This is a genomic window from Pseudomonas sp. zfem004, assembly GCF_032621715.1.
In the GTDB taxonomy this organism is placed as follows: domain Bacteria; phylum Pseudomonadota; class Gammaproteobacteria; order Pseudomonadales; family Pseudomonadaceae; genus Aquipseudomonas; species Aquipseudomonas sichuanensis.
Genome location: NZ_JAVYJF010000010.1, coordinates 1 through 201,870, shown reverse-complemented (window position 1 = coordinate 201,870; position 201,870 = coordinate 1). Strand labels below are relative to the sequence as shown.

The following is a 201,870-nucleotide window of genomic DNA, read 5'->3' as shown; positions in this document are numbered from 1 at the left end:
GACGCCGGAGCGAAGGGACCCCGGAGCGCAGCGTAGGGGCCGTATGAATGGAGCGAGCGGCTTTGGTTACTTTGGCCAAGACCAAAGTAACCCGCCGTAAGGGCGGAAAGGTGACTACGCGTCGACATCACAAATGAATGCACATACAACTTTCAATACAAACACCAAAAACCAAAAACCAAAACGCCAGAAGTCCACATAAACTTCTGGCGCCTAAATCAAACAACCAAACAACCAAACAACCCATCAACCAAACGGCCGCAGCCCCTGCCTCATCCCAAACAGAAACAACAAAAAATCATGATCCGGCTTAACGGACACCTGCTCGACCTTCGCCTCCCGTGGCAGCGGGCACAAACCACCGACCTCGGCCTTGCTGAACACCGTCAGCCCCGGCTGCTCCCAGGCAGCCGCAGCCACCGTGGTCACCGCCAGTGCCCCAACAAGAAACAAAGCTCGAGCGATTTCTAGTTTCATTGCTCTAACCCTTTGACAGCGCTGCCAAACGCCATCTGGTAAAAATAGAGCAAGGTCTGCCATTCCGCGTCGGTGATCGACGAATGGCGCCGCAACTGACGCAAATCGTTGTACGCCGCCCGTTGGCAACTGATGCGCCGCCGGCACTTCTCCAAGTCGAGCAAGGCCACTTCAACCCGGGCCTGCTCACCCGTGCCGATCACCTTGACGAACACATGCTTGCCATAGAGGCAGCCATGCTGCCAGTGCCCCAGGTGCATGCGCGCCAGGTTGTCGGCAAGGTCCTTGAACATCCGCTCATGGACAGCCTGGGGATAACGTTCACGTGCGCCTTCGCCGTACCAGGTATCCAGGTCGACAAAACCGTCCAACGCTTCGCTGACCAGCAGCGCACGCCACTGGTGATCGGCATCGCGCTCGGCACCGGCAAACACGATACGTGGCACGCGCACACCCAACTGCTCGAAACTGTTCAAGGCATCGAGTTCGCGCAGCACCGTGGGCCGACCGAACGGGTGCAGCAGGCTCCGGTAGATATGGCCGACCTGGCGCTTGGCGTACAACAGCTGGCCGCTGGCATCGCACAGACGTTGCACGCCGCTTTCGCCACCACGCCGCTGGTTGGGTTCCTCGACCCATTCGCCCTGCTGCTGCCAGTAGAAATCAAACTGCCCGGACTCGTTCTGCACTGCCGCCATCTATCACTACCCCTTACGTAAAACGTATACGCGCCACATCGCGTAGAACGGCAGAAAGTCGAGCCGCTCCTGAATTCTGAAACCTGCAGCCGTAAATTCTTCTTCTACTGTAGCCGCCGGTAACACAAAGCGGTTCTGGTAGCTGTCCTGCTGGGCTCTGACACTGCGTCGAGCTTCAAGTTTCTTGCGTCGCCATGCTTTGAAGTTGCCATCCACCCACAGTGACAGGATGACACTGTCACGGCTAACCCTTTGAAATTCAGAGAGAATTGTTTTGCGGTGGGCCGGGTCACCAATATGGTGGAACAGCCGCATGCAGAAGATGCTGTCGACCGCGTTGTCTGGCAAGTCAATGGCAAAGGCGGAAGTCTGCAAAGGGCGTACCCGTGCCACCACCTCTGGCGGTTGTGCTGCACAGGCTGTCTCGATCATCGCCGCGGAATTGTCAGCACCAATGATCACCCGGTTGGGCTTTTCCGCTAACAGGGGCCAGAAACGCCCGGCACCGCATGGCAAGTCCAGAACCAGGCCTGGCTCGCCGGCCAAGGCCAAGGCATGTCGGGCCATCTGCTCATCGCGCTTGTGCGACAGCCGCCTGGCCAAGCCATCCTGATGCTTGAGGAAGTAGTCGCGGGCATGATCCCGATCATACTTTTCGGAAAATTCGAGTTTGATGGGGCTACGCATCGAGCATCTCCTGATTCCAATGCGTGCACGTTAGGCAGGTACGCGTAGGAATCAGGTCATGCCGATGTGAAAAATCTGTGATCAAACAGAACAGGTGTTACAAGACGTTAATTCGGATCCAGAACCTTACTGTCGCCCTGGCCCTCGTCGAGCACCTTGCTGCCTTGGCTCAGGTCTACCTGGAAGCGGCAACCGTGGGGCAGCGTGGTGCTCAGGGTGACCCTCCAGCCCTGGTCATCGCAGATCCGCTGCACCAACGACAGGCCCAGGCCCAAGCCCTCGCCACGGCGCTCGTCACCGCGCACAAACGGGCGGAACATCGCTTCGCGCTGCTCTTCCGGGATACCCACCCCACTGTCCTCGACACTGAACCCGTTGGGCTCCAGGCTCAGGCGGATATAGCCGCCATCGGTGTAATGGGCGGCGTTGCGCAGCAGGTTGCCCATGACCGATTGCAGGAAGGTGGCGTTGTACAGCGCCGGACCGGCACTCACCCGACCATCGTAGTAAAGGGCCAGTCCCTTCTGCTCAATGGTGTCACGCCATACGGCGGTCAGATCATCGGCCACTTCACGCAGGGTCGCCTGGGCGGCGATTGCGCCTTCATCACGTTGCGCGCGGGCCAGCATGAGGAAGGTCTTGACCAGCTCACGCATCTCCTCGGTGGCCCGTGCGATGCGCTCGACCTGGCTGCGCGCACGGCTGTCCAGGTTGGGGTTTTCAATCAGCAGCTCGCACGAGGTGGCCAGCACCATCAATGGCGTACGCAGTTCATGGCTGACGTCGCTGGTAAACAGCCGTTCACGGGTCAGCGCATCACGCAGCCGGCCCAGGGTATCGTCGAAGGCCACCGCCAGCTGACCTACCTCGTCCGCCGCGTAATCCGGCGCCAGCGGTGGCGCCAGGCCGAGCAACTGGTCGCGATGACGCACCTGGCGAGCCAGGCGGATCACCGGCGCCATCACCCGTCGCGCCAACACCCAACCGAGAATCACCGCCAGCGCCAGGCTGAGCACGAAGCCCACCACCACCACGGCGAACAGCACCCGCTCACGCTCCTCGAAATCGCTCTGGTCCTGCAGCAGCACATAGCGCCGGCCATCGACGATCTCGACCATCGCGTGATACGACAACTGGTCGCGGAACACCTCATGGAAGCCCGCTTCCAGATGCCGCAAGTCCTTGGGCAGCTCGAAGTCATCACGCCCGCCGCTGAAGTAGAACAGCTGGTCCGGGCGCGGCCGGTGGCTCCAGTCGCTGACACTGTCCATGCGCAACAGACGCTGCAAGTCGCCGCCGAGCACCGAGGAAATCAGGCGCTCCTCGACCAGGTGCACGGTGGCGACAATGCCGAAGGCAAAGGCCCCGGCCACCAGCGCGCTCATTAACGCAAAGGCGATGATGATGCGCTGGGCAAGGCTCTGCTTAAACTCCATCGCGGCCCTCGGCGAGGCGATAGCCGACGCCATGGACGGTATGCAGCAGGGGTTTGTCGAACGGTTTGTCGATCACCTGGCGCAGCTGATGGACGTGGCTGCGCAGGCTGTCGCTGTCGGGGCAATCATCGCCCCACAGGGCCTCTTCCAGCACTTCGCGGCGCAGCACGTGGGGGCTTTTCTGCATCAGCACGGCGAGCAGCTTAAGGCCCACCGGGTTGAGCTTGAGCAAGCGGCCCTCACGGGTCACTTCGAGCGTGTCGAGGTCATAGCTCAGGTCGGCCACCTGCAAGGTACGCCGACCGCCGCCCTGAGCCCGACGCAGCACCGCTTCAATGCGCGCTGCCAGTTCGGACAAGGCGAATGGCTTGAGCAGGTAATCATCGGCACCGGAGCGGAAGCCCTGCAGACGATCATCCAGCTGGTCGCGGGCGGTGAGCATGATCACCGGGGTATCGCGCCGGGCATCCTCGCGCAGGCGCTTGCACAGCGTGTAGCCGTCGATGCCGGGGAGCATGATGTCGAGCACGATCAGGTCGTAATGCTCGGTGGCGGCCAGGTGCAGCCCCGACAGACCATCCTGGGCGCAGTCCACCGTGTAGCCCTTCATGCCCAGGTAGTCGGCCAGGTTGGCCAGGATGTCGCGGTTGTCTTCAACCAAAAGAATACGCATCGGGGTCTCCTGTACCGCGCTTCGCTCGGCGGCAGCTTAAGGCCATCGCCCGCGCTGTGCCAGCCCTTGGCAAAATTCACCAGGCTTGACAGTTTTTTCACCGAACCTTCACGGACACAGGATAGCGGGCACCCGACAATGCCCGGTCTTTTTCCACCCCTGGAGCTGTCATGCAGGAAACCATTCGCCCACGCCCGATCAATCCGTGGCTCTACCTGGGCATCCCTTTCGTCACCATCGTCGCGTTGATCCTGCTGGAATGGACATCGGTAGACATGGACCTGGCCAACCTGTTCTTCGACCGGGCTGCCGGGGAGTTCATCGGTCGCCACAGCTACGTGCTGGAAACCATCCTGCACGACCGGGTCAAGCAGGTGGTCATCGCCTTGAGCCTGGTGGCCGTCGCAGCGTTCATCGCCAGCTTCTTCTGGCAACGCCTGCTCGGCTGGCGTCGTGAACTGGGCTGCCTGGTGCTGGCACTGAGCCTGTCCACGGCCTTCGTCACCCCGCTCAAGCAACTGACCCAGGTGCAGTGCCCGTGGAGCCTGAGCCAGTTCGGCGGTAGCGAAACCTACAGCAAGCTGCTCGAGCCACGCCCGGCGACCGACAAGGCTGGCCTGTGCTGGCCGGGTGGCCATGCGGCGACCGGTTTCTGCCTGTTCGCGCTGTTCTTCGTGCTGCGCGATCGTCGGCCGCGCCTGGCCAAGGCGGCGCTGGGGCTGGCGTTTGTGGCGGGGTCGGTGCTGTCGGTGGGCAGGATGATGCAGGGTGCGCACTTTCTCTCGCACAACATCTGGACCGCGGTGTTCTGCTGGCTCATCGGGCTGGGGTGTTACTACCTGGTGCTGTATCGCCGGGGGATGGCGCAGGCGCCCGTTGGCGAGCGCAGCGTTGCCTGATGCAGAGGCCGCTTCGCGCCCCATCGCCGGCAAGCCGGCTCCCACCGGTCAAGATCTGCGCGGTCCGTGTGGGAGCCGGCTTGCCGGCGATGGGCTGCGCAGCAGCCCCAAAGACAGCTTCAAACAAAAAGCCCCGCACTAGGCGGGGCTTTTCATTACAGCTGGGGGTAAGGCTGGCTTACATCATGCCGCCCATGCCACCCATGCCGCCCATGTCAGGCATGCCAGCAGCTGGCTTGTCTTCCGGCAGGTCGGCAACCATGGCTTCGGTGGTGATCATCAGACCGCCGATCGAAGCTGCGGCTTGCAGAGCCGAGCGGGTGACCTTGGCTGGGTCCAGGATGCCCATCTCGATCATGTCGCCGTATTCGCCGGTAGCGGCGTTGTAGCCGTAGTTGCCCGAACCTTGCTTGACCTTGTCGGCCACAACGCTTGGCTCGTCGCCGGCGTTGGCAGTGATCTGGCGCAGCGGGGCTTCGACAGCGCGACGCAGCAGGGCGATACCGACGTTCTGATCTTCGTTGTCGCCTTTGAGGTCAGCGATGGCCGACAGGGCACGCACCAGGGCAACACCGCCGCCAGGCACCACGCCTTCTTCGACGGCTGCACGGGTAGCGTGCAGGGCGTCTTCAACGCGGGCTTTCTTCTCTTTCATTTCAACTTCGGTGCCAGCACCGACCTTGATCACGGCAACACCGCCAGCCAGTTTGGCCAGACGCTCTTGCAGCTTCTCACGGTCGTAGTCCGAAGAGGTTTCTTCGATCTGGGCACGGATCTGTTTGACGCGGGCTTCGATCTCGGTGTCGGCGCCAGCACCATCGATGATGGTGGTGTTTTCCTTGGACAGGATGACGCGCTTGGCGTTACCCAGGTGCTCCAGGGTGGCGGTCTCCAGGGACAGGCCGATTTCTTCGGAGATGACCTGGCCGCCGGTCAGGACGGCGATGTCCTGCAGCATGGCCTTGCGGCGGTCGCCGAAGCCCGGTGCCTTGACCGCAGCAACCTTGACGATGCCGCGCATGTTGTTGACGACCAGGGTAGCCAGCGCTTCGCCTTCGACGTCTTCGGCAACGATCAGCAGCGGGCGGCCGGACTTGGCAACGGCTTCCAGTACTGGCAGCAGTTCGCGGATGTTGGAGATCTTCTTGTCGACCAGCAGCAGCAGCGGGCCTTCCAGCTCGGCAACCATGGTGTCCGGCTTGTTGATGAAGTACGGCGACAGGTAGCCGCGGTCGAACTGCATGCCTTCTACGACGGACAGTTCGTTTTCCAGGCCCGAGCCTTCTTCAACGGTGATCACGCCTTCTTTACCGACTTTTTCCATGGCTTCGGCGATGATTTCACCGATGGAGTTGTCGGAGTTGGCGGAGATGGTGCCGACCTGGGCAATGGCCTTGGAATCGGCGCACGGCTTGGACAGGTTCTTCAGCTCGGCGACGACGGCGGCGGTGGCCTTGTCGATGCCGCGCTTGAGGTCCATCGGGTTCATGCCGGCAGCGACGGCTTTCAGGCCTTCGTTGACGATGGCTTGAGCCAGGACGGTAGCGGTGGTGGTGCCGTCACCGGCAGCGTCGTTGGCCTTGGAAGCGACTTCCTTGACCAGCTGGGCGCCCATGTTCTCGAAGGCGTCTTTCAGTTCGATTTCTTTGGCGACGGAAACGCCGTCCTTGGTGATGGTCGGGGCGCCGAAGCTCTTGGCCAGGACCACGTTGCGGCCTTTCGGGCCCAGGGTCGCTTTTACCGCGTCAGCCAGAACGTTGACACCAACCAGCATTTTCTTACGGGCGGAATCGCCGAATTTTACGTCTTTAGCAGCCATGATCGTTTAATCCTTGGAATTCTTTGGAGTAACGGGAAGTCGGGGAAATCAGCCTTCGACAACGGCCAGGATTTCGTTTTCGGCCATGACCAGCAGGTCTTCGCCATCGACTTTCACGGTGTTGCTGCCCGAGTAAGGGCCGAAAACCACTTTGTCACCCACTTTCACGGCCAGCGCGCGAACTTCGCCGTTGTCCAGGATGCGACCGGTGCCGACAGCGACGACTTCGCCGCGGTTCGGTTTTTCAGCGGCCGAACCCGGCAGGACGATACCGCCAGCGGTTTTCGATTCTTCTTCGCTGCGACGGATGACGACGCGGTCATGCAGAGGACGAAGCTTCATTGTCGATCTCTCCCAAATAGTGGTTTTCATCGGCCGGTGTCAGCACCGGCGGGTTGATGCGGTCCGGCGTTGCCGGGGGTGGCCCGCGAAGGGCGAACCACCTGTGTCATGTCTGGTGTCACCACCAGAAACCTTGCGGTGACCACATACATGAGGCCGGCTTATTCGATTACAAGGCTTGCAACGCAAAATTTTTACCAAGGTTCGCAAAATCAATCGTGGGAGCGGGCTTGCCCCGCGATCAAGCCTGAAGTGGCCCCATCGCGGCAGCTGCCGAGCGTTGATTGGCTTACTTGTCGCGGCGCTCGTACTCGCCTTCGATCACATTGGGGCGGTGGCCGGGATCACGGGGCTGGGCCTGGAACGGGTCATCCTGGAACGCCCGCTGGCGCAGGGCCTGCTCTTCGGCACGGCGGCGCAGCTTGCCGGCCACCAGGCGGCGGGTGAACGGCAGCAGGCACAGCAGGCCCAGTACGTCACTGATGAAGCCCGGCAGCAGCAACAGGCCACCACCTACCGCCATCATCAGCCCCTGGAACATTTCTTCGGCGGGCAACTCGCCGCGCTGCAGGCTCTCACGGGCACGCAGGGCGGTCGCAAGGCCGGCGACGCGCATCACCAGCACACCCAGTGCGGAACCGGCGATGATCAGCAGCAGCGCCGGAAAGAAACCGATGGCGGCGCTGACCTTGACGAAGACGAACAGCTCCAGCACAGGGAAAAGGAGAAACAGCAGTAAAAAGGCACGCATCACGAATTCCTCGACGGAAGAACATCTTCCTGTAGGAGCATCAGATGGATGCGTGCAGGCGTTTTTTCAACCCTCGGCGCGCGCCAGCGTCGGCCACTGTTCGGCGCGAGCCAGCAGCACCAGGGCTTCACGGACTTGTGTCGGGGTATTACAAGTTGTTGGGAAGGCCAGCCAGTAAACCGCCTGGCCGATACGCAGGTGCATGCCTTCGCTGTCGATGCCGACCATTTCAGCCGCTGTCGTGCTCGGCAGGCCGCTCAGCGCGACGTAATGGGCGATCGCATTGGCATGGTCGCTGTTCATGTGCTCGATCATGCTCGCTTCAGCAGCGCCGGCGAAGGGGTTGGCCAAGGTGACCTGGTCAAGCCAGTGAATCGCGCCGAAACCGCCGATGTAGCGGTGGCGCACCGGTAGCAGGACCCAGAAGTCGAAATCGTGGGCCTTGTGGTAGTTCGCCGACTCCGGAAAGTAGCGGTAGTAGCGCGCGGCGGCTGCTTCGATGGCCGCCTCGTCGCTGAGCTTGTGCGCCTCGGCCATCACCGTCAGGCGCCCTACTGCCTGCACGTCCTCGGCCTCACGTTCGCCCACCAGCAGCGAACACTTCGGGTCCTTCTGCAGGTTGTGGGTGTGCTGGGCGATGCGGCTGATAAGAATGACGGGGTGCCCATCGGCGTCCAGGCAGTAGGGGACCACCGAACCGAACGGGAAGCCCGGCATCGACTTGGAATGGGTGGAGAGCACGCCACGGTACTCCTTGAGCAGCAGTTCCCGGGCTGGGCGAAGGGCGTTGGTACTCACGAAGGGGCTCCTGGCGATGGGCGGGGTGACAGACAAGATAAGCATTATCACCGCCAGGTGCCAGACAGGCCGGTCGCGTACCGGCCCGGGACCTACCAGGTCACGCCGAAACCGGCGGTGTAGCGGGTCTTGTCGAGATCACGATCATCGGTGCCCTTGATCAGGTCTTTTTCCGCCTTGAGGTTGAGCGAAGCCCATTCGGTGACCTTGTAGCGCAGCCCCATTTCCGCATCGAGGGCGTAGTCGGCGACGCCACCAAACGGCTTGCCGACCTCGCCATTGGTGAAGAACTGCACTTTCTTGCCGATCAGGTAGCGGGTGTAGTCCCACTTCACGGCTGCGGCGTAGAAGTTGTCCTTGCCGCCATCGCGATACTGGTAATCGGTGCGGTTGATCAGCGAGCCCAACGAGAACGCCCCCAGTTCGTCATCCCAGAACTGATAGCCCGGGCCGGTACCGACGGTGCGCTGGCGCGCCAGCTCTTCGATCTGGTCGCGCTTGTACTCCAGGCGCCCCTGCCAGAACCATTTATCGGTGATGAACCGGTCTAGGGCATATTCCGCGCTCCAGTTGTTGGCGGTGGTCACCTCGTCCTTGCTCTCGCGGTTGTATTCGCCTTCGGCGTTGTGCCGCCAGCGACCGTGGCGCGCGGTGGTCTTGAAGCTGACGTCGTAGTCATCGGTGTCGTTCTCGGCGCGCTTGTAGTCCAGCGCCACGTCGACATTGCCTTTCCACAGGAAGTCCTCGACCAGCGGGCGGGGCTTCATGATCTGCTCGATGCTGGCAAGCTCCACGGTCTTGGGTGCATCACCGTTGGCCAAGGTTACCTTGCCCGGTTCAGCAGCCTTGAGCGACTTGGCCTTCTCGCCGCTGTAGGCGTCCTGCTTGACCAGCAGTTCCTGGTCGCTCTCAAGGGTCTTCACCTGTTTCCAGTCCAGGGCGATCGAACCACCGTATGAGGTCTCCAGCAGCAACTTGCCGCCGTCGAAGACGGTGATCTTGCCACTGAGTCGATCGCCGTTCTTCATCCACACGGTATCGGCCAAGGCCGAGGTGCAAAGCGAAACAGCGAAGAAGCAGAGCAGAATTCTTGAGAACATAAGTGGACTACGGATTCGATTTGCCGAAAAAAGCCGGGCATTATCCAGATGCCCACGCCATGAGCAAGGACAGACCCAGACCATGCCGATGAGTTCCACTCTTGTTTGCCGTTGCCATCCGTCCGGTTTCATCTACAGGCCAGGGGGGCTCTGATGTCTGCCACCTCTGCTCCCCCACCGGAAGATGCCGAAGCCCGACGAATGGCTCTGTATTCGGTGCTCGGCCAGGTACCGCCGGGCAAGGTGGTCAGCTACGGCCAGCTCGCCGAGCTGGCGGGCCTCGGCCGCGCGGCACGCTGGGTTGGCCGCACCCTCGGGCAACTGCCCGCGGACACCCGCCTGCCGTGGCACCGGGTGCTCGGCGCGGGGGGGCGCCTGAGCCTGGCCCTGGGCACCCCATCCGGCGACGAACAGCGTGCCCGTCTGCGCGCAGAAGGCGTGAATGTAGCCAATAATCGTGTGGATATGGCGCGCCATGGCTGGCGCCCGATGGAGCACAGCGGTTAGAGTGCGCGCTTTGTTTTCGCAAACTTGAGGCAGATGTTGGCCCATGCCCCGTAAAACCTGGCGCGCTGCGCTCGCTGCCTATGCCAGCCCGTCAACCTTGGTACTTCTGCTGCTCGGATTCGCCGCCGGCCTGCCGTACATGCTGGTGTTCTCGACCCTGTCGGTCTGGTTGCGCGAGGCGGGTGTGGCGCGCGAAACCATCGGTTACGCCAGCCTGATCGGCCTGGCGTATGCCTTCAAGTGGGTGTGGTCGCCCCTGCTCGACCAATGGCGCCTGCCGCTGCTCGGCGGCATGGGCCGGCGCCGTTCGTGGTTGCTGCTGTCGCAGGTGCTGGTGGTGCTGGGCCTGGTCGGCATGGGCTTCTGCGACCCGCAGAAACACCTGTCGTGGCTGGTTGCGCTGGCCGTGCTGGTGGCTTTTGCCTCGGCTACCCAGGACATCGCCGTCGATGCCTATCGCCTGGAAATCGCCGACGACCAGCGCCAGGCTGCTTTGGCCGCCAGCTACATGGCCGGCTACCGGGTCGCCGCCCTGCTGGCCACGGCCGGCGCACTGTTCTTCGCCGAGTGGTTCGGCTCTACCGGTTTCAGCTACCTGCATCAAGCCTGGACCGGCACCTACGTGCTGTTCGGCGTGCTGATGCTGCCGGCGGTGTTTACCACGCTGATCATGCGTGAACCCCCAGTTCCGCTGCGCACCCAGCTGTCGGCGGCGCGCTACGGGCTGATGCACCAGTTGGCATCGGTGTTCGTACTGATCATCCTGCTGGTATCAGTACCCGCCAGCTTCACCCAGATGTTCAACACCGACTGGGCCAGCGTGCTGTTCGGCGACGCCACCCCGCTCGACCTGCTGCTCGAAGACCGCGCCTTCCTGCGCCTGCTGCTCTATGCACTGCTGAGCTGGGCGTGCCTGTCGTCCCTCGGTCGTCGCGGCCTGGCCCCGGTGCTCACCCCGGTCAACGACTTCATCAGCCGCTACCGCTGGCAGGCCCTGTTGCTGCTCGGGTTGATCGCCACCTACCGCATGTCCGACACGGTGATGGGAGTGATGGCCAACGTGTTCTATATCGACATGGGCTTCACCAAGGACCAGATCGCCAGCGTCAGCAAGATCTTCGGCCTGATCATGACTCTGGTCGGTGCCGGTGCCGGCGGCCTGCTGATCGTGCGCTTCGGCATCCTGCCGATCCTGTTCATCGGCGGCGCGGCGTCGGCGGCGACCAACATCCTGTTCCTGATGCTGGCCGACATGGGGCCGAACCTGGAAATGCTGGTGGTGACCATCTCGCTGGACAACTTCAGCTCGGGCCTGGCCACCTCGGCCTTCGTCGCCTACCTGTCGAGCCTGACCAACCTGAAGTTCTCGGCCACGCAATATGCCCTGCTCAGCTCGATCATGCTGCTGCTGCCGCGCCTGATCGGCGGCTATTCGGGGGTAATGGTGGAGAAGTTCGGCTACCACGACTTCTTCCTGATCACCGCCCTGCTGGGCGTGCCGACCTTGATCCTGATCGCCTTGCAGTGGCGGCAGGAAGCCGGTCGGGGAAAGCCGGTGCCGGTGGAGAGCCCGGCAGCTGAACAGAACTAAGCCTTCAAGGGCCTCATCGCGGGGCAAGCCCGCTCCCACGCCCTAAGCCAGTATGCGTGGGAGCGGGCTTGCCCCGCGATGTTTCTACCGCGCCACGGCCCCTTCCCCGGAGCGCCTGCCCACAACGAACCACAACGGCCACAGCGCCAGCGCCCCTGCAATGCCTGCCGCCACGGCGAAATGCATCAGACTGGCACCTGCTCCGAGCATCGCCAACACTGCGCCCCCCAGCCCCAGCAAGGCGATGGTGATCATCCCCAGCATCGCCGACACCAGCCCCTTGCTCTGCTCGCTGGCGAACAGCGTCATGCGGTACAGCACGGCGTTGGCCACACCCAGCCCCAGCGCGTACAGCGACATGCCAGCGACCACGCTGGTCACTGTCGGCCAGTACCAGGTCGCCGCGACCATCAACGACAGGCCCGCCAGGTAAGGCCAAAGGGCCCCGCGCACCAGTGCCGGCAGCGGGTAACGGTCTGCGATGCGGTTGATGATCAGGTTGCCGAGGATCAGCCCGGCGAACACCGGCAACTGCCACAGCGCGTATTCCATCGTGCTCAGGCCTTCGTCGTGGATCAGCAGCACCGGCGACAGGCCGATCCAGCCGATCAGGGGCAACCCGACCAGGCCCAGCGCCGCGCTGCCCGCGACAAACCGGCGGTTGGCCAGCAACTGGCCATAGCCGGCCAACAGCGGCAGCAGGTGGATCGGCGTGAACGGCAGGCGTGAGCCGTCGCGGCGTTCCACCCCCAGGGTTTCCGGCATCAAGCGGTACAGCAGCAGCCAGCACAGCACCGCGCCGACGGCGAACGCCACGAACAGCCAGCGCCAGTCCAGCCACTGCAACATCAAGGTGCCCACCAGCGGCCCGAGCAGCGGCGACAGCAGTGCAATGTTGGCCAGCAACGCCATCATGCGCACCGCGTCGGCCTCGCTGAACGCCTCGTTGAGGGCCGGGTAGCTGACCGTGACCACGAAGCCCAGGCCGATGCCTTGCAACAGGCGCAGCAGGTTGAACAGGCCGATGTCATGCACCCAGAACGTCGCCAGGCAGGCCACGCCGAAGAACAGGCAGCCCGTCAGCAGCAGCGGGCGCCGGCCGTAACGGTCGGCGAGCGGGCCGATCAGCCATTGCAGCACCACCCCGCCCAGCAGGTACAGGTTGAGGGCGTGGGGGATGAATTCCGGGCTGGCGTCCAGGTCGCCGACCACGACCGGCATGGCGGGCATGACGGCATCGCTGGCCAGGTAGGTCAGCAGCTCGAACAGCGCCAGGGTCAGGCCGAACAGCAAGGCTCGCAAGGGGGTGATGTACAGCAGTGGTTTCATGATCGGTATCAGGTGTGCACGGGTGGGGTCAGGCTATATGCCAGAAATGGCGGTGGATTGCTGTGAGCAAGTGTAAGGATCAGAAAAAGCCGGGGCCGCTTTGCGTCCCTTCGCGGGTAAACCCGCTCCCACAGGTCAAGCGTGAGCCCTGTGGGAGCGGGTTTACCCGCGAAGGGGCGCGCAGCGGCCCCGACTGTCAAAGCAGGCTTATTGCAGGGCAGTCTCCTGCACCACACGAATCACCCGCTGCGGAAAGGGAATGTCGATCCCTTCGGCCTTGAGCCGGTCACGGGCATGCTCGTTGAGCATGAACATCACGTCCCAGTAGTCGGCAGTCTTGGTCCAGATGCGCAGCGACACGGTGATCGAACTGTCACCCAGGGTCGACACCACCGCCTGCGGCGCCGGATCCTGCAGCACACGCGGGTCCTGGGCCAGCTCCAGCAGCACATTGCGGGCCTTCTGCAGGTCGGCGTCATAATCGACACCCACGTCGAACACCACCTTGCGGGTCGGCTGACGGTTGGTGTTGGTGATGATGCCGTTGGACAGGCTGCCGTTGGGCATGATCACCGTCTTGTTGTCACCGGTACGCAGCACGGTGTGGAAGATCTGGATGCTGTCCACGGTGCCGGCGACGCCCTGGGCTTCGATCCAGTCGCCGATGCGGAACGGGCGGAACATCAGGATCAGCACACCCCCGGCGAAGTTCGCCAGGCTGCCCTGCAAGGCCAGGCCGATGGCCAGGCCGGCGGCACCGATGGCGGCGACGAACGAGGTGGTCTCGATGCCGATCATCGACGCCACGCTGACCATCAACAGCACTTTCAGCACGATGTTGGCCAGGGTGCTGATAAAGCCCTGCAACGCCGCGTCGGCCTTCAGGCCAACCAGTTTGCCCAGCCGCTCGCTGACCCGGCTGATGATCCACCAGCCAATCGCCAGCGTCAGCAAGGCCAGCAGCAGGCGGCTGCCGTATTCCATGATCAGCGGTAGCCAAGTCTGTGACTGGCGAACCAGCTGGTCGACCTCTGCATTCAAATCCATCGTTATCCACTCCTGATGCCAAGCGGCAAAAAACATATTGAAACGGGCCGCACAGCATTCAGCGACCGCAGGAACCGATGGACATCATTGAGCCATCAAGGTTCCTGCCCTGTCCCGATCAGTCGCGGAAGTTGTTGAACTGCAGCGGCATGTCGAACTCCTTGGCGCGCAACGCAGCGATCGCCTCCTGCAGGTCGTCGCGCTTCTTGCCGGTGACGCGTACCTGCTCGCCCTGGATCGAAGCCTGGACCTTGAGCTTGGCGTCCTTGATGTGGGCAACGATCTTTTTCGCCAGGTCCTTGTCGATGCCTTCGCGGAACTTGGCTTCCTGCTTCATCTCCTTGCCGGACGGATAGGCGTCCTTCACTTCAAGGCACTTGACGTCGATCTTGCGCTTGACCAGGGCCAGACGCAGGATTTCGACCATCGCCTCGAGCTGGAACTCGGCTTCGGCGGTCAGCAGCACGGTCTGCTCCTTGTCCTTGAACTCGATGGTGCCCTTGCCCTTGAGGTCATAGCGGCGGTCCAGTTCCTTCACCGCGTTGTCCACCGCGTTGGTGACTTCGTGCTTGTCCAGTTCCGATACCACGTCGAACGAAGGCATGGGGGTTCTCCATAAAAAAACAGCGCGCTCAGCTTGAAGATGGAGCGCGTCGGGGTTAGGGGGTTAAAATGCGGGCTCATTATAACGGGTTGCGAAACGCAGATGAGCAGCACCTGGCATATTCTCGGCGCCGGTAGCCTCGGCAGCCTCTGGGCCTGCCGCCTGGCCCGCGCCGGCAAGGCGGTCCGCCTGATCCTGCGCGACCAGCAGCGCCTGGCGGCCTACCAGGCCGTCGGCGGGCTGACCCTGGTCGAACAGGACCGCAGCAGCCTCTACGCGATCCCCGGCGAAACCCACGATGCCCCCGGCCCAATCCACCGCTTGCTGGTGGCCTGCAAGGCCTATGACGCGGCCCCCGCCGTGGCACGCCTGGCCCCGCGGCTGGCCGAAGGTGCCGAGCTGGTGCTACTGCAGAACGGCCTGGGCAGCCAGGATGAAGTGGCCGACCAGGTGCCCCATGCCCGTTGCATCTTCGCCTCCAGCACCGAGGGCGCGTTCCGCGAAGCGGACTGGCAGGTGCGCTTCGCCGGCCATGGTTTCAACTGGCTGGGCAACCCGCTCAACCCCGCCGTGCCGGAGTGGTTCGACGACCTCCACGACGCCGGCATTCCTGCCCAGTGGAGCCTCGACATCCTCTCGCGGCTGTGGCGCAAACTGGCGCTCAACTGCGCCATCAACCCCTTGACGGTGCTGCACGACTGCCAGAACGGCGGGCTGCTCGGGCACCTGACCGAAGTCGACCAGCTGTGCGACGAGCTGGCCAACCTGCTGCTGCGCTGCGGCCAGCCCGAGGCCGCCAACGACCTGACGGAAGAAGTGCAACGGGTGATCCTCGCCACCGCCGCCAACTACTCTTCCATGTACCAGGACGTGCGTCATGGCCGGCGCACCGAGGTCCATTACCTGCTGGGCCACGCCTGTCGCGTCGCCGCCCGCCACGGGGCAAGCGTGCCGCAGCTGGAACACCTGCAACGGCGCCTGGTCGATAGCCTGAAGGCCCGCGGCCTGCCCAGCGACTGACTGGCCCATCCACCGGACATGGATACCCCCTGACTCATGAGCCTGCGCCAACGCCTGGAAAACCTCCCGGTCGGGCAGAAACTGCTGGCGGCCCTGCTGGTGCTGCTGGTCACCATATTGCTGGTCGCCAACCTGGCGTTCATCAGCGCCGCCTACTGGATCACCCAGGAAAGCATGGCGCCCCAGGCGCTGCAGACCATCGGCAAGCTGGTGTCCAACCCGCAGTTGTCCTCCCGGGCCGGCGACTCCCCGGAGACCGCCAGCGCCCTGCTCAAGGAGCTCGACAGCTACTCGCCGTTGCGCGCGGCGGCCATCTACGGTGGCGATGGGCAGATGCTCGCCCAGCTCCAGCACGGCGACGCCCTCACCCTGCCCAAGCGTTATCGCAACATCGACGGCTGGCGCCTGATGGAGTTTCGCAGTACCCAGCTGATCCGCCTGCCGCGCAACGCCAACCCGCCCGCGCACCTGCTGCTGGTGGCCAGCAGCGAGCTGCCGATGGCGTTCTACACCGGCACCCTCTCCGCCAGCCTGGCGATCCTGGTATTCAGCATCCTGCTATGGCTGGTCATCGCCCGGCAGATCAAGCGCTTGATCACCCTGCCGATCAACAACCTCGAAGAACTGTCGCGCCAGGTCACCCGGGAAGAGAGCTACGCCCTGCGGGCCCAGCGCGGCAACGATGACGAGATCGGCAGCCTGGCCGATGCCTTCAACACCATGCTGTCGCGCATCGAAGCCCGCGAGCAGCAGCTCAAGGGTGCCCGCGACGAATTCCAGCAGGCCTACGACCAGGCCCAGGGCCTGGCGGAAGAAACCCGCCACACCAACCGCAAGCTGGAGCTGGAAGTCCAGGTGCGCAGCAAGATCGAAAAGAAACTCACAGGCTTCCAGAACTACCTCAACAGCATCATCGACTCCATGCCCTCGGCGCTGATCGCCCTCGACGAGCAGCTCTACGTCACCCAGTGGAACCACGAAGCCACGGTGCTTTCCGGCACGCCGCTGGACGAAGCGCTGAACCAGCCGATCTTCCTTGCCTTCACGCCGCTCAAGCCGTTCTTGCCGCAGCTCAAGGAAAGCGTCGAGAAGCACCGGGTGGCGAAGATCGAGCGGGTCACCTGGCCCAAGGGCGATGACCTGCGCCACTACGCCCTGACCTTCTACCCACTGACCGGCGGCGGCGGCCGTGGCGTGGTGATCCGTATCGACGACATCACCCAGCGCCTGTCGCTGGAAGAAATGATGGTGCAGTCGGAGAAGATGCTCTCGGTCGGTGGCCTGGCGGCAGGCATGGCCCATGAGATCAACAACCCGCTGGGGGCGATCCTGCACAACGTGCAGAACATCCGCCGGCGCCTGTCGCCGGAGCTGCCGCGCAACCTGGAACAGGCCACCGAGCTGGGCCTGGACCTGCCGGCCGTCAACCGCTACCTGGACAGCCGCGAAGTGCCGCAACTGCTCGACGGCATTCAGCAGGCCGGTGCCCGGGCGGCGAAGATCGTCACCCACATGCTCAGTTTCAGCCGCCTCAGCAACCGTCAGCTGGCGCCTTGCGACCTGCCGGCGCTGATCGACCAGGCGGTGGAGATCGCCGGCAACGACTTCGACCTGGCCATCGGCTTCGACTTCAAGGGCCAGGCCATCGTCCGCCAGTTCGACCCGCAGCTCGGCGCTGTGCCCGGCACCGCCAACGAGCTGGAGCAGGTACTGCTCAACCTGCTGAAGAACGCCGCCCAAGCCATCCACCAGCGCCCGCAGCCCAGCGAGCCGGGGCGCATCACCCTGCGCACCCGGCTTAACCCGCCCTGGGCGGAAATCCAGGTGGAGGACAATGGCGTGGGCATGCCCGAGGCCGTGCGCAAGCGCACCTTCGAGCCGTTCTTCACCACCAAGGAGATCGGCCAGGGCACCGGCCTTGGGCTGTCGGTCTCGTACTTCATCATTACCAACAACCACAAAGGGCAGATGGAAGTGCACTCCACGCCCGGCCAGGGCACCTGCTTCACCCTGCGCCTGCCCCTCGGCCTGCCGGCCACCAGCAAAACGGAGACGTGATATGGGCTATCGCCTGTCGAAGATCTACACCCGCACCGGCGACAAGGGTGAAACCGGCCTGGGCGATGGCCGCCGGGTGCCCAAGGACCATCCGCGGATCGAGGCGATCGGCGAGGTGGACAGCCTCAACAGCCAGCTTGGGGTGTTGCTGGCAGGATTGGCGGAGGCCGGGCTGGATGAGCTGGTCGAGGTGCTGGCGCCGTGTCAGCACCGCTTGTTCGACCTGGGGGGCGAACTGGCCATGCCCAGTTATCAGGCATTGAACGCTGCCGAGGTCGAGCGCCTCGAAGCGGCCATCGATCACTGGAACGACGAAGTGGGGCCGTTGAAGAACTTCATCTTGCCGGGCGGTTCGACGCTGGTGGCCCAGGCGCATGTGTGCCGCAGCCAGGCGCGGGCGGCGGAGCGGCGGTGTCAGCAGTTGAATGCGGTGGAGCCGTTGGAGGGCGTGGGGTTGGCGTATATCAACCGGCTTTCCGATCTGCTGTTCGTCGCAGCGCGGATCATCGGGCGGCGGCAGGGTGTAGCCGAAGTGCTGTGGCAGGCAGCCACAAAGCCGGCCTGAAAAGCATCGCGGGGCAAGCCCGCTCCCACGCTAGAGTGTGTAACTAGCGTGGGAGCGGCGGTTCGGCGCCCCGACTTGCCCCGCGATTGCCAGCGCACTCAGATCTGAGGCCAGAACGCCCGAATCCCCGCTACGCCCTGAGCACCGGCATCCCATGCCTGCTCCCGCTCACCCGGCCCGACCCCACCCAACAGGAACACCGGGCGACTGACCGTGCCAATCAAGCGCTGCGCCTCATCCCAACCGAGCGGTGTGGCATCCGGATGGGTCTGGGTTGCCTGCACCGGCGACAGGGTGACGAAATCCACGCCCATCTGCTCGGCCAGCGCCAGCTCTTCGGCGCTGTGGCAGGACGCCGCCAGCCAGCGGTTCTCCGGGAACGGTCGGCCCTTGGCGGCGTACTTGCGCAGCTGCGCCGCAGTCAGATGCCAACCTGCCGCCGGGAAGTCGCCCAGCCACTCCAACGGCCCCTTGAGCATCAGCTGTGCCTTGCCGGCGCACAGGCCGACCGCATCCACGGCAACGTCACGGTACTTGGGGTCGTACATGTCCGGGGCACGCAGCTGGATCAGCTTGATCCCACTGGCCACGGCCTTCTGGATGCCCTTGAGCAGCTCCGGCACCTCCAGCTCGTCCGGCGTGATCAGGTACTGATCCGGCAGGCGCGCGGCGGCGACGATCGGCTTGTTGGCTTCCGGGAAGTCGTACTGGCCCAGGTCGCGTGGCGCCACCCAGGCCAACGGCTGGCCTTCCGCGCCATGGGGCTCGCCGGTGAAGGCATCCACCTCGCGCACGTCCAGCAGCACCTGCTTGTCCGGGTAGTCGTGGCTGACCTTGATCAGTGGCCGCGAACGGCTGACCTCGATACCCAGCTCTTCACGCAGCTCACGGGCCAGCGCCGCCTCGACGCCCTCGCCATCCTCCAGCTTGCCGCCGGGAAACTCCCACAGGCCGCCCTGGTGCTGGGTGTCGGCACGGCGGGCGATGAGAATGCGCCCGTCGGCGCCACGAATGACCGCTGCCACTACATGAATCCGTTTCACCCTTCACGCTCCGCCAGGCCAGCTTTCTGCCAGGCCTGGAAGGCTGGCCATTGGTAAATGGTCTCGATGTAGGCAGCCGCTTCGGCTGGCACTTCAACGCGGTAGGTGCGCAGGCGCACGGCCACCGGGGCGAAGAACGCATCGGCCAGGGTCGGGCGGCCAAACAGGAACGGACCATTGTCCTTGGCCACCACGCGGCATTCGCTCCACAAGGCGACCATGCGGTCGATATCGACCTGCACGTCCAGTGGCAGCTCATCCAGCGCCTGATCACGGGCCAGGTCGAACGGCATGGTACCGCGCAGGGCGAAGAAGCCGCTGTGCATCTGCGCGCAGGCCGAACGCGCCTGGGCACGGGCGGCAACGTCTTCGGGCCAGAGCCTGGCCTCGGGGTGCTGCTCGTTGAGGTACTCGGCGATGGCCAGGGAATCGGCGATCACGCCGTGCCCGGTCTTGAGCAGCGGCACCTTGCCGGTGGCCGAGAACGCGAGAATGCGCTGACGGGTATCGGGCTGATTGAGTTTGATCAGGGTTTCTTCGTAGGGGACGCCGGCCAGTTCGAGGGCCAGGGCGCCGCGCAGCGACCAGGAGGAATACAGCTTGTCGCCGATGATCAGGTGATAGCTCATGGGGCGGCTCCATGTTGCATGGCAGAGGGAGCATCGCGGGGCAAGCCCGCTCCCACGCTAGAGTGGGTAACTAGCGTGGGAGCGGGCTTGCCACTCGATGGGGCGGATCAGGTGCGGTATTCGGCGTTGATCTTCACGTATTCGTGGGACAGGTCGGTGGTCCAGATGGTTTCGCTGCACTGGCCACGGCCCAGCTCGATGCGGATGGTGATCTCTTCCTGGGCCATCACTGCCGAACCCTGCGCCTCGGTGTAGCTCGGGCTGCGACCGCCCTGGCTGGCGATGCACACGTTGTCGAGGTACACGTCGATCAGGCTGACATCCAGCTCTGGCACACCGGCACGACCTACGGCAGCAAGGATGCGGCCCCAGTTCGGGTCGGAGGCGAACAGCGCGGTCTTGATCAGCGGCGAGTGGGCCACAGCGTAGCCGACGTCCAGGCATTCCTGGTGGTTGCCGCCGCCATTGACTTGCACGGTGACGAACTTGGTGGCGCCTTCGCCGTCACGCACGATGGCCTGGGCCACGTCCATGCACACTTCGAACACGGCCTTTTTCAGCGCCTCGAACAGTTCGCCGCGGGCTTCGGTCACTTCCGGCACGTCGGCCTTGCCGGTGGCGATCAGCATGCAGCAGTCGTTGGTCGAGGTGTCGCCGTCGATGGTGATGCGGTTGAACGACTTGTTGGCACCGTCGAGCATCAGGTCCTTGAGTACCTGCGGTGCGACCTTGGCGTCGGTGGCGATGTAGCCGAGCATGGTGGCCATGTTCGGGCGGATCATGCCGGCGCCTTTGCTGATACCGGTGACGGTGATGGTCTTGCCGTCGAATTGGAACTGGCGGCTGGCCCCCTTGGGCAGGGTGTCGGTGGTCATGATGCCGGTAGCGGCTTCGGCCCAGTGGTTCTCGGACAGGTTGTCGAGGGCTGCCTGCAACGCGCCTTCGATCTTCTCGACCGGCAGCGGCTCACCGATCACGCCGGTGGAGAACGGCAGTACCGACTCGGCAGGCACGCCGGTCAGTTCGGCCAGTTTGGCGCAAGTGCGCTCGGCGGCCGCCAGGCCTGGGGCGCCGGTGCCGGCGTTGGCATTGCCGGTGTTGGTCAGCAGGTAGCGCACGGTGCCCTGCACGCGCTGCTTGGAGAGGATCACCGGTGCGGCGCAGAACGCGTTGAGGGTGAACACGCCAGCAACGCTGGAGCCTTCGGCACAGCGCATCACCACCACATCCTTGCGCCCAGGGCGCTTGATGCCCGCCGAGGCGATGCCGAGTTCGAAACCGGGAACCGGGTGCAGGGTGGGCAAAGGACCAAGACCAACAGCCATTAGAGCGCTCCTAGAAAATACGTGGGGAATTGGGGCCGTTGTGCGGCCCTTTCGCGGCACAAGGCCGCTCCTACAGGGTTGTTGCGATTCCTGTAGGAGCGGCCTTGTGTCGCGATGGGCTGCGACGCAGCCCCGGGATCTCAAGCCAATGGTGAGATCAGATCACTCGATCTGACCATGGCAGTGCTTGAATTTCTTGCCCGAACCACACCAGCACGGCTCGTTGCGGCCCAGCTTGAGGTCGTTGCGCACAGGCGCGGCGGCCACGGCGACTTCGGCGCCTTCTTCAGCATGTTGCTCGCTTTCCAGGCCAGGGGCGGCAGCGTGCTGGAACTGCATGCGGCTGGCCAGCTCCTCGGCTTCGCGGCGCAGGCGGGCTTCTTCTTCGACCGGGTCTTCGCGGCGTACCTGAACGTGCGACAGCACGCGGATAGTGTCGCGCTTGATCGAGTCGAGCAGTTCCTGGAACAGGGTGAACGACTCGCGCTTGTACTCCTGCTTCGGGTTCTTCTGCGCATAACCGCGCAGGTGAATGCCGTGACGCAGGTGGTCCATGGTCGACAGGTGGTCTTTCCACAGGTCGTCCAGGACACGCAACAGGATCTGCTTCTCGAAGGTACGCAGCGCGTCTTCGCCAGCCTGGTCCTCTTTCTCGTTGTAGGCGCTGGTGATCTCGGTGATCAACTTCTCGCGAAGGGTTTCCTCGTAGAGATGATCGTCCTCGTCCAGCCACTGCTGGATCGGCAGCTTGATCGCGAAATCGCTGGCCAGCGAAGCCTCGAGGCCGGCAACGTCCCACTGCTCAGGCAGCGACTGCGGCGGAATGTGCTGGCTGATGGTGGCATCGAGCACTTCCTGGCGGAATTCGGCGATGGTGTCGCCGATGTTTTCGGCGGCCAGCAGGCTGTTGCGCATGTGGTAGATCACCTTGCGCTGTTCGTTGGCCACGTCGTCGTATTCGAGCAGTTGCTTACGAATATCGAAGTTGCGGCCTTCGACCTTGCGCTGGGCCTTTTCGATGGCGTTGGTGACCATGCGGTGCTCGATGGCTTCACCGGACTGCATGCCCAAGGCCTTCATGAAGTTCTTCACCCGGTCGGAGGCGAAGATGCGCATCAGGCTGTCTTCGAGCGACAGGTAGAAGCGGCTGGAGCCGGCGTCGCCCTGACGGCCGGCACGGCCACGCAGCTGGTTGTCGATACGGCGCGATTCGTGGCGCTCGGAGGCGATCACGTGCAGGCCACCGGCTTCCAGGACCTGCTGGTGACGCTTCTGCCAGTCGGCCTTGATCTTGGCGATCTGCTCGGCGCTCGGGTTTTCCAGGGCGGCGACTTCGGCCTCCCAGTTACCGCCGAGCAGGATGTCGGTACCACGGCCGGCCATGTTGGTGGCGATGGTCAGCGCACCCGGGGCACCGGCTTGGGCGATGATCTCGGCTTCTTTTTCGTGGTACTTGGCGTTCAGGACCTTGTGATCGATACCTTCCTTCTTGAGCAGGTTGGACATGTGCTCGGAGGTTTCGATGGTCGCGGTACCGACCAGCACAGGGCGGCCCTGGGCCATGCTTTCCTTGATGTCGGCGATGATCGCGGCGTACTTCTCATCGGCGGTCAGGTACACCAGGTCGTTGAAGTCCTTACGGGCCAACGGCTTGTTCGGTGGGATGACCATCACGTTGAGGGCGTAGATCTGGGCGAACTCGAACGCTTCGGTGTCAGCGGTACCGGTCATGCCGGACAGCTTGGTGTAGAGGCGGAAGTAGTTCTGGAAGGTGGTCGAGGCCAGGGTCTGGCTTTCGGCCTGGATGTTCAGGTTTTCCTTCGCTTCGATGGCCTGGTGCAGGCCTTCGGACAGGCGACGGCCCGGCATGGTACGGCCGGTGTGCTCGTCGATCAGGAGGATCTGGCCTTCCTGGACGATGTACTCGACGTTGCGGTGGAACAGCTTGTGCGCGCGCAGGCCGGCGTAGACGTGGGTCAAGAGGCCCAGGTTATGCGCGGAGTACAGGCTCTCGCCCTCGGCCAGCAGGCCGGACTGGGTGAGCATGTCCTCGATGAACTGGTGGCCGGCCTCGTTGAGTTCAACCTGGCGGCTCTTCTCGTCGATGCTGTAGTGGCCCTCTTGGGTCACCTGGCCTTCGACTTCCTCGATGTGCTGGGTGAGGCGCGGGATCAGGCGGTTGATCTCGATGTACAGCTTGGAGCTGTCTTCGGCCTGACCGGAGATGATCAGCGGGGTACGCGCTTCGTCGATGAGGATGGAGTCGACTTCGTCGATCACGGCGAAGTTCAGCTCACGCTGGAACTTCTCGTCGACGCTGAACGCCATGTTGTCGCGCAGGTAGTCGAAGCCGAATTCGTTGTTGGTGCCGTAGGTGATATCGGCGGCGTAGGCGGCGCGTTTTTCTTCCGGCGGCTGGAATGCCGAAACGATACCCACGGTCAGGCCGAGGAATTCGTACAGCGGGCGCATCCAGTTGGCGTCGCGGCGGGCCAGGTAGTCGTTGACCGTGACCACGTGCACACCCTTGCCGGACAGCGCGTTGAGATAAACGGCCAGGGTACCGACCAAGGTCTTGCCTTCACCGGTACGCATTTCTGCGATCATGCCTTCGTGCAGGGTCATACCGCCGATCAGCTGAACGTCGAAGTGACGCATGCCCATCACGCGCTTGCCGGCCTCACGGGCCACGGCGAAGGCTTCAGGCAACAACTGGTCGAGGGTTTCGCCTTTGGCCAGGCGCTCTTTGAACTCTGCGGTCTTGCCCCGCAGCTGTTCGTCGGAGAGGGCCACCATCTTCTCTTCGAAGGCATTGACGGTGCTCACCGTCTTGAGCAGGCGTTTGATCTCGCGCTCGTTCTTGCTTCCAAAAAGTTTCTTTAACAAAGGCGCAAACATATCGGCAGGATCTTCCACACGTAGGGATGGAGGGCGGCCCCATGAGTCGCCCGTGCAGCCCAGAGGCCGCATGCGAACGAGCATTCTACCCGGAAACGATTGTGAGGAAAGTGGTGGATTTCCACGATACTGGCACAGCGTATGTATGGGGCCTGCCTAACATAAGGGCTTTTTTGCCAAGTTCAAGGTGGCGGAAGATGAAACGTATCGAGAATGACTTGCATCAATAATTGACTGCCACTGCCTGATCGAACGCTATCGCGGGGCAAGCCCGCTCCCACGGTGACGCGTGGGAGCGGGCTTGCCCCGCGATGAGGCCGCAACTGTTAGACTGCCGCTCTTGCAACCCTTCGCGTGCCCCCATGGCCTACAAACCCTCCCCCGCCCGCCCGCCCGCCGACCTGCTGCGCAAGGCCCGGCCACTGCGCCTGTTGCTCAACCAGGCCGAGCGCCTGGAACATCTGCAGCGTCTGCTGGAAAGCCAGTTGCAACCGGCCGCCCGCGAGCATTGCCATGTGGCGTCGTGGAAAGAGGGCACCTTGCTGCTGGTGGTCACCGACGGCCACTGGGCCACCCGCCTGCGCTACCAGCAGAAGCGCCTGCAGCGTCAATTGCTGGCGCTGGAAGCCTTTGCCAACCTGACGCGGATCCTGTTCAAGGTGCAGCCGCCGCTGGTGTCGGCCAAACGCAAGGGACAGGGACCGGAGCTGTCGGAGAATGCCGCCGAAAGTATCCGCTGCTCAGCCGAAGGCATCAGCGACCCGAGGCTCAAGGCCGCACTGGAACGACTGGCCGCGCACGCCCAGAACAAAGACTGAAAACGCCCGAGCTGACCGCGAGGCCTGCAGGAGCCGTGCAGCGACTGGAAGAAAAATAAAAAAGGCCACCCGAAGGTGGCCTTGATCAACAACTAGAGAGTGTTCGAACTTACACAGCCGCAACAGGGCGCATGTACGAGATCGGTGCCGTGCTGGCATCTTCGAAGAACACCACTTCCCAGGCGTCGGTTTCAGTAATCAGCTTGCGCAGCAGCTGGTTGTTCAACGAGTGACCGGACTTGTAGCCCTTGAACTCGCCGATCAGGCTGTTGCCCAGCAGATAAAGGTCGCCGATGGCATCGAGAATCTTGTGCTTGACGAATTCGTCTTCGGAGCGAAGGCCGTCTTCGTTGAGGACGCCGGTCTCATCGACCACGATGGCGTTCTCGACACTGCCGCCCAGCGCAAGGTTGTGCTTGCGCAGGTACTCGATGTCACGCATGAACCCGAAGGTCCGGGCGCGGCTGACTTCCTTCACGAACGAGGTGCTGGAGAAGTCTACAGACGCGCTCTGGGTCTGGCCCTTGAGGACCGGGTGATCGAAGTCGATCTCGAAGCTCACCTTGAACCCGTCGAACGGCAGGAAAGTGGCGCGCTTGTCGCCCTCTTCCACTGTCACTTCGCGCAGGATGCGAATGAACTTCTTCGGTGCGTCCTGTTCTTCCAGGCCGGCCGATTGGATCAGGAATACGAAAGGTCCGGCGCTGCCATCCATGATCGGCACTTCCGAGGCGGAGAGCTCGACGTAGGCGTTATCGATGCCCAGGCCCGCCATGGCGGAGAGCAGGTGCTCGACCGTATCGACTTTGACGTCACCGTTGACCAGCGTCGTAGACATGGTGGTCTCGCCGACGTTGGCCGCGCGCGCCGGGATTTCGACCACAGGGTCGAGGTCGGCGCGGCGGAAGACGATGCCGGTGTCGACAGGCGCAGGCTTGAGGGTCAGGTAGACCTTCTCCCCGGAGTGCAGGCCGACGCCCGTGGCACGGATGGTATTCTTCAGGGTGCGTTGTCTAATCATGGCATTGGCCGCTTCAGCGCAAATAATGCGAACAGGTATCAACAAAGGCTGGGGATGATAACAGACCCGGCCTTTGCTGAACACCAATCACCCTTATACCCCTGATAAATTCCATCAATCGGCCTGACGACGCAGGAACGCAGGGATATCCAGGTAGTCCAGATCGTCCTGTGGGTTGAGTTTAGCGGCCGCCGCGGCACCTGCATGGGCCTGGTTGCGCATCACGGTCGGACGCTCCAGGTCACGGTAGTTCACCGCTGGCTGCTCCTGGCGAACCGGGGCCGGGTTGGAGGACTCGTAAACCTGCTGAGCGGTCTGCAGGGTGTTGTCGACCACCTTGACCGGCTTCTCGATGCGCGCACCCAGGCCAGTGGCGACCACGGTCACGTGCAGTTCGTCGCGCATGTCCGGATCGATCACGGTACCCACCTTGACCATGGCGTGGTCGGAGGCGAAGGCTTCGATGATGCTACCCACGTCGGAGTACTCGCCCAGCGACAGGTCCGGGCCGGCGGTGATGTTCACCAGGATGCCGCGGGCGCCCTGCAGGTTGACGTCTTCGAGCAGCGGGTTGCGGATCGCCGCCTCGGTGGCTTCACGGGCGCGGTTCGGGCCGCTGGCGCAACCGGTACCCATCATGGCCATGCCCATTTCGCTCATCACGGTGCGCACGTCGGCAAAGTCGACGTTGATCATGCCAGGGCGCTTGATGATGTCGGAGATACCGCGCACGGCGCCGGCCAGCACGTCGTCGGCCTTGGCGAAGGCGGACAGCAGGCTGGCATCCTTGCCCAGGATGGTCAGCAGCTTCTCGTTGGGGATGGTGATCAGCGAGTCGACGCTGTCAGCCAGCATGCGGATGCCTTCGTCGGCGATCTGCATGCGCTTGCGGCCTTCGAACGGGAACGGACGGGTCACCACCGCAACGGTGAGGATGCCCATTTCCTTGGCCACTTCGGCGATGATCGGCGCAGCACCGGTACCGGTACCGCCACCCATGCCGGTGGTGATGAACACCATGTTGGTGCCCTGCAGCACTTCGGCGATGCGCTCACGGTCTTCCAGCGCGGCCTGACGGCCGACTTCCGGGTTGGCACCTGCACCCAGGCCCTTGGTCACGCCGGTACCCAGTTGCAGAATGGTGCGCGCGCCGATGTTTTTCAGCGCCTGGGCATCCGTGTTGGCGCAGATGAACTCGACGCCTTCAATGTTGCTTTTGACCATGTGGTTGACGGCGTTGCCGCCGCCACCGCCCACACCGATCACCTTGATGACCGGGCTTTGCGGGACGTTGTCTACGAGCTCGAACATTTTCCCTCTCCTTACAGTTCTCTAGTTGTTGCGCCTACCACTACTGCTTTGAAACTTAGAAGTTGCCCTGGACCCAACGCTTGAGTCGTTCAAGCACCGGAGCCTTCGGTTCATCGCCATAGCTGTTGTTGCTGCTGTTGCTGATACCGGTCAGGGACAGGTCCTCGGACTGCTTCTGCAGCCCGTAGGTGAGCAGGCCCACGCCGGTGGAATAGATCGGGTTGCGCACCACGTCGCTCAGCCCCCGAACGCTATGCGGCACGCCCAGGCGTACCGGCATGTGGAAGATTTCCTCGGCCAGTTCCACGGCGCCTTCCATCTTCGCGGTACCGCCGGTGAGGACGATGCCGGCCGGCACCAGGTCCTCGTAGCCGCTACGGCGCAGCTCGGCCTGGATCAGGGTGAAGAGCTCGTCGTAACGGGGCTCGACGACCTCGGCCAGGGCCTGGCGCGACAGCTCGCGCGGTGGACGGTCGCCCACGCTCGGCACCTTGATGGTCTCGCCGGCGCCAGCCAGTTTGGCCAGGGCGCAGGCATAGCGGATCTTGATTTCCTCGGCGTACTGCGTGGGGGTGCGCAGGGCCATGGCAATGTCGTTGGTGACCTGGTCGCCGGCGATCGGGATCACCGCGGTGTGGCGGATCGCGCCTTCGGTGAAGATGGCGATGTCGGTGGTGCCGCCACCGATGTCCACCAGGCACACGCCCAGCTCTTTCTCGTCGTCGGTCAGCACCGAGTACGCCGAGGCCAGCTGCTCGAGGATGATGTCGTCGATTTCCAGGCCGCAGCGGCGCACGCACTTCTCGATGTTCTGCGCGGCGTTGACCGCGCAGGTGACCACGTGGACCTTGGCCTCCAGACGCACGCCGGACATGCCCAGTGGCTCGCGCACGCCTTCCTGGTTGTCGATCACGTAGTCCTGCGGCAGGGTGTGCAGCACGCGCTGGTCGGCCGGAATCGCCACGGCCTGGGCCGCGTCGAGCACGCGCTCAAGGTCGGCGGTGCTGACTTCGCGATCGCGGATGGCGACGATGCCGTGGGAGTTCAGGCTGCGGATGTGGTTGCCGGCCACGCCGACGAACGCCGAGTGAATGCGGCAACCGGCCATCAGCTGGGCCTCTTCCACGGCGCGCTGGATCGACTGCACGGTGGACTCGATGTTCACCACCACGCCCTTCTTCAGGCCGCGGGACGGGTGAGTACCGATACCGACGATTTCCAGGGTGCCGTCTTCGCCGACTTCACCCACCAGCGCCACCACCTTGGAGGTGCCGATGTCCAGCCCGACGATCATTTTGCCGCTATGCGCGTTTGCCATGGTCCTGCCTCTCTCTAATTCTTCGCAACGGCGGGTTGGGCCGTCGTCGGTGCAATCGGTTCCCGCCAACCAACGGCCAGACCGTTGGCGTAACGCAGATCGATGCGGGCAATAGTGGTGATCTGGTCTTTAAGCGTTTTGTCGTAAATGGCAATGAAACGGCGCATTTTCTCCACCAGATGGTCGCGCCCCAACAGCAGTTCGATGCCTGGTCCGGCGCTGCCCGCGCCAGTGGTCAGGAACCAGCTGCCTCGCTCGCGCAGCTCCAGGCGAGCGATGGAAAAGCCCATGGGGCGCAGCATCTGGCTCAATACCTGATACTGCTGCATGACTTGTTGCTGAGCCCGCTGCGGCCCGAACAGCTGCGGCAGATGCTCGTAGTTGGCCAGCTCACGCGGGGTGAAGGCCTGGCCCTGGTTGTTGAGCAGGGCCTCGTCACCCCAGCGCGCCACCGGCAACTGTTCTTCCAGGCGGATCACCACTTCGTCCGGCCAGACCCTGCGCACTTCGGCGTGGGCGATCCACGGCATCTGTTCCAGCTCGACGCGCATGGCCGTCAGGTCGACGGTGAAGAAGCTCGCCGCCACGTAGGGCGCGATACGCTGCTGCACCGCCTGCTGGCTGATGTAGCTGAGGTCGCCCTGCACGGCGATCTTGGTGATCGGCCGGTCGGCATACGGCATCAGGCGGATGGCGCCTTCATAGGCGCCGAAGCCTGCAGCCACCAGCAGCACCGGCCACAACAGGCGCTTGAGGCCGCCGAAGTTGGGACGGGGCAGGCGCGCCGATACGGGCTCGTCGGCCACCAGTCGGCTGGCACCACGCGGCACCGGCTTGCTGCGGCCGGGGACGGGTTGCTGCTGACGTATCATCGCGCCTTGCATGGCTGTTAACCTCGCGTCGCTACGCTGTCGGCCAGGATCGCCAGCACCAGTTGCTGGAAGTCCAGGCCGGCCGCGCGGGCCGCCATGGGCACCAGGCTATGATCGGTCATGCCAGGTGCGGTGTTGACTTCGAGCAGCCAGAACCGGCCCTGCTCGTCCTGCATCACGTCCAGCCGGCCCCAGCCTTCGATGCCGATGGCATCGCAGGCACGTGCGGTCAGGTCGATCAGCTCTTGTTCCTTGACGCTGTCCAGGCCGCACGGGATGCGGTACTGGGTGTCATTGGCGATGTACTTGGCGTCGTAGTCGTAGAACACGTGCGGGGTGCCCAGCGCGATCGGCGGCAGCACCTGGCCACGCAGCACGGCGATGGTGAACTCCGGGCCGTGAATCCATTGCTCGACCAGGACTTGCGAATCGTATTTGGCGGCGTCTTGCCAGGCGGCGATCAGTTCCTGCTCGCTGTTCACCTTGGCCATGCCGATGCTCGAACCTTCATGGGCAGGTTTGACGATCAGCGGGAAGCCCAGTTCCGCACTGGCGGCAACACAATCCTGCTCACTGGCCAGCACGGCGTGGCGCGGGGTTGGAATGCCCAGGCTCTGCCACACCTGCTTGGTGCGCAGCTTGTCCATGGCCAGGGCCGAAGCGAGGATGCCGCTGCCGGTGTAGGGAATACCCAGGCACTCGAGCAGGCCTTGCATGCTGCCGTCTTCACCGCCACGACCGTGGAGGATGATGAAGGCACGGTCGATCTTCTCGTTCTGCAGGCGCGCCAGCAGGTCATCGCCCACGTCGATGCCGACCACGTCGACACCCGCGCTGGTCAGCGCTTCGATCACTGCGGCGCCGGACTTGAGCGACACCGCGCGCTCGGCGCTCTTGCCGCCGTACAGCACGGCGACGCGGCCGAAGGCTTTGACGTCGAGGGTGGAATGCAGCGTGTCGTAGGCGCTGGTCATTTCGACTTCTCCTGCTTGGCGCCAGCGAACAGCGGGCTTTTCATCAGTTGCGGGGCCAGCCCGCCGACGTCACCGGCACCCTGGCAGATCAGGATGTCGCCGGCGCGCAGCAGCGGCTGCACCAGCGGCGCCAGCTCGGCGCCACGTTCGATGTAGATCGGGTCGAGCTTGCCGCGCTGGCGGATGCTGTGGCACAGCTGGCGGCTGTCGGCGCCCGGGATCGGCTCTTCGCCGGCCGGGTAGACCTCCATCAGCAGCAGCACGTTGGCATCGCCCAGCACCTGCACGAAGTCGTCGTACAGGTCGCGGGTACGGCTGTAGCGGTGCGGCTGGTAGACAATCACCAGGCGGCGGCTTGGCCAGCCGCCGCGCACGGCCTTGATCACCGCGGCGACTTCGGTCGGATGGTGGCCGTAATCGTCGACCAGCATCACGCTGCCGCCTTCGACTGGCAGCTCGCCGTACACCTGGAAGCGTCGGCCGACGCCCTGGAAGCCGGACAGGCCCTGGACGATGGCCTCGTCGCTGATGCCTTCGTCAGTGGCGATGGCGATGGTGGCCAGGGCGTTGAGCACGTTGTGGTTGCCCGGCATGTTCACCGACACCTCGAGCGGCTCGCAGTCGCGGCGCAGCACGGTGAAGTGGGTCTGCATGCCCTGCTGGCGCACGTTGATGGCGCGGATGTCGGCCTCTTCGCTGAAGCCGTAGGTAACCGTCGGGCGCTTGACCTGCGGCAGGATCTCGCGCACCACCGGGTCGTCCAGGCACATCACGGCCAGGCCGTAGAACGGCAGGTTATGCAGGAACTCGACGAAGGTCTTCTTCAGCTTGTTGAAGTCGCCTTCGTAGGTCGCCATGTGGTCGGCGTCGATGTTGGTGACCACAGCGACCATCGGCTGCAGGTGCAGGAAGCTGGCATCGCTTTCGTCGGCTTCGGCGATCAGGTAGCGGCTGGTGCCCAGCTGCGCATTGGTGCCGGCGGCGGTCAGCCGGCCACCGATGACGAAGGTCGGGTCCAGGCCACCGGCGGCGAACACCGAGGCCAGCAGGCTGGTGGTGGTGGTCTTGCCGTGGGTGCCGGCCACGGCGATACCGTGGCGATAGCGCATCAGTTCGGCGAGCATTTCGGCACGCGGCACCACCGGGATGCGACGTTCGAGCGCCGTGGCGACTTCCGGGTTGGCCGGGTTGATCGCGCTGGACACCACCAGCACATCGGCGCTGGCGGCGTTCTCGGCGCGGTGGCCGACGAAGATCTCGGCGCCGAACGATTCCAGGCGCTCGGTGACCGGCGAGGTCTTGAGGTCGGAACCGGACACTTCATAGCCCAGGTTCAGCAGCACTTCGGCAATACCGCACATGCCCACGCCGCCGATACCGACGAAGTGGATACGGCGGATACGGCCCATCTTGGGCTGCGGCATGGCTTTCTGGCTTTCAACCATGGGCCACCTCCAGGCAGATATCGACCACGGTGCTGGTTGCGGCAGGTTTGGCCAGGCGACGCGCGGTGCCGGCCATGGTGTTGAGTTTCTCGGGTTGCATCAGCACCTCGTTCAGGCGTTCAGCGAGCTGCGCTGCGCCAGTTGTCGCTTGCGGCATCAGGAAGGCGGCGCCTTCACGAGCCAGATAGTGGGCGTTGTGGGTCTGGTGGTCGTCGATGGCGTGGGGCAAGGGCACCAGCATCGAAGGCAGGCCTGCCGCCGCGAGTTCGCTGACGGTCAGGGCACCGGCCCGGCAGACCACCATGTCGGCCCAGCCATAGGCGTGGGCCATGTCCTTGATGAACGGTTCTACCTGCGCTTCGACCCCCGCCTCCTGGTAACGCTCGGCAGTGATCGGCGCATGGTGCTTGCCGGCCTGGTGGAACACCTCGGGCCGCAGGTTCGCGGGCACCTCGGACAGGGCCTTAGGCAACAATTTGTTCAATGGTTCCGCACCCAGGCTGCCGCCCATGACCAACAGGCGCGCGCGGCGATCGGCCAAGGGTGCGCGCTGCGCATCCATGAACAGTTCGGCACGCACCGGATTGCCGGTGGTACGCAGCTTGTCGCTGGCGGCAAAGGTGCCCGGGAACGCCTCGCAGACCCGCGCCGACAGCGGCACGAGCAGACGATTGGCGGTACCGGCGCGGGCGTTCTGTTCGTGGATCACCAGGGGCACGCCGCACAGCCGCGCGGCCACACCGCCTGGGCCAGTCACGTAGCCGCCGAAGCCGATCACGCAGACCGGCTTGAGCTCACGGATAATGCGCCGTGCCTGCAGCACGGCCTTGACCAGGGTGAACGGCGCCTTGAGCAGCGACAGCTTGCCTTTGCCGCGCAGGCCGCTGACCTGGATCAGGTGCAACGCCAAGCCGGCCTGGGGCACCAGTTCGTTCTCGATGCCGCGCGGGGTGCCCAGCCAGTGCACGCTGTAGCCACGGGCCTGGAACTCGCGGGCACAGGCCAATGCCGGGAACACATGGCCGCCGGTACCGCCGGCCATGATCAATACGTTCTTGCCGTCAGCGGCCATGACTGGTCTCCTCGGCAAAGTCGTGTTCGTTGAACTCGTGTTCCTCGCTGCCCAGGTGGGTGCGGCTCTCCCACTCGATGCGTAATAACAAGCCTACGCAGGCGCAGCAGATCACCAGCGAACTGCCCCCGTAGCTGAGGAACGGCAGCGTCAGGCCCTTGGTCGGCAGCAGGCCGACGTTCACGCCGATGTTGATCAGGAACTGGCCGATCCACAGGAAGGCCAGGCCGAACGCCATGTAGGCGGCGAAGAACTGCTTGGCCTTCTCGGCCCACAGGCCGATGTACAGGGCGCGCACCGTGACGAACACGAACAGCGCGACGGTCAGCAGCGAGCCGACCACGCCCAGCTCTTCGGCCAGCACCGAGAACACGAAGTCGGTGTGCGCTTCGGGCAGGTAGAACTGCTTCTGCACGCTGTTGCCCAGGCCCACGCCCAGCCACTCGCCGCGGCCGAAGGCGATCAGCGCCTGGGTAAGCTGGTAGCCGGAGCCGAATTGGTCGGACCAGGGGTCGGTAAAGGTGATCAAGCGCGCCATCCGGTACGGCTGGGCCTGGACCAGGACCACCACCGACACCACCGCCAGCACCACCATCAGCGAGAAGCGGAACAACCCCACCCCGCCGAGGAACAACATGGCCGCAGCGGCGCCCATCATCACCACGGTGGCGCCGAAGTCCGGCTCCATCAGCAGCAGGACGGCCATCGGCAGCAGCACGATGAACGGCTTGAAGAAGCCCATCCAGGTTTCGCGCACTTCGGTCTGCCGGCGCACCAGGTAGCCGGCCAGGTAGATGACCACGAAGACTTTGGCGATCTCGGACGGCTGGACGTTGAAGAAGCTGAAGCCGATCCAGCGCATCGAACCGTTCACTTCGCGGCCGATACCGGGCACCAGCACCATCACCAGCAGGCCGAAGGCGCAGATCAGCATCATGAAGCCCATGCGCTGCCAGGTGGCGATCGGCACCATCATGGTCATCACCCCGGCACCCAGGCCGAGGACGACATACACCAGGTGGCGGAACATGTGATAGAGCGGGTTGCCCGACTGCACCGCGGCCACTTCCGAGGACGCCGAGGTGATCATCACCAGGCCCAGGCCGAGCAGCGCCAGGCAACCGGCCAGCAGCGGGAAGTCGAGGTCGATGCCACGGCCGCTGATCAGCGGCGACGGGTACGGCTTGAGGATGCCGAAGATCATGCCAGCCCCTCCGCCGCCTGGGCGAACAGGCGCCCGCGTTCTTCGAAGTTCTTGAACATGTCGAGGCTGGCGCAGGCCGGTGACAGCAGCACGGCATCGCCTGGCTGGGCCAGTTCGGCACAGCGCTGCACTGCTTCGTCGAGGGTTTTCACCCGCACCTGCGGCACGTCATCGCCCAGGGTTTGCGCCAGGCGCTCGGCATCGCGGCCCAGCAGCACCACCGCGCGGCAGTGTTGTGCCACCGGCGCGCGCAGGGCGGCGAAGTCGGCACCTTTGCCGTCACCGCCGGCAATCAGTACCAGCTTGCCTTCGATATCGGCGCCCAGGCCTTCGATGGCAGCCAGTGCGGCACCGACGTTGGTGGCCTTGGAATCGTCGTACCAGTTCACGCCGTTGCGCTCGCGGATCCACTGGCAGCGATGGGCCAGGCCCTTGAATTCGCGCAGGGCTTCGAGCATGGGCGCGAACGGCAGCCCGGCGGCATGGCCGAGGGCCAGGGCAGCCAGGGCGTTGCTCTGGTTGTGGGCACCGCGAATCTTCAGCTCGCGCACCGGCATGAGCGTCTGGAATTCGAAGGCCAGGTATTTTTCGCCGTCGACTTCGCGCAGGCCAAAGGCCTTGAAGTCCGGAGTATTGAGGCCGAAGGTCCAGCACGGCAGGCCTTCCACCGGCAATGGCCGGCTCAGCGCGTCCTGGCGGTTCACCACCACCTGGCGGGCGCCGCGGAAGATCCGGTGCTTGGCCAGGTGATAGGCCGGCAGGCCGCTATAGCGGTCCATGTGGTCTTCGCTGATGTTCAGTACCGTGGCCACTTCGGCATTGAGCTGGTCGGTGGTTTCCAGCTGGAAGCTCGACAGCTCGAGCACGTAGAGCTCCACGCTGTCATCGAGCAGGTCCAGCGCCGGCGTGCCGAGGTTGCCGCCGACCGCCACGCGTTTGCCTGCCTTGGCGGCCATTTCACCGACCAGGGTGGTGACCGTGCTCTTGGCGTTGGAGCCGCTGATGGCCACGATCGGCGCCTTGGCGTAACGGGCGAACAGCTCGATGTCACCGGACAGGGTCACGCCACGTGCCGCCGCCTGCTGCAGCGCCGGGGTGGCCAGGGCCAGGCCGGGGCTCACGTACAGCGTGCTGGCGCGGCACAGGAAGTCCACGTCCAGCTCGCCACAGCGCACTTCCACCTGCGGGTAATCACGGCGCAGGGTGTCCAGTTCCGGCGGTTGCTCGCGGGTGTCGGCGACCGCAAAGGCAATGCCCCGGCTCGCCAGGAAGCGAACCAGGGACATGCCGCTCTTGCCGAGGCCGACAACGATGCGGAATTGGTCGGAAGCGATCAGTGACACGCTCGTTTACCTCAGTTTCAGGGTGGCAAGGCCGATCAGCACCAGAATCACGGTGATGATCCAGAAGCGGACGATCACCCGTGGCTCGGGCCAGCCCTTGAGTTCAAAGTGGTGGTGGATCGGCGCCATGCGGAACACGCGCTTGCCGGTCAACTTGAAGGACGCGACCTGGATCACCACCGACAGGGTTTCCATCACGAACACACCGCCCATGATGAACAGCACGATTTCCTGGCGGACGATCACGGCGATGGTGCCCAGTGCGGCGCCCAGCGCCAGTGCGCCGACGTCGCCCATGAACACCTGGGCCGGGTAGGTGTTGAACCACAGGAAGCCCAGGCCGGCACCGATCAGCGCGCCGCAGAACACGATCAGCTCGCCCGAACCCGGGACGTAAGGGATCAGCAGGTATTCGGCGAACTTCACGTTGCCCGACAGGTAGCAGAAGATGCCCAGGGCGCCGCCGACCATCACCGTCGGCATGATCGCCAGGCCATCGAGGCCGTCGGTCAGGTTGACCGCGTTGCTCGAACCGACGATCACGAAGTAGGTGAGCACGATGAAGCCGGCACCCAGCGGGATGGTGAGGTCCTTGAGCATCGGGATGATCAGCGTGGTCTCGACGCTGGTCGGCGCGGTCTTGTAGAGGAAGATCGCCGCAGCCAGGCCGAATACCGACTGCCAGAAATACTTCCAGCGGCTTGGCAGGCCGCGCGAGTTCTTCTCGATCACCTTGCGGTAGTCGTCGACCCAACCGATGGCGCCGAACGCCAGGGTGACGATCAGTACCACCCAGACGTAGCGGTTGGTCAGGTCGGCCCACAGCAGGGTGCTGATGGCGATGGCGGAAAGAATCAGCGCACCGCCCATGGTCGGGGTGCCGGACTTGGACAGGTGCGATTGCGGGCCGTCGTTACGCACGGCCTGACCGATCTGGCGGATCTGCAAGGTACGGATCATCCACGGGCCCAGGCACAGGGCCAGGGTCAGCGCGGTCAGTACACCCAGGATCCCGCGCAGCGAGAGGTACTGGAAGACCGCGAAGCCCTTGTAGAACTGTTGCAGATACTCAGCCAACAGCAGCAGCATTAATGTTTCTCCCCGCCGGTTTCGCACAGTGCAGCCACGACGTTTTCCATCGCAGCGCTGCGCGAGCCCTTGATCAAGATAGTGGTGTCGCTGGCGGTCTCGACGCGGACGGCATCGATCAGCTCAGCTTGTGTAGCGAAATGGCGGCCATTGGCGCCGAAAGCCTTAACCGCATGGGCCATGTTGGTGCCCACTGCGTAAAGCGCATCGACCTTGCCGCGGGCGTAGTCACCTACCTGGCGATGGCCTTCCTCGGCCCATTGCCCCAGTTCGCCGATATCCCCGAGCACCAGAACGGTGCGCCCGGAAAAGCCGGCGAGTATATCAATGGCCGCACACATCGAGGTGGGATTTGCGTTGTAGCTGTCATCGATCACCCGCACACCGTTCGGCGCGATTTGCGCCACGGTGCGGCCCTTGACCGGTTGCACGGCCTCGAGGCCGGCTTTGATACCGCTCAGGCTCAGACCAACGGCATGGGCGGCGGCGGCGGCGGCCAGGGCATTGCTGACGTTGTGGGTGCCGAGCAGGTTCAACTGCACCGGCACGCTGCCATCAGGCCCATGCAGGGTGAACGACGGGCAGCCACGGGCATCACGGCCGATGCCGCTGGCGTAAAAGTCAGCCTGCGGGTTATCCAGGGCGAAGCTCAGGATGCGATGCGCGCCGGCACGCTTGCGCCAGATTTCGAAGGCTTTGTCGGCCAGGTTGAGAATGGCGGTACCGCCCTCGCCCAGGCCTTCGAGGATCTCGCCCTTGGCCTCGACGATTTTCTCCGGGCCGCCGAACTCGCCCACATGGGCAGTGCCGGCGTTGTTGATGATCACCACCTGCGGCTGGGTGAGGCCGACGGTGTAGCGGATCTCGCCAATGCGCGAAGCGCCCAGCTCGATCACGGCGGCGCTGTGCTCGGGGGCGATCTCCAGCAGCGTCAGCGGCGCGCCGAGGTCGTTGTTCAGGTTGCCACGGGTGGCATGGACCAGGCCCTGGGTACGCAGGATCGCGGCGAGCATTTCCTTGACGGTGGTCTTGCCACTCGAGCCGGTGATGGCGACCACGGGTTTGTCGTAGCCGGCACGGTTCAGCGCACCGAGCTGGCCGAGGGCCACACGGCAGTCGGCGACCAGCAACTGCGGCAGGTCGACATCGACGATTTCCCGCTCGACCAGGGCCGCGACCGCCCCCTTGGCCTTCACGTCAGCCAAGTAGTCGTGGCCATCGAAACGCGGCCCGGTGAGCGCGACGAACAGTTGACCGGCAGCCACGCTACGGCTGTCGATGCTGACGCCGGTGAAGCTGGCGTCGCTACCGACCACGCGCGCACTCAGTGCTGTGGTCAGCTGGCTGAGGGTCATGGGCTTAAGCATGTGGAGCCTCCCAGGCGGCCAGTGCCTTCTCGGCCTCGACCAGGTCGGAGAAATCATGGCGCTCGCCATTGATCTCCTGGTAATCCTCGTGCCCCTTGCCGGCCAGGACGATCACGTCGTTGGCGCTGGCGGTAGCGATCAGGTGGGCGATCGCCTCGCCGCGGCCGGCGACGAACTCGACACTGGCGGGCTGGGCGAAACCGGGGCGAATATCGTCGAAGATCCGCTGCGGATCTTCAGTGCGCGGGTTGTCGTCGGTAACCAGCACGCGGTCGGCCAGGCGCTCGGCCACTTCGGCCATCAGCGGGCGCTTGCCGCGATCGCGGTCGCCGCCACAGCCGAACAGGCACAGCAACTGGCCGTGGGCGTGCGGGCGCAAGGCTTCGAGGACTTTTTCCAGCGCATCTGGGGTGTGCGCGTAATCGACCACCACCAAGGGTTTGTCGCCGCCACCCAAGCGCTGCATGCGGCCCACCGGGCCCTGCAGTTGCGGGGTGACCTTGAGAATCTCGTCCAGCGAATAATCCAGCGCCAGCAGCGCTGCCACGGCGGCGAGCATGTTGCTCAGGTTGAAGCGACCCAGCAGTTGACTGCGCAGGGTGCGCTCGCCCTGGGCGGTGACCAGGGTGGCGCGCACGCCATCGTCATTGAAGCTGGCCTCACGGCAGAACAGCGAGGCGTCCGGGTTTTCCAGGCTATAGCTGAGCAGCCGGGTCTCGCTATGATCGCTGCTGGGGCGGCGGGCAAAGTCATCCGCCAGGCGGCGGCCAAACGCATCGTCCAGGTTGACCACCTGGCAACGCAGGCTCGGCCAGGCGAACAGCTTGGCCTTGGCGGCCTCGTAGGCCTCCATGCTGCCGTGGTAGTCGAGGTGGTCGCGAGACAGGTTGGTCATCACCGCGATGTCGAATTCCAGCGCAGCGACGCGCCCCTGCTCCAGGGCATGGGAGGACACTTCCATGGCCACGGCCTTGGCGCCGCCCTTCTTCAGGTCGTTGAGCGTCGCCTGCACGGCAATCGGATCCGGGGTGGTCAAACGACCACTCTGCAGCTCGCCATAGAAGCCGGTACCCAAGGTGCCGATCAGGCCGCAACGCTGGCCGAGGGCATCGAGGGCCTGGGCCAGCAGCTGGGTGACACTGGTCTTGCCATTGGTGCCGGTGACGCCCACCAGGTTCAGCTGGCGGCTCGGCTCGCCATAGAAGCGTCCGGCAATCTGCGACAGCTGGCCGATCAAACCCTTGACCGGGATCAGCGGCGCGTCGGTGATCGGCAGTACGCTGGCACCTTGCTCTTCGTAGGCCACCGCGGCGGCGCCACGGGCAAGGGCATCGGCGATATGGTCACGGCCATCGACCTTGGCGCCGGGCACAGCGAGGAACAGGTCGCCCGGGCGAACGGCACGGCTGTCCAGGGTCAGTTCCCGGATCAACGGGTCGCGGCTGGCGTTGGCGAATAGCTTGCTCAATGGCATCGTCATCATCCACGCCCTCCCTTGGCGGGTACTGCACTGACTTGCTGTTGTTCGGTGGCCGGCGGCAGGTTGTCCGGCGGCACGTTCATCAGGCGCAGGGTGCCGGACATGACCTTGCTGAATACCGGCGCCGATACCAGGCCACCGAAGTAGCCGCCTTTGCTCGGCTCGTCGATGACCACGACGATGGCGTAGCGCGGGTCGCTCATCGGGCCGAAACCGGCGAACAGCGAACGGTAGGCGTTCTCGGTGTAGCCCTTGGAGCCGACCGTGGCTTTACGGGCGGTACCCGACTTGCCACCCACGTGATAGAACGGCACCTGCGCACGGAACACCCCGCGCGGCGCTTCGATCACCTGCTGCAGCATGGCCTGCACGGTCTCGGCGGTTTCCTTGGGGATCGCCTGCACGGCTTCCGGCGCCTTGTCGACCTTGAGGATCGACAGCGGCACCATCTTGCCGTCGTTGGCCAGAGCCGCGTAGGCATGCACCAGCTGCAGCGCGGTCACCGATACACCGTAGCCATACGACAGGGTCGCGGTCTCGGCCTTGCGCCACTCGCGGTGGTTGGGCAGGTTGCCGACGCGTTCACCCGGGAAGCCCAGGCCGGTGTATTGACCAAGCCCCACCTGGGACATCACCCGGTAGATGGCCTCGCCGCCGATATCGAAGGCGATCTTGCTCATGCCCACGTTACTGGAGTTGATCAGGATGCCGGTGAGGTCGAGGATCGGGCCTTCGCTCTTGGACACGTCCTTGATGGTGTAGCGGCCGATCTGCAGGCTGCCCGGGTACACCTCGACCTTGTCGGTGGGCTTCCAGCGACCGCTCTGCAACGCGGCGCTCATCGAGATCGGCTTGACCGTCGAGCCCGGCTCGAACACGTCGATGATCGCCCGGTTGCGCATGGCCGCCGGGAACATGCTGCGGCGGTTGTTCGGGTTGTAGGTTGGCTGGTTGACCATGGCCAGCACTTCACCGGTCTTGACGTCCATGATCACCAGGCTGCCGGCCTTGGCTTCCTGCTCGGCGATGGCGTTGCGCAGCTCACGGGTGGCCAGGTACTGCAGGCGCAGGTCAATCGACAACGCCAAGGTCTTTCCGGCCTTGGCGTTCTTGGTTACCTGGATATCCTTGATCAGCCGGCCGCGTCGGTCCTTGATCACCTGCCGCTTGCCGGGCACCCCGGCGAGCCATTCGTCATAGGCCAGCTCCACCCCTTCGCGACCGTGGTCGTCGAGGTCGGTGAAGCCGACCATATGGGCGGTGACGTCGCCTGCCGGGTAGAAGCGGCGGAATTCTTCAAGGCCGTAGACACCAGGCACTTTCAGGTCGAGCACATGCTGACCCTGCTCCGGGGTCAGGCCGCGGACCAGGTAGATGAATTCCTTGCTGGCCTGCTGGGTGAGGCGCTCGGTCAATTGCTGGGGGTTCTGCCCAAGCGCTGCAGCCAGTTGCGGCCAACGGTCCTTGGCAACCTGCATTTCCTTGGGGTTGGCCCACAAGGTGGTGACCGGCGTACTGACCGCCAGGGGCTCGCCGTTACGGTCGGTGATCAGGCCGCGGTGCGCCGGGATAGGAATATGGCGCAGGCTGCGGGCATCGCCCTGGCCTTTGAGGAAGTCGCGGTCGACCACCTGCAGGTCGATGATGCGCCAGCAGATGGCACCGGCCATCAACGCCAACAGGCCGATGACCACACGGAAGCGCCAGGGATAGAGTGCACCTTCGAGCTTCATCATGGCGCCACCATCCGCACTTCGTCAGCGGCCGGCACACGCATCTTCAGTTGCTCGCTGGCGAGGTTCTCGATACGGCTGTGGGCGGTCCAGGTGCTCTGCTCCAGAATCAGGCGGCCCCATTCGGCCTGAGCCTTGTCGCGCTCGTTCAACTCGCCGTACAGGGTGTTGAGCAGTTGGCGGTTCCAGTGGGCGCTGTAAGACACGGCAATGGCCGAAACGAGCACAGCCACGAACAGCAGAAGCATCAGGAAGCTTCCGCCTGGTAAAGGTTTGGCAAACAGCCGGCTCACCGAAGCTTCTCCGCCACCCGCATCACGGCGCTGCGCGACCGCGGGTTGGCCTTGAGCTCTTCGGCGGAGGCGAACTGCGCCTTGCCGATGAGCTTGATCTTCGGTTCAAAGACTTTGTGCTGCACCGGCAGGTTGCGCGGCAGATTGTCGGCCTCGCCTTTGACCAGCTTGCGCATGAACAGCTTGACGATGCGGTCTTCCAACGAATGGAAGCTGATAACCACCAGGCGACCACCGATCTCCAGGGACTCCAGGGCGGCCTCGAGGCCAGCCTCCAGATCGCCCAGCTCATTGTTGACGTGGATACGCAACCCCTGGAACGCGCGGGTGGCCGGGTTCTTGCCCTTCTCCCAGGCGGGGTTGGCAACCTTGAGCACTTCGGCCAGGTCACCGGTTCGGGTGAACGGTTGCTTTTCGCGACGCTCGACCACCGCACGGGCCATGCGGCCGGCGAAACGCTCCTCACCGTATTCCTTGAATACCCGGGCGATTTCTTCCACTGAAGCGGTGGCGATGAATTCGGCGGCGCTCACACCCTTGTCAGGGTTCATGCGCATGTCCAGCGGGCCGTCGTTGAGGAAACTGAAGCCACGCTCGGGATCGTCCAGCTGCGGCGAGGACACGCCCAGGTCGAGCAATACGCCACTGACCTTGCCGTCCAGGCCACGCGCGCGCACCTCGTCGCCCAGCTCGGCAAAGCTGCGCTGCACAATGACAAAGCGGCCGTCTTCGGCCGCCAGCGCTTGCCCGGTGGCAATCGCTTGAGGATCCTTGTCGAACCCCAGCAACTGGCCCTGCGGCCCGAGCTTGCTGAGGATCAGGCGGCTGTGCCCGCCACGCCCGAAGGTGCCGTCCAGATAGCGACCGTCGGCGCGCAGGGCCAATGCCTCGACAGCTTCGTCGAGCAGGACGGTGATGTGGTTGAAGCCGCTATCTATGGTCACAGGATCAGGTCACGCAGTTCATCGGGCATGGCGCCCGGTTGTTGAATAGCTGCAAGGTCGGCTGCCGAAACCACGTTCCAGGCATCCTCATCCCACAACTGGAATTTGTTCAGTTGCCCCACCAGCATCGCCTTCTTGTCGAGCTTGGCGTATTCACGTAAACGGGGCGGTACCAGGAAACGCCCACTGCCATCGAGCTCCAGGTCAACCGCATTGCCGATCAGCAAACGCTGCAGGCGGCGGTTTTCCTCACGCAACGACGGCAAGGCACGCAACTTGGCTTCAATCTGTTCCCACTCATCGAGGGGATAAACACACAGGCAGGGATCCACCGCGTCGATGGTCACGATCAATTGACCATTGCAACGCGAATCGAGCTCGTCACGGTACCGGCTCGGCATGGCGAGACGGCCCTTTGCATCGAGGCTGACGGCGTTGGCTCCGCGGAACACGGCTGCGATTCCCCACAATGTTAGCGTTTTTGCGCCAGAAAACCCACTTCATCCCACTTTCTGCCACTTGCGCACACTATAGGAATCCGCCCGCCACACCGTCAAGGCACGTTCATAAGGAAAACCCTTACAGGACGTGGATTTAGCGCAACAAAGGGAAGAGAGAGGATTACTCGTGAAGAAAAATGACGGGAAAAATCAAGCGAACTCAGGTGGATAGAGTTCGAAGTTAAAGTGATTTATTAAGAGTAAGATTTTTTTGGTATTACCAGAGGCATCTGCTATCGAAACAAGCAGAGGAAGGAGGGGGTGGAGAGTCGATCTGTAAGCCGGGTTTTGTCGAGGACAGTCATTCCTCTACGACGGCCATCACTGGACGCCTCTAGCAACCTACCCGGTTCCGACGCGGGCCACGCCGTATGGAACCCTATTTGGTCTTGCTCCGAGTGGGGTTTACCTAGCCACGAACTGTTGCCAGCCGTGCGGTGCGCTCTTACCGCACCTTTTCACCCTTACCGGCACCGAAGTGCTTAGGCGGTTATTTTCTGTGGCACTTTCCGTAGGCTCGCGCCTCCCAGGCGTTACCTGGCACTCTGCCCTGCGGAGCCCGGACTTTCCTCCCCCGCCTTTTGCGGAACAAAAGACGGCAGCGACTGTCCGATCGACTCTCCGCCGACAAGGTTACCGGCAGCGGCGCTCAAGAACAAGCGAGACGACAAACAATATCAGTTTGCCATCATTCGCGTTGCTGTTTTTCCAGCGCCAGTTGATAGAGCAAGTTCTTGCGCACCCCGGTAATCTCCGCCGCCAACGCCGCCGCACGCTTGAGCGGCAATTCCGCCAGCAGCAGGTCGAGCACGCGCTGCGCTTCGACACTGATCGCCTGCTCATCATCGGGCGCGACCCAACCGGCCACCAGCACTACACACTCGCCACGCTGCTGATTGCTGTCGCCCTGCACGAATGCGCGCAGCTCGGCCAGCGGCAGGCCCTTGAGCGTTTCGAACGTCTTGGTGATCTCACGCGCCAGCAATGCCGGGCGCTCACCGCCGAACACCGCTTCCATGTCTTCCAGGCATTCCAGGATGCGATGTGGCGCCTCATAGAAGATCAAAGTGCGCGGCTCTTCCCTGACCTGCTCCAATCGCGCGCGCCGCCCTGCCGTCTTGGCTGGCAGGAAACCTTCGAAAATGAAGCGATCGGACGGTAAACCTGCGGCCGACAATGCCGCAATCAAGGCGCAGGCCCCCGGCACCGGCACCACCTGCACACCCGCCGCACGGGCCTGGCGCACCAAGTGATAGCCCGGATCGGAAATCAGCGGCGTACCGGCATCGGACACCAGCGCCACGTCGTCACCCGCCAGCAGCCGGGTGATGAAGCGCCCACCCTCGTCACGCTCGTTGTGCTCATGACAGGCCGCCAGCGGCGTATCGATGCCGAAATGCTGGAGCAGACGCACCGAATGGCGAGTGTCTTCGGCCGCGATAAGGCTCACGCTCGCGAGCACCTTAAGTGCCCGCGCACTCATGTCGTCAAGGTTGCCGATGGGTGTGGCAACCACATACAGCGTTCCCATCGTGGATTTCGAAGCCCCTGCAACATCAGTCACTGCGCACACCTGCATACCGGATCAAAGCCGCCATTGTAGCCCGAGCACCGGCAACAGGGCGCAAAGAACTTCGCCCCCCTCACGCCCGCAGCCACCTATAGTGAAGGATCATCATCGGCGATGATCGCGCCACGCCCGTTGCTTGGGTACAATTGCCGGCCAACTTGATCGAGTAACAGGACCTTTACATGATCGCTTGTCTGCGGCTGTTCACAGCCCTCTGCCTCGCTGCCCTGCTGGCAGCCTGCGCCAGCTCGCCCTCATCCAGCCTGGGCGAACTGCCACGCACCCCGGATGCCAGCATCGAACAGCTGCTCGACAAGGCAGCCACCAGCAAGTCTGCCGAGGATGCAGCCCTGCTGCGACTGAGCGCCGCCGACCTGGCCTACAAGCAGAAAGATTACCCACGCTCGGCGCGCATTCTCGAGCAGGTCCCGCTGGATGCGCTCAAGCCGGCCCAGCAGGTCTTCGCCAGCACGCTGACGGCAGAGCTGGCCATGACCCGCAACCAGCCCAAGGCAGCCCTGGCAGCACTTGCCCACCCAAGCCTGCAACGCGTCGACGAACTGCCGGAACAACAGCAGGCGCGCACCTACAGCGTTCACGCCGCCGCCCTCGAGGCCGACGGCCAGGCCCTGGCCGCCGCACAGCAGCGAGTGCTGCTGACACCACTGCTCAGCGGCCAGGCGGCAAGCGCCAACAATGACGCCATCTGGGCGCTGGTTGCCTCGCTGCCAGCCGAACAACTGCAACAACCGGCCAGCAACGAAACGCTCGCCGGCTGGACCAGCCTGGCCCTGGCCGTGAAGCGCGCAGGCACCCTGGAGCAGCAACAGGCCGCGATCGACACCTGGAAAGGCCAACACCCCGACCATCCGGCCGCCAAGCAACTGCCGGTCGCCCTGGTCAAGCTCAAGGAGCTGGCCAGCCAGCCACTGACCAAGATCGCCCTGCTGCTGCCCCAGGAAGGGCCACTGGCAGGCGTCGCCCGCGCCCTGCGCGACGGTTTCATGGCCGCACACTTCCAGGCCCAGCAAGGCGGCCAGCCAGCCCCTGCCGTGCAGGTGTTCGACAGCTCGCGCATCACCTCGCTCGATGACTTCTACCGCCAGGCCCAGGCCGCCGGCGTGCAACTGGTCGTAGGCCCGCTGGAAAAACCACTGGTGAAAAAGCTCGCGGCCTACCCGCAACTGCCCATCACCACCCTGGCCCTGAACTACGCCGATGCTGGCCAATCGGCCCCGCCTCAACTGTTCCAGTTCGGCCTTGCGGCCGAGGACGAGGCCCGTGAAGTCGCCCGCCGCGCCCGTGCCGACGGCAAGGTCCGTGCGGTAGCGCTGGTACCCCGCGGCGAATGGGGCGACCGCGTCCTGGCAGCCTTCCGCAAGGACTGGGAAAGCAATGGCGGCACCCTGCTGGCCGCCGAGCGCATCGCTCAGCCAGTAGCCCTCGCCCAACAGATCGCCGACCTGTTCCAGCTGCGCCAGAGCGAAGGCCGCGCCAAGAGCCTGCAAAGCACGGTCGGCAGCGACATCGCCGCCCAGCCGTCGCGCCGCCAGGACATCGACTTCATCTTCCTTGCCGCCACCCCGCAACAGGCCCAGCAGATCAAGCCGACGCTGAACTTCCAGTACGCCGGTGACGTGCCGGTGTACGCCACGTCCAACCTGTACAGCGCCAGCGGCGACATCAACCAGTACAACGACATGAACGGCATCCGCTTCTGCGAAACGCCGTGGCTGCTCGACACCACCAACAGCCTGCGCCAGCAGGTGGTGCAGCAGTGGCCGCAAGCGGCCGGCAGCCTCGGCCGCCTGTACGCCATGGGCGTCGACGCCTACAGCCTGGCGCCACGCCTGAGCCAGCTCAAGGCACTGCCGGACAACCGCGTCGAAGGCCTGTCTGGCAGCCTGAGCATGAACCCGGCTCAACGTATCGAACGTCAGCTGCCATGGGCCGAGTTCTCCGGCGGCCAGGTCAAACGCCTGCCGGACACGCCGCGCTGATGCCCGGCGCATCGCCCAGCCACGCAGGCCAGGCCGCCGAAGACCTTGCCCTCGACTACCTCCGAGGGCAAGGTCTGCAGCTACTGACGCGCAACTGGCGATGCAAGGGCGGTGAGCTCGATCTGGTCATGCTCGATGCCGATACAGTAGTATTCGTCGAAGTCCGCTACCGGCTACACGCGGACTTCGGCGGCGCGCTCGGCAGTATTGACGGGCGCAAGCAGAAGCGACTGGCGCTGGCCGCCAACTTATTCCTGCTCGATGAACCCCGCTGGGCCGCTCAACCCTGCCGCTTCGACGTTGTCGCCCTGCAGGGCCAAGGCCATGCCGGGGAACCGCTTCTTTGGCTGAAAAACGCCTTCGAGTGCTGAACCTGTACCGAATTTTTCGCTCTATGTTTCGCGGGCGGATCCCTGGCGCGCGCCGCGCCGGCCACCGCCCCATTTAAGGTCACCAGATGGACATGCAATCCCGAATTCGCCGGCTGTTCCAGGCCAGCATCGACACCAAGCAACAGGCAATGGACATCCTGGCACCTCACATCGAGCAGGCCAGCCTGGTCATGGTCAACGCCCTGCTCAGCGACGGCAAGATGCTCGCCTGCGGCAACGGCGGCTCGGCCGGCGACGCCCAGCATTTCTCGTCGGAGCTGCTCAACCGCTTCGAGCGCGAGCGCCCGAGCCTGCCGGCCATTGCCCTGACCACCGACAGCTCGACACTCACCTCGATTGCCAACGACTACAGCTACAACGAGGTGTTCTCCAAGCAGATTCGCGCCCTGGGCCAGCCCGGCGACGTCTTGCTGGCGATCTCCACCAGCGGCAACTCGGCCAACGTGATCCAGGCGATCCAGGCCGCACATGACCGCGAAATGATTGTCGTAGCCTTGACCGGTCGCGATGGCGGCGGCATGGCCTCGCTGCTGCTGCCCGAGGACGTGGAGATCCGCGTACCCTCGACCGTCACCGCACGCATCCAGGAAGTCCACCTGCTGGCGATCCACTGTCTGTGCGACCTGATCGACAGCCAACTGTTCGGGAGTGAAGAATGATCCCCAAGCACCTCGGCCTGATGGCCCTCACCCTGTGCCTGAGCATTACAGGCTGCAGCTCGGTACTGACCTCGGCGCGCAACTCGCCCATCGAGGATGACCGCGGCACCCGCACCATCGGCAGCAAGATCGATGACTCGCTGATCGAGACCAAGGTTTCGGTCAACATCGCCAAGGCCAATCCAGACCTGGACCAGGGCTCGCATATCGTCGTCAGCAGCTACAACGGCGTTGTCCTGCTGGCCGGCCAGACGCCGCGCGCCGACCTCAAGTCGCTGGCCGAGCAGACCGCCGGCCAGGTCCAGCGGGTCAAGAAGGTCCACAACGAACTGCAGGTGATCCAGCCTTCCTCGATCCTGGCGCGTAACAACGATGCCTGGCTCACCACCAAGATCAAGACCCAGATGCTGACGGACGCCAGCGTCCCCGGCTCGCGCATCAAGGTGATCACCGAGAACGGTATCGTCTATCTGCTCGGCCTGGTCACCCAGCAAGAGGCCAACGCTGCCACCAACGTGGTGCAGGGCGTCTCGGGCGTGCAGAAGATCGTCAAACTATTCGAATACATCGACTGATCCCCCCGCGAGGGCGAAACCCACGCCCTCGCCTTTCAACCCCGATCCAGGAAGTACCCCATGAAGAAGTACCTGCTGCCCGCCCTGCTGATTGGCACCTTCGCCACCCTGGCCGGCTGCTCCTCGCCGAGCGTGATCACCCTCAACGACGGCCGCGAACTGCAGACCCTCGACACCCCGCACTTCGATCGCGATTCCGGCTTCTACGAGTTCAAGCAACTCGACGGCAAGCAGAACCGCGTCAACAAGGACCAGGTGCAGAGCATCAAGGACCTGTAAGCGCAAGCGCCATATCTTGTCCTGAAATAGGTTTACACCCTATCCACGCCATCGCGGGGCAAGCCCGCTCCTACGCAATTTCTACTCGGCGTGGGAGCGGGCTTGCCCCGCGATCAGGGCCTGCAAGGGCAATTAGCGCCCAATAAAAAACCCGCCACAAGTGGCGGGTTTTTTATAGCTATCCGAATTACTCCGGACGCACCTGTGCAGCCTGCATGCCCTTCTGGCCGCGCTCGGCGACGAAGGAAACAGTCTGACCTTCTTTCAGGCTCTTGAAACCGTCGGTTTCGATGGCCTTGAAGTGTACGAACAGGTCGTCGCCGCCGCCTTGTGGGGTGATGAAGCCGAAGCCTTTTTCATCATTGAACCATTTGACGGTGCCGGTTTGGCGATTGGACATGGGATGAATCTCCAGAAACATGATTTTTTTTCGAGGTGCAATGCGGCCAAGGCTACAGGGGCACCGGCTACATCATAGTCTAATTCTGCGGATCAGGCGCCTATTACCTTCGCACTATGTCGATAAAGCGCAAACGAAGGGGGGCAAGGTCGCATGAAGCGCAGCTATTTCGGCTTGCAGGCGGCCTGCACGGCGGCCTGGGCACGGTGCATCAGCTTGGCGTCGACACCGTCCGAGCTGTCGAGGTCCTTGATCTCTTCGTCGGTAAAGTTCTTTTTGATGGCCTGGGCGCCGCAGGTGCAGTGCTTGGTTGCCGTCGCGGCGTCGACGCCTTGCGCCTTGGCCGTGTCCTGGCACTGGGCCATGTAGTTTTTCTCCTTGCCCGCCGGGAAGTCGCCCGCAGTGGCAGCCAAGGGCAGCAGCAGGGCGCTAACGGCGCAGGTGGCCAGAAGGGAGGGAAGTCGCATAACCGGATACTCCTTGGGTTAAGGTCTCATCAAGAGTAGGTTGCTTCAGAAGGTCTGATAGGAAATTTTCCGCACAAGTTCACCTGGCAGGCACGCTTGCCAAAATTTTCTGCCGACCCCTCTAGCCCCGTGCTAGCATGCCTCCCTTGCGGTATGCCGGTGGCAGCCGCATTTCTTTTTATACCTCCAGTCACTCTGGTTCGCCCCTGGCCGGCCGAAAGGTCTCTGCCACTGTGAGGCAGGCTTTCCCACGGGAAAGGCAGGGCGGATCTTGTACTGGCTCATCCCAACCCACGTGACCTTTGGTAGGGGTCACCACTAGGAGAGGAGGCGCCATGCCCGTTATTACTCTTCCCGATGGCAGTCAACGCACGTTCGACCAGCCGGTATCCGTAGCCGAAGTCGCCGCCTCGATCGGCGCCGGCCTGGCCAAGGCCACCCTGGCCGGCAAGGTCGACGGCAAGCTCGTCGATGCCTGCGACAAGATCGACCACGACGCCACCCTGCAGATCATCACCCCCAAAGATGCAGAGGGACTGGAGATCATCCGTCACTCGTGCGCCCACCTGATCGGCCACGCAGTGAAGCAGCTGTACCCGACCGCCAAGATGGTGATCGGCCCGGTGATCGACGAAGGCTTCTATTACGACATCGCCTACGAGCGTCCCTTCACTCCGGACGACCTCGCTGCGATCGAAAAGCGCATGCAGCAGCTGATCGACACCGATTACGACGTGGTCAAGAAGATGACCCCGCGCGCCGAAGTCATCGACGTGTTCACCAGCCGTGGCGAAGACTACAAACTGCGCCTGGTCGAAGACATGCCGGATGAACAGGCCATGGGCCTGTACTACCACGAAGAATACGTCGACATGTGCCGCGGCCCGCACGTGCCGAACACCCGCTTCCTCAAAGCCTTCAAGCTGACCAAGCTGAGCGGCGCCTACTGGCGTGGCGATGCCAAGAACGAGCAGCTGCAGCGCGTGTATGGCACCGCCTGGGCCGACAAGAAGCAGCTGGCGGCCTACATCCAGCGCATCGAAGAAGCCGAAAAACGCGACCACCGCAAGATCGGCAAGCAGCTCGACCTGTTCCACCTGCAGGAAGAAGCGCCGGGCATGGTGTTCTGGCACGCCAACGGCTGGACCATCTACCAGGTACTCGAGCAGTACATGCGTAAAGTCCAGCGCGAAAACGGCTACTCGGAAATCAAGACCCCGCAAGTCGTCGATCGCATCCTCTGGGAGCGTTCCGGCCACTGGACCAACTACGCCGAGAACATGTTCACCACGGCCTCCGAAAGCCGCGACTACGCGGTCAAGCCGATGAACTGCCCATGCCACGTGCAGGTGTTCAACCAGGGCCTGAAGTCTTACCGCGACCTGCCGCTGCGCCTGGCCGAGTTCGGCGCTTGCCACCGCAACGAGCCATCCGGCGCGCTGCACGGCATCATGCGCGTGCGTGGCTTCGTGCAGGACGACGCGCACATCTTCTGCACCGAAGAACAGGTGAAGAAAGAAGCCGCCGACTTCATCAAGCTGACCCTCGACGTGTACAAGGACTTCGGTTTCACCGACGTCGCCATGAAGCTCTCGACTCGCCCGGCCAAGCGCGTGGGTTCCGAAGAGCTGTGGGACCGCGCCGAAGGTGCCCTGGCCGAAGCCCTTAACGACTCGGGCCTTGAGTGGGAATACCAGCCGGGCGAGGGCGCGTTCTACGGCCCGAAGATCGAGTTCACCCTGCGCGACTGCCTGGGCCGTAACTGGCAGTGCGGCACCCTGCAGTACGACCCGAACCTGCCCGAGCGCCTCGACGCCAGCTACATCGCCGAAGACAACAGCCGCGTGCGCCCGGTGATGCTGCACCGCGCCATCCTCGGTTCGTTCGAGCGCTTCATCGGCATGCTCATCGAGCACTACGCGGGCGTGTTCCCGGCTTGGCTGGCGCCAACCCAGGCAGTGGTCATGAACATCACCGACAAGCAGGCCGATTTCGCCCTCGAGGTCGAGAAATCTCTGAACGGTAGCGGTTTCCGTGCCAAGTCGGACTTGAGAAATGAGAAGATCGGCTTTAAAATCCGCGAGCATACTTTGCTCAAGGTCCCGTACCTTTTGGTTATAGGGGATCGCGAAGTCGAAACGCAAACCGTCGCAGTGCGTACTCGCGAAGGAGCTGACCTGGGCTCCATGCCCGTCGCCCAGTTCGCTGAGCTGCTGAATCAGGCGGTTTCCCGGCGTGGTCGCCAAGAATCGGAGTAATGACTATTAAGCGTGAAATGAGAAACGATAAGCGTGCTGTACCGAAAGCCCCGATCAACGAGAATATCTCGGCCCGCGAGGTTCGGTTAATTGGCGCTGACGGCGAGCAGGTTGGCATCGTCTCGATTGATGAAGCGCTTCGTATCGCTGATGAAGCGAAGCTGGATCTGGTAGAGATTTCTGCAGACGCGGTACCGCCTGTCTGCAAGGTCATGGACTACGGCAAGCACCTCTTCGAAAAGAAGAAGCAGGCCAACGAAGCCAAGAAGAACCAGAAGCAGATTCAGATTAAAGAAATCAAGTTTCGTCCAGGGACGGAGGATGGGGATTACCAGGTAAAACTACGCAACCTGGTACGTTTCCTTACCGATGGGGACAAGGCCAAGATCTCTCTGAGATTCCGTGGCCGTGAGATGGCCCACCAGGAGCTGGGCATGGAGCTGTTGAAGCGGGTTGAAGCTGACCTCGCCGAATACGGCACCGTTGAGCAGCATCCGAAGATGGAAGGACGCCAGCTTATGATGGTCATCGCCCCCAAGAAAAAGAAGTAATCTCCCGGGCACGGCAGGCCTGATGATTATGTGTAATTTTATCGAATGCGGAGTTCCAACATGCCAAAAATGAAAACCAAGAGCGGTGCTGCGAAGCGTTTCCTGAAAACCGCTTCCGGCTTCAAGCACAAGCACGCTTTCAAAAGCCACATCCTGACCAAAATGTCGACCAAGCGTAAGCGTCAACTGCGCGGTGCCAGCTTGCTGCACCCGTCTGACGTTGCAAAAGTCGAGCGCATGCTGCGCGTACGTTAATTTCGGTCAAAGATAGAGGAAGTTACTCATGGCTCGTGTAAAGCGTGGCGTCATCGCTCGTAAGCGTCACAAGAAAATTCTGAAACTGGCTAAAGGCTACTACGGTGCACGTTCGCGCGTATTCCGTGTTGCCAAGCAGGCTGTCATCAAGGCTGGCCAATATGCCTACCGCGACCGTCGCCAGAAGAAGCGTCAGTTCCGCGCTCTGTGGATCGCTCGTATCAACGCCGGTGCACGCACCAACGGCCTGTCCTACAGCCGTCTGATTGCTGGCCTGAAAAAAGCGTCGATCGAAATCGACCGCAAGGTTCTGGCTGACCTGGCAGTGAACGAAAAAGCGGCGTTTGCTGCAATTGTCGAGAAAGCTAAAGCCGTTCTGGCCTAAGTACCCACGACAATCATCCGCCGGCGCCCTGCGCCGTCGGGTGTAAAACGTCATCGATAGGGGAAGAGCCTTCAAAAGCTCTTCCCCTATTTTCGTATCTGGAGTCTGTACATGGAAAACCTGGACGCGCTGGTTGCCCAAGCCCTTGAGGTCGTGGAACGCGCTGAAGACATCACAACCCTGGAACAGATCCGGGTCCAATTCCTCGGCAAGAAAGGCGAGCTGACCCAGGTGATGAAGACCCTGGGCAACCTGCCAGCCGAGGAGCGCCCCAAGGTTGGCGCGCTGATCAACGACGCCAAGGAACGCGTCACCGACGTGCTCAACGCACGCAAGGCCGCCTTTGAAGAGGCCGAGCTCAACGCTCGCCTGGCCGCCGAATGCATCGACGTCACCCTGCCAGGCCGTGGCCAGACCACCGGCGGGTTGCACCCGATCACCCGTACCCTCGAGCGCATCGAGCAGTTCTTCACCCACATCGGCTACGGCATCGCCGAAGGCCCCGAGGTCGAAGACGACTACCACAACTTCGAAGCGCTCAACATCCCCGGCCACCACCCGGCCCGGGCGATGCACGACACCTTCTATTTCAATGCCAACATGCTGCTGCGTACCCACACCTCGCCGGTGCAGGTGCGTACCATGGAATCGAGCCAACCGCCGATCCGCATTGTCTGCCCGGGCCGCGTCTACCGCTGCGACTCGGATATCACCCATTCGCCGATGTTCCACCAGGTCGAAGGCCTGCTAATCGACCGCGATATCAACTTTGCCGACCTCAAGGGCACCATCGAAGAGTTCCTGCGGGTGTTCTTCGAGAAAGAACTGGCCGTGCGCTTCCGCCCGTCGTTCTTCCCCTTCACCGAGCCGAGCGCCGAAGTGGATATCCAGTGCGTGATGTGCTCCGGCAAAGGCTGCCGCGTGTGCAAGCAGACCGGCTGGCTGGAAGTGATGGGCTGCGGCATGGTCCACCCGAGCGTGCTGCGCATGTCCGGCATCGACCCGGAAGAATTCCAGGGCTTCGCCTTCGGCATGGGCGCCGAGCGCCTGGCCATGCTGCGCTATGGCGTCAACGATTTGCGTCTGTTCTTCGACAACGACCTGCGGTTCCTGGCGCAATTCCGCTAGGCCCAATCGACGCAAATTCTAGGAGAACAGCATGAAATTCAGTGAACAGTGGCTGCGCGGTTGGGTAAACCCGCAAGTCTCCCGTGACGAACTGGTTGCCCGCCTGTCCATGGCCGGCCTCGAAGTCGACAGCGTGACCCCCGCTGCCGGCCAGTTCAGCGGCATCGTGGTGGGTGAGATCCTCGCCACCGAACAACACCCGGACGCCGACAAACTGCGCGTGTGCCAGGTAAGCAACGGCGCAGAAACCTTCCAGGTAGTCTGCGGCGCCCCCAACGCCCGCCCAGGCATCAAGATCCCGTTCGCCATGATCGGCGCCGAGCTGCCGGGCGACTTCAAGATCAAGAAAGCCAAGCTGCGCGGCGTCGAGTCCTTCGGCATGCTGTGCTCGGCTTCTGAGCTGCAGATCAGCGAAGAGAACGACGGCCTGCTGGAACTGGCCGCTGACGCCCCGGTTGGCCAGGACATTCGCCAGTACCTGAACCTCGACGACGCCAGCATCGAAATCGGCCTGACCCCGAACCGCGGCGACTGCCTGTCCCTGGCCGGCCTGGCCCGCGACGTCAGCGCCCTGTACGACGTGCCGGTCACCCGCCCGGTAGTACCGGCTGTCCCCGCTGCCCACGACGAAGTGCGCTCGGTGGAAGTCAGTGCCCCGGCGGCCTGCCCACGTTACCTGGGCCGCGTCATCCGCAACGTCGACCTGAGCAAGCCGACCCCGCTGTGGATGGTCGAACGCCTGCGCCGCAGCGACGTGCGCAGCATCGACGCCGCCGTCGACATCACCAACTACGTGATGCTCGAACTCGGCCAGCCGATGCACGCCTTCGACCTCGCCGAAATCAACGGCGGCATCCGCGTGCGCATGGCCGAGGAGGGCGAGAAGCTGGTCCTGCTGGACGGCCAGGAAGTTGCCCTGCGCGCCGACACCCTGGTGATCGCCGACCACACTCGCGCCCTGGCCATTGCCGGCGTGATGGGTGGCGAGCACAGCGGCGTCAACACCGAGAAGACCCGCGACCTGTTCCTCGAAAGCGCCTTCTTCGAGCCGATCTCCGTCGCCGGCAAGGCCCGTTCCTACGGCCTGCACACCGACGCCTCGCACCGCTACGAGCGCGGCGTCGATTCGCAACTGGCCCGCGAAGCCATGGAGCGCGCCACCGCGCTGCTGCTGGAGATCGTCGGCGGTGAAGCCGGCCCGATCGTCGAAGCCGTCAGCGAACAGCACCTGCCGAACATCGCGCCGATCACCCTGCGCGACGAGCGCATCACCCAGATGCTCGGCATGCAGATGGACGCCGCCCAGGTCGAGCAGCTGCTCAACGCCCTGGAGCTGAAAACCAGCGCCAATGGGGCAGGGCACTGGACCGTAACTGTCCCAAGCCACCGCTTCGACATCAGCCTGGAAGTCGACCTGATCGAAGAGCTGGCCCGCCTGTACGGCTACAACAACCTGCCGGTCCGCTACCCGCAGGCGCGCCTGGCGCCCAAGGGCAAGCCAGAGACCCGCGGCGAGCTGCCGAACCTGCGTCGCCTGCTGGTCGCCCGCGGCTACCAGGAAGCCATCACCTACAGCTTCATCGACCCGAAACTGTTCGAGCTGTTCACCCCTGGCGTCGAGCCACTGGTGCTGGCCAACCCGATCTCCAACGACATGGCCGCCATGCGCGCCTCGCTGTGGCCGGGCCTGGTCAAGGCGATGCAGCACAACCTCAACCGCCAGCAAGACCGCGTGCGCCTGTTCGAAAGCGGCCTGCGCTTCGTCGGCCAGCTCGGCGACCTCAAGCAGCAGCCGATGATCGCCGGCGTCGTCACCGGCAGCCGCCTGCCCGAAGGCTGGGCCAACGGCCGTGACGGCATCGACTTCTTCGACGTGAAAGCCGACGTGGAAGCCCTGCTGGGCTACTCGGGCGCCCTGAGCGACTTCAGCTTCGTCGCCGGCAAGCACCCAGCCCTGCACCCAGGCCAGACCGCCCGCATCGAACGCGACGGCAAGGAAGTCGGCTACCTCGGCGCCATCCACCCGGAACTGGCCAAGACCCTCGGCCTCGACCGCCCCGTCTACGTCTTTGAGCTGGTGCTCGGCGATGTAGTGGAAGGCCGCCTGCCGAAGTTCAGCGAACTGTCCAAGTTCCCGGAAACCCGCCGTGACCTGGCCCTGATCGCAGGCCGTGATGTAGCTTCCAGTTCGGTGCTTGAAGTAATTCGTGACAATGCCGGCGAATGGCTCACAGACCTCAGGCTGTTTGACGTCTACCAGGGTAAAGGCATTGATCCTGATAGAAAAAGCCTGGCCGTCGGCTTGACCTGGCAACATCCATCGCGCACTCTTAACGACGATGAGGTGAACGAAACCCTGCAAAATATCCTCACCTCGCTCGAACAAAGGTTGAACACCACGTTAAGGAAATAACGGCATGGGTGCTCTGACGAAAGCTGAGATGGCCGAAAGGCTGTACGAGGAGCTGGGGCTCAACAAGCGAGAGGCCAAGGAGCTGGTCGAGCTGTTTTTCGAAGAAATTCGGCACGCGCTTGAAGACAACGAGCAGGTCAAGTTGTCCGGTTTCGGCAACTTCGACCTTCGCGACAAACGCCAGCGGCCGGGCCGCAACCCCAAAACCGGGGAAGAGATCCCGATCACCGCGCGCCGCGTCGTCACCTTTCGTCCAGGGCAGAAGCTGAAAGCCCGGGTAGAGGCCTATGCTGGAACCAAGCCATAACGACGAGCTGCCCCCCATCCCGGGCAAACGCTACTTCACCATCGGTGAAGTCAGCGAGCTCTGTGCGGTAAAACCGCACGTGCTGCGCTACTGGGAGCAGGAATTCCCGCAGCTCAACCCGGTGAAGCGTCGTGGTAACCGGCGGTATTATCAGCGCCAAGACGTGCTGATGATCCGCCAGATCCGCGCTTTGCTGTATGACCAGGGCTTTACCATTGGCGGGGCGCGGTTGCGGCTCTCCAGTGATGAGGTCAAGGATGAATCCAGCCAGTACAAGCAGTTGATTCGGCAGATGATTGCCGAGTTGGAGGATGTGTTGGTGGTGTTGAAGAAGTGACCCGTTTGCCGATGAATGGAAATTTTTGAAAAAAAGCTTTCATTAATCAAAAGGTTAGGGTACATTTCTTCTCGTTCTCGGCAACATTGAGAATCGCCTTGTCGGGGCGTAGCGCAGCCCGGTAGCGCACTTGCATGGGGTGCAAGGGGTCGAGTGTTCGAATCACTCCGTCCCGACCATATTCAAAAAGCTCAGCCGTTACGCGGCTGAGCTTTTTTATTTTTTGCGGCTTAGGGCCGTGCGGATTCTCAAGGCAGATATGTGCGATGTGTGCTTGAGCGTCGTATAATTCAAGCGCTCATGTAGGGGGGGGTTCATGCCAACAGCGGTCTCATTATTCTCGGGATGTGGTGGGTCAGATGCCGGTGTGATAGCTGCCGGTTTTGATGTCATTATGGCAAACGACGTCCTGGCGTACGCCCATGATGTTTATTTAGCCAATTTCCCAGAGACCGACTACAGAGTTGGAGATGTCCAAACTATTGCCAATTTTCCAGCTGCTGAGTTACTAGTTGGATGCTACCCCTGCCAGGGGTTTAGTCAGGGTGGTGCGCGGATAGCAAATAGAAAAATTAATACGCTGTATTTAGAGTTTGCGCGTGCATTAAATTTGATTCAACCCAAAGCATTTATTGCAGAAAATGTATCTGGTCTGAGGAGAAGCACCTATAGGCATCTATTGGAGGACCAGTTAAAACAGTTCTCTGAAGCAGGGCGTCACGGTTATGACGTTCATTGGATGCAGCTCAATGCACATGAGTTCGGTGTGGCGCAAGAAAGAAAGCGCTTGGTTATAGTGGGTATTAGGAAAGATTTTAATATTCCATTTGTTTTTCCAGGGCCTACTCATGGCCCTCTTACCGATACACCATATTTCACCATCGCTAATGCTTTAGACGGTTTGCCAGACTGGCCAGAAGGAGAGTTCTGTGATGATCCATTCCATTGGTACTATCTTTCGAGAAATCGGCGAAGAGATTGGTCAGAGGTAAGTAAAACCATCGTCAGTCATATGCGACATATGCCTTTGCATCCGATTAGTCCATCACTCCTTCGAATAAATACTGATAAGTGGGTTTTCGAGAGTGAAGCCCCGGCTCGTAGGTTCTCCTATAGAGAAGCAGCGCGGTTGCAGGGTTTCATGCCTGCATATACTTCTCATGGCGGGGATATGATTTTTCCAGAATCTATTACAGGGGCAAAGGCAGACTTTTCTCACAATATGCTACGGCACAAATATCGAGTTATTGGTAATGCGGTGCCTCCACCGCTATTTCATGCCGTGGCAGGAGCTTTGCCAAATATCTGGGACTAATAAAAAGGCCAGCATTAAAGCTGGCCTTTTTTATACATACCGCTTTACTACGAGATTGATTGCGTCTGATATTTTGGAGTCAAATTTTTCTTTAAAATGCTCATGATTGTCTTCAGAGATTTTTGCGATTCTTAGACGATCAAAAGTGATCCCGGCGCGTCGACATACGTCGTTGAATATGGCGTGCCCAGGAATGTGATGTGGTACGGAGAAAGCTCGTAAAAATTTAGCGTAGGTGACAGGGTTGATCCATCTCTGGAGTCTCTCCTCCTGAAGGTCGGAAAACTTAGTGTCCCAGTCATCGCCACATGCACACTGACCTAAAATAAATAGTTGGCCGTTTCGGAAGTCACCAAACGGTTTCCAAACAATGAAGTCTAGCCCCTCGTCTTTTGGAGCGTTCGGAGACTCGCCGTCTTCTAGGTGAACTGTGGGCAGCCATTGAAACTCACCGAGAGTCAAATCATTAACTCTCTCAAAGAGCTTTTTGAAATTTTTAGGTCTTTCGATAGGATCGTGAGAAGGGGCTCCTGTTCTAATTCCTTCGGCTGATGCTCCCAAGTAGCATTTAGCAACTTCGGTAACCATAAGCTCGAATAATATGGGGAGCTGATTGTAGGGCGATGAACTTATGTCTTTCTGGATTGTAGTTACTAAACAGAACTCATAAGCTAAGGTTTTACTTTCATTATATGTTAATGCATTGCCGTTTCGAGTGAATGGATATGAGTTGCCACCAAGCTTAATGCGCCTGTCGATTTCCTGGATTACAGGGCCCGTGATCATATCTAAAGCAAACTCTTCGTCTCGCCATGTGTACCCATGGTCTGGTAAATCAGAGTGATGCTCGTCGGCAATTATATCATCAGCTACGCCAATATCTATTGGTGTGGTGCCGCGCTTGATTGCATTAAGTTCCGCCTCGTCAGCGTTGGTCGCGGGCTTGAATAAAATACCTCTTTGATCCCATCGATATGTATCTTGAAGATGCTTCATTTAGAGAAAATCCGGGCTGTCCATTTCGCGCAGAGATTTGAAAAGATTGGCACTAAGCTGAGCTACATCTCGAGTCTTGCCAATCATATGGATCGCATCGTTTTTGTCTAACTTCCCTTCGGACACGATTTTTAGAGCGCTTGCAATCGCATTTTCAGCCTCAATCATAGATGAAGCAAACTGATCGATGGGGGACTTTGAAAGAGCTTCGATTTGATCTACTGTTTTACCTGCGCGTAAGAGTTCGCGCTTATTCGGATCTGCAATTGCGCTAGCTAATGCTCCCAATTGTCTAGAGTCCGCGATCAAACCGTTCCGGGCTTTGCTACGATCGCCAAACATATAGCTGATAGCGGCCGCGGAGTCGGCCGTTTTGCCTTTAGGAATAGGTGTCCTATTCGTAGGGTCAAATTCACTTAGCCCCAAGTAACTTCTGACCTGGCTGTAGTCCAAGAAAGTATAGATCCAAGAAAATGGGAAGTCTGGGTTGCTACCACGCCCTTTTCGTAAGCTGTCACTTGGAATAAACTTCCCTTCATCTTTTAGTTGATTTATGAAGTAGTAGCCTTCCAGCAGTCTTTGAATTGTTCTGTTTTTGTCGCCAGTTACTTCGGCAATTTGCTGAAGTGTCATTTGTCCGGAAGAGACCACGTCATCAATCCATGATGCCTTTGCATAGGAGTCCCATGCTTTTGCCGACATGATGTGGCGCACGCCAAGATATGCATTCAGGTTTAGAGAGTTGTCACCAGTCTCGAACACATGTACTGGGACTGTGGTTTCCTTTGTCCACGTACTCTTTTTATTTTCTAATATGTCAGAAAATCGGCGTGCCTGGTTGCTGGCGCGGTCATCTCCTGCTAGAACTAAACATGCCGAAAGCCGTCGGTTACCTTCTACTACTGTGTAGCTTCCATCGGCTTCATGTCGAGCAATTAAGGGCTCTGCTGAGAAGTAGCCGTTGTAAGCAAGTGAGCTGATTACATCCTCAATTCCGAAGTTTTCAACTATAAAGTCAAGGATGTCATTCTGATTTGCCCTGCCTCCCTTTGCGACGCCAAATCGAGGGTTTTTACTGTCAAGTTTGAGTTCGTTGAGTGCAATGTATTTAATGGGGGCTTCTGGTATGGAGAGCACTTGCTTCTGTTTGCGTTGCGACATGAGTAGTTTCTGCCGTCTGATAATGAAAAGTCTGGAGTATAGCTTTTTTGTCGTGGGATTTCCAGGTGGTGCGCTATTTAAAACTGCTATGCTATTTTGGCGCAGCAATTGATTGGCTGGTTGTGCTATTAAAAGTTGCTCGGGATTTTATTCTTTTGAGCGAACAGAAAGGCCATTTTTACTCTGCTGCAATATTGGAGGCTACACGTGGTTTTACCAACTCCGCCTTTGTAGTTTATTACAGTTATAACATCCATATTACCTCCAGCGGATAGAGTCTGCATTGTGGCCTTTAGCCATCTTCATGGTAAGCTATCAGCGACTGGGTGGCCGCGCAAGATGGCACTATAGAATCAGAATTGCTGCGGCATCATTTGAGAGTGAAAATCATTCAGGAAGTATCTTGTTACAGCTCAATGGATGGGCTAATAAGATTTTCCCTCTTCTATGTAGTCCGTTTCCGAAACATACTCCCACCCCCTTACAGCCCGTTGCAGCAGCTGCATCACCCATCTAGTCTCGCCAAGTCGCTACCAACTCAGCGACCGGTTTTGACAGACCGGGAAGATAGTAACGCGCGTGCACGGCCGTCTATGGTGGCTGTACGTGGGGCACCTCGGTGCGCCGGTTTCCTATTTTCCCGGTCTGTCAACCCGCGTACAGCTGCCACCTTTCTGTTTGACAGCAGAGAACGGTAGCTCCATTTGAAAATAGGAGCTCTACCATGCTGAAAATAGTCCCCGACCCACCCCACCACAACAAATACACCTCCCAAACCCTAGAAGACCTCCTGGTCCAAATCTCCGAATACCTAGTCTGCGCCCTAACCGTCAGCCAGCAGTCCATCCTGCTCCACACCAACCCTCCAGCCCAGGTCCTGACCCTCGCCGCCATCCATGAAATCGAAGGCGCCCACACCCTGGTGGAAGTGGCGCTAAGCCGCGTGCAATCCCAACACTGACCTGGCGAACTCGTACTCGCCCTAGATGTTCACCGATCAGGCCCCGCGCCGTTCGCGGGGCCGCAGGAGGAGTGGTATGGATAAGGAATCGCAACCCCCACGCATCAAGGAACTCACCACCACCGGCGTCGGCCATTTCGGCGAAGGCGGGGAGGCTGGTGTGCAAGACCCACTGTTCCGCGTAGTGGCGGGGCATCCGCTGGACCATGCGGTGGAGCAGGCGACCGTGCTGATGTGTGCGGTGCACAAGATCAGTGACCTGGCGATGGTGGAAACGGATCACCTGCCCACGCTACTGACGGCGATGCACTACCTCAGCGGCATGGCCAAGGCGCTGGTCCAGGATGCGAACCACGGCTTGATGGCCCCAGCCTTGCGGGGCGAATAGAGCACAAGCAACACGCCCGAAGCTGTCTTCGGGCGACATGACTGCCCTGTGGTGGCGTGCCGGAAATCGATGAACCGTTCAATTGCCGCGTCGGCTCTCAAGCTTGGTAAACAGAAACATGCCAGTCAGCATCGCCAACACGAACAGCAAAACCTGCCACCGCCCCGTAGACACCAACGCCACCACCGGCCCAGGGCAGAACCCGGCAATCCCCCAGCCCACGCCAAACACCAGGCTGCCGCCAATCAAGCGGGCATCCAGCGTGCGCTTCACCGGCAACTGCATGGGTGCACCGAGCAAGGACTGCTTGCGCGTGCGCGCCCAGTTCAGCGGGGCCGCTGCCACCGCGATGGCGCCTGCCATCACCAGCGCCAGGCTGGGGTCCCAGGCCCCGGCTAAATCGAGAAACGCCAGCACCTTCGCGGGATTGGTCAGGCTCCCCAGCAGCAGACCGAAGCCAAAGATCAACCCTGCGAGAAAAGCCGTGAACTTGCGCATGTTCAAGCCCCCAGCAGATGGCGGATGACATACACCGTGGCAAATCCGGTCGCCATGAAGCACAAGGTGGCCAGCATCGACCTCGGCGACAACCTGGACACGCCACAGACGCCATGGCCACTGGTGCAACCCGCGGCGTAGCGGGTGCCCACACCGACCAGCAGGCCGGCAATCACCAACGCCGGCCACCCGGCGTGGACCTCGACCTTGGGCAATACGCTAAACAGTCCCCACAGCACCGGCGCCAGCACCAGGCCGAGCAGGAACAGTGCCTTCTCGCTGCGGCCCTCACCATCGCTCTGGATCAGGCTGCCAAGCAGGCCACTGATGCCGGCGATACGGCCATTCGCCAGGATGAACAGGCTGGCGGCCAGGCCGATCAAGACGCCTCCGGCCAAGGACGCCCAAGGTGTGAAGTTGACCCAATCGATGTTCATGCTGCAGCTCCCGCCAACAGAAGTTCTGCTCAAAATATAGGCCTGCGCGGGCACAAGAGCCTGTGCCAAAAGAGCTAACCGTTAGCTGCCGAACTCGGTCATCCGCGGGCCGGGATTGTAGTACCGTTCTGAAACCTGTAACGATGGGCTCGCCCAGGGTCCGCATGTTTGCTTCTGCTGTATTATTGCCTTCGTCAGGCCACACATGCGGTAGCTGTCGCAGGGGCGAGAAAAGGAGCAAAACATGTCCAAGTCAAGGGTCAAGGTGGCTTTCCTGGCCGCCGAGCGCGAAGCGCAGGAGGCCAAAAAAGCCTTTCTTGAGCTTGTGCATGCTGACATCTCAGAGCATCCGGAAAGGATCGAGCCCATCCCGTCAGCGTTGCTGAATCGTATGGGTCACCTTCGGGCCAAGGCGCAAGCGAATCGCGAGCGTACCGAGCTGCTTGAAGGTTGAGTGATGCAGCCGGGGATGATTACGGTAGTCAACGAATGGGCACTGCTTGGTCATCCGCTTTTCTCAGCCGTTTTGAAGCATTGATTGTCGAGGCTGAATGTCTGGCAGCCGATGATCCTGACGGATTCCATAACCATCCCCATTACAAGCTTCTGGAAAAAGTCGATGCCTCTATCATGGAGCGCGTACCGGCAGATCCAGGTGTGAAGGCTTACGTTCAAGGCAACACTCTGGGTAAGGACTGTCGGCACTGGCGTAGGGTCAAAGCCGGGCTGCCCAACCGCTATCGCCTTTTCTTCCAGTACCGAGGCGACATTCCCAAAAGCATCATCTACGCATGGCTGAACGACGAGGCGACCCTACGCAAGGCTGGCGCTCGTACTGATGTCTATGCGGTTTTCAAGGCGATGCTCAAGAAAGGCGCAATGCCCGATACTTTTGCCGACCTTCTCCAGGCTTCCTCCCCAGTACCTGAGTACAACTGAGCGGTTCTGAATCAACGCTCAGCGCTGCAGAAGTCAGCAGAAGCCACATGCAAAACCCACGTCTCGGTACCATTGGCCTCAAACCGTTTCCACGGGGTGGCCAGCGCCTGTGCAAGGGGGCTAATACGCACGGTGATGCAAGCTGATCTCGTAGGTCCTACAGGATTTCTTCTGCTATTCATGTAGTCCATTTCCCAACAGCCCTTTTTCAAGCCTTAGCCTGTTGAGATGGTGAGTCTGCACGACTAGTCTCGCCCTGCTCGTCGTGTTTCACCGTCCGGGGTTGGCCGGGTCTTCAGGTCAGCAAAAAACTGCACAAGGATCGTGCGCAATGGCCCGGAGGTTCTGGAGGGGGAGACGCGGCGGGCTCTTTTTTTCCACTGGGCGGGTGGCCGGTCGCGGCCGTTGCCGTCGTTGACAGGGGGTAGCGCATGGACAAGGAAGAGCAATCTAAGGAGCTGCAAAAACTGAACGTCATCGCACTAGCCCATCGCGGCAAGCAGATGCCAACACGCCACTGGGTGCAGGCCATGCCAGGGCTGCAGACGCGTGAGGTGCTGGAAGAGGCTGCAGTCATCCTGGGCTGCGTCACCGGGCTTACCCAGCAGGCACTGGCCAAGCCGCGCGAGGCACAGACGTTGATGCGGGCGACCTACTACCTCAGCGGCCTGGCCAGGGTCATGATCGAGGGGCAGCTGCCCTTGATCAAACAGCAAGGCGACAAATGAGGCTCGACAGTTGAACGACAAAGCCGCTTCCGGAGCACCGGGAGCGGCATTTTCATGTGCGCAACCGGCCCGATTGGATCAAGCCCCGCGCCGCCGCAGTACCGTCGCCAACGCCACGGTCAGCACAACCGCCACCACTACGGCCAGCCCCATGGTTGCAGCAATGCCGATGCGCTCCAGCAACCCGGCCACGATCAGGTAAAACGCAATCACCCCCACCGCGCCAATCGCATTGCCGCGCACCATCATCGCCATCCCGGCGCGCCCGCTTTGCACGTGGGCAAACACCACCAACGGCCAGGCGATCACCGGGATCGGCGCCAGCATCCCGCTGGCGGCAGGCCCGAGCCAGCTGGCCAGGCTGGTGGTGATCATCAGCAGGCCGGTGGCGGACACCATGCGCAGGGGGATTTCCCAATAGCGGTGGCGGGGTTGGGCGAGGCCGTCGGGCCTGGTTTCGCGGCCACTGGCGCGGATCAGCACGGCGATCAGCAGCAGGGCCACGGCAATCGACAGGGGCAGGCCGCCCCAATGGGTGAAGGCGTAGGCCGCCACGCCATAACACAGCATCGCCAGCGGCGCGGCGCAGGCAATGCCGAAGCGGCGGGTGCTGTACAGGTAGACGGCGTAGGTGGCCTGCACCGCCGCCAGGCCGCCGAGGGCGCCGGGCACCGCGCCGAGGACGAACGCCGTGCCTTGCTCAAGGCACAGGAAGGTCATCACCAGCGCCGAGGTGATCGGCAGGCCGGACAGCAAGCCGCCGAGCAGGCCGCCCCAGCGCCGCGAGGCGAGGGACACGGCCCACATCAGTAGCGGCGTGACGATGAGTTTCAGGTAGAACAGGGTCATTACGTGGGTATCCGCTGTTGCCAAGGGTGCGCCCGCCGTCGGCATTGGGTGGGGCGCGGATGGATCAGCCGCGGCTGGCCTCCAGCGCCTGGGCCAGGTCGGCAATGATGTCGTCGCTGTGCTCGATGCCGATCGACAAGCGCACCATGTCCCGTGGCACGCCGGCCTTTTCCAGCTCTTCGTCGTTGAGCTGGCGGTGGGTGGTGGAGGCGGGGTGGCAGGCCAGCGACTTGGCATCACCGATGTTCACCAGGCGCACCACCAGCTGCAGCGCGTCGATGAAGCGAGCCCCTGCGGCCTGGCCGCCCTGGATGCCGAACGACAGGATCGAGGCCGGCTTGCCGCCGGTATAGCGCTGGGCCAACTCATGCTCGGGGTGGTCGGGCAGGCCGGCGTATTTCACCCACGCCACTTGCTCGTGCCCTTGCAGGTAGTGGGCAACCTTGAGCGCGTTCTCGGTGTGGCGCTCCATGCGCAGGGCCAGGGTTTCCAGGCCTTGCAGGATCAGGAAGGCATTGAACGGCGACAGCGCCGCACCGGTGTTGCGCAGCGGCACCACGCGGCAGCGGCCGATGAACGCGGCGGGGCCGAAGGCTTCGGTGTAGGTCACGCCGTGGTAGGAGGCATCGGGGGTGTTGAGCAGGGCGAAGCGTGCCTTGTGCTCGGCCCAGGGGAACTTGCCCGAGTCGATGACGATGCCGCCGATGCTGGTGCCGTGGCCGCCGATGTATTTGGTCAGTGAGTGCACCACGATGTCGGCGCCGTGCTCGAACGGGCGGCACAGGATCGGCGTGGCCACGGTGTTGTCGACGATCAGCGGCACGCCGTGGCGGTGGGCGGCGGCGGCCAGGGCGGCGATGTCGACGATATTGCCGGCGGGGTTGCCGATGGACTCGCAGAACACCGCCTTGGTGCGTTCGTCGATCAGCGCTTCGAGGGCGGCGATGTCGTCATGGGCGGCAAAGCGGGTGGTGATGCCCATGCGCGGCAGGGTGTGAGCCAGCAGGTTGTAGGTGCCGCCGTACAGCTTGGCCACCGAGACGATGTTGTCGCCGGCCTCGGCGACGGTCTGGATGGCGTAAGTGATGGCGGCCATGCCCGAAGCCACGGCCAGCGCGCCGACCCCGCCTTCGAGGGCGGCCATGCGCTGCTCGAGCACGTCGTTGGTGGGGTTCATGATGCGCGAGTAGATATTGCCGGCCACCTTCAGGTCGAACAGGTCGGCGCCATGCTGGGTGTCGTCGAAGGCGAACGAGGTGGTCTGGTAGATCGGCACGGCCACGGCCCGGGTGGTCGGGTCGGGGCTGAAGCCCGCGTGGATGGCGAGTGTTTCCAGCTTCATGCAGTCGTTCCTTGAGCGTGGGTGGAAGCGGCTGAGCATGGAGCGCGACGCCTGTGAGGGTCAAGCCGTCTGGCAGGCAGTTTTGCCCAAGCGGTGACAGAGTGCGCCCAGTATGTCTGTCGTACTTGGTAACTTCTTAGTGGCGTATTTTCGGACGCGTCCGACATACAGCCGCACTGTGCGCCATTAGATTGCGAGCCTTTTACAGGAAGTTCGTAACATGGCTTATCACGGATATATGTCGATCAAAGGTTCGCTTCAGGGGCTGATCTCGGCGGGCTGCTCCACCCAGGACTCAATCGGCAACAAGTGCCAACTGGGGCATAGGGACGAAATCATGGTGCTGGCTTTCGACCATGGCCTCACCCATGCCGACAACACGCAGCGCGCGCTGCACCGTCCCGTCTACCTCACCAAGTTCGTCGACAAGGCCACCCCGCTTCTGGCCCAGGCGCTGGACAGCGGCGAGCGGGTCGAATGCGACATTCAGTTCTTCCGCACGAGCGCTGCGGGCCTCCAGGAAAAATACTACTCGGTGAGACTCGGCGGGGCGGTGATCGTCCAGCAGAACGTCGCCATGCCCCACGCCGTCCTGCTCAACGAGCAGGAGCCGCAAGAGTATCTGGCGCTGCGCTATCGGGATATCTCCTGGGTGCACCATGTGGCCGGAACAACCGGGTATGCAACCTGGGGCGAGGAATGAGCGGGCGTAGCGAGCATGACGTGCCGTGGGACGACGACTTCTGGGAGGTCAGCCATGCCGCGGCGCGGCTGACGCAATATGCCTGCGAAGTTGCCGCGCGGTGCCTGGATGATGGGATGTTGCGGCTGCAGTTTACGCAGGAAATGGCGTATGTCGGGAAGGGCATTGTGGAGGATGTTCGGACCGGGAGGAGAACGCCGGAGCAAGGGCTGATTCAAATAAGGAAAGAACATGCCGAGTTGGCTGATCAGTTTTTTCAATATTCAAAACTGGTGGCAGGGTTGGCGGCCGGAGTAATACAGATTGCAGGCGGTGTCGCAGTATGCAAGCTGACCGCAGGGGTTGCGTGTGCTTTGGGGGGTATTGCACTCATGCAGCATGGGATCAATGCAGTTTATGAAAATGGTCGAAATATTTTTCAGGGAAGAACCGATACGGTAGGTCCATTGAGAAAGGGTTATCAGGAAGTAGCCAAGGCGCTGGGAGGGAAGGCTTCGCATGGGAATGTCGTGTATGCCGCTACGGATATGGCGTTGTCTGGTTTTGGGTTGACTACGCTCGTTGTTGGTCGAAATGCTTGGAGGCTTTTTAAGTACATCAGGTCTGATATGGTTCCTGCGTACAAAAATTTGGGGGCAGGAGCTATAGGCTTAGAGCTTGGTGTGAACGTCATGAATGGGGAGCTGATCTGGGTGGAGATTCAGAAGTAATGATTTCCTGGTTGTTCGGATGCTGCGTGGTTGTCGGGGTGGTGATTGCGTATACGCTTAGGTATAGGTTTTCTGGAGCGAATTTCAGATGGGTGACTTTTTGGTTGTGCGTGGTTTTCAATATATTTTTTTCAACTTATTACATGAGGATTATGGAGCGGTCCTATCTATTGTTTATTGGGTATATGCCTGACTTTAGATATGAAAACCCTGCTGTTGGGTGGTGGTGCATTGTTGGTATGTGGATGCACAGCTTTGCATTTCCCGTGCAGTGGGAGCCAAAGAAATGGTTCAGAAAAAAGTGAAGCGCTACTGCGAATTCATGGGTAATGAAGTCGGCACGCTGGATTTTGGTGTATGGGATAGCTGAGGGGTTGGCCCTCGTATTCATGCTCATTCACCTATACGGCATTGTGGCAATAAATAATGCTCGCTGTTTTTCTGGCTTATCCAAGGGTAGGGCTGATTCAACGCGGCTGGGATGATTGGTTGTAATTTGTAAGGCCTGATGATGATTGTGCGATGCTATGGTTTTATGTTGTTTTCTCTTTTGCAGCACTTGCGGGGTCACGGTTTCTAAGGTGCTGCGTAACAAAGCGAGGCGAGGAAGATACGAGGCATGGTGCTGTGATTTTCTATAATGTTATTCTGGCGTTCATGCATTGTTCGGTGGGTGCTCTGGATAAATATTTTTATGTCTATCAACGGCCCGACATAATTGAGCGTCACCCTCAAGTATTCTGGTTTGCTTGCGTATTTGCCGTGCTTCATTTTGTTGCACAATTCCGGAAGAATAATGTGAATTGCTTCCGTTGGAAAAGAGACATGGATATTTTGAGGTAACGCCGTGGGGTGCTTATGACTGCCTTGACGTTTTTTCTTGTCGTGTGCTGGAGCCTGTCATCGTCAATGCTTTTCTGGTTCTTTTTTTCCGGAATCAATCTGACCGAGGGCAAATCGGTACTCGGTTCGTTCTACAACATTGGCTTCGCGGTTTTTTACTTCTTCCATGTCTTTCCCGGTGAATATGGACGATTCGGCCTCCCCGTCGAGACCGTTCATGAACACCCCTGGATCGTCTGGTTGTCGATCCCGATGATTCTGCACCACCTTTGGATCATCCCTGGGCTGACCCCTTCCCCCATCCGCTTACGCCGCAAATGGGACCCCACCTTCAAGCGCCACGGCGAACCCTGACCCTATCGCCCCACCACCCCCTGAACCCGCGTCGTCTCTTCCTCCAAGTACGTCAGCAACGCCGCCACCTCCGTCTCCCCCAACCGCATGTTGGGCATCGCCAGCTGGTTGTACTGCTGGTACAGCAGCATGGCTAGCGGGTCTTTTTCGGCCAGCATCTGGTCCGGCACCATCAGCCAGCGTTTCAGCCAGGCTTCGTCGCGCTGGCGGGTCACCCCCAGCAGGTCCGGCCCAATCCCGCCGGTGGCACCGCGTTCGGCCTCGCCCACGGTGTGGCACGATGAGCAGCGGGTGCGGAACAGTTGCTCGCCGGCACTGGGCGTGCGGATCTCGGGCGCCTGGGTGTAGTCGAGGTTCTGCACGCTGGCGGTCTTCCAGTTGTGCAGGCTGTTGGCCAGGCGGTCGGCGAGGATGTACGGGCTTTCGAAGGGCGAGGCTTTCATCCAGCGGCCGGTGCTTTGGTTGCCGATGATCAGGCTCAGGTTGTGGTCTTTGCTGCGGCCGTTCTCCAGCCCTTCGATGTACAGGCCGAGGCTGCGGCGCAGCTGTTCGATGTCGGCGGCCTCGCCGGTGAGCAGGGTCCAGCCCGGGCCGATGGAGAATTTTTCGGCGTAGCGCTTGAGGGTGGTGGGGGTGTCGTTATAGGGGTCGATGCTGATCGAGTAGAAGAAGATGTCCTGGCCGACGCGTTCGCCCAAGAGCTTCTGCACCTGGCGCAGGCGCGCGGTTTCCACCGGGCAGGAGTCGCCGCAGCCGGTGAAGATGAAATTGATGGCGACCACTTTGTCCTTGATCAGGTCGTCGAAGAACCTTACCTGTTTGCCGTCCTGGGTCAGCAGGGGGATGTTGGGGAAGTAGTTGGCACCCCAAGGGGTGTCGGGGTCAGCGCTGGCGCTGGTTGGGGGCAGGGTGCAGGGCAGGCTGAGGATGATCAGCAGGGGCAGCAGCAGGCGCCAGGTGCGGGGCATGGTCTTACCCTCTTGGGTGTGTGACAAGGCCTGGGCTCGTGGGAGCGGGCTTGCCCCGCGATGGGCCGTGCCTGGGCAACGCTGTTGCCTGGGCCGGCGTCATCGCGGGGCAAGCCCGCTCCCACGGTTTTTACTTCACTTGATGCTCAACGGCGCAGTCACGGTCTGCCCCAGCGCCGACTTCACGGTCACCGTCGGTGGCGAGGCCGGGCCGCTGCCAGTGGTGGTCACCGACAGCTTCCAGCGTGCCCCGGTACCACTCACGGTCAGTGTCGCCAGGCCCAGGTCGAGCGGGCCGCTGGTGGTGTTGGTGCTGACGCGGATGCTGTTGCCACTGGCCACGCTGGTGGTGCCGGCGATTTCCCAGGTCCAGCGGTTGTTGCTGCGCAGTTGCACGCTGGCGCTGCTGACCACCACCGTGTCGGCCTGCACGGCGGGCGATACGGCGATGCTCACCGTGGCCGGGGCCAGCGACTCCAGGCCTTTGGCATCACGCGCCAGGTAGGTGAAGCTGGCGGTGAACGGGGTGGCGACAGTGTCCGGCGGGGTATAGGTCACCTGGGTGCCGTTGCTGCTCACCGCGCCCATGCCCGAGTCGGGCTGGGCCAGGCCACTGACCGTCAGCGGCAGGTTGCCGTCGGGGTCGGTGTCGTTGGCCAGCACGTTGAGCACGATCGGCTTGCCGGCACTGGTGGCGGCGCTGTCGTTCACCGCCACGGGCGGTTTGTTGTCGGGGTCGTCATTGCCACCACCGTCGCCGTCGGCCTTGCGGAAGGTCGGCAGTGCGGCGGAGTTGACGTATTGCACGCCATCCCAGCCGGGCAGCGGCGTTGGCATCAGCTGGAACTGGCCAGGGTGCTCGATGTCCCAGCGCAGCAGCATCGAGGTGTCTTCATGCTGGGTGTTGTGGCAGTGCTCCATGTAGGTGCCGGCGAACTCGCGGAAGCGGATGGCCATTTCCACTTCCTCGGACGAGTCTTTGTCCGGGCCGATGCGGTACACGTCCTTGCGCGCCCACTTCTCCCATTCCGGCGGCGCCTTGCCGTCGCGGCTGAGGATCACGCCTTCCTCGAAGTGCACGTGCACCGGGTGGCTCCAGCCGTTGCCGCCGTTCTTGATCTTCCATACCTCGAGTGTGCCATCGCCGCTGAAGCCCGCGTCGGTGGCCTCGTTGGCCAATTGCGGAGCGGCGCTGATACGCCGTGGGTCCATGCTGTAGCCGAAGCCGCCGTCGGTCTTGATGGTCCAGGGCGTGCTGTCGGTGCCGTCCGAGCGGCCGAAGATGAACTCGCGGTGGCGCGCAGCCTTGATCTTGGCCTGGTCGGCGGCGTCGCCGGGGTTGATGCTCAGCGGGATCATCACCAGCCCTGCGGCCTTGCCAGGCTTGGCCGGTTCATACAGGGCCGGGTCCATGCTCACGTCCTGGCCGCTGTAGGGCTGCACCAGCAGTTGCAGGAACTTGCCCACCGCCGGGTCGCCGCCGTCCCATTCGGGGCCGTTGCTGGTCTGCTTGATCACGGGCTTGTACTTGCCCGACAGCACGTCGGCCAGGGCAATCGGCTGTTTCGGCCCTTTGCCGGTTTCATGCTCCATCAGGTTGACGAAGTACAGCTTGTCACCGGCCTTGATGCCGTTCTTGGCGAAGTTGACGATGATGTCGTAGCGCTCGGCGATGCCCTGCAGCGGCAGGATGGCGTTGTTGTCCTGGCGGTCGCCGTCGCCGTTGAGGTCCATGCTGCCGTCGAACGGCACGGCGTGTTCCATGATGTTGCCGTCGTTGGCGATCATGTGGAACGGCACACGGTTGTACGACAGGTTGGAGCCGCTCGGGCCCTTGAACTCGCCGGTGTTGCCGGCCACCTCACGCACGATGGCGAACTTGAAGTAGCGCGACACCGAGCCGTTGAGCAGGCGGAAGCGGTAACTGCGCGCGCGCACTTTCAGCTTGGGTTGGTACTGCCAGTTGACCAGGATCTGGTCACCCAGGAAGCCATCGGTGTTGAACGGGTTGAACCACAGCTGGCCGTTGGCATCCCAGGCCTTGTCGGCGATCACCAGGTTGACGTCGTAGTCGCGGTTGCCCCAGGGCATCGCGCTGCCGCTGGGGAAGCGCAGGTTGACGCCGTCCTGCAGGGCTTCGTTGCCACGGTCGATGGCCGAGTAGTAGTTCATCATCACCGCGTTGCCCTTGTAGACGTTCTGCGCGGTGAAATCGAGCATGTGGTCGTGGAACCAGTGGGTGCTCATGGTTTCGCGCCAGTCGCCGCGGATCTTGATGCTGCCGTTCTCGCAGGTCTTCAGGCCCGGTGAGCTGTCATTGACGAACAGGGTTTCGCCGGGCGAGCAGGGGAAGGCGGCGCGTGGGTCCTGGGCGCGGGTGTTGATGGTGTCGTAGCCGGCCAGCTGGATCGGCCAGCGGTAGTCGTAGTACTGGCCGGGGAAGAAGTAGGCGTTGGCGAAGCCGTCGCTTTCAGCCGGCGAGTGGCCGTTGTGTTCGTGGGTGGAAATGGTGTGCAGGCCGAAGCCGTAGTTGGCCGACGGGTCGATCGGCAGCGCGTTGTAGTGGCGCATCAGCACCGGCTGGCCGTAGCGCACCATCAGCAGCTTGACCGGGAAGGTGCCGTCGAAGGTCCACAGCGCCTTGTGGTTCTGCAGCGGCATCTTCGGGTGAAAGCGCGTGTCGATGCCCTTGGTGGTACCCAGGGTGGTGGGGATATCCGAGGTCTGGTAGTACAGGCCGCCGGGGCCGAACTCGCCCTTGCTGTAGCCGTGCAACTGCTTGCGGTCACGCAGGCCCTGGTTGATACGCGCGCCGGCCTGCGCGGTCTTGAACGCGGCCTGCGGGTAGAACTCGTTCCAGCGCTGGTGCGACCAGCCCTTTCCTGGCGGGCGGCCTTCGGCGGGCGAGCCTACCGAATTACGGTTGAGGAACATCTCGATCTGCGCCTTCCAGGGGTTGCGGTCAAGCACGTTGGCATACTGCGACGGGAACGGCGTCAGCCCAGGTTGCGTGAGGAAGGCTTCCAGGGCGTTGCCGTTGGGGCTGCTGCGGGCCACGATGTTAGGGTCCTGGGCGGGGGCCGGGCCGAGGATGGGTGGCGGGAACGTCAGTTGGTAGGGCGGGGTGGCCGGGTCGAGTTTTTCCGGGCCGAATTCTTCGAACAGCAGCAGTTGCTGGGTGAACGGCTCGGCGCCGAACAATGGGCTGGGCTTGCCGTTGGTGGGGTACTTGCGTGATGTCTGCTGCGCCGGCTGCAGCACGTTGTCGGTGGTTACCGTGGCGCGGTCGCCGTAAACCCCGTTGGTCAGCTCCAGCGAGCCTTGGTTGGCTTCGGGCATGCTTTTCAGCGCTTCAAGGGCCGCCGCTGCCGCCACTGGGTCGGCGGGTGGGTCGCTGTAGGCGGAAGGATCGGTAGGTGGTGGCTGGCTTACGTCGTCCAGCGACCCGGCAACCGCGCCCACCAGCCCGAAGCTGAGCAGCAACGCCGTGATCGAGGACAACCTGAACATCTGCAGGGATGTTGCTGCTGGTTTCTTCATTGCGGTATGCCCCGTGTTGTGCAACGGGCATCTGTTGCCCACCCTCGGGGGTGGCGCCGTGCCCTGTAGGTGGGATGAGCAACGGCTGTGCCAAAGGCAATGTGGCCAAGGGCCAGATATTTCAAGATGTTGCAAGAGATGCGAACGCGATACGCTCAGGCTTTGCCGCAAACCTGGGGATAGTCACCCACTGATGGGTGGGGAATGCTGCCCCACAGCTCACCTTTACGGAGTGTTCATGGACCCGCTGTTACTGATCGCCCTCGGCGCTGTCGTCGCCGGTTTCGTCCAAGGCCTGTCGGGCTTTGCCTTCGGTATGGTGGCCATGTCGTTCTGGGCCTGGGGCCTGGAACCCCAGGCGGCGGCGGTGCTGACCGTGTTCGGCAGCCTCAGCGGCCAGCTGATCGCCGTGTTCAGTGTGCGCCGGGGGTTCAGCTGGGGCCTGCTGTGGCCCTTCGTGCTCGGCGGCCTGGCTGGCATTCCGCTGGGAGTTTGGGTGCTGCCGTACCTGGACATGTTGTGGTTCAAGGCGGTATTCGGCAGCCTGCTGGTGCTGTGGTGCCCGCTGATGCTGCTGGCGCCGCGCCTGCCCAGGTTGCGCGGCGGGCGCCTGGCCGATGGCGCGGTGGGCATGGTCGGGGGTGTACTGGGCGGTATCGGCGGCTTCACCGGCACCGTGCCGACACTGTGGTGCACCTTGCGCGGCTTCGAGCGCGACACCCAGCGCGCGGTGATCCAGAACTTCAACCTGTCGATGCTGGCGGTGACCCTGCTCACCTACATCGGCAGCGGGCTAGTGACGGCGGCGCTGCTACCGTCATTTGCCGTGGTGGCGCTGGCGATGGCGCTGCCAACCCTGTTCGGCACGCGCTTGTACCTGGGCATCAGCGAGTTGGCGTTTCGCCGGATCGTGCTGGGGCTGCTGACCCTGTCCGGGGTGGCGATGCTGGTGGTGGCGGTGCCGGGGTTGCTGGGCAGAGTCTGAGCCAGCCAGGACAAAGATGCCTTGCCCCGGCCTCCGCTTCTTGGCACCCTTGCCGGCCATTGCCTGTCGCCAACCCCGCAGTACAAGGAACCCCAAGGTGAGCTGGGAAAAAGTCGGTAAAACCCTCGTGGGCCTGCTGCTCGTCGCGGTTACCGCCACCGCGCTCTACGCCCTGCTGCGCGACGACGGCCGCCTCGAAGCGCGCCTGACCTACGCCCACCTGACCTACCCGGGCCAGTTCAGCGAACGTATCAGCACGGCCAACGCGTTGCTCAAGTACGAGCGCCTGCATGGGCTCGTCCGCCAGATCGGCAACGGTACACTCGCTGACCCGCAGGTCGACAAGCTGGTGGAGCTGGCCCAGGCGCCGTACCTGCAACTGTTCGCCAAACCTTTCGAGGCGGGGCTGGTGGACCACCGCACCGGGCTGCTGATCGAACTGTTCAACCACCGGCAGCGCCCGCTGCAGGCCGTGCAGATCCGCCTGCCGGCCAAGGGCCTGGTGCAGATTCGCGACGCCGCTGGCAACGACACCCTGCTGGAAGCGCCCACCAACCTTATCGAAATCCCCAGTATCGAAGCGGCGGGCGAGAGCCGGATATGGGTGTATTTCGACACCGACTACTCGCAGGTCCGCCAGGGCGGCATCAGCATCCGGCATGCCGACGGCAGCGCCGATATCCGGGTGTACCGCGAAGTGCTCGGCTTTGCGGCGCTGGTGGCACGCTACAGCGTTGAGCTGATGGTGCTGCTGGGGGCGTTGCTCTTGGCTGTGCTATGGCTGGGCTATCGCAGCCTGGTAAAACGTGGGCGCGTCAGGGCCTGAGGTCACTTGTTATTGATGCACTGCGACTGCATTACGTAGCGCACGGTGCGCAGGGTGCCCTGGCTGTCCTCGTAGGTCATCAGGCGGGGCACGACGTTGCAGTCGCGCGGGTCGGCCGACTGACGCACCAGGCGGGCAACGTCCAGGCGCATGCCGTAGCGGTAGTCGACGATCTCCGGTATGGGCTTGGCGCGCTCTGCCGCGTAGGCGGCCACGGCTTGCTGGTGGTCCTCCAGCAGTTGCTCGTTGGGCCGGGTGGTAAAACCTGTGGCCTGGGCCGAGAGGGACAGCGCCAGCAACGCGGCGCTCAGGGTCAGTCGTAGCATGGTGGGCCTCCGAAAGGGGTGCGGTTTCGAAGCCCAGGCTATCCAGCACCAGCCAACAGGGGCATGACGCCAGGGTTACAGATGCGCAAGGTATGGCACTGCAAGGGCGTCAGCCCGGCTCGACGGTGCCCTGCAAGACCCCACCCGGCGGCAGGGGGATGACCTTGTAGCAGGCCTTGGCGGTCGCCAGCAGCGTACCGTCTTCGGCGTGCAGTTCACCGCTGGTGTAGTGCAGTTTGCCGGTGCGGCGGGTGACTCTGGCCACACCGGCCAGGTGGCCCGGCAGGGCCGGGGCCAGCAAGCGGGTTTCCAGCCTGGCACTCAGCGCCACCTCTTCAGGGCCGAGGGCGGCCAGCACCGCAGCGCCCATGCAGTCATCCAGCATGGCCCCGAGCATGCCGCCGTGGATGCACTGCAGCGGCGTGGTCAACGCAGTCGAGGCATGAAAGCGCACCCGCACCTGGCGCTTGTCCGGCTCATAGAAGATGAACTCCCAGCCCAGCAGCGAAGACGCATGCGGGCAGGGATGGTCGCCATTGGCAACCTTCCAGAACAACGTGGCGCTTTGCATGGCGGGCACTCCCTTCAGTGCGGCAGCTGGCATGTTTCGGGAGAGGTTGTCGCGTGTCTACTGGTAGAAATGCCAGGTGACGGGGGAGAGAGGCTGCGTCATTGTGGCGGGCCCAAAGCGTGGTTTGCTGAAAATGGAAAGCGACCCATACGACTTGAATGAGCCCTAAATAAAGACCAAAATCTAGCCCTTCATTGAGGGCTTGATCATGCAGAACATCTTCGCCGACATCACTGTCAGCGTCTCAGAATTGAAGAAGAATCCCACGGCAGTCATGGCAGGTGCACAGGGGCAGCCGGTGGCAGTGCTCAATCATAATCGCGTCATGGGCTACATGGTGCCCGCCGAACTCTATGAGGCGATGATGGAGCAACTGGAAGACATCGAACTGGTAGAGCTGGTCAAAGCACGTGCGCACGAGAAGGGCGTGCCGGTAGAGCTGGATGACCTATAAGCTCGAGTTTCTGCCCTCTGCGTTGAAGGAGTGGGAGAAGCTCGGCCATACCGTGCGTGAGCAAGCCAAGAAGAAGCTACGTGAGCGGCTGGTACTGCCCAGTGTGCCAGCGGACGCGATGCGCGACTTGCCCAACCACTACAAGATCAAACTCAAGTCCTCAGGTTATCGACTGGTCTATCGGGTAGAGGATCAGCGAGTCGTTGTGCTGGTGGTGGCGGTAGGCAAGCGCGAGCGTGCGGCAGCCTATCGCTCTGCTCTGAAGCGGTGAATCAAGCCCTCCTGTCCCGCAAGCCTCGCCCACCTCAAGTACCTGCCAGCCCTGCAACCCAATGCCGGGCGCCAGCGCGCATGACGCAATTGTAATCCGCCCATCACCTTGCCGTTATCAGCCAGCAGCGAGCATCAGCCTTGGCCGAAGGGGCTGGGTGCACGCGCATCTGGCCAGACCAGGGACGCTCCAGCGCCGAGGCCGTACAACTACAACAGCCGCAGCGAAGGAGCATCGCATGAGAAACGGTCCGACACTTTCCCTGGCCGCCCTGGTGGCAATGGCCGGCCCCGCCGCCTGGGCCGGCGACGCGCAGCAGGAGGGGTTTATCGAAGGCAGCCGCCTGAATGTGCTCAACCGCAACTTCTACTTCAACCGTGACCACCGCGACGGCCCGGCGCCGACCTACAACAGCGGCAAGGCCAGCGCCAACGGCTACTCCGAGGCCTGGGCCCACGCCATCATCACTCGTTTCGAGTCCGGCTTCACCGAAGGCACCGTGGGCGTGGGGCTGGATGCCTTCGCCATGCTCGGGCTGAAGCTCGACACCGGCGGTGGGCGCAATGGCGGGCGCAGCTCGTTCGATGTGCTGCCGGTGGATCGCGACGGCCAGGCCCGGGACGAATACAGCAAGGTCGGCGGCGCCGCCAAGTTGCGCCTGTACGACACCGTGCTGCGGGTGGGTGATGTGTTCCCGGCCAACCCGGTGGTGGCCGCCGGTGACTCGCGCCTGCTGCCGGAGAGCTTTCGTGGCGTGACCGTGGAGAACACCAGCCTCAAGGGCCTGACCCTGCAGGGCGGGCGCTTGCATGCCATGAGCCAGCCGGTGTCCAGCGACCTGCGCGACAACTTCGTGACCTTCTACGGCGGCCCGGTGGATTCGCCTTGGATTGCCTACGGCGGTGGCGACTACGCGATCAATGACTACGTCAGCGTCAGCCTGTTCGGTAGCCGCCTGAAGGATGTGTGGAACCAGTACTACGCCGGCACCAGCGTGACCTGGCCGCTTAGCGACGAGCTGGCGCTGATCGGCGGTTTCAATTTCTACAACGCCAAGGATGAAGGCCGCCAGCGCCTCGGCCAGTTCGACAACGATATCTGGAGCGCCAAGCTCGGCGTGCGCTACGGCGCCCATACCCTGGCGCTCAGCCACCAGCGCAACAACGGCGACGATGATTTCGACTATTTGCGCCAGTCCGATTCGATCTTCCTCGACAACTCCATCCAGTACAGCGACTTCAACTCGCCCAAGGAGCGCTCCTGGATGCTGCGCTACGACCTGAACATGGCCGCCTACGGCGTGCCGGGGCTGACGTTCATGACCCGTTACGGGCGCGGCAGCGACGCCGACTACAGCAATGCCAACGCCTTCTACATGCGCCGCGACGGCAACGGCGACCCGCTCACCGACCAGAAACGCTGGGAGCGCGATATCGAGGTCAAGTACGTGGTGCAGACCGGCGCGGCCAAGGACCTGTCGCTGCGGGTGCGCCAGGCCACCACCCGGGCCACGGCGTTCGAGTCTGACCTGGACGAGGTGCGGCTGATCGTCGAGTACCCGCTGTCGATTCTGTGACTACCCGAATTCACCTTCAGAAGCCCACGCGCTCCTTTGGTTACAGGTGAATGTTTTGGCGCCTCCGTGAGGCGCCTTTTTTTTGCCTGCTCAGTGCCTGCGTGTCAGGGCAACCAGCGAGATGCTGCGAATGCTGGCGCATTCGCGCAGGGCTGTGCAGGCCGCCTCCAACGAGGCGCCGGTGTCGACCAGGTCGTCCAGCAGCAAAACATCGGCGCTATGGCGCAAGGTGTCGTTGACGATGAAACAGCCGGCCAGAGCCTCGGCCCGTTGTTCATAGTTGGCGAGGTCGGACATCAATGCGGTGGGCCAGGTTTTCAGCAAAAGCTGGTCGCTGTAGGTGCTGCCCAACAACACCGCCACCTGCCTGGCCACTTCGTGGACCGGCTGGCAGGGGCGCTGCCTGCTGGCGGGCATCGGGATGACCAGGTCGAAGCGTTGCCCGGCCAATGCGGCGGCCACCGATCGAGCGAGAAAGGCGACCTGCTGGAAGTCGTCGCGGTACTTGAGTTGGAACAGCGCCTCGCCGATGTCGGTGCGCAGGATTTCAAACTGCATGTGACCCTGTGCGTTCAGGCCAATGGGGGTACTGAGCACGGTGTGCCTGTCAAGGCTGATGCCTTGGTCCCAGGGGCCATGGGAGGGAAGGGGTTGGATCAGCATTGCACGCTTCCTTGTACATGAGTCGATAGGGCGGGTGTCCGCTGCACTTGTAGTTCGCGGAAACATTTTGCGTCCGACTTTGCGTGCAATCGACTTCATGCTTTCCGTTTTGCGTGTAGTCCTTTTCTGGTAGTTACCGTTCTCTGCGGCAGGCCTCAGCCCACCCTCAACCAGATCGCCGACGCATCGTCACTCATCTTGAAGCGCGGGTAGCGCACGCAGGCTGCGTCGTCCTGCTCGATGTCGCGCAGGGTACGGGCCAGGTCGGCCAGCCCGTGGCTTATCAGGCGGGTGGTGAATGCGGCCGGGTCGTAGGCCTGGTAGGTGTCGAACAGTGCGGCAAAGCCGTCGCTCATCAGCAGCACATCGTCGCCCCTGGCCACCGGAGTGCGGCTGTAGCAGGTGCCGGCGCGGGCCTGTTCGGGTTCGACACCCAGCACGGCCCGGGGCCGCTCGCGGGCGGCGCGGCGATCGGCCAGCACCGCGGGAGTGCGCACACCGAAGGCGCCGGTGCCGGGGCCCAGGGCGGCGGCTTCGGCACGTTCGGCCTCGCGGTCCGGGGCCGGGGTAAGGAAGGCAACGCCCCGGGCGCTACGGTGCAGCACAACGCAGTCGGCCAGGTGCGCGCAGACCAGCTCGTCGCCCTCCAGGGCCACGGCGGCGAAGGCTGCGCGGGGCAGCTCCCACGGGGCCAGCGGCTCGCGTTGGCGGGTTTGCTCGTAGTCCTTGGCCAGGGTGTCGAATACCTGCTCGCAGATACCTTGCAATGGCCCGCAAGCGCCAGCGAAGGCACGCTGCGCCGCGCCCGCCAGCCAGGCCGCACCGCCGCGCTCGCCGAGCAGGCCGGCCGGGCCGAGGTCGGTGGCACCGTCGATGACCCAGGCATGGCGCTCGGCGCAGCCGAGGCGGTCATCGTTGGGCACATCCGGCTTGCCGGCAAGGCTCAGGGTCTGGATCAGGTCGAAATGCATGGCGGTCTCCGTGTCAGGCCAAGGCTGGGTTGCTCTGTGCAGCACCGACCTTGAACGCTGCGGCGCCCGGCGTCAAACCTGGCGCCGGCCAGGTCATTTGGACAGCGGCTTGTCCCAGCAGTCTTTGTACAGCGCGCAGACCTTGTATTGGCGGTCCATCAGCGCCATGCGTTGCATGTGATTTTGCAGGGTGGTGATGGTGGCCTTCTTGTCATCCGTTATATAGGTCAGCAGGCGCTCGATCATGCGTTGGGTCCAGGCCCGGCTGCTGGCCTTGTCCAGGCTGTCGGGCGCAGTGGCGAGGCGTTGCAGGGTCTGGTCGTCAGCGCGGTTGAGCTGGTCGGTGTAGACAGCGGTGTAGGCGGCGCGCCCGGTAACCTTCTGCTGCTGCATGTCGGTGCGCAGGGTGTCGAGGTTCTGTTTGTACAGTGCCCAATACTCATCCGGCACAGGCAGATTGCGCTCTTTGCGCAGCGTGGCCACAGTCTCGTCGGTGCTCGGATAGACAGCTGGTTTGTCCTTGGGATTGACGAGCGGGTCCCGGGCCAGGGTCTGTTCGATCCATTGGCTGCGTTGCGGTGTACCTGGCAGCACGGGGCCAAGCGGTGGAGCGGGGGGCTGCGTGGCACAGGCACCGAGCAGCAGTGTGGTGGCCAGAGTCAGGATGGCCGGGATGGAGCGCGACAACATGAATCCTCCTTGATAGGGGCAGGTGGTAAGCGAGGCATTGTGCCACTAGCACCAACCGTTGCCAGCCCTTGTCGCCTTGGGTTGTTAACGGTGATGATCCTCAGCCCAAGGATTTTCATCGACGAGGCCAGCATGCCCATTGCCCTGCTTCTGCGTTGCACCGATCTGGAAGGCACACGCGACTACTACCGCGACGTACTCGGCTTTAGTGTCAGCGACAGCGCACAGTCGACCCTCACCGCACGCCTGCAGGACTGCACGCTGGTGTTCACCCAAGACGACTTGTGGCAGCAGCCGATGGCCTGCTCCGGCACCTTTTACCTGATCATCGACGATGTCGATGGCTACTTCGCCCAAGTCAGGAAGCGAGCCGACATCGCCTGGCCGTTGCAGGACATGGCGCATGGCTCGCGAGAGTTCGGGGTGCGTGACTGCAACGGTTACCACCTGGCCTTCAGTCAACATCGAGCCGAAGGACAGGCTCGCTGAAACAGGCTGCGATGGCTGCGCGCAAGAACGATCAAGTGGTCCGCCAACACCCTTGGTAGTGTGGCTGCGCTGACTGAGGAGCAAGGGAATGCGAAGCATCGAACACATCCTGTGGTACATCGAGACGGCCCTGGACACCGACCTGGACCTGGGCCGTGTCGCCCGGCACTTCGGGCTTTCGCCGTTCGCCCTGGCCCGCCAGTTCGCCGCCGCCACCGGCTGGCCGGTGATGCGCTATGTGCGGGCCCGACGCCTGAGCCGTGCCGCGCAGGCCTTGCGCGGTGGCTGCCCGGACATCCTTGAAGTAGCGCTGGCCGCTGGCTACAGCTCCCACGAAGCGTTCACCCGGGCCTTCTGCGAGCTGTTCGGCATGCCGCCGAGCCAGTTGCGCGGCCAGGCCCACGACCCCTCTGCCTTGCTGGAGCCCCTGCGCATGAAAACACTCGACTTCATCCTGCTTGCCGAACCGCGTTTCGAACACCGCGATGCCTTCATCATCGCTGGCCTCGGCGGGCGCTTCACCTTCGAGCGCAACGAAGGTATCCCTGGCCTGTGGCAGGCCTTCGACCCTTACGTGGGGCGGGTGCCGGGCCAGGTCGGTGATGCCACCTACGGGGTGTGCTGCAACCCCGGCGACGACGGCAGTTTCGAGTACATCGCCGGAGTAGAGGTGACCAGCAGCCGCGACCTGCCGCCGAACTTCAGCCACTTCCGGCTGGCGCCACGGGATTATGCGGTGTTCCGCCACCAGGGCCATGTTTCGATGATCCACCAGACGGTCTACACCGTGTTCAACCAGTGGTTGCCGGCGTCCGGCTACCAGGCCGCCGATGCGCCGGAGTTCGAGCTGTACAGCGCCGATTTCGACCCGCTGCACGGTGGCGGTTACGTCGACCTGTGGATCCCCCTGGCCGGCCGCTGATCGCGTACCGCCAGTGCTGGCGGGCAGGGGGGCTAGACTCCTGGGACCTTCGCAAGGCCACAGGAGACCTGCACATGACCCCGAAGAACAGCATCTGTCTGTGGTACGACACCGATGCCGAAGAGGCCGCGAATTTCTACGCCCGGACCTTCCCCGACAGCCGGGTGACCGCCGTGCACAAGGCCCCCGGCGACTACCCGTCGGGCAAGCAGGGCGATGTGATCACCGTCGAGTTCACGGTAATGGGCATCCCCTGCATCGGCCTCAACGGCGGCAAGGCGTTCAGCCACAGCGAGGCGTTCTCGTTCCAGGTGGCGACCGACAGCCAGGAAGAGACCGACCGCTACTGGAACGCCATCGTCGGCAACGGCGGTCAGGAGAGCGTGTGTGGCTGGTGCAAGGACAAGTGGGGGCTGTCGTGGCAGATCAGCCCGCGCGTGCTGACCCAGGCCGTCGCCGGCAGCGACCGGGCGGCAGCCAAACGGGCCTGGGAGGCGATGATGGACATGGGCAAGATCGACATCGCAGCCATCGAGAAAGCCATCAAGGGGTGAGCCGGTTCGGCCAAAGAATCACCTAGCCACTGTAGGAGGGCAGGTGACCGAGCCGGATCAGGTACCAGCGCGAGGTTGGCGGGTCGCCTGCCAGCACAGCAAGGAACCCAGGGTGACCAGCAGCGCACCCTGCCAGAATTGCAAAGCCAGATGCGCCCCGAGCCACAGCGCGGCGAACGCCGACGACAGCACCGGGGCGAAGTACGAGGCGGTGGCCAGCAGGGTCAGGTTTCCGCGCAGGATCCCTAAGTTCCACAGCGCGTAGCCACCGGCGATGGACAGGCCCGCCCCGAGCAGTTCCAGGCTGGCGCCAGTACTGAAGGCCGGCAGTGTTTCTGCGCTGATGGCGTACTTGAGCCACAGCACCGCTGCGGTGAGCAGGAAGAACAGCACCACATGGTTCTGCCCGTCGGCGTAGCGGCGAGTGATGTTGCAGTACAGCGCGAAGGTGATCGCGCAGCTGGCCGCCAGGCCATAGCCCAACGGGTTGGAGCGGATGTTGGCGAGCACGCTGGCCAGCGACAGGCCATCGCTGCCGACCACCCAGAGAATGCCGAGCAGTGCCAGCGCGGTGCCTGGCACGATGTACCAGCGCGCCGCCTGGCGGTTCATCACGATCGCCAGCAGCACGGTCAGGCTCGGCCACAGGTAGTTGACCACCATCAGCTGGATCGCCTGGGTGCTGTCCAGGGCGTAGCCCAGCGCCAGTGACAGGCAAATCTCGTAGGCGACGAACAGTGCCGAACCGCCCAGCAGATACCAGGGCGAAGCTTTGCGCAAACGTGGCTTGCCCAGCAAGACCAGCAACAACAGCGCGCCCAGGGTGTAGATCAGCGCCGCTCCGCCAATGGCGCCGAAATGCTGGCTGACGCTGCGGATCAGGCCCGAGGCGGTGCTCCATAGCAGGATGGCGGCGAGGCCGCAGAGGGTGGCGTTGCGTCCGGTAATCCTGGCCATGGGCGGGCTCGCTGGAAAAGGCGCGGAGTCTAACCGGGTAGACAGTTTGTATACAAGTCTGGCCGCAGGGCAGGAGGGGAGCGGCGCATCCATGCGCCTGTGAACGTCAGAAGCTGTACTTGGCGGTCAGCATGAAGTTGCGTGGGTCGCCAAAGGTGTCGCCACCGTAGTCCACCGAATCGGAAATCGACGAGTAGTAGTGCTTGTCGAACACGTTGTTGGCGTTGAGCTGCAGGTCCAGATGCGGGCTGACCTGGTAGCCGGCCATCAGGTCGGTGACCGCATAGGCGCCCTGGATCAAGCGGTAGCTGCTGCCATCGGTGAGGGCGATGTCGTTGTACATGCGGCTCTGCCAGGTGACGCCGCCTCCCACGCGCAGTTTTTCCAGCGGGCCCTGGAAGCGGTACGTGGTGTAGAGCTTGAACTGATGCTCGGGGGTGTCGGAGTTGAGCGGTTTGTTGATGTTCTGCGGGTTGTTCTGGTCTTTGATGGTGTGGACGCGGGCATAGGTGTAGCCGCCACCGATTTGCCACTGGTCGGTCAGCGCGCCCTGCAGTTCGAAGTCGATGCCCTGGCTGCGCACTTCGCCGGAGGCCTGGTAGCAGCTCAGTTGCGGGCAGTCCGGCAGTTTCACCTCGACCTGGCGGTTTTCCTGGTCGATGCGGAACACGGCCAGGCTGGCGTTCAGTGCGCCGTCGAAGTACTCGCCCTTGATGCCGACCTCGTAGTTCTTGCCGACGATCGGCGTTACCGGCTTGCCGGAACCGTCGCGTCCGTCCTGCGGGGTAAAGATGTCGGTGTAGCTGACGTAGACCGAGTGATGGTCATCCAGGTCGTAGATCAGGCCGCCGTAGCGGGTGACCTTGCGGGTGACCTTGTAGTCGCCGGCATCGTTGTCGCGCTGGTCGTAGTCGTACCAGTCCAGGCGCCCGCCGAGGATCAGCTTGAGCGGGTCGGCCAGGCTCAGGCGGGTGGTGCTGTAGACGCCTTCCTGGTTGATCAGGTAGCGGTTGTTACTGGTATGCACGAAGCCGGGCTTGCCGCCATTGAGGGGGTAGTCGGTGTTGTACGGGCTGTAGTTGTCCTCGTTCATGTCGTAGAGGCGCTTGCTGGCGCCGACCACCAGTTCGTGGGTGCGGCCCAGGGCCTGGAACGGGCCACTGGCGAAGGCATCCAGGCCCAGCTGGTTCTCGTCGTGCTTGGACTGGTAGACCGTGCGGCTCAGGGTCTTGGCGGCGTTCCAGCGCGACTGGTACGAGCCGCGGAACAGCGCGTCCTGCTCGCTGTAGTTGGCGTTGACCTGCAGCTTCCAGTCGTTGGCCAGGCGGTGGCGCACTTCGGCGAACAGGGTGTTGATCTCCTGGTCCTTGTTCTCCCAGTCGGTGCCCGGGTTGTACGAGCGCGACACGTCCAGGTGATGGCCGCCGAGGTCAGAGGGGATGGCGCCCCAGAAGAAGTTGGTCTTGTCCTTCTGGTTGGAGAAACCGAGGGTGAGTGTGGTGTCCTCGCTCAGGTCGGCTTCGGTGATGGCGTAGAACAGGCCGTGATCTTCTTCCTGGCCATCGCGAAAACCGTTGGCGTCGCGGTACGAGGTGACCACCCGGCCGCGCAGGGTGCCGCTGTCGTTGAGCGGGCTGGAGGCGTCGATTTCGCCGCGGTAGTTGTCCCAGCTGCCGGCGGCGCCGGTCAGGGTGACCTTCTGCTCGGCCAATGGGCGCTTGCGCACCAGGTTGATGGCTGCCGAGGGCGTGCCGGCGCCGGTGACCAGGCCGGTGGAGCCGCGCACCACTTCCACCCGGTCGAACATCGCAAGGTTGGGCTGGGCGCCGACCACCCAGCCGGTGTACGCGCTGGGGATGCCGTCGTACATGATGTTGTCGACGTCAAAGCCGCGGGCGGTGTAGCTCTGGCGGCCCGGGCCGCTGGACTGGTTGAGGAACAGGCCCGGCGTGTACTTGGCCACATCGTTGATGCTGGTCATGGCCTGGTCGTCCATGCGCTGGCGCGTGATCACGGTCACCGACTGGGGTGTTTCGCGCATGGTCAGTGGCAGCTTGGTAGCGGTGGACATGGCCCCGGTGGTGTACGACTGTGAACCTTCGGTGGTGCTGCCCAGGCGGCTGTCGTCGATGGCCGTGGCACCCAGCTCGACCACGGCCGGCGCATCGGCTTGCGGCGTTTCGGCGGCGACGGCGAGGGGCAGGGAAGCCATGCAGACAGCCATGGCCAGCAGGTTGCGCGTGGGCGTGAAGCGGCGGGGCAAGCGAAGCGAAGACATGCCGGGCTTTATCCTTATTGCTAGTGCTTATGAGAACGATTAGCAATAAGTCTGTCAGGATTTCTCGCTCGGTCATAGCCCGAACGGATATAAATTTGACGTAATTTTCACAATTAGCATTCGGACGAATGATTTGCGCAGGGTTGACGCACGCTGCTCAAGGCTTGGAGGAAGGTGACCTGACAGGCCGCGCGGGGCTGGCGGTGATCTGTTTGCCAGGCTGTTGCGCCACTTCCCGTGCCTGGCCGTCCCGCTGCTTGCCATGGCGCGCCTGGCCCACCAGTTGCGGAATCAGTGGCCCTTCCGGCAGATGGCGCCAGAACCGCCCGGGCAGGTGCTGGCGCAAGGCGTCCGGGTTGAGCCGGGCCGGGTTGAAGGTGTGGCGGTAATAGGTCAGCCACAGCTCGGCGTCGGGGTCTTCGGCAGTGCGCGCCCATTGCTGCCAGGCTTCGGGGCAGCGCCGCTGGTATTCAAGCGACGCACCGTCGTAACGTACGCCGTCGCGGGGCGTGGCGATCAGCCAGCGCTGGCGCCCCAGGCGCTCGGCAAAGTGGCCGCTGGCACTGTCGAGGATGTCGTGGGCCGGTTCGTGGTAGGCCACCAGGTCTAGTTGCAGGTGTTCGGCCAGCGCCGCAGGCAATGGCACGAAGCGCACGAAGGCATGCAGGTGGTGGGCTTCGCGGCCGACCTGTTTGATGCGCCGTTGCAGCTCGCTGCCCAGGCGGTCGCCGGGGAGCATGGCGGTGCGGTCGCCGTGGGCGACGCGCCAGAGCACTTCGTACAGCAGGTTCCAGCGCTGTTCACCGCGGTAGCGCCCGGCCTGTTCCAGTTGCGCCAGCAAGGTCGCCGGCACCCGGGCATGGAAGGGGCCTGGGCCTTCGGGCAGCGCCTGGGGGACGGCCAGCAGGTCGTCCATCGGGCCCTGGCCCCAGGTGACTTCGGCCGGGTCGATACCGTGGCCGAGCAGGCGCCTGGCCTGGTCGCGCCAGGTGGCGAAGCAGTCGTCGCAATCGAGCGCGATCACCCCCACAACCCCATCTGCACGGGGGCCTGGGGTTCGCGCAGGCGCTCGCGCAACAGCCCGCTGCGCAGTTCGGCCTGGGCCGGTCGGTAGTCGCTGGTGACGATGAACGGGCGGGCTTTTTCCAGTACGCAGCGCAGCTGGATCAGGTCGTCGTAGCGGATTCGCCGTTCGCGACGCAGGGCCACCATGCGTTGCACGCTGCGCAGGCCGATCCCGGGGATGCGCGCCAGCAGCGCCGGTTCTGCGCGGTTGACGTCGAGCGGGAACACCTCGCGGTTGGCCAGCGCCCAGGCCAGTTTCGGGTCGATGTCCAGTGCCAGGTTGGCACTTGCGCCAAGCAGCTCGCCGGCCTTGTAGCCATAACCGCGCAGCAGGAAGTCGGCCTGGTACAGGCGGTGCTCGCGCAGCAGCGGCGGGGCGGCCAGGGGCACGCTGGCGGGGCTGTCGGGGATCGGGCTGAAGGCCGAGTAGTACACGCGCTTGAGGCCGTAGCCCTGGTACAGCGACTCGGCGTTGCGCAGCAGGGTGCTGTCGTCGGTGGCATCGGCGCCGACGATCACCTGGGTGCTTTGCCCGGCGGGGGTGAAGCGCGGCGCTCGGGGCTCGTTGGCCACCGCTTGCTGGCCCTGGTGGATCACGCCCATGGCCTGGCGGATGGTGCTGGCCTGCTTCTCGGGGGCCAGGCGCTGCAGGCTGGCATCGGTGGGCAGCTCGATATTGACGCTGAGCCGGTCGGCCAGGCGCCCGGCTTCTTCGATCAGCAGCGGGTCGGCATCCGGGATGGTCTTGAGGTGGATGTAGCCACGGAAGTTGTGCTCCTCGCGCAGCAGGCGCGCAACCCGGATCAACTGCTCCATGGTGTAGTCGGCCGAGCGGATGATCCCGGAGCTCAGGAACAACCCGCTGATGCAGTTGCGCCGATAGAAATCCAGGGTCAGGCGCACCACTTCTTCAGGGCTGAAGCGTGCCCGCGGCACGTTGCTGGAGCGGCGGTTGACGCAGTATTGGCAGTCGTACAGGCAGAAGTTGGTCAGCAGCACCTTGAGCAGTGACACGCAGCGCCCGTCGGGGGTGTAGCTGTGGCAGATGCCTGTTCCGTCGGTGGCGCCCAGCCCGTCACGGCCACGCGAACCGCGCTTGGGCGCGCCGCTGCTGGCGCAGGAAGCGTCATATTTGGCGGCGTCGGCGAGGATGCCGAGTTTGGCGATCAGTTGCATGCACATATCTCATGAATGCTGTTTATGCATACAGTATTGATGAGATATCGAGAAGACAAGTGTCGTGTATACGCCGCAGGGTTTTTCAGTGCAGTTCGCGCTGTACAACGCGCAGGAATGCCGTCGCCATTTCATCGATGCTCAGCGCCGACGATGAGAAGGCAACCTTGTCTGCCAGGCTGTGGCTGTAACGGGAAACTTCCAGGTGCTGCACCTCGTGCCAGATGGGCAAGACCACTTTCTCGCCGGACATGGAACGGTTGACCAGCGCGTCTAGCTCGTACTGGGTCCATTGTTTGGCAAAGAACGAAGGAGACAGCACCACGATGCCAAACCGCGAATGACCCAGGCCATGGTCGATGGACCGGCGCAGGCTGTCGCCAATCTCCAGCGTGAACTCGTCGTACCATACCCGCAGGCCCAGAGCCTGCAAGGCGTTGACCAGGGGACGGACGAAGGCTTCCTTGTCTTCGCTGGCGTGGGAGATGAAAAGATCGTAGGTGTCGGTTCGTGGCATTTGCTCGATTACCTGTGTCTGGTAGGAGACAGCGTGGTTGTACACCGCCTGGAGCTTGGCCCATTCGACTTCGGCCAGGCGTTCGTCGGTGCTGTAGAAGACTTCGTGCATGGAAATCTCCAGGTCGCTGAGGAAGAACACGAAGCGGTTCTCGCGTTTGACGGCGTTCTGCTCGACCCATTTCCATTCAAAGTGCGAAATGATGCTGACCGGGCGTTGCAGGCACTGGGCTGCGCCGAGCTTGCCGATGCGGATCGTGGCCTCAGGCAGGTTGAAGGCCAGATACGTTCTGCCTTTACCGTTGAAAATGTACTCGAACCCTTGCTGGCGCAGGACGAGCAACCCTTGCTTGCGTCGCCGATGATCGATCACCGCGGCCACCATCAGGAACGCCAACAGCACCACGAATAGCGGGATCCCTAAAATGTCCATCAATGCATGTCCTTGTCCATTGCCTGTGCCGTGGTCCGTAAAGCCATCCAGCATCGTGCAAGCATCGCGTACTTTGCAACCGAACTTGCCTCAATGTCGCGGCTTTCCCTACCCGAGCAGCCCGGTCAGCTAAGCTTGCAGCCGAATGCTCTGGTCATGGGCCATGTCGGGCGCATGGGCAGGCGGGCACGGGCAGGAATCGGAGCGGGACGCGCTGCGACTCGCGGGAGCGACCATGAAAATCACCAAGAGAAGCAGATGGGGGCTGGCCGTCCTCATCGTTGTACTGGGCCTGGCTAGCGCCCAGGCGGCGGACACGAAGAAGGTCGATGTGATGTTGGTGGGCGGCGGCATCATGAGTTCCACCCTCGCCGTGTGGCTCAATGAGCTGGAGCCGGGCTGGTCGATGGAAATGGTCGAGCGCCTGGACAAGGTTGCCGAAGAAAGCTCCAACGGCTGGAACAACGCCGGCACTGGGCACTCGGCCCTGGCCGAGCTCAACTACACGCCGGAGAAGGACGGCAAGATCGACATCAGCAAGGCGGTGGAGATCAACGAATCGTTCCAGATCACCCGGCAGTTCCTCGCCTGGCAGGTGAAGCAGGGGGTGCTGAAGAACCCTCGCTCGTTCATCAACACCACCCCGCACATGAGCTTCGTCTGGGGCGATGACAACATCCGGTTCCTGCGCAAACGCTACGAGGCGCTGCAGGCCAGCCCGCTGTTCAAGCCCATGCAGTATTCCGAAGACCACGCGCAGATCGCCAAGTGGGTGCCGCTGATGATGGAAGGGCGCGACCCCAACCAGAAGCTCGCGGTGACCTGGACGCCGATCGGCACCGACGTCAACTTTGGCGAGATCACCCGCCAGTACGTGGGCTACCTGCAGACCCGGCCAAACTTCGACCTCAAGCTGTCCACCGAGGTCGAGAACATCACCCGCAACGCCGATGGCAGCTGGCACGTCGAGTACAAGAGCCTCAAGGATGGCAGCACGGCCGCCACCGACGCCAAGTTCCTGTTCATCGGTGCCGGCGGCGCCGCGCTGCCGTTGCTGCAGAAATCCGGCATCGACGAGGCCAAGGACTATGCCGGCTTCCCGGTGGGCGGTTCGTTCCTGGTCACCGACAACCCGGCCATCGCCCAACGTCACATGGCCAAGGCCTACGGCATCGCCGCCACCGGTGCGCCACCGATGTCGGTGCCGCACCTGGATACCCGGGTGCTCGATGGCAAGCGGATGATCCTGTTCGGGCCGTTCGCCACCTTCTCCACCAAGTTCCTCAAGCAGGGCTCGCTGCTGGACCTGCTGGGCAGCACCACGGTTCACAACACCTGGCCCATGGTGCGGGTTGGGCTGCGCGAGTTCGACCTGGTGCAGTACCTGATCGGTCAGGTGCTGCAGTCCGACGACGACCGTTTTGCTGCGCTGCAGACCTATTTCCCCGAGGCAAAGCCGGCGGACTGGCGCCTGTGGCAGGCCGGGCAGCGGGTGCAGATCATCAAGAAGGACGAGAGCCAGGGCGGTGTGCTCAAGCTGGGTACCGAGATCGTCACCGCCAAGGACGGCAGCATCGCCGGGCTGCTGGGCGCCTCGCCGGGGGCCTCGACCGCGCCACCAATCATGCTCGACCTGCTGGGCAAGGTGTTCAAGGACAAGCTGGCCACGCCTGAATGGCAGGCCAAGGTGCGGCAGATCATTCCGTCCTATGGCATCCGCCTGAACGAGCACCCGGACAAGGTGCAGGAGGAGTGGGACTACACAAGTGCAGTGCTGCAGCTGGCGCCGGCCAGTGAGGTTGCAGCGCCCACACAATGACCTTGCACGCCCGCTGTAGGAGCGGCCTTGTGTCGCGATAGGGCCGCTCCTACAAGAGGCGTGTGAGCCAGGTGGGAGCCGGCTTGCCGGCGATGAGGCCGTGGCAGGTCAGCAGCAGGTCGGGCCGATGAAACCGGACAGCCCGCTCAGGGCTTGGCCGGCCTGGTCAGGGCATCGACCAGCAGCACCACCGCGCCGGCCATGATGGCGATATCCGCCAGGTTGAACACGCCGGTGTGCAGCGACCCGATGTTGAGCACCAGGTAGTCGACCACATGCCCCTCGCGAAACACCCGGTCGATCAGGTTGGACAGCCCGCCCACGGCGATGAACCAGGTGGCGAAGGCCTTGACCGGCATCGCCTGCCAGTGCCTGAACGCCCAGACGCTGGCCCAGCAGCACACCACGCCCACGGCGACCACGAAGATCAGTTGCTTGAGCAGCGCCGGCATGCCGGCACCCAGGCTGAGGAAGGCGCCGGGGTTGAGGCTCAGGGCCAGGTCGAGCCAGATGCTCTGGTTGCCCAGCACATAACTGTGGTTGTCGAGGGCTACCAGGGCGATCAGCTTCACCCACTGGTCGATGATGATGAAGGCAACGCCCAGGACAAGGACGAGGGTACGGCTGGAGAACATGGTGGCAATTCCTTTGCTGCGCGGGTGCGGCCGTCCGGTAGTGGCGGGTGTGCCGGCAGCGCGGCGAAGATAACGCAGGCGGGTCTAGACTTAAAGCCCGGGCCCGGTTCTGCTGCGGGCCTATCATCGATCCGACCACCGCCCCGGACTGGACGTCGCCGACGGTGGCCTTCCTGCAGAGGAGGTCAGGTCATGGACGAGGCAAGGCTTCACGAATTCATGGGCAAGCTGGTGGGCGACATGGGCGCCGCGGCGACCCTGGCCAACGTGGTGCTGGGCGACGAGCTCGGCCTGTACCGGGCGATGGCCGACAGCCAGCCGGTCAGCCCCGAGGTGCTGGCTGAGCGCACCGGCTGCCAGCCACGGCTGGTGCGCGAATGGCTCAATGGCCAGGCCGCGGCGGGTTACGTGGTGCACGATCACGGTAATTTCACCCTTCCCGAAGAGCAGGCCATGACCCTGGCGCTGGAAGACTCGCCGGCCTACATGGCCGGCGGCGCGGCGGTGCTGGCGGCGCTGTTCCACGACAAGGACAAGTTGGTGAAGGCCATGCGCGGCGATGGCGCGCTGGCCTGGGGTGACCACCACCCGTGCATGTTCAGTGGCACCGAACGCTTCTTCCGCCCGGGCTATCGCACCTTCCTGGTGGCCGATTGGCTGCCGGCGCTGGAGGGCGTGGTCGGCAAGCTTCAGGCCGGCGCGCAGGTGGCGGATGTGGGGTGCGGTCATGGTGCCTCCACCATCGTCATGGCCCAGGCGTTTCCACAGTCGCATTTTGTCGGCTATGACTACCACGCGCCGTCGGTGGCCACCGCGACCGAACGGGCACGGGAAGCCGGTGTGGGCGGGCAGGTGAGCTTCCAGCAGGCGTCGGCCAAGGACTACCCCGGCCACGATCTGGACCTGGTGTGCTTCTTCGATTGCCTGCATGACATGGGCGACCCGGTTGGCGCTGCGCGGCATGCGTACAAGACACTGAAGGCCGATGGCACGGTGATGCTGGTCGAGCCGTTCGCCGAGGACAGCCTGGACGCCAACATCAACCCGGTGGGGCGGTTGTTCTATGCCGCGTCGACGTTCATCTGCACGCCCAATTCACTGTCGCAGGAAGTCGGGCTGGGGCTGGGGGCGCAGGCGGGGGAGGCACGCTTGCGGGCGGTGTTCGAGGAGGCGGGGTTCAGCAGGTTCCGGCGGGCGACGCAGACGCCGTTCAACCTGATTCTGGAGGCACGCAAGTAACACGTGAATCTGCAGCGGCCAAATCGCGGGGCAAGCCCGCTCCCACGAGGCTGTGACTGTATAGAAACAGAAGGGGCGCCATCTGGCGCCCCTTCCTGTTGCTGCTTAGGCTTGCGCGTCCCACGGACGGTCGCCGTTTTCATCCTTGACGCGGGTCGGCAGGCCCATCACGTCCAGCGCCTTGAGGAACGGCTCGGCCGGCAGTTCCTCGACGTTGACCATGCGGCCGGCGTCCCACTCACCGCGGGCGACCAGCAGGGCGGCAGCCACCGGCGGCACGCCGGCGGTGTACGAGATGCCCTGGCTGTCGGTCTCGGCGTAGGCTTCTTCGTGATCCGCCACGTTGTAGATGAACACTTCGCGCGGCTGGCCGTCCTTGGTGCCCTTGACCAGGTCACCGATGCAGGTCTTGCCGGTGTAGCCCGGGGCCAGCGAGGCCGGGTCGGGCAGTACGGCCTTGACCACCTTGAGCGGTACCACTTCCAGGCCTTCGGCGGTTTTCACCGGTTGCTCGCTGAGCAGGCCGAGGTTCTTCAGCACGGTGAACACATTGATGTAGTGCTCGCCGAAGCTCATCCAGAAGCGCACGTTCGGCACGTTCAGGTTCTTCGAGATCGAGTGCACTTCGTCGTGGCCGGTGAGGTACAGGTTCTGCGAACCCACTACCGGCAAGTCGTCGGTGCGCTTGACTTCGAACATGGTGTTGCTGGTCCACTGGCTGTTCTGCCAGCTCCACACTTGCCCGGTGAACTCGCGGAAGTTGATTTCCGGGTCGAAGTTGGTGGCGAAGTACTTGCCGTGGGAACCGGCATTCACGTCCAGGATGTCGATCGAGTCGATCTGGTCGAAGTACTGTTGCTGCGCGAGTTTCGCGTAGCTGTTCACCACACCCGGGTCGAAGCCGACGCCGAGAATGGCGGTAATGTTCTTTTGTTGGCACTCTTCGAGGTGTTTCCACTCGTAGTTGCCGTACCACGGCGGGGTCTCGCAGATCTTGCCCGGCTCTTCGTGGATCGCGGTGTCCAGGTAGGCGACACCGGTATCGATGCAGGCACGCAGCACCGACATGTTGAGGAAAGCGGAACCGACGTTGATCACGATCTGCGATTCGGTCTCGCGGATCAGTGCCTTGGTCGCCTCGACATCGAGGGCATTGAGCGAGAAGGCCTGGATGTCGGCGGGTACCTTGAGGCTACCCTTGGCCTTGACGCTGTCGATGATGGCCTGGCATTTGGAGATGTTCCGTGACGCAATCGCAATACGACCCAGTTCGTCGTTATGCTGTGCGCACTTGTGGGCCACCACCTTGGCGACACCTCCTGCACCAATGATAAGAACGTTCTTCTTCAATTCAGCTGCTCTCCTTCATGAAAGCCTGTCTTACGACAGGCTCGAAACGTAGTCTTCGAAACCGAACTCGCGCACCACCTCGACGCTGCCGTCGAGTTGCTTGACCGCGATGGACGGCATCTTCAAACCGTTGAACCAGTTTTTCTTGACCATGGTGTAGCCCGCCGTGTCGACGAACGACAGGCGATCGCCAATGGCCAGTGGCTTGTCGAATTGGTACTCGCCGAAGATGTCGCCGGCCAGGCACGACTTGCCGCAGACCATGTAGGTGTGCGCGCCATCGTTGGGGGCCATCTTGGCGTTGAGGCGGTAGATCAGCAGGTCGAGCAGGTGCGCTTCGATCGAGCTGTCGACTACGGCCAGGTGCTTGCCGTTGTATAGGGTGTCGAGCACGGTCACTTCCAGCGAGGCGCTGTTGGTGATGGCCGCTTCGCCCGGCTCCAGGTACACCTGCACGCCGTAGGTTTGCGAGAACTGCTTCAGGCGCGCGCAGAAGGCGTCCACCGCGTAATCTTCGCCGGTGAAGTGGATGCCGCCACCGAGGCTGACCCATTCGACCTTGTGCAGCAGGTGGCCAAAGCGCTCTTCGATGTGCGTGAGCATCTTGTCGAACAGGCCGAAGTCACCGTTCTCGCAGTTGTTGTGGAACATGAAGCCGGAGATCTTCTCGATCACCTTCTCGATCTTCTCCGGGTCCCACTCACCGAGGCGGCTGAATGGGCGCGCCGGGTCGGCCAGCAGGTAGTCGGAGCTGCTCACCTGCGGGTTGACGCGCAGGCCGCGCACCTTGCCTTCGGATTGCTCGGCGAAGCGCTCGAGCTGGCCGATGGAGTTGAAGATGATCTTGTCGCAGTTCTCGAGCATCTCTTCGACTTCATCGTCGGCCCAGGCCACGCTGTAGGCGTGGGTTTCGCCGGCGAACTTCTGGCGGCCGAGCTTGAGCTCGAACAGCGAGGACGAAGTCGTACCGTCCATGTACTGCTGCATCAGGTCGAACACCGACCAGGTGGCGAAGCACTTGAGGGCAAGCAGGGCCTTGGCACCGGAGTGTTCGCGCACGTAGGCGATCTTCTCCATGTTGCTCAGCAGCTTGGTTTTATCGATGAGGTAGTACGGCGTCTTGATCATTTAAAGGCCCCCGGCCAGGCCGGCCAAAAAAAGGACACGCATTGTGCCTTCACTTGCCACAGTTCGAAAGGGCGCAAGGTGCTTTTCGTCCGAGTCGCCGCTCATTGCATATACAAAGCGCCATCATGCAGTTGCCCGGCGCCCGCTATCAGGGGGCGCCTGGCGCGCAATGGCCTTATTGAAACAGACGAATATGACCATCCTGATCAAAGGCCGGCAGCGAGGGCGCGGGCAATGAAAGTAGGCGTTATTTCCGATACCCATGGCTTGCTGCGCCCCGAAGCGCTGGCGGCACTCGAGGGCTGCGCGCTGATCGTGCACGCGGGCGACATCGGCAAGCCGCAGGTGCTTGAGGCGCTTGCAGCGCTTGCACCGCTGCGGGTGGTGCGTGGCAACAACGACGTCGCGCTGCCCTGGGCCCAGGGGCTGCCGGATGTGGAGCGATTCGAGGTGCAAGGCTGGCAGGTGCTGCTGGTGCACGACCTGGCTGATGTGCCGGCGTACCTGGATCAGGGCGTGCAGTGGGTGATCACCGGGCATTCGCACAAACCGCTGGTCGAGCGCCGTGACGGGCGCTTGTACCTCAACCCAGGCAGTGCCGGGCCCCGGCGCTTCAGCTTGCCGGTAACCCTTGCGCTGATCGAGGTCGGTACGGATGGGTTGATGCCTGAGATAATCCCTCTGCTCACGCCGGCTCCGGTCAAGGCAGGTCAGGCCAGCAGGTCCTCGTGAAACGCGCCGTAGGGCAGCTCGGGGTGGGCGATCTGGATTTCCAGGATCCACAAGCCTTCGCCCGGCTGCCCGTCGAAAGCGCCCAGGTCACCGGCCCGGTAGATGGCATGGGGGAAGTCGCTGACGCGGTGGCCCTTGATTTCCAGGTTCAGCTGCCAGCCCATTTCCTGCGCGCGCTCGGCGGCAAAATCGTACAGCTCGATGCCCGTCACCCCCTGGTTGCGCCAGTGCGCCTGAACCTCGTCGAACAGGGTCTTCACCGCTGCGGCGCAGGCGATCATCTGTGGGTCGTTGCCGGTGACGAAGGTGGTGCCGGCATCACCCTCATGGCCTTCCCAGACCACGCCCATGTCGATGAAATAGATGTCGTCCGTGCCCAGCACCGGGTCACCGTCGGAGCGTTGCTTGAAGGTCTTCAGGGTGTTGGCGCCGAAGCGGATATGGGTGGGGTGCCAGATCCGCTGCATGCCCAGCGCTTCCAGCACTTGCTGGCCCAGCGCGCGGGCCTCGGATTCACGCATGCCGGGGCGGATGTCCTGGGCGATGCGCTCGACGGCCTGCCAGGTCATGCGCTGGGCATGTTTCATCAGGTCCAGCTGATAGGGGGCACCCACAGCTTCCTTTGCAGTGTTGGTGGCAGTCATGCCGGTACTCCTCATCAGGGTGCATTTCGTTATGATTTTTTTATACAGCGATTAGTTGCGCAACCTCAACCTCCGGGCGCAAGCCGCGCAGGAACAGGTCGGCCAGCGCCTGGGTCGAGGCCCGCGTCGGCTTGAGCCGCGCTGAGCTGCCGGGCGCCTCGCCGAAACGGAAACTGGCCAGGGGCGTGGACCAGAGGAACAGTAGCAGATGCTCCGGCGCGGTCCGGGCAATCAGGCCGCGCTCCATCCACTGCGCAAGGCAGGCCAGGTTCTGTCGGGCGCTGTGGCGCAGCGCCTCGCTACGTTCGCCGGGCAAGCGCTGCCCGCCGTGGAGCATTTCCTTGAGCCAGACCCGCGTGGCATGGGGGTGCTGGCGGGCCACCTCGGCCTTGGCCTTGAAGTAGCGGGGCAGGGCGTGCTCGGGATGATCCTCTGGCGCAAGGCTGCGCGAAGCGAGCAGCAAGGGCTCCATCACCAAGTCCAGCACGGCGGTGTAGAGCTGCTGCTTCTTGCGAAAGTAGTAGAAGACATTGGCCCTGGGCAGGCCGGCGCGGGTGGCGATGGCATCGACCCGGGCGGCGGCGAAGCCGTGTTGGGCGAACTCTTCACTGGCGGCTTCGAGGATCAGTTGCAGGTTGCGGTCACGGATACTGGACATGGCTGAGGCAGGACTTCTAAATCGCTATGTTCAAAAGTATATAGCGATAGTCGGTTAGCCTGCCAACAGCTTGTACCCGCGAACAGGGCCTACGCCACCTGGCCCAGCCAGGCGCGGATCTGCTCCAGTGTGGCGGTCGCGCCACCGCAGACGATGACCAGCACATTGCCATAGGCCTGGAACACCTCAGGTCGCTGCAGCAACGCCAGCGCCGCACCGCATGCCGGTTCGACCAGCACCCGGTGATCGTGCAGCAGCCTTTCGCAGGCTTGCAGCGCTTCGCGGTCGCTGACCAGATGGCTATGCACGCTGTGGGTACGGCTGCAGGCCAGCGCCTGCTCGGCCACCCGCTTGGCCCCCAGCGAGGTGGCCACCGATTGGATACCGGGCAGCTCCACGGTATGCCCGGCAGCCATGGCCGCGTGCAGCGACGCCGCGCCCTCGGTCTCCACCGCCAGCACCGGCACGTCGTGCCAGCCATTGCGTTGCAGGCCCTCGACCACACCGCTGAGCAACCCGCCGCCGCCGACCGAGAGCACCACGGCATCGGGCTTGAAGCCTGTCGCCGCCACTTCGTCGATCATGCTGGCATGGCCGGTCCACAGCAGTGGGTCGTCGAACGGGTGGATGAAGGCATCGTCCGGCCCCAGCAGGGTCTGGGCATGGGCGTTGGCCTCCTGCCACGAGCTGCCGTGCACCACGACCTTGGCGTCCTCGAGGAGCAACAGCTCCTTGGCCCGTTCGGTGGTGGTTTCGGGTACCACCACAGTCACCGGCACCCCCAGCTTGCGCCCGGCATAGGCCACCGCCAGCCCGGCGTTGCCGCCCGACGACGAGACGAAATGCTGCGCGCCACGGGCCTGGTGTATTTCACAGGCATGGCCGACCCCGCGCAGCTTGAACGAGCCGCAGGGTTGCAGGGCCTCGAGCTTGAGCCACACCGGGCGGCCGGCACGTTGCGACAGGGGGCGGGATTCGATCAGCGGGGTTTGGATGTGCAGTGGCATGGGAACTCCGGGTTTCAGTCGCGGGCAGCCGGCGCGTGCTCGCCGCGCAGCTGCTCCAGGTAGTTGTAGATGGTGTAGCGGGTCACGCCGAGGGCCTCGGCGGCCTTCTCCACACCGCCCTTGACGATGAACAACCCGCGCTCCTGCATCACCCGCACCGCCTCGACCTTGGCCTGTTTGTTCATCCGGCCCTGGCCGCTGCGTTGCAGCGAGTCATGGATGATCTCGGCCATCAGCACGGCCATGTCGGCGGGCTCGCTGCTCACGGCCGGGGCGGGCGTGGCAGCCAGTGGCTGGAAGTGCTGAAGGAAGGCCATGGCGGAATCGAGGCCGGTGACATCGGTGTTCACGCACAGGCTGGCAAACGGATGCCCGCCGCTGTCGCGGAAGATTGCCGTGGCGCTGCGCAGGTGGCGGCCTTTGAGTGTGGTGGGGTAGTCGGACAGTACCACAGGCGTGCAGCCTGGCTGGCCATTGGCGGTCTGCATCAAAGCCTTGAAGCCCTGGTCCTGTTCGGGGGCGGCGAGGATCGGGCTGCCGACCTGGCGCCCGGAAAGCTGGCCGTTGACGATGGCCACCACCGAGTGTTCGGGGTGGTCGAGGTCGTGCAGGAGGATTTCGACGTTGCGCGGGACAACACTGCCCAGGGCCTGGAGGGCGGCCTTGAGTACGGTGAGGGTGAGCTGGCGCTCTTGGGGAGGCGTCATGGTGGCATCGCATTAATCAACAGTTAGTTGATTTTTGCATGCCTTGTTGAAATATTCCAGCGGGTAGAAAGCATCGCGGGGCAAGCCCGCTCCCACGTCAGACCACATTGCATGGGGGTGACGTGGGAGCGGGCTTGCCCCGCGATGATCCTTCGATCAGCCCAGCTTTGGCGTACGCGGCGGGATCATGCGGCGCGAGCCGGTCGCCTCGAAGGCAGCGGCAAATTTCAACAGATTGTTGTCACTGTAGGCCTTGCCGGCGAAGGTCAGCCCCACTGGCATGCCGATATCGGCCATCACGCCCATGGGCACGGTCACGGTCGGCACACCCAGGTGACGGATCGCCAGGTTGCCGTTGGCCACCCAGATACCGTTGCTCCAGGCGATGTCCGCCGAGGCAGGGTTCACATCGGCATCGGCCGGGCCGACATCGGCCACGGTGGGGAACAGCACCGCGTCCAGGCCCTGGGCGTCCATCCAGTCTTCCAGGTCCTGCTTGCGGGTCTGTTCCAGGCCGCGCAGGCCGTCCGGCACGGTGGCGATCTGGTCCCAGGTCTTCAGGCCGCGCTTGGCCATGTTGACGTACTCGTCCATGCCAGCGGCCAGGTCATCCTCGCGGTTGGGCAGGGTGCCCGGGTCGTGGGGGAAGATCTGCGGGCCGTCGACGTCGGCCAGGCGGTTGAGCTTGGGATCGTCGTTTGCCCGCAGGAAATCGTCGAAGGCCCAGCCGGACAGCTCCCACAGCTCGTCATGGAGGAATTCCTTGCTGACGATGCCGCGGTTGTACACGGTCGGTGCGCCGGGGCGATCGCCCTCGCAATTGGACACCAGCGGGAAGTCGGTTTCGACCACTTCGGCACCGGCCGCTTCCAGGGCCTGGCGTGCCTGCTGCCACAGCTCGATCACGCTGGCGCGGGTGTTGATACGTTGGCCGGTTGGGCCGCCGATGCCCGGCTTCTCGGACGTGCCGGCTTCGGCGTCGGCGTTGATGTACATGCGCGGCACGGCGAAGCGCTTGCCCTTGAGCGAAGCCGCATCGGCAGCCAGTGCCAGGTAGGAGGCCGGGCGCACGCTGGAGGCGGCGGGGATCGGCACCCACGGCTGCAGGCGCCACAGGTCGCCGCGCTTGTCGGCGTCGTCGGCCACTACCACGTCGAGGATTTCCAGCAGGTCGGCCATGGTGCGGGCGTAAGGCACGACCACATCCATGGTCGGGGTCAGCGGCCAGTTGCCGCGCACCGAGATCACCCCGCGCGACGGGGTGTAGGCGCACAGGCCATTGTTCGAGGCAGGGCCACGGCCGCTGGACCAGGTTTCTTCGGCCAGGCCGAAGGCGCTGTAGCTGGCGGCGGTGGCGGTGCCAGCGCCGTTGGACGAGCCGGAGGCGAACGGCGCGGTCAGGTAGGCGGCGTTGTACGGGCTTTCGGCGCGGCCATACACACCGCGCTGCATGCCGCCGTTGGCCATTGGTGGCATGTTGGTCTTGCCCAGGCAGATGGCGCCGCCGGCGCGCAGGCGCTCGACGGTGAAGGCATCGCGCTGGGCGACCAGGTCCTTGAACGCAGGGCTGCCGGAGGCGGCGGTCAGGCCTTTGACCAGGTAGCTGTCCTTGGCGGTGTAGGGGATGCCGTCCAGCGGCCCGAGGACTTCGCCACGGGCCCGGCGGGCGTCGGAGGCCTCGGCCTCTTTCAGCGCTTCAGGGTTGCGCACCACCACGGCGTTGAGTGCGGTGGCGGTGTCCTTGCCGTCATAGGCGTCGATGCGCGCCAGGTAGGCCTTGACCAGCTCGACCGCAGTCGTGCGGCCAGACTCGAGCGCGTCGCGCAGCTCGGCAATGGAAACCTCGGTTACCTCGATCATGCTGTCACCACAGTTGTGCAGGTGGAAAAATCATGGCGGCGAGTGTAGCAAGAAGGCTTTGCCGGAGCAGGCATGCAGTGGGGAAATGCTTCGTTGCGTCACAGCATTGTGTTGGGCGTGGGCATTGCGCTGGCGCCATTCGCCGGCAAGGCTGGCGAAAGGTTCACCTCAGGTCCTTGGTCGATTACAGCAGCTTGCGCTGTACCGCTTCGTCCAGGGTGCTGCGCGCCAGTTCACGGACCACGTCGCGGGTGTCGGCCTGGAACGGCAGGCCGACGATCAGCACCAGTTGCATCCAGGTGCGCACCGACTCGCTCTTGCTGATACGCCCGACTTCCTTGCCTTCCTTGTCCTTGAACACGGTCTGCAGGGTGAAGGTGTTCTTCGCTGTGGACGGAATGATGAAGAAGGTGAAGCCAGTGATGAACGCCGAGGCCATGACGAACTGCTCATGGTTGGTCAGGGTCGCTTCGGCGTACAGGTCCGATTCGACTTTGCGCGTGCTGACCTGGGTGAAGCGGCCGGATTCCTGGTAGGTCTCGCTGATGGCCTTTTCCCACATTTGCGCCTGGGCACCCGCGGCGGCAGCGGCCGGGTTGTCGTTGACCTGGTACAGCGCGGTGGTGCGCAGGTAGGCGCTGGGCTTGGCCGCTTCGCTGCTGGCTGCAGGTGGCCAGGTGCCGACCGGGGCCAGATCGCCGGTGGAATAGGAAACGCAGCCGCCGAGCAGCAATGCGCCGAGCAGCAATCCTTGTTTAAGCATGTTCATGTATCGCTTCCTGATTTAACGTTTGGCCAATTGCACGGTGGCGGTGTCCAGCAGCTCGCCGACCAGCAGCGACAACTGCTTGCCGCCCATGATGGTCGGTGCCCAGTAGTCGCCGCCGTACAGGCCGACGTTGTGCTTGAAGGTGATCTGGTCCTTGGTACGGGCCAGCTCGACGCCGTCGCGGTCGACGATCACCAGGTCGCCGGCCAGGTCGAAACTGTCGACATAGATCGGGCCGTTGACCCAGATCCACAGGGTCAGGGTCAGCAGTGCACCGGGGAAATAGCCTGGGTGCGGCGCGCGACGGCCCTTGAGCGAAGTCATGTCGAACTTCAGCACCACGTCCTGTTCGCCCAGGCGGGTGGGGTACTCGCTGACCGACTTGAAATAGCCGGCCTTGTCCACGTAGCGGTCGAGGTCTTTGGTCAGCGAGCGGCTGATGGCCTCGCGGGTAGCCTGGTCGAGGCCGGGGGCGGACACCGTGACATCGGCGACCTGCGCGGTGCGCGGGCTGGTGACGGCGGCGGGATGGACTGGGGCGTTGATGGGGCCGGTGACCTGAAAGGACACGCAGCCGCTCATCGACAGCATGGCCACGAGGGCGGTGCTTTTAAGAAGTTGCTTCAAGCCGGTGTGTCCTTGTTCGAGGGAGGCAGATCAAGGATTACGGCTGGGGGGAGTGGAACTTTAGGGCAAAGTGCCACTATTTCGTAAGGGCCACCCAGCATGGCTGAGCGACCCTTCGTGATCAGCCCAGATCGGCTGCCGAGTGGCGCTCGGGCACCTGGCTGGCTTCATCGCCCCAGGTCCGGTTCACCCGGGTACCGCGCTGTACTGCCGGGCGTTGCGCGATGGCCTCGGCCCAGCGTTGCACGTTGGGGTATTCGTGTACCGCAAGAAACTCCGCGGCGCCATACAGGTTGCCGCGTACCAGCTGGCCATACCACGGCCATACGGCGATGTCGGCGATGCTGTATTCATCGCCACCCAGGTAGCTGCTTTCGGCCAGGCGGCGGTCGAGCACGTCGAGTTGGCGCTTGGCTTCCATGGTGAAGCGGTTGATGGCGTATTCGAACTTTTCCGGTGCATACACATAGAAGTGGCCGAAACCACCGCCCAGGTAGGGTGCCGAGCCCATCTGCCAGAACAGCCAGTTCAGGCTTTCGGTGCGGCTGGCCGGGTCCTTGGGCAGCAGGGCGCCGAATTTTTCTGCCAGGTACAGCAGGATCGAGCCGGACTCGAACACCCGCACCGGCGGTTCGACGCTGTGGTCGAGCAGGGCGGGGATCTTCGAGTTCGGGTTGACCCCGACGAAGCCACTGCCGAACTGGTCGCCTTCGCCGATGCGGATCAGCCAGGCGTCGTATTCGGCCCCGGCATGCCCCAGGGCCAGCAGTTCTTCGAGCAGGATGGTCACCTTGACGCCATTGGGGGTGGCCAGGGAGTAGAGCTGCAGCGGGTGCTTGCCCACGGGCAGTTCTTTATCGTGGGTCGGCCCGGCGACCGGGCGGTTGATGCTGGCGAACTGGCCGCCGGAAGGTGCTTCGTGGGTCCAGACCTGAGGCGGGACGTAGGGGGGCTTGCTCATGCGCGGAAACTCCTGGAAGGCGTGATGGAGCATCTATGCCATGGGTTCGGCGCGAGGGGCAAATGCATTGGATGCATAGCTGATATCAAAGCTGAGAGTTTGACGTTGGAGGGCTTATCGCGGGGCAAGCCCGCTCCCACGCGACCCCATGCAATGAGGTCCGGCGTGGGAGCGGGCTTGCCCCGCGATGCGGGTGTATCAGGCCACCGGGATCAGCGGATCAGCCGCCGCCAGCGCCGCTGCGCGATCATTGGCAGCCGGTGGGTAGATCCAGATCGAGTTGATCTGGTGCTTGAGCACCTTGGCCTCGGCCTTGTCGGTCGGCGGCGACACCGTGCGCTCCCAGCCTTCGGTGTACACCGCGCCCCAGGCGCCGAGGTCCAGGCAGGTGACGTACTTGGGTTGGCTGTAGGTCATCGGCGCCACGCCGATCAGTTCGGCGGCGGCGTTGTTGCCGGCGTAGCGGCCCAGCGGGATGGCGTGCTGGCAGGACATCACCGCATGGTTGCCGACCTCGTCGCACGCGGCGTAGGCCACGTCGCCTGCGGCGTACACCGCGTCATTGCCAATGACCTTGAGGTTGCCGTCGACGTGCAGGCGGCCCTGGCGGTCGCGTTCACCGCTGATCTGTTCGGTGAGCGGGTTGGCCTTGAACCCGACGGTCCAGATCACCGTGCTGGCGTCGATGCGCTGGCCGTTGTCGAGCACCACGCCATTGGCATCCACCGAGGCCACCGTGGCGCCGCAGATCCATTCGATGCCCAGGTGCTCGCTGGCCTGCTCGATGGCCGGGCGGATACCGTCACCCAATGCGGCGCCGATTTTCGCACCGCGGTCGACCACGATCACCCGTGGTGTCACCCGATCACCCAGGATCTTGTGCAGGCGCGACGGCAGTTCGGTGGCGGTCTCGATACCGGTGAAGCCGCCGCCGGCCACCACCACGGTATTGCGTGCCGGGCTGTCGGGCCGGCCGGCGAGGGATTTGAGGTGTTCTTCAAGGCGCGATGCCGAGTCGATCTTGTCGACATCGAAGGCATGCTCGATACCGGCCATGTCGGGTCGGTTGAGCAGGCTGCCACACGCCATGATCAGGCGGTCGTAGCTCAGTTTCGACTCGATGCCGCCGGGCGCGCGGTAGGCCACTTCACGGTTCTTTTCGTCGATGCGGCTGGCGCTGCCTTTGACGAAGCGCACATTGACCGTATCGAACAGCTCCTGCAGCGGCGCGGCCATGGTGTGCACCTCGGGTTCGTAGAAGCGCGGGCGCACATGCAGTTCGGCCTGGGGGGCGAGCACGGTGATGGCGACGTCGTCGCGCCCGTGCAGGTCAAGTCGGCGCGCGGCGCCCAGGGCGCTCCACAGCCCGGCGAAGCCTGCGCCAATGATCAGGATCTGTTTCATGAGGGTGCTCCTGGATGTTCCGAATACCGCGGATAGTTGGAATTGTCGGTTCGGGCACTGCAGTGGGAAAAGGGTACGCCTTGTGCCGCCGGGTGGGGCGTGGTCCGACCTGTGGCCCATCGCGGGGCAAGCCCGCTCCCRSAGCGGGCTTGCCCCGCGATGGGGGTGTTTGTCGCAGCAAGGATGCTAAGCGTGGCCGGCGTTGCGCCCTAGGCCAAAGAACCCTGGATTTCGGCCAGCGGCACACTGCGGGCGAAGCGCGAGCGGTAGTCGCGCGGGGTGACCGCCAGGTGACGCTGGAACGCCAGGCGCATGCGTTCCTCGTTGCCAAAGCCGCACTGACGGGCAATCTGCTCGATGTGCTGGGTGGAGTTCTCCAGCAGGCGGCGAGCGGCTTCCAGGCGGAACAGTTCGATGGCCTTGGCCGGGGTGCGACCGGTCTTCTGCTTGTACACCCGGGTGAAGTTGCGCAGGCTCATGCGCGCCTGCTCGGCCAGGCGTTCGACACTCAGGCGCGGGTCGCCCAGGTGGTCGTTGAGCCACAGGTGCAGGGCGTCGAAGGCGGCGCTGTCCTCGCCCTGGGCCTTGAGCAACTCGCTGAATTGCGCCTGCCCGCCGGGGCGCTTGAGGAATACCACCAGCTCGCGCGCCACCTGCATGGCCACCTCGCGGCCGCAATCGGCTTCGACCAGGGCCAGGGCCAGGTCGATGCCGGCGCTCACCCCGGCGCTGGTCCACACCTGGTCCTGTTGCACGAAGATCGATTCGGCATCCACCTCGATGGCCGGGAAGCGCTGGTGCAGGGCGTCGCACATGGCCCAGTGGGTCGCCGCCCGGCGGCCGTCGAGCAGGCCGGCGGCGGCCAGCAGGAAGGTGCCGCTGCACACCGAGGCGGTGCGCCGGGCGCGGGCGGCGACCAGGCGCAGCCAGCCGACCAGTTCGCCGTGTTCGGGGAGGGTGCGGACGATTTCCGGGGCGCCCGGCACCACCAGTGTGTCTACGGGTTCCTGCAACCAGGGCTGCAAAGGCTCGGTACCGACCGCCAGCCCTTCGGCGGTGGGCACCAGGCCACCGGTGAGGCTGGCGGTGACCACCCGGTAGCCGGGCAAGCCGCGTTCGGCGCGGGCCTTGGTGGCGGCCCAGAACACCGTCTGGGCGCCCGTCAGGTCGAGCAGGCCCATTTGTGGATAGGCGAGGAACAGCAGGGTGCGCGGCTGGTCGAGCGCATGCACGGGCGGGTCGGGGATTTGCGGGATGTCGGTCATGGCGTGCTGCCTGGGCGAAAGGCTTGCCCTAGTCGACCAGTTCGCGCGGTGATGTACAAGCACCGGCGGCCTCATCGCGGGGCAAGCCCGCTCCCACGGGATTGCGTCCGTGGGAGCGGGCTTGCCCCGCGATGAGGCCCTTGGCTCAGAAGCGGTAATCGACCGTGGCGAAGTACGAACGCGGCGCGCCCAGCAGCCACTGCTCGCCGCTGTAGGCCGACATCGCGTATTCACGGTCGAACAGGTTGTTCACCTGCAGCCCCAGGCGCACGTCCGGCAATACCTGCCAGCCGATGTTGCCATCGACCACTGTGTAGCCCGGCACGTGCTGGTCATTGGCGGTGGTGGCGTAGCGCTGGTCGACGTAGCGCAGGCCGATGCCGGCATCGACTGCCTGGCCGAAGCCTTTGCTCAGCCACAGGTTGGCAGTGCGCCGTGGCACATCGGTGGGGCGGTTGCCCGAGCGGTCGTAGGCGATGCCGCCGCTCACTTCGTCGAATTCGTCGTACTTCGCCCGGACCAGCGCCGCATTGGCCGACAACTGCCACTGGTTGCCCAGCGCCAGTTCCAGACTGGCCTCCAGGCCATCGGAGGTCTGCTGGCCGGCCTGCTGCTTGGTGTGGGTGACCGGGTCACTGACCAGCAGCTTGTTCTTGACGATGTGATAGGCCGCCAGGGTCCATTCGCCACGGCCTTCCCAGAAGCGCTGCTTGAGGCCCAGCTCGGTCTGCCTGGCTTCGGTCAGGTCCAGGCGCTGCTCGGGACGCAGGGTGATCAGGTCGCCGACGCCGTCTTCGCTGGTGGAGTACTGGCCGTACAACGACAGGTCGTCGGTGACGGCGAACACCAGCCCGGCGCGCCAGTTGCCGCCCTGCAGGCTGCGGTCGCCGCGGGTATCGCCCTGCAGGTTGCTGCGGTCGATGTGGTTCTGGTCGCGACGGATGCCGGTGACCAGGGCCAGGCGCTCGGTAAGCTGGGTACGGTTTTCGGCGAACAGGGCGAAGGTGCTGGTTTTCGACAGCGACTGCGGCTGGGTCGGGCTGGCGCTGTGGAAGGCACCGGGCGCGGGCTGCCAAGGGTCGAGCGGGTCTGTGCTGCCGTCGTCGTAGGGCCAGTTGCTGTCGATGTTGAAGCGGATGCGGTTGTACTCGGCACCGACCACGGTCTTGCTGGCCAGGCCGAACAGAGAGTGGTCGAAGGTGAACGTCTGGCGGTCGCCGATCTGCTCCTGATTGTGCTTGATCTCGAGGAAGCTGCCGCGCTGGACCATCCCGTTGTCGGCGTCCCAGGCGTATTGCTCGGCGTTGCGCCAGTGGCGGCGGCTTTTGATGTAGTAGAGCTGGTTGCTGGCCGAGACGCTGTCGTTGATGGCCCAGTCGGTGGTGAAGCGTGTCCACTCATCGTGATAGCGCTGCACGTCGTTGCTGACGTTGTAGTTCTTCTTGGCCAGGCTGCTGCGCAGATGGCCGTCGATCAGCGGTGTGCCGTAGTAGTTGGCCGGTTGCGCATCGCCGCGTTCGTGGGCGAGGGTGAAGCTGAGGTCGTCGTTGGCATCGAAGCGCAGCGCGGCGCTCAGGGCCAGGCTGCGCGAGTCGGTGCGGTCGATGTAGCCGTTGCCGGCCTGCTGGTTGAGGGTGACGCGGTAGCTCAGGCGCTCGCTCAGGCTGCCGCCGCTGTCCAGGCCCAGTTGCTGACGGTCCCAGGAGCCGTAGCCCAGGCGCAGGTGGTTGCTGATCTCGCCGGCGAAGGGCTTTTTCGGGATCACGTTGACCACCGCGCCCGTGGCGCCTTCGCCGTACAGCACCGAGGCCGGGCCGCGGATGACGTCGATGCGCTCGACCATCCATGGGTCGACCGGGAAGGTCTGGGTGCCGGCGCCGGTGTAAAGGCGTGCGCCGTCGAACAGGGTCATCACCGAGTTCTGCCCGCTGAAGCCGCGCGCCGACAGGCCGGTGCCGCCGTCGCCGGGGGTGCCGATGAAGGTGATGCCCGGCGAGCGGGTCACGGCGTCCTGCACGCTGAGGTTGTTGCGCTGCTGGATCTGCGCTTCGCCCAGGGTGCTGGTGCTGGCGGGGGTGTCCAGGGCGCTGAGGTTCAGGCGTGAGCCGGCCTGGGTCGGGGTGGCCAGGTCGAGGGTTTGCGCATCGCGGCTGTCGGTGATGGCCGTGGAGGGCAGGGTGAGGGTGCTCTGCTGTTCGGCCTGGGCCGGCAGGGCGACGGCCAGGCAGGCCGCCAGGGAGTAACGCTTGCTGATACGGGACATGTCGTTCCACTGCTGCAGGAAGGAATGGATCCCGGTGGAAAACACGCAAAAGGCGAACCGCGCACGCAGGCGCGCGCACGGATACCGGCCTGCGCCCGCCCACCGCGGGTTGCCAAGTGGAGCCTCAGGCCGGTCTCCGGGCTTGCGAGGGTCGTGAAGCCTTCACCTTCCCATGCTGGCGCACAGTGGTGTGTCGAAGGGTTCGCTCGCTTACCGTTGCGGGGGCAGCGCCGGACTTGTCGCATGGGGCGACGCACCGGCTTCCCGTTTCACCCTGCGCACGGCGGCGTAGGGCACCTGAAACTGGCGCGCATATGACCATTGCGCGGGGAGTCAGTCAAGTTTTGGAACAAATGGAAATATGAGGTAGGTCAAGGGGTTGGGTGCTTAGCGTGCGGGCCTCATCGCCGGCTTGCCGGCGATGGGGGCGCAGCCAATCCATGCTTCAGCGACCGCGCCGGCGCGACACCCGAGCTTCGATATTCTTGCGGCCGATCAGCAGTGGCGGCTTTTCCACGACGGGCTCATCGGCCAGCCACTTGTACATCACCAGGCAGTCCACCAGCCCCAGCTGTGCGTGTCGGAAGGCCCGGGGCAGGCGCCCGACGGTCTCGAAACCGAGCTTGTGCCACAGCGCCACGGCCACCTCGTTGGTCGCCACCACCGAATTGAACTGCAGGGCGAGCAAGCCTTCCTGGCGTGCCAGCTTCTGCGAGTGTTCGCACATCAGCCGCGCTACGCCGCGGCCGCGGGCGTTCTCGCAGACCATATAGCCGCAGTTGCCGACATGCGCGCCGGGGCCGGCGGCATTGGCCTTGAGGAAATAGGAGCCGAGCAGCTCGCCGTCTTCTTCGGCCACCAGGGTACGCAGCGGTGCTTCAAGCCACAGCGCCAGGGCCTGCTCGTAACTCAGTGCGGGGTCGAAGGCGTAGGTCTGGCGAGCCTGGACGATGGCCTGGAAGGTTGGCCAGAAGCGCGGGAAGTCTTCCGGGGTCATGGGGCGGATGTGGATCATGGCGGTTCCTGCGCGGGCTGGGCCGCCAAGTCTGGGTGTCGCGGCGCCGGCGCGCAAGGGCGCTGGCGCCGTGAAGGGGCTAGTTGCCGGCTTTGCCGACCGCATCCATGGCCCGGGCCGAGTACACCAGTGCGGCGCCGGCATTCATCGCCACCGCCACGCCGAGGGCCTCGGCGATCTCTTCGCGGGTGGCGCCCTGCTTGACCGCCTGCTGCGAATGCACGGCGATGCAGCCGTCACAGCGGGTGGTCACCGCCACGGCCAGGGAGATCAGCTCGCGGGTCTTGGCGTCCAGGTGATTGGTCTTGGCCCCGGCGCCGCTGGCGGTCATGTAGCCGGCCACGGTATCGGGGGACAGTTGCTTGAGATCGCCGATGCCGGCCATCAACTGCTTACGGTAGGCGTCCCAGTCCATCATGCTCATCGTCTTCACCTTGTCAGGTTGGTCGGGGGGAGCTTTCAGGCTAGTCGATGATGGGGTTTGCGGGCGTGCTTTCATCTGCTTAAAGCATCGCGGGGCAAGCCCGCTCCCACGTAAAGCGTGGGAGCGGGCTTGCCCCGCGATGGTGTACGTACGGCGCTGCCCGGTCAGATGTAGATGAACACCAGCACCAGTGCGGCGACCACTGCCCACTTTTCCAGGTAGTAGCGCATGCGGTTGCGTTTCTTCAGCGCCTTGCCGCGCTCACGGATCTTGTAGATGCGGGTGAACAGGCGGTTGATGCCGCCGGTCTTGTCATTGGCATCGTTGGGTGCGGCGGCAGCGGCCATGACGTTGCGGCTGAACCAGCGGTTGAAGGCACTCGCCCAGCGGTACTTGAGCGGGCGTTCGACGTCGCAGAACAGGATGATGCGGTTGTGCTCGGTGGTGTTGGCGGCGTAGTGGATGTAGGTCTCGTCGAACATCACTGGCTCACCGTCGCGCCACGAATACTTCTCGCCGTCGACATCGATGTAGCAGCCGTCGTCGTTGGGTGTGTCCAGGCCCAGGTGGTAGCGGTAGGAACCGGCGTAGGGGTCGCGGTGGCGCACCAGTTTGGCGCCCGGTGGCAGGGTGGCGAACATCGCCGCCTTGACCGTGCCGATGCCCTGCAGCAGCTCGGTGGTGCGCGGGCACAGGGTCATCGCCGAGGGGTGGCTCTCGCCGTACCACTTCAGGTAGAAGCGCTTCCAGCCGGTCTTGAAGAACGAGTTGAAACCGACGTCGTCGTAGTTATCGGACTTCTTGATCTCGCCGGCATGCAGCAGTTGCTGGGCCTCGGCACGGATCTCCTGCCAGTGGTCCTTTAGCGGTTGCAGCTCGGGGAACGCCTCGACCGGCAGGTAGGGCTTGGCCGGGAGCCTGGAGAACAGGTAAAGGAAACTGTTGACCGGGGCGAGGAAGCTGGAGTGGTCGCCCAACTGGCGGGTCAGCTTGTGACGAACCCGACCGCGCAGGTGAACATAGGCGATCGAGAGGACGAAGATCAGTACGAGTGCAATTTTCATGGACGGTTACTTGTCTAAAAAATGGCCATGCGCCATGGCATAAGCTCGCCAGCATAAACAAACATCGTCAGGGTTTGTACTTATTGTTACGTTTATTCCGGGCGACTTAGGTGTAATGGCCTACAGCTTGCGCAAACGATTCAACTGGATTTTTCGATGTATTTTGTGCATTTGAATGCTCCGATCTTCTGACAAGGAACGCCCCATGGTCCAGGAATCACGCCCCAGCGGCGCACCGTTCAAGCGCTTGTTCTTCGCCCTGTCGGTCACTGATGGCCAGCGCCGCGCCATCGCCCAGTGGCGCCGTGGCCTGGATCTGCGTAGCGGCAAGCCGGTGCCGGCGGACAACTTCCATGTGACTTTGCTGTTCCTGGGGGATGTGGATGCGGCCCTGGTGCCGGCGGTGTGTGCCGCCGTCGAGCCGTTGCAGCGCTCGGATGCGCCGCTGCGGGTGGTGCTCGACCGCTTGCAGGTGTGGCCGCGCGCTAGCGCCTTGGTGCTCGAACCCGAGCAGGCGCCAGCGGCCCTGCGCCAGTTGGTCTACGCCCTGCAGCAGGCTGTGCTGCCGCTGGGTATCGAGGCGCAGGTGCGCGAGTACCGGCCGCACCTGACGCTGTCGCGGGACTTTCGCGGGCCGCTGCCGGAGGCGGCGCAAGCGCCGGAGTTCTTCCTCGCGGCGTGCAGCTTCACCTTGTACGAATCGCGCAAGGGCCAGTACTGGCCGCTGGCCGAGTGGCCCCTGGCGGATTGAGGCGGCTCAGAACTGCGGCGTGTATTTCACCGTGAACATGAAGTTGCGTGGCTCGCCGTAGTTGTTGCTGCCATTGAGCTGGTTGAAACCGGCTACCCAGTACTTCTTGTCGAACAGGTTGTTGGCGTTGACCGCCAGGTTCACCTCGGGTGTCAGCTGGTAGGCCAGGCGTGCGCTCCAGACCGTGTAGCCTGCCACTTCATAGTTGCGCTCGTAACCCAGGGTGTGGCTCTGGCTGGTGAAGCCCAGCCCGGTGCTCCAGCGCTGGCCGTCCAGCGGCAGGGTGTAGTCGGCCCAGGCGCGCAGCATGTGCTTGGGGGTCCACTGACTGAACACACGGCCCTCGTTGTCCGGGTCGTCGAGGAACTTGGTGGTGTTGTAGGTATAGCCGGCGAACAGTTGCAGGCCGCTGAGCACTTCGCCGCTGACCTCGGCTTCGACGCCCTGGCTGCGCACCTTGCCGGCAGCGGTCGAGCAGTACCAGTCATCGCAGGCAAAGCCCGAGGCGACGTCGGTGACGGCACGGTTTTCCTGGTCATAGCGGAACACGGCCAGCGAGGCATTGACGCGGCCGTCGAGCAGTTCGCCCTTCAGGCCTGTCTCGTAGTTGCTGCCCACCACCGGCTTGAGCGGCGTGTTGCCCACGGCACGCTCGGTCTGCGGCACGAATACATCGGTGTAGCTGGCGTACCAGGCCCATTCACGGGTCAGGTCGTAAACGAAGCCGGCATAGGGCGTGACCTGGCCGGTTTCGGTCATGCGGCTGGTCGGGTGTTGGTTGCCGGGCTCGTTCGGGCCGTTGAAGTCGGTCGAATCCCAGCGGTAGTCGAACCAGCTGACCCGCGCGCCCAGCACCAGGGTCAGGTCTTCCACTGGCTTGACGCGCCAGGCGCCATACAGGCCTTTCTGGCGGATGTCGTAGCTGGCGCGGTTGGCGCGGCCCATGTCGCCGGCGAGCAGGCTGTCGCGGTCAGGTTCCGGGCGGTTGTGATCGATGGCGAAGATGTTGTCGTCGGGATCGTCAACGAAGTTGCGCCAATAGGCATCGTCGGACGTCAGCTTGGCGTAGTTGCCACCCAGGGTTACCTCGTGGGCCACCGAGCCGGTATCGAAATGCCCGACCAGGTTCATGTCCAGGCCGAGCTTGGTGTTGTGGAAGTCGGTGATCCAGTCGGCGTAGCTGACGCCCGTGCCATCGGGGGCCAGGCCTTGTTCGATGGTCTGTACGCGCTGGTGGGTAGAGGTGTTGGTCTCGTCCATGCGCACGGCGGCGGTCTTGAACGTCCAGTCGTCGTTGAACCGGTGCTCGAGGTCGAGGTAGTAGGTGGTGACGTCGGTCTCAGCGCGGCTCCAGCGTGCACCGGTGTAGGTGGAGCGGGGCAGGTCCACCGCCTTGCCGGTCGCATAGCGGGGGATGCCGCGCAGCATCGGGCGCGACTGCTGGCGGCTGTAGCTGATGCCGGCACCCACGGTGGTCGCATCGTTCAGGTCGATGTCCAGGGCGCCATACAGGGAGTGGTTCTTGCTCCACTGGTAATCGATGAAACTGTCGCTCTGGTCTTCGTCCAGCACCATGCGCCCACGTACCCGGCCATCACTGGTCAACGGGCCGCCGGCGTCCAGCTGCAGGCCGTAGTGATCCCAGGAGCCCGCTTTGCCGGTCAGGGCGACGGTCGGGGTGGCCTGGCCGCGTTTGCGCACCAGGTTGATCGCGCCGCCTGGGCTGCCGGTACCTTGCAGCAGGCCGGAGGCGCCGCGCAGGATTTCCACGCGGTCGAAGAACACCAGGTCCTGGGTTGCCCAGTTGCCCAGCGAGTAGTTGTTGCGCTGGATCGGCACCCCGTCGTACTGCCAGTCGTCGATCTGGAAGCCGCGCGAGGTGATGACCATGCCCGGGCCGATCCCTTGGGCACCGACCAGGCCGGTGGTGTGGTTGACGGCGTCCTGCAGGTCGGTGATGCCCTGGTCGTCCAGCTGTTTGCGGGTGATGACGGTGACCGACTGCGGGATCTCCTTCAGCGTGTGTACGCCCTTGCCGAGGGTGACGGCACGCGCGGCGTAGCTGCCGCTGCCTTCGCTGGTCGCGTCCAGGTAGTTGTCGGTGACGCTGGTGCTGCCCAACTCCATCACGTCGCCGCCCAGGCTGGCCGGCGCCACGCTGAAGTGGCCGCTGGAGGTCACCCGCAACTGCAGGCCGCTACCGGCCAGGGCGGCCTGCATGGCTTGCTCGGCGCTCATATCGCCGACCACGGCCGGGGCCTGCTTGCCGCGCACCAGGCCGGGTTCCAGGGCGATGATGTGCCCGCTCTGGCTGGCAATGCGGTTGAGCGTGGCGGCCAGGTCTGCCGCCGGCAGGTTGAACGACTGGGTCTGCGCTTGGGCAAAGCCGCTGAGGCTGCTCAGGGCGATGACGAGGGGCAGGGCGCGGGGCCATAGGTTGTGCACGGTGTTCTCCCGAGTTTGAAGTTGGCTGTCAGGAGTTAGGTGCAACGAGAAATGAAAACCGGACACCATTGCGAATGATTTTCAAAAAATATTTTCAACCCGCGGCCGACGGCCCGATCAGGGTCAGCCACGGGCCGTAGTGCTCGATGCGGATCGGCAGGGCTTCGCCCAAGGCCTGCAGGGCCTCCCGGGGCTGGTCCAGCGGGAACACGCCTTGTACGCGCAGGTTGCGCACTTCGGGGGCCAGGCGGATGAAACCGGGCTGGTAGTCGCGCAGGGCTTCGATCACCTGGTGCAGCGGCTCATCGAGCACCTCCAGGCGGCCTTCGAGCCAGGCTGCGCGCTGGCGTTGTTCCTGCGCGAGCAGTTCGATACCGCTGCTGCGCAGCAAGGCGGCCTGGCCTTCCTGCAGATCGAGCTGGCGGCCGTCGGCGAGGCTGGCGCGTACGCTGTGTTGCAGCACCACCACACGGGTCGAGCCCGCCTCCTGGCTGACCAGGAAGCGCGTGCCCAGGGCCTGCACCTGGCCTTGCGCGGTGCGGACCCGCAGCGGGCGATGCGGGTCGGCGGCGACCTGGATCAGCAGTTCGCCGCGACGCAATATCACCAGGCGTTGGCCGGCATCGAACTGCACGTCGACCGCACTGTGGCTATTGAGGCTCAGGCGGCTGCCATCGTCCAGGGTGTAACTGCGGCGCTGGCCGCTGGCGGTATGCAGGTCGGCCCGCCAGCCCAGGGCCGCGTCACTGCGCCAACCGGCCCATAGCCCGCCACCCAGCAGGCCGAGGCCGACCATGCTGCGCAGCACGTCGCGGCGGCTGCGGGTGGGTTGCAACAGGAGGCGGCGGGTGGCTTCGGTCTGGCCGGGCGCCCGCGCATCAAGGCCGCGCAGTACCGCGCAAGGGCGGCCCAGGCGCTGTTGCAGCAAGTCCCACGCCTGCTGGTGCCGAGGGTCCTGGCCCAGCCAAAGCTGCAGGCGCGCGGGCAAGTCGGCGTCATGGCCGCCAGCGTTGAGTTCCACCATCCAGTCGATGGCCTGTTCGCTGATGCTGTCGAGCACCTGGCGGCTCATGGCTGCAGCTCGCACAGGTAGCATTGGCGCAGCGCCTGTTTCATGTAGCGGCTGACAGTGCGTTCTGACAGGTTCAGCTTGGCCGCGATGTCGACGTAACTCAGGCCATCGAGCTGGCTATAGAGGAAGGCCGCCTTGACGATATCCGGCAGGCCATCGAGCACCTGGTCGATGGTGACCAGCGCCTCGAGCAGCAGCAGTTGTTCCTCGGCCGAAGGGGCCACTGGCTCTGGCAACAGGGCCAGGCGCTCCAGGTAGGCTTGTTCGAGTTGGCGGCGACGGTGGCGGTCGAAGATCAACCGGCGGGCGATGGTCGACAGGTAGGCGCGGGGCTGCTGGATGCTGTCGGGGTCGACCCGCGCACCGAGCATCTGGCAGAACGCTTCGGCGGCAGTGTCCTCGGCATCGGCACGGTTGCGCAGGCGCTTGTTGATGTGTTGCAGCAGCCAGCGATGGTGGTCGCTGAAGAAGAAGCCCAGCTTGCGGGTTGAAGTGCTGTCCAACGACCGGTTTCCGAGTATTAATGTAAATTGTTCTCAATGGTGGCCGGGTCGTTCGGGTTCCTGCAATGGGGCGGCGGCTTGCCGCCCCTGGGCAGTGCGGGTCAGGCGACGGCGAGGCTGCCGGCGAACAATCGCTCGCCCAGTTGCCGCGCGCGTTCAAGGCTGGCGCGATTGTCCTGGATTTCGCTGTCGGTGAGCAGCGTGGTGCTGAGCACCTCGGCGCCGCAATAGTCGAAGATGCCGTGTTCGATCTGCGTCGCCATGGCCTGGTTGTAGCCGTGGCGCTCGAAGGTGCCAGCGTCGGCCCCGGCCACGCCGACCAGGTGCACGGTCATGCCGTCGAGCTTTTTGATCAGCTTGCCATCGGCGTGGTAGTCGAATGCCCAGCCATTGCTGAACACCCGCTCCACCCAGCCCTTGAGCAAGGCGGGCAGCGACCACCAGTAGATGGGGTAGACCAGCACCAGAGTGTCGGCCCGTTCGATGCGCGCCTGTTCGGCCAGCACGTCTGCCGGGGCCGCAGCCTGGCGTCGGTGCACGGCGTGGTCGGCAAGGCCGAAGCGCGGGTCGAACTGCTCGGCCCCCAGGTCGGCGAATTCGCTGGTATGGCCGGCGGCATGCAAACCGGCAGCAATCTGCCCGGCGAGGGCATGGGTGAGGGATGCAGGGTCGTGGTGACCAATGACGATCAGGGCATGCATGGCGAGGACTCCATCAAGGTGTGCAGGAAAACCGCGAGCGCTATATACTCGCGGTAAGTTACCCTTGGTAAGTTACTTTTGGTAGGTAAGCGATGTCAAGCGATGACAAGACCCCCTCGCGCAAGCGCCTTTCCCGTGAGCAGCGCCGTCGTCAGTTGCTCGATGTGGCCTGGCAGCTGGTGCGCGAAGAGGGCACCGAAAGCCTGAGCCTGGGCCGGTTGGCCGAGCAGGCCGGGGTCACCAAGCCCGTGGTGTATGACCACTTCGAGACCCGCACCGGGCTGCTGGTGGCGTTGTATCAGGAGTACGACGCCCGGCAGACCGCCATGCTCGACAGCGCCCTGGCCGGCGGCCCGGCCGACCTGGCTGGCCGGGCGCAGGTGATCGCCGACGCCTATGTGAATTGCGTGATGAGCCAAGGGCGCGAGATTCCCGGGGTCAGCGCGGCGCTGGCGGGCTCACCGGAAATGGAGGCCCTCAAACGCGTCTATGAGGGGCCGTTTCTCGACAAGTGCCGCCAGGCCCTGGCGCCGTTCGCCGCAGGGGGCGACATCGATACCGCGGGCTTGCGGGCCTTGGTCGGGGCTGCCGAGGCCCTGTCGCAGGCCGCCGCTTGCGGGGAGCTTGCGCCTGAGGCCGCGCGCCAGGAACTGCAGGCGACCATTGTCGCGATGGTCAGCCGGCGCTGAGCCTGCGCGGGTGGGATAACCCCCGGCCTCAAGCATTGGTCATGCTAGAATCCGCCCCTTCGAAATTGGAGGTACACGCGTGCGCAAACTGGCTGTGGTAATGGCAGTGTTGGCCCTGGCGGGCTGCAACAACGAGGTCGAAGGGGTACACAACCAGGTGGCCGAGCACCTGAAGAACCCCAAGACGGCCAAGTTCGCCAATGTGCGCTTCGACACCCAGGGCTCCATCTGCGGCCAGGTGCGCGGCAAGGACGATGCCGGGCAGTACGAGGCGTATCGCAGCTACGTGGCGATCAAGCGCGACGGCCAGTATCAGATCATCATCGACGAAACCGGCAATGACCTGCGCATCCGTGAAATCTGCGGCGGCGCCGAGCTGCAGCGCCGTGCCGAGGCCCTGGCTGACCAGCCGGCGCCGGAAGGCTGGGATGTGGAAGTGATCCAGGGCCCGAACATGGGCGCCCTGACCGACATGACCGCGCGCCTGATCGAGAAGGGCATCCCGTCCTGGGTCGAATACCGTGAAGGCAAGCCGGTGGTGTTGATCGGGCCGTACCCGAGCAAGGCCGAGGCCGATGCGCGCAAGGCGGAGGTCATGGCCAAGCTGGGAACCGACTCGGTGGTCATCCAGCACGGTGTCGCGCGCTGACAGTACCGTCAAGAAGTCGTCATGTTGCAGATGGCTCACCCTTGGCAGGGCCTTGATGTCGAAGGACATTTTTACCGGCTATGCTGAGGGGGCGAACGCTGAGCAGGAGAGCCACATGGCAACGCTGGAACGTGCCATCGCGCTGGCCACCAGGGCACATGAAGGGCAGTACGACAAGGGTGGGGCGGCCTATATCCTCCACCCGCTGCGGGTGATGGCGCGGGTGACCACGCCCGAGCAGCGGATCGTCGCGGTGCTGCACGATGTGCTGGAAGACACCCCGTTCACCCTCTCCGACCTTGCCCGCGAGGGCTTCCCGCTGAAGATACTTGCCGCGCTGCTGGCCCTGAGCCGGCGTGAAGGCGAAAGCTACGAAGCCTTCGTCATCCGCCTGGGCGTCGACCCGTTGGCCCGTGAAGTGAAGCTGGCCGACCTGGCCGACAACAGCGACCTGTCGCGCATCGCCCGCCCGGGCCCGGCGGATCTCGCCCGCCTGGCCCGCTACCAGCAAGCCAGCGCCTACCTGCAAACGCTGGGCTGAGCGCTGTCGGCCACAGGCTGGCCGGTCAGTCTTCCTGCGGTACTGTCCAGAAGATCTGCACGCCGCCGTCATCGCGGTGGGCGAGGGTGACGTTGTCGTTCTCGGCGATTTCTGCGAGCAGGGTGTCCCAGTCTTCGGGCGTTTCCTGTTCGAGGCGGAAGATCAAGGCGGCGCGGCTGCGCTGGGCGATCGGGCTGTTGATGATCTTCTGGATGCGCTGACCCAGTTGTTCATAACTGCTTGGCGTTGCTGCGGGGGTGCTGGCCACGGGGTGTTCCTTGTTGTGCTGTATGCGCATACAGTATTTCACTGTAGGCCATTTCGCAACAAGGCGTGAGAGTAAAGGTATACGTGGTGATCCGTTTGCCGGCAAAGCCAGCTCCTACAGGTACAGCGCTGATCATGGGGCCTGTGGGAGCGGGTTTACCCGCGAACACCAGCGAAGCGGGTGCCAGAGTCCGCGGTGTCCACTTCGCGGGTAAACCCGCTCCCACAGGGGGCGCGGGGGCTCAGTCAGACCAGTTCGCGCGAGTCACGCACCATGTCGACGTGCGGGATGCCGGCCTCGAGGAACTCCTCGCTGACCACGCGGAACCCCAGGCGCTCATAGAACGGAGTGGCGTGCACCTGGGCGCTGAGCATCTGCTGCTTGAGGTCGCGGTTCTGCGCCTCGGTGATGACCGCATGCATCAGCGCATCGCCCACGTGCAGGCCGCGCCAGTCCTTGAGCACCGACACCCGGCCGATGGTGCCGTCGGGCAGCAGGCGGGCGGTGCCGATCGGGTAGTCGCCTTCCATGGCCAGGAAATGCACGGCCGTCGGGTCTTCGGCGTCGAACTCGAGCTCTGGCGGCACATGCTGTTCGGCGACGAACACGGCGCTGCGGATGCGGTGGATGTCGGCGTTGTCTTTGTGCCAGTCGGCCAGGCGAACGCTGATCTTATTCATCGGCGAACCCCAGGCTGCCTTGCATGACCAGTTGCTGGATCAGCATCAGGCCGTCTTCGTCCTGCAGCCACTGGGCAAGGTTGTCGATGTGCAGGGCATCGGCGGCGCACACCAGCTTGAGCAGTTCGCGCAGTTTGGCCGGCAGTGGGCAGCTGCGCCCGCTGGCGAACAGCATCAGGTCGTCATTGAGCTCGGACCAGGCCATGCGCGCGCTTGGGTTGCGGATCAGCACGGCGCCCTGTTCGAGGTAGTTGACCAGGTCCTCTTCGCTCAGTTCTTCACCGGCAACCTGCTCTGGGTAGCGCGGCTCGGTCATGAACTGGCCGAACCAGGTCAGCAGCAGGTCCTTGTCGGACATGTGCTTGTCGATCAGCGCCTTGAGGCGGTCGAGGGCATCGTGCTGGATCTCGTGCGGGTCGCTGACCGGCTGGGCGTCGGCGTCGCTGTAGCGCTCTTCTTCGGGCAGGAACTGGCCGAGGAAGTCGGTGAAGTGGGTCAGCACTTCGGCGGCGCTCGGCGCGCGGAAGCCCACCGAGTAGGTCAGGCATTCGTCTTCGGCGACGCCGTAGTGGGCCAGGCGCGGTGGCAGGTAGAGCATGTCGCCGGGCTCCAGGGTCCACTCGTCGCTCTGTTCGAAGTCGGCGAGGATGCGCAGGTCGGCGTGGTCGATCAGCGGGCTGTCGCTGTTGCACATCTGGCCGACTTTCCAGTTGCGCTTGCCGTCGCCTTGCAGCAGGAACACGTCGTAGTTGTCGAAATGCGGGCCGACGCTGCCACCGGGGGCGGCGTAGCTGATCATCACGTCATCGATACGCCAGCTGGGCAGGAAACGGAAGTTTTCCAGCAACTCGGCCACTTCCGGCACGAACTGGTCCACGGCCTGGACCAGCAGGGTCCAGTCGCGCTCGGGCAGGTCGCTGAAGGCGTCTTCGGCGAACGGGCCGCGGCGCAGCTCCCACGGGCGCTCGCCGTGCTCGAGCACCAGGCGCGACTCGACTTCTTCTTCCAGGGCCAGGCCGGCCAGTTCGTCGGCGTCGATGGGGCTGATGAAGTCGGGGAAGGCCTGACGCACCAGCAGCGGCTTCTTCTGCCAGTAGTCGCGCAGGAATTCACGGGCCGTAAGGCCGCCCAGCAGTTGCAGTGGAGTATCAGAATTCATGTTCAACCTATTGATAAAACGTAATTTTTGTACGGGAATAAAAACGCCCGGCCAGGCCGGGCGTTGAACGCGACGGTCAGCTTAGACGCGTTTGGCCTGGGCCACGGCGTTGCCGATGTAGGTCGCAGGCGTGAGCAGCTTGAGCTCGGCCTTGGCGTCGGCCGGCATGTCCAGGCCGTCGATGAAGGTCAGCAGCGCTTCAGGGGTGATGCCCTTGCCACGGGTCAGCTCTTTGAGCTTCTCGTAGGGGTTCTCGATGTTGAAGCGGCGCATCACGGTCTGGATCGGCTCGGCCAACACTTCCCAGCAGGCGTCCAGGTCGGCGGCGATGCGGGCTTCGTTGACTTCCAGCTTGCCGATGCCCTTGAGGCTGGCCTCGTAGGCGATGACGCTGTGGGCGAAGCCCACGCCCAGGTTGCGCAGCACGGTGGAGTCGGTCAGGTCACGCTGCCAGCGCGAGATCGGCAACTTGCTGGCCAGGTGCTGGAACAGTGCGTTGGCGATACCCAGGTTGCCTTCGGAGTTTTCGAAGTCGATCGGGTTGACCTTGTGCGGCATGGTCGAGGAGCCGATTTCACCGGCGACGGTCTTCTGCTTGAAGTAGCCCAGCGAGATGTAGCCCCAGACGTCGCGGTCGAAGTCGATGAGGATGGTGTTGAAGCGGGCGATGGCGTCGAACAGCTCGGCGATGTAGTCGTGCGGTTCGATCTGGGTGGTGTAGGGGTTGAACACCAGGCCCAGCTCGTCTTCGATGAAGGCGCGGGCGTTCTGCTCCCAGTCGATCTGCGAGTAGGCCGACAGGTGGGCGTTGTAGTTGCCCACGGCACCGTTGATCTTGCCCAGCAGCGGCACGGCGGCTACCTGGGCGATCTGGCGCTCCAGGCGGTAGACGACGTTGGCCAGCTCTTTGCCCAGGGTGGTCGGCGAAGCCGGCTGGCCGTGGGTGCGCGACAGCATCGGCACGGCGGCGTGGGTGTGAGCCAGGGTGCGGATCGCTTCGGCGATCTGACGCATCAGTGGCAGCAGCACTTCGTCACGGCCAGCGCGCAGCATCAGGGCGTGGGACAGGTTGTTGATGTCCTCGCTGGTGCAGGCGAAGTGGATGAACTCGCTGACCTTGGCCAGTTCAGGCAGTTGAGCGGCCTGCTCCTTGAGCAGGTACTCGATGGCCTTGACGTCGTGGTTGGTGGTGCGCTCGATTTCCTTGACGCGTTCGGCGTGCTCGAGTTTGAAATCGGTGGCCAGGCTGTCCAGCACGGCGTTGGCTTCGGCGGAGAACGCCGGCACTTCGCCGATTTGCGGGTGGGCGGCCAGGCGCTGGAGCCAGCGCACTTCGACCAGGGCGCGGAAACGGATCAGGCCGAATTCGCTGAAGATGGGGCGCAAGGCCTGGGTTTTGCCGGCGTAACGGCCGTCTACAGGGGAAACCGCAGTGAGCGAAGAGAGCTGCATGGGGTGTTCTCGGACAGTCAGGCTTTTGGGGGGCGCATATCATACATGAAAAATGCGCCGGGGTCGGGTGGCTGACCAAAGGTCGGGCCGTTTCGAAGCGTGTGGTATTCCTGTGGGAGCGGCGGTGCGCCGCTGCGACTTGCCCCGCGATGGCGGCGAAGCGTCCGGCATCGCGGGGCAAGCCCGCTCCCACGGTTTACTTCAATCGTTGGTGCGCATCATGCCGTACAGCTCGTTGAGCAATTTGCGGCGGCTGAACACCAACTGCCAGCGGTGCCCGCCCAGCTGGCGCCACAGGCGCGCGGCGCGGATACCGGCCAGCAGCAGGGCGCGAATCTTCGAGGCGTTGTTGGCCTGCTGCAGGAAGCGCATGTCGCCGTGCACCTGGATGCGCTGGCGCAGGGTGCTCAGGGTGTCCTGGTACAAGGCTCCACTGGAAGCGATGACGTTATCGTGAACCAGGCCGAAATGCTCGGCCTGGGACTGGATCTGCGGCAGGCGGTTGCCGATGGTGTCGAGCAGGTCGCCACGCTTGGCCAGTTGGCGTTCCAGGCCGAGCATGGACAGCGCGTAGCGCAGCGGTTCGCGCTGCAGGCTGCTGGGGTCGCGCTCCAGGGCACCGACCAGCGCGCGGTAGCCGTCGCGCAGGTTGAGGTCGTCGCCGCCGAACACTTCCAGGGTGTCCTTGGGGTCGCGCACCAGCAGGCTGCCGAGCATGCAGCCCAGCGTGGCTTCGCTGGCCTGGCCGGTGCGGGCGATGCGGTCCACCAGCACGGCGGCCTGGAACACGCCGCCCAGGGCGATCAATTGCTCCTGCAGGTTGCTCATGCGCGCGGGCTCCACGGCTCGGCAATTTCGATCACGCCGCCGCCCAGGCACACTTCACCGTCGTAGAACACCACCGACTGGCCGGGGGTGACGGCGCGTTGCGGCTCGTCGAACACGGCGCGGTAGCCATTTTCGGTCTGTTCGAGGGTGCAGTGCTGGTCACCCTGGCGGTAGCGCACTTTGGCGGTGAGGCGGCGCGGGCTGCTCAGGTCGACGGGGTTGACCCAGAAGATTTCCGAGGCCAGCAGGGCGCGGGAGAACAGCCACGGGTGCTCGTTGCCCTGGCCGACCACCAGCACATTGCGGGCCAGGTCCTTGTGCAGCACGTACCACGGTTCGTCGCCGGCATCCTTGAGGCCGCCGATGCCCAGGCCCTGGCGCTGGCCGATGGTGTGGTACATCAGGCCGTGGTGGCGGCCGATCACTTCACCGTCGGTGGTCTGGATTTCACCAGGCTGGGCCGGCAGGTACTGCTTGAGGAAGTCGCTGAAGCGGCGCTCGCCGATAAAGCAGATGCCGGTGGAGTCCTTCTTCTTGGCCGTGGCCAGGCCGTGTTTCTCGGCAATGGCACGCACTTCGGGTTTTTCGAGTTCGCCGACCGGGAACAGCGTGCGGGCGATTTCCTTGCCGCCGACGGCGTGCAGGAAGTAGCTCTGGTCCTTGTTCGGGTCCAGGCCCTTGAGCAGTTCGGTGATCGCGCCGGTGTCGCGGCGGCGCACGTAGTGGCCGGTGGCGATCAGGTCGGCGCCCAGCGACAGGGCGTAGTCGAGGAACGCCTTGAACTTGATTTCGCGGTTGCAGAGGATGTCCGGGTTGGGCGTGCGGCCGGCCTTGTATTCTTCGAGGAAGTGCTCGAACACATGGTCCCAGTACTCGGCGGCGAAGTTGGCGGTATGCAGCTTGATGCCGATGCGGTCGCACACGGCCTGGGCGTCGGCCAGGTCTTCGCGGGCGGTGCAGTATTCGGTGCCGTCGTCCTCTTCCCAGTTCTTCATGAACAGACCTTCCACCTGGTAGCCCTGTTCGATGAGCAGGAGGGCGGAAACGGAAGAGTCCACGCCGCCGGACATGCCGACGATGACGCGGGTCTTGGCGGGGTCTTTGAGTGCTGGGCTGGTCATGGCTACCGATGTGTATCAGGGGGAAAAGCGCGGATTCTATCAAACCCGCGGCGCGGCGTCAGTCGCGCAGCAGCTCGAGGCTGTGCAACGGGCCTTTCAGGTAGTCGTCCAGGCAACGCGGCACCAGCTCACTGCGCCAGCGCGTAGGGTCGGCCAGCAGTTCGTCGCGGGTCAGCCAGACGGCGCGGACGATATCGCTGTCCAGGGCCAGGCCCTGGTGGTGGCGCACGGGGCGGGCGGCGAAGCAGATGCGCTGGTAGGTGACGCCGTTGCTGGGTGCGGTATAGAGGTAGATGCCGACCACGCCGGTGAGCTCGACCTCCCAGGCGGTTTCTTCGAGGGTTTCGCGCAGGGCGGCCTGGGGTAGGGTCTCGTTGGCTTCGAGGTGACCGGCGGGCTGGTTGAAGACGTGCTGGTTGGCTTTGAATTCTTCGACGAAGAGGAACTTGCCTTCGTGCTCGACGATGGTGGCTACGGTGATGTGGGGTTGCCAGGTCATGGAGCGGTTTCCGGGTAGGGGCGTGGGAGCGGGCTTGCCCCGCGATTGCAATGTACCTGAACGGACGCAATCGCGGGGCAAGCCCGCTCCCACGGAGTTTTTCACAGGCTTCAGAAAGCACAAACCCCGGTGCGTGGCCGGGGTTTGTGCTGTTACTTCAAGCGAACCTTACAGGGCGGCAATGGCGCTGTTCAGGGTCTGGCTTGGGCGCATCACCTTGGCGGTCAGCTCGGCATCCGGTGCATAGTAGCCACCGATGTCGGCTGGCTTGCCCTGAACGGCGTTGAGCTCGGCGACGATGGTCGCTTCGTTCTCGGCCAGGGTTTTTGCCAGCGGGGCGAAGCGCGCCTGCAGGGCGGCGTCGTCGCTCTGGGCGGCCAGGGCCTCTGCCCAGTACAGGGTCAGGTAGAAGTGGCTGCCACGGTTGTCGATACCGCCGACCTTGCGCGAAGGCGACTTGTTGGTGTCGAGGAACTTGCCGGTGGCCTGGTCCAGGGTGTTGGCCAGGACCTTGGCGCGCGGGTTGGCGTAGGTGTTGCCCAGGTGCTCGAGCGAGGCGGCCAGGGCCAGGAACTCACCCAGCGAATCCCAGCGCAGGAAGTTCTCTTCGACCAGCTGCTGCACGTGCTTCGGTGCCGAACCGCCGGCGCCGGTTTCGAACAGGCCACCGCCGTTCATCAGCGGGACGATCGACAGCATCTTGGCGCTGGTGCCCAGCTCCATGATCGGGAACAGGTCGGTCAGGTAGTCGCGCAGCACGTTGCCGGTCACCGAGATGGTGTCCTTGCCTTCGCGGATGCGGGCCAGGGAGAACTTGATGGCATCGACCGGGGCCAGGACGCGGATGTCCAGGCCGGTGGTGTCGTGATCCTTCAGGTACGCCTGTACCTTCTCGATCATCACGCCGTCGTGGGCGCGAGCCGGGTCCAGCCAGAACACCGCCGGGGTGTTGCTCAGGCGGGCGCGGTTGACGGCCAGCTTGACCCAGTCCTGGATCGGCGCGTCCTTGGTCTGGCACATGCGGAAGATGTCACCGGCTTCGACGTTCTGCTCCAGCACGACTTTGCCCTTGCCGTCGACCACGCGCACGACGCCGTCGGCCTTGATCTGGAAGGTCTTGTCGTGGGAGCCGTATTCTTCGGCTTTCTGCGCCATCAGGCCAACGTTCGGTACGCTGCCCATGGTGGTCGGGTCGAAGGCGCCGTTGACTTTGCAGTCTTCGATGGTGGCCTGGTAGATGCCGGCGTAGCAGCGGTCCGGGATCACGGCCTTGGCGTCTTGCAGCTCGCCGGCGGTGTTCCACATCTTGCCCGAGTCACGGATCATCGCAGGCATCGAGGCGTCGACGATGACGTCGCTCGGTACGTGCAGGTTGGTGATGCCTTTGTCCGAGTTGACCATGGCCAGGGCCGGACGAACGGCGTACAGGGCCTGGATGTCGGCTTCGATCTCGGCCTGCTTGTCGGCTGGCAGGTCCTTGATGCGGGCGTACAGGTCGCCGATACCGTTGTTGGCGTTGAAGCCTACTTCGGTCAGGGCTGCGGCGTGCTTGTTGAGCACGTCGCCGTAGAACTCTTCGACGATCACGCCGAACATGATCGGGTCGGAGACCTTCATCATGGTGGCTTTCAGGTGTACCGACAGCAGCACGCCAGATGCCTTGGCATCGGCGATCTGCTCGGCGATGAAGGCCTTGAGCGCTTTGCGGCTCATGGTGGCGCAGTCGATGACTTCGGCGGCCTTGACCGCGGTCTTTTCTTTCAGGACGGTGGTGCTGCCGTCTTTGCCGACCAGCTCGATGCGCAGGCTGTCGTCAGCCTCGATCAGTGCGGCTTTCTCGCTGCCGTAGAAGTCGCCCTGGGTCATGTGGGCAACGTGCGACTTGGAGTCGGCGGCCCAGGCGCCCATTTTGTGCGGGTGCTTGCGGGCGTAGTTCTTGACCGACAGCGGTGCGCGGCGGTCGGAGTTGCCTTCGCGCAGCACCGGGTTCACGGCCGAACCTTTGATGCGGTCGTAGCGTGCGCGGGATTCTTTCTCTTCGGCGCTGGCCGGCTCGTCGGCGTAGTCAGGAATGTTGAAGCCCTTGGCTTGCAGTTCCTTGATGGCGGCCTTCAACTGCGGGACCGAAGCGGAGATGTTCGGCAGCTTGATGATGTTGGCTTCAGGGGTGGTGGCCAGCTGGCCCAGTTCCGCCAGGTGATCGGCTACCTGCTTCTGGGTGCCCAGTTGCTCCGGGAACGCCGCGAGGATGCGGCCGGCCAGGGAGATGTCGCGGGTTTCGACGGCGATGTCGGCGCAAGCAGTGAAGGCTTCGACGATCGGCAGCAGCGAATAGGTGGCGAGGGCGGGGGCTTCGTCGGTGAAGGTGTAGATGATCTTGGAACGGGTGGGCATGCGGGTTAACTCTCTATGTGCTGAGCGTACTCGAGTCTCGAGGTGCGCAGGGTAGGCGCTTCGCCCTGGCATCGCCATGAGCGGAAAGTCGAGAGGCTGCGAGCGGTGATGGTGGATGCATCAGTCGAGCGTCAAGTGCTGGGGTGCGGTAACAACCCAGGCTTCGTGGCCATTCATGGCCAAGGGCGGTCCGCATTTTCCTGGGATTCGCCCCGATGACCCTGCGGTCGCGGCGCAGTATATCAAACCCTTTGGTCGATTCAGCAAGGTCAAGTGCGATCGCGCCATTTATAAGACCAAAGACGTAGGGGCAATGTGGCGCAATGCCGCAGGGCGGCAGCTGCAAGTCGCAAGCTGCAAGGTGCAAGAACAGCTCATCTCTTGCCGCTTGAAACTTGCAGCTTGCAGCTCGGCAATCCTGGTTTAGGCTCAGTGCATCGCGCGTTTTTCAATCACACCAGCGAAAAGCGGAGTAGTGCAGCATGGGATACCAGAAAATCAAGGTTCCGACTGACGGCACCAAGATCACCGTCAATGCAGACCATTCGCTCAATGTTCCCGACAACCCCATCATCCCCTACATCGAAGGCGACGGTATCGGCGTGGACGTTTCGCCGGTGATGATCAAGGTGGTGGATGCAGCCGTGCAGAAGGCCTACGGCGGCAAGCGCAAGATCGCCTGGATGGAGGTATATGCCGGCGAGAAGGCCACGCAAGTCTATGACCAGGACACCTGGCTGCCCCAGGAAACCCTGGATGCGGTGAAAGACTATGTGGTGTCGATCAAGGGGCCGCTGACCACGCCGGTCGGTGGCGGTATTCGCTCGCTCAACGTGGCGTTGCGCCAGCAGCTCGACCTTTACGTGTGCCTGCGGCCTGTGGTGTGGTTCCAGGGTGTGCCCAGCCCTGTGAAGAAGCCGGGTGACGTCGACATGGTGATCTTCCGCGAGAACTCAGAAGACATCTACGCCGGTATCGAGTGGAAGGCCGGCTCGCCCGAGGCGAACAAGGTGATCAAGTTCCTCAAGGAGGAAATGGGCGTTACCAAGATCCGTTTCGACCAGGACTGCGGTATCGGCGTCAAGCCGGTTTCCCGGGAGGGCACCAAGCGCCTGGTGCGCAAGGCGCTGCAGTATGTGGTGGACAACGATCGCAAGTCGCTGACCCTGGTGCACAAGGGCAACATCATGAAGTTCACCGAAGGCGCGTTCAAGGATTGGGGTTATGAAGTGGCCCGTGACGAGTTCGGCGCCGAACTGCTGGACGGCGGCCCCTGGATGAAGTTCAAGAACCCGAAGACCGGCCGTGAAGTGATCGTCAAGGACGCCATCGCCGATGCCATGCTCCAGCAGATCCTGCTGCGCCCGGCCGAATACGACGTGATCGCCACGCTCAACCTCAATGGCGACTACCTGTCCGACGCGCTGGCGGCGGAGGTGGGCGGCATCGGCATCGCGCCGGGGGCCAACCTGTCGGATACCGTGGCCATGTTCGAGGCCACCCACGGCACCGCGCCCAAATACGCTGGCAAGGATCAGGTCAACCCAGGCTCGGTGATCCTGTCGGCCGAAATGATGCTGCGGCACATGGGGTGGACCGAGGCCGCCGACCTGATCATCAAGGGCACCAATGGCGCGATTGCGGCCAAGACGGTGACTTATGATTTTGAGCGTCTGATGGACGGCGCAACGCTGGTCGGCAGTTCCGGCTTTGGCGAGGCAATGATCAAGCACATGTAAGGCGGGCAAAAAAACCGGCCGCCTCTTTATTAAAGAAGCGGCCGTTTTTTTCGTATACCGGCAATGAGCGGGGATCAGGCTTGGGCGGTATTGGCAGGGGCGGCATTGCCTGTGCTGGTACCTGCACTGCTGGCGGTGACACTCTGGATATTCACCGCATGCGTGCCCTTGGGACCTTGCACGAGCTCGAACGTGACTGCCTGGCCGGCTTTCAATGTCTTGTAGCCATCCATCTGGATGGCGGAGTAATGGGCGAACAGGTCTTCGCTCTTACCCTCTTCATTGATGAATCCATAGCCCTTGGCATTGTTGAACCACTTGACTTTACCGCTTGCCATCCCTATGTCCCTCTGCAAAGGACTCCATCACTGGAGTATCATCCACGTTATCCGCATACGAACCTTGCGAAAAATCTGGTTGACTGCGCGGATCTTTATCGACCACGGTGGGTTCTTATTGGTTGTAACACCGTTTTGCCGATAGTCAAGGTCACCCGGCGCCCGCGCCGACAGGGGCCTGCGCGGTCAACTCACAACCTTAACCTGTCGATCATGATGAAATTCTTTCCATGCATGTACCCAGTGAGATTCGACTAACATTCAATCAGGACCGCCCGCAGTCCCATGAGGACGGGCATGAGGATGACGGTGCCGGCCTTGCGGTGCAGGAGGCCAAACCGATCCTGCAGGCGCCACCGATGTACAAGGTGGTTTTGTTCAATGATGACTACACACCAATGGATTTCGTCGTCGAAGTGCTCGAGACGTTCTTCAATCTGAACCGCGAGCTGGCGACCAAGATCATGCTGACCGTCCATACCGAAGGGCGGGCAGTGTGCGGATTGTTTACCCGGGACATCGCCGAGACAAAGGCCATGCAGGTCAACCAATACGCCAGGGAAAGCCAGCATCCGCTACTCTGTGAAATCGAGAAGGACGGTTAATCGCCGACCACTTGGGTATGAGGTGAAGCTATGTTAAACCGCGAGCTCGAAGTCACCCTCAATCTGGCCTTCAAGGAGGCTCGTTCGAAGCGTCATGAGTTCATGACCGTCGAACATCTGCTGCTGGCACTCCTTGACAATGAGGCTGCCGCGACCGTTCTGCGCGCCTGTGGCGCCAATCTCGACAAGCTCAAGCATGACCTGCAGGAGTTCATCGATTCGACCACGCCGCTGATCCCCGTGCATGACGAGGACCGTGAAACGCAACCGACGCTGGGCTTCCAGCGTGTGCTGCAGCGTGCCGTGTTCCATGTGCAAAGTTCCGGCAAGCGCGAAGTGACCGGCGCCAACGTGCTGGTGGCGATCTTCAGCGAACAGGAAAGCCAGGCGGTGTTTCTGCTCAAGCAGCAGAGCGTGGCGCGCATCGATGTGGTCAACTACATCGCCCATGGCATCAGCAAGGTGCCTGGCCACGGGTCGCACAACGACAGCGACCAGGACATGCAGGACGAGGAGGGTGGCGAAACCTCGTCGTCCAGCAATCCGCTGGACGCCTATGCCAGCAACCTGAACGAACTGGCCCGTGCCGGGCGTATCGATCCGCTGGTGGGGCGCGAGCAGGAGGTCGAGCGCGTTGCGCAGATCCTCGCTCGTCGCCGCAAGAACAACCCGCTGCTGGTCGGCGAGGCCGGGGTGGGCAAGACCGCCATCGCCGAAGGCCTGGCCAAGCGCATCGTCGATGGCCAGGTGCCCGATCTGCTGGCCCAGAGCGTGGTCTATTCGCTCGACCTGGGTGCGCTGCTGGCGGGTACCAAGTACCGCGGCGACTTCGAGAAGCGCTTCAAGGCGCTGCTCGGCGAGCTGAAAAAACGTCCGCAGGCGATCCTGTTCATCGACGAGATCCACACCATCATCGGTGCCGGTGCAGCTTCCGGCGGTGTGATGGATGCCTCCAATCTGCTCAAGCCGTTACTGTCGTCGGGTGATATCCGCTGCATCGGCTCGACCACCTTCCAGGAGTTTCGTGGCATCTTCGAGAAGGACCGCGCCCTGGCGCGGCGTTTCCAGAAGGTCGATGTCACCGAGCCTTCGGTGGAAGACACCGTTGGCATCCTGCGCGGCTTGAAGGGGCGCTTCGAGAGCCATCACAACATCGAGTACAGCGATGAGGCGTTGCGGGCAGCAGCAGAGCTGGCTTCGCGCTACATCAACGATCGGCACATGCCGGACAAGGCCATCGACGTGATCGACGAGGCGGGTGCCTACCAGCGCCTGCAGCCGGAAGCCAGCCGGGTCAAGCGTATCGAGGTGCCGCAGGTCGAGGATATCGTTGCCAAGATCGCGCGGATTCCGCCGAAGCATGTCACCAGTTCCGACAAAGAGCTGCTGCGCAATCTGGAGCGTGACCTGAAGCTGACCGTATTTGGTCAGGATGCGGCCATCGATTCGCTGGCCACGGCGATCAAGCTGTCGCGTGCAGGGCTTAAAGCGCCGGACAAGCCTGTCGGCTCGTTCCTGTTCGCCGGCCCCACTGGCGTGGGCAAGACCGAAGCCGCCCGCCAGTTGGCCAAGGCGCTGGGTGTCGAGTTGGTGCGCTTCGACATGTCCGAGTACATGGAACGGCATACCGTGTCGCGCCTGATCGGTGCGCCACCCGGCTACGTCGGTTTCGACCAGGGTGGCCTGCTGACCGAGGCAATCACCAAGCAACCGCACTGCGTGCTGCTGCTCGACGAAATCGAGAAGGCCCACCCGGAAGTCTTCAACCTGCTGCTGCAGGTGATGGACCACGGCACCCTGACCGACAACAACGGGCGCAAGGCGGACTTCCGCAACGTGATCCTGATCATGACCACCAACGCCGGTGCCGAAACCGCCGCGCGGGCCTCGATTGGTTTCACCCATCAGGATCACTCGTCCGACGCGATGGAGGTCATTCGCAAGAGCTTCACGCCGGAGTTCCGCAACCGCCTGGACACCATCATCCAGTTTGGTCGTCTGTCCCACGAGACCATCAAGAGCATCGTCGACAAGTTCCTCATCGAGTTGCAGGCGCAGCTCGAGGACAAGCGCGTGCTGCTGGAGGTTACCGATGCCGCGCGCGGCTGGCTGGCGGCCTCGGGCTACGATGTGCAGATGGGGGCGCGGCCTATGGCGCGGCTGATCCAGGACAAGATCAAGCGGCCGCTGGCCGAAGAGATCCTGTTTGGCGAGTTGGCCGAGCATGGCGGTGTGGTGCACATCGATCTGCGCGATGGCGAGTTGGTGTTCGATTACGAGACCACGGCTGAAGTCGCGTAAACATCATCGCGGGGCAAGCCCGCTCCCACGTCAGGCAGTGTTTGCTGGCGTGGGAGCGGGCTTGCCCCGCGATGCTTTTCACGGCCCATAAAAAAGCCCGGCACATGGCCGGGCTTTTTTATGGCTGGAGCTTAGCGCGCACGGTAGGTGATGCGGCCCTTGCTCAGGTCGTATGGCGTCAGTTCGACGCGGACCTTGTCGCCAGTGAGAATACGGATGTAGTTCTTGCGCATCTTGCCAGAGATATGCGCGGTAACGACGTGCCCGTTTTCCAACTCCACGCGGAACATGGTGTTGGGCAGGGTGTCGACGACAGTGCCTTCCATTTCGAAGCTGTCTTCTTTCGACATGCAGTAAAGCCCTCGGTGTCCAGAGTTGGCCCGACGCGTAACTGCACCGGGCAAAAAAAGTGGCGTGGATTATGCCCGAAAATTGTGTTTCAAGCCAATGCTTTCAGTTGAGGCTGACCCAGCGCTGGTTGATCAGCAATTCGATGGGGCGGTACTGGGTCTTGTAGTTCATTTTCTTGCAGTTCTTGATCCAGTAGCCCAGGTAGACGGCATCGAGGTTCTGCCGCAGGGCTTCGCCGATCTGCCAGAGAATGGCATAGCGGCCGAGGCTGCGGCGTTCTTCCTCGGGCTCGTAGAAGGTGTACACCGCCGACAGGCCGTTGGGCAGCAGGTCGCAGACCGCGATGGCCAGCAGGCGGCCATCGAGGCGGAACTCGTAGAACCAGCAGAACGGCAGGTCGCGCACCAGGAAGGTGGCGAACTGGTCGCGGCTTGGCGGGTACATGTCGCCATCAGCGTGGCGCTGCTCGATGTAGCGCCGGTAGAGGTCGAAATACTCTTCCTTGAATGCCGGACGCGCGGCCGTGACGGTCAGGTCGGCGTTGCGCTTGAGGATGCGCCGTTGCTGGCGATTGGGGATGAAGCGTGCGGCGGGAATGCGCGCCGGTACGCAGGCATTGCAGTGCTGGCAATGCGGGCGATAGAGGTGGTCGCCGCTGCGACGAAAGCCCATTTCCGACAGGTCGGCGTACACGTGCACGTCCATCGGCTGGCTCGGGTCGAGAAACAGCGTGGTGGCCTGTTCGTCCGGCAGGTAGCTGCAGGAGTGGGGTTGAGTGGCATAGAACTTCAACCGCGCCAGCTCTGTCATGATCAACCCCTTCGGTGAGACGTTGTTACTAAGTGTAAGCCAGCTCCGGGAACTCGCCTAGCGAACCCAGGTGGCGTGGCTGGGGGTATCGAGGTACCTGGCCAGGTGTTCGGCGAAGTTCGCCCGGCTGATGGCGCGGGCGCCCAGGCTGTGCAGGTGGTTGGTCGGCATCTGGCAGTCGATCAGGGCGAAACCGGCTTCGCGCAAGTGCTCGACCAGGGCTACGAAGCCCACTTTCGATGCGTTGTCGGCACGGCTGAACATCGATTCGCCGAAGAACAGCCGGCCCATGGCCAGCCCGTAGAGGCCGCCCACCAGCTCGCCATCCAGGCGCACCTCCACTGAATGGGCGATGCCGCGCCGGTGCAGTTCGCAGTAGGCGGCGCGCATGTTGTCGGTGATCCAGGTGCCGTCGGCGTAATCGCGTGGCGCGGCGCAGGCGGCAATCACGGCAGCGAAGTCGGTGTCGAAGCTGACCTGGTAGCGGCCCTGGCGGATCAGCTTGGCCAGTGAGCGCGAAACGTGCAGTTCGTCAGGGAACAGCACGGTGCGTGGGTCGGGCGACCACCAGAGGATTGGCTGGCCATCCTGGTACCAGGGGAAGCAGCCGTGGCGATAGGCTGCGACCAGCCGGTCGGGAGTGAGGTCGCCGCCGGCGGCCAGCAGGCCGTTGGGGTCATGCAGAGCTTTTTCCAGGGGCGGGAAGGTCAGCGAGTCGCGGGTCAGCCAGGTGAGCATGGGTCTTGGGCGGTGGGGGAGGGGAGGGCGACCAGCATGGCGTGCGCGCCTGGCAGGGTCAATCATCCTTTGCCTGTTCGCGGGTAAACCCGCTCCTACAGGTTATGCGCGGTCCCTGTGGGAGCGGGTTTACCCGCGAATGCGTCCGCTCAGGCCGCATATTCATCAGCCGGCTGGCACCATCTGACGCATTTGCTGTCACACCTGTGCAAAAACACAGCATAAGCCTTTGTCACAAAAGAAAATGCATGCTCAAATTGCAACTAAATGAAAGTAGCCCCCGTTCACGCCCGAAACGGCGTGCCGCCATGGCGGCTGGCGGGCAGTAATGTTAAAAGTAGTGATTTGTTGGCCAGTCACCGGCCAATCACTATTCGCGCAGGAATAGACGCGTTTTGAAGAAATCCACCGCAACTCCAGCCCCCTTGCCAGTGCCCCTGTGGCGGCAACAGCTGCATTACCGCCTCAAGGAAGGTGCGTTGATCGCCGTCGGTGCCCTGTGCCTGTACCTGTGGATGGCGCTGCTCACCTACGACACCTCCGACCCTGGCTTCAGCCACACCAGCAACACCGAGCAGGTGGTGAACGCCGCTGGCCGTGCCGGTGCCTACTTCGCCGACATCCTGTTCATGGTGCTCGGCTACTTCGCCTACATTTTCCCGCTGCTGCTGGCGATCAAGACCTGGCAGATCTTCCGCGAACGTCACCAGCCTTGGCAGTGGAGCGGCTGGCTGTTTTCCTGGCGGCTGATCGGCCTGGTGTTCCTGGTGCTGTCGGGCGCGGCGCTGGCGCATATTCATTTCCACCCCTCGGAGAGCCTGCCGTTCTCCGCTGGCGGGGCCCTGGGCGAGAGCCTTGGGGATCTGGCGCGCAACCTGCTCAACGTGCAGGGCAGCACGCTGATGTTCATTGCGCTGTTCCTGTTCGGTCTGACCGTGTTCACCGACCTGTCGTGGTTCAAGGTGATGGACGTCACCGGCAAGATCACCCTCGACCTGTTCGAGCTGGTGCAGGGTGCCGCCAACCGCTGGTGGGAGGCGCGCAACGAGCGCAAGCGCCTGGTGGCGCAGCTGCGCGAAGTGGACGAGCAGGTCGATGAAGTGGTCGCCCCGGTGGTGCCGGACAAACGCGAGCAGATCAAGGCCCGCGAGCGCATCATCGAGCGCGACGAAGCCCTGACCAAGCATGTGGCCCAGCGCGAACAACAGCCGGCCCCGGTGATCAACATGCCGCCGCCGCAGGTCAAGGCGCCCGAGCCGAGCAAGCGGGTGATGAAGGAGAAGCAGGCGCCGCTGTTCGTCGACAGCGCCGTGGAAGGCACGCTGCCTTCGATCTCCATCCTCGACCCGGCCGAGCAGAAGAAGATCGAGTACTCGCCGGAGTCCCTGGCTGGGGTCGGCCACCTGCTGGAAATCAAACTGAAAGAGTTCGGCGTCGAAGTCTCTGTCGATTCGATTCACCCGGGCCCGGTGATTACCCGTTACGAAATCCAGCCCGCCGCAGGCGTGAAGGTCAGCCGCATCGCCAACCTGGCCAAGGACCTGGCGCGTTCGCTGGCCGTGACCAGCGTGCGGGTGGTCGAAGTGATCCCCGGCAAGACCACCGTGGGTATCGAGATCCCCAACGAGAACCGCCAGATGGTGCGCTTCTCCGAAGTGCTGTCGTCGCCGCAGTTCGACGAGAACAAGTCGCCGGTCACCCTGGCCCTGGGCCACGATATCGGCGGCAAGCCGGTGATCACCGACCTGGCGAAGATGCCCCACCTGCTGGTGGCCGGTACCACTGGCTCCGGTAAGTCGGTGGGTGTGAACGCCATGATCCTGTCGATCCTGTTCAAATCGGGCCCGGAAGACGCGCGGTTGATCATGATCGACCCGAAAATGCTCGAACTGTCGATCTACGAAGGCATTCCGCACCTGCTGTGCCCGGTGGTCACCGACATGAAGGACGCCGCCAATGCCCTGCGCTGGAGCGTTGCCGAGATGGAGCGGCGCTACAAGCTGATGGCGGCCATGGGTGTGCGTAACCTGGCCGGCTTCAACCGCAAGATCAAGGACGCGCAAGAGGCCGGCGAGGTCATCCACGACCCGCTGTACCGTCGCGAGAGCATGGACGACGAGCCGCCGACGCTGAAGACCCTGCCGACCATCGTGGTGGTGGTCGACGAATTCGCCGACATGATGATGATCGTCGGCAAGAAGGTCGAAGAACTGATCGCCCGTATCGCCCAGAAGGCCCGTGCCGCCGGTATCCACCTGATCCTGGCCACCCAGCGCCCGTCGGTGGACGTGATCACCGGCCTGATCAAGGCCAACATCCCGACCCGCATGGCGTTCCAGGTGTCGAGCAAGATCGACTCGCGGACCATCATCGACCAGGGTGGCGCCGAGCAGCTGCTGGGCCACGGTGACATGCTGTACATGCCGCCGGGCACCAGCCTGCCGATCCGCGTGCATGGCGCGTTCGTTTCCGACGACGAGGTGCATCGCACGGTCGAGGCGTGGAAGCTGCGTGGCGCGCCGGACTACAACGACGACATCCTCAATGGTGTCGAGGAGGCCGGCAGCGGCTTCGACGGCGGTGGCGGTGGTGGTGGCGACGGCGATGACCCGGAAGCTGACGCCCTCTACGACGAAGCCGTGCAGTTCGTGCTGGAAAGCCGCCGGGCCTCGATTTCCGCGGTACAGCGCAAGCTGAAGATCGGTTACAACCGCGCCGCGCGGATGATCGAGTCGATGGAGATGGCCGGTGTGGTCACCCCCATGAACAGCAACGGCTCGCGGGAAGTGATTGCCCCGGGCGGCCCACGCGATTGAAGATCACCCTGCCGGGCACACGAGGTGCCCGGCCCACCCACTGTTCTACGAGGATTTCCATGCGCGCGATTCGCATGCTGTTGGTTTCTGCCCTGGCTGCGGGCACTTTGTCGGCCCATGCCGGCGAGCAGGATGTGCAGCGCCTGACCCAGTTGCTGGAGAAGTCGCAGACCATTGAAGCCAACTTTTCCCAGCTGACCCTTGCCGCCGACGGTGCCAACCTGCAGGAAACCTCCGGCAAGATGACCGTCAAGCGCCCGGGCCTGTTCTACTGGCACACCAATGCACCGCAGGAGCAGGTGGTGGTGTCCGACGGCAAGAACGTCACCCTGTGGGACCCGGATCTGGAACAGGCCACCATCAAGAAGCTCGACGTGCGTCTGAACCAGACCCCGGCGCTGCTGCTGTCCGGTGACGTGTCGAAGATCAGCCAGAGCTTTGACATCACGTCCAAGGAGCAGGGCGAAGTCATGGACTTCACCCTCAAGCCCAAGACCAAGGACACCTTGTTCGACTCGCTGCGCGTGTCGTTCCGCAAGGGCCTGATCAACGACATGCAACTGATCGACAGTGTCGGCCAGCGCACCAACATCCTGTTCAATGGCGTCAAGGCCAACCAGGCGGTGCCGGACAGCACCTTCAAGTTCGACATCCCCAAAGGCGCGGACGTCATCAAGGAGTAAGCGGAGCCCGTGATGGACCTGTTTCGAAGCGAACCCGTCGCCCAGCCCCTGGCCGCCAGGCTGCGCCCGTCCAACCTGGACGAGTACGTTGGCCAGGAGCACCTGCTGGCGCGCGGCAAGCCGCTGCGCGAGGCGCTGGAGCAGGGTGCGCTGCATTCGATGATCTTCTGGGGACCGCCCGGGGTGGGCAAGACCACCCTGGCGCGGTTGCTGGCGCAGTTCTGCGATGCGCACTTCGAAACGGTCTCGGCGGTGCTGGCCGGGGTCAAGGAGATTCGCCAGGCGGTCGAGGTGGCCAAGCAGCAGGCCGGCCAGTACGGCCGGCGCACCATCCTGTTCGTCGACGAGGTGCACCGCTTCAACAAGTCGCAACAGGACGCCTTCCTGCCCTATGTGGAGGACGGCACGCTGATCTTCATCGGCGCCACTACCGAAAACCCCTCGTTCGAACTGAACAACGCCTTGTTGTCGCGGGCGCGAGTGTATGTGCTCAAGAGCCTGGACGAAGCGGCGCTGCGCAAGCTGGTCGACCGTGCGCTGAGCGAGGAACGCGGCCTGGGCAAGCGCAACCTGCGGGTGGGCGACGAGGCCTTCAAGATGCTCATGGCCGCCGCCGATGGCGATGGCCGGCGTATGCTCAACTTCCTCGAGAATGCCTCGGACCTGGCCGACGACGGCGGTGAAATTGGCGTCGAGCTCCTGCAAAGCCTGCTCGGCGACAGCCGTCGACGTTTCGACAAGGGCGGCGAGGCGTTCTACGACCAGATCTCGGCGCTGCACAAGTCGGTGCGCGGCTCCAACCCCGACGGCGCGCTGTACTGGTACGCGCGCATGCTCGACGGCGGCTGCGACCCGCTGTACATCGCCCGGCGCGTGGTGCGCATGGCCAGTGAAGACATCGGCAACGCCGACCCGCGTGCCCTGAGCCTGTGCCTGGCGGCCTGGGACGTGCAGGAGCGCCTGGGCAGCCCGGAAGGCGAGCTGGCGGTGGCCCAGGCCATCACCTACATCGCCTGCGCCCCGAAAAGCAATGCGGTGTACATGGGCTTCAAGGCAGCCATGCGCGAAGCGGCCGAGCACGGTTCGCTGGAGGTGCCGCTGCACCTGCGCAATGCCCCGACCAAGCTGATGAAGCAGCTGGGCTACGGCGAGGAATACCGCTACGCCCACGACGAGCCGGATGCCTATGCCGCCGGTGAAGACTATTTCCCCGAGCAACTGGAACCGCGCCAGTACTACCAGCCGGTGCCGCGTGGGCTGGAGCTGAAGATCGGCGAAAAGCTGCGTCACCTGGCCGAGCTCGACCGCACCAGCCCCCGCCAACGGAGAAAACCGTGATCGCACTCATCGCCGCCGTCAGTGCCGGCGGCATCGCCGGTACCCTGCTGCGCTTTGCCACCACCAACTGGGTCGCTGCCAACTGGCCGAAGCATTTCTATCTCGGTACGCTGGCGGTCAACCTGGTGGGCTGCCTGCTGATCGGCCTGCTGTACGGCCTGTTCCTGCACAAACCCATGGTGCCGGTGGAGCTGCGCGCTGGGCTGATCGTCGGCTTTCTCGGTGGCCTGACCACCTTTTCTTCCTTTTCCCTGGATACCGTGCGCCTGCTCGAAAGCGGGCAGGTTCCGCTAGCCTTGGGCTATACCGGTATTAGCGTGGTGGGCGGGCTGCTTGCGACCTGGGCCGGCCTCACCCTTACCCGATTCTGAACCAACACCTACCTATAACGAGAGAACGATATGCTCGATTCCAAACTGTTACGCGGCCAACTTCAGGAAGTGGCGGACCGCCTGGCCTCCCGTGGCTTCAGCCTGGATGTCGCGCGCATCGAATCACTGGAAGAGCGCCGCAAGGCGGTGCAGACCCGTACCGAGCAACTGCAGGCCGAGCGTAACGCCCGCTCCAAGTCCATCGGCCAGGCCAAGGCCAAGGGTGAGGACATCGCCCCGCTGATGGCAGACGTCGAGCGCATGGCCAACGAGCTGGCCGCCGGCAAGGCCGAGCTGGACGGCATCCAGGCGGAACTCGACGGCATCCTGCTGACCATCCCCAACCTGCCGGATGCCAGCGTCCCGGTCGGTGCCAGCGAAGACGACAACGTCGAAGTGCGCCGCTGGGGCACCCCGCAGGCCTTCGACTTCGAGATCAAGGACCACGTGGCCCTGGGCGAAATCAGCGGTGGCCTGGACTTCGAGGCGGCATCCAAGCTGTCCGGTGCCCGCTTCGCCGTGCTGCGTGGCCCGATTGCCCGCCTGCACCGTGCCCTGGCGCAGTTCATGATCAACCTGCACACCGGCGAGCATGGCTACGAAGAGCACTACACCCCGTACCTGGTCCAGGCCCCGGCCCTGCAGGGCACCGGCCAGCTGCCGAAGTTCGAGGAAGACCTGTTCAAGATCAGCCGCGAAGGCGAGGCCGACTTCTACCTGATCCCGACCGCCGAAGTGTCGCTGACCAACCTGGTGGCCGACCAGATCCTCGACGCCAAGCAACTGCCGCTCAAGCTGGTTGCCCACACCCCATGCTTCCGCAGCGAGGCCGGCGCGTCGGGCCGTGACACCCGCGGCATGATCCGCCAGCACCAGTTCGACAAGGTCGAGATGGTCCAGGTGGTGGAGCCGGCAAAATCCATGGAGGCGCTGGAAGGCCTGACCGCCAACGCCGAGCGCGTGCTCCAGCTGCTGGAGCTGCCGTATCGCGTGCTGGCGCTGTGCACCGGCGACATGGGCTTCGGCGCGGTGAAAACCTACGACCTGGAAGTGTGGGTGCCGAGCCAGGACAAGTACCGTGAAATCAGCTCCTGCTCCAACTGCGGCGACTTCCAGGCCCGCCGCATGCAGGCGCGCTGGCGCAACCCGGAAACCGGCAAGCCGGAGCTGGTGCACACCCTCAACGGTTCCGGCCTGGCAGTAGGCCGTACCCTGGTGGCAGTGCTGGAGAACTACCAGCAGGCCGACGGCTCGATCCGTGTGCCGGAAGTGCTCAAGCCGTACATGGGTGGCGTCGAGGTCATTCGCTGAGATGGATTACCTGCCGCTGTTCCATAAGCTGCAGGGCGGCCGCGTGCTGGTCGTCGGCGGTGGCGAGATCGCCCTGCGCAAGGCGCGCCTGCTGGCCGATGCCGGCGCCGCGCTGCGGGTGGTGGCGCCGGAGGTAGACGGCCAGCTCGCCGCACTGGCCCGTGAGGGCGGTGGCGAGGTGCTGGTGCGCGGCTATCAGCCGTCGGACCTGGACGGCTGTCGCCTGGTGATCGCGGCCACCGATGACCCCGGGCTCAATGCCCAGGTCTCGGCGGATGCGCAGGCACGCAGCCTGCCGGTCAATGTGGTTGACGCGCCGGCCTTGTGCACGGTGATCTTCCCCGCCATCGTCGACCGCTCGCCCTTGGTGGTGGCGGTCTCCAGCGGTGGCGACGCGCCGGTGCTGGCGCGGTTGATTCGCGCCAAGCTGGAGGCCTGGATCCCGTCCGCCTATGGCGAATTGGCAGGCCTGGCCGCGCGTTTCCGCCATCAGGTCAAGGCCTTGTACCCTGACGTCAATCAGCGCCGCGGCTTTTGGGAGAACGTGTTCCAGGGGCCGATCGCCGAGCGCCAGCTGGCCGGGCAGGGTGCCGAGGCCGAACGCCTGTTGCAGGCAATGGTCGACGGCGCGCCGGTGCAGCAGGGTGGCGAGGTGTATCTGGTCGGTGCCGGCCCGGGTGACCCGGACCTGCTGACCTTCCGTGCCCTGCGCCTGATGCAGCAGGCCGACGTGGTGCTGTATGACCGGCTGGTGGCCCCGGCCATCATCGAGATGTGCCGGCGCGATGCCGAGCGTATCTATGTCGGCAAGCGCCGCGCCGACCACAGCGTGCCGCAGGACCAGATCAACCGCCTGTTGGTCGATCTGGCCCGCCAGGGCAAGCGCGTGCTGCGGCTCAAGGGGGGGGATCCGTTCATCTTCGGCCGGGGTGGCGAAGAGATCGAGGAGCTGGCCGAGCAGGGTATCCCGTTCCAGGTGGTGCCTGGCATCACCGCAGCCAGCGGTTGTTCGGCCTACGGCGGTATTCCGCTGACCCACCGCGACTATGCCCAGTCGGTGCGTTTCGTGACCGGCCACCTGAAGGATGGCACCAGCAACCTGCCCTGGCACGACCTGGTGGCGCCTGCGCAAACCCTGGTGTTCTACATGGGGCTGGTGGGGCTGCCGACCATCTGCGCCGAGTTGATTCGCCATGGCCGTGCGGCCAGTACGCCGGCAGCGCTGGTGCAGCAGGGGACCACACGCAATCAGCGGGTGTTCACCGGTACCTTGGCCGACTTGCCTGAGCTGGTGGCCCGGCATGAAGTGCATGCGCCGACCCTGGTGATCGTCGGGGAAGTGGTGCAGTTGCGCGAGAAGCTGGCGTGGTTTGAAGGTTCGCAAAACAGCTGAGCACACCTCGTGGGAGCGGGCTTGCCCCGCGATAGCGACAGCAGCGGCAACATTGCTCTCTGCTCTGGCGCTATCGCGGGGCAAGCCCGCTCCCACGTGGGGTCTTCATTTACTCTGCCAGATGCCTTTGCCCGGCAAGCGCTCCCGATCATGGGGCCGATTGAAATCTTGCAGCGGCCCCTTGGGCACGATCCCGTTCGGGTTGATGGTCTTGTGGCTCATGTAGTAGTGCTTCTGGATATGTTCCATGTCCACCGTACCCGCCACCCCCGGCCACTGGTACAGCTCGCGCAGCCAGTTGGACAGGTTCGGGTAGTCGCTCAGGCGGCGCAGGTTGCACTTGAAATGGCCGTGGTACACCGCATCGAAACGCACCAGCGTGGTGAACAGGCGTACGTCAGCTTCGGTCAGGTATTCGCCGGCCAGGTAGCGCTGGCTAGCCAATAGCCCCTCCAGATACTCCAGCTCATTGAACACCTCATCGAACGCCGTTTCGTAGGCTTCCTGCGTGGTGGCGAAACCTGCGCGGTAGACGCCGTTGTTCACTGCCGGGTAAATGCGCTCGTTGAGTGCATCGATGGTGCTGCGCAGCGGTGCTGGGTAGAGGTCCAGCGTATTGCCGGTCAGCTCGTCGAATGCCGAGTTGAAGATACGGATGATCTCGGCCGACTCGTTGTTGACGATGCGTTTTTCCTGTTTGTCCCACAGTACAGGCACCGTCACGCGCCCGGTGTAGTGCGGGTCGTCCTGGGTATAACGCTGGTGCAGGTACTGCAGGGCATCGAGGTGGTCGCCGCTGGAGCCTTCCTGCTGGTCGAAGGTCCAGCCATGCTCGCCCATCAGCCAGCTGACTACCGACACATCGATCAGCGGCTCCAGCCCTTTGATGGCGCGCACGATCAGGGTGCGGTGGGCCCAGGGGCAGGCGAGCGACACATACAGGTGGTAGCGGCCGGCTTCGGGGGCGGGCAGTGGGTTGCGTCGTTGCGAATTTTCGCGCTGGAAGGCGCCGTCCTTGCTGGTCTGGTACCACTGGTCATGCCAGCGGCCATCGATCAAAAGGCCCATGCTGGAGCTCCTCGGAACAAAGTGTTTGTCGTTGGAACTCAGTCTAGAGCAATGCGTTCGAACGAATAGCGCAAAGAGTGCGGCTAACAGATCTGTTTATTTGATGTTTTCGCGGGCGCACCAGTAGGCGCGGGCGGTATTGAACGCCTGTTCACGGTCCTGGCCCAGGCCACGCAAGGCCAGAGCCATGGTCGCGACCACGGCCATTTCACCGTAGCTGTCTTCGGCTTCTCCGCGCCACACGGCCAGCAGGTGCTCCGGCTGCAGGCTGGCGGGCTTCACATGGCGCTGGGCGCTCAGGGCCGGCCACTCCTCGTCCCAGGCATCGCCGGCCGAAGCGCCGTAAAGATGGCTGGTGACATCCGGGTTGATCTCGATCTCGCCACCGTCACCCTTGATCACCAATGCCTGGTCGCCCAGCAGCCGGCTGGCCTCACGGTGCACGGCCTGGTAACCGGGGTGGAAGATGCTCTGCAGGCCGCAGCGCGCTGCGAGGGGGTTGAGTACTCGGGCCAGCGAGTGGATCGGTGAGCGCAGGCCGAGGGTGTTGCGCAGGTCGATCATGCGCTGCAACTGCGGCGCCCAGTCCTGCAGCGGAAAGAAGGCCAGTTGGTGAGTGTCCAGCGTTTGCGCAACGCTTGCCCAGTCGCGACACAGCGGGATGTCCAGCAGGCCGAGTAGTTGTTCGGTATACATGCGCCCGGCTGTGTGGGCGCCGCCACCGTGCATCAGGATGCGTACGCCATTGCCGGCCAGGCACTTGGCCGCCAGCAGGTACCAGGGCAGATGGCGCTTCTTGCCGGCGTAGCTCGGCCAGTCCAGGTCGACCTTGATGCATGGCGCCTGCAGGTGGGCGCGCAACGCCTCGGTGAAGCCGGCCAGCTCCTCGGCGCTTTCCTCCTTGTGCCGCAGCAGCATCAGGAAGGCGCCGAGCTGGGTATCTTCGACCTTGTCCTCGAGCAGCAGGGTCATGGCTGCGCGGGCCTCTTCGCGGGTCAGGCCGCGGGCACCGCGCTTGCCTTTGCCCAGGATGCGCACGAATTCGGCGAAGGGGTGTTCGGTCGGTGTTTCCAGGGTGAGCGGGCGAGGTGCGTTCATATGCAGTTGGTCGGCTTGGGCAGGCCCGCCAGCTTGGCGGCGAGTTTGGCGGGAGTGCCATTGAACAGGCGGTTGAGGTGCGGGCTGTTGCCCTTCTCCGTGCCCAGTTTGAGCGCGGTGTACTTGATCAGCGGGCGGGTGGCCGGCGACAGCTGGTACTCGGCGTAGAACTGGCGCAACAGCTCGAGGATTTCCCAGTGGTCGGTGGTCAGGGCGATGTCCTCACGGGCAGCCAGTGATTCGGCGACCTCGTGGGACCAGTCCTGCAGGTCGACCAGAAAACCGTCTTTGTCCAGGGCGATGGCGCGATCGCCGACAGTCAGGGTGCTCATAGCCAGCTGTTGACCTTGTCGTAGTGCAGGGTGAGTTCGACGAAGGCCGGGTAGTCCACGGCCTTGGCCAGTGGGCTGCTGAGCGCGCGGGCTTGCAGGTCTTCGTCTAGGGCGAACAGGCGTTGTTCGAGGTTGGCGGCTTGCAGGGCGCGCAGGGGCTCGCTGCCGGCCTTGAGCGCATAGGTGGCGTCGCCACACAGCAATATCGCGTCTTGTGGGCCGAGCAGGCGCAGGCAGCTGGCCAGGCGTTCGTCCGCGAAAGGCGAGTGGGCAAGTACGTGCAGGGTCGTCATCAGAGGGTTACCACCTGGTCGAAACGGGCGATCAGCGCGGCCAGTGCGGCATCGTCGAGGACCTCGACGGGTAACGCCAGCGTGGTGCTGTCCAAGCCGCGGCGGGCCAGGCTATGAGCGCAGGCGAACAGCTCCTCGACGCCGAACATCGGCAAGGCTTGGAGGTTGGCGGCCAGGTTCTTCTGCTGCAGGGCGTCCGGGTGCTGATCCTGAGCCAACTGGAACACCCCGTCGTCGAGGAACAGCATGCCCAGCGGCAGGTCGAAGGCACCGCCAGCCAGGGCGATATCCAGGGCTTCACGGGCAGACGGGCCGCTCCACGGCGCCTGGCGGCTGATGATCAGAAGCGATTTGGCCATTTCAATCACCCCCAAAGCAGATCAAGCGCTCGGCAACCTGCGCGGCCTCGTGCAGCTGGCCCAGGCCGGACAGCTCCCAGGGTGCCGGCAGGTTCACGGCCGGGCGCTGGTAACGGTTGGCCTCTTCTTCATTGAGCACGCCCCTGCGCAGGGCTGCGGCAATGCAGACCACGGCGTCGAGCTGGTGCTTGCTGATGAACGCGCGCCATTGATTGGCCACGTCGAGTTCATCCTGCGGCGCGACGATATTGGCCGAGGCGCTGTGCACCCCGTCCTGGTAAAAGAACAGCCGAGCAATTTCATGCCCGCCGGCCAGCGCCGCCTCGGCGAAGCGCAGGGCGCGACGCGAGGAGGGCGCATGCGCCGGGGAAAAGACCGCAATGGCGAATTTCATGGAAAACCCGTGTAAAGGAATGCGGCCATGATAAAGCAAAAAGCCCGCGCTGGTGGGCGCGGGCTCGGTCTGCAAGGCCGTGATCGATCAGGCCTGTTGCTTGCTCTCCGGCAGGAACCAGTTGAGCACCAGGGCGCAGATGCCCCCGGTGGCGACGCCCGACTCCAGCACGTTGCGCAGCGCCGCCGGCATGTGTGCGAGGAACTCCGGAACCTGGGCCACGCCAAGGCCCAGGGCCAGCGACACGGAAATGATCAGCAGCGCCCGGCGGTCGAGGCGGGTGCTGGCGAGGATGTTGATGCCCGATGCGGCGACGGCACCGAACATCACCATGGCCGCGCCACCCAGGACCGGCTCCGGCACCGCCTGGATTACCCCGGCAACACTGGGGAACAGGCCCAGCAGGACCAGCATGGCGGCGATCCAGATGCCGATATGGCGGCTGGCGATGCCGGTCAGCTGAATGACGCCATTGTTCTGGGCGAAGATCGAGCTGGGGAAGGTGTTGAACACGCCGGCCAGCAGCGAGTTGGCGCCGTTGACCAGCACCCCGCCCTTGATCCGCTGCATCCACACCGGGCCTTCGACCGGTTGGCGCGAGACCTTGCTGGTGGCGGTGACATCGCCGATGGCTTCCAGCGAAGTGACCAGGTAGATAACCAGCATCGGAATGAACAGCGCCCAGGAGAAGCTCACGCCAAAGTGCAGCGGCGTCGGTACCTGGAACAACGCAGCCTGGTGCATGCCGGTGAAGTCCAGGCGGCCCAGGTAGCCGGCCAGGGCATAGCCCACGGCCAGGGCGATGACGATGGCGCAGCTGCGCATCCACACCACCGGGATACGATTGAGGATGACGATGATTGCCAGCACCACACCCGACAGCAGCAGGTTTTCGCCGTTGGCGAAGGTGCCGTTGGCCATGGCGCCGAAGCCGCCGCCCATGCTGATCAGGCCGACCTTGATCAGGGTCAGGCCGATCATCAGCACGACGATACCTGTGACCAGCGGGGTGATCAGGCGTTTGACGAAGGGCAGGATGCGCGAAACACCCATTTCTACGAACGAACCGGCAATGACCACGCCAAAGATGGCCGCCATCACGCTTTCAACCGGTGTGCCCTGCTTGACCATCAATGCGCCACCCGCGATCAGCGGGCCAACGAAGTTGAAGCTGGTGCCCTGCACGATCAGCAAGCCGGCGCCGAACGGCCCAAAGCGCTTGCACTGCACGAAGGTGGCGATGCCGGAGATCACCAGCGACATGGACACGATCAGGTTGGTGTCGCGAGCCGAGACCCCCAGCGCCTGGCAGATCAGCAACCCAGGGGTAACGATCGGCACGATGATCGCCAGCAGGTGCTGCAGTGCCGCCAGCAGGCCGATCAACAGGCGAGGCTTGTCCTCAAGGCCCAGGACCAGTTCGTTGGCAGGCGTCGCCGCGCCCGGCCCGTGTTCGTGTGAACTCATGGGAAATGCTGCCCTGGAAGAAAAAAGGAGCGCATTCTACGGGCTGAATCCCGATAGGGGTAGAGGTTAGGAAGATAGCGTCACAATCGCAGATGAAGCTGACTTAAAGGTCAGTTTATGCGGCCTTTTCATCAGTCACGAAAAAGCCCGCCGAAGCGGGCTTTTCCTGGCTGCTCGACAGGCTTGAATCAGTCGTCGCGGCCCATGATGCCGAACAGCTGCAGCAGGCTGACGAACAGGTTGTAGATCGACACGTACAGGCTGATGGTCGCCATGATGTAGTTGCGCTCGCCGCCGTGGATGATGGCGCTGGTCTGGAACAGGATGCAGACCGACGAGAACAGTACGAAGCCGGCGCTGATCGCCAGTTGCAGGCCGCTGATCTGGAAGAAGAAGCTGGCCAGCACGGCGCCCAACAGGACGAAGAAGCCAGCGGTGATGAAGCCACCGAGGAAGCTCATGTCCTTGCGGGTGATCAGTACATAGGCAGACAGGCCGCCGAAGACCAGTGCGGTCATGGCGAATGCCGAGCTGACGACTTCGGCGCCACCGCTCATGCCCAGGTAACGGTTGAGGATCGGGCCGAGGATGAAGCCCATGAAGCCGGTGAGGGCGAAGGTCGATACCAGGCCCCAGACCGAATCACGCAGCTTGGCGGTGAGGAAGAACAGGCCGTAGAAGCCGATCAGCACGACGAATACGTTGGGGTAGCGAACGCCCATCTGCTGCGAGACGAAGGCCATGATGCCGCTGAAGGCGAGGGTGAGCGCCAGCAGGCTGTACGTGTTGCGCAGGACCTTGCTGATCTCCTGCTGCTCGACCTGCTGGCCGTGGTGGACGGCGTAATCCTGTTCGCGCATGGCGACACTCCTTTGCTGTGAACCCAGGCGTTGAAGCCTGGCGAATGAAACGTATGGTTGCTGGAGCATACCAGAGCTGCCGCAACCCGCGACACAGAGAGTTTGACAGCTTGTTACATTAAGGTATTATTGCCGCCGCAAAACCAGCTGGAAGCGTGGCCGAGTGGTTTAAGGCAACGGTCTTGAAAACCGTCGATGGGCAACTATCCTAGAGTTCGAATCTCTACGCTTCCGCCATATTCAAAGCCCTGATTATTCAGGGCTTTTTGCGTTATTGGGGAATGGAAAAACCACCCTTGGGAACACCCTTGGGAATGGTTTGATTTGCCATCGCTGGCAAAACTTTCGCTATTTGGTGGGTTTCGCCAGAGCTTCAACGCGGCGGTAAACCCGCTCGGTAATGTCGCCCATGGTGTGCCCCAGCAGCAGGCTGGCGTGGTCAACATCAGTGATTTTCGATGCAGCTTTCGGGCGAATGTCGCGGAACTGGAACTGGCTGATCCGACCGGCCAGGACCTAGTCGCCGGCAGCGACTGCCTCCTTCACAGCTTCATCTCTGGCATCGTCCCATCGATGGCGAAGCATGGCCGCCGAGACCTGTTTGCCTAAATCGCTTAACAACAGGTAGGGCGATCCATGGAGTGAGTCCCGCTCCAGAATCTTTCTGATCAGGCTGCCCACGCCACTTTCCACCATTCTCAAACGCCACAAGTTTGCCAAGCGCAGCGAGCAGATCAGCCCAGCACAAGGCAACTTGCTTAATGACCTGCTCGAACATGCGCGAAACTTTAAGAATGTGCTGACGCGCTTGCCGACGCATCGGGCCAGTTAGATCGAACAGCTGTTACCACATCAGAGGGTGTCTGCTTGACTTACGCAAGGTGAGTTGGGCAGGCGCTTGCGCTGAGTAGCGTGGGACATGAAGTGCGCGATGCCTAGGCCCCGTATCGCAAAGGTAAGGCTGGAGAGTGATGCCTTTGCTAGCTCAAAGCGAGCTTCCTGCTCAAGGCTTTTTTATCGTGTACTATCTCGCTAATCGCTATCTAACCGCTTTTGCCCAATGGTTGCGCATAATAGAGCTCACCCCCCCATGTCGACTTCTCCAGTATCTATCTTTGGGGAACCATCTCGAATCTGGACGGTTCCGCCGGTAGACGTAAAACGACAGGCGACTGCATCGCTTCGCGGTTACGTGTATCAACTACATGCATCAGCTGCAGCCTGGGTCGATCTAGGACCGGACGATGAACTCTATCTGGAGGTAGCTGAAGACTACACTGAGCTTCTTCGCCAAGAGGGCACGTTTGATGAGGTGCTGAGAGCGACACAGGTGAAAGATACCCGTGAATCAGGGGCGGTCACGCTGAATTCTCCGGATGTGCTACATGCTATTGAGTCTTTACATAGGCTTCGTGTTTGTAACCCAGGCCGGGAAGTTAAACTCGTTTTTCTAACGACATCTAAAATCGGCGTTGAGCGTGACAGAGCGTTAGCCTCTGGAGTGGCTGGACTGCTTGCTTGGGATGCAGCTGCTTCAGGAGGTGGTGTTGATCAGATTCGCAATGCCCTTCTTCAGCGTTCGTTGTCTGAGCAGCTTAGAGGCTTTGTAGTCAATAGTTCAGACGAGAAACTAAGGAGAGAGCTTCTCAGTCCACTGACTTTTGCATGTGGCGCCCTAGACTGGCGCTCTCTTGAAGAGGGTAATCGGCGGATCCTTGCTGCACGTCGTTATGAGTATCAAGCGAGCGCGGAAATGGCGCGTCGTGCTTATGATGCTGTTTTTCGTGATGTGATCGCGTGTGTTCTTGGGCCGGCTCCACGTCGAATCAATGGTTTAGACTTCCATGCCTGCATGGAAAGTGCAACGTCATTTCCTATCCCATCAGCTATAGCTGAGCGTTTGCTTGGGGAGGGTGCGAAGCGTTCGAAGGCAGACTTGCAAATCGGGGAGCTACGCGCACTAGCGGTGCTGTTAATCGAGGCCGGTATGCCGCCTTCGATCGATCTGCTTTTCCCAACGGCATCGGCTGCCGCCGCAGGCGCTTTGGCGCAGACCTTTGCAAAAGAACCTGTGATCACCGAAGTTGTACGTGAAAAGCCAGCCAGCTTGACAATATTGGAATTGGTTAAGCGTTCGGAAACGAAGCATCTTATTATAGGGCAGCCGGGCTCTGGGAAAACACATGCTCTGTGGCAGGCAGCCAAAAGGATGCTCACAGACGGTCCACTTGTTCCACTGTATCTCCCGGCAGGGCAGGTGGCAGGATGGGATGAGCTAGCGGAAATTGTTACAGACGCAGTGCCTGGAATTGAGCTGTCTGCGCTTTTCAAAGATCCGAGAGTATGTGTCTTTATTGACGGTTGGTCCGAGCTTTCCATGTCTTCGCAGCCGGGTGAAAAGCGAAAGGCGATGCGCACTCTACGAAATGTGCGCTTGGTCGCGACCGCGAAATTTCATGACATTGATGACGCAGCTTTCAAGCTTTGGACTCTAGATCTCTTATCCCCCGAGCAAGTGGCTTGCGCGCTCGCGTGTTCTGGCCTAGGGGAGGCGCTTCCATCCGGTGCGGTACTGGATCTTCTGCGCCTGCCATTGTTATTGGCGATTCATATTCTTTCAGAGGCGCGCTCTGCCTCGACCGGTGATTTGTTGCGCCAGTTCCATGAGCATCTCATGCGGGGGTTGCCAGAGCGTTTTACCGAGGCGCTGTCTGGGGCTGTGGCTGAACTAAGCCTAGCAGGACAACGATCTTTTGGGCGTCTGGCCCATGAACTCCAGTCTCGAACAGCTCTTGTGGGACTGACCGACTCGATTAGGTTGCTGAGGAGTCTAGGTACAATCCTTGAGCGCAGTGGGCAGGCGGTACCTGTGCATGATCTTTATTGGAGTTGGCTCGCAGGACGTGGGTTTCTCGAAGCTGTTGTCTCCGAACGTGCGATAAATTCGCTTCGCACGAGAGCGAGTTATGCCTTGGCGATCCAGGCCGGTGGGCGAGCTGTCGAGGATGACGTTAATGAAGCGATTCAAGGTGACATCGTGTTGGCCGCGACACTTGACGCGAGTCGTGGAGCGGAAAGGCCTGCGCAGGCATTGGTTGATGCGTTAACTCTTGCTCTAGCTGACCCTCGATTAGCTGTACGCAATCGCGCCGCTTTGGCTGCGTTAGAATGTCGCGCGCCAGAGTTCCTACGTCCAGCACTAGACATACTCGGAGAATTAGGCTCTTCTCGTTTAGCTCCATCAGAATGGCGTCAAGCGCTTTGCCCAGAAGCTCTATATTCTCATCGAGTTACGCTCGCTGAGTGGCTAGGAGCCCCAAATAGTAGTCTGGTACTCGACGTTATTGCTGCTCGAGGCGGGGCTGAGTGGAGCCTATGGCTTAGGCAAGTTGCATCGGATGGAAAAATAAGCTGGGAAGACGCGGCGGTTACTGCGCTCGGCTGCTGTCACGACGTTCCACAGTGGGTGACGCCGTATCTTGATACAACAATCGCCTTGCACTCTTGGAAGCTCCGTAATGTTGCAGAGCGGCGTAGTAACCGTCCTTTTGCCAGATTCGTGGCTGAAAATTACGAGAGTTTGATTCACCGCGGAAGTTCATGGTTTCACTTAAATATGATTCTGGTCAGCTGCGGGGATCACAAGCTCTTTGGTTTCCTTCTAGAGCGGTTCTCTTCAATGGATGAGCGCTCGCAAGAGTTGCTTGCTTTCGCTGTTGTCGAGCGGGGATCGCCTTGGATCGCTCGTTTTCAGCGAATCGCGCTAATGACAAATGAACGCCATCATCATCATTTGGCAAGTCAACTTTCGCTTGAAATCGATGATGAAACAGCACGAGAATGGATCGAGGCGGGTCATGCAGACACCGGTTGGCGGGTCTTAGTGGCTCGCTACGGCGAGGCATTGCTTCCAGAGCTGATTAGTCGATTGCCGCAGTCTTTCGCTGGCCTTCATCAAATCCCCGAGCTCACATGCATGCGTTACCTCCCAAGCGCGCCTAAAACGCTCATTGATGAAATTTGGCGGAGATTAGGTAGCCCCATGCAGCCAAAAGCTATGGAGGATGTGCTGAATGCTGTCGCGCGCGTATTCCCAGAAGGTATTCCGCATATTGCAAAATTTATTGCAAAGCAGCCGGACGCTTTGCCTGCCTACCACCTTTTGCAAGCAATAGAACTTCATGCTGACTGGAAAATTAGATTTGGCGCAGGGCTAGGTATGAAGACATCGGATGGCGCTGAATACCCTCTATCTGATTGGGTTGCTCAGTATAGTGCGACCAATAACTGGGAGGATGGCTTTACCCCAGCGCTCCTTGTGCATTCTCCTGAGCTCGCCATTGATTTTGTGTTGCGTTACGTTGACGATGGCGAGCGTTTGATAAGCATCTTAAAGTTGCTCAGGGGAGCGAGTTATAATGCGGATCTCTTGAATCGTATGCTTGTAACGCCTGAGATGGCCAAGCTTATTCCTGACGTGTTCGAAGGTTTCGATTCGTTTCCCGTCTCTGCATTGCGAAGATGTATCGAGTCAGAATATATAGATCAGAGTAAGTTTCTGTATCGATTGGCTGCTACGGCGAATCCCATGCACCGTCCCGTGCACGAGGAGCTTCTCGCTAAAATGCTCATTAACTCTCCTAGACCTCATGAGATGCAGTACTTTGCTGGTATGTTCAAAGCATACTCTAGAGAGGAGGTTCTCCAAATAATTGAGGCCGCTCCTTGCCTTCTCGAAGATTGCTGGTTCTGGTTTGTTCATTTGGTTGAGGTTGCGAGAGGGGAGCGCTTGATTGATGAGGATGGGGCAAGAAGGCGGTAATCAGGCTTCCAGAGGCTTAGGCGAGGTTTCAAAGGTTTTCATACAGAACCTAGATTGTTGCGCCTGTATGAGTATACTGAGATGGCAATCGATGATCTGGATAGGTCTTTTGCTGCCTTTTATGACATTTTAATTAGTCTTCAAAAAACATGGCAAAACACATTGCCTACCAGAATTTCAATATTCTCGAGATTCAGCCATGGATCCCGGAATCAACAGCTTCGCCACATTTCAAGAGTCGCGACGAGTTGTCGGTGACGCTGGATAATGCGATGGAGGAAAAGAAGCGTAGAAAATAGTTGAGGTTATAGAGTGCAAGAGTGTGTGAGTGCAGCTTTGTTGGTGAAAAAACAAACCCGCCCCTTTTCTCTATTGAATTAAAGGATGAGCCATGCCCGAAGATTTAAATATTATACATTCCGTATCAGGCTTTATTGATCATATATTTAAAGATTCTCCGAAAGGTCGTGGAAGTCTACGCTGCTACAGGGGGCATGCTGACTACACGTGGTCTTTGAAGCCCTCCGTGATGAGAGATCTGAGGGTTGATGCAGAATCTAATATTTTCAGAGAGTTAATGCTTGAAACGCCTGCTGACTTCAGCGCAGACAATACAATGTTTGAAAGGCTGGTTAGGGCTCAACACTACGGCCTGCCGACCAGACTTTTGGATGTGTCGCTAAATCCTCTTGTTGGGCTCTTTTTTGCTTGCTCGGATGAATCCTTTATGGGCGAAGATGGTGAGGTCAAGGTATTCAATTTTCGTAAAACTCGAGTTAAATATGCAGACAGCGATGCTGTGAGCGTTATATGTAACTTAGCCAGGCTGAAAGATGTTCAGAAAGAGATCATAAAACTTCAGCGCAAGAAAAGCTTTGAGTGGGATGAAAGGTTAACTCAAGAGTTCAGAGGGGTCGATCAAGTTGAAAGACTTATTCATTTTGTTCGAGCTGAGAAGCCGCACTTCTTGAATGTGATTAAGCCGACTGATCTTTTCAAGTATTTTTTTGTGTATCCTGCCAAAAGCAATCGCAGGATTATTGCGCAGTCTGGTGCATTTGTTGTGGCTGGACTTTTAGATTATAAGTATCCAGAGGACTCGGCCGGTTTTACAGTTAAAAGCATTAGAATTCCTGCAAAAAGAAAATTCAATATCCTCAGTGACTTGGACTCTCTGAATATTAATTCTAGATCGATGTTTCCGGAGATTGAATCTGCCTCGAAATACATTAAGAAAAAATGGGCGCTCTAGTGGCGCTAAAGGCGCAGCCGTTAGGCTGCTCCATCTTTTTCTCGCTAGTATTAGCGGAACTCTAGGGTCTGTATGAAAAGTCTTGAGGCGAAGGTCAGGCAATTCGAAAGCAGCCGAGGAAGCGGAGTTTACGGGTTGTAAATGAGCATTTCGAGGCTGTTTTCAACGCAGCATCACCGAGTATCAAGGCTTTTCATACAGGGCCTAGAACTCCACCTTCCCCCGCCCCGCCTTGACACTGCTCCGCCTGGCTTTCCCTTCAAGACGGCGGGTCTTCGAGCCAAGGGTCGGTTTGGTGGGACGGCGTTTCTTCTCGGTCTTGCCGGCAGCGATGATCAACTCGGCTAGACGCGCCAGTGCGTCAGCGCGGTTCTGCTCCTGGGTGCGGTACTGCTGGGCCTTGATGATCAACACCCCATCGCCGGTGATGCGACTGTCACGCAGTGCCAGCAGCCGCTCTTTGTAAAACTCGGGCAGCGACGAGGCAGGAATGTCGAAGCGCAGGTGCACGGCGCTGGACACCTTGTTGACGTTCTGCCCACCTGCGCCTTGCGCGCGAATGTAGGTGAGTTCAATGTCGGCATCCGGCAGATGCACGTTGTTGGAGATGGTCAGCATGGCATGGCCCTTGTGATTGCTCGCCATTATCACACTCTTCGCCGCTCTCCCCGGAACAAAACACGTGCACAGCTTTCGCGTAGACTGTGCTCCAGTCCGCTCGGCGCCATTTCGATGAGCTCGAATCTCACGCTAGCGCCACATTCAAAGCCCTGATATTCAGGGCTTTTGCACTCTTGGGCATAGTCATCCCAGCCGCATTCCCCCATCAGGCACCCTGCCCGAACGTCGCATTCAAAAACCACAACTCCAGTACCGCCACCAATGCGCAGAACGCCACGAAGCCACGGGTGAACACCCGGCGTGGCTTGTCGAAACTTTGCCAGTTGAGCAGTGCATAACACAGGTTGCCGATGGCTTCGAAAATGCTGGCAATTGCGCTTAGTAGACTATCGAGTGCGTCGTGCACGTGTCGGATCTTCCTGGTGTCTGAGGGTGGGTGACATTCTGCTCGAGCCTCAGGTTACCACCCTCAAGGCCAAGCGCTCACCCAGCCCCTGTGTTCACTGCAACGTCGGTGACCTGAAGGGCGGGCCCATGTCAGCCAGTGTCAATTCGATGTGCGCGATCAGCCCGGCGAGGTGATCTGCCTTTTCCAGTTGCCCTTGCGCCTTGAGCTGAACCAGTTCCTGGCGCAGGTTCAGCAGGTGTTTTTGCAGGGAGACGGCGGAGGTGTGGTACTGATCCATGTCGTTCTCATATTGAAGGGCCTCCTTGCCGTTGTTAGAGCCAACGAAGGTATCAGCTCATTCCGCAGGCCAATACTGATCATTCATACACACTTCCTGAATTTACGATAACTCGGCTACAGACCATTCAGATTGGTCCTACGAATAAATCAGGGCTTGATTCTAGGATGTTCTCCAGCAGTCGCACTAAAAGCCTTGGCATGATTGGGCTTAAGCCCTACACGCAGCGTCGATAACGAACTTGGCGCCGTAGGATATCTTCGAATGGGCTGAAACTATATGTTGCAATTGACTCGGGCGAGAAGTTGCTGGCCCCGGCAATCCCGCGTTGGCGGTTTCTGCTAGCATCGACGCTTTTCACCGCCAGGGAGAGGCATGTGAAGTACGTCGTGATAGAGCACCACCGCAGCGAATACCCCACCCCCATCACCTTCGCCGGCGGCACGTTGCTGGACATCGGTCAGCGCTACGAGGGCGAAGAACCTTGGCAGGACTGGTACCTGTGCAGTTGCAGTGGGCAGGCGCCGGGCTGGGTACCGGCGCAGGTGATCGAACGGATCGGCGTCGACCGGGGCAGGGCGGTGGAGGCTTATTGCGCCCATGAACTGGACATCGACCCGGGCCAGCAGGTCGAAGGCCTGCGACCACTGAACGGCTGGCTGTGGTGCCGCAACTTGCGCAACGGCGAACTGGGCTGGTTGCCGCAGCAGAAACTGCGCTTGCTGGGCTGCTGAAAGATCATCTGATCTGCTTTTTTTCCACGAACCTGAATCTGTAACCGTATCAGCGTCGAGCCGACAATACCTTCCAGGCCCGGCGCTTGCGAACCGGCAAACACCGGGCCGGTTGCGCTGCTCTGCACCCGCATCGGCCGGCCCCGCTGTTCCGTCATCACACTGTAGAGGTTCCGATGGGCAAGCTTGCTCTGTTCCTGGGTGGTTTTCTGCTGCTGACTATCATGATCGGTTTGCTGGGTACCATTCCGCCGGGTTGAAAACCCACGCTTCATCCCTCAGCCCGTCTGGCATCAAGGCGGGCTCGATTCTCTCCCTCCGGCCCTTGGCCATTTGCCGCAGTCGTCTAGACAGGCGGTAGCTGCAAGTCATTCTCAAGTGCAAGGTGCTCGTGTAGTCTCCCGCCCCCGTAAAAAGGGCCCGGGAACACGGGCCGATCACCTGCCTTGGAGACAATACGCACTATGGAATGCAAGAAAGACACTACAGCAATGCTGGAGTGGCGCAGTCGCTATCTCGCAGAGGGCATCCTGCATGAGGAGGGCTACGATCAGGCACTGCGCAGTGCCGAAGCCTTGGAGCATTCTGGAGTGATCAGTGCAAGTGAATGGATCGAACTGGTCAAGTTGGCCAATACGGCATTGCTGAAGCTCAGATAAATCCTGCAAGCGTAGGCGAAACTGTCCACAAAAAACGTGGGTAGGTCTGTGGATAAAGTTCTCTGGGCCTTGTGATCCGTGGCTTCTGTTAAATTGAGCAGAAAGTGAACAGCGTTTTCAGCCTCTGTTTTTTGAGGTTACGGGCGCGCGGCGCGCAGGGCCTGCAGCAGCTCGCGTACCCGCGTCGGCACGTCGCCTGTCGGGTACAGCGCATGCATTTGCGGGTCCTGGCCGCTGCTGGATGTCAGGTGGTAATCGGCGCAGACCCGCACCAGGCGCCCGGCGCGCACTTCGGGTTCGGCCAGCCAGTCGGCCAGCCGGGCGATGCCCGCGCCGGCCAGAGTGCTTTGCAGCACCGCGACACCTGAGCCCAGGCGCAACCGTGGTTGTGGCCGCAGGCTGGTGATGTGGCCCTCGCGGCAGAAGTGCCAGGCCTTGAGGATGCGTGGCGCGGTATGCAGGATCAGTGCGTGCTGCTCCAGATCCTCCAGCCCCTGGGGTGTGCCTTCACGAGCCAGGTACTGCGGGCTGGCATACAGGTGTCGGCGGTAGCTCCACAGCGGGTAGCCGATCAGCTCGCTTGACTGGGGGAATGCACCCCGGATAACGAAGTCGAGCTTGCCCAGCAGCGGGTCGAGCGCCTGGTCGCTGAATTGCACATCGAGGGTCACCTGTGGATGGCGCCTGGAGAACTCGGCCAGCACCTGCGGCAGTACCTGCTGGGCCAGCACCTCGGGTGCGGCCAGGCGGATCCAGCCCTGCGCACTGCCGGCCAGCGCGGCCAGTTCGTCGGCGGCATCGCGTTGCACATCCAGCAAGCGCTCGGCATGGGGCAGCAGGCGTTCGCCGGCTTCGGTGAGGGTCACGGTGCTGGCGCTGCGGTTGAACAACTTGGCCCCGCTGTTATCTTCCAGCGCCTGCACCGCGCGGGTAACGGCGCTGGGGGAGCGGCCCAGGGCGCGGGCTGCGCTGACGAAGCTGCGTTTGTGCGCAACGCTGACGAATGCTTGGATCTCACGCAGCATGTCCAGTGCCATGGGCTTTTCCTCGTTGCAGTTTTTGCAACGTGGCATTTCAACACAAGCGCGGCGCTTTGATTAGTCTGGCGGCCTGCTTATTGCCGCCTGGACTGCCGACATGATGGATATCGCCCTGCTTTCGCTGTTTGCCTTCGCCGCTGGCCTGATCGATGCCGCCGTGGGTGGTGGCGGGCTGATCCAGATCCCGGCCCTGTTCAACGTGATGCCCACTGCCCAGCCGGCCGCGCTGCTGGGTACCAACAAACTGGCCTCGGTCTGTGGTACCAGCTTTGCCGCGCGTTCGTTCATCCGCAAGGTAAAGCTGGACTGGGGGCTGATCGTGCCGGCGGCGCTCAGCGCCTTCGTCATGTCGTTCTGCGGCGCGGCCACGGTGTCGCTGGTGCCGGCCAGCGTGATGCGGCCTATGGTGCTGGCGATGATCGTGCTGATGGCCATCTACACCTTCTGCAAGAAGGACTTCGGTACCTTGCACAAACCCACCGTCATCGGCCGCAAGGAGCAATGCCTGGCGGTGTTGATCGGTGGCGCCATCGGTTTCTACGACGGCCTGTTCGGGCCAGGTACCGGCAGTTTCCTGATCTTCCTGTTCATTCGCTTCTTCGCCCTCGACTTCCTGCATGCCTCGGCCTCGGCGAAGCTGGTGAACATCGCCACCAACCTGGCGGCACTGGTGTTCTTCATCCCTTCGGGCAATGTGCTGTGGGCGATTGCCCTGCCGATGGCGCTGTTCAACATCCTCGGCGCGTTGACAGGCACCTGGCTGGCGGTGCGCAAGGGGGCGGGGTTCGTGCGCGGGTTGTTCCTGATCCTGCTGTGTGTGCTGATCGCCAAGCTGAGCTGGGACCTGTTCAACGGTTGAGTCAGACCACGATCTGGCGTTGGGCCTCGGCCAGCTCGATACGGTTACGGCCATGGGCCTTGGCGCGGTAAAGCGCCTGATCGGCCCTGGCCAGCAGCACGTCGAGGCTGGGCGCGGCATCGTCACTGCTGCAACCGGCGATGCCGATACTGACCGTGATCTGCAGGCGCTGCCCGGCCTGGGCGAACTGCAGGTCCTGAACGGCCCGGCGCAGGCGTTCGGCAGTGAACCTGGCCAACTCCGGCGCCAGCCCCGGGACGACAATGGCGAACTCCTCGCCACCCAGGCGGGCGAACAGTTCGCCGTCATGCAACTGGTCCTGCACGGTGTCGGCAAACTGGCGCAGTACCTGGTCACCCACTGCGTGGCCGTGGCGGTCATTGATGGTCTTGAAATGATCGATGTCGAGCATCATCAAGGTCAACGGCAGGGCTGGAGCCTGCTGCTGACGGCTGTCGAGCAGGCCGTTGGCGCGGCGGGTGAAGGCGCTGCGGGTGAGGGTGCCGGTGAGGTGGTCGATGGTGGCCTGGTGCGCCAGGCGCGCCATCAGGCTGCGGTTGGCATTGCTCACGCAAGCCACCACCAGCGGGCCGAGCACCAGCATGGCGATGCCCAGGCGTGCCGACATCAAAGTGGTCACGCCCGGCTCGCTGTGCGGCACGCTGAAGTGCATGAGGTTCTGCGCCACGGCAACGATCAAAGTACTGCCGGCTGTGAGGGTCAGCAACGAAACGAGAAACGGTGAGTAGCTCAAGGCGCACCACAACAGGGCGGCGATCGGGAAGGCAATTGCCCCCGGCCCGCCAAAAAAGATGCTCAATGCCAGCGAGGCCAGCAACACCAGCAGCGGGGCCAGGGAGATCGGCTGGCTGCCGCTGCGGGTGAAGGCGCGGGGCGAGGGGGCGGTGAGCAGAACCGGCAGGACCAGCACGCTGGTGGAGAACTGCTCGCTGAACCAGGCCAGCCAGGTGGCGCGCAACGACTGCTCGAACCACGGCGCGGCCATGACACAGGCCAGGCTGGCGGCCACCATGCCGCCGACGGCGCAGGCACCGAACAGGCACAGGGTGCCGTGGGGTGTGCGCAGGCGCCGGTGAACCCGTGGCAAACGGGCCATCAGGTACCAGATGCTGAGGATGGCGCCCAGGTTGCACAGGTTGAACCACAGCGCCGGTTGCCACTCCGAGCCGGTAGCCAGGTCGGCAGCGACCATCGCCAGGTAGATCAGGCCAAAGCCGGCTGCTGTGGCCTGGCGCGGGTTGCGCAGCAAGACGCCGGCGAGTACGGCGTTGACCGGCCAGAACAGCGACAGGGATTCGATCGGCCTGGCCAGGATGCCCGCAAGTGTCAGGACGAGCGTCAGGCCGAACAGGATGGCGAAAGGCAGCAGGCGCGACGGAACTGGAGACACCATAAGCTCGACCGGCAAGCGAGGACGGAATCCAGGAAAACGGCCGTAGGCACCTGGGGCAAAGTCGCGTCAGTTTGTTTCAAGTCGCCAATTGATGTCAATTCGCCGGGAATTTCCTGAATACTGCGTCAGATTACAAGCCAAAAACCCACGGCACCATCAGCACGGTCACCAGCATCACCAGTAAGGTGAACGGCACCCCGACCTTGACGAAGTCGGCAAAACGATACTGCCCGGGGCCCAGCACCAGCGTGTTGACGGGCGACGACACCGGGGTCATGAACGCCGCCGATGCCGCGAGCGCGACCGTCATGGCGAACGGGTAGGGCGACATGCCCAGCTGTTGCGCGGTGCTGATGGCCACCGGCGCCATCAAAACGGCAGTGGCGGTGTTTGAGATGAACAGACCGATGACAGCGGTGACAGCGAACAGGCAGGCGAGGATCGCGCTTGGTCCGGCATCGCCGAGCAGGCTCACCAGGGCGCCCACCGCCAGGTCGATGCCGCCGGTCTTTTGCAGCGCCAGGGCGAACGGCAGCATGCCGACGATCAGTACCAGGCTCTGCCAGTGGATGGCGCGATAGGCGCTGTTCATGTCGATGCAGCGCCCCGCGCCCATCAGCAGGCAGCCGATCAGCGCGGCGAGCACATTGGGCACCAGGCCACTGACCATCAACCCGACCATCACCGCCAGGCTCAGCAAGGCATAGGGCGCCCGGGCGCTTGCGGGTGCCACCTGGTCGATTTCGGCGGGCAGGCTCAGCACCAGGAAGTCGCGGGGCTTGGCCTGCAGCTGGCGCACCGCTTTCCACGGGCCGACGACCAGCAAGGTGTCGCCCAGGCGCAGCTTTTCTTCGACCAACTGCTCCTCGATGGCCAACTGGTCGCGCCGCAGCCCCACCACGTTGAGGTCGTAGCGGGTACGGAAGGCAAGTTCGAGGATGCTCTTGCCGATCAGTTGCGAGCCTGGCGGCAGCGACACTTCCGCCATCCCCAGTTCCTGGGACTGGTCGATGAAGTAGGCCGCCTTGAAGTGCAGCGGCTCCAGTTGCATGGTCTGGCACAGGCTGCGCAGGTCGTCGCGGTTGGCGAACAGGTCGAGCAGCAGGATGTCGCCCTGCTGCAGCACGCTGCCCGAATCGGCGGCGATCACCCGGGTGGTGAACTTGTGCTGGCGCTCGATACCGATCACGTTGGCGCCATGCCGGGTGCGCAGTTCCAGTTCGCCCAGGGTATGGCCGATCAGTGGCGAGTGCGGGCGGATGCGCAGGCGACGCTCGCGGCCGTTGAGTTTGTAGTCCAGCACCAGGTCGAGCAGGGTGCGGCGGGTTTCCACCCGGCCATCCTTGCGCACTTCGCCATTGAGCCAGTGGCGGGTCAGCAGCATGTAGCCGATGCCCAGCACCAGCACCACCAAGCCGAACGGGGTGAAGCTGAAAAAGCCGAAGCCGCTTTGGCCGTGGCGCATCAGCTCGCTGTGCACGACCACGTTGGGTGGCGTGGCCACCAGGCTGAGCATGCCGCTGATCAGTCCGGCGAAGCTCAGCGGCATCATCAGCCGGCTGGGGGAGAGCTTCAGGCGCGCGGCAATGCTCAGCACCACCGGGATGAAAATCGCCACCACCCCGGTGGAGCTCATCACCGAGCCCAGGCCGGCCACCGCCACCATCAGCAAAACCAGCAGGCGCGCCTCGCTGTTGCCGGCGCGCTCGCTCATCCATTCGCCGATGCGGTAGGCAATGCCGGTGCGGACCAAGCCTTCGCCGATCACGAACAGTGCAGCGATCAGGACCACGTTGGGGTCACTGAAACCGGCCAGGGCCTGGTCCACGGTAAGGATGCCGGTAAGCGGCAGGATGAGGATCACCAGCAACGCAACCACGTCCATGCGTGGGCGGTTGATGATGAACAGCACGACGACGGCGGCCAGCAGGCCGAGGACCCAGAGCAACTCTTGGTTCATGGGGAGGGGGTGTTCCTTCACACTAGGGCGCGAAAAGCGATGGCCTTAGTGTGGCAGCTTGACGCGAATGCGTCGTTGACGTGCTGCAATGTTTTGCCGGGCACAACGAACGCGGGCGGTGCGGCCATACAACAAGCCTGCACCGCCCGCGAGGGTGTCAGCGTCGATCAGTGACGGTGCTTGTGCTTGCGGTTGCTGTCACCCATGTGGTTGCCGATGGCGCCACCGGCTGCGCCGCCCAGGCCTGCGCCGATGGTCGAGCCGTTGGAGCCGCCGAGCTTGCCGCCGATCAGCGAGCCGCCTGCCGAACCCAGGCCGCCACCAATGGCCGCCTCGGTGCGGTTGCCCTTGCGTGCGCCGACGGCGCTGCCGGCCGCGCCGCCCAGGCCTGCACCGATGGCAGCGCCGGTGCTGCCGCCGATCTGTTTACCGACCACGTTACCCAAGGCGCCGCCCAGGCCGCCGCCGATGGCCGCGGTACCGTCACCGGCGAAAGCACCCTGGCAGAGCAGCAGGCCGAGGGCGAGGGAAGGCAGAGTCAGACGCATGTTGTGAACCTCAGAGGAATCATCAGGGTGGGGTGCCGCCTTGCGGGCGGCGAATCAAGGTTGGGAAGACGTCTCAGCGCTGGTAGCGGTCACGGTACTGGCGATCGTCGTCGTCATCGCGATCGTGGCGGTGGTGATGGCGGTGGCCGCGATCACCGTCGCGCCAGCCATCATCATCGTCGTGGTAGTGGTGGCTGTAGCAGCCGCCAAGCAGCAGTAAGGCGGTGATCAGCGAAAGGCTTGCAAGGCGAGTCATCACGATATAGGTCCTTGATCGGTAAAGGTTTACCGGGTACTCGCTGAGACCCTGGTCGATCGATTTGGTTTCTTTACCCCGCAAAATATTGGTGCCCTGGCGATAGGCGGCATCCAGGCCATTGCGTGTATCAGATGAGGACAGACGCCGAACCCTGGTTTGCCGTGCTAGAGTCGCGTTCTTTTTTGTCCCGAGGATGGAACATGCGAGCGATTCTGCCGATGACTGTGGCGCTGCTGGTGGGCTGTGCGTCGTCGACCATGGAGGCAGCGCGTAACGGCGCACCGACCGCGCGCCTGGATTCGCACAAGACCCCGGATGTGGTCGCCCAGTGCATCCAGTTCAGCTGGCAGGAAGAGAAGACCTTCGGCGTGGATGCCAGCGGCTACCTCGAAGCGCGCAAGGCGGGCGGTTTCACCGTGTATACCCGCGAAGCGGAGTCGTTCGTCGATGTCTATGCCCAGGCCGGCGGCACGCGGGTGGATTACTACGCCCAGCACAACGACGGTATGGCCTTGCAGCGCCGGGCGGCAGCGGCAACCTGCCTGTAAGGCTGCGCTCAGCGCAGCCGCGCCTCCAGCCCGGCAATATGCGCCTGCAAGCGTTCATGCTCTTCGCGCTCGGCACCGATGTCCTCGAACACGCTGATCAGGTGCTCCGGCTGGCCATCGGCATGCCGTTGCAGCGAGGTGCGCGCGCGCACCCAGATAAAGCGGCCATCCTTGTGCCGCACGCGTTTTTCCACTTCATAGCGCTCGATTTCGCCGGCCAGCATGCGCCGTAGCAGCACCAGGTTGTGCGGCAGGTCGTCGGGGTGGGTCAACTGCTGGAAGGTCATGGCATACAGCTCGCTCTCGCTGTAACCGAGCAATTCGCAGAGGCCGCCATTGACCCGTTGCCAGGTGCCGTCCGGGTCGATATAGGCCAGTGCCCCCCAGGCCAGTTCGAAGATCGCGCGAAAGCGTTCTTCGCTCTGGCGCAGGTCTTCCTCGGCGACCTTGCGCTCGGTGTTGTCCATGCTGATGCCGACCATCTTCACCGGGCGCCCGACGCTGTCCTGCAGTACCGTAGCGCGCGAGGCGATCCAGCGTTGGCTGCCATCGGGGCGGGTGATGCGAAAATCACACTCGCAGCCAGTGCCTTGCGCGACCGCCTGGGCGTACATGCCCTGCATGTGGCGGGCGTCATCGGCTTGGATATGTGCCCAGAAATCCTCGTTGCGCCGTACCGGCCAGCCATACACCGCTTCGACGTTGGGCGAGTAGGTGACCTCGTCGCTGACCAGGTTCCACTCCCAGGTGACGATGCGCGCGCCTTCCTGGGCCAGCTTCATGCGCATTTCGCTCTCCATGATCTCGGCGGTGTAGCGTCGGCGCACATCGGTCATCGGCAGCTCCACCACTTCGGCCTGCTGCACGCTTTGCAGGGCTTCCTCGCCGTAACGCAGCCAGATCCAGTTGACCTTGAGGAAGTCCGCCAGCTTGCGCAGGTTGTCGTAGTCGATCTCGCCGCCGCGGGTCCACTTGTGCACCGCCGTGCGCGATATCCCCAGGGCCGTGCCAACCGCCTGCAGGGTCAGCTTGTGATGTTCGAGCAGTTCCTTGAGGCGAAAGGCGAAGCTGTTTTCCGTCATGGGTGCTGGATCCTTGGGCGGGGGCCGAAGGCCGCAGTATACCTGAGCTGTCAACCTCAGGTTGACGGGTGTTGCCGCAGCGCCCCAGGGGCGGTTAACGTGGCCGCTGACTCCATCAGGACAGGGACGTACCGCATGAGCCGATCAATGGAACTCAATCGCGCCAGTTGGGATGAGCGCGCGCCGCTGCACGCGGCCTCGAAGGATTATGAAGTCGAAACATTCGTCCGCGACCCTGGGCACCTGTCCGAGGTCGTGCGTTTCGACCTGCCACGGCTGGGCGACCTTCGCGGTTTGCGCGCGGTGCACCTGCAATGCCATATCGGTACCGATACCCTGTCGCTGGCTAGGCTTGGTGCCGATATCTGCGGCCTGGATTTCTCGGCGGCTTCGCTGGCGCAGGCGCGCAGCTTGGCCGGGCGCTGCGGTGCGAACATCGAGTATGTGCAGGCGGACGTTTACCGTGCCGAGCAGGTGCTGCCGGCAGGCAGCTTCGATCTGGTCTACACCGGCATCGGCGCCTTGTGCTGGTTGCCTGACATCGAGCGCTGGGCACGCACGGTGGCGGCCTTGCTCAAGCCGGGCGGGCGCCTGTTCCTGCGCGATGGCCATCCGATGCTGATGGCAGTCAACGAGGACCATCAGGACCGGCTGCAACTGGATTACCCGTATTTCGAGCGTGAAGCGCCTACGGTGTGGCACAGCGACCAGACCTACGTGGACACTGACCAGGCGTTGAGCCAGACCGAGACCCATGAGTGGAACCACGGGCTGGGCCAGGTGATCAGCGCACTGCTGGGCAATGGCCTGCGCCTGACCGCGCTTGAGGAGCACCAGAGCATCCCCTGGGAGGCGTTGCCGGGGCAGATGGAGAAGGGCGCCGACGGTGAGTGGCGCCTGATCGAAGCCCCCTGGCGCCTGCCGCTGAGCTACACGCTGCAGGCGCTCAAGGGCTGATCCTCAGGACAGGTAACCGCCATCGACGTTGAGTGCGGTGCCGGTGGTGTAGCTGGACGCGCGGCTTGCCAGGTACAGCACGGCGCCGGCCATTTCGCTCGGGTCGGCCACGCGCTTGAGCGGGATATGCTGTAGGGCGGCGTTGAGGATGCTGTCGTTCTTCACCAGCGCCGAGGCGAACTTGGTGTCGGTGAGGCCCGGCAGCAGGGCGTTGCAGCGGATACCGAAGGGTGCGCATTCCTTGGCGAACACCTTGGTCATGTTGATCACCGCTGCCTTGGTCACCGAGTAGATGCCCTGGAACAGGCCGGGCGATACGCCGTTGATCGAGGCCACGTTGATGATGCTGCCACCGCCGTGCTCGCGCATCAGCTTGCCGGCCTCCACCGACATGAAGAAGTAGCCGCGGATGTTCACGTCTACGGTCTTCTGGAAGGCGCCCAGATCGGTGTCCAGCACATTGCAGAACTGTGGGTTGGTGGCGGCGTTGTTGACCAGGATATCGAGGCGGCCGAACTGCTCGCGGATCCCGGCGAACACCTGCTGGATCTGCTCCATCTCGCCGATGTGGCAGGCCACTGCGGTGGCCTTGCCGCCGGCGGCGATGATTGCTTCGGCCACTTGCTGGCAGCCGTCGAGCTTGCGGCTGGAGACGATCACATGGGCGCCCTGCTGGGCCAGCAGGTGGGCGATGGCTTCACCGATGCCGCGGCTGGCGCCGGAGACGAAGGCGATCTTGCCGTCGAGGTCGAACAGCTGGGTCTTGGACATGCTTGTATTCCTTGTTGTCTGTCGCTGCCGGGTTTACAGGCGGGATTTGTCGATCAGTTGCAGGCTCATCTGCTCCAGCAGGCGGTTCATGTGGATGAACTGGGCGAAGCGTTTGTCCTGGGTCTGGCCGTGGAAGAAGCGGTAGTAGATCTGCTGCACGATGCCGGCCAGGCGGAACAGGCCATAGCAGTAATAGAAGTCGAAGTTGTCGAGCGTGATACCTGCGCGCTCGGCGTAGTAGTCGACGAACTGTTGGCGGGTCAGCATGCCCGGTGCGTTGCTGGGCTGGCGGCGCATCAGTTGCACCGGCGCCGGGTCGCTGGCCTCGATCCAGTAGGCCAGGCTGTTGCCCAGGTCCATCAGCGGGTCGCCAATGGTGGCCATCTCCCAGTCCAGCACGCCGATGATGCGCATGGGGTTGTTGCTGTCGAGGATGACGTTGTCGAAGCGGTAATCGTTGTGCACGATGCCCGGGCGCGGGTGGTCGGCCGGCATTTTCTCGCGCAGCCAGGCAATCACCTGCTCCCAGCGCGGCGCGTCGGGTGTCAGGGCCTTTTCATAGCGGCTGGCCCAGCCTTCGATCTGGCGTTGAACATAGCCTTCCGGCTTGCCCAGGTCGGCCAGCCCGCAGGCGTTGTAGTCCACCTGGTGCAGTTCGACCAAACGGTCGATGAAGCTCTTGCACAGGGCTTCGGTGCGGGCTGGGTCAAGGTTCAGTTCGGCCGGGATATCCGAGCGCAGGATGATGCCGTTGACCCGCTCCATCACATAGAACTCACCGCCGATCAGCGATTCGTCGGTGCAGTGCACGTAGGCTTTGGGGCAGTAGGGGAAGCCGTCGTTGAGCCGGTTGAGGATGCGGAACTCGCGGCCCATGTCATGTGCCGATTTGGCCTTGTGCCCAAACGGCGGGCGGCGCAGCACGAACTCCCGCTGCGGGTAGGCCAGCAGGTAGGTGAGGTTGGAGGCGCCACCGGGGAACTGGCTGATGGTTGGCACGCCTTCAAGGCCGGAAATATGATCCTTCAGATAGGGATCGATGACGGCGGCATCGAGTTCTTCGCCGGGGCGGACCTGGGTGGACTGATCGGTGATCGTCATGCGATTTCCTTATGATCAATAGCAACGACTATTGGCTAATCTAATTTCCCATGACTGTTGGTACAAGCGTGCCAGACGCTTATTGGTCGGGGTGTTGCCGGGCGATCAATGGCCTTGATGCTGGACAGGCAAAAAAAAACCGAAGCGCAGGACGCTTCGGTTTTTTCATTTGCAGTTCGCGCTGCCGATCAGGCCGGGAACAGCTCGCTGAGCTTCATCGACAGCATCATGTCGCCTTCGACGCGCAGCTTGCCGCCCATGAAGGCCTGCATGCCATCGGTATCACCGCTGACGATGCCCTTGAGGGTTTCGCTGTCCAGCACCAGGGTGCAGTTGGCGTCGGCATTCTCGCCTTCCTGGATCTCGCAGGTGCCATCCTTGACGAGCAGCGCGTAGTGCTTGTCTTCGTCGGTGATGTTGAAGCCGAACACCAGGTCCAGGCCGGCGGCAGCGGCGGGGTTGAATTTCGCTTTCATCGCCTCGACGGCTTTTGCTACATCGCTCATGGTGTTTTCCTTATTAAGTGATAATCAAGTCCGCAGGGACAAAACAGGCCGGGTTCATCGGTAGGTAATGAGCTCCGGCGCCCTCAGCAGCTGCACGTGGGCTTGGCTGTTGAAGGAGGCCAGTACCACGTCACGGCCACGGAATTTCAGGTGGCTGAGTGACGTGTTGATGATCTGCCAGTTCAGGGCGAATGCCTGTGCCGGCGTGATTGCGCAAATCAGGTGGAGCAGGGCGGCAATGGTGCCACCCGAGGTGAACAGGGCGATGTTTTCACCACTGGCAGCGCTGTCGAGCAGCCGCTGCAGGCCGCCACTCACCCGGCCAGTGAAGGCCTGCCAGGTTTCCAGGCTGTCGTCGTGGGCATGCTCGCCCGCGTGCCAGCGCTGTACCATCAAGGCGAACAGGCGCTGGAACTCACTGCGGTTCTGCGCAGCGTTGCGCAGTACGTGCAGCGCTTCGGGCTCATCGGTCAGCAGGCCGGGGAGCAGGGCGCGGATCACCCCGTCGGCATCGAATTCGTTGAAGGCCGGGTCGGTCTCGATGGCAGGGACTTGGCTGCCGCTGGCCTGCAAGGCTTGCAGTGCCAGGCGGGCGGTATCCTGTTGGCGGCGCAGGCTGCCGGCGATGCAACGATCCAGGCGCAGCCCGAGTTGGGCGAGGTGCTCGCCCAGCGCCAGGCTCTGACGCTCGCCAACGGGCGAGAGGACGTCGTAGTCGGCGGCACCGAATGAGGCTTGGCCATGTCGGATCAGGTAGAGGTTGCCCACGAAGTTGTCCGGCCCGGTTGGAGGTTGCAGCGAGGTTAGGATGCCCTGCCAAGGCTGTCAACGAAAAAACATACAAGCGTTTGAAAAGGTCGTTTGAACTGTGTTGCCGGCGTTGTCGACGGCTGGCAGCAGCCCAGGCAGCCCGGTATGCTGCAAGCATTTCGTGCCTGTCTGGCGCTGGTCTATCAAGGAGTCAACGTGGAGTTTCTTGCCGAATACGCAAGCTTTCTCGCCAAAACCGCAACGCTGGTGATCGCCATCCTGATGGTGTTGTCGGCCATCGCCGGTCTGCGCGGCAAGGGGCGGCGCAAGCCGGGTGGGCAATTGCAGGTCACCCGCCTCAACGAGTTCTATAAAGAGCTGCGTGAGCGCCTGGAATCGGGCCTGCTCGACAAAGGCGAGCTCAAGGCGCTGCGCAAGCAGCAGGCGAAGGCCGAGAAGCAACAGAAGAAAAAGCCCGAGCAGAAGCGCCGGGTGTTCGTCCTCGACTTTGATGGCGACATCAAGGCTTCGGCCACCGAAAGCCTGCGCAACGAGATTACTGCGCTGTTGACCCTGGCCACACCCCGTGACGAAGTGGTGCTGCGCCTGGAGAGCGGGGGCGGCCTGGTGCACAGCTACGGCCTGGCGGCTTCACAGCTGGCGCGCATTCGCGAAGCCGGCATTCCCTTGACCATCTGCATCGACAAGGTCGCCGCCAGCGGCGGCTACATGATGGCCTGTATCGGCGAGAAGATCGTCAGCGCGCCGTTCGCCGTGCTCGGTTCGATCGGCGTGGTGGCGCAGCTGCCCAATATCAACCGCTTGCTGAAGAAGCACGATATCGATTTCGAGGTGCTCACGGCAGGCGAATACAAGCGCACCCTGACGGTGTTCGGCGAGAACACCGAAAAGGGCCGGGAGAAATTCCAGGAAGACCTCGACATCACCCATCAGCTGTTCAAGGACTTCGTTGCCCGCTACCGTCCGCAGTTGCACATCGATGAGGTGGCGACCGGCGAAGTCTGGCTGGGCATTGCCGCCCTCAACCGCCAACTGGTCGATGAGCTTGGCACCAGTGACGAGTACCTGAGCCGCAGCGCCCGCGAGGCCAATGTATTCCACCTGCGTTTTGCCGAGCGCAAGAGCTTGCAGGAGCGTATTGGCGTGGCTGCCAGTGGCGCGGTGGAGAACACCCTGGTAGGGCTGTGGAGCAAACTTGGGCGCCTTCGCTAACACCTTGAAGCCCTTGAAGATTTTTTTCTTGAAGGGGGTTGCAAGGTCAATCGATTGCCGACATAATGGCCTCCATCGAAACGCAGCTGAACTTGAAAAAGCCCAGCGGTTTCAAGGAGATAGCGAAAGCTGACTCCGACTTTGAGGCCGAGTAGCAAAGTGGTTATGCTCCGGATTGCAAATCCGTCTACGCCGGTTCGATTCCGACCTCGGCCTCCATATTCGAAAGCCCCGCAGATTAACGTCTGCGGGGTTTTTCTTTGTGGGTCGAAAAAAGGGTGGAGTTCCGAAACTTCAGCCTTTCGAGGGCTCGCTGATTCCCTCCTTCGAATGCCCAAGCAATCGGCTGGCGTGACTGATGTCCTCTATTTCAGAAGCCGCCTCAGGTCGGACATCACGGAACTGGAAATGCCAAGGCTATAGATTTTCTACTGACATGAACAAGGGTTGTTGTCTCTCTGATAGGCAGCGAGCGCTGCTAGTCTCGTTTCACCAACAACCCGTCCACGCCTCACTTAGGAGGATGTATGTCAGTAGAAAAAGTAGCAATCGTCACTGCCGGTGGTAGCGGCATGGGAGCGGCAGCAGCACGCAGGCTGGCTGCCGACGGCTTCAAGGTCGGAATTCTTTCTTCCTCTGGCAAAGGGGAGGCCCTGGCGCAAGAGTTAGGTGGTATCGGCGTAACCGGCAGCAACCAGTCAAACGAAGATCTGCAGCGCCTGGTCGACGCAGTCATTCAGAAATGGGGCCGTATTGATGTGTTGGTCAACAGCGCCGGCCATGGCCCGCGGGCACCGATCCTTGAGATCAGCGACGAAGACTGGCATCAGGGTATGGAGACATACCTGCTGAACGTAATTCGCCCCGCGCGACTGGTGACGCCATACATGCAGCGCCAGAACGGTGGTGCAATTATCAACATTTCTACTGCATGGGTGTTCGAGCCAAGCGAACTCTTCCCTACCTCGGCAGTTTTCCGTGCTGGCCTGGCGTCGTTCAGCAAAATCTTTGCTGACAAGTACGCCGCTGACAACATTCGCATCAATAACGTGCTGCCTGGTTGGATCGACAGTCTCCCTGCTACCGAACAGCGTCGAGAAGGTGTGCCGCTCAAGCGCTATGGCACCAGTGAGGAGATCGCCGCGACTATCGCCTTCCTGGCGAGCGAAGGGGCAGCCTACATTACCGGCCAGAACATCAAGGTCGACGGCGGCGTAACCCGCAGCGTCTAAGCACTTCCGGGCCGCACACAGTACGCGGCCCTTTTTCATGTTGGGCGATTGCCATGCTTGATCTGATATTGGCCAAGGTATGGTCGGACTTATCCATCCCTGTTGGCGGTATTCAAAATCCATTTCGCTTGATGCAACTGGCCACGATCAATGCTGAAGGGCAGCCCAAGGTAAGCACTGTTGTCTTGCGCCATGCGGATGAGTCCACGAGATCGATCATCTTTTATGTGGACAAGCGGTCGGCGAAGTTTGCCGAGATACTTGCCGAGCCTAGAGTCGGTATTACCTCCGTCGACCCGTCTGGCAAGCTTCAGCTTCGGATTGAAGGCCTGGGTGAATCTTTGTCGGATGTTTCGCTCCTCGCCAAGCATTGGGAGCAGGCACGAGGAAGAACTCAAGCGCTCTTTCGCCATGGGTGCATACCGGGCGAGGCAATTTCTTCACCTTCATCAGCCTATGAAGCGCACATGGATGGTTTCGAAAATTTCGCAGTAGTGGTTGTTCACCTAAGAAAAATCGAGTGGCTTGACCTTACCCAGGCTATCCACCAGCGGGCACGCTTTATTGTGCAAGGCAAGCATTGGCAGGCGGGCTGGATCGCTCCCTAAGACAGGATCAATTTTGATGAGCAGAATCGCTATCCACAGTGATCAGGCGCCGAAAGCTATCGGCCCGTATTCGCAAGCAGTCCAAATGGGGGAGTTGGTTTTCCTGACAGGGCAAATCGCGCTTCACCCTGAAAAGATGGAATTGGCTCAGGGGATTGAAGCCCAAACCATTCAGGTGCTCGAGAACCTCCAGGCAGTTGCACAGGCCGCAGGCGGTGGTTTTTCTGACGTAGGAAAACTCACTATTTATCTCACCGAACTTTCGCACTTCGGTGTCGTGAACGAAATAATGAGCCGCTATTTTGAAGCGCCTTACCCGGCACGAGCGACCGTTGGCGTGTCGGCGCTTGCGTTGAATGCTTTGATTGCAATTGACGCCACCTTGGTGATTCTTCGAAAGACTGAATAATCCAAGATTCTCCTCTTTACCATAAAACTCATTAAGCACCGGGTAGAGATCTCGTCATCTGCCCGCGTGGCTCACTCTCGATAGTGGCAGGGCAAATAGATGGCCAAGGCAGCTGATCTCGTTGTGCAATGTTTGGAAAGTGAAGGTGTTGAGTACGTATTCGGCATCCCCGGCGAGGAGAACCTCGACCTGCTCGAGTCCCTGCGCAAATCGAAGATCAAGCTGGTACTGACCCGCCATGAGCAGTCCGCAGGCTTCATGGCTGCCACCTATGGCCGCCTGACCGGCAAGACCGGCGTCAGCCTGTCGACCCTCGGCCCCGGCGCCACCAACCTGGTGACCGCCAGCGCCTACGCCTACCTCGGCGGTATGCCGATGATGATGATCACCGGCCAGAAGCCGATCAAGAAGTCCAAACAGGGCCGCTTCCAGATCATCGAYGTGTGCGGCATGATGGACCCCATCACCAAGTACACCCAYCAGTTCGCCTCGGCCGACAACATCCCGGCCCGCATGCGCGAAGCCTTCCGYCTGGCCGAAGAAGAGAARCCSGGTGCCGTGCACCTGGAACTGCCGGAAGACATCGCCGCCGAGCAGACCGACGCGCTGCCGATCCCGCGTAGCCTGCACCGTCGCCCGCTGGCCGAGCACGTGGCCATCGAAGCYGCCGTCGAGAARCTSAAGAACGCCCGTAACCCGATCCTGGTGATCGGCGCCGGCGCCAACCGCAAGATGACCGCCAAGGTCCTCAAGCAACTGATCGACAAGACCGGCATCCCGTTCATCACCACCCAGATGGGTAAAGGTGTGGTCGACGAGCGTCACCCSCGCTTCCTGGGTAACGCCGCGCTGTCYTCCGGTGATTTCGTGCACCGCGCCGTCGAAGCCGCCGACCTGATCGTCAACATCGGCCACGACGTGATCGAGAAGCCRCCRTTCTTCATGGTSCGTGGCGGYACCGAAGTGATCCACGTGAGCTTCCGCTCCGCCGAAGTCGAYGCCGTKTACTTCCCGCAGGTGGAAGTGATCGGCGACATCGCCAACGCCGTGTGGCAGATCAGCGAAGCCCTGACCGACACCAGCCACTGGGACTTCACCCGCCTGCTGGCCATCCGTGAAGCCAACGAAGCGCAGATCGCCGAAGGCGCCGACGACAACCGCTTCCCGGTCTACCCGCAGCGCATGGTCGCCGACATCCGTCGCGTGCTGCCGTCCGAAGGCATCGTTGCCCTGGACAACGGCATCTACAAGATCTGGTTCGCCCGCAACTACAAGGCGCACAAGCCCAACACCGTGCTGCTCGACAACGCCCTGGCGACCATGGGCGCCGGCCTGCCGTCGGCCATGGCGGCGCACCTGGTGTACCCGGACCGCCCGGTGATCTCGGTGTGCGGCGATGGCGGCTTCATGATGAACAGCCAGGAGCTGGAAACCGCGGTACGTCTGGGCATGCACATCACCGTGGTGATCCTGCGTGACGACGGCTACGGCATGATCCGCTGGAAGCAGGCCAACATGGGCTTCACCGATTTCGGCCTGGACTACGGCAACCCGGACTTCGTCAAATACGCCGAAGCCTACGGTGCCAACGGCCACCGCGTCGAAAGCGCCGAAGGCTTGCTGCCGCTGCTGGAGCACTGCATCAAGACCCCAGGCGTGCACGTGATCGACTGCCCGGTCGACTACAGCGAGAACGACCGCATCCTCAACAGCGAGCTGCGTGAGCGCGCGCTGGCGGTCTAAACCGTAGCACCCTCGTCGCGGGGCAAGCCCGCTCCCACGTTGTCAGGCACGTTGTCGGACACGTGGGAGCGGGCTTGCCCCGCGATCGTTTCATAGCCACTTCTGCCATGTGTTAGGGTTCACCCAATTTCCTTTCCCAGGACACCCCACCCCATGCTCCCCCCGCTCAGCGAAAAAGAACTCGACCGCCTCGAAGACCTGCTGATTACCTACGGCAACGACTATTCGGTCATCAACCTGGCCGAGCTCAACGGCTTGTTCACTGCCCTGGCCAGCTCGCCGATCCAGGTCAACCCAGAAACATGGCTGCCTGCCGTTTCAGGTGGCAAGGTCCCGAAATTCAAGAAGCCCGCCCATGAAGAGGCCTACACCGCGCTGATGCTGCGCTACGCCAGCCAGATCGCGGAAGAACTGGCCGATAACCTTGCCGACTTCGAGCCATTGTTCGAAGAGAGCGAGGATGAAGGAGGGCCGGCGATCATTCTCGAAGAGTGGTGCTTCGGCTATATGCGCGGCACGCAAGTCGCCGAATGGAGCGCGCTGCCGCCAGAGCAGGACCGTCTGCTCAAGGCCATCTCGCTGCACGGCCTGGAAGACAACTTCGAGTTGCTCGACTCGATGAGCTTCGATGAACTGCAGGCCTGTGTGCCGCAGGTAGTGGAGGCGGCGCGCGGCTTGTACCAGTATCAGAAACAGCAGCGGCATTAAGACCCCGAACGCAGGGCTGATTATTTCGCCTGCCGAAATACTGGATTGCTCTCGGCACCGATTCTGCTGCCAACCGATCCAGTGCAGCATGTTCTCCAGCAGCGCCACTCCCGGCGCTGATCCGGAGCCAAGCACATGCCAACCCCGATCAAACTCTACAACTTCCCCAAATCCGGCCATGCCCACCGCATCGAGCTGATGTTGTCGCTGCTGAACCTGCCCACCGAACTGGTGTTCGTCGACCTCGCCAAGGGCGCGCACAAGCAACCTGATTTCCTCGCCCTCAACCCGTTCGGCCAGGTGCCGGTGATCGACGACAACGGCACCGTGATCGCCGACTCCAACGCGATTCTGGTGTACCTGGCCAAGGCCTACGGCGGTGAACGCTGGCTGCCCCAGGACCCAGTCGGTGCCGCCCGCGTACAGCGCTGGCTGTCGGTGGCCGCCGGTCCCCTGGCCTTCGGCCCTGCTGCCGCGCGTCTGGTGACCGTGTTCGGCGCCTCGTTCAACACCGACGAGGTCATCGGCCGCGCCCACACCCTGCTCAAGGTCATCGATGCCGAACTGGCCCAGCGCCCGTTCCTGGTGGGCAGCGAGGCGACCATCGCCGATATCGCCAACTACTCCTACATCGCCCACGCGCCAGAGGGCAATGTGTCGCTGGAACCCTACCCGAATGTGCGCGCCTGGCTTGCCCGCATCGAAGCGCTGCCAGGGTTCGTGCCGATGCCACGTACGGTGATCGGCCTGCAGACCACGCTGTAACCCTTGAGGAATGCTGCCATGCGCTCTCCCTGGCACGAAGGTGAAAAACGACTGCAAGAGCAAGTCGGCGTTGCCGAGCGCATGGAGGCGTTCGGGCAGAAAGTCATCCGCGACCATATGCCTGACCAGCATCGCGTGTTCTACCACCAGCTGCCGTTCATCGTGGCCGGTGCCGTGGATGCGCAGGGCAAACCCTGGGCAACCCTGCTCGAAGGCCCGGAAGGCTTCGTCAGCTCGCCTGATCCGAAGCAGCTGCTGATCGACACCGAGCTGGCCAGCGATGATCCCGCCACGCCTGGCCTGGCCCAGGGGGGCGCCATCGGCCTGCTGGGGATCGAGCTGCATACCCGCCGGCGCAATCGCCTCAACGGCCTGGCCCGCCGCGTCGCAGCGGGGCCGCTGGAGGTGGCGGTCGAGCAATCGTTCGGCAACTGCCCGCAGTACATTCAGTTGCGCGAATACACCCGTGTCGATGAGCCCTCGCAGGGTCGTCAGGATGCAAGGGTACTCGATGCTAAAACCCGGGCGATGATGGAAGGCGCCGACACCTTCTTCGTCGCCAGTTACGTCGAACATGACGATGGCCGGCGCTCGGTGGACGTGTCCCATCGCGGCGGCCGCCCAGGTTTCGTCAAGGTCGAAGGCAACCGGCTGACCATTCCCGACTACGCCGGCAACCTGCATTTCAATACCCTCGGCAACCTGCTGGTGAACCCGGTGGCCGGCCTGCTGTTCGTCGATTTCGCTACCGGCGACGTGTTGCAGCTGTCCGGCCGCACCGAGGTGATGCTCGACAGCCCGCTGATCGCTGCATTCGAAGGCGCCGAGCGGCTCTGGGCGCTGGACGTCGAGCAGGTGGTGCTGCGCCCGGCAGCGGTGTCGCTGCGCTGGGCCTTCCAGGAATACGCCCCGACCAGCCTGGCGACCGGCACCTGGGTCGAGGCCGAGCAGCGCCTGCAACAGCGTGAGCGGCAGCGCCAGTGGCTGGCCTGGCGGGTGGCGCGTATCGAACAGGAAAGCCGCGACATCCGCTCGTTCTACCTACAGCCCGATGGCGGCAAGCCCGTGCCCTTCGCCCCAGGGCAGCACATCCCCGTGCGCCTGCAACTCGACGGCGAGGCTCCGCTGGTGCGCACCTACAGCCTTTCCAGCTCTCCTTCCGACGGTTACCTGCGCATCAGCGTCAAGGCGCAAGGCCCGGCATCGCGGCACTTGCATGAGCGCTTGAAGGTCGGTGACGTGCTGGATGTGCGCCTGCCCATGGGCAATTTCACCCTCGATCAACAGAGCCAGCGGCCCTTGGTGCTGATTGGTGCCGGGGTCGGCATCACACCGCTGATGGCCATGCTCCGTGAGCAACTCAAAACCGGGCAGGGCAGGCGTATCCACCTGTTCCACGGCGGGCGCAGCCTGGCAGAGCTGCCGTTCCGGCAGGAGCTCGCCGTACTCAAGCAGCAGGCCGGTGACCTGCTGGCTATCCACCGCGCCCTGAGCCAGCCCGAAGCCCATGCCGTGCCTGGCCGCGATTTCGAGTTCGCCGGCCGTCTGGGCATCGCCCAGATCAAGGCCACCCTGGCGCTGGACGACTACGACTTCTACCTGTGCGGTCCGGCCAGTTTCACCCAGGACCTGTACGAAGGCCTGCGTGCGGTGCATGTGCCCGACGCACGCATCCACGCCGAGGCGTTCGGCCCCTCGACCCTGCGCCGCCACACCGACGACCGGCAACCCGTGCTGCAACAGCCCCCGGCCGCCACCCAGCCAGTGCCGGTGTACTTCGCCAGTTCCGCCAAGGAAGCCCGCTGGGCGCCCGACAGCGGCACGCTGCTGGAGCTGGCAGAACGCCGTGGCCTGTCGCCGGATTTCAGTTGCCGGGGCGGCTCCTGCGGTACCTGCAAAACCCGCGTGATCAGTGGTCAGGTGCATTATCCCAACCCACCTGCCGAGCTGCCTGACAGCGGCAGTGTGCTGATCTGCTGCGCGGTGCCGGCCCAGCCGGAGGACGGTGCGCAGCCGTTGGTATTGGAGCTGTGAGGTTGGCCCTATCGGCCCTATCGCCGGCAAGCCGGCTCCCACAGGGATGGCGTATAACTTGGAGTCATGCGGTCTGTGTGGGAGCCGGCTTGCCGGCGATGGGGCCGGTGAAGCCAGCACAAAACCCCGCTATAACGGATAATCCCCCGCACCCCCGAGGCCCAGGAGCCCGCATGGACCAGATCCACCTGATGAAGGTGTTCGTCGCCGTCGGCGAACTGGAAAGCTTCGCCGCCGCTGCCCGCCGCCTGGCGATATCGCCGGCGGCAGTGACCCGTGCCGTCACGGCCCTGGAAGAACAACTCGGGGTCAAGCTGCTGCTGCGCACCACCCGCAGCGTGCGCCTGACCGAAGCCGGCGGGCGCTACCTGGAAGACACCCGGCATATCCTCGCCAGCATCATCGAAGCCAACGAAGCGGCCGCCGGCATCAACGCCGCGCCCAAGGGCGACCTGGCCGTGACCGCGCCGATCCTGTTCGGCAAGAAGTTCGTCATGCCCTGCATCGTCCGCTACCTGCAGCAGTACCCTGAGGTGGACGTATCGGCCTACTTCCTCGACCGGGTGGTGAACCTGGTCGAGGAGGGCATGGATGTGGCGGTAAGGATCGGCCAGCTACCCGACTCCGGCCTCAAGGCCCTGCGCGTGGGCAGCATGCGCAGGCTGCTGTGTGCTTCGCCGGAGTATCTCGAACAACACGGCACCCCACGCCATCCGAGCGAGCTGCAAGGCCACGCGATCATCGCCGCCGGCGTTCTTTCGCCACGCACCGACTGGCGCTTCGGCGCCATCGACGACCCGACCCTGATCCGCATGAAGCCCCGCCTGACCGTGACCAGCAACGACGCGGCCATCGCCGCCGCCAGTGCCGGGCTGGGTATCGCCCGGCTGCTGTCCTACCAGGTGGCCGACGAGCTGGCGGCCGGGCGGCTGCAGGTGATCCTTGCCGAGTACGAAGAAGCGCCCTGGCCGATCCATGTGCTGCACCGTGAGAGCAAGTACGGCTCGACCAAGGTACGCACCTTCATCGACATGCTGGCCGAGCACCTGCGTGCCCAGCACCATCTAAGCTGATCTTCGCGACATCGTACAACTAGGTGATTTCCCCATCCAGGCTTCCCACGCAAGGCATATGAAAGCCCCGATATAGCTCAGTCAGAGGTCAATACGTCTACGCGATCGCTTAAAATTGTTGTACGACGACCTATGACATGGCACTCTCTCGCCTGAAACAATTTGTCTCAAGTCGCCCGTGCGACCGCGGGCAATCACCAGCAACTCTAAAAATAATTCAGGTGACCCATGAGCATTAAAGGCATCCGTTGGTGGATGGTCAGCCTTGTCACGGCTGGACTGGTCGTCAACTACCTCGCCCGCAATACCCTCTCGGTGGCTGCCCCCACCTTGATGTCCGACCTCTCCATCAGTACCGAGCAATACGCCAAGATCGTCGCCACCTGGCAGGTCTGCTACGCCCTGATGCAACCCATCGCCGGCTGGGTCATCGACTTCATTGGTACCAAGCTGGGCTTTGCGGTGTTCGCCCTGGCCTGGTCGCTGGCCTGTGCCGGGGCGGCGCTGGCCAGCGGCTGGCAGAGTCTGGCGTTCATGCGCGGGTTGCTGGGGATGACCGAAGCGGCCGGCCTGCCTGCCGGCGTCAAGGCCACCACCGAATGGTTCCCGGCCAAAGAGCGTTCGGTGGCCATCGGCTGGTTCAACATCGGTTCGTCATTGGGCGCGTTGCTGGCGCCGCCGCTGGTGGTCTGGGCCATCCTGCACAGCGGCTGGCAACTGGCGTTCGTCATCGTCGGTGCCTCGGGGATCGTCTGGACCCTGCTGTGGATGCTGCTGTACAAGCACCCCAAGGATCAGAAGCGCCTGAGTGCAGCGGAGCGCGACTACATCCTGTCCGGCCAGGAAGCCCACTTCAAGCAAGAGGCGCGGGTCAAGGGCGCCTGGAAGCGCATCTTCAAAGAGCGCAACTTCTACGCCATCGCCTCGGCGCGGATCCTCTCCGAGCCGGCCTGGCAGACCTTCAACGCCTGGATCCCGCTGTACCTGATGACCGAGCGACACATGAACATCAAGGAAGTGGCGATGTTCGCCTGGCTGCCGTTCCTGGCCGCGGATATCGGCTGTGTGCTGGGCGGATACCTCAGCCCGCTGTTCCACCGCTACTGCAAGGTGTCGCTGTTCACCTCGCGCAAGATGGTCCTGGTGTTCGGCGCCAGCTGCATGATCGGCCCCGCCTGCATCGGCCTGGTGGAAAGCCCGTACACGGCGATCCTGCTGCTGTGCATCGGCGGTTTTGCCCACCAGACATTGTCCGGCGCGTTGTACTCGATCACTTCCGACTCCTTCAGCAAGGACCAGGTGGCGACTGCCACCGGCATGGGCGGCATGTTCGGCTACCTGGGGGCGGCGGTGTTCACCCTGGTGTTCGGCATCCTGGTCACGCAGATCGGCTACAGCCCGCTGTTCGTGGTGCTGGCGGCGTTCGACATCATTGCTGCGCTAGTGGTGTGGAACCTGGCGCGCGAGTTGCGCAGTGAACCCCGTGAGGCGGTACTGACAGAGGCGAAGGTGGCGCTCGGCTCGGGCCGTTGATCCCGTTGCGTTGTACCAAAGGGGCTGCTTGCAGCCCCTTTGGCGTTTTCAGTCGGTGCCAAGTGCCTGGTACTGCAGGCTGAAACCCAGGTGCAGCCGTTCATGCTGGCGCAGCAGCCGCAAGCCCGGCCGATCGGGCAAATGATGGGCGTTGATCGGGTGGCTGACCGGCTCGAAGCAGAAGAACCCCTGCCCCTGGGGGCAGTACAGCAGGTAGTGATCGGCACCCCTGGCATGGCAATCGAGGCGATAACCCGCCGTCGGCTGGATAATGCTGCAGGCGCCTTGCCAACCGCTGAAGGCATGATCGACCACCTCGCTGGGCAATGCCTGCGGCGTGTCGAAACACCATTGCGGCGGGATCGTGGCCTGGCGCGAGGGCAACTGCCCCTCATCACCCACCCACACCTGCTGCGCGGGCGCCAGCAAGCGGGTGTCGGCGAAGCGCGGAAAGTACGGGTGAAAGCCCAGCCCATGCCAGGTCGGCCGTGGGTCGAGGTGGGTCACTTCAAGCTCAAGGGTCAGGCAGCCTTCATCCAGGCGCACGTCCAGGGTCGCGTGGTAAGCAAAGGGCACCTGGCTGTCCAGGCTCAGGCGGGCATGGCCGTCATCCACGTTGTCGACCTGCCAGGGCTGGTGCCAGGCACTGCCATGGATAGGGTAGGGGTCATGGTCGGTATTGGGCGCCAGCGCCAGCCAGCCGTCAGGGCACTGGAAACCGCCCTCAGCGATGCGGTTCGACCAGGGCGCCAGCAGGTAGCAGCCCAGGCGCCGTGGCGATCCGCTGGCCAGGGCGGCGGCATCACTGTGGCGCAGCAGCGCCTGGCCGCTGGCCTTGACCTGCCAGTTGACCAGGCTGGCGCCCAGGGTAGGCGCCAGGCTCAGGCGGGTCAGACGGTCTTGCAGGTGCAGTTCAGGCACAGGCATCTAAGCGCTCCAAGGTTGCAGGCAGCTTCAGCCCGCCTTGCGATAGGTCAACAGGACGATCCCGCACACCACCACGGCGGCGCCGAGCAGTTGCAAGGTATTGAGTAGCTGGCCGAGCAGGGCCCAGCCCAGCAGTAGGGTGGCGATCGGCTCGATGTTCATCACCGGGGCGTTCTGCGCCATGTTCAGCCGCGGCATGCACACGAACAGCAGGGTGAAGGCCGTGCCGTACAGCACCACCAGGCTGGCCAGGGCCAACCAGCCGCCACTGCTGCCCGGCAGCGCCAGCCCGGCCGGCATCAGGCCACCGGCGCCGGCCAGCAGCATGCTGGCGAACACGATCAGCAGGGTCAGCATGCTGCGCACCGGGCCGCGTACCCCGGCCAGCTTGTGGTCGGTGATCCACAAGGCGCAGGCGAATACGCAGGCAGCGCAGAACGCCAGGCTCACCCCCAGGGTCCAGTCCGGGGTGGCCTCGGCGCTGCCGTTCAAGCGTGAGGGCACGTCCAGCGCCAGCACCAGACCGAACAGGATCAAGCCCATCAGCACGGCGGTGCGCCGGGTTGGCCGCGGCCCGCCGAGGGCCCAGGTCAACAGCGCCAGCAGGATCGGGAAGGTGTTGCCCACCAGCAGCGCCAAGGCCACCGGAATGCGGGCCACGGCCGAGTACAGGCACAGGCTCTGGGTGGCGATCAGCAGGCCCAGCAGCAATTGCCAGCGCCACGCGCCGGCAGGCAGCCCCAGCGGCTGGCGTTGCCACAGCAGCAGGCCACCCAGGGCCAGCAGGGTCAGGCCCGAGCGGCAGAGGATGGCCAGCAATACGCCGGTGTCGTTGTCGAAAGCGATGCGCGCGGCAATGTGGTTGCCGGCGAAGCAACAGGCCAGCAGCGCCAGCAGCGCTACCGCCAGTTTGCGGGGGAAGAGGTGAGGCGTAGCGAAGGCGACAGCCATGATGCAGGGTCCGTCTGCAGGGGAGGGCGGGCCATCAAGGCCCGCCTTGTGGCATTACAGCACCACGCTCGGCAGCCACAGCGAGATGGCCGGAATGTAGGTCACCGCCATCAGCACCAGGAACAGCGCCAGGTAGAACGGCAGCAGCGCCTTGACCGTGGATTCGATGCTGACCTTGCCGATCGCCGAGCCGACGAACAGCACCGCCCCCACCGGTGGGGTGATCAGGCCGATCCCCAGGTTGACCAGCATGATCATGCCGAAGTGCACCGGGTCCACGCCGATACCGGTGATCACCGGCAGCAGGATCGGTGTGAGGATCAGGATCAGCGGCGCCATGTCCATCACCGCGCCCAGCAGCAGCAACATGAAGTTGATGCACATCAGGATCACGTAGCGGTTGTCCGACAGGGTCAGGAACAGCGTGGTGATCTTCGACGGGATCTGCATCAGCGTCATGACGTAGCCGAAGCTGGCCGCGAAGCCGATCAGGATCATCACGATGGAGATGGTCCGCACCGTGCGGTGCATCAGCTTGGGCAGGTCGCGCCACTTGTAGTCGCGGTAGATGAACATGGTCACGAAGAACGACCAGACCACGGCGATCGCTGCCGACTCGGTGGCGGTGAATACCCCGGACAGAATGCCGCCGAGGATGATCACCATTGCCATCAGGCCCCACAGCGCCTCACCGGCGATTTTCAGCGCCTGGCGCAGCGGGATCACCTCGCCCTTGGGGTAGTTGCGTTTTTTCGCGAAGATCAGGCACATGCCCATCAGAATCGCGCTCATCAACAGCCCAGGCATCACCCCGGCCATGAACAGCGAGGCAATCGACACCGTGCCCCCGGCCGCCAGCGAGTACAGCACCGAGTTGTGGCTGGGTGGGGTGAGCAGCGCCTGCACCGAGCCGCTGACGGTGACGGCGGTGGAGAACTCCCGTGGGTAGCCCTTGCGTTCCATTTCCGGGATCAGCACCGAACCGACCGAGGCGGTGTCGGCCACCGACGAGCCGGAGATCGCGCCGAAGAAGGTCGAGGCGGTGATATTGACCAGCGACAAGCCGCCGCGCACGAAGCCCACCAGCACCCCGGCGAACGCCACCAGCCGCCGCGACATTCCGCCTTCGGCCATGATCGCGCCGGCCAGCACGAAGAACGGAATGGCCAGCAGCGAGAACTTGTTAACCCCACTGGCCACCTGGATCATCATGGCCTGCAGCGGGATATCGATCCACCACGCACCGATCAGCGCCGAGAGGCCCAGGGCATAGGCCACTGGCATGCCCAGCAGGATCAGCGCGAGGAAGCTGCCTATCAGAATCAACGCATCCATCATGCCGCTCCTTCGTTTGCTTCGACGACGTCAAAGCGCATCACCTGGCGCTGGCTCTGATCGCCGAGGATGAGTTTTTCCAGCACGAATACCAGGGTGATCGCGCCACCGATCGGGATCGGCGCGTAGGTCAGCCCGACCCGCACCGACGGCAGGGTGGCGAGGAACTGCTTCCAGGTGGTCACGCACAGCTTGTAGCCGTACCAGGTCATGAACACGCACACCAACAGCATCAGCAGTTGCACCAGCAGTGCCGCAGCCTGGCGCTGGGCGGGTGGCAGGCGGTCGGTGAGCATCGCCACCGCCATGTGTGCCCCGGCGCGGTAGCTGGCCGCCGCGCCGAGGAAGGTGAACACCACCATCAGCAGGATCGCCACCGGCTCCGGCCAGCTGGAGCCGGTGCCCAGCACGTAGCGGGCGAAGATGCCCCAGGGAATGATCAGCGTCATGGTCAGGATCGACAGGCCGGCGATCCAGATACAGCCGCGGTACAGGGCGTCGTTCAGACGCAGGAATGAATTTTTCATAGGGCATCACCGAAGCTGCAGGGCGGCGCGTGCCGCCCTGCAGGAGTCATCTGGGAACGGAGCCGGGGTTACTGGACCTCGGCGATGCGCTTCATCAGGTCGGCGTATTGCGCACCGTACTTTTCCCGCACGGGGGCGGTGGCGTCGAAGAACGGCTTCTTGTCGACGCTGATGAACTCCACGCCCGCCGCCTTGAGCTTGGCTTCACTGGCAGCCGACTTGGCGTCCCACAGTGCACGCTCTTCCATCTGCGCCTCACGGGCGACAGTCTTGACCAGGGTCTGCTGCTCGGGGGTGAGCTTCTCCCAGGTGGTTTTCGACATCACCACTGGCTCCGGCAAGATCAGGTGGCCGGTCAGGGTGAAGTACTTGGCGCTCTGGTAGTGGTTGTGCTCAAGCAGGGTCGGCGGGTTGTTCTCGGCGCCGTCGATCACCCCGGTCTGCAGGGCGCTGAAGATTTCCCCGGTGTCCATGGCGATGCCGTTGCCGCCCATGGCGTTCATCATGTCGAGGAACAGCGGGTTGCCCTGCACGCGGATCTTCATGCCCTTGAGGTCTTCGATGCTGCGTACCGGCTTTTTCGTGTAGAGGCTGCGGGTGCCGCCGTCCATCCAGGCCAGGGCCACCAGGTTGAAGTCGGAGTTGGTGATCTTGTCGAGGATTTCCTGGCCGATCTCGCCATCGATGACCTTGCGCATGTGCTCGTGGTCGCGGAACACGAACGGCATGTTGAACACGTTCACATCCGGCACCACCGGGCCGACGATGCCCAGGCTCACGCGGGTCATCTGCACCGCGCCGATCTGCGCCTGCTCGATCACTTCCTTTTCCGAACCCAGCACACCGCCGGCGAACATCTTGAAGGTGATCGCGCCGTTGCTGGCCGCTTCGAGCTTCTTGCCCATGTGTTCTTCGGCGACCACGGTCGGGTAGCCGCTGGGGTGGATCTCGGCGAACTTGATGTTCAGGGTGGCGGCCGAGACCGACATGGACAGGGCGAAGGGGAGGGCGGCCAGTAGCCACTTGTGCTTCAAGGTCATGAGGAAACTCCGGTGTTGTTATTGTCTGGTTTCGTTCGTGTGGGCAGTGCGGTAGAGCAGGCTCAGTTGCGCCAGGCAGGCTCCTCCAGGCCTTTGACGCCCGGGGTCAGGGCGAACACGCCACCGGCCAGCGGCTGGTCGGCAAGGTCCACGCCTGCGGGGCGAATCGAGGTGACGAACAGCGTGTCCAGGCCAGGGCCGCCGAAGGCGCACATGGCCGGCTTCTTCACCGGTACCGGCAGCGAGCGGTCGAGCTTGCCGTCGGGGGTGAAGCGGTGCACCAGGCCTGCGTCGTTGCCGCAGATCCAGTAGCAGCCGTCCTGGTCGATGGCGGCGCCGTCGGGGCGGCCGGGGTAGTCGCGCATGTCGACGAACAGTCGACGGTTATGCGGGGTGCCGCTGTCGGTGTCGTAGTCGAAGGCCCAGATGGCCTGCACCTGGGGGTGCGAGTCGGACAGGTACATGCGCTTGCCATCGGGGCTGAAGGCCAAGCCGTTGGGCACGATCATGCCGTCCTGCTGCAGGTGCAGCGGCTGGCCGTCGCCGTCGTGGCGGTACAGCGCGCCAACCGTGGCGCCTTGCTGCATGTCCATCAACATGGTGCCGGCCCAGAAACGGCCCTGGCGGTCGCAGCGCCCGTCGTTGAAGCGCATGCCCTCGCGAGCATGGGCCACGCCAGCCAGCGGGCGGCTGGCCAGGGTGCCCTGGGCGGTGGGCTGCAGATGGAACAGGCCGCTCTGCATGCCGGCGATCCAGCCGCCCTCGGGGCTGGCGCTGCGGGCGATGCAGGCGAGCATTTCATCGGCCTGCCAGTGTTGATGCGTGGCATCCGCCGCCCGCCAGCGGTGCAACTGGCCGGCGGGAATGTCGACCCAGTACAAGGCCTGTTCGCTGGGGTGCCATACCGGGCTTTCGCCGGTGCCGTTGCGGGCGTCGAGAATCAGTTCTGCGTGCATGGACGGCCTCCTGGCCCTGGGTGGCTCAATCGAAAGGCCCGGCAGCGACGAAGGCGCCACCCTGGTAGACCATCGCCGGGTCATCGGCGGCAGGCATCGGCTGCGCCTGGACCTTGGCCTGGTACACCTCGGAGGAGTCCTTCGGCGCGTAGCCCAGGTGCGCGGCGTAGCGGTTGTCCCACCACTGCGTCGGGTTGGCCGAGGCGCCGTAGACCACGGTGTGGCCCACGTCCGGGGTGAACAGGCCACGCTCGATCAGTTGGGTGAGGTCGTCATAGCTCAGCCACGAGCTGAGCATCCGCCGGTTCTGCGGCTCGGGGAACGATGAGCCGATGCGGATGCTGACGGTCTCGATGCCATAGCGGTCGAAGTAGAAGCTGGCGACGTCCTCGCCGTAGCACTTGGACAGCCCGTAGTAGCTGTCGGGCCGACGCAGGGCATGGGCGTCGATGCGCTCGTCCTGTTTGTAGAAACCGATGGTGTGGTTGGAGCTGGCGAAGATGATGCGCTTGACCCCGTGCTTGCGCGCCGCCTCGTAGATATGGAACACGCCGCAGATGTTGGGGCCGAGGATCTCCTCGAACGGGCGCTCCACCGATACGCCGCCGAAGTGGACGATGGCGTCCACCCCTTCGACCAGTGCCAGCACCGCAGCCTTGTCGGCCAGGTCGCAGGTCACGACCTCTTGGTGGGGGCCGCTGGCGGGCGCCATCGGGCTGATATCGGACAGGCGCAGCACCTCGGCGCAGCCCTGGAGGCGCTCGCGCAGCACTTGGCCCAGGCCTCCTGCGGCGCCAGTGAGGAGCAGGCGGTTGAAGCGGGTAGTGGTCATGGCAGGCTCGCAGTTGTCATTTGTTGTAGGTTGTCGTATGACTAAAATCGATTATCGACAGCGCTTCTGCTGCTTGTCAATCACTCACAGCAACGACAGCGGATAGTTGAAGATCAGGCGGTTCTCGTCGAATTCGTTGTTGCTGAAGCTGCGGCGGATGTTCGAGTTGCGCCACTTGATGCTCAGGTCCTTGAACGCCCCGCTCTGGATCACGTAGGCCAGCTCCGATTCGCGCACCCATTCCTTGCCATCGCGGATGGCGCCGCTGTGCACGTCGTCACCACTGATGTAGCGGTTCATCAGGGTCAGCCCCGGCACACCGACGGTGACGAAGTTGAAGTCGTGGCGCACCTGCCAGGAGCGCTCGTTGGCGTTGTCGAAGCTGGCGTTGTAGCTGTCGTTGGCCAGGGTGCCGCCGCTGGTGCCGTTGACCCGCATCCAGGTGTCGCCGCTGACTTTCTGCAGGCCGACGTAGAAGGTGTTGCCGCCCACCCGCGCCGAGAACATCCCCGAGTAGGTCTTGTTGTCCAGTTTGCCGGCGCGCTCGGCGCCGTCTTCGCCGCCCTGGAAGTAACCGAGGTTGGCGCCCAGGGTCCAGTTGCCCAGTGGCTGGCTGTGGCTCAGCTGCAGGTACTGCTGTTCGTAGACATCCTTGAGCACTGCGTTCCACAGGCCGACCAGAGTGCGGTCCTGGTTGAACTTGTACTCGCCACCGGCGAAGTTGAAGCGGTCCGAGATACCACGGCCGTAGCTCATGTCTTCCATGCTCGCGTCGTTGCGCGGGCTGTTGCCGCGGAACTGGCCGCCGTAGAGGGTCAGACCGGCGATTTCGCTGGAGGTGAGCTGGCCGCCGCGGAAGGTTTGCGGCAGCGAGCGACCATCGTCCGCACGCAGGATCGGCAGCACCGGCATCCACTCACCGATCTTCAGTTCGGTCTTGGAGATGCGCGCCTTGCCCGCCACCGCCAGGCGGCCGAAGTCGTCGGCCGGGCGCCCGTCGTCGTGACGTGGCAGCAGGGCGGTGCCATAGGTGCCGCCACCGCCGTCGAGCTTCACCGACCACAGCCCCAGCACATCCGCGCCGAAGCCGACCGGGCCCTCGGTGAAACCGGAGCGGGCATCGAGGATGAAACTCTGGGTCCACTCTTCGGCCTTGCTCTGCGGGTTGCTCGGGTCGACGAAGTTACGGTTGATGTAGAAGTTGCGCAGGCCCAGGGTGGCCTTGGCATCCTCGACGAAGCCGGCGGCCAGGCTGGTACCGGGCAGGTTGCCGAGCAGGGCGGCGCCGAGCAGGGCGAAAGGCAGGGGTTGGCGGATGTTCATGCTTGTTGTGCTCCCGAATGTGAGGCAGCCGATTGCCGGGCACGCGCAGGCGGCCAACGGCAGCGGTGGTTCAGTTCAGCCCGTCAGGGCATGAGGGGTCGAGCGCGCAAGGCGCTAGGTGGCCAGGGCCTGCGGCAAGGGTTCGCCGGGGAGCGTTATCGGGAGACGGATGTGCAGCGACGGGCGCGGGGTGCGCGAACGGAATGTTGGCATGGGACTCTTCACTGATTGTTGTTTTTGTTGTGTGTTGTCGTACAACCGTGGCGATTATTATCAAGTGAGAATCGGCTTGTCAACGTTCTATGGGGTTCAACTTGTGCCGGGTTGTACGATCCCTGTGTAGGAGCAACTGTCTTGCTCAACTGATAAAGCTAGCGCGATCCTTGTGGGAGCGGGCTTGCCCCGCGAACACGGGCGAAGCCCGTGCCACCCTGCGTGACACAAGACCGCTCCTACACAGAGCGTCTAAGGCATTTGCAGGGTTGGCAGATCAATGGCAAGCGGTTCCAGCGCCTGCCGGGCACACTCGCCCAGCACCTTGAGCCCCTGGGCCAGCTCTGGCGTCAGCGGCCTGCCCAGGCATAGGCGCAATCCCGTGGTGGGCTGGCCATCGGCGAAGAAAATCCCGCTGCCGGCGATGTGGTAGCCCCGCTCATGGGCCAACTGCTGAAGCAAGGCCATATCGGTCCCCGCCGGCAATTCCAGCCAGTGGATGAACCCCCCACGCGGCGGCACGTAGACCGTGTCCACCGGGAAGGCCGAACGCACCAGTCCCAGCATCGCCTCGTTCACCGTGGCCAGCTGGCTGCGCAGCCGGGCGCAGTGCTCGTCCATGTAGCCGCGCCCGATGAACTCGTTCAGCGCGCTTTGCGCCAGGCTCGACACCGCCAGGTTGCGCGAGAACATCTGCGCGAGGATGGCATCGCGGTACTTGCCGGCCACGCACCAGCCCACCCGAAAGCCCGGGGCGACGGTCTTGGAGAACGACGAGCAGTAGATGGTCTGCCCAGTGCTGTCATGGCTCTTGAGCGCCCGTGGCCGCTCGGTTTCCGGCACCAGGTCGAAGAAGATGTCGTCCTCGATGATCGGCACATCGGCCTCGCGGGCCAGTTGCGACAGCCTGGCGCGGGCCGCCTCGGGCATGATGAAGCCGCGCGGGTTCTGCAGGGTCGGGTTGAGGAAGATCACATCGACTTTTTTAAGCTTCAGCGCCTCTTCGAGGTGCTCCATGTCGATCCCGGTTTCGCCGTGAGTGCGCATGGGCAGCGCACGCATCCCCAGGCGCTCGATGGTCTGCAGGATGCCGTAGTAGGTGGGGGTTTCGATGGCCACCGTGGCACCGCGCCGGGCCACGGCCTCCAGGGCCAGTTCCAGGGCGACGGTATCGCCGGAGGTCACCAGTACTTCGTCCGGGCCGCAGACCACGCCCCGGGTCAGCATCAGCCCGGCAATGCGCCGGCGCAGCGCCGCATGCCCAGGTGGCGTCACCAGCCCGGCGATGGCCAGGTCGGCCTTGCTGGCCAGTGTGGCCATGCACTTGTTGAGCAGCACGTGGGGGGTGAGGTCGCCATGCAGCACGGCCGAGCTCAGCGACAGGGTGGTGCGGCTGGCTGCCTGGGAGAGCATGGCGACCACCGCGTGGTTGACGTTGACCGTGACGCTGGAGAAGTCGAAGCGGCTGGCCGGGTTGGCGCGCCCCGCTGCCGAGACGAAGTAGCCGACCCTGGGCTCGGTCAGCACATAGGCGTTGGCTTCGAGGTCGGCCAGGGCCCGCTGCACGGTGGTGATGCTGGTGTCGAACAGGCGGGCCAGGGTGCGGATCGACGGCAGCTTGGTGCGCGCCGGCCATTCACCGCTGTCGATCTGGCGGATGATCCAGTCCTTGACTCTCCGCCAGCGTTTATCAGGTGCTTCGAACCGATCCATGGGGTCTTTATGCCAGCTTAGGAATGACCTCCCAGAACATAAAGTAAAACCACCCCGGTTGCAGCAACGATGGCGATGTTCAGCGCCACCAGGCCGAAGGCGAAGCGGATCAGCCCGTGCTCTTCATCGCGGTTGGCGGCCGCCAACCCGGTGATCAGTGAAAGGATCGACAGCGAGCCCAGCGCGCCATGCCCGGCGGCGCTGTTGACCATGGCTGCCAGCCACGGCCCGTAGTCGCTGCCCAGGGCGGCGATCGACGGCATCACCAGGGTGTTGCCGCCCACGTTGGAGCCGGTGACGTAGCCGGCGATACCGGCCAGCAGCGCCACGGTCGGCGCCAGCGAAATCCCCGACAGCGATTGCAGGGCGCGCTGCGCCTCGACCAGAAAGCCCGCGTTGACCATCACCTGCGACAGCAGCAGGAACAGGAAGATGGTCGCCACCGGGAACTTGGCGCGCTTGAGCAGCGAGGCCCATGGGAAGCTGCCCTCGGCGCGCTGGCGCAAGGTCATCAGCACGGTGACGATCAACAGCGCCAGCCCCGGCGAGGCCAGCGGCTTCCACGATACATGCTCGCCCTTGATCACCCACACGCCATCCCAGCCCGACAGTACGAATACTGCGCGCGAGGCGACGATTACCCCCAGCAGCGCCAGGTACGGCCAGGCTGCCGCCGGCCAGCGCACCAGGCGCTTGCGCTGCAGGTACGAAATCACCAGGCCCACGGCGGCCACTGTCAGCCCCGCCAGCACGCCCGATACCTCAGGCCCGACAAAGCGGTTGATGCCGTACAGCACCGCGCTGAACAGCACCGAAACCGCACACAGTCCCAGCCACGGCAGGGCGCTGCGAATGCCAGCCTGCCACAGGGCGATGCCCGCCAGCACCAGGAACACCGGCGCGCTGATCAGCGCCGAATGGCTGCCCAGCTCGTTGGCCGGCAGGTGGGTGAGCAAGCCGCCGATTACCGTGGCCAGGCCCAGGGTGCCCCAGGGCATGATGACCATGCCGGCCAGGGCGATCTTCATCCCCGCCTGGCGCGAGAACAGCCCCATCAGCAGCGGCACGGTGGCGATCAGCGAGACGCCGAAGCCGGTCATCGCTTCCAGCAGCGGCGCCAACCCCAGCACGATGAAGATCACCTGCGCCGGTGGCTTCCAGCCCAGCTCGCGCACCCAGGCACCGATGGCCTGCGGCGCGCCGCCGCGCTCCACCAGGATGACGAAGGCCAGCCCCGGCACGATCACGCAGGCGGTGCTGAGGAACAGGATCATCGTGTCCTTGATGATCGCCGAGCTGGCGGCCGCCGACAGTGGCGCCGCGGCGCCCATGCCCCACAGCAGGAAGACCACCGCGACACCGGCCAGGGCCGCCTGCACGGGCGGGCGACGCACCAGCAGGATCAGGGCGATCACCAGGCCGATGGGCGACATTTGCAACAAGAGAGCAGCCATGTGCTGTGTTCCTTAATCGTGGGTCTGACCGCTGTACTCGGTGGCGCGCATCGAGGGGCGGTCGCAGAAGCGCTGGTACCAGGCGTTCAGGCGCGGGTGCTGAGAGAAGTCCGAGAGCTCGCGGAACACGATCCAGTCCAGGGCGGTGCCCAAGGCTACGTGACCAACGTTCAGTGGGCCGTCGAGTTCGACCTGTTGTTCGAGGTAGCGGTACGACTCTTCGAGCTTGTACTTCTGGCCCTCGCCATAGGCCGGGTAGCGCAGGTGCGCCGGGCGGCGCTCGACTTCCCAGCGCAGCTTGATGCCGACATCGCACAGGCCTTGGGCCAGCGCCTGCAGGCGCAGGGCCTGGTAGCGCTCGGGGCCTTGCAGCGGGATCAGCCTTGGCCCCTGGTGCAAGGTGTCGAGGTAATCGCAGATCACGATCGAGTCGAACAGCGCCTCGCCCTCGGGCAGCATCAGCACCGGCACCTTGCCCAGCGGGTTGGCCTGGTAGATGGTCTCGTTGCGGGTGGTGGGGCTGGTCTCGTGGTGGATCACCTCCAGGCGCTCGGCGAGCCCGAGCTCATGGGCCATCACCAGCACCTTGCGGGCGTAGGGCGAGTGGGTCTGGTAGTAGAGCTTCATGGGGCGGTCCCTGTGTCGAGGATGGCCGAGGCGGCCTTGTGGGCGTCGATGAACAGGCGCGACGGCGCGCCGGCCGAGGTGACGTAGTGGTTGTAGTAGCACGAGCCCTCGGCCAGCGGCCCGAGCACCCAGAGGTTGCGCACCGGTTCGCCGCTGCTGGCGCGCGGGTGGCAGGCCGCGTCGACATCGATGCCATCCAGGCCCGGCACATCGGTGCGTGGGCGGATCAGGCCAAGCCGCGCCAGGTCGCGCACCGGGGCGCAGTCGCTGTCGTGCACGCCGCTGCCCTGCACGTAACCGGCCACGCGCCGGTAAGGCTTGGCGGCCGGCACCGCGCCCGGTGGCAGGAAGGTCAGCAACCCGGCGTCGCTCAAGGCCAGCAGGTCGGCGTGGCGCTCCTTCTGCGGCCCGGCCACCAGGCGGTTGATTGCCTTGTGCCAGCGGCCGTAGAACTGCCGGTGCGAAGCCTCGGTGAGGCCGTCGAAGTCGACCGCCTCGCGCAGCCGGTCACGCAGGTCGCGCCACACCTCGATGGCCGCCTTGACCGGAGACTCGGCGCGGCCGATGCGGGCCTCGTGCAGGTCGGCCTCGATGGCGTCGTATATCCACGCATGGTAATTGTGCGCGTTCACCTGCGCCGGCAGGCTGTGCAGGATCAGCGCCTGCGGGTCGATGGCGCCGGACAGCGCCTCGTAGTGACGCAGCAGGCTCTCGCTTTCGTGGGTATCGGTGGGCGTTTGCAGGCTGACGCTGCGCAGTTGCTCCAGCACTTCACGGTGGCGCGCCGGGTCGGTCTTGGCGTGCAGCACCGCCATGCCGGCAGCGCGCATTTCCAGCAGCATGCGCGGCAGCACGTCACGCTCGAAGTCCAGCTGGCCGTTCGGCGCCTGCTGGCGCAGGGCATCGATATGGGTGCTGGTGAGGAAGATCGGCTTGTGCCGTGGCGCCCGGGTCAGGCCGTTGGGGCGCGCACGGAACGGCAGGCCGTCACGCGACTGGATATAGATCACCGGCTCCTTGCCGGAGGGGAAGTACACATGGCTGGCGTCGGCCATGCGGTGGTAGGCGCCACCGCGGCCAGCGGTCAGCGCCGCCAGGGTATCCATCGCCCCCAGGCCCAAGCCTTCGAGCAGCACGGCTTCGCCGGCGGCGATGCTGTCGAGGCTGCCCGGCAGCGGGTAGATATCGCCCACCCGGCCTTCTTCTTCTGCCCGCACACGCCCGGTATGGCCGACGGTCAGGATCAAGCGGTCCACGGTCACACTGTCGCCCGACGGCAGTTTGAGCAGATAGCCCTGCTGCGCATCGGTGCGCAGGCCGACCACCGGGTGCGGGTGCAGGCGCACCGCCACCCAGGCTGGCGCGCTGCTCAGGATGCGCGAGAAGGCGTCGGCCAGGTAGGCGCCGAGTAGCCGGCGCGGGAGGAAGTCCTCCGGCTCCACTGCGCGGCCTTCGTCGGCCACCAGGCCGGTCTTCGGGTCGACCTTGACCCCCTTGGCCCGGCACCAGTCCAGGAAGTCCGGGCCCGAGCGTTCGCGGGCATCGTGCAGGGTGCCGAAGGCCGCCGCGTCGGGGTACACCCCGAGTTGCCCGGCCACGGTGTTGAGCAGCAGGTAGTCCGGCTGGTTGGGCCAGTGGGCGCCGGTGCCGAACACGTTGGGGTCGAAGATGTCGATCACCAGCGGCTGTTGCGGGCGGGTTTCGGCGATGCTCAGCAGGCGCTCGAAGATCGACAGCCCGCGCGAGCCGCAGCCCACCAGGCCGATGTGCAGGGGCTTGCTCACCATCTGCGCTCCTCCCCGAAGAACGACGGCACGGCGACCGCCGAGCCTTGCTCGAGGGCGACGTCATGGATACGCCGGCCAAGGGCCAGGTCGAGGATGCCCATGCCGAACGGCGAATAGATCAGGGGTTTGTCGCGCTTCACCTGCAGTTCGCCGCGCAGGATCTGCGCCACGGTGCCGGTGACGAAATCGCGGTGGCCGAAGCGCTGCTCGGCCAGGTGCGGCGAGGTGTTGGCCTTGAGGCAGTGGCTGACGTCGTCGAAGTAGTTGTAGCTCGCGGCGACGATGCCGGCGTCGATGTCGCGCAGCGAGATGTTCAGCACGATCTGGCCTGGGCGGAAGGTGTCGTCGCCGCTGACGTAGGGGGTGCCGGCGCTGGTGGCGAACACCACGACATCGGCCTTGAGCGCTTCTTCCAGCGACCACAGTTGCACCTGTGGCAGGCCCAGTTGCTCGCCGAAACCGGCCAGTGCCTCGGCCGACTCGCGGTTGAGGTCATGCACGCCGACCTGGCCGAACGACCAGTCGTCGCCGATGAAGGTGTCGAGGATGTTGCGGGCGATTACGCCGCCGCCAATGATCGACAGGCTGCCGGCACGCTTTTGTTTGTCATTGAGCAGCCAGGCGCCCAGCACGGCCGAGGCTGCGGTGCGCACGGCGCTGATCAGCGCGCCTTCGAGCAGGGCGTAGGGGTAGCCGGTTTGCGGATCGTTGAGGATCAGTACCGCCGAGGCCCGCGGGATGCCGGCGTGGATGTTGTCCGGGTAGCTGGCGATCCACTTGATGCCCGACACCGACTGTTCGCCCTGTTTGTCGACGATCGCCGCCGGCAAGGCAATGATGCGGTTGGCCGGCTCTTCGGGGAAACGCAGGAAGTAGCTGTCCGGGTTGACGGTTTCGCCGCGCTCGTGGGTGAGGTAGGTCTGCGCGACCACCTCGATGGCCTCCTGGCGCATGCCGGCAAGGATGTCCTTGACGGTGGCGCCGGGGATCACGTGGAACGGGGGAATCGAAGCTTGTGCGGTCATGACTGGTTACGCCGTAAGGGAGAGAGGGAATTCGGGGAACAACGGTTGCAGCGCGTCCGGGCCCAAGCGTTGGCTGACCCAGTCGTCTGAATAGAGGGTTTCCAGGTAGCGCTCGCCCATGTCCGGGGAGATCGCCACCACAACATCGTCCGGGCGGATCTGTGCGGCCCACTGCTGCACGCCGGCCAGCACCGTGCCGGTGGAACCACCGAACAGCAGGCCGTAGCGCTGCGCCAGCCAGCGGCACACCTGCACCGTGCGCACCTCGGGTACGGTGAGGAAGGCGTGGATATCGCTGGGCTCGTAGATCTCAGGGCGGCGGCTGGTGCCGAGCCCCGGGATATGGCGGGTGCCGCCGGGCAGGCCGAAGGTCACCGAACCGACCGAATCCACCGCGATCACCTTGGTGTGTGGGTGGTGGTCGGCGAAGTAGCGCTTGCAGCCCATCAGCGTGCCGGTGGTGCCGGCGCCGACGAACAGGTAGTCGACATGCCCGAACTTCTCGGCGATGGCCCGCGCGGTGGCGTTGTAGTGGGCCAGCGGGTTGTTCGGGTTCTGGTACTGGTTGAGCCAGATGTAGTCGGGGTTTTGCGCGACCATCTGTTCGATCAGGCGGATGCGCGAGTAGAGGAAACCACCGTTCTCGTCACGCTGGTCGACCACGATCACCTGCGCGCCGAGGGCCTGGATCAGCTTGCGGTTGGGCGCCGAGGTGTTCGGGTCGATGACGCAGACGAACTGGTAGCCCTTGGCCGCGCAGACCATCGCCAGGGCCACGCCGAGGTTGCCCGACGAGGATTCGATCAGCCGCGTTCTGGGGGTGATGAGCCCACGGCTTTCCAGGTCGGCGACGATCGCGTGGGCGGTCTTGAGCTTGATGGAGCCGGCCGGGTTCAGGCCCTCGATCTTCAAGTGCACCTTGGCACTGCACAGCTGATCGACCTGAACGTAGTTATTTTCGTTTATCAGTTGCTTGATCATTAGGGCATCCCTGTCAGATTTCCTGAATGAAGCGGGCCGTCCGGCCGTTGGGCCGGCAGGCTTTGAAGTAACGGGGCAGCAGGGAAGTGGGGTACCGGGTGGTAGCGCTTGCCTGTTCTACGGTTATCTACAAACGCGCTTTCCATCCGTGGAAACGATGTTGCTCATGATGTTGGGGTTGGCATGCAAGTGCGCGCCGGGCGGGTGTGCCTGGCGCTGCGGGAGTGATGGTGCGGGGCGGGGAGGGGAGGGCGACAGATACAGAAAATCGGGATTTTTCAATACAGGGGAGGTAGGTGGAGCAGCCCTGGCAAGGATCGATCTGCTGGCAGCCTGGCGCTCCTACGTCATCGCGAATCAGGCGCGGGAAAGCGTGATGGCACCGACCAAGGTGACAATCACCCAAACACGTGGGAGCGGGCTTGCCCCGCGATTGCAGCAACGCGGTGTATGGCACCGGCATGGCCGGTGTTCGCGGGGCAAGTCGCAGCGGCGCACCGCCGCTCCCACGCTATGGACTGCGCAATGTGTCATACAGCGCAGGCCAAGGCGGTGGCTAGGTCAGCAGCTGCTTGCGGCAAGCCTCAAGAATCTCATCCGCCAACGCCGAATCATCCGGGCAGGCGCGGGACAGCGTGATGGCACCCACCAAGGTGGCAATCATGCTCAAGCGCCGGGCCCGCTGAGCCTTTTCATCGGCATCATCGATTGGCCCGCCGGCCGCCTGCAGCGTCTGAAGCAACTGCTCCAGCCCGTCGGCAAACACCGCCTTGACGGCCTCGGGCTGGCGCGCCGCATCGTTGCTCAGCGCCGCCAGGGTGCAGCCTGCTGCCGGATTGTCGCGGTGCTCCCTGGACAGGTACTGGCCCAGGAAGTCCGCCAGCTCGACCCCTTCGCTGCGCGCCGCGCTGCTGGCCAGGCCACACGCCGCAGCCTCGGCCATGAGGTCGGCCTTGGAGCCGAAGTGCTTGTAGAACCCGCCATGGGTGAAACCGGCAGCGGCCATCAGGTCCGCCACACCGACCCCGTCATAGCCCCGCTCGCGGAACAGCGAGGAGGCCGTTTCGACAATGTGCGCGCGGTTGGCTTGGGCTTGTGCCTTGCTGACTTTCATGGCGGGCGACTCCTGCACCGGGGTGGTGGAACTCATCATACATTGATGTCGTTCATCATCAAAACGTTGACACATTTAGATTATGATCGTAATCATAATGGCAGACACACCCAACCTTGAGGATCTACCCATGAGTGCCTTGCCTACCGTTCTTGTCACCGGTGCCTCCAGCGGCATCGGCGCGACCTATGCCGAACGTTTCGCCCAGCGTGGCCACGACCTGGTGCTGGTCGCCCGCGATCAGGCCCGGCTGGAGGCCCTGGCCGATCGCCTGCATGAGCAATTTTCCGTCGCGGTCGAGGTGCTGGTCGCCGACCTGACCCAGGAAGAGGCCCTGGCCAAGGTCGAAGCCCGTTTGCGTGAAGATGGCCGCATCGGTGTACTGATCAACAACGCAGGCCAAGGCCAGTCGGGCGGCTTCCTCGGGCAGAACGGCGCAAGCCTCGAACGGCTGATCGGCCTGAACGTCACCGCCGTCACCCGCCTGGCGGCCGCCATCGCCCCGCGGCTGGCCGAGCAGGGCAGTGGTGCGATCGTCAACATCGGTTCAGTGGTGGGGCTGGCGCCGGAGCTGGGCATGACGGTGTATGGCGCCACCAAGGCCTTTGTGCAGTTCCTGTCACAGGGGCTGGCGCTGGAACTGGGGCCAAAGGGCGTCTACGTGCAGGCCGTGCTGCCGGCGGCGACCCGCACCGAAATCTGGTCGCGCTCCGGGCTGGACATCGATTCGCTGCCTGAAGTGATGGAGGTAGAGGATCTGGTCGATGCCGCACTGGTGGGCTACGACCGGCGTGAGGCGATCACCATTCCGCCGTTGCAGCACGCCGAGCGCTGGGCAGCGCTGGACGGTGCGCGGCAGATGTTGATGGGGGATTTGCGCCAGTCCCAGGTGGCTGAGCGTTATCGCGCTTTGTAGCGAGCCAGGTTCACAGCCCCTCGCCAAGGTACAGCCGGTGTGTCTCGCCAATTCGTTCACTGGCGGTGGCAGGTATGCCGGCTTCCCTGGCAAAGCGGGGCCACTGTGCGACGGCCTCGCAGACTTCCTTGATGATCCGCCGTGCGTCCATGCCGCGCACCTGGCTTGCCACGCTCAGCAGGTCATCGAGGGTGAAGTCGTCGCGCTTGCCGTTGACCGTCATCTGGTGGGTGTCTACCCAGAAGCTGCCGGGCAAGTAGGAATAGGACACGTCGTAGGCCGGCGTGAGGTACCAGGTGCCGTCGGTATCCATCATGAAGGCCGTGTTCTTGGTGTGATCGTCCTGGTTGCGGGCGACCAGGTTGAAGACCATGCGCCGGTAGAACTGCTCGGCCCCGTCTCGGGAAATCCTCAATGCACGCATGACCCCGAACGCCTCGGCATACGAGTACTGGCCAGGCTTGCGGAAGTCGGCATGGTCAAGTGCGCACAGGGTGGCCACGTGGATTTTCTCGCCTTCGGCCGTGCGGTCGAAGCGCTTGGTCATGAAGTGGGCGCGGCCTCCCTCTTCCAGCAAGCGGCACTCGGTCATGTTGATGCCTGCGGCCTTCGCCATCAGGTGATAGGCATACTCGATCCGCCCGTAGCCCTGTGAATCGGCCAGCAGTTTCGAGTCCTTGGCTACATCGAACTTGAGCAGCCAGTACTCGAACCCCGGGGGCGCGGTGACCTGGCCTGAGCGAATCTCACCTTGACCATCGATGGCGATGACGGCTTTCGCCCGTGCCCCGCCCGCGCTCGTGCCGATCTGGATGAGGTGCTGCAGGGCCGCGTCGTCCACCGACGGGTCATGGGCGTTGAGCCGTTCGGCGATTGACTCACGATCCGACAACACCTCGCTCGCGAGGCGCACCAGGGCATCGATCTGGATACTTTCTGCCTTGTCCCGCTCGGTGGCCAGCGCCGGGCGGTATTCCAGCGCGCCCATGCCTCGCTCACCCTGGTACAACAGGCGCTCGACCGGCGTGAACGTGGCTTTGCTGCGCCCTTGCTGGGCCAACCAGGCATCGATCAGCGCATTGCCGAAGTCATCGGGCAGGGAGTCGGCCAGTATCGACGGCAGGCCTTTGAAGGTTTCGCGGTCCAGGCCCTGAAATACGTAGATGAAGTCCGAGCGCAAGGGCATGTGGACAGGTGAGATTTCCAGGCCGGTCCTGACGAATTCGGGGGTGTATTCGAATTCTCCAACCTGGGTTTGCGGGTTCCAGTTGAGTGCGCCTACGTATACATCCCAGAGGTAGATTTGTGCGATCACCAGCTTTCATCCTTGTGGGGTTTCTGGCCACCAATGAGCGAGGGCTTGCCAATCGGGGTTCTGCCGGTGTGTTCAGGCGCCGGGTGGGTTGCCCGTGTGACTGTCGCTCGCTGCCGTTGCTTGCCCTGCATTTTCGCCAGTTGCAAGGGGCTGCTTCTGACTTCCTCGATCAGGCTGGCGAGGCGCTCCAACTCCCCAAGCACCCGCAGCACGGCGATTACGTTGACCAAGGTGCCTTTGCCGGCCGTCAGCTTGCGGTAGGTTTCCCGGGAGATCCCGGCTTCATGGGCAACGATGTCCTGGCCGATATTACGCTTCAAGCGGATCGCTTCAATGCGCTGGCCGATCTCACGGGCGATGGCGTCGTCGGTCATTGAGGTGGCTTTCATAACGCCTGGGATCCTATGCTTAAAAGGCTTTTATCGATCTCTTTGCCTAGAATATTAGGCTTTGAAAAGCGATTTTTAAAGGTGGCTCATATTTTTTATAAAGCCTGTTTAACTAGGCGTTATACGGTTTTTAACGCTTTTGAGCCAAGTATTCTAGGCGTTAATATCAGAGGGTTGATAGGGCGGTTTCGGTGCCTTCATTTGCCACAATTGGTTTCGTGGAGTACGACTTGTCGACGCGAGCGTCCCGCAGAAGCCAAGCTTGCGAACACTTTTTCCAGTTTCACCACCGCGGCCTTCATCTCGGCGGTGGTTTGAGCGGCAAACCCCATCAGCAAGCCAACATCGTTCCTCGCCAGCGCATACAGGCTGCCCAGCCCCAGCAGGTCGATCCCCACCCCGCGCGCCGCCCTGACCACGGCGTCTTCAGGCAAGGCCTGGACGAAATGGCAGGGCATCTGCAGCCCTCCGGCCGGGATCTGCGGCACGAGAAATGCCGCCAGGTGCCGCTGAACCAGATCCGCCAGCACATCGCGCCGTTCGGCATAGAGCCCACGCATGGCTCGCACATGGGCGTTGAAGTGGCCGCCCTCCATGAACCTGGCCAGGGTCAGCTGGGTGATGGACGCGTTATGGCCGTCCTGCAGGGTTCGCGCGGCGGTCATCGGCGCGACAAGTTGCGGCGGCAGCAGCAGGTAGCCGATGCGCAACCCGGCGAACAGCGATTTGGTGAAGGTGCCGATGTACAGCGTGCGCTCATGCGGGTCCAGGCCCTGCACGCAGGCGGTGGGGCGGCCGGCGTAGTGAAACTCGCTGTCGTAGTCGTCCTCGATGATCCAGGCGCGTTGCTGTCTGGCCCACTCGATCGCCAGCAGACGCCGGTCAAGCGACAGGGTCGCGCCGGTCGGGTATTGGTGGGAGGGGGTGAGGAACAGCGCCCGGGCCTCCGGCGCGAGGTCGGCCATGGCATCCACCTGCAGGCCGTGCGCATCCACGGGCACTGGCACGCATTCCAGGCCGGCGGCGGTTACTGCCTTGCGGGTGCCCTGATACAGCGGGTCCTCGACCAACACCTTGTCGCCTGCGTCCATGAGCACCTGGGCGCACAGGCCAAGGGCCTGCTGCGAGCTGGTGAGGATCAGGATGCGCTCGGCGGATGCCTGGGCCCCGCGCTCGAGGTTGAGGTAATCGGCGATCGCCCTGCGCAACGGCGCCATGCCCTGCGGCTCGCTGTGCTCCAGCGCCCGCGTGCCGTATTCCCTGTACACCTGGCGCTCCAGCTTCTCCCAGATGGCCAGGGGGAAGTGCCGGGTTTCGGCCACGCCGGGGGCGAAGGGGCGAGGGGACTGGAAGTTGTGCACGCCACCGCTGTGCAGAATTGCCGTGCCTCGGCGGCTCAACTGCACAGGGGCTTCGTTGTGTGCCGGGCGCTGGCGCTTGCGCAACGGCAGGCACCGGGCCCGTTGCGACACGAAGCTGCCGCTGCCTACGCGCCGCTCGATGAAGCCCTCGGCGTGCAACTGGCTGTAGGCCGACTCCACGGTATCGCGCGACACGCCCAGGGACTGCGCCAGCGGGCGCGAGGCGGGCAGCGCCTTGCCCACCGGCAGTGCGCCGTCGAGGATCAACTGGCGGATCGCCCGTTGGATGCGCGCATGCAAGGCCAGCGCGTTGTGTGCGGGGTCATTGATCCAGGCTTTTACCGATTCCAGTTGCGCGTGTTTGAACATTGGCCTGATTCCCTGGCGGATGGATCTGATTAATGGCTGCCAATGCCGGGGCCGCTTCGCGCCCCTTTCGCGGCGCAAGGGGCGCAAAGCGCCCCCGGCAATCTCAAGCCTTACCCCTACCAGGAGTTCCAAAATGGTCTGGCCATTACCAAACAATTGGCAGGTAAAAACCAACCATTTATCCGCTATAAAACCCAGGCCCGCAAGCAACCACCAAGGAAGGCAAGCGCTACGGGCAGGCCGGCCCCTCACTCATTCACACTGTTTTGTCCAAAGGGGTTCCAACCATGACCACCACCCAACTGCCCGTTTTCGTTCGCCGAGCGAAGCAAACCGATCTGCAGCCCTGGTGCGATCACTGGGCGCAATACCAGGCCTTCTACCAAGTGGACCTGGGCCCAGCCATCACCGAGCGCACCTGGGCCCGCTTCTTCGACCCGGCCGAGCCCATGCACTGCGCTGTGGCCACCGACGGCGAGCAGATCTTCGGCTTCGTCCACTACGTGTTCCACCGCTCGACCTGGGGGCGTAACGACTTCTGCTACCTTGAAGACCTGTTCGTGTGCCCGAGCGCACGGGGCCGGACGGTCGGCAAGCGGCTGATCGAGTTCGTCCAGGATCACGCCCGGCAGCAGCAATGCGACCGGCTGTATTGGCATACCCAGGAGAGTAACCAGACTGCGCAGCGGCTGTATGACTGGATTGCCGAGAAGCCAGGGGTGATCGAGTACCGGATGCCGCTGGATGTTGCTCACTAAGTCCATCGTTGCCAGTGCTGGCGCTATCGCGGGACAAGCCCGCTCCCACAAAATTGCGCCGCAAAACCTGTAGGAGCGGGCTTGCCCCGCGATGGGCCGCAAAGCGGCCCCAATGCACCGAATGATCGATAGCTGATTCAGGCCTAGCCGTTGATGGTTTTTCGAGTGTTATCGCATGAGGGCCGCAAGGCGCTTGGCGATAGTCTTGCAGCGTCCTTGAGATCGAGCGCCGCCCGCGCGGCGCTTCGCGGGTGAACCCGCTCCCACAGTCTATGGTTACCCCCATTTCTGCAATACTGTAGCGAGATGTGCGTGAGTTTGGTTTGCGTCAATCTATACGGCGTCGTGTGGGAGGTCAGTCCCGCGCCTCGATGAAAGTCGYGGCGCTTCGCGGGTGAACCCGCTCCCACAGTCTATGGTTACCCCCATTTCTGCAATACTGTAGCGAGATGTGCGTGAGTTTGGTTTGCGTCAATCTATACGGCGTCGTGTGGGAGGTCAGTCCCGCGCCTCGATGAAAGTCGCGCCCGACGAGCCTTAATATTTGTTCG

The 201,870-nt window shown here is 63.1% G+C and carries 199 protein-coding genes, 3 tRNA genes, 1 other RNA gene and 1 riboswitch; of the genes, 76 read left to right on the top strand and 127 right to left on the bottom strand.

The window, feature by feature from the left end; translation table 11 throughout:
- Nucleotides 1–246 precede the first annotated feature (246 nt).
- From RTH46_RS13670 to colR, 5 genes are all read right to left on the bottom strand, one after another.
- Nucleotides 247–477, bottom strand: a complete 231-nt coding sequence (locus RTH46_RS13670; RefSeq protein WP_125462744.1) for a hypothetical protein — start codon at nt 475–477, stop codon at nt 247–249.
- Complete coding sequence (locus RTH46_RS13665; protein WP_153788183.1) at nt 474–1,175, bottom strand: lipopolysaccharide kinase InaA family protein; 702 nt, start codon at nt 1,173–1,175, stop codon at nt 474–476. The genes RTH46_RS13670 and RTH46_RS13665 overlap by 4 nt, the downstream gene beginning before the upstream one ends.
- 6 nt (nt 1,176–1,181) lie before the next feature.
- Nucleotides 1,182–1,862, bottom strand: a complete 681-nt coding sequence (locus RTH46_RS13660) for a class I SAM-dependent methyltransferase (RefSeq protein ID WP_125462742.1) — start codon at nt 1,860–1,862, stop codon at nt 1,182–1,184.
- A 107-nt stretch (nt 1,863–1,969) separates the two neighbouring features.
- Nucleotides 1,970–3,298, bottom strand: a complete 1,329-nt coding sequence (locus RTH46_RS13655) for a HAMP domain-containing sensor histidine kinase (RefSeq protein ID WP_316905907.1) — start codon at nt 3,296–3,298, stop codon at nt 1,970–1,972.
- The gene (gene colR / locus RTH46_RS13650; protein WP_153788186.1) at nt 3,288–3,971 is read right to left on the bottom strand and encodes a two-component system response regulator ColR; all 684 of its coding nucleotides are present in this window, start codon (nt 3,969–3,971) and stop codon (nt 3,288–3,290) included. The genes RTH46_RS13655 and colR overlap by 11 nt, the downstream gene beginning before the upstream one ends.
- A gap of 170 nt (nt 3,972–4,141) precedes the next feature.
- Here colR and RTH46_RS13645 point away from each other — a divergent pair, with 170 nt between their 5' ends.
- Nucleotides 4,142–4,870, top strand: coding sequence for a phosphatase PAP2 family protein (locus RTH46_RS13645; protein ID WP_153788188.1), 729 nt, complete (start codon nt 4,142–4,144; stop codon nt 4,868–4,870).
- A 178-nt stretch (nt 4,871–5,048) separates the two neighbouring features.
- Here RTH46_RS13645 and groL read toward each other — a convergent pair whose 3' ends face one another.
- The 5 genes from groL to RTH46_RS13620 form a co-directional block, all read right to left on the bottom strand.
- Nucleotides 5,049–6,689, bottom strand: a complete 1,641-nt coding sequence (groL, locus tag RTH46_RS13640) for a chaperonin GroEL (protein ID WP_125462739.1) — start codon at nt 6,687–6,689, stop codon at nt 5,049–5,051.
- Nucleotides 6,690–6,737: 48 nt separating this feature from the next.
- Nucleotides 6,738–7,031 carry a co-chaperone GroES gene (locus RTH46_RS13635; RefSeq protein WP_016488938.1) on the bottom strand — a complete coding sequence of 98 codons (294 nt, stop codon included), beginning with the start codon at nt 7,029–7,031 and terminating at the stop codon, nt 6,738–6,740.
- A gap of 289 nt (nt 7,032–7,320) precedes the next feature.
- Entirely contained in the window at nt 7,321–7,782 is a 462-nt protein-coding gene (locus RTH46_RS13630) for an FxsA family protein (protein ID WP_110991597.1), read from the bottom strand.
- A gap of 66 nt (nt 7,783–7,848) precedes the next feature.
- Nucleotides 7,849–8,580 carry a HugZ family protein gene (locus tag RTH46_RS13625; RefSeq protein ID WP_153788190.1) on the bottom strand — a complete coding sequence of 244 codons (732 nt, stop codon included), beginning with the start codon at nt 8,578–8,580 and terminating at the stop codon, nt 7,849–7,851.
- 92 nt (nt 8,581–8,672) lie between these two features.
- A complete protein-coding gene (locus RTH46_RS13620) occupies nt 8,673–9,680 on the bottom strand; it encodes a DUF481 domain-containing protein (protein WP_316905906.1) in 1,008 nt (335 codons plus the stop codon).
- A 153-nt stretch (nt 9,681–9,833) separates the two neighbouring features.
- On the opposite strand from RTH46_RS13620, the gene RTH46_RS13615 reads away from it, so the two are divergent.
- Together RTH46_RS13615 and RTH46_RS13610 are read left to right on the top strand one after the other, a co-directional pair.
- Nucleotides 9,834–10,187: an MGMT family protein gene (locus RTH46_RS13615; RefSeq protein WP_153788194.1), complete on the top strand. Its 354-nt coding sequence runs from the start codon at nt 9,834–9,836 to the stop codon at nt 10,185–10,187.
- Nucleotides 10,188–10,230: 43 nt separating this feature from the next.
- The gene (locus tag RTH46_RS13610) at nt 10,231–11,778 is read left to right on the top strand and encodes an AmpG family muropeptide MFS transporter (protein ID WP_110991601.1); all 1,548 of its coding nucleotides are present in this window, start codon (nt 10,231–10,233) and stop codon (nt 11,776–11,778) included.
- An 84-nt stretch (nt 11,779–11,862) separates the two neighbouring features.
- Here the strand turns inward: RTH46_RS13610 and RTH46_RS13605 are convergent, their stop codons facing one another.
- From RTH46_RS13605 to RTH46_RS13595, 3 genes are all read right to left on the bottom strand, one after another.
- Nucleotides 11,863–13,107, bottom strand: coding sequence for an MFS transporter (locus tag RTH46_RS13605; protein WP_316905905.1), 1,245 nt, complete (start codon nt 13,105–13,107; stop codon nt 11,863–11,865).
- 207 nt (nt 13,108–13,314) lie between these two features.
- Nucleotides 13,315–14,154, bottom strand: a complete 840-nt coding sequence (locus RTH46_RS13600) for a mechanosensitive ion channel family protein (protein ID WP_153788198.1) — start codon at nt 14,152–14,154, stop codon at nt 13,315–13,317.
- 118 nt (nt 14,155–14,272) lie between these two features.
- Nucleotides 14,273–14,758, bottom strand: coding sequence for a YajQ family cyclic di-GMP-binding protein (locus RTH46_RS13595; RefSeq protein ID WP_153788200.1), 486 nt, complete (start codon nt 14,756–14,758; stop codon nt 14,273–14,275).
- 102 nt (nt 14,759–14,860) lie between these two features.
- Here RTH46_RS13595 and RTH46_RS13590 point away from each other — a divergent pair, with 102 nt between their 5' ends.
- Genes RTH46_RS13590 through RTH46_RS13580 form a run of 3 tightly spaced genes read left to right on the top strand, consistent with a single transcriptional unit; the run spans nt 14,861 to nt 18,401 of the window.
- Complete coding sequence (locus RTH46_RS13590; RefSeq protein ID WP_153788201.1) at nt 14,861–15,778, top strand: putative 2-dehydropantoate 2-reductase; 918 nt, start codon at nt 14,861–14,863, stop codon at nt 15,776–15,778.
- Between the two features lie 36 nt (nt 15,779–15,814).
- Nucleotides 15,815–17,836: an ATP-binding protein gene (locus RTH46_RS13585; protein WP_153788203.1), complete on the top strand. Its 2,022-nt coding sequence runs from the start codon at nt 15,815–15,817 to the stop codon at nt 17,834–17,836.
- A gap of 1 nt (nt 17,837) precedes the next feature.
- Nucleotides 17,838–18,401, top strand: coding sequence for a cob(I)yrinic acid a,c-diamide adenosyltransferase (locus tag RTH46_RS13580; protein ID WP_153788205.1), 564 nt, complete (start codon nt 17,838–17,840; stop codon nt 18,399–18,401).
- A 98-nt stretch (nt 18,402–18,499) separates the two neighbouring features.
- On the opposite strand, the gene RTH46_RS13575 is transcribed toward RTH46_RS13580, so the two are convergent.
- From RTH46_RS13575 to secA, 4 genes are all read right to left on the bottom strand, one after another.
- Nucleotides 18,500–19,444, bottom strand: coding sequence for a Nudix family hydrolase (locus RTH46_RS13575; protein WP_316905904.1), 945 nt, complete (start codon nt 19,442–19,444; stop codon nt 18,500–18,502).
- On the bottom strand, nt 19,441–20,073 hold the full coding sequence (locus RTH46_RS13570) for a glutathione S-transferase family protein (protein WP_153788209.1): 633 nt from the start codon (nt 20,071–20,073) through the stop codon (nt 19,441–19,443). The genes RTH46_RS13575 and RTH46_RS13570 overlap by 4 nt, the downstream gene beginning before the upstream one ends.
- Nucleotides 20,074–20,180: 107 nt before the next feature.
- Nucleotides 20,181–21,398, bottom strand: coding sequence for a bifunctional glutamate N-acetyltransferase/amino-acid acetyltransferase ArgJ (gene argJ / locus RTH46_RS13565; protein ID WP_125462728.1), 1,218 nt, complete (start codon nt 21,396–21,398; stop codon nt 20,181–20,183).
- Nucleotides 21,399–21,560: 162 nt separating this feature from the next.
- The gene (gene secA / locus RTH46_RS13560; RefSeq protein ID WP_153788211.1) at nt 21,561–24,296 is read right to left on the bottom strand and encodes a preprotein translocase subunit SecA; all 2,736 of its coding nucleotides are present in this window, start codon (nt 24,294–24,296) and stop codon (nt 21,561–21,563) included.
- A gap of 362 nt (nt 24,297–24,658) precedes the next feature.
- Between secA and RTH46_RS13555 the strand changes: the two genes are divergently transcribed.
- A complete protein-coding gene (locus RTH46_RS13555; RefSeq protein WP_153788212.1) occupies nt 24,659–25,114 on the top strand; it encodes a DUF721 domain-containing protein in 456 nt (151 codons plus the stop codon).
- Nucleotides 25,115–25,223: 109 nt separating this feature from the next.
- Here RTH46_RS13555 and lpxC read toward each other — a convergent pair whose 3' ends face one another.
- The 18 genes from lpxC to rsmI all read right to left on the bottom strand — a co-directional run bounded on the left by lpxC (nt 25,224) and on the right by rsmI (nt 44,611).
- On the bottom strand, nt 25,224–26,135 hold the full coding sequence (lpxC, locus tag RTH46_RS13550) for a UDP-3-O-acyl-N-acetylglucosamine deacetylase (protein ID WP_279845136.1): 912 nt from the start codon (nt 26,133–26,135) through the stop codon (nt 25,224–25,226).
- Nucleotides 26,136–26,249: 114 nt separating this feature from the next.
- Nucleotides 26,250–27,446 (bottom strand): cell division protein FtsZ, encoded by a 1,197-nt coding sequence (gene ftsZ, locus RTH46_RS13545; RefSeq protein ID WP_110991615.1) that lies wholly within the window; start codon nt 27,444–27,446, stop codon nt 26,250–26,252.
- A gap of 55 nt (nt 27,447–27,501) precedes the next feature.
- Nucleotides 27,502–28,764 carry a cell division protein FtsA gene (gene ftsA, locus RTH46_RS13540; protein WP_110991616.1) on the bottom strand — a complete coding sequence of 421 codons (1,263 nt, stop codon included), beginning with the start codon at nt 28,762–28,764 and terminating at the stop codon, nt 27,502–27,504.
- Nucleotides 28,765–28,778: 14 nt separating this feature from the next.
- Complete coding sequence (locus RTH46_RS13535; RefSeq protein ID WP_153788216.1) at nt 28,779–29,648, bottom strand: cell division protein FtsQ/DivIB; 870 nt, start codon at nt 29,646–29,648, stop codon at nt 28,779–28,781.
- 5 nt (nt 29,649–29,653) lie between these two features.
- Nucleotides 29,654–30,610 (bottom strand): D-alanine--D-alanine ligase, encoded by a 957-nt coding sequence (locus tag RTH46_RS13530; RefSeq protein WP_279845138.1) that lies wholly within the window; start codon nt 30,608–30,610, stop codon nt 29,654–29,656.
- Nucleotides 30,607–32,055, bottom strand: a complete 1,449-nt coding sequence (gene murC, locus RTH46_RS13525; RefSeq protein ID WP_153788220.1) for a UDP-N-acetylmuramate--L-alanine ligase — start codon at nt 32,053–32,055, stop codon at nt 30,607–30,609. Before murC ends, RTH46_RS13530 begins: the two co-directional genes overlap by 4 nt.
- The gene (gene murG / locus RTH46_RS13520; RefSeq protein ID WP_316905903.1) at nt 32,048–33,127 is read right to left on the bottom strand and encodes an undecaprenyldiphospho-muramoylpentapeptide beta-N-acetylglucosaminyltransferase; all 1,080 of its coding nucleotides are present in this window, start codon (nt 33,125–33,127) and stop codon (nt 32,048–32,050) included. Before murG ends, murC begins: the two co-directional genes overlap by 8 nt.
- Nucleotides 33,117–34,331, bottom strand: a complete 1,215-nt coding sequence (gene ftsW / locus RTH46_RS13515) for a putative lipid II flippase FtsW (protein ID WP_110991621.1) — start codon at nt 34,329–34,331, stop codon at nt 33,117–33,119. The genes murG and ftsW overlap by 11 nt, the downstream gene beginning before the upstream one ends.
- Nucleotides 34,328–35,674 (bottom strand): UDP-N-acetylmuramoyl-L-alanine--D-glutamate ligase, encoded by a 1,347-nt coding sequence (murD, locus tag RTH46_RS13510; RefSeq protein WP_316905902.1) that lies wholly within the window; start codon nt 35,672–35,674, stop codon nt 34,328–34,330. Before murD ends, ftsW begins: the two co-directional genes overlap by 4 nt.
- Before the next feature lie 6 nt (nt 35,675–35,680).
- Entirely contained in the window at nt 35,681–36,763 is a 1,083-nt protein-coding gene (gene mraY, locus RTH46_RS13505) for a phospho-N-acetylmuramoyl-pentapeptide-transferase (protein ID WP_110991623.1), read from the bottom strand.
- Nucleotides 36,763–38,130 carry a UDP-N-acetylmuramoyl-tripeptide--D-alanyl-D-alanine ligase gene (locus tag RTH46_RS13500; protein WP_316905901.1) on the bottom strand — a complete coding sequence of 456 codons (1,368 nt, stop codon included), beginning with the start codon at nt 38,128–38,130 and terminating at the stop codon, nt 36,763–36,765. Before RTH46_RS13500 ends, mraY begins: the two co-directional genes overlap by 1 nt.
- On the bottom strand, nt 38,123–39,613 hold the full coding sequence (locus RTH46_RS13495) for a UDP-N-acetylmuramoyl-L-alanyl-D-glutamate--2,6-diaminopimelate ligase (RefSeq protein ID WP_410478573.1): 1,491 nt from the start codon (nt 39,611–39,613) through the stop codon (nt 38,123–38,125). The genes RTH46_RS13500 and RTH46_RS13495 overlap by 8 nt, the downstream gene beginning before the upstream one ends.
- Nucleotides 39,610–41,343 carry a peptidoglycan D,D-transpeptidase FtsI family protein gene (locus tag RTH46_RS13490; protein ID WP_178125865.1) on the bottom strand — a complete coding sequence of 578 codons (1,734 nt, stop codon included), beginning with the start codon at nt 41,341–41,343 and terminating at the stop codon, nt 39,610–39,612. The genes RTH46_RS13495 and RTH46_RS13490 overlap by 4 nt, the downstream gene beginning before the upstream one ends.
- On the bottom strand, nt 41,343–41,636 hold the full coding sequence (gene ftsL / locus RTH46_RS13485; protein ID WP_153788229.1) for a cell division protein FtsL: 294 nt from the start codon (nt 41,634–41,636) through the stop codon (nt 41,343–41,345). Before ftsL ends, RTH46_RS13490 begins: the two co-directional genes overlap by 1 nt.
- Nucleotides 41,633–42,580: a 16S rRNA (cytosine(1402)-N(4))-methyltransferase RsmH gene (rsmH, locus tag RTH46_RS13480; RefSeq protein ID WP_371923738.1), complete on the bottom strand. Its 948-nt coding sequence runs from the start codon at nt 42,578–42,580 to the stop codon at nt 41,633–41,635. The genes ftsL and rsmH overlap by 4 nt, the downstream gene beginning before the upstream one ends.
- Nucleotides 42,577–43,032, bottom strand: coding sequence for a division/cell wall cluster transcriptional repressor MraZ (gene mraZ / locus RTH46_RS13475; protein ID WP_021784148.1), 456 nt, complete (start codon nt 43,030–43,032; stop codon nt 42,577–42,579). Before mraZ ends, rsmH begins: the two co-directional genes overlap by 4 nt.
- 309 nt (nt 43,033–43,341) lie before the next feature.
- Nucleotides 43,342–43,701, bottom strand: an RNA gene (gene rnpB, locus RTH46_RS13470) — RNase P RNA component class A.
- Nucleotides 43,702–43,768: 67 nt separating this feature from the next.
- A complete protein-coding gene (gene rsmI / locus RTH46_RS13465) occupies nt 43,769–44,611 on the bottom strand; it encodes a 16S rRNA (cytidine(1402)-2'-O)-methyltransferase (protein ID WP_178125863.1) in 843 nt (280 codons plus the stop codon).
- A gap of 221 nt (nt 44,612–44,832) precedes the next feature.
- Between rsmI and RTH46_RS13460 the strand changes: the two genes are divergently transcribed.
- The 5 genes from RTH46_RS13460 to RTH46_RS13440 all read left to right on the top strand — a co-directional run bounded on the left by RTH46_RS13460 (nt 44,833) and on the right by RTH46_RS13440 (nt 48,555).
- Nucleotides 44,833–46,650 (top strand): penicillin-binding protein activator, encoded by a 1,818-nt coding sequence (locus RTH46_RS13460; protein ID WP_153788233.1) that lies wholly within the window; start codon nt 44,833–44,835, stop codon nt 46,648–46,650.
- A complete protein-coding gene (locus tag RTH46_RS13455; protein ID WP_316905900.1) occupies nt 46,650–47,021 on the top strand; it encodes a YraN family protein in 372 nt (123 codons plus the stop codon). The genes RTH46_RS13460 and RTH46_RS13455 overlap by 1 nt, the downstream gene beginning before the upstream one ends.
- 86 nt (nt 47,022–47,107) lie before the next feature.
- Entirely contained in the window at nt 47,108–47,701 is a 594-nt protein-coding gene (locus RTH46_RS13450) for a phosphoheptose isomerase (protein ID WP_011535550.1), read from the top strand.
- Nucleotides 47,698–48,276, top strand: coding sequence for a BON domain-containing protein (locus RTH46_RS13445; RefSeq protein ID WP_153788237.1), 579 nt, complete (start codon nt 47,698–47,700; stop codon nt 48,274–48,276). Before RTH46_RS13450 ends, RTH46_RS13445 begins: the two co-directional genes overlap by 4 nt.
- 60 nt (nt 48,277–48,336) lie before the next feature.
- Nucleotides 48,337–48,555 (top strand): YgdI/YgdR family lipoprotein, encoded by a 219-nt coding sequence (locus RTH46_RS13440; protein ID WP_110991629.1) that lies wholly within the window; start codon nt 48,337–48,339, stop codon nt 48,553–48,555.
- A 187-nt stretch (nt 48,556–48,742) separates the two neighbouring features.
- On the opposite strand, the gene RTH46_RS13435 is transcribed toward RTH46_RS13440, so the two are convergent.
- Together RTH46_RS13435 and RTH46_RS13430 are read right to left on the bottom strand one after the other, a co-directional pair.
- Nucleotides 48,743–48,955: a cold-shock protein gene (locus RTH46_RS13435; protein ID WP_110993890.1), complete on the bottom strand. Its 213-nt coding sequence runs from the start codon at nt 48,953–48,955 to the stop codon at nt 48,743–48,745.
- A gap of 164 nt (nt 48,956–49,119) precedes the next feature.
- A complete protein-coding gene (locus RTH46_RS13430) occupies nt 49,120–49,422 on the bottom strand; it encodes a hypothetical protein (protein ID WP_316905899.1) in 303 nt (100 codons plus the stop codon).
- A gap of 335 nt (nt 49,423–49,757) precedes the next feature.
- On the opposite strand from RTH46_RS13430, the gene thrS reads away from it, so the two are divergent.
- The 10 genes from thrS (at nt 49,758) to RTH46_RS13380 (ending at nt 58,371) form a co-directional block, all read left to right on the top strand.
- Nucleotides 49,758–51,680, top strand: coding sequence for a threonine--tRNA ligase (gene thrS / locus RTH46_RS13425; RefSeq protein WP_153787480.1), 1,923 nt, complete (start codon nt 49,758–49,760; stop codon nt 51,678–51,680).
- Nucleotides 51,680–52,231, top strand: coding sequence for a translation initiation factor IF-3 (gene infC / locus RTH46_RS13420; RefSeq protein ID WP_012052879.1), 552 nt, complete (start codon nt 51,680–51,682; stop codon nt 52,229–52,231). Before thrS ends, infC begins: the two co-directional genes overlap by 1 nt.
- A 60-nt stretch (nt 52,232–52,291) precedes the next feature.
- On the top strand, nt 52,292–52,486 hold the full coding sequence (rpmI, locus tag RTH46_RS13415; protein WP_003250667.1) for a 50S ribosomal protein L35: 195 nt from the start codon (nt 52,292–52,294) through the stop codon (nt 52,484–52,486).
- Between the two features lie 28 nt (nt 52,487–52,514).
- Entirely contained in the window at nt 52,515–52,871 is a 357-nt protein-coding gene (gene rplT, locus RTH46_RS13410) for a 50S ribosomal protein L20 (protein WP_003250671.1), read from the top strand.
- A gap of 111 nt (nt 52,872–52,982) precedes the next feature.
- Nucleotides 52,983–53,999, top strand: a complete 1,017-nt coding sequence (pheS, locus tag RTH46_RS13405) for a phenylalanine--tRNA ligase subunit alpha (protein WP_316905897.1) — start codon at nt 52,983–52,985, stop codon at nt 53,997–53,999.
- 31 nt (nt 54,000–54,030) lie between these two features.
- On the top strand, nt 54,031–56,412 hold the full coding sequence (gene pheT, locus RTH46_RS13400; RefSeq protein WP_316905896.1) for a phenylalanine--tRNA ligase subunit beta: 2,382 nt from the start codon (nt 54,031–54,033) through the stop codon (nt 56,410–56,412).
- A 4-nt stretch (nt 56,413–56,416) separates the two neighbouring features.
- Nucleotides 56,417–56,719: an integration host factor subunit alpha gene (gene ihfA, locus RTH46_RS13395; RefSeq protein ID WP_009394049.1), complete on the top strand. Its 303-nt coding sequence runs from the start codon at nt 56,417–56,419 to the stop codon at nt 56,717–56,719.
- Complete coding sequence (locus RTH46_RS13390; protein WP_011533210.1) at nt 56,700–57,056, top strand: MerR family transcriptional regulator; 357 nt, start codon at nt 56,700–56,702, stop codon at nt 57,054–57,056. Before ihfA ends, RTH46_RS13390 begins: the two co-directional genes overlap by 20 nt.
- Nucleotides 57,057–57,158: 102 nt before the next feature.
- A tRNA-Pro gene (locus RTH46_RS13385) sits at nt 57,159–57,235 on the top strand.
- A gap of 137 nt (nt 57,236–57,372) precedes the next feature.
- Nucleotides 57,373–58,371, top strand: coding sequence for a DNA (cytosine-5-)-methyltransferase (locus RTH46_RS13380; RefSeq protein WP_316905895.1), 999 nt, complete (start codon nt 57,373–57,375; stop codon nt 58,369–58,371).
- Between the two features lie 30 nt (nt 58,372–58,401).
- On the opposite strand, the gene RTH46_RS13375 is transcribed toward RTH46_RS13380, so the two are convergent.
- On the bottom strand, nt 58,402–59,367 hold the full coding sequence (locus tag RTH46_RS13375; protein WP_316905894.1) for a hypothetical protein: 966 nt from the start codon (nt 59,365–59,367) through the stop codon (nt 58,402–58,404).
- Entirely contained in the window at nt 59,368–60,528 is a 1,161-nt protein-coding gene (locus tag RTH46_RS13370; RefSeq protein WP_316905893.1) for a ParB N-terminal domain-containing protein, read from the bottom strand.
- Between the two features lie 724 nt (nt 60,529–61,252).
- Between RTH46_RS13370 and RTH46_RS13365 the strand changes: the two genes are divergently transcribed.
- The gene (locus tag RTH46_RS13365; protein ID WP_316905892.1) at nt 61,253–61,489 is read left to right on the top strand and encodes a hypothetical protein; all 237 of its coding nucleotides are present in this window, start codon (nt 61,253–61,255) and stop codon (nt 61,487–61,489) included.
- Between the two features lie 76 nt (nt 61,490–61,565).
- A complete protein-coding gene (locus tag RTH46_RS13360) occupies nt 61,566–61,877 on the top strand; it encodes a DUF3077 domain-containing protein (protein WP_316905891.1) in 312 nt (103 codons plus the stop codon).
- Between the two features lie 78 nt (nt 61,878–61,955).
- Here RTH46_RS13360 and RTH46_RS13355 read toward each other — a convergent pair whose 3' ends face one another.
- Nucleotides 61,956–62,375: a DUF6691 family protein gene (locus RTH46_RS13355; protein ID WP_316905890.1), complete on the bottom strand. Its 420-nt coding sequence runs from the start codon at nt 62,373–62,375 to the stop codon at nt 61,956–61,958.
- A gap of 2 nt (nt 62,376–62,377) precedes the next feature.
- Nucleotides 62,378–62,812, bottom strand: coding sequence for a YeeE/YedE family protein (locus RTH46_RS13350; protein ID WP_316905889.1), 435 nt, complete (start codon nt 62,810–62,812; stop codon nt 62,378–62,380).
- Nucleotides 62,813–63,056: 244 nt separating this feature from the next.
- On the opposite strand from RTH46_RS13350, the gene RTH46_RS13345 reads away from it, so the two are divergent.
- The 3 genes from RTH46_RS13345 to RTH46_RS13335 all read left to right on the top strand — a co-directional run bounded on the left by RTH46_RS13345 (nt 63,057) and on the right by RTH46_RS13335 (nt 64,479).
- Complete coding sequence (locus RTH46_RS13345) at nt 63,057–63,266, top strand: hypothetical protein (RefSeq protein ID WP_316905888.1); 210 nt, start codon at nt 63,057–63,059, stop codon at nt 63,264–63,266.
- Nucleotides 63,267–63,301: 35 nt separating this feature from the next.
- Complete coding sequence (locus RTH46_RS13340; protein ID WP_316905887.1) at nt 63,302–63,751, top strand: type II toxin-antitoxin system YhaV family toxin; 450 nt, start codon at nt 63,302–63,304, stop codon at nt 63,749–63,751.
- A 431-nt stretch (nt 63,752–64,182) separates the two neighbouring features.
- On the top strand, nt 64,183–64,479 hold the full coding sequence (locus tag RTH46_RS13335; protein ID WP_316905886.1) for a DUF3077 domain-containing protein: 297 nt from the start codon (nt 64,183–64,185) through the stop codon (nt 64,477–64,479).
- Between the two features lie 78 nt (nt 64,480–64,557).
- Here RTH46_RS13335 and RTH46_RS13330 read toward each other — a convergent pair whose 3' ends face one another.
- Together RTH46_RS13330 and RTH46_RS13325 are read right to left on the bottom strand one after the other, a co-directional pair.
- On the bottom strand, nt 64,558–65,328 hold the full coding sequence (locus tag RTH46_RS13330; RefSeq protein WP_153787471.1) for a hypothetical protein: 771 nt from the start codon (nt 65,326–65,328) through the stop codon (nt 64,558–64,560).
- Nucleotides 65,329–65,392: 64 nt separating this feature from the next.
- The gene (locus tag RTH46_RS13325) at nt 65,393–66,670 is read right to left on the bottom strand and encodes a bifunctional O-acetylhomoserine aminocarboxypropyltransferase/cysteine synthase (protein WP_316905885.1); all 1,278 of its coding nucleotides are present in this window, start codon (nt 66,668–66,670) and stop codon (nt 65,393–65,395) included.
- A 220-nt stretch (nt 66,671–66,890) separates the two neighbouring features.
- Between RTH46_RS13325 and RTH46_RS13320 the strand changes: the two genes are divergently transcribed.
- The 3 genes from RTH46_RS13320 (at nt 66,891) to RTH46_RS13310 (ending at nt 69,280) form a co-directional block, all read left to right on the top strand.
- A complete protein-coding gene (locus tag RTH46_RS13320) occupies nt 66,891–67,373 on the top strand; it encodes an Hcp family type VI secretion system effector (protein WP_153787469.1) in 483 nt (160 codons plus the stop codon).
- Nucleotides 67,370–68,083 (top strand): DUF4225 domain-containing protein, encoded by a 714-nt coding sequence (locus RTH46_RS13315; protein ID WP_153787468.1) that lies wholly within the window; start codon nt 67,370–67,372, stop codon nt 68,081–68,083. The genes RTH46_RS13320 and RTH46_RS13315 overlap by 4 nt, the downstream gene beginning before the upstream one ends.
- Nucleotides 68,084–68,941: 858 nt before the next feature.
- Nucleotides 68,942–69,280 carry a hypothetical protein gene (locus tag RTH46_RS13310; protein WP_316905884.1) on the top strand — a complete coding sequence of 113 codons (339 nt, stop codon included), beginning with the start codon at nt 68,942–68,944 and terminating at the stop codon, nt 69,278–69,280.
- A 2-nt stretch (nt 69,281–69,282) separates the two neighbouring features.
- Here RTH46_RS13310 and RTH46_RS13305 read toward each other — a convergent pair whose 3' ends face one another.
- Together RTH46_RS13305 and RTH46_RS13300 are read right to left on the bottom strand one after the other, a co-directional pair.
- Nucleotides 69,283–70,248, bottom strand: a complete 966-nt coding sequence (locus tag RTH46_RS13305) for an SCO family protein (protein WP_316905883.1) — start codon at nt 70,246–70,248, stop codon at nt 69,283–69,285.
- Nucleotides 70,249–70,383: 135 nt separating this feature from the next.
- Nucleotides 70,384–73,788, bottom strand: coding sequence for an Ig-like domain-containing protein (locus RTH46_RS13300; RefSeq protein ID WP_316905882.1), 3,405 nt, complete (start codon nt 73,786–73,788; stop codon nt 70,384–70,386).
- Nucleotides 73,789–74,026: 238 nt separating this feature from the next.
- Here RTH46_RS13300 and RTH46_RS13295 point away from each other — a divergent pair, with 238 nt between their 5' ends.
- Both RTH46_RS13295 and RTH46_RS13290 read left to right on the top strand, forming a co-directional pair.
- A complete protein-coding gene (locus RTH46_RS13295; protein ID WP_316905881.1) occupies nt 74,027–74,773 on the top strand; it encodes a sulfite exporter TauE/SafE family protein in 747 nt (248 codons plus the stop codon).
- A gap of 97 nt (nt 74,774–74,870) precedes the next feature.
- Nucleotides 74,871–75,599, top strand: coding sequence for a hypothetical protein (locus RTH46_RS13290; protein ID WP_279847886.1), 729 nt, complete (start codon nt 74,871–74,873; stop codon nt 75,597–75,599).
- A 2-nt stretch (nt 75,600–75,601) separates the two neighbouring features.
- Here RTH46_RS13290 and RTH46_RS13285 read toward each other — a convergent pair whose 3' ends face one another.
- Nucleotides 75,602–75,925: a DUF2790 domain-containing protein gene (locus RTH46_RS13285; RefSeq protein ID WP_316905880.1), complete on the bottom strand. Its 324-nt coding sequence runs from the start codon at nt 75,923–75,925 to the stop codon at nt 75,602–75,604.
- Between the two features lie 109 nt (nt 75,926–76,034).
- The gene (locus tag RTH46_RS13280; protein WP_178125828.1) at nt 76,035–76,496 is read right to left on the bottom strand and encodes a PaaI family thioesterase; all 462 of its coding nucleotides are present in this window, start codon (nt 76,494–76,496) and stop codon (nt 76,035–76,037) included.
- Nucleotides 76,497–76,704: 208 nt separating this feature from the next.
- Between RTH46_RS13280 and RTH46_RS13275 the strand changes: the two genes are divergently transcribed.
- The 3 genes from RTH46_RS13275 (at nt 76,705) to RTH46_RS13265 (ending at nt 78,797) form a co-directional block, all read left to right on the top strand.
- On the top strand, nt 76,705–76,950 hold the full coding sequence (locus RTH46_RS13275) for a type II toxin-antitoxin system prevent-host-death family antitoxin (RefSeq protein WP_316905879.1): 246 nt from the start codon (nt 76,705–76,707) through the stop codon (nt 76,948–76,950).
- Nucleotides 76,940–77,221 (top strand): type II toxin-antitoxin system RelE/ParE family toxin, encoded by a 282-nt coding sequence (locus RTH46_RS13270; RefSeq protein ID WP_316905878.1) that lies wholly within the window; start codon nt 76,940–76,942, stop codon nt 77,219–77,221. The genes RTH46_RS13275 and RTH46_RS13270 overlap by 11 nt, the downstream gene beginning before the upstream one ends.
- A 238-nt stretch (nt 77,222–77,459) precedes the next feature.
- The gene (locus RTH46_RS13265; protein ID WP_279847882.1) at nt 77,460–78,797 is read left to right on the top strand and encodes an OprD family porin; all 1,338 of its coding nucleotides are present in this window, start codon (nt 77,460–77,462) and stop codon (nt 78,795–78,797) included.
- A 90-nt stretch (nt 78,798–78,887) separates the two neighbouring features.
- On the opposite strand, the gene RTH46_RS13260 is transcribed toward RTH46_RS13265, so the two are convergent.
- The 3 genes from RTH46_RS13260 to RTH46_RS13250 form a co-directional block, all read right to left on the bottom strand.
- Nucleotides 78,888–79,460, bottom strand: a complete 573-nt coding sequence (locus tag RTH46_RS13260) for a ComF family protein (protein ID WP_153787351.1) — start codon at nt 79,458–79,460, stop codon at nt 78,888–78,890.
- Between the two features lie 155 nt (nt 79,461–79,615).
- Nucleotides 79,616–80,431, bottom strand: coding sequence for a protein phosphatase 2C domain-containing protein (locus tag RTH46_RS13255; RefSeq protein WP_316905877.1), 816 nt, complete (start codon nt 80,429–80,431; stop codon nt 79,616–79,618).
- Nucleotides 80,432–80,524: 93 nt separating this feature from the next.
- Nucleotides 80,525–81,121, bottom strand: coding sequence for a hypothetical protein (locus tag RTH46_RS13250; RefSeq protein ID WP_153787353.1), 597 nt, complete (start codon nt 81,119–81,121; stop codon nt 80,525–80,527).
- Nucleotides 81,122–81,253: 132 nt separating this feature from the next.
- Here RTH46_RS13250 and RTH46_RS13245 point away from each other — a divergent pair, with 132 nt between their 5' ends.
- From RTH46_RS13245 to RTH46_RS13235, 3 genes are all read left to right on the top strand, one after another.
- A complete protein-coding gene (locus RTH46_RS13245) occupies nt 81,254–81,610 on the top strand; it encodes a VOC family protein (protein ID WP_153787354.1) in 357 nt (118 codons plus the stop codon).
- Between the two features lie 88 nt (nt 81,611–81,698).
- Nucleotides 81,699–82,532, top strand: a complete 834-nt coding sequence (locus RTH46_RS13240) for an AraC family transcriptional regulator (RefSeq protein WP_316905876.1) — start codon at nt 81,699–81,701, stop codon at nt 82,530–82,532.
- A 74-nt stretch (nt 82,533–82,606) separates the two neighbouring features.
- A complete protein-coding gene (locus tag RTH46_RS13235) occupies nt 82,607–83,086 on the top strand; it encodes a VOC family protein (protein WP_153787356.1) in 480 nt (159 codons plus the stop codon).
- A 57-nt stretch (nt 83,087–83,143) separates the two neighbouring features.
- Here the strand turns inward: RTH46_RS13235 and yddG are convergent, their stop codons facing one another.
- The 5 genes from yddG to RTH46_RS13210 form a co-directional block, all read right to left on the bottom strand.
- The gene (gene yddG / locus RTH46_RS13230) at nt 83,144–84,043 is read right to left on the bottom strand and encodes an aromatic amino acid DMT transporter YddG (protein WP_153787357.1); all 900 of its coding nucleotides are present in this window, start codon (nt 84,041–84,043) and stop codon (nt 83,144–83,146) included.
- Nucleotides 84,044–84,149: 106 nt separating this feature from the next.
- The gene (locus RTH46_RS13225) at nt 84,150–86,321 is read right to left on the bottom strand and encodes a TonB-dependent siderophore receptor (RefSeq protein ID WP_316905875.1); all 2,172 of its coding nucleotides are present in this window, start codon (nt 86,319–86,321) and stop codon (nt 84,150–84,152) included.
- A gap of 157 nt (nt 86,322–86,478) precedes the next feature.
- Complete coding sequence (locus RTH46_RS13220) at nt 86,479–87,351, bottom strand: TIGR03915 family putative DNA repair protein (protein WP_316905874.1); 873 nt, start codon at nt 87,349–87,351, stop codon at nt 86,479–86,481.
- The gene (locus RTH46_RS13215; RefSeq protein ID WP_316905873.1) at nt 87,342–88,562 is read right to left on the bottom strand and encodes a putative DNA modification/repair radical SAM protein; all 1,221 of its coding nucleotides are present in this window, start codon (nt 88,560–88,562) and stop codon (nt 87,342–87,344) included. Before RTH46_RS13215 ends, RTH46_RS13220 begins: the two co-directional genes overlap by 10 nt.
- A gap of 85 nt (nt 88,563–88,647) precedes the next feature.
- The gene (locus RTH46_RS13210) at nt 88,648–89,511 is read right to left on the bottom strand and encodes a toll/interleukin-1 receptor domain-containing protein (RefSeq protein ID WP_316905872.1); all 864 of its coding nucleotides are present in this window, start codon (nt 89,509–89,511) and stop codon (nt 88,648–88,650) included.
- A gap of 235 nt (nt 89,512–89,746) precedes the next feature.
- Between RTH46_RS13210 and mqo the strand changes: the two genes are divergently transcribed.
- Nucleotides 89,747–91,330 (top strand): malate dehydrogenase (quinone), encoded by a 1,584-nt coding sequence (gene mqo, locus RTH46_RS13205; RefSeq protein ID WP_316905871.1) that lies wholly within the window; start codon nt 89,747–89,749, stop codon nt 91,328–91,330.
- Between the two features lie 146 nt (nt 91,331–91,476).
- Here the strand turns inward: mqo and RTH46_RS13200 are convergent, their stop codons facing one another.
- On the bottom strand, nt 91,477–91,965 hold the full coding sequence (locus RTH46_RS13200; protein ID WP_316905870.1) for a signal peptidase II: 489 nt from the start codon (nt 91,963–91,965) through the stop codon (nt 91,477–91,479).
- A 192-nt stretch (nt 91,966–92,157) separates the two neighbouring features.
- On the opposite strand from RTH46_RS13200, the gene RTH46_RS13195 reads away from it, so the two are divergent.
- A complete protein-coding gene (locus RTH46_RS13195; RefSeq protein ID WP_316905869.1) occupies nt 92,158–93,204 on the top strand; it encodes a class I SAM-dependent methyltransferase in 1,047 nt (348 codons plus the stop codon).
- Between the two features lie 105 nt (nt 93,205–93,309).
- Here RTH46_RS13195 and RTH46_RS13190 read toward each other — a convergent pair whose 3' ends face one another.
- Both RTH46_RS13190 and RTH46_RS13185 read right to left on the bottom strand, forming a co-directional pair.
- Nucleotides 93,310–94,554 (bottom strand): saccharopine dehydrogenase family protein, encoded by a 1,245-nt coding sequence (locus RTH46_RS13190; protein WP_153787365.1) that lies wholly within the window; start codon nt 94,552–94,554, stop codon nt 93,310–93,312.
- A gap of 30 nt (nt 94,555–94,584) precedes the next feature.
- Nucleotides 94,585–95,682 carry a carboxynorspermidine decarboxylase gene (locus tag RTH46_RS13185; RefSeq protein ID WP_102683737.1) on the bottom strand — a complete coding sequence of 366 codons (1,098 nt, stop codon included), beginning with the start codon at nt 95,680–95,682 and terminating at the stop codon, nt 94,585–94,587.
- A gap of 234 nt (nt 95,683–95,916) precedes the next feature.
- Between RTH46_RS13185 and RTH46_RS13180 the strand changes: the two genes are divergently transcribed.
- Nucleotides 95,917–96,414 (top strand): metallophosphoesterase family protein, encoded by a 498-nt coding sequence (locus tag RTH46_RS13180; protein WP_316905868.1) that lies wholly within the window; start codon nt 95,917–95,919, stop codon nt 96,412–96,414.
- On the opposite strand, the gene RTH46_RS13175 is transcribed toward RTH46_RS13180, so the two are convergent.
- The 14 genes from RTH46_RS13175 to lpxO all read right to left on the bottom strand — a co-directional run bounded on the left by RTH46_RS13175 (nt 96,393) and on the right by lpxO (nt 111,082).
- The gene (locus RTH46_RS13175; protein WP_153787367.1) at nt 96,393–97,058 is read right to left on the bottom strand and encodes a M24 family metallopeptidase; all 666 of its coding nucleotides are present in this window, start codon (nt 97,056–97,058) and stop codon (nt 96,393–96,395) included. The genes RTH46_RS13180 and RTH46_RS13175 overlap by 22 nt on opposite strands.
- A 40-nt stretch (nt 97,059–97,098) precedes the next feature.
- Entirely contained in the window at nt 97,099–97,716 is a 618-nt protein-coding gene (locus RTH46_RS13170; RefSeq protein WP_153787368.1) for a TetR/AcrR family transcriptional regulator, read from the bottom strand.
- Nucleotides 97,717–97,805: 89 nt separating this feature from the next.
- Nucleotides 97,806–98,723, bottom strand: coding sequence for a pyridoxal-phosphate dependent enzyme (locus RTH46_RS13165; RefSeq protein ID WP_316905867.1), 918 nt, complete (start codon nt 98,721–98,723; stop codon nt 97,806–97,808).
- Between the two features lie 14 nt (nt 98,724–98,737).
- Nucleotides 98,738–99,430 carry a transcriptional regulator gene (locus tag RTH46_RS13160; protein ID WP_316905866.1) on the bottom strand — a complete coding sequence of 231 codons (693 nt, stop codon included), beginning with the start codon at nt 99,428–99,430 and terminating at the stop codon, nt 98,738–98,740.
- A gap of 156 nt (nt 99,431–99,586) precedes the next feature.
- A complete protein-coding gene (locus tag RTH46_RS13155) occupies nt 99,587–101,290 on the bottom strand; it encodes an amidase (protein WP_153787371.1) in 1,704 nt (567 codons plus the stop codon).
- Nucleotides 101,291–101,474: 184 nt separating this feature from the next.
- On the bottom strand, nt 101,475–102,059 hold the full coding sequence (locus RTH46_RS13150; RefSeq protein WP_153787372.1) for a hypothetical protein: 585 nt from the start codon (nt 102,057–102,059) through the stop codon (nt 101,475–101,477).
- A 15-nt stretch (nt 102,060–102,074) separates the two neighbouring features.
- Nucleotides 102,075–102,650, bottom strand: coding sequence for a hypothetical protein (locus tag RTH46_RS13145; protein WP_153787392.1), 576 nt, complete (start codon nt 102,648–102,650; stop codon nt 102,075–102,077).
- A gap of 157 nt (nt 102,651–102,807) precedes the next feature.
- Nucleotides 102,808–103,647, bottom strand: a complete 840-nt coding sequence (yghU, locus tag RTH46_RS13140; protein WP_316905865.1) for a glutathione-dependent disulfide-bond oxidoreductase — start codon at nt 103,645–103,647, stop codon at nt 102,808–102,810.
- Between the two features lie 198 nt (nt 103,648–103,845).
- On the bottom strand, nt 103,846–105,051 hold the full coding sequence (locus RTH46_RS13135; RefSeq protein ID WP_316905864.1) for an NAD(P)/FAD-dependent oxidoreductase: 1,206 nt from the start codon (nt 105,049–105,051) through the stop codon (nt 103,846–103,848).
- A 209-nt stretch (nt 105,052–105,260) separates the two neighbouring features.
- Nucleotides 105,261–106,316 (bottom strand): GlxA family transcriptional regulator, encoded by a 1,056-nt coding sequence (locus RTH46_RS13130; RefSeq protein WP_316905863.1) that lies wholly within the window; start codon nt 106,314–106,316, stop codon nt 105,261–105,263.
- 145 nt (nt 106,317–106,461) lie between these two features.
- Complete coding sequence (locus tag RTH46_RS13125; RefSeq protein ID WP_316905862.1) at nt 106,462–108,579, bottom strand: TonB-dependent receptor; 2,118 nt, start codon at nt 108,577–108,579, stop codon at nt 106,462–106,464.
- Nucleotides 108,580–108,688: 109 nt separating this feature from the next.
- Nucleotides 108,689–108,895: riboswitch (cobalamin riboswitch) on the bottom strand.
- Between the two features lie 129 nt (nt 108,896–109,024).
- Complete coding sequence (locus tag RTH46_RS13120; protein WP_153787377.1) at nt 109,025–109,594, bottom strand: GNAT family N-acetyltransferase; 570 nt, start codon at nt 109,592–109,594, stop codon at nt 109,025–109,027.
- 79 nt (nt 109,595–109,673) lie between these two features.
- On the bottom strand, nt 109,674–110,018 hold the full coding sequence (locus RTH46_RS13115) for a carboxymuconolactone decarboxylase family protein (protein ID WP_153787378.1): 345 nt from the start codon (nt 110,016–110,018) through the stop codon (nt 109,674–109,676).
- Nucleotides 110,019–110,182: 164 nt separating this feature from the next.
- Complete coding sequence (gene lpxO / locus RTH46_RS13110) at nt 110,183–111,082, bottom strand: lipid A hydroxylase LpxO (RefSeq protein WP_316905861.1); 900 nt, start codon at nt 111,080–111,082, stop codon at nt 110,183–110,185.
- 205 nt (nt 111,083–111,287) lie between these two features.
- On the opposite strand from lpxO, the gene thpR reads away from it, so the two are divergent.
- Nucleotides 111,288–111,833, top strand: a complete 546-nt coding sequence (gene thpR, locus RTH46_RS13105; protein ID WP_316905860.1) for an RNA 2',3'-cyclic phosphodiesterase — start codon at nt 111,288–111,290, stop codon at nt 111,831–111,833.
- Nucleotides 111,834–111,839: 6 nt separating this feature from the next.
- On the opposite strand, the gene RTH46_RS13100 is transcribed toward thpR, so the two are convergent.
- From RTH46_RS13100 to RTH46_RS13085, 4 genes are all read right to left on the bottom strand, one after another.
- Complete coding sequence (locus RTH46_RS13100; RefSeq protein WP_316905859.1) at nt 111,840–114,278, bottom strand: TonB-dependent siderophore receptor; 2,439 nt, start codon at nt 114,276–114,278, stop codon at nt 111,840–111,842.
- 94 nt (nt 114,279–114,372) lie between these two features.
- On the bottom strand, nt 114,373–115,350 hold the full coding sequence (locus RTH46_RS13095) for a FecR family protein (protein WP_316905858.1): 978 nt from the start codon (nt 115,348–115,350) through the stop codon (nt 114,373–114,375).
- Nucleotides 115,347–115,853, bottom strand: a complete 507-nt coding sequence (locus RTH46_RS13090; protein ID WP_316905857.1) for a sigma-70 family RNA polymerase sigma factor — start codon at nt 115,851–115,853, stop codon at nt 115,347–115,349. Before RTH46_RS13090 ends, RTH46_RS13095 begins: the two co-directional genes overlap by 4 nt.
- A gap of 101 nt (nt 115,854–115,954) precedes the next feature.
- A complete protein-coding gene (locus RTH46_RS13085; protein ID WP_316905856.1) occupies nt 115,955–116,554 on the bottom strand; it encodes an NAD(P)H-dependent oxidoreductase in 600 nt (199 codons plus the stop codon).
- A 92-nt stretch (nt 116,555–116,646) separates the two neighbouring features.
- On the opposite strand from RTH46_RS13085, the gene RTH46_RS13080 reads away from it, so the two are divergent.
- From RTH46_RS13080 to RTH46_RS13070, 3 genes are all read left to right on the top strand, one after another.
- The gene (locus RTH46_RS13080; protein WP_316905855.1) at nt 116,647–117,243 is read left to right on the top strand and encodes a TetR/AcrR family transcriptional regulator; all 597 of its coding nucleotides are present in this window, start codon (nt 116,647–116,649) and stop codon (nt 117,241–117,243) included.
- A gap of 79 nt (nt 117,244–117,322) precedes the next feature.
- Nucleotides 117,323–117,892 (top strand): SPOR domain-containing protein, encoded by a 570-nt coding sequence (locus RTH46_RS13075; RefSeq protein ID WP_153787386.1) that lies wholly within the window; start codon nt 117,323–117,325, stop codon nt 117,890–117,892.
- Nucleotides 117,893–118,007: 115 nt separating this feature from the next.
- Nucleotides 118,008–118,433 carry a GTP pyrophosphokinase gene (locus RTH46_RS13070; RefSeq protein ID WP_153787387.1) on the top strand — a complete coding sequence of 142 codons (426 nt, stop codon included), beginning with the start codon at nt 118,008–118,010 and terminating at the stop codon, nt 118,431–118,433.
- Nucleotides 118,434–118,458: 25 nt separating this feature from the next.
- Here RTH46_RS13070 and RTH46_RS13065 read toward each other — a convergent pair whose 3' ends face one another.
- From RTH46_RS13065 to RTH46_RS13030, 8 genes are all read right to left on the bottom strand, one after another.
- On the bottom strand, nt 118,459–118,701 hold the full coding sequence (locus RTH46_RS13065; protein ID WP_153787388.1) for a DUF1654 domain-containing protein: 243 nt from the start codon (nt 118,699–118,701) through the stop codon (nt 118,459–118,461).
- A 245-nt stretch (nt 118,702–118,946) separates the two neighbouring features.
- Nucleotides 118,947–119,381 (bottom strand): GNAT family N-acetyltransferase, encoded by a 435-nt coding sequence (locus RTH46_RS13060; RefSeq protein ID WP_153787389.1) that lies wholly within the window; start codon nt 119,379–119,381, stop codon nt 118,947–118,949.
- Nucleotides 119,374–120,540 carry a cupin domain-containing protein gene (locus RTH46_RS13055; protein ID WP_316905854.1) on the bottom strand — a complete coding sequence of 389 codons (1,167 nt, stop codon included), beginning with the start codon at nt 120,538–120,540 and terminating at the stop codon, nt 119,374–119,376. The genes RTH46_RS13060 and RTH46_RS13055 overlap by 8 nt, the downstream gene beginning before the upstream one ends.
- Before the next feature lie 81 nt (nt 120,541–120,621).
- Complete coding sequence (gene purB, locus RTH46_RS13050) at nt 120,622–121,992, bottom strand: adenylosuccinate lyase (RefSeq protein WP_125859280.1); 1,371 nt, start codon at nt 121,990–121,992, stop codon at nt 120,622–120,624.
- 201 nt (nt 121,993–122,193) lie between these two features.
- Nucleotides 122,194–122,820 carry a high frequency lysogenization protein HflD gene (gene hflD / locus RTH46_RS13045; protein WP_110993193.1) on the bottom strand — a complete coding sequence of 209 codons (627 nt, stop codon included), beginning with the start codon at nt 122,818–122,820 and terminating at the stop codon, nt 122,194–122,196.
- Nucleotides 122,817–123,941 (bottom strand): tRNA 2-thiouridine(34) synthase MnmA, encoded by a 1,125-nt coding sequence (mnmA, locus tag RTH46_RS13040; protein WP_153787390.1) that lies wholly within the window; start codon nt 123,939–123,941, stop codon nt 122,817–122,819. The genes hflD and mnmA overlap by 4 nt, the downstream gene beginning before the upstream one ends.
- A gap of 58 nt (nt 123,942–123,999) precedes the next feature.
- Complete coding sequence (locus tag RTH46_RS13035) at nt 124,000–124,440, bottom strand: NUDIX hydrolase (protein WP_153787391.1); 441 nt, start codon at nt 124,438–124,440, stop codon at nt 124,000–124,002.
- 168 nt (nt 124,441–124,608) lie between these two features.
- Nucleotides 124,609–126,834 carry an NADP-dependent isocitrate dehydrogenase gene (locus tag RTH46_RS13030; RefSeq protein ID WP_153787118.1) on the bottom strand — a complete coding sequence of 742 codons (2,226 nt, stop codon included), beginning with the start codon at nt 126,832–126,834 and terminating at the stop codon, nt 124,609–124,611.
- A 482-nt stretch (nt 126,835–127,316) separates the two neighbouring features.
- Here RTH46_RS13030 and icd point away from each other — a divergent pair, with 482 nt between their 5' ends.
- Nucleotides 127,317–128,573: an NADP-dependent isocitrate dehydrogenase gene (gene icd / locus RTH46_RS13025; RefSeq protein WP_153787119.1), complete on the top strand. Its 1,257-nt coding sequence runs from the start codon at nt 127,317–127,319 to the stop codon at nt 128,571–128,573.
- A 74-nt stretch (nt 128,574–128,647) separates the two neighbouring features.
- On the opposite strand, the gene cspD is transcribed toward icd, so the two are convergent.
- Nucleotides 128,648–128,911 (bottom strand): cold shock domain-containing protein CspD, encoded by a 264-nt coding sequence (gene cspD, locus RTH46_RS13020; protein WP_153787120.1) that lies wholly within the window; start codon nt 128,909–128,911, stop codon nt 128,648–128,650.
- Between the two features lie 230 nt (nt 128,912–129,141).
- On the opposite strand from cspD, the gene clpS reads away from it, so the two are divergent.
- Nucleotides 129,142–129,516: an ATP-dependent Clp protease adapter ClpS gene (gene clpS, locus RTH46_RS13015; RefSeq protein WP_028692390.1), complete on the top strand. Its 375-nt coding sequence runs from the start codon at nt 129,142–129,144 to the stop codon at nt 129,514–129,516.
- Between the two features lie 30 nt (nt 129,517–129,546).
- Entirely contained in the window at nt 129,547–131,817 is a 2,271-nt protein-coding gene (gene clpA / locus RTH46_RS13010) for an ATP-dependent Clp protease ATP-binding subunit ClpA (protein ID WP_153787121.1), read from the top strand.
- A gap of 131 nt (nt 131,818–131,948) precedes the next feature.
- Here the strand turns inward: clpA and infA are convergent, their stop codons facing one another.
- The 3 genes from infA to aat all read right to left on the bottom strand — a co-directional run bounded on the left by infA (nt 131,949) and on the right by aat (nt 133,716).
- Nucleotides 131,949–132,167, bottom strand: a complete 219-nt coding sequence (infA, locus tag RTH46_RS13005; RefSeq protein WP_002553999.1) for a translation initiation factor IF-1 — start codon at nt 132,165–132,167, stop codon at nt 131,949–131,951.
- Between the two features lie 103 nt (nt 132,168–132,270).
- A complete protein-coding gene (locus RTH46_RS13000; protein ID WP_125464656.1) occupies nt 132,271–132,978 on the bottom strand; it encodes an arginyltransferase in 708 nt (235 codons plus the stop codon).
- 57 nt (nt 132,979–133,035) lie between these two features.
- Complete coding sequence (aat, locus tag RTH46_RS12995) at nt 133,036–133,716, bottom strand: leucyl/phenylalanyl-tRNA--protein transferase (RefSeq protein ID WP_316905853.1); 681 nt, start codon at nt 133,714–133,716, stop codon at nt 133,036–133,038.
- 395 nt (nt 133,717–134,111) lie between these two features.
- Between aat and ftsK the strand changes: the two genes are divergently transcribed.
- From ftsK to cysG, 6 genes are read left to right on the top strand one after another with little or no spacing between them, the layout of a single operon-like run.
- Nucleotides 134,112–136,532 (top strand): DNA translocase FtsK, encoded by a 2,421-nt coding sequence (gene ftsK, locus RTH46_RS12990; protein ID WP_316905852.1) that lies wholly within the window; start codon nt 134,112–134,114, stop codon nt 136,530–136,532.
- Between the two features lie 59 nt (nt 136,533–136,591).
- Nucleotides 136,592–137,215, top strand: coding sequence for an outer membrane lipoprotein chaperone LolA (gene lolA, locus RTH46_RS12985; RefSeq protein WP_110993203.1), 624 nt, complete (start codon nt 136,592–136,594; stop codon nt 137,213–137,215).
- A 12-nt stretch (nt 137,216–137,227) separates the two neighbouring features.
- Complete coding sequence (locus RTH46_RS12980; RefSeq protein WP_110993204.1) at nt 137,228–138,553, top strand: replication-associated recombination protein A; 1,326 nt, start codon at nt 137,228–137,230, stop codon at nt 138,551–138,553.
- Nucleotides 138,550–138,924 (top strand): fluoride efflux transporter CrcB, encoded by a 375-nt coding sequence (gene crcB, locus RTH46_RS12975; protein ID WP_153787124.1) that lies wholly within the window; start codon nt 138,550–138,552, stop codon nt 138,922–138,924. Before RTH46_RS12980 ends, crcB begins: the two co-directional genes overlap by 4 nt.
- A 30-nt stretch (nt 138,925–138,954) precedes the next feature.
- Complete coding sequence (serS, locus tag RTH46_RS12970) at nt 138,955–140,235, top strand: serine--tRNA ligase (protein WP_316905851.1); 1,281 nt, start codon at nt 138,955–138,957, stop codon at nt 140,233–140,235.
- Between the two features lies 1 nt (nt 140,236).
- A complete protein-coding gene (cysG, locus tag RTH46_RS12965) occupies nt 140,237–141,628 on the top strand; it encodes a siroheme synthase CysG (protein ID WP_316905850.1) in 1,392 nt (463 codons plus the stop codon).
- Between the two features lie 105 nt (nt 141,629–141,733).
- Here cysG and RTH46_RS12960 read toward each other — a convergent pair whose 3' ends face one another.
- From RTH46_RS12960 to RTH46_RS12925, 8 genes are all read right to left on the bottom strand, one after another.
- Entirely contained in the window at nt 141,734–142,696 is a 963-nt protein-coding gene (locus tag RTH46_RS12960; protein WP_153787127.1) for a glutathione S-transferase family protein, read from the bottom strand.
- Between the two features lie 96 nt (nt 142,697–142,792).
- Entirely contained in the window at nt 142,793–143,794 is a 1,002-nt protein-coding gene (locus RTH46_RS12955; protein WP_316905849.1) for a glycosyl transferase family protein, read from the bottom strand.
- Nucleotides 143,791–144,126: a TusE/DsrC/DsvC family sulfur relay protein gene (locus RTH46_RS12950; RefSeq protein WP_125464648.1), complete on the bottom strand. Its 336-nt coding sequence runs from the start codon at nt 144,124–144,126 to the stop codon at nt 143,791–143,793. The genes RTH46_RS12955 and RTH46_RS12950 overlap by 4 nt, the downstream gene beginning before the upstream one ends.
- Nucleotides 144,123–144,419 carry a sulfurtransferase complex subunit TusB gene (gene tusB / locus RTH46_RS12945; RefSeq protein ID WP_153787129.1) on the bottom strand — a complete coding sequence of 99 codons (297 nt, stop codon included), beginning with the start codon at nt 144,417–144,419 and terminating at the stop codon, nt 144,123–144,125. Before tusB ends, RTH46_RS12950 begins: the two co-directional genes overlap by 4 nt.
- Complete coding sequence (gene tusC, locus RTH46_RS12940) at nt 144,419–144,778, bottom strand: sulfurtransferase complex subunit TusC (RefSeq protein WP_110993212.1); 360 nt, start codon at nt 144,776–144,778, stop codon at nt 144,419–144,421. Before tusC ends, tusB begins: the two co-directional genes overlap by 1 nt.
- A 1-nt stretch (nt 144,779) precedes the next feature.
- Nucleotides 144,780–145,172, bottom strand: coding sequence for a sulfurtransferase complex subunit TusD (gene tusD / locus RTH46_RS12935; protein WP_316905909.1), 393 nt, complete (start codon nt 145,170–145,172; stop codon nt 144,780–144,782).
- An 87-nt stretch (nt 145,173–145,259) separates the two neighbouring features.
- Nucleotides 145,260–146,639, bottom strand: coding sequence for a uracil-xanthine permease family protein (locus RTH46_RS12930; protein WP_316905848.1), 1,380 nt, complete (start codon nt 146,637–146,639; stop codon nt 145,260–145,262).
- Nucleotides 146,640–146,827: 188 nt separating this feature from the next.
- Entirely contained in the window at nt 146,828–147,499 is a 672-nt protein-coding gene (locus tag RTH46_RS12925) for a Bax inhibitor-1/YccA family protein (RefSeq protein WP_153787132.1), read from the bottom strand.
- A 149-nt stretch (nt 147,500–147,648) separates the two neighbouring features.
- Between RTH46_RS12925 and RTH46_RS12920 the strand changes: the two genes are divergently transcribed.
- From RTH46_RS12920 to RTH46_RS12905, 4 genes are all read left to right on the top strand, one after another.
- Nucleotides 147,649–147,736: transfer RNA gene (locus RTH46_RS12920), tRNA-Ser, on the top strand.
- Nucleotides 147,737–147,823: 87 nt separating this feature from the next.
- Entirely contained in the window at nt 147,824–148,108 is a 285-nt protein-coding gene (locus RTH46_RS12915; protein WP_316905847.1) for a hypothetical protein, read from the top strand.
- A gap of 481 nt (nt 148,109–148,589) precedes the next feature.
- Nucleotides 148,590–152,321, top strand: coding sequence for a hypothetical protein (locus tag RTH46_RS12910; RefSeq protein ID WP_316905846.1), 3,732 nt, complete (start codon nt 148,590–148,592; stop codon nt 152,319–152,321).
- A 391-nt stretch (nt 152,322–152,712) separates the two neighbouring features.
- Nucleotides 152,713–153,573 carry an FRG domain-containing protein gene (locus tag RTH46_RS12905; RefSeq protein ID WP_316905845.1) on the top strand — a complete coding sequence of 287 codons (861 nt, stop codon included), beginning with the start codon at nt 152,713–152,715 and terminating at the stop codon, nt 153,571–153,573.
- 204 nt (nt 153,574–153,777) lie between these two features.
- Here the strand turns inward: RTH46_RS12905 and arfB are convergent, their stop codons facing one another.
- The 3 genes from arfB to RTH46_RS12890 all read right to left on the bottom strand — a co-directional run bounded on the left by arfB (nt 153,778) and on the right by RTH46_RS12890 (nt 154,880).
- Nucleotides 153,778–154,191, bottom strand: a complete 414-nt coding sequence (arfB, locus tag RTH46_RS12900) for an alternative ribosome rescue aminoacyl-tRNA hydrolase ArfB (RefSeq protein WP_316905908.1) — start codon at nt 154,189–154,191, stop codon at nt 153,778–153,780.
- Nucleotides 154,192–154,399: 208 nt separating this feature from the next.
- Entirely contained in the window at nt 154,400–154,600 is a 201-nt protein-coding gene (locus RTH46_RS12895) for a hypothetical protein (protein WP_316905844.1), read from the bottom strand.
- A gap of 94 nt (nt 154,601–154,694) precedes the next feature.
- Nucleotides 154,695–154,880: a hypothetical protein gene (locus RTH46_RS12890; RefSeq protein WP_316905843.1), complete on the bottom strand. Its 186-nt coding sequence runs from the start codon at nt 154,878–154,880 to the stop codon at nt 154,695–154,697.
- Between the two features lie 377 nt (nt 154,881–155,257).
- Here RTH46_RS12890 and RTH46_RS12885 point away from each other — a divergent pair, with 377 nt between their 5' ends.
- Both RTH46_RS12885 and RTH46_RS12880 read left to right on the top strand, forming a co-directional pair.
- Entirely contained in the window at nt 155,258–155,614 is a 357-nt protein-coding gene (locus RTH46_RS12885) for an SH3 domain-containing protein (protein ID WP_153787136.1), read from the top strand.
- A gap of 464 nt (nt 155,615–156,078) precedes the next feature.
- The gene (locus RTH46_RS12880; protein ID WP_316905842.1) at nt 156,079–156,273 is read left to right on the top strand and encodes a hypothetical protein; all 195 of its coding nucleotides are present in this window, start codon (nt 156,079–156,081) and stop codon (nt 156,271–156,273) included.
- Nucleotides 156,274–156,410: 137 nt separating this feature from the next.
- Here RTH46_RS12880 and RTH46_RS12875 read toward each other — a convergent pair whose 3' ends face one another.
- A complete protein-coding gene (locus RTH46_RS12875) occupies nt 156,411–157,310 on the bottom strand; it encodes a LysR family transcriptional regulator (RefSeq protein ID WP_316905841.1) in 900 nt (299 codons plus the stop codon).
- 100 nt (nt 157,311–157,410) lie between these two features.
- Between RTH46_RS12875 and RTH46_RS12870 the strand changes: the two genes are divergently transcribed.
- Nucleotides 157,411–158,172, top strand: a complete 762-nt coding sequence (locus RTH46_RS12870; protein WP_153787139.1) for a sulfite exporter TauE/SafE family protein — start codon at nt 157,411–157,413, stop codon at nt 158,170–158,172.
- Between the two features lies 1 nt (nt 158,173).
- Here the strand turns inward: RTH46_RS12870 and RTH46_RS12865 are convergent, their stop codons facing one another.
- From RTH46_RS12865 to RTH46_RS12850, 4 genes are all read right to left on the bottom strand, one after another.
- Nucleotides 158,174–159,601, bottom strand: coding sequence for a diguanylate cyclase (locus tag RTH46_RS12865; RefSeq protein WP_316905840.1), 1,428 nt, complete (start codon nt 159,599–159,601; stop codon nt 158,174–158,176).
- Nucleotides 159,602–159,716: 115 nt separating this feature from the next.
- Nucleotides 159,717–161,546, bottom strand: a complete 1,830-nt coding sequence (locus RTH46_RS12860; RefSeq protein ID WP_316905839.1) for an SLC13 family permease — start codon at nt 161,544–161,546, stop codon at nt 159,717–159,719.
- A gap of 167 nt (nt 161,547–161,713) precedes the next feature.
- On the bottom strand, nt 161,714–162,094 hold the full coding sequence (locus tag RTH46_RS12855) for a glycine zipper domain-containing protein (protein WP_110995555.1): 381 nt from the start codon (nt 162,092–162,094) through the stop codon (nt 161,714–161,716).
- 73 nt (nt 162,095–162,167) lie between these two features.
- Nucleotides 162,168–162,350, bottom strand: a complete 183-nt coding sequence (locus tag RTH46_RS12850) for a hypothetical protein (RefSeq protein WP_153787142.1) — start codon at nt 162,348–162,350, stop codon at nt 162,168–162,170.
- A gap of 203 nt (nt 162,351–162,553) precedes the next feature.
- Here RTH46_RS12850 and RTH46_RS12845 point away from each other — a divergent pair, with 203 nt between their 5' ends.
- Nucleotides 162,554–162,901 (top strand): hypothetical protein, encoded by a 348-nt coding sequence (locus tag RTH46_RS12845; protein WP_316905838.1) that lies wholly within the window; start codon nt 162,554–162,556, stop codon nt 162,899–162,901.
- Nucleotides 162,902–162,909: 8 nt separating this feature from the next.
- Here RTH46_RS12845 and RTH46_RS12840 read toward each other — a convergent pair whose 3' ends face one another.
- Nucleotides 162,910–163,983: a helix-turn-helix domain-containing protein gene (locus RTH46_RS12840; protein ID WP_153787144.1), complete on the bottom strand. Its 1,074-nt coding sequence runs from the start codon at nt 163,981–163,983 to the stop codon at nt 162,910–162,912.
- 135 nt (nt 163,984–164,118) lie between these two features.
- Here RTH46_RS12840 and RTH46_RS12835 point away from each other — a divergent pair, with 135 nt between their 5' ends.
- A complete protein-coding gene (locus RTH46_RS12835) occupies nt 164,119–164,940 on the top strand; it encodes a class I SAM-dependent methyltransferase (protein WP_316905837.1) in 822 nt (273 codons plus the stop codon).
- A gap of 3 nt (nt 164,941–164,943) precedes the next feature.
- Here the strand turns inward: RTH46_RS12835 and RTH46_RS12830 are convergent, their stop codons facing one another.
- From RTH46_RS12830 to RTH46_RS12815, 4 genes are all read right to left on the bottom strand, one after another.
- Nucleotides 164,944–165,711: an SDR family oxidoreductase gene (locus RTH46_RS12830; RefSeq protein WP_316905836.1), complete on the bottom strand. Its 768-nt coding sequence runs from the start codon at nt 165,709–165,711 to the stop codon at nt 164,944–164,946.
- 33 nt (nt 165,712–165,744) lie between these two features.
- Complete coding sequence (locus tag RTH46_RS12825; protein ID WP_316905835.1) at nt 165,745–166,812, bottom strand: phosphotransferase family protein; 1,068 nt, start codon at nt 166,810–166,812, stop codon at nt 165,745–165,747.
- A gap of 188 nt (nt 166,813–167,000) precedes the next feature.
- Complete coding sequence (locus RTH46_RS12820) at nt 167,001–167,318, bottom strand: SCP2 sterol-binding domain-containing protein (protein WP_125464629.1); 318 nt, start codon at nt 167,316–167,318, stop codon at nt 167,001–167,003.
- A gap of 54 nt (nt 167,319–167,372) precedes the next feature.
- Nucleotides 167,373–168,086, bottom strand: a complete 714-nt coding sequence (locus tag RTH46_RS12815) for a histidine phosphatase family protein (RefSeq protein WP_279846758.1) — start codon at nt 168,084–168,086, stop codon at nt 167,373–167,375.
- A gap of 198 nt (nt 168,087–168,284) precedes the next feature.
- On the opposite strand from RTH46_RS12815, the gene sohB reads away from it, so the two are divergent.
- From sohB to RTH46_RS12760, 11 genes are all read left to right on the top strand, one after another.
- A complete protein-coding gene (gene sohB, locus RTH46_RS12810) occupies nt 168,285–169,301 on the top strand; it encodes a protease SohB (RefSeq protein ID WP_153787153.1) in 1,017 nt (338 codons plus the stop codon).
- A gap of 145 nt (nt 169,302–169,446) precedes the next feature.
- A tRNA-Cys gene (locus RTH46_RS12805) sits at nt 169,447–169,520 on the top strand.
- Nucleotides 169,521–169,828: 308 nt separating this feature from the next.
- Complete coding sequence (locus tag RTH46_RS12800; RefSeq protein ID WP_153787149.1) at nt 169,829–170,533, top strand: SDR family oxidoreductase; 705 nt, start codon at nt 169,829–169,831, stop codon at nt 170,531–170,533.
- 53 nt (nt 170,534–170,586) lie between these two features.
- Nucleotides 170,587–171,141, top strand: coding sequence for a pyridoxamine 5'-phosphate oxidase family protein (locus RTH46_RS12795; protein ID WP_153787150.1), 555 nt, complete (start codon nt 170,587–170,589; stop codon nt 171,139–171,141).
- 16 nt (nt 171,142–171,157) lie between these two features.
- The gene (locus tag RTH46_RS12790) at nt 171,158–171,550 is read left to right on the top strand and encodes a Rid family detoxifying hydrolase (RefSeq protein ID WP_153787151.1); all 393 of its coding nucleotides are present in this window, start codon (nt 171,158–171,160) and stop codon (nt 171,548–171,550) included.
- Nucleotides 171,551–171,649: 99 nt separating this feature from the next.
- Nucleotides 171,650–173,293, top strand: a complete 1,644-nt coding sequence (locus RTH46_RS12785) for an acetolactate synthase large subunit (protein WP_316905834.1) — start codon at nt 171,650–171,652, stop codon at nt 173,291–173,293.
- 153 nt (nt 173,294–173,446) lie between these two features.
- Nucleotides 173,447–174,001, top strand: a complete 555-nt coding sequence (locus tag RTH46_RS12780; protein WP_125462934.1) for a UPF0149 family protein — start codon at nt 173,447–173,449, stop codon at nt 173,999–174,001.
- A 135-nt stretch (nt 174,002–174,136) separates the two neighbouring features.
- Nucleotides 174,137–174,766, top strand: coding sequence for a glutathione S-transferase family protein (locus RTH46_RS12775; protein ID WP_279847740.1), 630 nt, complete (start codon nt 174,137–174,139; stop codon nt 174,764–174,766).
- Between the two features lie 18 nt (nt 174,767–174,784).
- A complete protein-coding gene (locus RTH46_RS12770; protein WP_316905833.1) occupies nt 174,785–176,800 on the top strand; it encodes a pyridoxamine 5'-phosphate oxidase family protein in 2,016 nt (671 codons plus the stop codon).
- 173 nt (nt 176,801–176,973) lie between these two features.
- Nucleotides 176,974–177,873 carry a LysR family transcriptional regulator gene (locus RTH46_RS12765; protein WP_316905832.1) on the top strand — a complete coding sequence of 300 codons (900 nt, stop codon included), beginning with the start codon at nt 176,974–176,976 and terminating at the stop codon, nt 177,871–177,873.
- A 228-nt stretch (nt 177,874–178,101) separates the two neighbouring features.
- On the top strand, nt 178,102–179,406 hold the full coding sequence (locus RTH46_RS12760) for an MFS transporter (RefSeq protein ID WP_316905831.1): 1,305 nt from the start codon (nt 178,102–178,104) through the stop codon (nt 179,404–179,406).
- Between the two features lie 48 nt (nt 179,407–179,454).
- Here RTH46_RS12760 and RTH46_RS12755 read toward each other — a convergent pair whose 3' ends face one another.
- The 15 genes from RTH46_RS12755 to RTH46_RS12685 all read right to left on the bottom strand — a co-directional run bounded on the left by RTH46_RS12755 (nt 179,455) and on the right by RTH46_RS12685 (nt 196,211).
- Nucleotides 179,455–180,333, bottom strand: a complete 879-nt coding sequence (locus RTH46_RS12755) for an aldose 1-epimerase (protein ID WP_316905830.1) — start codon at nt 180,331–180,333, stop codon at nt 179,455–179,457.
- A gap of 27 nt (nt 180,334–180,360) precedes the next feature.
- Entirely contained in the window at nt 180,361–181,284 is a 924-nt protein-coding gene (locus RTH46_RS12750) for an EamA family transporter (RefSeq protein ID WP_279847745.1), read from the bottom strand.
- A gap of 54 nt (nt 181,285–181,338) precedes the next feature.
- Nucleotides 181,339–182,619, bottom strand: a complete 1,281-nt coding sequence (locus tag RTH46_RS12745) for a TRAP transporter large permease (protein WP_153788330.1) — start codon at nt 182,617–182,619, stop codon at nt 181,339–181,341.
- Nucleotides 182,619–183,146, bottom strand: a complete 528-nt coding sequence (locus tag RTH46_RS12740) for a TRAP transporter small permease (RefSeq protein WP_279847746.1) — start codon at nt 183,144–183,146, stop codon at nt 182,619–182,621. Before RTH46_RS12740 ends, RTH46_RS12745 begins: the two co-directional genes overlap by 1 nt.
- Nucleotides 183,147–183,214: 68 nt before the next feature.
- Nucleotides 183,215–184,186: a TRAP transporter substrate-binding protein gene (locus tag RTH46_RS12735; RefSeq protein ID WP_125462943.1), complete on the bottom strand. Its 972-nt coding sequence runs from the start codon at nt 184,184–184,186 to the stop codon at nt 183,215–183,217.
- 62 nt (nt 184,187–184,248) lie between these two features.
- Nucleotides 184,249–185,142, bottom strand: a complete 894-nt coding sequence (locus RTH46_RS12730; protein WP_316905829.1) for a glucurono-1,5-lactonase — start codon at nt 185,140–185,142, stop codon at nt 184,249–184,251.
- Nucleotides 185,143–185,167: 25 nt separating this feature from the next.
- A complete protein-coding gene (locus tag RTH46_RS12725; RefSeq protein ID WP_316905828.1) occupies nt 185,168–185,974 on the bottom strand; it encodes an NAD(P)-dependent oxidoreductase in 807 nt (268 codons plus the stop codon).
- 84 nt (nt 185,975–186,058) lie between these two features.
- A complete protein-coding gene (locus RTH46_RS12720) occupies nt 186,059–187,297 on the bottom strand; it encodes an OprD family porin (RefSeq protein ID WP_153788338.1) in 1,239 nt (412 codons plus the stop codon).
- 465 nt (nt 187,298–187,762) lie between these two features.
- Complete coding sequence (locus tag RTH46_RS12715) at nt 187,763–189,223, bottom strand: PLP-dependent aminotransferase family protein (protein WP_316905827.1); 1,461 nt, start codon at nt 189,221–189,223, stop codon at nt 187,763–187,765.
- A 17-nt stretch (nt 189,224–189,240) separates the two neighbouring features.
- Nucleotides 189,241–190,677, bottom strand: coding sequence for an L-lactate permease (locus tag RTH46_RS12710; RefSeq protein WP_153788342.1), 1,437 nt, complete (start codon nt 190,675–190,677; stop codon nt 189,241–189,243).
- Nucleotides 190,678–190,689: 12 nt separating this feature from the next.
- The gene (locus RTH46_RS12705) at nt 190,690–191,304 is read right to left on the bottom strand and encodes a glutathione S-transferase family protein (RefSeq protein ID WP_279847753.1); all 615 of its coding nucleotides are present in this window, start codon (nt 191,302–191,304) and stop codon (nt 190,690–190,692) included.
- The gene (locus RTH46_RS12700; RefSeq protein ID WP_316905826.1) at nt 191,301–193,091 is read right to left on the bottom strand and encodes an FAD/NAD(P)-binding protein; all 1,791 of its coding nucleotides are present in this window, start codon (nt 193,089–193,091) and stop codon (nt 191,301–191,303) included. Before RTH46_RS12700 ends, RTH46_RS12705 begins: the two co-directional genes overlap by 4 nt.
- Nucleotides 193,085–194,116 (bottom strand): 2,3-diaminopropionate biosynthesis protein SbnB, encoded by a 1,032-nt coding sequence (sbnB, locus tag RTH46_RS12695; protein ID WP_316905825.1) that lies wholly within the window; start codon nt 194,114–194,116, stop codon nt 193,085–193,087. The genes RTH46_RS12700 and sbnB overlap by 7 nt, the downstream gene beginning before the upstream one ends.
- A 6-nt stretch (nt 194,117–194,122) precedes the next feature.
- Nucleotides 194,123–195,097: a 2,3-diaminopropionate biosynthesis protein SbnA gene (gene sbnA / locus RTH46_RS12690; protein WP_309295664.1), complete on the bottom strand. Its 975-nt coding sequence runs from the start codon at nt 195,095–195,097 to the stop codon at nt 194,123–194,125.
- A gap of 556 nt (nt 195,098–195,653) precedes the next feature.
- Nucleotides 195,654–196,211: a TetR/AcrR family transcriptional regulator gene (locus tag RTH46_RS12685; protein ID WP_316905824.1), complete on the bottom strand. Its 558-nt coding sequence runs from the start codon at nt 196,209–196,211 to the stop codon at nt 195,654–195,656.
- Nucleotides 196,212–196,341: 130 nt separating this feature from the next.
- Between RTH46_RS12685 and RTH46_RS12680 the strand changes: the two genes are divergently transcribed.
- Nucleotides 196,342–197,127 (top strand): SDR family oxidoreductase, encoded by a 786-nt coding sequence (locus RTH46_RS12680; protein ID WP_316905823.1) that lies wholly within the window; start codon nt 196,342–196,344, stop codon nt 197,125–197,127.
- A 10-nt stretch (nt 197,128–197,137) separates the two neighbouring features.
- Here the strand turns inward: RTH46_RS12680 and RTH46_RS12675 are convergent, their stop codons facing one another.
- The 3 genes from RTH46_RS12675 to RTH46_RS12665 all read right to left on the bottom strand — a co-directional run bounded on the left by RTH46_RS12675 (nt 197,138) and on the right by RTH46_RS12665 (nt 200,561).
- Nucleotides 197,138–198,442: a type II toxin-antitoxin system HipA family toxin gene (locus tag RTH46_RS12675; RefSeq protein ID WP_316905822.1), complete on the bottom strand. Its 1,305-nt coding sequence runs from the start codon at nt 198,440–198,442 to the stop codon at nt 197,138–197,140.
- Nucleotides 198,439–198,816: a helix-turn-helix domain-containing protein gene (locus RTH46_RS12670; RefSeq protein ID WP_153788352.1), complete on the bottom strand. Its 378-nt coding sequence runs from the start codon at nt 198,814–198,816 to the stop codon at nt 198,439–198,441. The genes RTH46_RS12675 and RTH46_RS12670 overlap by 4 nt, the downstream gene beginning before the upstream one ends.
- 212 nt (nt 198,817–199,028) lie before the next feature.
- A complete protein-coding gene (locus tag RTH46_RS12665; protein WP_316905821.1) occupies nt 199,029–200,561 on the bottom strand; it encodes a PLP-dependent aminotransferase family protein in 1,533 nt (510 codons plus the stop codon).
- Between the two features lie 287 nt (nt 200,562–200,848).
- Here RTH46_RS12665 and RTH46_RS12660 point away from each other — a divergent pair, with 287 nt between their 5' ends.
- Nucleotides 200,849–201,319 (top strand): GNAT family N-acetyltransferase, encoded by a 471-nt coding sequence (locus RTH46_RS12660; protein ID WP_316905820.1) that lies wholly within the window; start codon nt 200,849–200,851, stop codon nt 201,317–201,319.
- The last annotated feature ends 551 nt before the right edge of the window (nt 201,320–201,870 follow it).

What these genes read in the sequence shown, in the direction of transcription:
- RTH46_RS13670 (WP_125462744.1), bottom strand. Translation starts at nt 477, where the DNA reads ATGAAACTAGAAATCGCTCGAGCTTTGTTTCTTGTTGGGGCACTGGCG.
- RTH46_RS13665 (WP_153788183.1), bottom strand. Translation starts at nt 1,175, where the DNA reads ATGGCGGCAGTGCAGAACGAGTCCGGGCAGTTTGATTTCTACTGGCAG.
- RTH46_RS13660 (WP_125462742.1), bottom strand. Translation starts at nt 1,862, where the DNA reads ATGCGTAGCCCCATCAAACTCGAATTTTCCGAAAAGTATGATCGGGAT.
- RTH46_RS13655 (WP_316905907.1), bottom strand. Translation starts at nt 3,298, where the DNA reads ATGGAGTTTAAGCAGAGCCTTGCCCAGCGCATCATCATCGCCTTTGCG.
- colR (WP_153788186.1), bottom strand. Translation starts at nt 3,971, where the DNA reads ATGCGTATTCTTTTGGTTGAAGACAACCGCGACATCCTGGCCAACCTG.
- RTH46_RS13645 (WP_153788188.1), top strand. Translation starts at nt 4,142, where the DNA reads ATGCAGGAAACCATTCGCCCACGCCCGATCAATCCGTGGCTCTACCTG.
- groL (WP_125462739.1), bottom strand. Translation starts at nt 6,689, where the DNA reads ATGGCTGCTAAAGACGTAAAATTCGGCGATTCCGCCCGTAAGAAAATG.
- RTH46_RS13635 (WP_016488938.1), bottom strand. Translation starts at nt 7,031, where the DNA reads ATGAAGCTTCGTCCTCTGCATGACCGCGTCGTCATCCGTCGCAGCGAA.
- RTH46_RS13630 (WP_110991597.1), bottom strand. Translation starts at nt 7,782, where the DNA reads ATGCGTGCCTTTTTACTGCTGTTTCTCCTTTTCCCTGTGCTGGAGCTG.
- RTH46_RS13620 (WP_316905906.1), bottom strand. Translation starts at nt 9,680, where the DNA reads ATGTTCTCAAGAATTCTGCTCTGCTTCTTCGCTGTTTCGCTTTGCACC.
- RTH46_RS13615 (WP_153788194.1), top strand. Translation starts at nt 9,834, where the DNA reads ATGTCTGCCACCTCTGCTCCCCCACCGGAAGATGCCGAAGCCCGACGA.
- RTH46_RS13610 (WP_110991601.1), top strand. Translation starts at nt 10,231, where the DNA reads ATGCCCCGTAAAACCTGGCGCGCTGCGCTCGCTGCCTATGCCAGCCCG.
- RTH46_RS13605 (WP_316905905.1), bottom strand. Translation starts at nt 13,107, where the DNA reads ATGAAACCACTGCTGTACATCACCCCCTTGCGAGCCTTGCTGTTCGGC.
- RTH46_RS13600 (WP_153788198.1), bottom strand. Translation starts at nt 14,154, where the DNA reads ATGGATTTGAATGCAGAGGTCGACCAGCTGGTTCGCCAGTCACAGACT.
- RTH46_RS13595 (WP_153788200.1), bottom strand. Translation starts at nt 14,758, where the DNA reads ATGCCTTCGTTCGACGTGGTATCGGAACTGGACAAGCACGAAGTCACC.
- RTH46_RS13590 (WP_153788201.1), top strand. Translation starts at nt 14,861, where the DNA reads ATGAGCAGCACCTGGCATATTCTCGGCGCCGGTAGCCTCGGCAGCCTC.
- RTH46_RS13585 (WP_153788203.1), top strand. Translation starts at nt 15,815, where the DNA reads ATGAGCCTGCGCCAACGCCTGGAAAACCTCCCGGTCGGGCAGAAACTG.
- RTH46_RS13580 (WP_153788205.1), top strand. Translation starts at nt 17,838, where the DNA reads ATGGGCTATCGCCTGTCGAAGATCTACACCCGCACCGGCGACAAGGGT.
- RTH46_RS13570 (WP_153788209.1), bottom strand. Translation starts at nt 20,073, where the DNA reads ATGAGCTATCACCTGATCATCGGCGACAAGCTGTATTCCTCCTGGTCG.
- argJ (WP_125462728.1), bottom strand. Translation starts at nt 21,398, where the DNA reads ATGGCTGTTGGTCTTGGTCCTTTGCCCACCCTGCACCCGGTTCCCGGT.
- secA (WP_153788211.1), bottom strand. Translation starts at nt 24,296, where the DNA reads ATGTTTGCGCCTTTGTTAAAGAAACTTTTTGGAAGCAAGAACGAGCGC.
- RTH46_RS13555 (WP_153788212.1), top strand. Translation starts at nt 24,659, where the DNA reads ATGGCCTACAAACCCTCCCCCGCCCGCCCGCCCGCCGACCTGCTGCGC.
- lpxC (WP_279845136.1), bottom strand. Translation starts at nt 26,135, where the DNA reads ATGATTAGACAACGCACCCTGAAGAATACCATCCGTGCCACGGGCGTC.
- ftsZ (WP_110991615.1), bottom strand. Translation starts at nt 27,446, where the DNA reads ATGTTCGAGCTCGTAGACAACGTCCCGCAAAGCCCGGTCATCAAGGTG.
- ftsA (WP_110991616.1), bottom strand. Translation starts at nt 28,764, where the DNA reads ATGGCAAACGCGCATAGCGGCAAAATGATCGTCGGGCTGGACATCGGC.
- RTH46_RS13535 (WP_153788216.1), bottom strand. Translation starts at nt 29,648, where the DNA reads ATGCAAGGCGCGATGATACGTCAGCAGCAACCCGTCCCCGGCCGCAGC.
- RTH46_RS13530 (WP_279845138.1), bottom strand. Translation starts at nt 30,610, where the DNA reads ATGACCAGCGCCTACGACACGCTGCATTCCACCCTCGACGTCAAAGCC.
- murC (WP_153788220.1), bottom strand. Translation starts at nt 32,055, where the DNA reads ATGGTTGAAAGCCAGAAAGCCATGCCGCAGCCCAAGATGGGCCGTATC.
- murG (WP_316905903.1), bottom strand. Translation starts at nt 33,127, where the DNA reads ATGGCCGCTGACGGCAAGAACGTATTGATCATGGCCGGCGGTACCGGC.
- ftsW (WP_110991621.1), bottom strand. Translation starts at nt 34,331, where the DNA reads ATGATCTTCGGCATCCTCAAGCCGTACCCGTCGCCGCTGATCAGCGGC.
- mraY (WP_110991623.1), bottom strand. Translation starts at nt 36,763, where the DNA reads ATGCTGCTGCTGTTGGCTGAGTATCTGCAACAGTTCTACAAGGGCTTC.
- RTH46_RS13500 (WP_316905901.1), bottom strand. Translation starts at nt 38,130, where the DNA reads ATGCTTAAGCCCATGACCCTCAGCCAGCTGACCACAGCACTGAGTGCG.
- RTH46_RS13495 (WP_410478573.1), bottom strand. Translation starts at nt 39,613, where the DNA reads ATGATGACGATGCCATTGAGCAAGCTATTCGCCAACGCCAGCCGCGAC.
- RTH46_RS13490 (WP_178125865.1), bottom strand. Translation starts at nt 41,343, where the DNA reads ATGAAGCTCGAAGGTGCACTCTATCCCTGGCGCTTCCGTGTGGTCATC.
- rsmI (WP_178125863.1), bottom strand. Translation starts at nt 44,611, where the DNA reads ATGGGAACGCTGTATGTGGTTGCCACACCCATCGGCAACCTTGACGAC.
- RTH46_RS13460 (WP_153788233.1), top strand. Translation starts at nt 44,833, where the DNA reads ATGATCGCTTGTCTGCGGCTGTTCACAGCCCTCTGCCTCGCTGCCCTG.
- RTH46_RS13455 (WP_316905900.1), top strand. Translation starts at nt 46,650, where the DNA reads ATGCCCGGCGCATCGCCCAGCCACGCAGGCCAGGCCGCCGAAGACCTT.
- RTH46_RS13450 (WP_011535550.1), top strand. Translation starts at nt 47,108, where the DNA reads ATGGACATGCAATCCCGAATTCGCCGGCTGTTCCAGGCCAGCATCGAC.
- RTH46_RS13445 (WP_153788237.1), top strand. Translation starts at nt 47,698, where the DNA reads ATGATCCCCAAGCACCTCGGCCTGATGGCCCTCACCCTGTGCCTGAGC.
- RTH46_RS13440 (WP_110991629.1), top strand. Translation starts at nt 48,337, where the DNA reads ATGAAGAAGTACCTGCTGCCCGCCCTGCTGATTGGCACCTTCGCCACC.
- RTH46_RS13435 (WP_110993890.1), bottom strand. Translation starts at nt 48,955, where the DNA reads ATGTCCAATCGCCAAACCGGCACCGTCAAATGGTTCAATGATGAAAAA.
- RTH46_RS13430 (WP_316905899.1), bottom strand. Translation starts at nt 49,422, where the DNA reads ATGCGACTTCCCTCCCTTCTGGCCACCTGCGCCGTTAGCGCCCTGCTG.
- thrS (WP_153787480.1), top strand. Translation starts at nt 49,758, where the DNA reads ATGCCCGTTATTACTCTTCCCGATGGCAGTCAACGCACGTTCGACCAG.
- infC (WP_012052879.1), top strand. Translation starts at nt 51,680, where the DNA reads ATGACTATTAAGCGTGAAATGAGAAACGATAAGCGTGCTGTACCGAAA.
- rpmI (WP_003250667.1), top strand. Translation starts at nt 52,292, where the DNA reads ATGCCAAAAATGAAAACCAAGAGCGGTGCTGCGAAGCGTTTCCTGAAA.
- rplT (WP_003250671.1), top strand. Translation starts at nt 52,515, where the DNA reads ATGGCTCGTGTAAAGCGTGGCGTCATCGCTCGTAAGCGTCACAAGAAA.
- pheS (WP_316905897.1), top strand. Translation starts at nt 52,983, where the DNA reads ATGGAAAACCTGGACGCGCTGGTTGCCCAAGCCCTTGAGGTCGTGGAA.
- pheT (WP_316905896.1), top strand. Translation starts at nt 54,031, where the DNA reads ATGAAATTCAGTGAACAGTGGCTGCGCGGTTGGGTAAACCCGCAAGTC.
- ihfA (WP_009394049.1), top strand. Translation starts at nt 56,417, where the DNA reads ATGGGTGCTCTGACGAAAGCTGAGATGGCCGAAAGGCTGTACGAGGAG.
- RTH46_RS13390 (WP_011533210.1), top strand. Translation starts at nt 56,700, where the DNA reads ATGCTGGAACCAAGCCATAACGACGAGCTGCCCCCCATCCCGGGCAAA.
- RTH46_RS13380 (WP_316905895.1), top strand. Translation starts at nt 57,373, where the DNA reads ATGCCAACAGCGGTCTCATTATTCTCGGGATGTGGTGGGTCAGATGCC.
- RTH46_RS13375 (WP_316905894.1), bottom strand. Translation starts at nt 59,367, where the DNA reads ATGAAGCATCTTCAAGATACATATCGATGGGATCAAAGAGGTATTTTA.
- RTH46_RS13370 (WP_316905893.1), bottom strand. Translation starts at nt 60,528, where the DNA reads ATGTCGCAACGCAAACAGAAGCAAGTGCTCTCCATACCAGAAGCCCCC.
- RTH46_RS13365 (WP_316905892.1), top strand. Translation starts at nt 61,253, where the DNA reads ATGCTGAAAATAGTCCCCGACCCACCCCACCACAACAAATACACCTCC.
- RTH46_RS13360 (WP_316905891.1), top strand. Translation starts at nt 61,566, where the DNA reads ATGGATAAGGAATCGCAACCCCCACGCATCAAGGAACTCACCACCACC.
- RTH46_RS13355 (WP_316905890.1), bottom strand. Translation starts at nt 62,375, where the DNA reads ATGCGCAAGTTCACGGCTTTTCTCGCAGGGTTGATCTTTGGCTTCGGT.
- RTH46_RS13350 (WP_316905889.1), bottom strand. Translation starts at nt 62,812, where the DNA reads ATGAACATCGATTGGGTCAACTTCACACCTTGGGCGTCCTTGGCCGGA.
- RTH46_RS13345 (WP_316905888.1), top strand. Translation starts at nt 63,057, where the DNA reads ATGTCCAAGTCAAGGGTCAAGGTGGCTTTCCTGGCCGCCGAGCGCGAA.
- RTH46_RS13340 (WP_316905887.1), top strand. Translation starts at nt 63,302, where the DNA reads ATGGGCACTGCTTGGTCATCCGCTTTTCTCAGCCGTTTTGAAGCATTG.
- RTH46_RS13335 (WP_316905886.1), top strand. Translation starts at nt 64,183, where the DNA reads ATGGACAAGGAAGAGCAATCTAAGGAGCTGCAAAAACTGAACGTCATC.
- RTH46_RS13330 (WP_153787471.1), bottom strand. Translation starts at nt 65,328, where the DNA reads ATGACCCTGTTCTACCTGAAACTCATCGTCACGCCGCTACTGATGTGG.
- RTH46_RS13325 (WP_316905885.1), bottom strand. Translation starts at nt 66,670, where the DNA reads ATGAAGCTGGAAACACTCGCCATCCACGCGGGCTTCAGCCCCGACCCG.
- RTH46_RS13320 (WP_153787469.1), top strand. Translation starts at nt 66,891, where the DNA reads ATGGCTTATCACGGATATATGTCGATCAAAGGTTCGCTTCAGGGGCTG.
- RTH46_RS13315 (WP_153787468.1), top strand. Translation starts at nt 67,370, where the DNA reads ATGAGCGGGCGTAGCGAGCATGACGTGCCGTGGGACGACGACTTCTGG.
- RTH46_RS13310 (WP_316905884.1), top strand. Translation starts at nt 68,942, where the DNA reads ATGACTGCCTTGACGTTTTTTCTTGTCGTGTGCTGGAGCCTGTCATCG.
- RTH46_RS13305 (WP_316905883.1), bottom strand. Translation starts at nt 70,248, where the DNA reads ATGCCCCGCACCTGGCGCCTGCTGCTGCCCCTGCTGATCATCCTCAGC.
- RTH46_RS13300 (WP_316905882.1), bottom strand. Translation starts at nt 73,788, where the DNA reads ATGAAGAAACCAGCAGCAACATCCCTGCAGATGTTCAGGTTGTCCTCG.
- RTH46_RS13295 (WP_316905881.1), top strand. Translation starts at nt 74,027, where the DNA reads ATGGACCCGCTGTTACTGATCGCCCTCGGCGCTGTCGTCGCCGGTTTC.
- RTH46_RS13285 (WP_316905880.1), bottom strand. Translation starts at nt 75,925, where the DNA reads ATGCTACGACTGACCCTGAGCGCCGCGTTGCTGGCGCTGTCCCTCTCG.
- RTH46_RS13280 (WP_178125828.1), bottom strand. Translation starts at nt 76,496, where the DNA reads ATGCAAAGCGCCACGTTGTTCTGGAAGGTTGCCAATGGCGACCATCCC.
- RTH46_RS13275 (WP_316905879.1), top strand. Translation starts at nt 76,705, where the DNA reads ATGCAGAACATCTTCGCCGACATCACTGTCAGCGTCTCAGAATTGAAG.
- RTH46_RS13270 (WP_316905878.1), top strand. Translation starts at nt 76,940, where the DNA reads ATGACCTATAAGCTCGAGTTTCTGCCCTCTGCGTTGAAGGAGTGGGAG.
- RTH46_RS13265 (WP_279847882.1), top strand. Translation starts at nt 77,460, where the DNA reads ATGAGAAACGGTCCGACACTTTCCCTGGCCGCCCTGGTGGCAATGGCC.
- RTH46_RS13260 (WP_153787351.1), bottom strand. Translation starts at nt 79,460, where the DNA reads ATGCTGATCCAACCCCTTCCCTCCCATGGCCCCTGGGACCAAGGCATC.
- RTH46_RS13255 (WP_316905877.1), bottom strand. Translation starts at nt 80,431, where the DNA reads ATGCATTTCGACCTGATCCAGACCCTGAGCCTTGCCGGCAAGCCGGAT.
- RTH46_RS13250 (WP_153787353.1), bottom strand. Translation starts at nt 81,121, where the DNA reads ATGTTGTCGCGCTCCATCCCGGCCATCCTGACTCTGGCCACCACACTG.
- RTH46_RS13245 (WP_153787354.1), top strand. Translation starts at nt 81,254, where the DNA reads ATGCCCATTGCCCTGCTTCTGCGTTGCACCGATCTGGAAGGCACACGC.
- RTH46_RS13240 (WP_316905876.1), top strand. Translation starts at nt 81,699, where the DNA reads ATGCGAAGCATCGAACACATCCTGTGGTACATCGAGACGGCCCTGGAC.
- RTH46_RS13235 (WP_153787356.1), top strand. Translation starts at nt 82,607, where the DNA reads ATGACCCCGAAGAACAGCATCTGTCTGTGGTACGACACCGATGCCGAA.
- yddG (WP_153787357.1), bottom strand. Translation starts at nt 84,043, where the DNA reads ATGGCCAGGATTACCGGACGCAACGCCACCCTCTGCGGCCTCGCCGCC.
- RTH46_RS13225 (WP_316905875.1), bottom strand. Translation starts at nt 86,321, where the DNA reads ATGTCTTCGCTTCGCTTGCCCCGCCGCTTCACGCCCACGCGCAACCTG.
- RTH46_RS13215 (WP_316905873.1), bottom strand. Translation starts at nt 88,562, where the DNA reads ATGCAACTGATCGCCAAACTCGGCATCCTCGCCGACGCCGCCAAATAT.
- RTH46_RS13210 (WP_316905872.1), bottom strand. Translation starts at nt 89,511, where the DNA reads ATGGACATTTTAGGGATCCCGCTATTCGTGGTGCTGTTGGCGTTCCTG.
- mqo (WP_316905871.1), top strand. Translation starts at nt 89,747, where the DNA reads ATGAAAATCACCAAGAGAAGCAGATGGGGGCTGGCCGTCCTCATCGTT.
- RTH46_RS13200 (WP_316905870.1), bottom strand. Translation starts at nt 91,965, where the DNA reads ATGTTCTCCAGCCGTACCCTCGTCCTTGTCCTGGGCGTTGCCTTCATC.
- RTH46_RS13195 (WP_316905869.1), top strand. Translation starts at nt 92,158, where the DNA reads ATGGACGAGGCAAGGCTTCACGAATTCATGGGCAAGCTGGTGGGCGAC.
- RTH46_RS13185 (WP_102683737.1), bottom strand. Translation starts at nt 95,682, where the DNA reads ATGATCAAGACGCCGTACTACCTCATCGATAAAACCAAGCTGCTGAGC.
- RTH46_RS13180 (WP_316905868.1), top strand. Translation starts at nt 95,917, where the DNA reads ATGAAAGTAGGCGTTATTTCCGATACCCATGGCTTGCTGCGCCCCGAA.
- RTH46_RS13175 (WP_153787367.1), bottom strand. Translation starts at nt 97,058, where the DNA reads ATGACTGCCACCAACACTGCAAAGGAAGCTGTGGGTGCCCCCTATCAG.
- RTH46_RS13170 (WP_153787368.1), bottom strand. Translation starts at nt 97,716, where the DNA reads ATGTCCAGTATCCGTGACCGCAACCTGCAACTGATCCTCGAAGCCGCC.
- RTH46_RS13165 (WP_316905867.1), bottom strand. Translation starts at nt 98,723, where the DNA reads ATGCCACTGCACATCCAAACCCCGCTGATCGAATCCCGCCCCCTGTCG.
- RTH46_RS13160 (WP_316905866.1), bottom strand. Translation starts at nt 99,430, where the DNA reads ATGACGCCTCCCCAAGAGCGCCAGCTCACCCTCACCGTACTCAAGGCC.
- RTH46_RS13155 (WP_153787371.1), bottom strand. Translation starts at nt 101,290, where the DNA reads ATGATCGAGGTAACCGAGGTTTCCATTGCCGAGCTGCGCGACGCGCTC.
- RTH46_RS13150 (WP_153787372.1), bottom strand. Translation starts at nt 102,059, where the DNA reads ATGAACATGCTTAAACAAGGATTGCTGCTCGGCGCATTGCTGCTCGGC.
- RTH46_RS13145 (WP_153787392.1), bottom strand. Translation starts at nt 102,650, where the DNA reads ATGCTGTCGATGAGCGGCTGCGTGTCCTTTCAGGTCACCGGCCCCATC.
- yghU (WP_316905865.1), bottom strand. Translation starts at nt 103,647, where the DNA reads ATGAGCAAGCCCCCCTACGTCCCGCCTCAGGTCTGGACCCACGAAGCA.
- RTH46_RS13135 (WP_316905864.1), bottom strand. Translation starts at nt 105,051, where the DNA reads ATGAAACAGATCCTGATCATTGGCGCAGGCTTCGCCGGGCTGTGGAGC.
- RTH46_RS13130 (WP_316905863.1), bottom strand. Translation starts at nt 106,316, where the DNA reads ATGACCGACATCCCGCAAATCCCCGACCCGCCCGTGCATGCGCTCGAC.
- RTH46_RS13125 (WP_316905862.1), bottom strand. Translation starts at nt 108,579, where the DNA reads ATGTCCCGTATCAGCAAGCGTTACTCCCTGGCGGCCTGCCTGGCCGTC.
- RTH46_RS13120 (WP_153787377.1), bottom strand. Translation starts at nt 109,594, where the DNA reads ATGATCCACATCCGCCCCATGACCCCGGAAGACTTCCCGCGCTTCTGG.
- RTH46_RS13115 (WP_153787378.1), bottom strand. Translation starts at nt 110,018, where the DNA reads ATGAGCATGATGGACTGGGACGCCTACCGTAAGCAGTTGATGGCCGGC.
- lpxO (WP_316905861.1), bottom strand. Translation starts at nt 111,082, where the DNA reads ATGAAAATTGCACTCGTACTGATCTTCGTCCTCTCGATCGCCTATGTT.
- thpR (WP_316905860.1), top strand. Translation starts at nt 111,288, where the DNA reads ATGGTCCAGGAATCACGCCCCAGCGGCGCACCGTTCAAGCGCTTGTTC.
- RTH46_RS13095 (WP_316905858.1), bottom strand. Translation starts at nt 115,350, where the DNA reads ATGAGCCGCCAGGTGCTCGACAGCATCAGCGAACAGGCCATCGACTGG.
- RTH46_RS13085 (WP_316905856.1), bottom strand. Translation starts at nt 116,554, where the DNA reads ATGCATGCCCTGATCGTCATTGGTCACCACGACCCTGCATCCCTCACC.
- RTH46_RS13080 (WP_316905855.1), top strand. Translation starts at nt 116,647, where the DNA reads ATGTCAAGCGATGACAAGACCCCCTCGCGCAAGCGCCTTTCCCGTGAG.
- RTH46_RS13070 (WP_153787387.1), top strand. Translation starts at nt 118,008, where the DNA reads ATGGCAACGCTGGAACGTGCCATCGCGCTGGCCACCAGGGCACATGAA.
- RTH46_RS13060 (WP_153787389.1), bottom strand. Translation starts at nt 119,381, where the DNA reads ATGAATAAGATCAGCGTTCGCCTGGCCGACTGGCACAAAGACAACGCC.
- RTH46_RS13055 (WP_316905854.1), bottom strand. Translation starts at nt 120,540, where the DNA reads ATGAATTCTGATACTCCACTGCAACTGCTGGGCGGCCTTACGGCCCGT.
- purB (WP_125859280.1), bottom strand. Translation starts at nt 121,992, where the DNA reads ATGCAGCTCTCTTCGCTCACTGCGGTTTCCCCTGTAGACGGCCGTTAC.
- hflD (WP_110993193.1), bottom strand. Translation starts at nt 122,820, where the DNA reads ATGAGCAACCTGCAGGAGCAATTGATCGCCCTGGGCGGCGTGTTCCAG.
- mnmA (WP_153787390.1), bottom strand. Translation starts at nt 123,941, where the DNA reads ATGACCAGCCCAGCACTCAAAGACCCCGCCAAGACCCGCGTCATCGTC.
- RTH46_RS13035 (WP_153787391.1), bottom strand. Translation starts at nt 124,440, where the DNA reads ATGACCTGGCAACCCCACATCACCGTAGCCACCATCGTCGAGCACGAA.
- RTH46_RS13030 (WP_153787118.1), bottom strand. Translation starts at nt 126,834, where the DNA reads ATGCCCACCCGTTCCAAGATCATCTACACCTTCACCGACGAAGCCCCC.
- icd (WP_153787119.1), top strand. Translation starts at nt 127,317, where the DNA reads ATGGGATACCAGAAAATCAAGGTTCCGACTGACGGCACCAAGATCACC.
- cspD (WP_153787120.1), bottom strand. Translation starts at nt 128,911, where the DNA reads ATGGCAAGCGGTAAAGTCAAGTGGTTCAACAATGCCAAGGGCTATGGA.
- clpS (WP_028692390.1), top strand. Translation starts at nt 129,142, where the DNA reads ATGCATGTACCCAGTGAGATTCGACTAACATTCAATCAGGACCGCCCG.
- clpA (WP_153787121.1), top strand. Translation starts at nt 129,547, where the DNA reads ATGTTAAACCGCGAGCTCGAAGTCACCCTCAATCTGGCCTTCAAGGAG.
- infA (WP_002553999.1), bottom strand. Translation starts at nt 132,167, where the DNA reads ATGTCGAAAGAAGACAGCTTCGAAATGGAAGGCACTGTCGTCGACACC.
- RTH46_RS13000 (WP_125464656.1), bottom strand. Translation starts at nt 132,978, where the DNA reads ATGACAGAGCTGGCGCGGTTGAAGTTCTATGCCACTCAACCCCACTCC.
- aat (WP_316905853.1), bottom strand. Translation starts at nt 133,716, where the DNA reads ATGCTCACCTGGCTGACCCGCGACTCGCTGACCTTCCCGCCCCTGGAA.
- lolA (WP_110993203.1), top strand. Translation starts at nt 136,592, where the DNA reads ATGCGCGCGATTCGCATGCTGTTGGTTTCTGCCCTGGCTGCGGGCACT.
- RTH46_RS12980 (WP_110993204.1), top strand. Translation starts at nt 137,228, where the DNA reads ATGGACCTGTTTCGAAGCGAACCCGTCGCCCAGCCCCTGGCCGCCAGG.
- serS (WP_316905851.1), top strand. Translation starts at nt 138,955, where the DNA reads ATGCTCGATTCCAAACTGTTACGCGGCCAACTTCAGGAAGTGGCGGAC.
- cysG (WP_316905850.1), top strand. Translation starts at nt 140,237, where the DNA reads ATGGATTACCTGCCGCTGTTCCATAAGCTGCAGGGCGGCCGCGTGCTG.
- RTH46_RS12960 (WP_153787127.1), bottom strand. Translation starts at nt 142,696, where the DNA reads ATGGGCCTTTTGATCGATGGCCGCTGGCATGACCAGTGGTACCAGACC.
- RTH46_RS12955 (WP_316905849.1), bottom strand. Translation starts at nt 143,794, where the DNA reads ATGAACGCACCTCGCCCGCTCACCCTGGAAACACCGACCGAACACCCC.
- RTH46_RS12950 (WP_125464648.1), bottom strand. Translation starts at nt 144,126, where the DNA reads ATGAGCACCCTGACTGTCGGCGATCGCGCCATCGCCCTGGACAAAGAC.
- tusB (WP_153787129.1), bottom strand. Translation starts at nt 144,419, where the DNA reads ATGACGACCCTGCACGTACTTGCCCACTCGCCTTTCGCGGACGAACGC.
- tusC (WP_110993212.1), bottom strand. Translation starts at nt 144,778, where the DNA reads ATGGCCAAATCGCTTCTGATCATCAGCCGCCAGGCGCCGTGGAGCGGC.
- tusD (WP_316905909.1), bottom strand. Translation starts at nt 145,172, where the DNA reads ATGAAATTCGCCATTGCGGTCTTTTCCCCGGCGCATGCGCCCTCCTCG.
- RTH46_RS12930 (WP_316905848.1), bottom strand. Translation starts at nt 146,639, where the DNA reads ATGAGTTCACACGAACACGGGCCGGGCGCGGCGACGCCTGCCAACGAA.
- RTH46_RS12925 (WP_153787132.1), bottom strand. Translation starts at nt 147,499, where the DNA reads ATGCGCGAACAGGATTACGCCGTCCACCACGGCCAGCAGGTCGAGCAG.
- RTH46_RS12910 (WP_316905846.1), top strand. Translation starts at nt 148,590, where the DNA reads ATGTCGACTTCTCCAGTATCTATCTTTGGGGAACCATCTCGAATCTGG.
- RTH46_RS12905 (WP_316905845.1), top strand. Translation starts at nt 152,713, where the DNA reads ATGCCCGAAGATTTAAATATTATACATTCCGTATCAGGCTTTATTGAT.
- arfB (WP_316905908.1), bottom strand. Translation starts at nt 154,191, where the DNA reads ATGCTGACCATCTCCAACAACGTGCATCTGCCGGATGCCGACATTGAA.
- RTH46_RS12890 (WP_316905843.1), bottom strand. Translation starts at nt 154,880, where the DNA reads ATGGATCAGTACCACACCTCCGCCGTCTCCCTGCAAAAACACCTGCTG.
- RTH46_RS12880 (WP_316905842.1), top strand. Translation starts at nt 156,079, where the DNA reads ATGGAATGCAAGAAAGACACTACAGCAATGCTGGAGTGGCGCAGTCGC.
- RTH46_RS12875 (WP_316905841.1), bottom strand. Translation starts at nt 157,310, where the DNA reads ATGGCACTGGACATGCTGCGTGAGATCCAAGCATTCGTCAGCGTTGCG.
- RTH46_RS12870 (WP_153787139.1), top strand. Translation starts at nt 157,411, where the DNA reads ATGATGGATATCGCCCTGCTTTCGCTGTTTGCCTTCGCCGCTGGCCTG.
- RTH46_RS12860 (WP_316905839.1), bottom strand. Translation starts at nt 161,546, where the DNA reads ATGAACCAAGAGTTGCTCTGGGTCCTCGGCCTGCTGGCCGCCGTCGTC.
- RTH46_RS12855 (WP_110995555.1), bottom strand. Translation starts at nt 162,094, where the DNA reads ATGCGTCTGACTCTGCCTTCCCTCGCCCTCGGCCTGCTGCTCTGCCAG.
- RTH46_RS12850 (WP_153787142.1), bottom strand. Translation starts at nt 162,350, where the DNA reads ATGACTCGCCTTGCAAGCCTTTCGCTGATCACCGCCTTACTGCTGCTT.
- RTH46_RS12845 (WP_316905838.1), top strand. Translation starts at nt 162,554, where the DNA reads ATGCGAGCGATTCTGCCGATGACTGTGGCGCTGCTGGTGGGCTGTGCG.
- RTH46_RS12840 (WP_153787144.1), bottom strand. Translation starts at nt 163,983, where the DNA reads ATGACGGAAAACAGCTTCGCCTTTCGCCTCAAGGAACTGCTCGAACAT.
- RTH46_RS12835 (WP_316905837.1), top strand. Translation starts at nt 164,119, where the DNA reads ATGAGCCGATCAATGGAACTCAATCGCGCCAGTTGGGATGAGCGCGCG.
- RTH46_RS12830 (WP_316905836.1), bottom strand. Translation starts at nt 165,711, where the DNA reads ATGTCCAAGACCCAGCTGTTCGACCTCGACGGCAAGATCGCCTTCGTC.
- RTH46_RS12825 (WP_316905835.1), bottom strand. Translation starts at nt 166,812, where the DNA reads ATGACGATCACCGATCAGTCCACCCAGGTCCGCCCCGGCGAAGAACTC.
- RTH46_RS12820 (WP_125464629.1), bottom strand. Translation starts at nt 167,318, where the DNA reads ATGAGCGATGTAGCAAAAGCCGTCGAGGCGATGAAAGCGAAATTCAAC.
- RTH46_RS12800 (WP_153787149.1), top strand. Translation starts at nt 169,829, where the DNA reads ATGTCAGTAGAAAAAGTAGCAATCGTCACTGCCGGTGGTAGCGGCATG.
- RTH46_RS12795 (WP_153787150.1), top strand. Translation starts at nt 170,587, where the DNA reads ATGCTTGATCTGATATTGGCCAAGGTATGGTCGGACTTATCCATCCCT.
- RTH46_RS12790 (WP_153787151.1), top strand. Translation starts at nt 171,158, where the DNA reads ATGAGCAGAATCGCTATCCACAGTGATCAGGCGCCGAAAGCTATCGGC.
- RTH46_RS12780 (WP_125462934.1), top strand. Translation starts at nt 173,447, where the DNA reads ATGCTCCCCCCGCTCAGCGAAAAAGAACTCGACCGCCTCGAAGACCTG.
- RTH46_RS12775 (WP_279847740.1), top strand. Translation starts at nt 174,137, where the DNA reads ATGCCAACCCCGATCAAACTCTACAACTTCCCCAAATCCGGCCATGCC.
- RTH46_RS12770 (WP_316905833.1), top strand. Translation starts at nt 174,785, where the DNA reads ATGCGCTCTCCCTGGCACGAAGGTGAAAAACGACTGCAAGAGCAAGTC.
- RTH46_RS12765 (WP_316905832.1), top strand. Translation starts at nt 176,974, where the DNA reads ATGGACCAGATCCACCTGATGAAGGTGTTCGTCGCCGTCGGCGAACTG.
- RTH46_RS12760 (WP_316905831.1), top strand. Translation starts at nt 178,102, where the DNA reads ATGAGCATTAAAGGCATCCGTTGGTGGATGGTCAGCCTTGTCACGGCT.
- RTH46_RS12755 (WP_316905830.1), bottom strand. Translation starts at nt 180,333, where the DNA reads ATGCCTGTGCCTGAACTGCACCTGCAAGACCGTCTGACCCGCCTGAGC.
- RTH46_RS12750 (WP_279847745.1), bottom strand. Translation starts at nt 181,284, where the DNA reads ATGGCTGTCGCCTTCGCTACGCCTCACCTCTTCCCCCGCAAACTGGCG.
- RTH46_RS12745 (WP_153788330.1), bottom strand. Translation starts at nt 182,619, where the DNA reads ATGGATGCGTTGATTCTGATAGGCAGCTTCCTCGCGCTGATCCTGCTG.
- RTH46_RS12740 (WP_279847746.1), bottom strand. Translation starts at nt 183,146, where the DNA reads ATGAAAAATTCATTCCTGCGTCTGAACGACGCCCTGTACCGCGGCTGT.
- RTH46_RS12735 (WP_125462943.1), bottom strand. Translation starts at nt 184,186, where the DNA reads ATGACCTTGAAGCACAAGTGGCTACTGGCCGCCCTCCCCTTCGCCCTG.
- RTH46_RS12730 (WP_316905829.1), bottom strand. Translation starts at nt 185,142, where the DNA reads ATGCACGCAGAACTGATTCTCGACGCCCGCAACGGCACCGGCGAAAGC.
- RTH46_RS12725 (WP_316905828.1), bottom strand. Translation starts at nt 185,974, where the DNA reads ATGACCACTACCCGCTTCAACCGCCTGCTCCTCACTGGCGCCGCAGGA.
- RTH46_RS12720 (WP_153788338.1), bottom strand. Translation starts at nt 187,297, where the DNA reads ATGAACATCCGCCAACCCCTGCCTTTCGCCCTGCTCGGCGCCGCCCTG.
- RTH46_RS12715 (WP_316905827.1), bottom strand. Translation starts at nt 189,223, where the DNA reads ATGGATCGGTTCGAAGCACCTGATAAACGCTGGCGGAGAGTCAAGGAC.
- RTH46_RS12710 (WP_153788342.1), bottom strand. Translation starts at nt 190,677, where the DNA reads ATGGCTGCTCTCTTGTTGCAAATGTCGCCCATCGGCCTGGTGATCGCC.
- RTH46_RS12705 (WP_279847753.1), bottom strand. Translation starts at nt 191,304, where the DNA reads ATGAAGCTCTACTACCAGACCCACTCGCCCTACGCCCGCAAGGTGCTG.
- RTH46_RS12700 (WP_316905826.1), bottom strand. Translation starts at nt 193,091, where the DNA reads ATGGTGAGCAAGCCCCTGCACATCGGCCTGGTGGGCTGCGGCTCGCGC.
- sbnB (WP_316905825.1), bottom strand. Translation starts at nt 194,116, where the DNA reads ATGACCGCACAAGCTTCGATTCCCCCGTTCCACGTGATCCCCGGCGCC.
- sbnA (WP_309295664.1), bottom strand. Translation starts at nt 195,097, where the DNA reads ATGATCAAGCAACTGATAAACGAAAATAACTACGTTCAGGTCGATCAG.
- RTH46_RS12685 (WP_316905824.1), bottom strand. Translation starts at nt 196,211, where the DNA reads ATGAAAGTCAGCAAGGCACAAGCCCAAGCCAACCGCGCGCACATTGTC.
- RTH46_RS12680 (WP_316905823.1), top strand. Translation starts at nt 196,342, where the DNA reads ATGAGTGCCTTGCCTACCGTTCTTGTCACCGGTGCCTCCAGCGGCATC.
- RTH46_RS12670 (WP_153788352.1), bottom strand. Translation starts at nt 198,816, where the DNA reads ATGACCGACGACGCCATCGCCCGTGAGATCGGCCAGCGCATTGAAGCG.
- RTH46_RS12665 (WP_316905821.1), bottom strand. Translation starts at nt 200,561, where the DNA reads ATGTTCAAACACGCGCAACTGGAATCGGTAAAAGCCTGGATCAATGAC.
- RTH46_RS12660 (WP_316905820.1), top strand. Translation starts at nt 200,849, where the DNA reads ATGACCACCACCCAACTGCCCGTTTTCGTTCGCCGAGCGAAGCAAACC.